187 protein-coding genes, 3 tRNA genes, 2 pseudogenes and 2 riboswitches (1 of these 194 cut by a window edge) are annotated in these 230,686 nt (G+C 60.7%); of the genes and pseudogenes, 86 read left to right on the plus strand and 106 right to left on the minus strand.

What is annotated here, in order from left to right; translation table 11 throughout:
* Positions 1-88: 88 nt before the first annotated feature.
* The 7 genes from ACM6I7_RS07255 to ACM6I7_RS07285 form a co-directional block, all read right to left on the minus strand.
* On the minus strand, positions 89-691 hold the full coding sequence (locus ACM6I7_RS07255) for a terminase small subunit (protein WP_103366966.1): 603 nt from the start codon (positions 689-691) through the stop codon (positions 89-91).
* A gap of 765 nt (positions 692-1,456) precedes the next feature.
* Complete coding sequence (locus tag ACM6I7_RS07260; protein ID WP_414888236.1) at positions 1,457-1,789, minus strand: phage holin family protein; 333 nt, start codon at positions 1,787-1,789, stop codon at positions 1,457-1,459.
* A 538-nt stretch (positions 1,790-2,327) separates the two neighbouring features.
* Positions 2,328-2,687 carry a hypothetical protein gene (locus ACM6I7_RS07265; protein WP_323161354.1) on the minus strand — a complete coding sequence of 120 codons (360 nt, stop codon included), beginning with the start codon at positions 2,685-2,687 and terminating at the stop codon, positions 2,328-2,330.
* On the minus strand, positions 2,680-4,899 hold the full coding sequence (locus ACM6I7_RS07270; protein WP_414888237.1) for a VapE domain-containing protein: 2,220 nt from the start codon (positions 4,897-4,899) through the stop codon (positions 2,680-2,682). Before ACM6I7_RS07270 ends, ACM6I7_RS07265 begins: the two co-directional genes overlap by 8 nt.
* A complete protein-coding gene (locus ACM6I7_RS07275; protein WP_008080171.1) occupies positions 4,889-5,113 on the minus strand; it encodes a TraR/DksA family transcriptional regulator in 225 nt (74 codons plus the stop codon). The genes ACM6I7_RS07270 and ACM6I7_RS07275 overlap by 11 nt, the downstream gene beginning before the upstream one ends.
* On the minus strand, positions 5,106-5,624 hold the full coding sequence (locus tag ACM6I7_RS07280; RefSeq protein WP_009049401.1) for a phage regulatory CII family protein: 519 nt from the start codon (positions 5,622-5,624) through the stop codon (positions 5,106-5,108). Before ACM6I7_RS07280 ends, ACM6I7_RS07275 begins: the two co-directional genes overlap by 8 nt.
* A gap of 319 nt (positions 5,625-5,943) precedes the next feature.
* Positions 5,944-6,195, minus strand: coding sequence for a transcriptional regulator (locus ACM6I7_RS07285; RefSeq protein WP_414888238.1), 252 nt, complete (start codon positions 6,193-6,195; stop codon positions 5,944-5,946).
* Between the two features lie 101 nt (positions 6,196-6,296).
* Here ACM6I7_RS07285 and ACM6I7_RS07290 point away from each other — a divergent pair, with 101 nt between their 5' ends.
* The 7 genes from ACM6I7_RS07290 to xerC all read left to right on the plus strand — a co-directional run bounded on the left by ACM6I7_RS07290 (position 6,297) and on the right by xerC (position 10,438).
* Positions 6,297-7,058 carry a S24 family peptidase gene (locus ACM6I7_RS07290; RefSeq protein ID WP_082729334.1) on the plus strand — a complete coding sequence of 254 codons (762 nt, stop codon included), beginning with the start codon at positions 6,297-6,299 and terminating at the stop codon, positions 7,056-7,058.
* 253 nt (positions 7,059-7,311) lie between these two features.
* On the plus strand, positions 7,312-7,902 hold the full coding sequence (locus tag ACM6I7_RS07295) for a hypothetical protein (protein ID WP_414888239.1): 591 nt from the start codon (positions 7,312-7,314) through the stop codon (positions 7,900-7,902).
* A gap of 10 nt (positions 7,903-7,912) precedes the next feature.
* Positions 7,913-8,194, plus strand: a complete 282-nt coding sequence (locus tag ACM6I7_RS07300) for a phage antirepressor KilAC domain-containing protein (RefSeq protein WP_414888240.1) — start codon at positions 7,913-7,915, stop codon at positions 8,192-8,194.
* Positions 8,195-8,352: 158 nt separating this feature from the next.
* Positions 8,353-8,733: a pyocin activator PrtN family protein gene (locus tag ACM6I7_RS07305; protein WP_060843853.1), complete on the plus strand. Its 381-nt coding sequence runs from the start codon at positions 8,353-8,355 to the stop codon at positions 8,731-8,733.
* On the plus strand, positions 8,730-9,203 hold the full coding sequence (locus ACM6I7_RS07310; RefSeq protein WP_414888241.1) for a hypothetical protein: 474 nt from the start codon (positions 8,730-8,732) through the stop codon (positions 9,201-9,203). Before ACM6I7_RS07305 ends, ACM6I7_RS07310 begins: the two co-directional genes overlap by 4 nt.
* Entirely contained in the window at positions 9,200-9,406 is a 207-nt protein-coding gene (locus ACM6I7_RS07315) for a DUF4224 domain-containing protein (protein ID WP_060843854.1), read from the plus strand. Before ACM6I7_RS07310 ends, ACM6I7_RS07315 begins: the two co-directional genes overlap by 4 nt.
* Positions 9,407-10,438, plus strand: coding sequence for a tyrosine recombinase XerC (xerC, locus tag ACM6I7_RS07320; RefSeq protein ID WP_056785472.1), 1,032 nt, complete (start codon positions 9,407-9,409; stop codon positions 10,436-10,438). It begins immediately after the preceding gene.
* Positions 10,439-10,531: 93 nt separating this feature from the next.
* On the opposite strand, the gene ACM6I7_RS07325 is transcribed toward xerC, so the two are convergent.
* The 8 genes from ACM6I7_RS07325 to ACM6I7_RS07360 all read right to left on the minus strand — a co-directional run bounded on the left by ACM6I7_RS07325 (position 10,532) and on the right by ACM6I7_RS07360 (position 15,458).
* Positions 10,532-10,618, minus strand: a tRNA-Leu gene (locus ACM6I7_RS07325).
* Positions 10,619-10,812: 194 nt separating this feature from the next.
* Positions 10,813-10,886 (minus strand) — tRNA-Cys (locus tag ACM6I7_RS07330).
* 46 nt (positions 10,887-10,932) lie between these two features.
* Positions 10,933-11,008, minus strand: a tRNA-Gly gene (locus tag ACM6I7_RS07335).
* Between the two features lie 60 nt (positions 11,009-11,068).
* Positions 11,069-11,629 (minus strand): CDP-diacylglycerol--glycerol-3-phosphate 3-phosphatidyltransferase, encoded by a 561-nt coding sequence (pgsA, locus tag ACM6I7_RS07340; protein WP_003225417.1) that lies wholly within the window; start codon positions 11,627-11,629, stop codon positions 11,069-11,071.
* Positions 11,630-11,661: 32 nt separating this feature from the next.
* The gene (uvrC, locus tag ACM6I7_RS07345; protein ID WP_027612674.1) at positions 11,662-13,485 is read right to left on the minus strand and encodes an excinuclease ABC subunit UvrC; all 1,824 of its coding nucleotides are present in this window, start codon (positions 13,483-13,485) and stop codon (positions 11,662-11,664) included.
* Between the two features lie 2 nt (positions 13,486-13,487).
* The gene (gene uvrY / locus ACM6I7_RS07350; RefSeq protein WP_024012761.1) at positions 13,488-14,129 is read right to left on the minus strand and encodes a UvrY/SirA/GacA family response regulator transcription factor; all 642 of its coding nucleotides are present in this window, start codon (positions 14,127-14,129) and stop codon (positions 13,488-13,490) included.
* Positions 14,130-14,256: 127 nt separating this feature from the next.
* Complete coding sequence (locus ACM6I7_RS07355; protein WP_096796530.1) at positions 14,257-14,700, minus strand: GNAT family N-acetyltransferase; 444 nt, start codon at positions 14,698-14,700, stop codon at positions 14,257-14,259.
* Positions 14,697-15,458, minus strand: coding sequence for a carbon-nitrogen hydrolase family protein (locus tag ACM6I7_RS07360; protein WP_096796529.1), 762 nt, complete (start codon positions 15,456-15,458; stop codon positions 14,697-14,699). The genes ACM6I7_RS07355 and ACM6I7_RS07360 overlap by 4 nt, the downstream gene beginning before the upstream one ends.
* Positions 15,459-16,073: 615 nt before the next feature.
* Between ACM6I7_RS07360 and ACM6I7_RS07365 the strand changes: the two genes are divergently transcribed.
* Entirely contained in the window at positions 16,074-17,138 is a 1,065-nt protein-coding gene (locus ACM6I7_RS07365; RefSeq protein ID WP_183780083.1) for a 3-deoxy-7-phosphoheptulonate synthase, read from the plus strand.
* A gap of 73 nt (positions 17,139-17,211) precedes the next feature.
* Here the strand turns inward: ACM6I7_RS07365 and ACM6I7_RS07370 are convergent, their stop codons facing one another.
* The gene (locus ACM6I7_RS07370) at positions 17,212-18,390 is read right to left on the minus strand and encodes a hypothetical protein (protein WP_414888532.1); all 1,179 of its coding nucleotides are present in this window, start codon (positions 18,388-18,390) and stop codon (positions 17,212-17,214) included.
* 337 nt (positions 18,391-18,727) lie between these two features.
* On the opposite strand from ACM6I7_RS07370, the gene ACM6I7_RS07375 reads away from it, so the two are divergent.
* From ACM6I7_RS07375 to ACM6I7_RS07420, 10 genes are all read left to right on the plus strand, one after another.
* Positions 18,728-19,597, plus strand: coding sequence for an esterase/lipase family protein (locus ACM6I7_RS07375; RefSeq protein ID WP_027612669.1), 870 nt, complete (start codon positions 18,728-18,730; stop codon positions 19,595-19,597).
* A 96-nt stretch (positions 19,598-19,693) separates the two neighbouring features.
* Positions 19,694-19,975 (plus strand): peptidylprolyl isomerase, encoded by a 282-nt coding sequence (locus ACM6I7_RS07380; RefSeq protein WP_016774509.1) that lies wholly within the window; start codon positions 19,694-19,696, stop codon positions 19,973-19,975.
* Positions 19,976-20,110: 135 nt separating this feature from the next.
* Complete coding sequence (locus ACM6I7_RS07385) at positions 20,111-21,979, plus strand: extracellular solute-binding protein (protein ID WP_414888242.1); 1,869 nt, start codon at positions 20,111-20,113, stop codon at positions 21,977-21,979.
* On the plus strand, positions 21,979-23,040 hold the full coding sequence (locus tag ACM6I7_RS07390) for a microcin C ABC transporter permease YejB (RefSeq protein ID WP_027612667.1): 1,062 nt from the start codon (positions 21,979-21,981) through the stop codon (positions 23,038-23,040). Before ACM6I7_RS07385 ends, ACM6I7_RS07390 begins: the two co-directional genes overlap by 1 nt.
* Complete coding sequence (locus ACM6I7_RS07395; RefSeq protein WP_027612666.1) at positions 23,040-24,062, plus strand: ABC transporter permease; 1,023 nt, start codon at positions 23,040-23,042, stop codon at positions 24,060-24,062. Before ACM6I7_RS07390 ends, ACM6I7_RS07395 begins: the two co-directional genes overlap by 1 nt.
* A gap of 9 nt (positions 24,063-24,071) precedes the next feature.
* Entirely contained in the window at positions 24,072-25,646 is a 1,575-nt protein-coding gene (locus ACM6I7_RS07400; RefSeq protein WP_027612665.1) for an ABC transporter ATP-binding protein, read from the plus strand.
* Positions 25,647-25,786: 140 nt separating this feature from the next.
* A complete protein-coding gene (locus ACM6I7_RS07405) occupies positions 25,787-27,202 on the plus strand; it encodes a sigma-54 interaction domain-containing protein (RefSeq protein ID WP_414888243.1) in 1,416 nt (471 codons plus the stop codon).
* A gap of 283 nt (positions 27,203-27,485) precedes the next feature.
* Positions 27,486-28,877 carry a GntP family permease gene (locus ACM6I7_RS07410; protein WP_027612663.1) on the plus strand — a complete coding sequence of 464 codons (1,392 nt, stop codon included), beginning with the start codon at positions 27,486-27,488 and terminating at the stop codon, positions 28,875-28,877.
* A gap of 7 nt (positions 28,878-28,884) precedes the next feature.
* Entirely contained in the window at positions 28,885-29,658 is a 774-nt protein-coding gene (hbdH, locus tag ACM6I7_RS07415) for a 3-hydroxybutyrate dehydrogenase (protein WP_129394102.1), read from the plus strand.
* Between the two features lie 139 nt (positions 29,659-29,797).
* Positions 29,798-31,753 (plus strand): acetoacetate--CoA ligase, encoded by a 1,956-nt coding sequence (locus ACM6I7_RS07420; RefSeq protein ID WP_115989677.1) that lies wholly within the window; start codon positions 29,798-29,800, stop codon positions 31,751-31,753.
* Positions 31,754-31,866: 113 nt separating this feature from the next.
* Here the strand turns inward: ACM6I7_RS07420 and ACM6I7_RS07425 are convergent, their stop codons facing one another.
* Positions 31,867-32,979, minus strand: coding sequence for a PilT/PilU family type 4a pilus ATPase (locus ACM6I7_RS07425; RefSeq protein WP_414888244.1), 1,113 nt, complete (start codon positions 32,977-32,979; stop codon positions 31,867-31,869).
* Positions 32,980-33,112: 133 nt separating this feature from the next.
* Here ACM6I7_RS07425 and ACM6I7_RS07430 point away from each other — a divergent pair, with 133 nt between their 5' ends.
* Both ACM6I7_RS07430 and ACM6I7_RS07435 read left to right on the plus strand, forming a co-directional pair.
* Entirely contained in the window at positions 33,113-35,662 is a 2,550-nt protein-coding gene (locus tag ACM6I7_RS07430) for a PAS domain-containing protein (RefSeq protein ID WP_414888245.1), read from the plus strand.
* A 39-nt stretch (positions 35,663-35,701) separates the two neighbouring features.
* Positions 35,702-35,977, plus strand: coding sequence for a peptidylprolyl isomerase (locus ACM6I7_RS07435; protein WP_003225447.1), 276 nt, complete (start codon positions 35,702-35,704; stop codon positions 35,975-35,977).
* Between the two features lie 116 nt (positions 35,978-36,093).
* Here ACM6I7_RS07435 and ACM6I7_RS07440 read toward each other — a convergent pair whose 3' ends face one another.
* From ACM6I7_RS07440 to ACM6I7_RS07485, 10 genes and pseudogenes are all read right to left on the minus strand, one after another.
* Positions 36,094-37,026, minus strand: a complete 933-nt coding sequence (locus ACM6I7_RS07440) for a sugar kinase (RefSeq protein ID WP_210557287.1) — start codon at positions 37,024-37,026, stop codon at positions 36,094-36,096.
* 139 nt (positions 37,027-37,165) lie between these two features.
* Positions 37,166-38,380, minus strand: coding sequence for an amino acid deaminase (locus ACM6I7_RS07445; protein WP_414888246.1), 1,215 nt, complete (start codon positions 38,378-38,380; stop codon positions 37,166-37,168).
* Positions 38,381-38,419: 39 nt separating this feature from the next.
* Positions 38,420-39,184 carry an IclR family transcriptional regulator gene (locus ACM6I7_RS07450; RefSeq protein ID WP_027612656.1) on the minus strand — a complete coding sequence of 255 codons (765 nt, stop codon included), beginning with the start codon at positions 39,182-39,184 and terminating at the stop codon, positions 38,420-38,422.
* A gap of 172 nt (positions 39,185-39,356) precedes the next feature.
* Positions 39,357-39,746, minus strand: a complete 390-nt coding sequence (locus ACM6I7_RS07455; protein ID WP_007912330.1) for a RidA family protein — start codon at positions 39,744-39,746, stop codon at positions 39,357-39,359.
* A gap of 29 nt (positions 39,747-39,775) precedes the next feature.
* Positions 39,776-40,573, minus strand: a complete 798-nt coding sequence (locus tag ACM6I7_RS07460; protein ID WP_414888247.1) for an amino acid ABC transporter ATP-binding protein — start codon at positions 40,571-40,573, stop codon at positions 39,776-39,778.
* Positions 40,570-41,232 carry an amino acid ABC transporter permease gene (locus ACM6I7_RS07465; protein WP_007965124.1) on the minus strand — a complete coding sequence of 221 codons (663 nt, stop codon included), beginning with the start codon at positions 41,230-41,232 and terminating at the stop codon, positions 40,570-40,572. The genes ACM6I7_RS07460 and ACM6I7_RS07465 overlap by 4 nt, the downstream gene beginning before the upstream one ends.
* A 9-nt stretch (positions 41,233-41,241) precedes the next feature.
* Positions 41,242-41,904: an amino acid ABC transporter permease gene (locus ACM6I7_RS07470; RefSeq protein WP_003225455.1), complete on the minus strand. Its 663-nt coding sequence runs from the start codon at positions 41,902-41,904 to the stop codon at positions 41,242-41,244.
* Positions 41,905-41,955: 51 nt separating this feature from the next.
* The gene (locus ACM6I7_RS07475) at positions 41,956-42,804 is read right to left on the minus strand and encodes a transporter substrate-binding domain-containing protein (protein ID WP_047294802.1); all 849 of its coding nucleotides are present in this window, start codon (positions 42,802-42,804) and stop codon (positions 41,956-41,958) included.
* A 285-nt stretch (positions 42,805-43,089) separates the two neighbouring features.
* Positions 43,090-43,370: pseudogene (locus ACM6I7_RS07480) on the minus strand (type II toxin-antitoxin system RelE family toxin).
* Positions 43,360-43,608 carry a type II toxin-antitoxin system Phd/YefM family antitoxin gene (locus ACM6I7_RS07485; protein ID WP_150368399.1) on the minus strand — a complete coding sequence of 83 codons (249 nt, stop codon included), beginning with the start codon at positions 43,606-43,608 and terminating at the stop codon, positions 43,360-43,362. Before ACM6I7_RS07485 ends, ACM6I7_RS07480 begins: the two are co-directional and overlap by 11 nt.
* A gap of 276 nt (positions 43,609-43,884) precedes the next feature.
* Here ACM6I7_RS07485 and ACM6I7_RS07490 point away from each other — a divergent pair, with 276 nt between their 5' ends.
* Positions 43,885-44,313, plus strand: coding sequence for a thioredoxin family protein (locus ACM6I7_RS07490; RefSeq protein ID WP_027612652.1), 429 nt, complete (start codon positions 43,885-43,887; stop codon positions 44,311-44,313).
* Between the two features lie 166 nt (positions 44,314-44,479).
* Here ACM6I7_RS07490 and ACM6I7_RS07495 read toward each other — a convergent pair whose 3' ends face one another.
* The 6 genes from ACM6I7_RS07495 to cobW all read right to left on the minus strand — a co-directional run bounded on the left by ACM6I7_RS07495 (position 44,480) and on the right by cobW (position 54,981).
* Positions 44,480-46,039, minus strand: a complete 1,560-nt coding sequence (locus tag ACM6I7_RS07495) for a TerC family protein (RefSeq protein ID WP_414888248.1) — start codon at positions 46,037-46,039, stop codon at positions 44,480-44,482.
* A 379-nt stretch (positions 46,040-46,418) separates the two neighbouring features.
* Complete coding sequence (locus tag ACM6I7_RS07500; protein WP_414888250.1) at positions 46,419-48,065, minus strand: phospholipase D-like domain-containing protein; 1,647 nt, start codon at positions 48,063-48,065, stop codon at positions 46,419-46,421.
* A 171-nt stretch (positions 48,066-48,236) separates the two neighbouring features.
* Positions 48,237-48,968: a vWA domain-containing protein gene (locus ACM6I7_RS07505; protein WP_414888251.1), complete on the minus strand. Its 732-nt coding sequence runs from the start codon at positions 48,966-48,968 to the stop codon at positions 48,237-48,239.
* Positions 48,896-49,894 carry an ATP-binding protein gene (locus ACM6I7_RS07510; RefSeq protein ID WP_414888533.1) on the minus strand — a complete coding sequence of 333 codons (999 nt, stop codon included), beginning with the start codon at positions 49,892-49,894 and terminating at the stop codon, positions 48,896-48,898. The genes ACM6I7_RS07505 and ACM6I7_RS07510 overlap by 73 nt, the downstream gene beginning before the upstream one ends.
* A gap of 164 nt (positions 49,895-50,058) precedes the next feature.
* Positions 50,059-53,907 carry a cobaltochelatase subunit CobN gene (cobN, locus tag ACM6I7_RS07515; protein WP_414888252.1) on the minus strand — a complete coding sequence of 1,283 codons (3,849 nt, stop codon included), beginning with the start codon at positions 53,905-53,907 and terminating at the stop codon, positions 50,059-50,061.
* 3 nt (positions 53,908-53,910) lie between these two features.
* Complete coding sequence (gene cobW / locus ACM6I7_RS07520) at positions 53,911-54,981, minus strand: cobalamin biosynthesis protein CobW (RefSeq protein WP_027612646.1); 1,071 nt, start codon at positions 54,979-54,981, stop codon at positions 53,911-53,913.
* A 97-nt stretch (positions 54,982-55,078) separates the two neighbouring features.
* Positions 55,079-55,292, minus strand: a riboswitch (cobalamin riboswitch).
* A gap of 1,109 nt (positions 55,293-56,401) precedes the next feature.
* Positions 56,402-56,624, plus strand: a riboswitch (cobalamin riboswitch).
* Positions 56,625-56,746: 122 nt separating this feature from the next.
* On the opposite strand from cobW, the gene ACM6I7_RS07525 reads away from it, so the two are divergent.
* From ACM6I7_RS07525 to cobM, 4 genes are all read left to right on the plus strand, one after another.
* Positions 56,747-56,944, plus strand: a complete 198-nt coding sequence (locus ACM6I7_RS07525; protein WP_003225486.1) for a CbtB domain-containing protein — start codon at positions 56,747-56,749, stop codon at positions 56,942-56,944.
* Between the two features lie 11 nt (positions 56,945-56,955).
* A complete protein-coding gene (locus tag ACM6I7_RS07530; RefSeq protein WP_027613714.1) occupies positions 56,956-57,654 on the plus strand; it encodes a CbtA family protein in 699 nt (232 codons plus the stop codon).
* The gene (locus ACM6I7_RS07535) at positions 57,651-58,064 is read left to right on the plus strand and encodes a cobalamin biosynthesis protein (protein WP_041072679.1); all 414 of its coding nucleotides are present in this window, start codon (positions 57,651-57,653) and stop codon (positions 58,062-58,064) included. Before ACM6I7_RS07530 ends, ACM6I7_RS07535 begins: the two co-directional genes overlap by 4 nt.
* Before the next feature lie 81 nt (positions 58,065-58,145).
* Positions 58,146-58,892 carry a precorrin-4 C(11)-methyltransferase gene (gene cobM / locus ACM6I7_RS07540; protein ID WP_414888253.1) on the plus strand — a complete coding sequence of 249 codons (747 nt, stop codon included), beginning with the start codon at positions 58,146-58,148 and terminating at the stop codon, positions 58,890-58,892.
* Between the two features lie 201 nt (positions 58,893-59,093).
* On the opposite strand, the gene nfuA is transcribed toward cobM, so the two are convergent.
* The 3 genes from nfuA to ACM6I7_RS07555 all read right to left on the minus strand — a co-directional run bounded on the left by nfuA (position 59,094) and on the right by ACM6I7_RS07555 (position 63,240).
* Entirely contained in the window at positions 59,094-59,678 is a 585-nt protein-coding gene (gene nfuA / locus ACM6I7_RS07545) for a Fe-S biogenesis protein NfuA (RefSeq protein ID WP_003225494.1), read from the minus strand.
* A 57-nt stretch (positions 59,679-59,735) separates the two neighbouring features.
* The gene (locus ACM6I7_RS07550) at positions 59,736-60,761 is read right to left on the minus strand and encodes an acyltransferase family protein (protein ID WP_097087279.1); all 1,026 of its coding nucleotides are present in this window, start codon (positions 60,759-60,761) and stop codon (positions 59,736-59,738) included.
* Positions 60,762-60,945: 184 nt separating this feature from the next.
* Positions 60,946-63,240: a fatty acid cis/trans isomerase gene (locus ACM6I7_RS07555; protein WP_414888254.1), complete on the minus strand. Its 2,295-nt coding sequence runs from the start codon at positions 63,238-63,240 to the stop codon at positions 60,946-60,948.
* Here ACM6I7_RS07555 and ACM6I7_RS07560 point away from each other — a divergent pair.
* On the plus strand, positions 63,140-63,391 hold the full coding sequence (locus ACM6I7_RS07560) for a hypothetical protein (protein ID WP_177325655.1): 252 nt from the start codon (positions 63,140-63,142) through the stop codon (positions 63,389-63,391). The two genes, ACM6I7_RS07555 and ACM6I7_RS07560, sit on opposite strands and share 101 nt — an antisense overlap.
* A 5-nt stretch (positions 63,392-63,396) precedes the next feature.
* Positions 63,397-67,107: a methionine synthase gene (gene metH / locus ACM6I7_RS07565; RefSeq protein WP_414888255.1), complete on the plus strand. Its 3,711-nt coding sequence runs from the start codon at positions 63,397-63,399 to the stop codon at positions 67,105-67,107.
* A 50-nt stretch (positions 67,108-67,157) separates the two neighbouring features.
* Here metH and ACM6I7_RS07570 read toward each other — a convergent pair whose 3' ends face one another.
* Positions 67,158-74,174, minus strand: coding sequence for an NEL-type E3 ubiquitin ligase domain-containing protein (locus tag ACM6I7_RS07570; RefSeq protein ID WP_414888256.1), 7,017 nt, complete (start codon positions 74,172-74,174; stop codon positions 67,158-67,160).
* 178 nt (positions 74,175-74,352) lie between these two features.
* On the opposite strand from ACM6I7_RS07570, the gene ACM6I7_RS07575 reads away from it, so the two are divergent.
* Positions 74,353-74,571, plus strand: a complete 219-nt coding sequence (locus ACM6I7_RS07575; protein ID WP_007967863.1) for a DUF2970 domain-containing protein — start codon at positions 74,353-74,355, stop codon at positions 74,569-74,571.
* A gap of 6 nt (positions 74,572-74,577) precedes the next feature.
* Here ACM6I7_RS07575 and ACM6I7_RS07580 read toward each other — a convergent pair whose 3' ends face one another.
* On the minus strand, positions 74,578-75,651 hold the full coding sequence (locus ACM6I7_RS07580; protein ID WP_414888257.1) for an ABC transporter substrate-binding protein: 1,074 nt from the start codon (positions 75,649-75,651) through the stop codon (positions 74,578-74,580).
* Positions 75,652-76,175: 524 nt separating this feature from the next.
* Between ACM6I7_RS07580 and ACM6I7_RS07585 the strand changes: the two genes are divergently transcribed.
* Together ACM6I7_RS07585 and ACM6I7_RS07590 are read left to right on the plus strand one after the other, a co-directional pair.
* Positions 76,176-77,834, plus strand: coding sequence for a nitrite/sulfite reductase (locus tag ACM6I7_RS07585; RefSeq protein WP_414888258.1), 1,659 nt, complete (start codon positions 76,176-76,178; stop codon positions 77,832-77,834).
* A complete protein-coding gene (locus ACM6I7_RS07590) occupies positions 77,818-78,312 on the plus strand; it encodes a DUF934 domain-containing protein (protein WP_098964198.1) in 495 nt (164 codons plus the stop codon). Before ACM6I7_RS07585 ends, ACM6I7_RS07590 begins: the two co-directional genes overlap by 17 nt.
* Positions 78,313-78,336: 24 nt before the next feature.
* Here ACM6I7_RS07590 and ACM6I7_RS07595 read toward each other — a convergent pair whose 3' ends face one another.
* Positions 78,337-83,190: a dermonecrotic toxin domain-containing protein gene (locus ACM6I7_RS07595; RefSeq protein ID WP_414888259.1), complete on the minus strand. Its 4,854-nt coding sequence runs from the start codon at positions 83,188-83,190 to the stop codon at positions 78,337-78,339.
* A gap of 157 nt (positions 83,191-83,347) precedes the next feature.
* On the minus strand, positions 83,348-84,379 hold the full coding sequence (gene sohB, locus ACM6I7_RS07600; RefSeq protein ID WP_027613703.1) for a protease SohB: 1,032 nt from the start codon (positions 84,377-84,379) through the stop codon (positions 83,348-83,350).
* Positions 84,380-84,584: 205 nt separating this feature from the next.
* Here sohB and ACM6I7_RS07605 point away from each other — a divergent pair, with 205 nt between their 5' ends.
* Positions 84,585-85,295 carry a histidine phosphatase family protein gene (locus ACM6I7_RS07605; RefSeq protein WP_414888260.1) on the plus strand — a complete coding sequence of 237 codons (711 nt, stop codon included), beginning with the start codon at positions 84,585-84,587 and terminating at the stop codon, positions 85,293-85,295.
* Between the two features lie 61 nt (positions 85,296-85,356).
* Positions 85,357-85,674: an SCP2 sterol-binding domain-containing protein gene (locus ACM6I7_RS07610; protein WP_027613701.1), complete on the plus strand. Its 318-nt coding sequence runs from the start codon at positions 85,357-85,359 to the stop codon at positions 85,672-85,674.
* Positions 85,675-85,907: 233 nt separating this feature from the next.
* Here ACM6I7_RS07610 and ACM6I7_RS07615 read toward each other — a convergent pair whose 3' ends face one another.
* The 10 genes from ACM6I7_RS07615 to ACM6I7_RS07660 form a co-directional block, all read right to left on the minus strand.
* Complete coding sequence (locus ACM6I7_RS07615; RefSeq protein WP_414888261.1) at positions 85,908-87,482, minus strand: ABC transporter ATP-binding protein; 1,575 nt, start codon at positions 87,480-87,482, stop codon at positions 85,908-85,910.
* 1 nt (position 87,483) lies between these two features.
* Positions 87,484-88,506 carry an ABC transporter permease gene (locus ACM6I7_RS07620; protein WP_414888262.1) on the minus strand — a complete coding sequence of 341 codons (1,023 nt, stop codon included), beginning with the start codon at positions 88,504-88,506 and terminating at the stop codon, positions 87,484-87,486.
* On the minus strand, positions 88,506-89,570 hold the full coding sequence (locus tag ACM6I7_RS07625; protein WP_414888263.1) for a microcin C ABC transporter permease YejB: 1,065 nt from the start codon (positions 89,568-89,570) through the stop codon (positions 88,506-88,508). Before ACM6I7_RS07625 ends, ACM6I7_RS07620 begins: the two co-directional genes overlap by 1 nt.
* Positions 89,557-91,407 (minus strand): extracellular solute-binding protein, encoded by a 1,851-nt coding sequence (locus ACM6I7_RS07630; RefSeq protein WP_150368413.1) that lies wholly within the window; start codon positions 91,405-91,407, stop codon positions 89,557-89,559. Before ACM6I7_RS07630 ends, ACM6I7_RS07625 begins: the two co-directional genes overlap by 14 nt.
* A gap of 225 nt (positions 91,408-91,632) precedes the next feature.
* A complete protein-coding gene (locus ACM6I7_RS07635; RefSeq protein ID WP_414888265.1) occupies positions 91,633-94,275 on the minus strand; it encodes a TonB-dependent receptor in 2,643 nt (880 codons plus the stop codon).
* Between the two features lie 117 nt (positions 94,276-94,392).
* Complete coding sequence (locus ACM6I7_RS07640) at positions 94,393-94,896, minus strand: RES family NAD+ phosphorylase (RefSeq protein WP_027613695.1); 504 nt, start codon at positions 94,894-94,896, stop codon at positions 94,393-94,395.
* The gene (locus tag ACM6I7_RS07645) at positions 94,893-95,369 is read right to left on the minus strand and encodes an antitoxin Xre/MbcA/ParS toxin-binding domain-containing protein (RefSeq protein WP_414888266.1); all 477 of its coding nucleotides are present in this window, start codon (positions 95,367-95,369) and stop codon (positions 94,893-94,895) included. The genes ACM6I7_RS07640 and ACM6I7_RS07645 overlap by 4 nt, the downstream gene beginning before the upstream one ends.
* 269 nt (positions 95,370-95,638) lie before the next feature.
* Positions 95,639-98,560 (minus strand): TonB-dependent receptor domain-containing protein, encoded by a 2,922-nt coding sequence (locus ACM6I7_RS07650; protein ID WP_414888267.1) that lies wholly within the window; start codon positions 98,558-98,560, stop codon positions 95,639-95,641.
* Between the two features lie 90 nt (positions 98,561-98,650).
* Positions 98,651-99,598, minus strand: coding sequence for a FecR domain-containing protein (locus ACM6I7_RS07655; protein ID WP_414888268.1), 948 nt, complete (start codon positions 99,596-99,598; stop codon positions 98,651-98,653).
* Complete coding sequence (locus ACM6I7_RS07660) at positions 99,595-100,104, minus strand: sigma-70 family RNA polymerase sigma factor (RefSeq protein WP_027613691.1); 510 nt, start codon at positions 100,102-100,104, stop codon at positions 99,595-99,597. Before ACM6I7_RS07660 ends, ACM6I7_RS07655 begins: the two co-directional genes overlap by 4 nt.
* Before the next feature lie 295 nt (positions 100,105-100,399).
* On the opposite strand from ACM6I7_RS07660, the gene ACM6I7_RS07665 reads away from it, so the two are divergent.
* The 4 genes from ACM6I7_RS07665 (at position 100,400) to ACM6I7_RS07680 (ending at position 105,615) form a co-directional block, all read left to right on the plus strand.
* Positions 100,400-102,118 (plus strand): hydrogenase maturation protein, encoded by a 1,719-nt coding sequence (locus ACM6I7_RS07665; protein ID WP_414888269.1) that lies wholly within the window; start codon positions 100,400-100,402, stop codon positions 102,116-102,118.
* 308 nt (positions 102,119-102,426) lie between these two features.
* Positions 102,427-103,290 (plus strand): LysR family transcriptional regulator, encoded by an 864-nt coding sequence (locus ACM6I7_RS07670; RefSeq protein ID WP_045122483.1) that lies wholly within the window; start codon positions 102,427-102,429, stop codon positions 103,288-103,290.
* A 112-nt stretch (positions 103,291-103,402) separates the two neighbouring features.
* On the plus strand, positions 103,403-104,548 hold the full coding sequence (locus ACM6I7_RS07675) for a sterol desaturase/SRPBCC family protein (protein WP_414888270.1): 1,146 nt from the start codon (positions 103,403-103,405) through the stop codon (positions 104,546-104,548).
* Positions 104,545-105,615: an SMP-30/gluconolactonase/LRE family protein gene (locus ACM6I7_RS07680; RefSeq protein WP_414888271.1), complete on the plus strand. Its 1,071-nt coding sequence runs from the start codon at positions 104,545-104,547 to the stop codon at positions 105,613-105,615. Before ACM6I7_RS07675 ends, ACM6I7_RS07680 begins: the two co-directional genes overlap by 4 nt.
* A gap of 107 nt (positions 105,616-105,722) precedes the next feature.
* On the opposite strand, the gene ACM6I7_RS07685 is transcribed toward ACM6I7_RS07680, so the two are convergent.
* Both ACM6I7_RS07685 and ACM6I7_RS07690 read right to left on the minus strand, forming a co-directional pair.
* A complete protein-coding gene (locus ACM6I7_RS07685; RefSeq protein WP_166495921.1) occupies positions 105,723-105,887 on the minus strand; it encodes a hypothetical protein in 165 nt (54 codons plus the stop codon).
* Between the two features lie 108 nt (positions 105,888-105,995).
* Positions 105,996-106,238, minus strand: coding sequence for a DUF465 domain-containing protein (locus tag ACM6I7_RS07690; RefSeq protein ID WP_027613686.1), 243 nt, complete (start codon positions 106,236-106,238; stop codon positions 105,996-105,998).
* A 204-nt stretch (positions 106,239-106,442) separates the two neighbouring features.
* Between ACM6I7_RS07690 and ACM6I7_RS07695 the strand changes: the two genes are divergently transcribed.
* Complete coding sequence (locus ACM6I7_RS07695) at positions 106,443-106,964, plus strand: DUF4142 domain-containing protein (RefSeq protein WP_097087254.1); 522 nt, start codon at positions 106,443-106,445, stop codon at positions 106,962-106,964.
* 62 nt (positions 106,965-107,026) lie between these two features.
* Here the strand turns inward: ACM6I7_RS07695 and ACM6I7_RS07700 are convergent, their stop codons facing one another.
* The gene (locus ACM6I7_RS07700; RefSeq protein WP_414888272.1) at positions 107,027-107,296 is read right to left on the minus strand and encodes a hypothetical protein; all 270 of its coding nucleotides are present in this window, start codon (positions 107,294-107,296) and stop codon (positions 107,027-107,029) included.
* Between the two features lie 250 nt (positions 107,297-107,546).
* Here ACM6I7_RS07700 and ACM6I7_RS07705 point away from each other — a divergent pair, with 250 nt between their 5' ends.
* From ACM6I7_RS07705 to ACM6I7_RS07730, 6 genes are read left to right on the plus strand one after another with little or no spacing between them, the layout of a single operon-like run.
* Complete coding sequence (locus ACM6I7_RS07705; RefSeq protein WP_096796830.1) at positions 107,547-108,398, plus strand: STAS domain-containing protein; 852 nt, start codon at positions 107,547-107,549, stop codon at positions 108,396-108,398.
* A gap of 4 nt (positions 108,399-108,402) precedes the next feature.
* On the plus strand, positions 108,403-108,765 hold the full coding sequence (locus ACM6I7_RS07710; protein WP_027613682.1) for an STAS domain-containing protein: 363 nt from the start codon (positions 108,403-108,405) through the stop codon (positions 108,763-108,765).
* Positions 108,762-109,166, plus strand: coding sequence for an anti-sigma regulatory factor (locus ACM6I7_RS07715; protein ID WP_027613681.1), 405 nt, complete (start codon positions 108,762-108,764; stop codon positions 109,164-109,166). The genes ACM6I7_RS07710 and ACM6I7_RS07715 overlap by 4 nt, the downstream gene beginning before the upstream one ends.
* On the plus strand, positions 109,163-110,173 hold the full coding sequence (locus ACM6I7_RS07720) for an ATP-binding protein (RefSeq protein WP_414888534.1): 1,011 nt from the start codon (positions 109,163-109,165) through the stop codon (positions 110,171-110,173). The genes ACM6I7_RS07715 and ACM6I7_RS07720 overlap by 4 nt, the downstream gene beginning before the upstream one ends.
* Complete coding sequence (locus ACM6I7_RS07725) at positions 110,166-111,041, plus strand: sensor histidine kinase (RefSeq protein WP_115989648.1); 876 nt, start codon at positions 110,166-110,168, stop codon at positions 111,039-111,041. The genes ACM6I7_RS07720 and ACM6I7_RS07725 overlap by 8 nt, the downstream gene beginning before the upstream one ends.
* Positions 111,031-112,974 carry a response regulator gene (locus ACM6I7_RS07730; RefSeq protein WP_115989647.1) on the plus strand — a complete coding sequence of 648 codons (1,944 nt, stop codon included), beginning with the start codon at positions 111,031-111,033 and terminating at the stop codon, positions 112,972-112,974. The genes ACM6I7_RS07725 and ACM6I7_RS07730 overlap by 11 nt, the downstream gene beginning before the upstream one ends.
* 195 nt (positions 112,975-113,169) lie before the next feature.
* Here the strand turns inward: ACM6I7_RS07730 and ACM6I7_RS07735 are convergent, their stop codons facing one another.
* The 3 genes from ACM6I7_RS07735 to ACM6I7_RS07745 form a co-directional block, all read right to left on the minus strand.
* A complete protein-coding gene (locus ACM6I7_RS07735) occupies positions 113,170-115,803 on the minus strand; it encodes an excinuclease ABC subunit A (RefSeq protein ID WP_414888273.1) in 2,634 nt (877 codons plus the stop codon).
* Positions 115,804-115,980: 177 nt separating this feature from the next.
* Positions 115,981-118,092 carry an ATP-binding protein gene (locus ACM6I7_RS07740; RefSeq protein ID WP_414888274.1) on the minus strand — a complete coding sequence of 704 codons (2,112 nt, stop codon included), beginning with the start codon at positions 118,090-118,092 and terminating at the stop codon, positions 115,981-115,983.
* A gap of 133 nt (positions 118,093-118,225) precedes the next feature.
* Positions 118,226-118,915, minus strand: a complete 690-nt coding sequence (locus tag ACM6I7_RS07745) for a GntR family transcriptional regulator (RefSeq protein ID WP_027613675.1) — start codon at positions 118,913-118,915, stop codon at positions 118,226-118,228.
* 91 nt (positions 118,916-119,006) lie between these two features.
* Between ACM6I7_RS07745 and ACM6I7_RS07750 the strand changes: the two are divergent.
* Positions 119,007-119,114: pseudogene (locus ACM6I7_RS07750) on the plus strand (flavin reductase family protein); the annotation flags it as partial.
* Between the two features lie 167 nt (positions 119,115-119,281).
* Here ACM6I7_RS07750 and ACM6I7_RS07755 read toward each other — a convergent pair.
* The 8 genes from ACM6I7_RS07755 to ACM6I7_RS07790 form a co-directional block, all read right to left on the minus strand.
* Complete coding sequence (locus tag ACM6I7_RS07755; protein WP_027613674.1) at positions 119,282-119,941, minus strand: DUF799 domain-containing protein; 660 nt, start codon at positions 119,939-119,941, stop codon at positions 119,282-119,284.
* On the minus strand, positions 119,938-120,306 hold the full coding sequence (locus ACM6I7_RS07760) for a DUF4810 domain-containing protein (RefSeq protein WP_003225593.1): 369 nt from the start codon (positions 120,304-120,306) through the stop codon (positions 119,938-119,940). Before ACM6I7_RS07760 ends, ACM6I7_RS07755 begins: the two co-directional genes overlap by 4 nt.
* A gap of 28 nt (positions 120,307-120,334) precedes the next feature.
* Entirely contained in the window at positions 120,335-121,021 is a 687-nt protein-coding gene (locus ACM6I7_RS07765) for a CsgG/HfaB family protein (RefSeq protein WP_177439976.1), read from the minus strand.
* Between the two features lie 285 nt (positions 121,022-121,306).
* Positions 121,307-124,384, minus strand: coding sequence for an error-prone DNA polymerase (locus ACM6I7_RS07770; RefSeq protein WP_414888275.1), 3,078 nt, complete (start codon positions 124,382-124,384; stop codon positions 121,307-121,309).
* Entirely contained in the window at positions 124,381-125,796 is a 1,416-nt protein-coding gene (locus tag ACM6I7_RS07775; RefSeq protein WP_414888276.1) for a Y-family DNA polymerase, read from the minus strand. Before ACM6I7_RS07775 ends, ACM6I7_RS07770 begins: the two co-directional genes overlap by 4 nt.
* A gap of 7 nt (positions 125,797-125,803) precedes the next feature.
* The gene (gene imuA / locus ACM6I7_RS07780) at positions 125,804-126,421 is read right to left on the minus strand and encodes a translesion DNA synthesis-associated protein ImuA (protein WP_007968686.1); all 618 of its coding nucleotides are present in this window, start codon (positions 126,419-126,421) and stop codon (positions 125,804-125,806) included.
* Positions 126,421-127,038: a transcriptional repressor LexA gene (lexA, locus tag ACM6I7_RS07785; protein WP_414888277.1), complete on the minus strand. Its 618-nt coding sequence runs from the start codon at positions 127,036-127,038 to the stop codon at positions 126,421-126,423. The genes imuA and lexA overlap by 1 nt, the downstream gene beginning before the upstream one ends.
* A 38-nt stretch (positions 127,039-127,076) precedes the next feature.
* Positions 127,077-127,994, minus strand: coding sequence for a LysR substrate-binding domain-containing protein (locus tag ACM6I7_RS07790; protein WP_414888278.1), 918 nt, complete (start codon positions 127,992-127,994; stop codon positions 127,077-127,079).
* A gap of 103 nt (positions 127,995-128,097) precedes the next feature.
* Here ACM6I7_RS07790 and ACM6I7_RS07795 point away from each other — a divergent pair, with 103 nt between their 5' ends.
* From ACM6I7_RS07795 to ACM6I7_RS07805, 3 genes are all read left to right on the plus strand, one after another.
* Positions 128,098-129,840 carry an amidohydrolase gene (locus tag ACM6I7_RS07795; protein ID WP_027613667.1) on the plus strand — a complete coding sequence of 581 codons (1,743 nt, stop codon included), beginning with the start codon at positions 128,098-128,100 and terminating at the stop codon, positions 129,838-129,840.
* 189 nt (positions 129,841-130,029) lie between these two features.
* Positions 130,030-130,767 (plus strand): TorF family putative porin, encoded by a 738-nt coding sequence (locus ACM6I7_RS07800; protein ID WP_414888279.1) that lies wholly within the window; start codon positions 130,030-130,032, stop codon positions 130,765-130,767.
* Positions 130,768-130,989: 222 nt separating this feature from the next.
* Positions 130,990-132,648, plus strand: coding sequence for a phosphoethanolamine transferase (locus ACM6I7_RS07805; protein WP_414888280.1), 1,659 nt, complete (start codon positions 130,990-130,992; stop codon positions 132,646-132,648).
* A 127-nt stretch (positions 132,649-132,775) separates the two neighbouring features.
* On the opposite strand, the gene ACM6I7_RS07810 is transcribed toward ACM6I7_RS07805, so the two are convergent.
* The 11 genes from ACM6I7_RS07810 to ACM6I7_RS07860 form a co-directional block, all read right to left on the minus strand.
* The gene (locus ACM6I7_RS07810) at positions 132,776-133,054 is read right to left on the minus strand and encodes a DUF971 domain-containing protein (protein ID WP_096796819.1); all 279 of its coding nucleotides are present in this window, start codon (positions 133,052-133,054) and stop codon (positions 132,776-132,778) included.
* Complete coding sequence (locus tag ACM6I7_RS07815) at positions 133,051-134,013, minus strand: HEAT repeat domain-containing protein (protein WP_414888281.1); 963 nt, start codon at positions 134,011-134,013, stop codon at positions 133,051-133,053. The genes ACM6I7_RS07810 and ACM6I7_RS07815 overlap by 4 nt, the downstream gene beginning before the upstream one ends.
* Positions 134,010-134,858 carry an ABC transporter ATP-binding protein gene (locus ACM6I7_RS07820; protein ID WP_414888282.1) on the minus strand — a complete coding sequence of 283 codons (849 nt, stop codon included), beginning with the start codon at positions 134,856-134,858 and terminating at the stop codon, positions 134,010-134,012. Before ACM6I7_RS07820 ends, ACM6I7_RS07815 begins: the two co-directional genes overlap by 4 nt.
* Positions 134,858-135,640, minus strand: coding sequence for an ABC transporter permease (locus ACM6I7_RS07825; protein WP_414888283.1), 783 nt, complete (start codon positions 135,638-135,640; stop codon positions 134,858-134,860). Before ACM6I7_RS07825 ends, ACM6I7_RS07820 begins: the two co-directional genes overlap by 1 nt.
* Positions 135,641-135,776: 136 nt before the next feature.
* The gene (locus ACM6I7_RS07830; protein WP_027613660.1) at positions 135,777-137,180 is read right to left on the minus strand and encodes an ABC transporter substrate-binding protein; all 1,404 of its coding nucleotides are present in this window, start codon (positions 137,178-137,180) and stop codon (positions 135,777-135,779) included.
* Positions 137,181-137,411: 231 nt separating this feature from the next.
* Entirely contained in the window at positions 137,412-137,657 is a 246-nt protein-coding gene (locus ACM6I7_RS07835; RefSeq protein ID WP_122601799.1) for a ferredoxin family protein, read from the minus strand.
* A 26-nt stretch (positions 137,658-137,683) separates the two neighbouring features.
* On the minus strand, positions 137,684-139,414 hold the full coding sequence (locus ACM6I7_RS07840) for a fumarate reductase/succinate dehydrogenase flavoprotein subunit (RefSeq protein WP_134786558.1): 1,731 nt from the start codon (positions 139,412-139,414) through the stop codon (positions 137,684-137,686).
* A gap of 1 nt (position 139,415) precedes the next feature.
* Positions 139,416-140,162: a GntR family transcriptional regulator gene (locus tag ACM6I7_RS07845; protein WP_166497284.1), complete on the minus strand. Its 747-nt coding sequence runs from the start codon at positions 140,160-140,162 to the stop codon at positions 139,416-139,418.
* Positions 140,163-140,385: 223 nt separating this feature from the next.
* Positions 140,386-141,354, minus strand: a complete 969-nt coding sequence (locus tag ACM6I7_RS07850; RefSeq protein WP_414888284.1) for a Gfo/Idh/MocA family protein — start codon at positions 141,352-141,354, stop codon at positions 140,386-140,388.
* Positions 141,355-141,379: 25 nt separating this feature from the next.
* Complete coding sequence (locus ACM6I7_RS07855; RefSeq protein WP_414888285.1) at positions 141,380-142,267, minus strand: Dyp-type peroxidase; 888 nt, start codon at positions 142,265-142,267, stop codon at positions 141,380-141,382.
* 229 nt (positions 142,268-142,496) lie between these two features.
* Entirely contained in the window at positions 142,497-143,534 is a 1,038-nt protein-coding gene (locus ACM6I7_RS07860) for an AraC family transcriptional regulator (protein ID WP_027613655.1), read from the minus strand.
* Between the two features lie 210 nt (positions 143,535-143,744).
* On the opposite strand from ACM6I7_RS07860, the gene ACM6I7_RS07865 reads away from it, so the two are divergent.
* The 3 genes from ACM6I7_RS07865 (at position 143,745) to ACM6I7_RS07875 (ending at position 145,413) form a co-directional block, all read left to right on the plus strand.
* Entirely contained in the window at positions 143,745-144,692 is a 948-nt protein-coding gene (locus ACM6I7_RS07865; RefSeq protein WP_414888286.1) for a transporter, read from the plus strand.
* Positions 144,693-144,962: 270 nt separating this feature from the next.
* Positions 144,963-145,154, plus strand: a complete 192-nt coding sequence (locus ACM6I7_RS07870; RefSeq protein WP_003225628.1) for a hypothetical protein — start codon at positions 144,963-144,965, stop codon at positions 145,152-145,154.
* Positions 145,144-145,413, plus strand: a complete 270-nt coding sequence (locus tag ACM6I7_RS07875; RefSeq protein WP_081730269.1) for a type II toxin-antitoxin system RelE/ParE family toxin — start codon at positions 145,144-145,146, stop codon at positions 145,411-145,413. Before ACM6I7_RS07870 ends, ACM6I7_RS07875 begins: the two co-directional genes overlap by 11 nt.
* Before the next feature lie 66 nt (positions 145,414-145,479).
* Here the strand turns inward: ACM6I7_RS07875 and ACM6I7_RS07880 are convergent, their stop codons facing one another.
* From ACM6I7_RS07880 to gspG, 9 genes are all read right to left on the minus strand, one after another.
* A complete protein-coding gene (locus ACM6I7_RS07880; RefSeq protein ID WP_414888287.1) occupies positions 145,480-157,977 on the minus strand; it encodes a filamentous haemagglutinin family protein in 12,498 nt (4,165 codons plus the stop codon).
* Between the two features lie 191 nt (positions 157,978-158,168).
* Positions 158,169-159,278: a substrate-binding domain-containing protein gene (locus ACM6I7_RS07885; RefSeq protein ID WP_027613652.1), complete on the minus strand. Its 1,110-nt coding sequence runs from the start codon at positions 159,276-159,278 to the stop codon at positions 158,169-158,171.
* A 465-nt stretch (positions 159,279-159,743) separates the two neighbouring features.
* Positions 159,744-160,955 carry a type II secretion system inner membrane protein GspF gene (gene gspF / locus ACM6I7_RS07890; protein WP_414888288.1) on the minus strand — a complete coding sequence of 404 codons (1,212 nt, stop codon included), beginning with the start codon at positions 160,953-160,955 and terminating at the stop codon, positions 159,744-159,746.
* Positions 160,955-162,361, minus strand: a complete 1,407-nt coding sequence (gspE, locus tag ACM6I7_RS07895) for a type II secretion system ATPase GspE (RefSeq protein ID WP_202368410.1) — start codon at positions 162,359-162,361, stop codon at positions 160,955-160,957. The genes gspF and gspE overlap by 1 nt, the downstream gene beginning before the upstream one ends.
* A gap of 331 nt (positions 162,362-162,692) precedes the next feature.
* A complete protein-coding gene (gspD, locus tag ACM6I7_RS07900) occupies positions 162,693-165,071 on the minus strand; it encodes a type II secretion system secretin GspD (RefSeq protein WP_414888289.1) in 2,379 nt (792 codons plus the stop codon).
* On the minus strand, positions 165,068-165,616 hold the full coding sequence (gene gspM, locus ACM6I7_RS07905; protein ID WP_103367889.1) for a type II secretion system protein GspM: 549 nt from the start codon (positions 165,614-165,616) through the stop codon (positions 165,068-165,070). The genes gspD and gspM overlap by 4 nt, the downstream gene beginning before the upstream one ends.
* A complete protein-coding gene (gene gspL / locus ACM6I7_RS07910) occupies positions 165,609-166,793 on the minus strand; it encodes a type II secretion system protein GspL (protein WP_414888290.1) in 1,185 nt (394 codons plus the stop codon). The genes gspM and gspL overlap by 8 nt, the downstream gene beginning before the upstream one ends.
* Positions 166,790-167,743, minus strand: a complete 954-nt coding sequence (gene gspK / locus ACM6I7_RS07915; RefSeq protein WP_414888291.1) for a type II secretion system minor pseudopilin GspK — start codon at positions 167,741-167,743, stop codon at positions 166,790-166,792. The genes gspL and gspK overlap by 4 nt, the downstream gene beginning before the upstream one ends.
* A gap of 8 nt (positions 167,744-167,751) precedes the next feature.
* Positions 167,752-168,210 (minus strand): type II secretion system major pseudopilin GspG, encoded by a 459-nt coding sequence (gspG, locus tag ACM6I7_RS07920; RefSeq protein ID WP_414888292.1) that lies wholly within the window; start codon positions 168,208-168,210, stop codon positions 167,752-167,754.
* A gap of 148 nt (positions 168,211-168,358) precedes the next feature.
* On the opposite strand from gspG, the gene gspI reads away from it, so the two are divergent.
* Positions 168,359-168,733, plus strand: a complete 375-nt coding sequence (gene gspI / locus ACM6I7_RS07925; protein ID WP_414888293.1) for a type II secretion system minor pseudopilin GspI — start codon at positions 168,359-168,361, stop codon at positions 168,731-168,733.
* A gap of 212 nt (positions 168,734-168,945) precedes the next feature.
* Here gspI and ACM6I7_RS07930 read toward each other — a convergent pair whose 3' ends face one another.
* A complete protein-coding gene (locus ACM6I7_RS07930; RefSeq protein WP_414888294.1) occupies positions 168,946-169,305 on the minus strand; it encodes a DUF6124 family protein in 360 nt (119 codons plus the stop codon).
* A gap of 561 nt (positions 169,306-169,866) precedes the next feature.
* Between ACM6I7_RS07930 and ACM6I7_RS07935 the strand changes: the two genes are divergently transcribed.
* From ACM6I7_RS07935 to ACM6I7_RS07945, 3 genes are all read left to right on the plus strand, one after another.
* Positions 169,867-170,751: a hypothetical protein gene (locus ACM6I7_RS07935; protein WP_414888295.1), complete on the plus strand. Its 885-nt coding sequence runs from the start codon at positions 169,867-169,869 to the stop codon at positions 170,749-170,751.
* Between the two features lie 73 nt (positions 170,752-170,824).
* Positions 170,825-171,250, plus strand: a complete 426-nt coding sequence (locus tag ACM6I7_RS07940; protein ID WP_414888296.1) for a HEPN family nuclease — start codon at positions 170,825-170,827, stop codon at positions 171,248-171,250.
* Positions 171,251-171,458: 208 nt separating this feature from the next.
* Positions 171,459-172,907 carry a hypothetical protein gene (locus ACM6I7_RS07945; protein ID WP_414888297.1) on the plus strand — a complete coding sequence of 483 codons (1,449 nt, stop codon included), beginning with the start codon at positions 171,459-171,461 and terminating at the stop codon, positions 172,905-172,907.
* Here the strand turns inward: ACM6I7_RS07945 and ACM6I7_RS07950 are convergent.
* Together ACM6I7_RS07950 and ACM6I7_RS07955 are read right to left on the minus strand one after the other, a co-directional pair.
* A complete protein-coding gene (locus tag ACM6I7_RS07950; protein ID WP_414888298.1) occupies positions 172,904-174,010 on the minus strand; it encodes an SEC-C domain-containing protein in 1,107 nt (368 codons plus the stop codon). The two genes, ACM6I7_RS07945 and ACM6I7_RS07950, sit on opposite strands and share 4 nt — an antisense overlap.
* 318 nt (positions 174,011-174,328) lie before the next feature.
* Positions 174,329-174,760 carry a type II secretion system protein N gene (locus ACM6I7_RS07955; RefSeq protein WP_414888299.1) on the minus strand — a complete coding sequence of 144 codons (432 nt, stop codon included), beginning with the start codon at positions 174,758-174,760 and terminating at the stop codon, positions 174,329-174,331.
* A 133-nt stretch (positions 174,761-174,893) separates the two neighbouring features.
* Between ACM6I7_RS07955 and gspH the strand changes: the two genes are divergently transcribed.
* Both gspH and ACM6I7_RS07965 read left to right on the plus strand, forming a co-directional pair.
* The gene (gene gspH / locus ACM6I7_RS07960; protein WP_414888300.1) at positions 174,894-175,346 is read left to right on the plus strand and encodes a type II secretion system minor pseudopilin GspH; all 453 of its coding nucleotides are present in this window, start codon (positions 174,894-174,896) and stop codon (positions 175,344-175,346) included.
* Positions 175,343-175,951 carry a prepilin-type N-terminal cleavage/methylation domain-containing protein gene (locus ACM6I7_RS07965; RefSeq protein ID WP_414888301.1) on the plus strand — a complete coding sequence of 203 codons (609 nt, stop codon included), beginning with the start codon at positions 175,343-175,345 and terminating at the stop codon, positions 175,949-175,951. Before gspH ends, ACM6I7_RS07965 begins: the two co-directional genes overlap by 4 nt.
* A 409-nt stretch (positions 175,952-176,360) precedes the next feature.
* Here the strand turns inward: ACM6I7_RS07965 and ACM6I7_RS07970 are convergent, their stop codons facing one another.
* The 3 genes from ACM6I7_RS07970 to ACM6I7_RS07980 are packed head-to-tail and all read right to left on the minus strand — an operon-like array spanning position 176,361 to position 178,544.
* A complete protein-coding gene (locus tag ACM6I7_RS07970) occupies positions 176,361-177,299 on the minus strand; it encodes a FecR family protein (protein WP_414888302.1) in 939 nt (312 codons plus the stop codon).
* A gap of 31 nt (positions 177,300-177,330) precedes the next feature.
* Positions 177,331-177,882, minus strand: coding sequence for an RNA polymerase sigma factor (locus ACM6I7_RS07975; RefSeq protein ID WP_027613107.1), 552 nt, complete (start codon positions 177,880-177,882; stop codon positions 177,331-177,333).
* Positions 177,879-178,544 (minus strand): secretin and TonB N-terminal domain-containing protein, encoded by a 666-nt coding sequence (locus ACM6I7_RS07980; RefSeq protein ID WP_256582016.1) that lies wholly within the window; start codon positions 178,542-178,544, stop codon positions 177,879-177,881. Before ACM6I7_RS07980 ends, ACM6I7_RS07975 begins: the two co-directional genes overlap by 4 nt.
* Before the next feature lie 207 nt (positions 178,545-178,751).
* On the opposite strand from ACM6I7_RS07980, the gene ACM6I7_RS07985 reads away from it, so the two are divergent.
* Entirely contained in the window at positions 178,752-179,096 is a 345-nt protein-coding gene (locus tag ACM6I7_RS07985; RefSeq protein WP_414888303.1) for a hypothetical protein, read from the plus strand.
* A gap of 235 nt (positions 179,097-179,331) precedes the next feature.
* On the opposite strand, the gene ACM6I7_RS07990 is transcribed toward ACM6I7_RS07985, so the two are convergent.
* On the minus strand, positions 179,332-179,772 hold the full coding sequence (locus ACM6I7_RS07990; RefSeq protein WP_095136362.1) for a carboxymuconolactone decarboxylase family protein: 441 nt from the start codon (positions 179,770-179,772) through the stop codon (positions 179,332-179,334).
* Between the two features lie 311 nt (positions 179,773-180,083).
* On the opposite strand from ACM6I7_RS07990, the gene ACM6I7_RS07995 reads away from it, so the two are divergent.
* The 4 genes from ACM6I7_RS07995 to ACM6I7_RS08010 all read left to right on the plus strand — a co-directional run bounded on the left by ACM6I7_RS07995 (position 180,084) and on the right by ACM6I7_RS08010 (position 183,487).
* Positions 180,084-181,517 carry a PLP-dependent aminotransferase family protein gene (locus ACM6I7_RS07995; RefSeq protein WP_414888304.1) on the plus strand — a complete coding sequence of 478 codons (1,434 nt, stop codon included), beginning with the start codon at positions 180,084-180,086 and terminating at the stop codon, positions 181,515-181,517.
* Positions 181,518-181,640: 123 nt separating this feature from the next.
* Positions 181,641-181,934 carry a putative quinol monooxygenase gene (locus ACM6I7_RS08000; protein WP_003225668.1) on the plus strand — a complete coding sequence of 98 codons (294 nt, stop codon included), beginning with the start codon at positions 181,641-181,643 and terminating at the stop codon, positions 181,932-181,934.
* A gap of 196 nt (positions 181,935-182,130) precedes the next feature.
* The gene (locus ACM6I7_RS08005) at positions 182,131-182,532 is read left to right on the plus strand and encodes a cupin domain-containing protein (RefSeq protein WP_150368722.1); all 402 of its coding nucleotides are present in this window, start codon (positions 182,131-182,133) and stop codon (positions 182,530-182,532) included.
* A 241-nt stretch (positions 182,533-182,773) separates the two neighbouring features.
* Positions 182,774-183,487 carry an ATPase gene (locus ACM6I7_RS08010; RefSeq protein ID WP_414888305.1) on the plus strand — a complete coding sequence of 238 codons (714 nt, stop codon included), beginning with the start codon at positions 182,774-182,776 and terminating at the stop codon, positions 183,485-183,487.
* A 165-nt stretch (positions 183,488-183,652) separates the two neighbouring features.
* On the opposite strand, the gene ACM6I7_RS08015 is transcribed toward ACM6I7_RS08010, so the two are convergent.
* Positions 183,653-188,548 carry an NAD-glutamate dehydrogenase gene (locus ACM6I7_RS08015; protein WP_414888306.1) on the minus strand — a complete coding sequence of 1,632 codons (4,896 nt, stop codon included), beginning with the start codon at positions 188,546-188,548 and terminating at the stop codon, positions 183,653-183,655.
* A 685-nt stretch (positions 188,549-189,233) separates the two neighbouring features.
* Here ACM6I7_RS08015 and ACM6I7_RS08020 point away from each other — a divergent pair.
* Both ACM6I7_RS08020 and cui read left to right on the plus strand, forming a co-directional pair.
* The gene (locus ACM6I7_RS08020; RefSeq protein WP_414888307.1) at positions 189,234-190,412 is read left to right on the plus strand and encodes a colicin-like pore-forming protein; all 1,179 of its coding nucleotides are present in this window, start codon (positions 189,234-189,236) and stop codon (positions 190,410-190,412) included.
* 78 nt (positions 190,413-190,490) lie between these two features.
* On the plus strand, positions 190,491-191,066 hold the full coding sequence (cui, locus tag ACM6I7_RS08025) for a colicin immunity protein Cui (protein WP_414888308.1): 576 nt from the start codon (positions 190,491-190,493) through the stop codon (positions 191,064-191,066).
* A gap of 47 nt (positions 191,067-191,113) precedes the next feature.
* Here cui and ACM6I7_RS08030 read toward each other — a convergent pair whose 3' ends face one another.
* Positions 191,114-192,724, minus strand: coding sequence for a hypothetical protein (locus ACM6I7_RS08030; RefSeq protein WP_414888309.1), 1,611 nt, complete (start codon positions 192,722-192,724; stop codon positions 191,114-191,116).
* A gap of 120 nt (positions 192,725-192,844) precedes the next feature.
* On the opposite strand from ACM6I7_RS08030, the gene ACM6I7_RS08035 reads away from it, so the two are divergent.
* The 7 genes from ACM6I7_RS08035 to ACM6I7_RS08065 all read left to right on the plus strand — a co-directional run bounded on the left by ACM6I7_RS08035 (position 192,845) and on the right by ACM6I7_RS08065 (position 200,310).
* Entirely contained in the window at positions 192,845-193,198 is a 354-nt protein-coding gene (locus ACM6I7_RS08035) for a hypothetical protein (protein WP_011334588.1), read from the plus strand.
* A 269-nt stretch (positions 193,199-193,467) separates the two neighbouring features.
* A complete protein-coding gene (locus ACM6I7_RS08040) occupies positions 193,468-194,427 on the plus strand; it encodes an AAA family ATPase (protein WP_003218556.1) in 960 nt (319 codons plus the stop codon).
* Between the two features lie 5 nt (positions 194,428-194,432).
* The gene (locus ACM6I7_RS08045) at positions 194,433-195,377 is read left to right on the plus strand and encodes a DUF58 domain-containing protein (RefSeq protein ID WP_414888310.1); all 945 of its coding nucleotides are present in this window, start codon (positions 194,433-194,435) and stop codon (positions 195,375-195,377) included.
* Positions 195,374-195,871 carry a DUF4381 domain-containing protein gene (locus tag ACM6I7_RS08050; protein WP_414888311.1) on the plus strand — a complete coding sequence of 166 codons (498 nt, stop codon included), beginning with the start codon at positions 195,374-195,376 and terminating at the stop codon, positions 195,869-195,871. The genes ACM6I7_RS08045 and ACM6I7_RS08050 overlap by 4 nt, the downstream gene beginning before the upstream one ends.
* Positions 195,864-196,943, plus strand: a complete 1,080-nt coding sequence (locus ACM6I7_RS08055) for a vWA domain-containing protein (protein WP_247269011.1) — start codon at positions 195,864-195,866, stop codon at positions 196,941-196,943. Before ACM6I7_RS08050 ends, ACM6I7_RS08055 begins: the two co-directional genes overlap by 8 nt.
* Positions 196,940-198,676, plus strand: coding sequence for a tetratricopeptide repeat protein (locus ACM6I7_RS08060; RefSeq protein ID WP_414888312.1), 1,737 nt, complete (start codon positions 196,940-196,942; stop codon positions 198,674-198,676). The genes ACM6I7_RS08055 and ACM6I7_RS08060 overlap by 4 nt, the downstream gene beginning before the upstream one ends.
* Positions 198,673-200,310, plus strand: coding sequence for a BatD family protein (locus ACM6I7_RS08065; protein WP_414888313.1), 1,638 nt, complete (start codon positions 198,673-198,675; stop codon positions 200,308-200,310). Before ACM6I7_RS08060 ends, ACM6I7_RS08065 begins: the two co-directional genes overlap by 4 nt.
* Before the next feature lie 180 nt (positions 200,311-200,490).
* Here the strand turns inward: ACM6I7_RS08065 and ACM6I7_RS08070 are convergent, their stop codons facing one another.
* Together ACM6I7_RS08070 and ACM6I7_RS08075 are read right to left on the minus strand one after the other, a co-directional pair.
* Entirely contained in the window at positions 200,491-200,793 is a 303-nt protein-coding gene (locus ACM6I7_RS08070) for a hypothetical protein (RefSeq protein WP_414888314.1), read from the minus strand.
* A 118-nt stretch (positions 200,794-200,911) separates the two neighbouring features.
* Positions 200,912-201,214 (minus strand): hypothetical protein, encoded by a 303-nt coding sequence (locus ACM6I7_RS08075; RefSeq protein ID WP_047598412.1) that lies wholly within the window; start codon positions 201,212-201,214, stop codon positions 200,912-200,914.
* Between the two features lie 242 nt (positions 201,215-201,456).
* Between ACM6I7_RS08075 and ACM6I7_RS08080 the strand changes: the two genes are divergently transcribed.
* Genes ACM6I7_RS08080 through ACM6I7_RS08090 form a run of 3 tightly spaced genes read left to right on the plus strand, consistent with a single transcriptional unit; the run spans position 201,457 to position 206,920 of the window.
* A complete protein-coding gene (locus tag ACM6I7_RS08080; protein ID WP_414888315.1) occupies positions 201,457-202,701 on the plus strand; it encodes an exonuclease SbcCD subunit D C-terminal domain-containing protein in 1,245 nt (414 codons plus the stop codon).
* Entirely contained in the window at positions 202,698-206,339 is a 3,642-nt protein-coding gene (locus ACM6I7_RS08085) for an AAA family ATPase (RefSeq protein WP_414888316.1), read from the plus strand. Before ACM6I7_RS08080 ends, ACM6I7_RS08085 begins: the two co-directional genes overlap by 4 nt.
* A complete protein-coding gene (locus ACM6I7_RS08090) occupies positions 206,336-206,920 on the plus strand; it encodes a glutathione S-transferase (protein WP_414888317.1) in 585 nt (194 codons plus the stop codon). Before ACM6I7_RS08085 ends, ACM6I7_RS08090 begins: the two co-directional genes overlap by 4 nt.
* A 171-nt stretch (positions 206,921-207,091) precedes the next feature.
* Here ACM6I7_RS08090 and ACM6I7_RS08095 read toward each other — a convergent pair whose 3' ends face one another.
* From ACM6I7_RS08095 to ACM6I7_RS08130, 8 genes are all read right to left on the minus strand, one after another.
* A complete protein-coding gene (locus ACM6I7_RS08095; protein WP_097087153.1) occupies positions 207,092-207,349 on the minus strand; it encodes a hypothetical protein in 258 nt (85 codons plus the stop codon).
* Positions 207,346-207,555: a hypothetical protein gene (locus ACM6I7_RS08100; protein WP_027613086.1), complete on the minus strand. Its 210-nt coding sequence runs from the start codon at positions 207,553-207,555 to the stop codon at positions 207,346-207,348. Before ACM6I7_RS08100 ends, ACM6I7_RS08095 begins: the two co-directional genes overlap by 4 nt.
* Before the next feature lie 270 nt (positions 207,556-207,825).
* Entirely contained in the window at positions 207,826-208,005 is a 180-nt protein-coding gene (locus tag ACM6I7_RS08105) for a hypothetical protein (protein ID WP_097087152.1), read from the minus strand.
* 157 nt (positions 208,006-208,162) lie between these two features.
* A complete protein-coding gene (locus ACM6I7_RS08110) occupies positions 208,163-209,338 on the minus strand; it encodes a lactonase family protein (protein ID WP_414888318.1) in 1,176 nt (391 codons plus the stop codon).
* Positions 209,335-209,637 carry a DUF5629 family protein gene (locus ACM6I7_RS08115; RefSeq protein ID WP_098964272.1) on the minus strand — a complete coding sequence of 101 codons (303 nt, stop codon included), beginning with the start codon at positions 209,635-209,637 and terminating at the stop codon, positions 209,335-209,337. Before ACM6I7_RS08115 ends, ACM6I7_RS08110 begins: the two co-directional genes overlap by 4 nt.
* A gap of 179 nt (positions 209,638-209,816) precedes the next feature.
* Positions 209,817-211,397 (minus strand): aldehyde dehydrogenase (NADP(+)), encoded by a 1,581-nt coding sequence (locus ACM6I7_RS08120; protein WP_414888319.1) that lies wholly within the window; start codon positions 211,395-211,397, stop codon positions 209,817-209,819.
* Positions 211,398-211,406: 9 nt separating this feature from the next.
* Positions 211,407-212,399, minus strand: a complete 993-nt coding sequence (gene araD1 / locus ACM6I7_RS08125; RefSeq protein WP_098964274.1) for an AraD1 family protein — start codon at positions 212,397-212,399, stop codon at positions 211,407-211,409.
* 158 nt (positions 212,400-212,557) lie between these two features.
* Positions 212,558-213,880 (minus strand): MFS transporter, encoded by a 1,323-nt coding sequence (locus ACM6I7_RS08130; RefSeq protein ID WP_007968618.1) that lies wholly within the window; start codon positions 213,878-213,880, stop codon positions 212,558-212,560.
* Positions 213,881-214,074: 194 nt separating this feature from the next.
* Between ACM6I7_RS08130 and ACM6I7_RS08135 the strand changes: the two genes are divergently transcribed.
* Both ACM6I7_RS08135 and ACM6I7_RS08140 read left to right on the plus strand, forming a co-directional pair.
* Positions 214,075-215,811 (plus strand): IlvD/Edd family dehydratase, encoded by a 1,737-nt coding sequence (locus ACM6I7_RS08135; protein ID WP_027613081.1) that lies wholly within the window; start codon positions 214,075-214,077, stop codon positions 215,809-215,811.
* Between the two features lie 186 nt (positions 215,812-215,997).
* The gene (locus ACM6I7_RS08140) at positions 215,998-216,717 is read left to right on the plus strand and encodes a FadR/GntR family transcriptional regulator (RefSeq protein WP_027613080.1); all 720 of its coding nucleotides are present in this window, start codon (positions 215,998-216,000) and stop codon (positions 216,715-216,717) included.
* A 181-nt stretch (positions 216,718-216,898) separates the two neighbouring features.
* Here the strand turns inward: ACM6I7_RS08140 and ACM6I7_RS08145 are convergent, their stop codons facing one another.
* Positions 216,899-219,283 (minus strand): efflux RND transporter permease subunit, encoded by a 2,385-nt coding sequence (locus tag ACM6I7_RS08145; RefSeq protein ID WP_225135273.1) that lies wholly within the window; start codon positions 219,281-219,283, stop codon positions 216,899-216,901.
* Positions 219,280-220,323: a WD40/YVTN/BNR-like repeat-containing protein gene (locus ACM6I7_RS08150; RefSeq protein WP_414888320.1), complete on the minus strand. Its 1,044-nt coding sequence runs from the start codon at positions 220,321-220,323 to the stop codon at positions 219,280-219,282. The genes ACM6I7_RS08145 and ACM6I7_RS08150 overlap by 4 nt, the downstream gene beginning before the upstream one ends.
* Positions 220,324-220,784: 461 nt before the next feature.
* Here ACM6I7_RS08150 and ACM6I7_RS08155 point away from each other — a divergent pair, with 461 nt between their 5' ends.
* Genes ACM6I7_RS08155 through ACM6I7_RS08185 form a run of 7 tightly spaced genes read left to right on the plus strand, consistent with a single transcriptional unit; the run spans position 220,785 to position 226,028 of the window.
* Positions 220,785-221,375, plus strand: coding sequence for an amino acid synthesis family protein (locus tag ACM6I7_RS08155; protein ID WP_414888321.1), 591 nt, complete (start codon positions 220,785-220,787; stop codon positions 221,373-221,375).
* A gap of 31 nt (positions 221,376-221,406) precedes the next feature.
* Complete coding sequence (locus ACM6I7_RS08160) at positions 221,407-222,240, plus strand: alpha/beta fold hydrolase (RefSeq protein WP_333990738.1); 834 nt, start codon at positions 221,407-221,409, stop codon at positions 222,238-222,240.
* Entirely contained in the window at positions 222,237-223,718 is a 1,482-nt protein-coding gene (locus tag ACM6I7_RS08165; RefSeq protein ID WP_134786603.1) for an aldehyde dehydrogenase, read from the plus strand. Before ACM6I7_RS08160 ends, ACM6I7_RS08165 begins: the two co-directional genes overlap by 4 nt.
* A 12-nt stretch (positions 223,719-223,730) precedes the next feature.
* A complete protein-coding gene (locus ACM6I7_RS08170; RefSeq protein WP_115989588.1) occupies positions 223,731-224,216 on the plus strand; it encodes a flavin reductase family protein in 486 nt (161 codons plus the stop codon).
* Positions 224,217-224,262: 46 nt separating this feature from the next.
* Positions 224,263-224,652 carry a carboxymuconolactone decarboxylase family protein gene (locus ACM6I7_RS08175; protein WP_198760186.1) on the plus strand — a complete coding sequence of 130 codons (390 nt, stop codon included), beginning with the start codon at positions 224,263-224,265 and terminating at the stop codon, positions 224,650-224,652.
* Positions 224,653-224,710: 58 nt separating this feature from the next.
* Positions 224,711-225,463 carry a GntR family transcriptional regulator gene (locus ACM6I7_RS08180; protein ID WP_007968636.1) on the plus strand — a complete coding sequence of 251 codons (753 nt, stop codon included), beginning with the start codon at positions 224,711-224,713 and terminating at the stop codon, positions 225,461-225,463.
* A 1-nt stretch (position 225,464) separates the two neighbouring features.
* Complete coding sequence (locus tag ACM6I7_RS08185) at positions 225,465-226,028, plus strand: NUDIX hydrolase (protein ID WP_103367399.1); 564 nt, start codon at positions 225,465-225,467, stop codon at positions 226,026-226,028.
* A 123-nt stretch (positions 226,029-226,151) separates the two neighbouring features.
* Here ACM6I7_RS08185 and ACM6I7_RS08190 read toward each other — a convergent pair whose 3' ends face one another.
* The gene (locus ACM6I7_RS08190) at positions 226,152-226,448 is read right to left on the minus strand and encodes a DUF1330 domain-containing protein (RefSeq protein WP_103367400.1); all 297 of its coding nucleotides are present in this window, start codon (positions 226,446-226,448) and stop codon (positions 226,152-226,154) included.
* Positions 226,449-226,516: 68 nt separating this feature from the next.
* Here ACM6I7_RS08190 and ribBA point away from each other — a divergent pair, with 68 nt between their 5' ends.
* The 4 genes from ribBA to ACM6I7_RS08210 all read left to right on the plus strand — a co-directional run.
* Positions 226,517-227,626, plus strand: coding sequence for a bifunctional 3,4-dihydroxy-2-butanone-4-phosphate synthase/GTP cyclohydrolase II (ribBA, locus tag ACM6I7_RS08195; RefSeq protein ID WP_086790931.1), 1,110 nt, complete (start codon positions 226,517-226,519; stop codon positions 227,624-227,626).
* A 320-nt stretch (positions 227,627-227,946) separates the two neighbouring features.
* On the plus strand, positions 227,947-228,972 hold the full coding sequence (locus ACM6I7_RS08200; RefSeq protein ID WP_414888322.1) for an ABC transporter substrate-binding protein: 1,026 nt from the start codon (positions 227,947-227,949) through the stop codon (positions 228,970-228,972).
* Positions 228,969-229,883 (plus strand): ABC transporter permease, encoded by a 915-nt coding sequence (locus ACM6I7_RS08205; RefSeq protein WP_097087131.1) that lies wholly within the window; start codon positions 228,969-228,971, stop codon positions 229,881-229,883. The genes ACM6I7_RS08200 and ACM6I7_RS08205 overlap by 4 nt, the downstream gene beginning before the upstream one ends.
* Positions 229,884-229,889: 6 nt before the next feature.
* On the plus strand, positions 229,890-230,686 hold the 5' portion of the coding sequence (locus ACM6I7_RS08210; protein ID WP_414888323.1) for an ABC transporter permease. 13 nt of this gene lie beyond the right edge of the window; only the first 797 of its 810 coding nucleotides appear in the window; its start codon is at positions 229,890-229,892; its stop codon lies beyond the right edge, outside the window.

The raw sequence follows: 230,686 nt of genomic DNA on the forward strand, positions 1-230,686 counted from the left end.
ATCGACCGGTTGAATCCACAGCCGAAAGCAGACGGCCAAATAACCAGCTTCTTGGCGTCGTTGTCACGGGACAGGTCCACAGATACTTTTAGCATTCACTCAATGCAAATCCGAAGTCGTCACTGGACACTTGAGCGGCTTCGTTGAGCCGCTGGCGCAGCGCAGCCGTTAGCTGCCTCTCTACTTCCCATGGATCAGATAGAGCAGCGAGCTGTGGCGCCAATTGAGGCGACAGGCTCATCAGTGAATGATTGAGCGATCGCGCTGTTTCAAAGGCGGCTTTCTGCACAAAGCTGATTTCCACCAGTTCCCCCTGAGCCTTGCGAAACTCCATCTCGGCCATCCTCGCCAGGTAGTGCTCGCGATGCGCACGTGCTTTCTGAAAGTCCGGGGACTGCCCTTGCGCGGATTCAACGGGCGGCGGCGCAGCCATGTTAGTCGGTTCGGATTGGGCTGAGACTTGGCTGTACACATCACGCTGAAGCCGCTCCTGTTGGTGGCGGGCAGCGACGGCAGCCTTGCTTGGGTCAGCGGTATCGCGGATCAATGCTTCGGTGGCCAGCACGTCGACCTGCTTGCCGTTGGGCGACAGTACCAGTCGGCCGTTCTCTTTCAGCCAGGTGATGTAACTCGGTGACCGACCAATGTGCGCCGCGAAGGCGCTCTTCGACAGGTATGTGGCTGTGCTCATAAGCCCTCCTTTTCAGCGGCTTTTCAATGATTCCTTTCAAGATTTCAGTGGATTGAAATTTCAGTAAGCTGGCGAGCCTCCAACTAACACGATCCCGCGGGTTTCCGACCCCGTGTCCTTTGAAAGTCCTCAGGGTCCCCGGCGAGTTCTGGCTGATTCCGATCGCGACGAGGGCGTTGCGCCAAGAGCGGTGCACGGAGATCCGCCGGCTTTGATTTCTGGCGGGAGTTGGTGATTTATCTTTGCTTCGCGGTAGATCTGCGCGGACCGAACCAACGATCACGTACCTGGTCAGCTTCATCCAGAAGCTGCGCGAGTTCATCTTCGCTGATGACTCCATTCCTTTGCAGAGCTCGGCAGTAGCCAATAGCGCCTCTGAACAGCGTCTCCAGATCACGCTCGTCTACGGCTTCAGCAAAAAGGTCAAAATTGGATCGCGCTTTAGCCAGTGCGGCTGATTTGATAATGGCATCGTTGAGGGCTCTAGATCGGGCTTTTGAACAGGCCCCGAACCGATTATTGGTACAACGCCTGTCCTTACCCTATATCAATCTTGACCACCCAAACAGTGATTGAGTCCCCATATTTCAAAAACCTATACATCTGCCGATGGTTATTTCCTTTCCTACAAACACTCGTGTTTGCAAAGACGGACATCCCTGCAACCGTTTCAGCTAGAGAGATTCCGCGAGTTCGATAACCCGTGTAGGGGGCGGCCCTCAGGGAGGACCCGGAAAAATCGGCACCCTACCCGGCCTGCCCGGCTCATGCCTTCGGTTCCGCCTCGCTCAGGTCCAAGCGCTTGGCCACCCAGCGTTCGTACAAGCCGATGGCGACGTCCGCGCCGGCCATCGCGGTCAGGCAACCCAGGGCGCCCGCTGTCCAGATCGACAGGCCCGCACCGAACAGCAACATCATCGCTGACACACCGCACACGATGCAGGCACCGGACCGAAGTGCGAGGCGGCGCAGTAACGCCCAACCTCGTGCCCCATCCTTGTCAGCGCGCCACATCTCGCCGGAGACACCGCCAACCAGTGACAGGGCAATCACCAACCAGATCGGCATCTCTGACAGTGCCTGTTGCTCGTTCGTCATTGCCCTGCCCCTTAAACAAAAAGACCCGGCGCAATGGCCGGGTCAGGTGTGGGTGGCCTGCCGCGCTTTGCGGTCGCACCCATCGAAGATGGCCCCTTTTTACAGGTCGATTCTGGTGGCAGCAAGACCGTTTTAATGCCATCCGGTGAATATGTGGCTTACGTCCGGTGAACGGCTGGCGAATGTCGGTGAATATCTCAACCCGGCTGGCTTTTGCTTCTGTTGTTTCGGTGGCGTCCCATGCGTCCCACCTCTCCAAAACAAGGTGGGACGCCTGAAAGCCCCGCAGATTGGGGCTTTGCCCCACCGTCCTACTTTTATCTCTCTTTTCTCGTGTATAGAAAGAATATTTAAAAACACGCGTGCGCGTAAACGCGCGTACCTGTACCCGCTACGCACACACGGGCGGGAGGCCCGAAAAAGGTGGGACGGTGGGACAGCCCAACAACGACGCGGCCTGCGCCCGTCTCACCACTGCAAAAAGCGGTGGGACGGAGGCAGGCCGGTGGGACGGCGTGAGCCAGAGTTGTGCCCACGGTCAAGCCGCTTCCCCCAGGAGGAAGTGCTCGACCACGATGTGGGCGTCATGCAGGCGCTGGTAATAGAGATTGCGCGTGCAGCCACTGCGCGTCAGACGCGCTGCCAAGGGCGCATCGGGCTGGAAGTAATGCACCTGGACCACCGTCATCAACTCGGGATCGAGGCGTTTCTTGACGATGCGTTCGATGTCCAGGGAGGCTTCCAGCGGCACCCTGCTCCCGCGCCTGCCGCGCACGAGCTGACCACCGCTCTCCATCATCATCGCGACCATGTTGCCCCCGGAGTAACCGGCGGCTACCTCGTCGCTGTGCAGCTCCTGAGCCCATTGCTTGAGGGCCATATCGATTGCCTTAATCATCGAAGCACGGCTCCTCAAACTCAGGTTGTTCCCGCGCAGGCGCCCTGCCCCAACCCTCAGGTTTCTTGTACGCCCATGGCCGCTGGCCGCTCTTGCTCAAGGCGCCCAAACGGAAACGTCGCCAGCCCAGTCGATGCAGGATCGCGCCCACGCGCATCTGCTCGGGTTTGCCCCAATGACCGGGATCGAGCTTGAGCGCCTGACTCATCACCTCACTGCCGGTGGTGGTCTCGCCGATCTGCGACTCTTCGAGCCAGGTCAGGATGGGCGTTTCCCATTCGTCCACCACAAAGCGTTCGTCCTGCTCCTCGCTGAACATCGGCGCTTCCTCTCGCGTCACCCACCAGAGATCACCGGCCTCAAAGCAGAACACCGCTTCGGCCCACAACTGGTCGCGGATCTCGCGCAGCAACGGCACGTCGACCTTGGTACAGGCTACCGGCCAATAACGACGGTTGCCGGTGGCGTCCTTGAGGTACTCGTCCTGGTTGGTGGTACCGACGAAGACACACTGGCGTGGCACGTCCAACGTTCTGCGGCCATAACTTTCGCGGTAGGTGTCGGTGGACGCGGAGAAGAACTGTTTGGCCTTGGTGCTCTCGGCCTTGTTGAAGCTGTCCAGCTCGCCGAGCTCGACAATCCACTTGCCACGAATCGCCTGGAAGCCGTCCTTGTCACCGAGGGCAAACGGCGTGTCCATGAACCACTCACCGCCGAGCACGCTCATGGCGGTCGACTTACCGGCGCCTTGTACGCCTTCGAGGATCATCACCGAGTCCGCCTTGCAGCCGGGTTTCATCACCCGCGCCACGGCCGAGATCATCCAGCGCTTGCCGACCTTGAACGTGTAATCGGTTGCCTTCACCCCCATGACATCCGTCAACCAGCGCTCCAGGCGCGGCACGCGATCCCATTCCAGTTTCTTCAAGTACTCGCGCACCGGGTGAAACGCGTGGTCGTGAGCCACGACACTGACCGCCTCAATCACGTGCGAGGACTTCACACGCAGGTTGTACTGCTGCGCGAGCCACTTCATCACGCGCACGTCATCGATGTCGGCCCATTCGCCGGTACCGCCGCCATAAGGCGCAGCACGCAGCTTGACGATCTTCGAGCTGAAGGCGCAGTAGCTGATTACCCCGGCCCAGCGTTCATCGTGAGCGAGGATCAATTCGACGTTCTGCATGTGCGCGATCAGCGCGCCGCTTTCACTGCGAGCGAGCTGATCTTTCCAGCCACCGGCAGCGGGTGGGCGGACCACGGCCAGCACTTGTCGGCGAACCGCGTCCAAACCTTCAGCAACGTGCAGGTCGTTGAAGTCGGTCCACTTGTCGTGACGCTCGACCGAGAAGATCGGCGCCACGACCTGGGCACCGACGATCAATGCAGCATTGCTCGCCTTCTCCTCGCCCGGGTTCCAGGCATCGCCATTGGGCTTTTTGGTCTTCCAGTCATCGTCACGGCAGATGATCAGTGGGCAGCCGGCGAAGCGCTCGCGCATGATCTTGCACACGGCCAGCAAGTTACCGGCATCGAAGGCCACGGCCACAGCGAGCGACGTCGCCATGTGCAGGCTGGCGCCGGTGGCGTAGCCCTCGCACACCAGCACCGGTTCGCCCGGTACCGGGTGCGGACCGAGCAGGTGGAAAGTGCCCTCCTTTGCCATGCCGTAAGGCCAGTAGGATTTGTCGCGGCCGGTGTCTTCCTGCTTGCTCGGGAAGATCACTTGCAGGCCCATGATCTGATCACGGGCGTTCTTCATCGGAACCAGCACAGCACCGGTGCGCGGCGCGTAACGCACGTTGATGCCAACGATCTGTTTGCGATCCAGGTAATCGCTGCGCCCGGTGGTCGGCATGCGCTCGAACAAACCTTGCGCCCTTTTCGCGGCCCGCCGCGCAGCGTTGTTCGCGATTTCGGCGGCGCGGCGCTTGGCTTCTTCCTGGCGGGCGCGCATCACTTCGCGCTCCTCCGGCGACATGCGACCGGCCTTGACCTTGATCTTCTGCGTCTCGCCCGAACGCCAGTCACCGAAAGCGCCGAAGATCAGCGTGTCGCCCTTCTCCGTGCGCTGCTCGTGGACCACGTACCAGCCGTTCTTTTCCTTGCCCTTGTCCTGCGAAGTCTTGCAGCGGGTCAGCTTGCCGAACACCAACGGTTGCGCCGGCTCCAGACCGTAATCGGCGAATTGCCCCAATACCTCATCGAGCATGCTGAATCCCCCGCTCAGACAGGGACTGGCAGCTGATGCATTGCGAGCAACCCGGTTGAGCCAGGCGGCGTGCTTCCGGGATCGGATCGTCACAGGCTTCACAGAACAGCAAAGAATGGGCAGCGCTTTCGGCTTTGGCAGCGCTGCGCGCGGCCATAGCCTGATCGATGCGTTCCTGCACCAGGTCGTTGGCGAAATCGGCGATGTCAGCCACGGTCAGCACCTCGCGTCGTCTGGTTGACGTAGGTGGCGCGGTTGAACAAACCCAGCAGACCTTGAATGCCCCGGAACACCTGCAGGCGAATCGCAGCCAGTTCCTGATCAGTCACCACACCGTCGCCGATGCTCTTGGCCCACGTCTCGGCCAGATCAGCGACCTGGCGGAAGTATTCGGCGATCCCCGTCGTCAAAGTCTCGGGCATGTCGTTGGTGTAGGTGTCGGCCAGCTCCTGCCAGATCGTGTCGCCGACCAGCGCATGCACCGCATCCAGAATGCGGCGATCCTTGGTCAGTTCGAGGATCTCGCCAAACTCCTGAATGTTGATGGAGTGACTCGGGTGGGTCGGCGACAGTTTGTGCTGCAGCGTGGTCGGGTTACGACCGGTCGTGGCAGCGATGGCAGCAGCCCCGCCTGGGTAATCGCGAGCGGCGTGGTACAGCGCTAAATCGAGCGGCAGGATTTCCCGCTGCGCCCGTTCCAGAGAACTGAGAGCAATTCGGCTCATGGCATTAATCCTAAAAGTTGCCAGTGCCGCGCGACAGGGAGTGGTGATACATTTGTCGCGTGGCTTGGTATGGCCCAAACGCCGGTAACCCTTGCAGGGGACAACCGGCACCGTGCCGGGGCGAACAATCCGTTGTTCACCCCTGGCGCAACAGCTGCCAGCTCTGTGGTAAGAACGGCAGCAACACCAAGGCTTCCGAGCCTTGGAAACGCAATGAAGGTCGGCGGCATGTGGTGTGCTCGCCTTCCGACATCGCGACCCGATAGCATTGTGGTGATGCTGTCGGGAGAAACTGGGCGACCCTAGGGTCGCCTTTTTTCTATGCAGCGTTTTCTACTCTGCGAGTAGCTGTTGCCTGCATTCGCAGATATTGCCAATCAATGTCCGGCCTTAGCGACTCACACGTCACACGACTGCCGCTATGCCGATCGATCGAAATGGATAAGGCTGCGTTCGCTCGACGATTGCCATAAGCAACCTGCTTTAATTGGCCGACTGAGGTATTACATCGAGAGGCGAAGCTCTTGAGCTGCGTGTCGTCTAGGATCTTTAGGTATTCGAGAAGCGTCATTGCTAACCCCCTATTCAACTCAAGATTAGCAACTGCTAATCCGATCCGCAATAGCAAAACGTAATTTACATTTTGCTAACGGAGCACGGATGATTCCCCATATGAATATCTACGAAAAACGCCTCACGATTCTTAAAGCCCTGATTGGTGAAAACCAACTCAAGGACTTTGCCGGAGCGCATGCCGATGTGGACGCTTCTTACATTTCTCAGATCCTGAACGGACACCGGACATTGGGTGACCGAGCGGCCACGAACCTCGCAAAAAAGCTCGCAATTCCTGCTGATTTGCTGACGACGGGAACCTACTCCGCCGAAGACCAACATCAAATCACCGCCGCTTGGATCGCTCTTGGCCTTAAGCCTCCGGTTTTGCCCCACCCCGCGTTCTTCAATGCGACCATTAACGAAACCGCTCTTAGAACAGCTGAAGAGCGGGAAGCAAGCGAGCACCGGCGCCCTGCCCCAGTACCTGTAGTAGGAAAGGCTATGTTGGGTACTGATGGCTACTTCGACGCACTTGAATATCCTCCTGGTCATGGCGATGGGTACTTGGAAATTATCAGTTCCGATCCCGACGCATATGGCTTGAAAGTCGTGGGAAGCAGCATGCATCCACGCATCAAAAACGGGGAGTTTGTGCTCATAGAGCCAAATCATAGTTATCAGACTGGCGATGAGGTCCTCGTGCGGACCACTGATGGTAGGGCAATGGTGAAAGAGTTCATTTATCGCCGGGACGGTCAACTCCGGTTCGATAGCATTAACGACAGCTACCCTCCTATCTTCCTGGAAGAAAAGCTCGTCGAAAAAATCCATTACGTCGGGGCTATCTTGAAGCCGTCAAAGTACCTCGAGATCTGAAATTTAGCATTTGCTATTGCAGAACGGATTAGCTGTTGCTAATTTGCACTCACTCTTTCACCACGGAGCGAGGCAAATTCATGCATACCAAAGCTACGATTCATATACATCCAACCATCGCTGACCCCTGCCGCATTTTCGAGGTTCGTCGTCTGGCCAGAGAATGCGGCTGCGTTTTTATAAGCATCAAAACCTCCAAAAAACGTCGCCCTTCTGCCAAGTGTTTCGACCCAAATGGTGGAGGACACGCGGCATGATCAAATACAAGATCGACAACCGCACCCTGCAGTTGCTCAATGCCCAGGTCAATCTGACCGAGACCTTCAATCACGTCCTGCGCACAGCGCCGAAGCGCGAGTGTCTGGCATTCCGTCTCAAAGCTGAGCGCGGCTCAGTAGAAAGCACTTTCGTCGTGGAGCTGGGCAGCGAACGCCACACGCTAACCCTGCAGAACGACAAGAAGATGCACCTAAAGCTGGCCGACTTTATTGAAGAAATTGCCAACGGTCCGTTCGACGCGAGCAACTCCAGCGACCTGTTGCATCTCCCGCATGCCGATCGTCAATACGGCCGTTTTGAGCTCCAGGACAAGCAGCGCGTATTCGAACTGGTGCACACCGGCGGTGTGCTGAGCCTCGACATGGGTTTCGAGCTTCCCCTGCATGTGGCGCTGCATCGCACCCATTCACGCCGGGGCGTCACCGCCATCTTGAGCATCGGCAACAAGAGCCCGCATACGCGCTGCTTCACTCTGTACGACCCCGATGCCGAGATCTACGCAAAGCTCATTGAGTCCATCAACCACCTTGCTGCAGCGGCCACTCCTGCTGCGCATGCTGCTTGAGGAACCGTTTATGGAACGCACCCTCGCCCAAGCAGCCGCTCAACTCAGCCTCACTCGCCCCAAACTGATCGCTCTCATGCGGGAAAAAGGTTTGCTCAAGGGAAACCTGCCGGCGAACCCGAAGCGCGACAAAGCGTACCTGCGGGCCAAGGACAGTCCCTGGTATGACGAGAAACACGGAATGCAGTACAGCCAGTCGACTCGGGTGAAGCAGGCCGGTATCCGTTGGCTGGCCGAGCAGTTGGACATCGATCTTCCTGCAATCCCTGCAGACCGCCGTGACGTGGCCTAGGGAGTACGCTCGCCAGATTGTTGCCATGCGCACACGAGAGGAGCGCAACGCCGCGCTCCTCGAAGTGCCCGAACATCTGCGCGAGCTGACTAAACGCCACTGCCTGAATGCCTGGAACCACCCGGCCCGAAAACAACTCAAGGAGGCTCGACAAGGCCATGAGTAACGCCACGCAGAATCCGCTTCGCCTTCATCCGGCGCCCGAATCGACCACCGTCGAAATGCTCTATCGCACTTTTGGGAATGTACTGATCCCACTGGAAAAAATACGGGAAGCCTATTTTCGCAACTTAAATTCACAGCTGTTCGTGACTGAGATCTACAACGGCCGGATTCAGCTTCCGATCACTACGATCGACGCCAGTCGCAAGGCACTCAAATACGTCCACATACGGCACATGGCCTCGCTGATCGACATCTGCGCCTACAAGGCTGATGAGAACATGCAGCGACAGCATGACGACCAACACGATGCTGCACCCACACCACTGACGGCAGTTACCACCAGCCAACGACAACCCCAGGAGCACACCAAATGATGACTCCAGTACAAACAGTTGCACTCGTCATCTTGATCGTTATGGCGGCCCTCCTGGTATGGGGCGGTTACATCATGGGCCGCAGAGATGGTCTTGAGACCGGCCTGCGCGAGGGTGAAGACATTCAGCGCGCCGTAAGTGCTAAAACCATCCGCGAGCTTAGAGCCTCGCTGCAATTCATTAGCGCAGATCACACGCGCTTGGTACACACCTGCAAACGATTTGAAGCAGGTCCACTCTTCGGCCCGGCCGAGCACCAGACACTGATCGATATCGGCGAGCTGCTGCGGATCGCCGCTGAGACCTTCAGCGCCTTTCGTACCGGCAAGAAGCTCGAGCGTGATACCCGATCGCTGCGCGAACAGGCGCTTGCAATGGCTGCGCAGCTATATCCAGGAACCGAAGGCAGCAAGGTCGCACTGCAAGCGCATTCGAAGCGCTCCGCATTTCCTAGCAAGGAACCAGCATGAGCATTCAATTTCTCAGCCATGAGCAAGTCTGCGAACTGACCGGAGCTAAAACTAAAGCCGGTCAGATTATGGTGCTGAAGCGCAATGGCATTCGTCATACCATCAAGCGCAATGGCTGGCCTTGCGTGATTGCGTCCGCGCTGACAGGAGCAACTACCAACGCGACAGAAACTCCAACGTGGCAGCCGCGCCTGGTGGGATGAATGGGACGAAGACCAACAAAGCCGGGGAGCATTCCTCGCCTGCGCGAGAGAAAACGCGGCAACACCACCTATTACCTTTATGACACTGGCGGGAAACCACGCAAGGAAATACCGCTAGGTACGGATTACGGCCTGGCCATCTTAGAGTACGCAAAGCTCGAAAAAAGCCGCGTCTCTCAAGCCTTGACACAAACCGTACTTACCTTTGCTTACGTAGCCGAGCTTTATATGAATGAGGTGGTTCCCACAAAAGCCCATGCCACTCAAAAAGACAACGCGCGCGAACTCAAAAACCTTCTTCTGTTCTTCAACGACCCGCCCGCCCCTCTAGAAGCTATCGAACCGAAACATGTCAGCCAGTACCTTCGTCATCGTGGCAAGACAGCACCTATTCGCGCGAATCGGGAGAAGGCGCTACTCAGCTCCATCTGGAACTTTGCTCGCGAGAATGGCTATACATCCTTGGCAAATCCTTGCTCAGGCGTGAAAGGCAATAAAGAAACCGGTCGCGACATATATGTTGAAGACGACGTACTTGCCAGAGCCTACCGGCATGCCGATCAGCCATTGAGAGACGCTTTGGACCTGTTCTACCTAACAGGTCAGAGGATCGCAGACACATTGAAGATGGATGAGCGAGACATAAAAGACGGAAAGCTCTCCGTTCAGCAAGGCAAGACTGGGGCTAAACGAAGGATCGAGATCATTGGTGAGCTCAAAGTCGTAATCGATCGAATCATGACACGAAAGGCTGGACACAAAATCAGATCAACACGTCTGGTAGTAATCGACTCTGGGCAGCCAATGACGACCAGCATGCTCAGAAAGCGGTTTGATGACGCCAGGGAAGCAGCCGGGATTCCAAAAGCAGAATTTCAGATGCGCGACCTAAGAGCAAAAGCGGCGACGGATAAGGAGGAGTCAACAGGGAGCATCCGAGAAGCTAGAGACCAGCTAGGACATACAACCGTTGGGATGACAGAACAGTACATTCGAATGCGCAAGGGGATGAAGGTTACCCCCACGAAGTGACTGACGGTCACGAATTGCGGAAAAGATTTTTTGATTGCGGAAAAAAGAACTAAGGGCTTGCATGAGATATGTCATGCAAGCCCTTGATATTCATGGTGCCCGAAGCCGGAATCGAACCGGCACGCCCTTACGAGCGGGGGATTTTAAGTCCCATGCGTCTACCAGTTTCGCCATTCGGGCGGTAGCGCTGTTGTAGTGCTCAAATCAGTCGACCAGAGAATCTGTCTGTGTTGAGCCTTTGAAGCAGAGCGGGAAATATATACATCACGTCCCGGTGAAGCAAGTTCACAGTGGCTGATTTCAAGACTAAATCTTGCAGCGCACTGAAAATAAAAAAGCTCCGTAAATCATGGATCTACGGAGCTTGTTTATAGTGGAGGCCGAGGTCGGAATCGAACCGGCGTAGGCGGATTTGCAATCCGCTGCATAACCATTTTGCTACTCGGCCTCAAACGATCGCTGTTTAGTAGCACAACAACAACCGCGTACAAACTTGGAGCGGGAAACGAGACTCGAACTCGCGACCCCGACCTTGGCAAGGTCGTGCTCTACCAACTGAGCTATTCCCGCTTGGTGTGGCGCATTCTATAGATTTCAGATGCCCCGTCAACCCTTTGATTCAAAAAAGTTTTATTTCTTTTCAACGTCGGTTTTCAGATGCGGCCAGGCGGCCCGCAGGTATTGAACCATCGACCACAACGTCAGGCCCGCCGAGATCATCAGCAAGGCGTAACCCAGCAGCACCCAGAAGCTGAAATCGCGGGGATTGGCCAGCAGGATCACCAGCGCCAGCATCTGCGCCGCGGTTTTCCACTTGCCGAGATTGGACACTGCTACATGAGCGCGGGCACCGAGTTCGGCCATCCATTCACGCAAGGCCGATACGACAATCTCGCGGCCGATGATGACGGCTGCGGGAAGTGTCAGCCACAAATTGCCGTGTTCCTGAACCAGCAGTACCAAAGCGACTGCCACCATCAGCTTGTCGGCAACCGGATCGAGAAACGCGCCGAACGGCGTGCTTTGTTCAAGGCGGCGGGCCAGATAGCCATCCAGCCAGTCAGTTGCCGCCGCAAAGGCGAATACCGAAGCGGAGGCCATATAGCTCCACTGGTAAGGCAGGTAAAACAGCAAAATGAAGATCGGGATGAGCAGGACGCGGAGAACGGTAATCAGATTAGGGATATTCATCGGCACAACTGGCTACGAGGTGAGTTGGCATTCTACTCGCTATGCAGGTTTGCATAAATCGACTCTGCGAGCTTTTTACTGATCCCCGGTGCTTTGGCGATCTCTTCGATGCTTGCACGAGACAGCTCCTGCAATCCACCAAAATGTTTCAACAAGTCCCGACGTCGGGTCGGCCCGACACCCGCAACGCCTTCCAGCGTCGAGGTACGGCGGGTCTTGCCGCGCCGCGCACGGTGGCCGGTGATTGCGAAGCGATGCGCCTCGTCACGAATCTGCTGGATCAGGTGCAACGCCGGGGAATCGCCACGCAGCGTGAACTCATGCGCGGCATCATTGAGATACAAAGTTTCGAAGCCTGCCTTGCGTGTTGCACCCTTCGCCACACCCAGCAGAATGAGATCCGGCACTGCCAGTTCGTTGAGTACGTCGCGTGCCATCGACAACTGCCCCTTGCCACCGTCCACCAACAGAATGTCCGGCAGCTTGCCCTCCCCGTCCTTCAGCTTGCTGAAGCGCCGAGTCAACGCCTGGTGCATAGCTGCATAGTCATCACCCGCCGTGACCCCTTCAATGTTGTAACGACGATAGTCGGATTTGATCGCGCCTTCCGGGCCGAACACGACACAGGAAGCGACGGTGGCCTCACCACTGGAGTGACTGATGTCATAGCACTCAAGACGCTGCGGCGGCTCATCCAGGTTCAGCACTTCTGCCAGCGCATCGAAGCGCGCAGCCGTGTGTTGCCGGTTGGCCAGGCGTGCACCCAGCGCTTGCTCGGCATTGGTGACCGCCAACTGCTGCCATCGAGCCCGCGTGCCGCGTACCCGGTGGCTGATGCTCAGCTCCCGACCGCGCAGCTCGTGGATGGCGTCGATCAGAGCCGTGGCGTCTTCGGGAACCACGTTGACGATCAGTTCGCCTGGCAGGTCGCGCTCCGGACTGCTGATGTAGTACTGACCGAGGAACGCCGCCATGACTTCAGCGACCTCCTCCTCGATACCCACCTGCGGAAAGAAGTTCTTGCTGCCCAACACCCGACCGCCGCGCACACTGATCAAGTGAACGCAAGCGCCGCCCGGGTTGACGAAAGCTGCGATAACATCGATGTCGCCCGTTCCACCTTCCATGCTTTGCTGATCCTGAACACGGCGCAGCAAGGCAATCTGGTCACGCAACTCGGCGGCGCGCTCGAATTCGAGATTGATTGCCGCCTCTTCCATTGCCGTGGACAGCTCATTGGTCAGGGCATGACTGCGCCCCTCGAGAAACATCACCGAATGGCGTACATCCTCGGCGTAGACCTCAGGTTCGACCAGACCGACACAAGGCGCCTTGCAACGCTTGATCTGATATTGAAGACACGGGCGCGTGCGATTTTTGTAATAGCTGTCTTCGCACTGACGGACGAAAAAGGTCTTTTGCAAGAGGCTGAGACTTTCGCGAATGGCCCCGGCGCTCGGGTACGGGCCGAAATACTTGCCCTTGGCCTTCTTCGCGCCACGGTGGATGCTCAGACGTGGGAATTGGCCGTCAGACAGAAAGACATAGGGATAGGACTTATCGTCGCGCAGCAGAATGTTGTACGGCGGCCGCCACTCTTTGATCAGCGTCTGCTCAAGCAGCAACGCCTCGGTTTCGTTGGCGGTAATGGTCGTTTCGACCTGCGCGATACGCCCGACCAGCGCAGCGGTTTTTGGCGCCAGCCCGGTCTTGCGAAAATAGCTGGCAAGGCGCTTCTTGAGGTTCTTGGCCTTGCCGACATACAGCAGGCGCGCATCGCTGTCGAACATGCGATAGACGCCGGGGCGCCCACTGACAGTCGCCAGGAAGGCGCCGGAATCGAATACTTCAGTCATGATCAGGCGCTGGCATCCACCATGCCGTGGCGCACAGCCAGCAACGTAAGCTCGACGTCACTGCTGATCGACAGCTTTTCGAAAATCCGGTAGCGATATGTGTTCACTGTTTTCGGCGACAAGCAGAGTTTGTCGGAGATGATCTGCACCTTCTGGCAACCGACAATCATCAACGCGATCTGGATTTCCCGCTCGGACAAGGCGTCGAAAGGGGAATCGTTGGTTGGCTGGAACGATTTGATCGCCAGTTGCTGGGCAATCTGCGGGCTGATGTATCGCTGCCCGGCAAACACCAGACGGATCGCCTGAACCATTTCCGGCAAACCAGCGCCCTTGGTCAGGTAGCCGGCGGCACCAGCCTGTAACAGGCGCGTAGGAAATGGATCTTCCTCGCACACGGTCACCGCGACGACCTTGATGTCCGGGTGGCTGCGCAACAGCTTGCGCGTGGCCTCGAGGCCACCAATACCGGGCATCTTTACGTCCATCAGGACCACATCGGGTTTCAACTCACGGGCCTTGATCAGGGATTCTTCCCCGGACTCGGCCTGTCCAACCACCTGCAAGCCATCGATATCGGCCAGCATACGTGTAATGCCTGTACGAACGAGATCATGGTCGTCGACCACTAGCACCCTAATCAAGCAGACACCTCGCGATATGGTCTTATTGGGATGCCGGACACCTTAGCAAAAAGTGCCAGACAGACCTAGCGGCAAGCATCATTTAAAAAGTTTCAATTCATCATCGAAGGCTTGCCGGCCGTGGGTTTCAGAGCACAAGTGTACCGAAATCGAGCTCCATCCTCAGGAAACACTCGTCCTCACCGCACACCTTGAAGCCTTTTCTCTTATACAGACTTTGCGCCGGATTATTTTTGAATACTGTCAAACGCAGTGCTGACAGTTTTTCGCCGCGAGCCAAAGCGACAACCTGATCAATCGCCCAGGATCCTGCACCTTGCCTGCGAGAGACCTCGGCTATTTGCAGCTCGCGGATGTACAAGGCCCGGCGATCATGACTGAGACTGAAAAATCCCACAGGAACTTCACCAAGAAGGATCAGCCAGTTGTCCCGCCCATCCCAAGCGACGTCGAACGCTTCGTCCTGCCACAGCAGCTCGTGGTCAATGTAATAGCGCAGCATGTTCTGGCACGTCAGCTCTCGGGCGAACGCCCGATCTGCCGATTCGGCACGACGCAATGCCCAGGTCACAGGTCTACCGCCACGGGTACTACTTGCCCCTGCCATGCGCCGGCATCACGCCGGGCAATAACCAACACTTCACCCGGCCCTCGCGCCGCCACCACCAGCGTCCCGCTTTCAGACCAGAACGCGCTGCGACCCGCCGATTGCCATCCACCCGTGAGCCCGGCGTGATTGGCCATCAGCACCGCCATTGAGTGGTTTTGGGCATAGCCCTGCAGCAGCGCGCTATCCACGCCGTAGCCTTTTTCCCCGATCAGCACGCCTGCTGCGTACAGGTCGGCACCAAGATTGGCGGCCGCTGCCGCGTGACTGGCGTGGGAAAAGTCAGCGCAGACCGCCAGCGCTACGGTATCGCCGCCTATGCTCAAGGACGAACCACCAGCACCTGGGGCATAGAAAAGCTCTTCGCCACTGTGCAGATGTTGTTTGCTGTAAACCTCAAGAGAACCATCCCCTCCTAATGTCAGCGCGCCGATCAATACCTTCGAACTGTCCCTATCGCGAATCGGCATACCGACGACAGCGGTGAGGCCCAGCTCGCGAGCGCAATCGCGCAAGGGTTGCAGCACAGCATCCTGCGGATCGATTGCCAGGTCTGCGGCCATCTGGCCTTCGTAGCCTGTCAGCGACAGCTCCGGGAACACCAGCAGCTCGACGCCCTGCTCCGCCGCCACGGCCATGAAGCGCAAATGACGGGCGAGGTTCGCCGCCAGATCACCGGCAATGGAGAGCGACTGAGCTGCAGCGACCGTGAACATCGACATGAATCATCCTTGGTGTTTGTGCAAAGCAACCAGTGTGTCACAACGCCTGCAGCACTCAAGCGATAGGTAACCTCCGCAATGGCGATAGCAATTTCTGATTGCTCAGCCGTACGGGCCTCTAGTAAGCTCGGCGCATTCATCGGAGACAAACCATGTTCAACGCCCTCTCACAGCTTCGTTCCGCCAGCGCCCTGCGCTCGGTTGCGGCTGCCCGGGCGAATGACGTTTGCGCTCCTGTCAGCTTTTATTTTGGGTATTGGTTTAGCCACTGGCGCGCCTGATACCCACCGGCGCCCATAAAAACGGGTCGCCTACCAGAGAATTCTCAACCCCCGGTCGGCCTCCCGACCGGGGGTTTTGTTTTTTCAGGCCCCAAATTTTTCAGCAACACACCAGAACTTTGAGGAATCACGACATGAACTACGCCACTTATTACCGTTACGACACTTTTACCGCCTGGCGATTTAGCAACCTCCGCTCGGGACAGCCTGCCGCCTCCGATCGGTCACCCACAGGTGGCAAGCACACACACGCAGCCAATCCGGCCAATTGTCGAACACCCCAGTAGGGCCGAGTGAGCGGGAAACACCCGCCGCCAGCCCAGGAATCCCGAATATGAACTCGTCTGTTTCTGCTCTGCCACTGACCACCCTTGACTCTGCCAACGAAGCACTGACCCTGCGTCTGCCCAGCGCATTGCAGCTCAAACAGCAATTGCCCCTGAGCAATGCCCTCGCCCAGCAAGTCGCAGCCCACCGCCAGGCTGTCCGCGCGATCCTCAATGGCGAAGACCATCGCCTGCTGGTCGTCGTCGGCCCTTGCTCGATTCATGACCCGCGCTCCGCACTCGAATACGCCGAAAAACTTTCCCGCCTGGCCCATGAAGTCAGAGACGAGATGCTGTTGGTGATGCGCGCCTACATCGAAAAACCACGCACCACCGTCGGCTGGAAAGGTCTGGCTTACGACCCGCACCTGGATGGCAGCGACGACATGGCTGGCGGCCTGACCCTGTCGCGTGAATTGATGCTTGAGATGATCCGCCTGGGCCTGCCCATCGCTACCGAGTTGCTGCAACCAATGGCGGCCGGCTACTTCGACGACCTGCTCAGTTGGGTTGCTATCGGTGCACGCACCACCGAATCGCAGATTCACCGGGAAATGGCCAGCGGCTTGAACATGCCCGTTGGTTTCAAGAACGGCACCGACGGTGGCGTAGGTGTAGCCGTCGACGCCATGCGCTCGGCAGCACATCCGCACCGACACTTCGGTGTCGACAGCCAAGGGCACCCGGCGATCATCCAGACCCCGGGCAACCCCGACACTCATATAGTGCTGCGCGGCGGTCATCACGGTCCTAACTACGATCGCGAAAGCGTCGCCCGGGTACATGCCGACCTGAGCCGACTGAAAATTCCGAGCCGGATCATGGTCGACTGTAGCCACGCCAACAGCGGCAAGGACCCATTGCGCCAGCCCGACGTGTTCAACGCGGTTCTCGAACAACGCCTGCTGGGCGATCGTTCCTTGATCGGCATGATGATTGAATCCCACCTGTTCGAAGGCTGCCAGCCCTTGAGCCCCACACTGCGTTACGGGGTGTCGGTTACCGATGGTTGCCTTGGGTTCAGTGCGACGGAACAGTTGCTGTCGAGCGCTGCCGAACGTCTTCGAGACTGATGATCCGAGCAGCCTTTGCGGGCTTATCAAAATCCCGCAAAGGCTGAGTCATCGCTCAGACTTCACCACCGGGTTATGCCCGCACCCGGATGCGTGTTATCTCGGAAGCCTGGCTGACATCATCCAGCCGCTCCACTGAATACGACACCTGCACCACAGTTTCCCGATGCTCTCGCCAGAAACGATAAGGCACGATGAATACCAAAGGCTCGCCTGCAGTTTCCCGGGTGATGTCCCGATCATCGCGGTGACTGAAATACTCACCATCGCATTTCAAGTAAACCAGCTCCCCCTCCTCGGCCTGGGCATTGCCGATCACCACGGTAATGCCATCCTCGGCATCTACTGCCTCCAGTTCGCCATCTTGCGCTTCCAGTACCTGCGGAGCTGCGAGCTCGCCTCGCATCAATGGCGAGATCAGAATTCGCGAGGTTGCAGAGTTCCTCACCTGCTCCGCCCCTGACTCCACCCGGTAGCTGACGCTCACCTCCTGCATACGATGAGGGGCAATAGAATCTGCGGGTATCCAGAAAGACAGCGCTTCGCCGACAGCAAACGGCTCCACGAGCAACACATCACTGATCACCGGCAGTCCTTCGACCCCTTGCCACGACAGGATGACCCGGTCCCCGACAGCCATGCGGGCGTAAGGTCGCACGATAACGCTAGTGCCCTGCGGGACACGGGCTGGATCGAGCGTCCCGCCCACCGTCTCTTCAAGGATCGGAGCCAGCAGATCGGGTTCCGGATCACCCACATTCAGCTGCAAACGACTGGATGACACGGGCTTCTGCAGCGCAACGCTGTACAGCGTCCAGTAAACCTCCAGCGAGCCGCGCTCCAGCGCTGCGATGTGCAAACCCTTTATGATAAAGACGAGTTCCTGACCCACCTGACTTTCACTGACCGCACGAGTGGTTTCGTGAATATAGGGCAATCCTTCGTCATCCAGTCCTTGCCAGCTCAGCACAAGTTTGTCGCCGCACAACATGTTCGGGTAAGGCGCCACCCTGACGAATGCATGGTCCAGTGAAGGATCAAGCATTCCACCCTCCATAACCTCAAGCATCGGTGCAGGCAGCCACGAGTCTGGAGAGTCTGCCGCCGCAGACGCGTGTCGATAGCAGAATTCGAAGTGGTCGCCGTCCACCTTCAAACTCAGAAGACGGTGTTCACCGGATTCATCCGCTACAGGGGACATATTTGACGCTGGTACCACAGAAGAATCGCCGGTGGCTTCGTATATAGACATTCGTAGCTCCATTCCTTGGATAAAACGCCGCCGTGAAGGCCGCGTCGAACGAAATCCATTGAACACCATCCAGCGACCGGCGGAAGTCAGCACAACGCCTTCCGTCGGCAGGGTAAATACACCGCATGACGTAGGCTTACGAAGCAGAATCCAGCGATACCGGGCAAAAGATTGCCAAATGTTCCGACTACCCTCTCAAGCAGAAGCGAAAATTCGTACCGCTTTTAGTCCAATTTCCTTTCAGTACAGAGGATTTTTCAGACATCGCCGACCCGCAGGCCTGTTTTACAGTGGCACGCACCAACCACTGACAAGCATCTGCAAAAGAGGCAGGAACATGCAACGGAATGCGACAACCCGCTACCCCATCCTTTTGGTCCATGGCCTGTTCGGGTTTGACCGTATCGGCCATTTCGAGCTTTTTCATGATGTCAAGCAAGCGCTGAGGGAGGCAGGCGGGCAAGTGTTTGTACCGCAGCTGTCCGCAACCCATGACAACGAAGTTCGCGGCCAGCAATTGATGTTCCAGATCGAGCGCGTTCTGCGAGGCACCGGCGCCGGTAAAGTCAACCTGATCGGACATAGCCAGGGCGCGCTGGCATGCCGTTATGCCGCCGCGCTCGCGCCGGAGAAAGTCGCCTCGGTGACATCGGTCAGCGGCCCCAATCACGGCTCGGAACTGGCTGACGCCTTACGCCTGGCGCTGGTTCCGGGAGGCCTGCCGGAGCAGGTGGCGGAGCACGCTGCGACACAGTTTGCGCGATTCCTCTCGCTACTCAGCGGTCAACCGGGTCTGCCGCAGGCCGCCGTAGCCGCACTCAATGCCCTGACGACTGCGGACGTCGGGCAATTCAACAAAAAATACCCTCAAGGCCTGCCTTCGACGTGGGGCGGCCAGGGGGCGGAACGGGTCAATGACGTCCACTACTACTCCTGGAGCGGCACGCTGCAGGACAATTTGTTGCAGGCTCTGGATCCAGTGCATTCCGTCTGCCACGCATTATCCAGCCATTTCGTCACGGAGGCCGGACAGAACGATGGTTTCGTGGGCCGTTACAGTTCTCACCTGGGCCGGGTCATCCGCTCCGACTATCCCCTCAATCACCTTGGCAGCTTGCGTCATCCGGGCGGATTGCGAATACCCGGCGCGGATCCCGTCGACCTCTATGTCGAACACGCGATGCGCCTGAAAGCCGCGCAACTGTAGATGTACGTCAATGTACCGAGTGGAACTTTGCAGAGAAATCGCTTACTGAATCCGGTAGGCTCCACACTTTACTGAAATAGATTGGAGAATTTCCCCATGGCTAAAGCCACTGCCCGCCACATCCTGGTTTCCAGCGAAGACAAGTGCAACGAACTCAAGGCCCAGATCGAAGCCGGTGCTGATTTCGCCGAGGTCGCCAAGGCCAACTCCAGCTGCCCGTCCAGCCGTCAGGGCGGCGATCTGGGTTCGTTCGGTCCTGGCCAGATGGTCAAGGAATTCGACACCGTAGTCTTCAGCGCGCCAATCAACGTCGTGCAAGGCCCGGTGAAGACCCAGTTCGGTTATCACCTGCTCGAAGTCACCAGCCGCCAGGACTGATCCGTCGCCTGATTGCTGTCCCAACGGCCCGCCTTTTGGTGGGCCGTTGTGTTTTGGTTACAGGATACGGCTGGCGACTGACGCGCCGCTCGCGTACAAATTGCGCTTATCGATCACCCGGCTTTAAGGCTGACAATGCGACTGGCTTTCCCGACTTTACTGTTCACTGCCGTGGCCCTGCTATTGGGCGCCGCCGGTGTGAACGCCACCCCGCAACATGCGTTGACCGTCTATGGCGAACCTGCCAAATACCCGGCCGGTTTCAGCCACTTCGACTACACCAATCCGCAGGCGCCCAAGGGCGGCACCATGCGCCGCTCGGCGATAGAGATCGGGCATTTCGATCACATCCTGCCTTATATAGACAAGGGCATCGGCGTCACCCAGATCGACGGCATGCTCTATTCGCCGCTGGCCCAGCGCTCGATGGACGAGCCCTACACGGTCTATGGCCTGGTGGCGCAAAAGATGGAGCGCTCGCAGGATGGTCTGTCGCTGCGCTTCTTCATCGATCCCAAGGCGCGTTTTGCCGACGGCAAGCCGATCACTGCCGAAGACGTGCGCTACACCTATGACCTGTTGATGACCCAGGGCAGCCTGCGCTATCGCACGCAGTTCGCCGACGTCAAAGGCGTGGAAGTGGAAGCGCCGCTGACCGTGCGCTTCGATTTCAAGAGCAACGAGAACCGCACCCTGCCGCTGGACATTGCCACCCTGCCGGTGTTTCCCGAGCACTGGTGGAAAACCCGCGACTTCGCCGGTGGCGGTGGCTATGAACCACCACTGGGCAGCGGCCCGTATCGGGTCGGCAAGGTCGACTCCGGGCGCAGCATCACCTTTGAACGCAACCCCGACTGGTGGGGCAAGGACCTGCCGGTCAGTCGCGGCCTGTATAACTTCGATCACTTCAGCATCGAATATTTCGGCGACACCGATGTTGCCCGTCAGGTATTGCGCGGCGGTGCCTATGACTACAACCGCGAGTTTTCCGCCACCGGCTATTCGATCGGTTACGACAGTCCTGCGCTGAGTGACGGACGTTTGCAGAAAGCCCACCTGGCCACCGAGGCCCCGCAATCGGCGCAGGGGTTCGTGTTCAACCTGCAGAAACCGATGTTCCAGGATCGTCGGGTGCGCCAGGCGCTGGCGATGCTCTGGGATTTCGAGTGGAGCAACCGGCAGATGATGCGCAACATGTACATCCGCCAGCAGAGCTATTTCTCCAATACCGCACTGGCAGCCCGCGAGCTGCCGGACGCCGCCGAACTGAAAATCCTTGAGCCGTTGCGCGGGCAGGTTCCCGACGAAGTGTTCACCCAGGTCTTCGAGGCGCCGAAAACCGATGGCAGCGGGCTGATCCGCGACAAGCAACTGCAAGCCCTGGAACTGCTCGAACAGGCTGGCTGGAAACCCGAGGGCGACCAACTGGTCAACGCCGAAGGCGAACCTTTGAGTTTCACCTTTCTGGTCAGCCAGAACGGTATGGATCGCCTGCTTCTGCCTTACAAGCGCACGCTGAAACAGATCGGCATAGAGCTGAATATCCGCCGCATCGACTCCTCGCAATACGTCAATCGCCTGATGAGCCGTGATTACGACATGATCGTCACCGGCTACCCGGTCAGCACGTCTCCGGGGGGCGAGCTGCTCAACTACTTCGGTTCGATATCGGCCAACGACCCCGGCGCCAACAATTACATGGTGCTGAAGAATCCGGCGGTCGACACCCTGATCAACGGCCTGATCCGCGCCTCGACCCAAAGCGACATGTTGCACTACGCCCACGCTCTGGACCGGGTGCTGCAATGGAACTACTACTGGATTCCCAACTATTACCCGCCGGGCACCTCCACCGTCTGGTGGAACCGCTTCGGCATGCCGGCGATCCAGGCCAGCAATGACGAAGCCATCGAGAGCTGGTGGGAAATCAGCAGCACGCCGTTGACCAACCAACAGATGACCGCCGAAAAAATCGGGCGTGGCAGACCCGGAGGACCGCACTGATGTGGGCATACATTCTGCGGCGCCTGCTGCTGATCATTCCGACGCTGGTGATCATCCTGCTGGTCAATTTCGTGATCATTCAGGCGGCACCCGGCGGCCCGGTCGAACAGGCCATCGCCCATCTGCAAGGCATCGGCGGTGCGAGTGTCGGCGGCAGTTCCAGCGAAACCATGAGCAACACTTCGCGCGCCAGCCGTGGCCTCGATCCGCAACTGATCAAGGACATCGAAAAGCAGTACGGTTTCGACAAACCGGCGCATGAGCGGCTGTGGCTGATGCTCAAGAACTACGCGCAGCTGGACTTCGGCAAAAGCTTTTTCCGCGGTGCGACGGTCACCGATCTGATTCTGGAAAAAATGCCGGTGACCATTTCCCTGGGCCTGTGGGCGACGCTGATCACCTATCTGGTGTCGATCCCGCTGGGCATCCGCAAAGCGGTGCATCACGGCAGCCACTTCGACATCTGGAGCAGCACCGCGATCATCATTGGCTACGCGATGCCGGCGTTTCTGTTTGCGATGTTTCTGATCGTGGTGTTTGCCGGCGGCACCTCATTGAACTGGTTTCCAGTGCGTGGTCTGGTCTCGGACAACTTCGAATCGCTGTCGACCCTGGGCAAGATTGCCGATTACTTCTGGCACCTGGTGTTGCCGGTGACGGCGCTGGTGATTGGCGGCTTCGCCACGCTGACGATTCTCACCAAGAATTCGTTCCTCAATGAAATCACCCGCCAGTACGTAGTCACCGCCCGCGCCAAAGGCTTGAGCGAGCGCCGCGTGCTTTACGGCCATGTGTTCCGCAATGCGATGCTGCTGGTGGTCTCGGGGATTCCGCAGGCGTTCATCAGTGTGTTCTTTGCCGGTTCGCTGTTGATCGAAGTGATCTTCTCTCTCGACGGCCTCGGCCGCATGAGTTACGAAGCGGCGGTTTCTCGCGACTATCCGGTGGTGTTCGGCTCGCTGTTCATCTTCACCCTGTTCGGCCTCCTGATAAAACTGATCGGCGACTTGTGCTACACCCTGGTCGACCCACGTATCGACTTCGCCGCGAGGAACGCCTGATGTTCAAGCTCTCGCCTCTGGGCCGTCGCCGTTTCGCGCGATTCAAGAAAAACCGCCGTGGCTGGTGGTCGTTGTGGCTGTTTATCGGACTGTTCGTGGTGACGCTGGGCGGTGAACTGATCGCCAATGACAAACCACTGGTGGTCAGCTATCAGAACCAGCTCTACTTCCCGGTCTTCAAGCGCTACACCGAACAGGAGTTTGGCGGGCAATTGCCGTTCCAGGCCGATTATCGCAGTGACTATGTGCAGAACCTGATCCGCAAGGGCGGTGGCTGGCTGCTGTTCCCGCCAATACCGTTCAGCGACGACACGCCCAACTACGACCTCAATCAACCTGCGCCGAGCCCGCCCTCGAAGGTCAACTGGCTCGGCACCGACGATCAGGCGCGCGATGTGTTGGCGCGGGTGATTTTCGGTGCACGGGTATCGATCCTGTTTGCCCTGATGCTGACCGCCGTCAGCGCGCTGATCGGCATCGCGGCCGGCGCCCTGCAAGGCTATTACGGCGGTTGGGTCGATCTGCTCGGGCAGCGTCTGCTGGAGGTCTGGAGCGGATTGCCGGTGCTGTACCTGCTGATCATTTTGTCCGGCTTTGTCGAGCCGAATTTCTGGTGGCTGCTGGGGATCATGGCGCTGTTTTCATGGCTGGCACTGGTGGATGTGGTGCGCGCCGAGTTCCTGCGCGGGCGTAATCTGGAATACGTCAAAGCGGCGCGCGCGTTGGGCCTGAGCGACCGCAAGGTGATTTTCCGGCACATCCTGCCGAATGCGATGAACGCGACGCTGAGTTACCTGCCGTTCATTCTGACCGGAGCGATTTCTACCCTCACCGCCCTCGACTTCCTCGGTTTCGGCATGCCCGCCGGCAGCGCTTCGCTGGGCGAACTGATCGGCCAGGGCAAACAGAACCTGCAAGCGCCGTGGCTCGGGCTGACAGCGTTCTTCACCCTGGCGCTGATTCTTTCTTTACTGGTGTTCATCGGCGAAGCGTTACGTGACGCGTTCGACCCTCGATCCTGAAGTGTGACCATGACTGATAACCTGATCGAAATCCGTGACCTGAACGTCGCCTTCCATGGCCAGCCGGCGGTGCGAAACCTGTGCCTGGACATCCGCCCCGGCGAGTGCCTGGCGCTGGTCGGCGAGTCGGGCTCGGGCAAATCGGTAACCGCGCATTCGATCCTGCAACTGCTCCCCGAAGGCGATGCGCAAACCAGCGGCAGCATTCGCTATCGCGGTCAGGAACTGCTCGGTGCCGATCCAAAGGTCTTGCGTGAGCTACGCGGCAATCGGATCGCAATGATCTTCCAGGAGCCGATGACCTCGCTCAATCCGCTGCACACCATTGAAAAGCAGATCGGCGAGACGCTGCTGGTGCATCGCGGCCTGGGCGGTAAAGCAGCGCAACAACGCATTCTTGAACTGCTGGAACTGGTGGGCATTCAGAATCCCAAAGAGCGGCTCAAGGCCTATCCGCATCAACTTTCCGGCGGCCAGCGGCAACGAGTAATGATTGCCATGGCCCTGGCTTGTGAGCCGGAACTGCTGATCGCCGACGAGCCGACCACGGCGCTGGATGTGACGGTGCAGCGCAAGATCCTGCTGCTGCTCAAATCCCTGCAACAACGCCTGGGCATGTCGCTGCTGCTGATCAGCCACGACCTCAATCTGGTGCGCAGCATTGCGCAACGGGTGTGCGTGATGAAGGCTGGCGAAATCGTCGAGCAAGCCCCGTGCGAAACCCTGTTTACCGAACCAAAGCATCCTTACAGCTGCGTGCTGCTCAACGCCGAGCCGGAAGGCGAAGCCCTGCCCCGCGATGAACGCGAGAACGTGCTGGAAGTGGATGATCTGCGGGTCGAGTTTGTCGTCGGTGGCGGGCTGTTCCAGCGCAAACAATATTTGCGCGCGGTGGACGGCATCAGCCTGAATATCCAGCGCGGCAAAACCCTGGGCATTGTCGGTGAGTCCGGTTCGGGCAAGTCGACCCTGGGTCAGGCGATTCTGCGGTTGCTCGATTCCGAGGGCAGTATCCGTTTTCAGGGCACCGCCCTCGACGGCCTCGATCAGAAGCAATTGCGACCATGGCGTCGGCAGATGCAGGTGGTGTTTCAGGATCCGTTCGGCAGCCTCAGTCCACGGATGTCGGTGGCGCAGATCATCAGTGAAGGGCTGGAGGTGCATTGTCAGTCCAGCGCCGATGAGTGCGATGCACAGGTGATCCGTGTACTCAAGGAAGTCGGCCTGGATCCGGAAAGCCGTCATCGCTACCCGCACGAATTTTCCGGCGGTCAGCGCCAGCGTATCGCCATCGCCCGGGCGCTGGTGCTGAAACCGGCGCTGATCCTGCTCGACGAGCCGACCTCGGCCCTTGATCGTACCGTGCAGAAACAAGTGGTCGCCCTGCTCCGCGATCTTCAGGAAAAACACGGCCTGACCTACCTGTTCATCAGCCACGACCTGGCGGTGGTGCGGGCGCTGGCGCATGACATGATCGTGATCAAGGACGGCAAAGTGGTTGAGCGCGGTGCCAGCCACGAGGTGTTCGACTCACCGCAGCATCCTTACACCAAAGAGCTGTTGGCGGCGGCGCATCCGGGGTAGGCATAATCGGCGCTTGCCTTGATACCGAGTAGCATCTATCGCGAGCAGGCTCACTCCTACATTTGAAATGCGTTCCATTGTAGGAGTGAGCCTGCTCGCGATGGCGTCGCCAAAGCCGAAAGACATTCAGGATCTGTCAGATGAACACCACCGAAAGCCTCAAGGACTACCAACGCGTGCGCACGCTGGCGATCCGCTCGCTGTTCGAGATCATCGAGCAGTCCAGCGAAGGCACGGTGATTGTCGATCGTGATGCAAACATCGTCTGGATGAACGAACGCTATGCCCGGCGTTTTGGTCTTGAGTCGGCGAAAAAAGCCATCGGCCAACCCTGCGAAAGCGTGATCCCCGGCAGCTTGTTGCGTGAAGTGGTGCGCACCGGCCGGCCGATCCTGCTGGACATGCAGGACACGCCGAAAGAGCCGCTGGTGGTGATGCGCCTGCCGATCCACGACGATGCCGGCGCAGTGATCGGCGCCATCGGGTTTGCTCTGTTCGACGAATTGCGCAGCCTGTCACCGATGCTCAAGCGCTACCTGAGCATGCAGGAAGAACTGGCCTCGACCCGCTCGCTGCTGCGGGCCCGGCAGACCAAATACAACTTTGCCCATTTCATCGGTACCAGCAGCGCCAGCCTCGAGGTCAAACGCCGCGCCCGGCGCAGTGCCAGCGCCGAATCCCCGGTGTTGCTGCTCGGCGAAACCGGCACCGGCAAGGAGTTGCTGGCCCAGGCGATTCACAGCGCTTCGCCCCGGGCGCACAAAGCCTTCGTCAGCATCAACAGCGCCGCAATCCCGGAGGCGTTGCTCGAAGCGGAATTCTTCGGCACCGCGCCCGGTGCGTTTACCGGCGCTGACCGCAAGGGTCGTACCGGCAAGTTGCAGATTGCTCAGGGTGGGACGCTGTTTCTCGATGAGATCGGCGACATGCCGTTGCCGCTGCAAAGCAAACTGCTGCGGGTGCTGCAGGAAAAGGAGTTCGAGCCGGTTGGCTCCAACGACGTGATTCAGAGCGATGTGCGAGTGATCGCGGCGACTTCGACCGATCTGCAAGCCGCGATCAAGCGCGGTGAGTTCCGCGCCGACCTGTATTACCGACTTAACGTGCTGCCGATCCAGGTTCCGCCGCTGCGCGAGCGTCTCGACGATTTGCCGGCGCTCAGCGAAGCGATCCTTGAAGAGTTGCGTAGCCAGCATGAACTGAGTCGCGCAGCGCTGGATCTGCTCGGGCAACATGCGTGGCCGGGCAACATCCGCGAATTGCGCAACGTGCTGGAGCGCGCGGCGCTGCTCAGCGATGACCTGATCCTCACCGAAGAAGATATTCGCGCTGCGATCGGCACCTTTACCCCGGTTGAGCGCCCGTCGGTGCCGATGCTGGAACCGTTGGCGGAAGAGACTTTCGCCCAGGCGCGGCAGCGGTTTGACCGGCAGCTGATCCAGTCTGCCCTCGCGCAATGTGCGGGCAAAGTGCCGGAGGCGGCGGCTCGGCTGGGGTTGGGGCGCTCGACGTTGTACAAGAAGATGTTGGCCTTGGGTATCGCCGAGTCTCAATAAAGAGATTTAGTCTCGCTAGCGAGACATTCACTTCCAGATCAAAGGATCGCAGCCTTCGGCAGTTCCTACAGGGTTGATACAGAAATCTCATGTAGGAGCTGCCGAAGGCCGCGATCTTTTCGTCCCAAAGAAGTCTCACTATCGAGACAACCCTGCAAATGACTGACCGCAGATTCCAGTAAAACCCTTATATTTCAATAGCTTGAATATCTGGCACAGATCTCGCTAAAGCCTGTTCCACACCCGCAACACCCACAAAAATAACAATCCCTGGAGACACTCCATGAGTGTGATCATCGCCTTGGCAGCCCTCGCGCTGCTGATGCTCGCCGCCTACCGTGGCTACAGCGTCATCCTCTTCGCCCCGATTGCCGCCCTCGGCGCTGTCCTGCTCACTGACCCTTCCGCCGTCGCCCCTGCCTTCACCGGGGTGTTCATGGAGAAAATGGTCGGTTTCATCAAACTGTATTTCCCGGTGTTCCTGCTCGGTGCCGTGTTCGGCAAGTTGATCGAATTGTCGGGGTTCTCCCGTTCGATCGTGGCCGCAGCGATTCGCTTGCTCGGCACGCGTCAGGCGATGCTGGTGATCGTGCTGGTTTGCGCCTTGCTCACTTACGGCGGCGTGTCGTTGTTCGTGGTGGTGTTTGCGGTGTATCCATTTGCCGCGGAAATGTTCCGCCAGAGCAACATTCCCAAGCGCCTGATCCCGGCAACCATTGCCCTCGGCGCATTCTCGTTCACCATGGACGCCCTGCCCGGCACGCCGCAGATTCAGAACATCATTCCCAGCACCTTCTTCAATACCACCGCGTGGGCGGCGCCGTGGCTGGGGGTAATCGGCACGATTTTCGTGTTCTGCGCCGGCATGTTGTTCCTGCAGCGCCAACGCAACAAAGCGCAGCGTGCTGGCGAAGGTTATGGCACCGAGCTGCGTAACGAGCCGGAAACCGCCGAAGACCTGAAACTGCCGAACCCATGGATCGCCCTGTCGCCGCTGCTGGCGGTGGGCATCATGAACCTGCTGTTCACCCAGTGGATTCCGCAGTGGTACGGCAAGACCCACAGCCTCGCGTTGCCGGGGATGGCCACGCCGGTGACCACGGAAATCGCCAAGCTCACCGCAATCTGGGCGGTGCAGGCGGCATTGCTGATCGGCATCCTGATGGTGCTGGTGTTCGGCTTCAAGGCGATCCGCAGCAAACTCGCCGAAGGCAGCAAAAGCGCGGTCAGCGGCGCACTGCTGGCGGCGATGAACACCGCCTCGGAATACGGTTTCGGTGCGGTAATCGCTTCGTTGCCGGGCTTTCTGGTACTGGCCGACTGGCTCAAGCAAATCCCCAATCCGCTGGTCAACGAAGCGATCACCGTGACCCTGCTGGCGGGTATCACCGGCTCGGCATCGGGCGGCATGAGCATCGCGCTGGCGGCGATGTCCGAGCAGTTCATCGCAGCGGCGCACGCGGCGAACATTCCGCTGGAAGTGCTGCACCGCGTGGCTGCGATGGCCAGCGGCGGCATGGACACCCTGCCGCACAACGGCGCGGTGATCACCCTGCTGGCGGTCACTGGCCTGACCCACCGCGAAGCCTATAAAGACATTTTCTGTATTACGCTGATCAAGACCCTGGCGGTCTTCGTAGTGATCGGCACTTTCTACGCCACTGGCATTGTGTGAGGTATTCATGACGACTCTTTCGGGCAAGACCGCACTGGTTACCGGTTCCACCAGCGGCATCGGTCTGGGCATCGCCCTGAGCCTGGCCAAGGCCGGCGCCAACCTGATTCTCAACGGTTTCGGTGATGCGTCGAGCGTGATCGCCGAAGTCGGCCAGTTTGGCGGCAAGGTCGGTCATCATCCGGCGGACGTCAGCGATCCAGCGCAGATTGCCGAGATGATCGCTTACGCCGAACGCGAATTCGGCGGCGTCGACATTCTGGTCAACAACGCCGGGATCCAGCATGTCGCCGCCGTTGAGGAGTTCCCGGTAGAGCGCTGGGACTCGATCATCGCGATCAACCTGTCATCGGTGTTCCACAGCACCCGCCTGAGCCTGCCGGGCATGCGCGCCAAGGGCTGGGGGCGAATCATCAACATTGCCTCGGTGCATGGTCAGGTGGGGTCGACCGGTAAAGCCGCGTATGTCGCGGCCAAGCATGGAGTGATCGGTTTGACCAAAGTGGTCGGGCTGGAAACGGCTACCAGTAATGTGACCTGCAACGCAATCTGCCCGGGCTGGGTATTGACGCCGTTGGTGCAGAAACAGATCGATGATCGTGCCGCCAAAGGCGTCGATCCGCAGCAGGCGCAGCATGATTTGCTGGCGGAGAAGCAGCCGTCGCTGGAGTTCGTCACGCCGCAGCATCTTGGGGAATTGGTGTTGTTTCTATGCAGCGAGGCTGGCAGCCAGGTGCGCGGGGCGGCGTGGAATATTGATGGAGGCTGGTTGGCGCAGTAATGCTGCGCCCCTGTGGGAGCGAGCCTGCTCGCGAAAGCGGTGTATCAACCAACATCAATGTTGAATGTAATTCCGCTATCGCGAGCAGGCTCACTCCTACAAGTGATGTGTCATGAACAACACAACAAGAGGCAAACCAATGTCCGACCTCCTCTGGCAACCCGACGCCGAGCGTATCGCCCAATCGCGCATGGATCAGTTCCGCCGCGACATCAATCAGCGCCATGGCCTGGCGCTGAGCAGCTACACCGACCTGCACCGCTGGAGCGTGGAACAGCGCGAAGCGTTCTGGCAGGCGATCGTCGATTTCTTCGACATCCGCTTTCACACCCAGCCCGACGCCGTCCTGCGTGAAGGCGCGCAGATGCCCAGTGCCGAATGGTTTCCCGGCGCGACCCTGAACTTTGCCGAACACCTGCTGCGCCGTCGTGACGATGCCGTTGCAGTGATCGCCGTGGCGGAAAACGGTCAGCGCGAACAGCTGACCTGGGCCGAACTGGCCGAGCACGTCGCCGGTTTTCAGGCCAGCCTGCAAGCCGCCGGTGTCGGCCTCGGCGACCGCGTGGCCGCGTGCATGCCCAACACCTGGCAGACTCTGGTGGCGATGCTCGCGACCACCAGCCTCGGGGCGATCTGGTCGTGCTCGTCGCCGGACTTCGGCACCCACGGCGTGATCGACCGTTTCGGCCAGATCGAACCCAAAGTGTTGATCACCTGCGCCGGCTACCGTTACGCCGGCAAAGACATCGACCAGACCAGCAAGGTCAACGAAATCCTCGCGCAACTACCATCGCTGCAGCAGTTGATCATCGTGTCCTACGCTCGCGCGCAGGCCCGTACCGAGGATTACCAAACCCACGCCAACGTGACGTTGTGGGACGATTTCTACCAACCCGGCGGCGAACCGCGGTTTGTCCCGGTGCCGTTCAATCACCCGTTGTACGTGTTGTATTCCAGTGGCACCACCGGCGTGCCGAAATGCATCGTGCACAGCACCGGCGGCGTGCTGCTGCAGCATGCCAAGGAGCATGGGCTGCACGTCGATCTCGGCCCCGGTGACCGGTTGTTCTACTACACCACTTGCGGCTGGATGATGTGGAACTGGCTGGTCTCGGCCCTCGCGGTCGGCAGCGCGGTGGTGCTGTATGACGGCTCGCCGTTTCACCCGGGCCATGAGCGCTTGCTCGACCTGATCGACGACGAGCGCATCAGTGTGTTCGGCACTAGCCCCAAGTTTCTCGCGACACTGGAAAGCAGCGGTTTGAAGCCTGCGCACAGCCATGATCTGAGTAGCCTGAAGACCCTGCTGTGCACCGGCTCCGCGCTATCGCCGCAGAGTTATGACTTCGTCTACCGCGACTTCAAGCGCGATGTGTGCCTGGCGTCGATGTCCGGCGGCACCGATGTGGTGTCGTGCTTCGTCAACGGTAATCCGCTGTCGGCGGTGCGCCGCGGCGAAATCATGGGCAAGAGCCTGGGCATGGCGGTTGAAGTGTGGAACGACGCCGGCGTTGCCGTGATCGGCGAAAAAGGCGAACTGGTCTGCACCCGACACTTCCCGGCGATGCCCGTCGGGCTGTGGCATGACCCTGACGGCGCAAAACTGCGCAAATCCTATTTCAGCCTGTTCCCCGGTGTCTGGGCCCAAGGCGACTACGCCGAGCAATTGCCCCACGGCGGGATGCTGATCCACGGCCGCTCCGACGCGGTGCTCAACCCCGGCGGCGTGCGCATCGGCACGGCGGAAATCTATCGTCAGGTCGAGAAAGTCCCGCAGGTGCTGGACAGCGTGGCGATCGGACAGCAATGGCAGGACGATGTGCGCGTAGTGCTGTTTGTCCGTCTGCAGGATGGCGTGACGCTGGATGACCACCTGCAACAACAGATCCGCCAGGTGATCCGCGCCAACACCACGCCGCGCCATGTGCCGGCGAAGATCGTCGCGGTGACCGATATTCCGCGCACCATCAGCGGCAAGGTGGTGGAACTCGCGGTGCGCAATGTGGTGCATGGCGAGCCGGTGAAAAATACCGATGCGCTGGCCAATCCCGAGGCCTTGGAGCAGTTCCGCAATCGCCCGGAGCTGTCGGATTAGCACGCCATCCCCTTGTGGGAGCGGGCTTGCTCGCGAAGGCAATCTGTCAGTCGATAACAATGTGACTGATACACCGCTTTCGCGAGCAAGCCCGCTCCCACAGGGGTGGGGTGTTAATCCATCAGGCCCCAATCGCCTGATGTTGTGGGTGCGGGCGCCGGGCCCGCCTCGGTGTGCAGTTTCAAACGCAGGCGCAGATTGTTCTGCGAATCGGCATGCTTGAGCGCTTCGTCCTCACTGATCACGCCCTCCACCACCAGCCCGTACAGCGCCGCGTCGAAGGTCTGCATGCCGGCCTCGCCGGACTTCTCCATGATGCCTTTGAGTTCGCCCAACTCGTTGCGGCGGATCAGGTCGGCGATGGTCGGGGTGCCGAGCATCACTTCGACCGCCGCCCGCCGCTGACCGTCCACAGTGCGCACCAGCCGTTGCGAGACGAACGCCTTGAGATTGTTGCCCAGTGCATGCAGCAACTGCGGGCGGCGCTCTTCCGGGAACAGATTGACGATACGGTCCAGCGCCTGATTGGCGTTGTGCGCATGCAACGTCGACAGCACCAGGTGCCCGGTGTCGGCAAATGTCAGCGCATGCTCCATGGTTTCGCGGTCGCGGATTTCGCCGATCAGCACCACGTCCGGGGCCTGGCGCAGGGTGTTTTTCAGCGCCGCATGGAAGCTGCGGGTATCGACGCCGACTTCGCGTTGATTGATGATCGAGCGCTGGTGTCGATGGATATACTCCACCGGGTCTTCGATGGTGATGATATGCCCGCTGCTGTGGCGGTTGCGGTGATCGATCAGCGCGGCCAGCGAAGTGGACTTGCCGGAGTCGGTGGCGCCAACGAACAGGATCAGCCCTTGTTTGAGCATTACAGTTTCCTGTAACACCGGCGGCAGCTTAAGGTCCTCGAAGCGCGGGATATCGAGTTTGACGTTGCGGATCACGATTGACACATCATTGCGTTGCTTGAAGACGTTCACCCGAAAACGCCCGATGCCCGTACGGGAAATTGCCAGGTTCATTTCCAGATCCCGATCGAACTCGCGCCGTTGTTCGGCGTCCATCAGGGAGTTGGCGATGGCCTCGACTTCACCGGGCTTGAACGGCCGCTCGCTGAACGGCGTCAGCACGCCATCGATGCGCGCACTGGGTGGCGCTCCCGTGGACAGCAACAGGTCAGAGCCGTGCTGGCTCGACAGACGGAGCAACAGTGCATCGATTTCCATGGCAATAAGCACCCGCGAAGCATTCAATGAACAGAAATGACCCGCTGTCGTGACGTCACGGGTCATACAGCGTCTACCGCAAGTGCAAGAATAGTAGATGCCAACGCACTGACCGACGCTCAGGATACATGTGATGAACGCAGCACCCTCCCCCGATGACGCCCAAGCCCTGATCGCCCGTACCGACTGGAGCCGCACTCCGTTGGGCGCTTCTGGCACCTGGCCGCAAAGCCTGCGCACAGCTGTGGACATCGTGATTCACTCGCCGATGCCGATGCTGCTGTTGTGGGGGCCGCAGCTCACGCAGATCTACAACAATGGCTTTGCGATGCTCGCCGGGAGCAAGCATCCACACGCTTTCGGACAGCCTGCGCACCTTATATGGCCAGAACTTCAGGACTTTACCGACCCGATTTATCGAGCCGTCCTACAAGGCCAGGTGCGCACCTACAGCGAGCGGCGATTTACCCTGCAACGCGGAGGCGTAGAGTCCGACTTCTGGCTGGACCTGACCTACAGCCCCATCCGCGATGAAGACACGCAAGTGGCGGGGATTCTGGTAACAGCCATCGAAACCAACGAACGCCGGCGCATCGCCCTCGAACTGCAACGCCGCTCCGAAGAAAGTCTCAAGGCTCAGCGCGACACTGAAGAACGCCTGCAACTGGCGCTGGCCGCCACCGATGCGGTTGGCACCTGGGACTGGGACATCGGCGAAGACCGTTTCATTGCCGACGCCCATTTCGCCCAGTTGCATGGCATCGATCCGGCCCACGCCAGTCAGCTACCGATCAGCGACTATCTGCAAGGCGTGCACCCCGAAGACCGCGCGTTGATCGCCCGCAGCATCAAGCATTGCATCACCCACGGCACCGAGTACGCCGAGGAATACCGCCTGCTGAAAGCCGACGGCGAACTGCGCTGGGTGTTTGCCCGGGGCCGCTGTTACAAGGATCACCACGGGCGACCGGTGCGTTTCCTCGGCGCCGCGCTGGATCTGACCGAACGCAAGCACACCGAGCAGGCGCTGCGCCAGAGCCAGACGGAATTGCAGCTGATCATCAATGCAATGCCGATCCTCATCAGCTATGTCGACCACGAAGAGCGCTTTCGCCTGAACAACGCGGCGTATCTGGACTGGTACGGCCTCACGCCGCAGGAACTGTATGGCCGCACCATTCGCGAAGTGATCGGCGAAGAAGCCTACTTCCTGCGCGCGCCCTATATTGCCGAGGCCCTGGCCGGGCGGCCCTGCTCGTTCAGCCTGTATACCCCGCATCGCGACGGCAGCAACCGCCATGCGCTGATGAATTACCTGCCGCGCCACGGCGCCGACGGCTCAGTCAACGGTTTTTATATTTTCGTGATCGACGAATCCGAACGGAAGAAGACCGAAGAAGCCCTGCGCAATCTCAATGAAACCCTCGAAGAGCGGGTCAGCGCCCGCACCGAACAACTGGCTCAGGCCAATCAGCGTCTGCAGAACGAGATGTTCGAACGTGAGCGCGCCGAAGATGCGTTGCGCCATGCGCAGAAAATGGAAGCGGTCGGCCAGCTCACCGGCGGTATCGCCCACGACTTCAACAACATGCTCACTGGAATCATCGGCAGCCTCGACCTGATGCAACGCTACATCGCCGACGGCCGCGCCGATGAAATCGGCCGTTTCACCGAAGCGGCGGTGTCGTCGGCCAACCGAGCGGCGGCGCTGACCCATCGGCTGCTGGCGTTCTCGCGCCGGCAATCGCTGGACCGCAAGACCCTCAACGTCAACGAACTGATTCATTCGCTGGAAGATTTGATCCGCCGCACCAAGGGCGACCCGATCGAACTCACGCTGCGCCTGGCCGACGATGTCTGGCCGATCAGCACCGACGTCAGCCAACTGGAAAATGCCCTGCTCAACCTGGTGATCAACGCCCGCGACGCCATGCCCGATGGCGGCGAGCTGCTGATCGAAACCGCCAACGTCTACCTCGACGGCAACGACATCACCACCCTCGAACCGGTCAAGGCCGGCGACTACCTGATGCTGGCGGTCAGCGACAACGGCACCGGCATGACGCCGTCGGTGCGCGCCAAGGCGTTCGATCCGTTCTTCACCACCAAACCGATCGGCCAGGGCACCGGGTTGGGGCTATCGATGATTTATGGCTTCGCCCAGCAGTCGGGCGGCCATGTCAGCCTCGACAGTCTGCCGAATCAGGGCACCTGCGTGCGCTTGTACTTGCCGCGCCTGAACCTGCTGGAGCCGGAACGGCCAGTCGTGGAAACCCTCAGTGCGGCGCCGACGGCCACCTGTGGCGAAACCGTGGTGGTGGTTGAAGATGACCCGGCAGTGCGCATGCTGGTGCTCGATCTGCTCAAGGAGCTGGGTTACCTCGCCCACGAAGCCGCCGACGCCAGCGCCGCCCTGCCGCTGCTGGAATCGGAGCTGCGTGTGGATCTGCTGGTGACCGACGTTGGTCTACCGGGGATGAATGGCCGGCAACTGGCGGAAATCGCCCGCCAGCATCGTCCGGGCCTGAAAGTGCTGTTCATGACCGGTTATGCGCAGAAAGCCGCCGAGCGTCAGGGCTTTCTGGAGGATGGCATGGACATGGTGGCCAAGCCGTTTTCGATTGAAGTGCTGGCCAACAAGATCCGCGAGATGATCAACCAAACGCCGTCACTTGAGGCATAATCCCGCGCCCCGCCGTCACCCCGTTACAGGTATCGCACGATGAAAGCCCAAGCCCGCCACATTCTGGTGAAAACCGCCGAAGAGGCCGAACAACTCAAGCAACGCATTGCCAAGGGCGAAGCGTTCGACGTGCTGGCGAAGAAATACTCGACCTGCCCGTCCGGCAAACGCGGCGGTGATCTGGGTGAAGTGCGGCCGGGACAGATGGTCGGTGCGATTGATGCGGTGATTTTCAAGAAACCGCTGCGCACGGTGCACGGGCCGATCAAGAGCAAGTTCGGCTATCACCTGGTGCAGGTATTTTTCCGCGATTAAGTGCTTTGCTTTCGGGCCTCTTCGCGAGCAAGCTCGCTCCCACAGTCTGGAATGCGGTCCCCTGTGGGAGCGGGCTTGCCCGCGAACCGATTGCGCAGCAAGCGGCCATCCACCGCTTACCTGGGAATCAACGCCCCCGGCACCTGAATCACACGACTCGCCAGCCAATGCCCCGCCTGCGCCGCCTCGACCGGACTGCCACCCAGCAAACGCCTGGCCAGATACGCCGCGCTGAACGAGTCCCCCGCCGCCGTCGTATCCACCACCTTCTCGACCTGCTGCGCCGGCACTTCGAACGCCTCATCATCGCAGCGAATCAGACACGCCTCGGCGCCACGCTTGAGCACCACTTCCGGCGTGCCGATCTGCGCGTACGCCTCGAACACTGCGTCGCAATCGGCAAAATGGAACAGCGCCTGTTCGTCATCCACGGTCAGCAACGCCAGATCGACATGCGGCAACACGCTGCGATAGGCCGCCCGCGCCTCTTCCTGTGACGCCCACAAGCGTGGCCGATAATTGTTGTCGAAGACGATCCGCGCATCGCGCTGGCGGGCTTCGATCAGGGTCTGGATCAAGCGTTCGCGGCCCTTCGCACCTAACACTGCGAGGGTGATGCCGCTGAAATACAGCACATCGTAGTCCGGCAGCGCTGCCAGAATCGGCTCCGCCGCCGGGGTGGTGAAGCAATCGCGCACCGCCGCTTCATTGCGCCAGTAGAGGAAACGCCGTTCACCGTTGGCGTCGGTCTGAATGCAGTACAGACCCGGCAAACGACCGGGCAGACGCTGCACGAGATCCAGGCCAATGCCTTCATCGGCCCAACTCTGGCACATGGCATCGCTGAAGCTGTCGTCGCCGAGCGCGGTGACGTAATCGACCTGGGCTTTGTCGCCGAGGGCGCGGGACAGGTACACCGCGGTGTTCAAGGTATCGCCACCGAAGCTTTGCTGCAGGCTGCCATCGGCGCGGTGCTGGAGTTCGATCATGCACTCGCCGATCAGGGCGATGCGCGGGGTGTTCGGGCCCAGGGGGCTGAGGCTGGTCATTGGGTGGCGTCTCTGCTGATTCGGTGGTGGTTGATCCGGCCTCATCGCTGGCAAGCCAGCTCCCACACAATCTTCACAGTTCATGAGATCCCTGTGGGAGCTGGCTTGCCAGCGATTGGCCGCAACGCGGTTCCAAGCCTTAGAAACAAGTCTCCATGCTCTCGACCACCGCCAACTGCTCATCCACCAGCAACCCCACCCGCCATTTGTCGAAGGTCAGGCACGGGTGCGAGGTGCCGAAGGAAATGATATCGCCCACCCGCAATTCAACCCCCGGCGCCACGTTCATGAACGCATGCTGGTCCATCACCGCCGTCACCTTGCAGGCGCCGACATCGTCGCCCACCGCCGGCAACACACCGGCCTTGTAGCGCAGCAGCGGCACCGGCAGGCCGGCATCGAATGCCACATCGCGCTTGCCGAGGGCGATCACCGCAAATCCCGGCTCCGGCAGCGATTGCACATGCGCCCAGACTTCCAGCGCCGGACGCAATCCTTCGTGCAGGTCACTGCGACGATCCAGCACGCAACACTGCGCTTCCTTGTAGATGCCATGATCGTGGGCGACATAACTGCCCGGGCGCAGCACGCTGAGGAAGCGTCCGCTGGCGTTCTGCGCTTCGAACGACTCGGCGATCAGGTCGTACCACGCCGAACCCGAGGCGGTGATGATCGGCTTGGCAATGGCAAACGCGCCGCTGTCCTGCAACTGCACCGCCAGGCGCACCAGCGACGCGGCGAATTCACGAATGCCGCTAACCGCGTGATCGCCATGGATCACCCCTTCGTAACCCTCGATGCCGGTCAGAGCCAGCGCCGGTTGCGCGTTGATCGCCTTGGCCAGTTCAATTACTTCCTGCTCGCTGCGGCAACCGCAACGGCCACCGACCACGCCGTACTCGATCATCACGTTCAATTTGACCCCGCGCGAAGCGAAGTACGCGCCGAGATCGGCGACGTTGTCCGGTTGATCGACCATGCAGTAGAAATCGAAATCCGGGTCTGCCAACAGATCGGCGATCAGCGCCATGTTCGGCGTGCCGACCAGTTGGTTGGCCATCAGCACCCGGCGTACACCGTGGGCGTATGCGGCGCGGGTCTGGGTGGCGCTGGCGAGGGTGATGCCCCACGCGCCAGCGTCGAGCTGACGCTGGAACAGCGCCGGGGTCATGCTGGTCTTGCCGTGGGGCGCGAGCTCGGCGCCGCTGTCGCTGACGAACTTCTGCATCCAGCGAATGTTGTGCTCCAGCGCCTCGCGGTGCAACACCAGCGCCGGCAGGCTGACGTCGCGCACAAGGTGCGCACCGATGGCGGCGTCGCCCTTTTCCACAGCGGTATTGATGGCAGTCGTCATGCTTGAACTCCTCACTGTCGCGGCCGCAGGCAGCCGCGGTTATTCGTTGATGCGCCGGGCGAGGCTGTTGGCGCTCTCGATCAGCACCCGGCGATAGTCGTCGTAATTGTTCTTCGCATCGGCCCGTGGGGCGACGATGCACAGGGTGCAAATGGCCACGCCGCTGGGGTCTTTGACCGGCGCGGCGAAGCAATGGGTGAAGGTGTCGGCCACGCTGTCGAACGAGAAGAATCCGTCGATGCCGGCCTGGCGGATCTCCGCCAGAAAGCGTTCCAGCGGCAGGCGCTCGCCGTCGGGCAGGATGTAGTCGTCCTCGTCGATCAGGTCGATGATCTGCTGGTCGCTCAAATGCGCCAGCAGCAAGCGCCCGGACGCAGTCCACGGGATCGGCGCGTTTTCGCCGATGTCGGACGAAATGCGGAAATGCCGCTCGCCCTCCTTCATCAGCGCCACCGTGTATTTGCGCCCGTTGAGCAGGCACATCTGCGCGGTTTCCCGGGTCTGGCTGACGATCTCCTGCAAGGCGTGATCGGCCTCGCGGCTGAGGTCGAAGTGACGCAAGTGCGCCTGCCCGAGGAAATACAACTGACGTCCGAGATAGACGTGACCGTCCTTGCCCACCGGCTCCAGAATCCGTCGTTCCAGCAGCGACGCCACCAGTTCGTAGACCGTGGATTTCGGGCTGCCGATGCCATTGGCGATGTCGTTCGGACGCAGCGGCTGGCCGATCTCCTTGAGGAAGTCGAGGATATCGAACGCCCGGTCCAGACCACGGGCCCGGCGTTTGATGGTGTCTTCGGTCATGTTTTCAGTTCCCAATGAAAGTGCCGGGAGTTTACCGAGAGTACGGCGGCGACCGTTAGGCCGCCATCGCGGGCAAGCCACGCTCCCACAGGACTGATGGCGTGCATGCATTTTTTGGCAAAACACAGAACCCTGTGGGAGCGTGGCTTGCCCGCGATGGGTGCGACTCGGTTCAGGCCTTTTTCTTGTACGCGATGCAATCGATCTCGACCTTGCAATCGACCATCATGCTCGCCTGCACACAGGCCCGTGCCGGAGCGTGTTCCGGTTTGAAGTACTCGCCGAAGACCTTGTTGAAACTGCTGAAATCCCGCGGGTCGTCCAGCCATACCCCGGCGCGCACCACGTCCTCCAGGCCATAACCGGCCTCTTCGAGAATCGCGATCAGGTTTTTCATGGTCTGGTGGGTCTGCTCGACGATACCACCAACGATGATCTCGCCATCCACCGCCGGCACCTGGCCGGACACGTGCAGCCAGCCATCCGCTTCAACGGCGCGCGCGAAGGGACGTGGCTGACCGCCAGCGGCGGTGCTGCCGGTGCCGTATCGAGTAATGCTCATGGGTACTTCTCCTGATTACAAAGCAAAAATTAGAACCGCGTGCTCTTGAGAAACTCAGCCAGACGCGGCGATTGCGGGCGTTCGAACAGTTCCTTGGGCGGCCCCTGCTCTTCGATTCGCCCCTGATTCATGAACACGATCTTGTCCGAGACCTCGAAGGCGAAACGCATCTCGTGGGTCACCAGCAACATGGTCATGCCGTCTTCAGCCAGGCCCTTGATCACGTTCAGCACTTCACCGACCAGCTCCGGGTCGAGGGCCGAGGTGACTTCGTCGAACAGCATCAGGCTGGGGTTCATCGCAATCGCCCGGGCAATTGCCACACGCTGTTGCTGACCACCGGACAACTGCCCGGGAAAATGATTGCGCCGCTCCAGCAGGCCGACCCGCTCCAGCCATTTCTCGGCCAGCACCACGGCTTCGTCCTTGTGCATTTTCTTTACCTTGAGCAGACCGAGGGTGACGTTCTGCAGGGCTGTCAGATGCGGGAACAGGTTGAATTGCTGGAAGGCCATGCCGGTCATCGCGCGATGGCGGGCGATGACTTTTTCGGCGTGACGCACACGTTTACCGCCGACCTCGTCATAGCCGATGGACTCGCCGTCGAGCAGGATCTGCCCGCCCTGAAACTCTTCGAGCATGTTCACGCAACGCAGCAAGGTAGTCTTGCCCGAACCGCTGGAACCGATCAGCGTCACCACGTTGCCGCGCTGCATGCTCAAGTCGACGCCCTTGAGCACTTCGACTGCGCCGTATTGCTTGTGCAGGCCACAGATGTCCAGCAGCGGCTGACCGTTCTGAACGTTGGAAACTTGAGCTTGAGTCATGGCAGGGCCACCCGCTTTTCAATATGCCGGCCGAGTAATTCGATGCCGTAGTTGATGACGAAGAACAGAAAACCGGCGAACAGGTAGAACTCCAGAGTCATGAAGGTCCGGGCGATGATCTGTTGGGTGCTGAGCAGCAATTCGGCGACGCCGATCACCGAGAGCAAGGTCGAAGCCTTGACGATTTCGGTGGACGAGTTGACCCAGGTCGGCAGGATCTGCCGCAACGCCTGGGGCAACAGCACGTAACCGAGGGATTGATAAAACGTCAGGCCAATCGCCTTGCTCGCTTCCATCTGTCCGCGTGGCAATGCCTGCAAGGCGCCGCGCACGATCTCGGCGACGTGCGAACCGCAAAACAGCGTCAGGCCCAGCGCACCGGCCTGAAACGCGCTGATCTGCCAGCCCAACGCCGGCGCCATGTAGAAGCAGGCCAGCACCAATACAAACACCGGCGTGCCGCGAATAATGTCGACATAAAAGCGGAACGGCGCGCGCATCCAGAACTTGCCGTAAGTCAGCACCAGACCGGTGACAACCCCGAGCAGCGTGCCGAACAGAATCGCCAATGCCGACACCTGCACACTGGTCAGGAAGCCTTGCAGCAACGTCTCGCGTGCCACCCACAATTCATGCAACCAACTGGGAGATTCGTACATCGCAGCCTCCTATCGGCGGATCGCCAGACGCTGCTCGAGGTAACGCAGCAGCATGGCAATGAGGTAACAGGCCGCGACATACAACGCCGTGGTCACCAGCCAGGTTTCGATCACCCGGTAGCTCTCGACGTTGATCTTGCGCGCGTAATAGGTCAGCTCCGGCACCGCAATCGCGGCGGCCAGCGAGGTGTCCTTGAACAGCGAGATAAAGTTGTTCGACAGCGCAGGCAGCACGTTGCGCAGCATCACCGGCACGGTGACGTAGGCCTTGACCTGCCATTCACCGAGACCGATCGCCAGCCCCGCTTCGCGCTGGCCTTTGGGGATGCTCAGCAAGCCGCCACGGAACACTTCGGTCAGATAGGCACCGGCATACAGCGACAGCGTGATGATGAACGAGGGAATCTTGTCCAAGCGGATTCCCAGGCTCGGCAAGGCAAAGTAGATCAACAGAATCAACACCAGAATCGGCGTGTTACGCACCACCGTGACGTACACCGAGGCCAGCACCCGCAAGGCGCGATGCTTCGAGAGCAAGGCAAACGCCATCAGCAGGCCGATCACGCAGCCGATGGCGATCGACACCAGCGCCAGTTCAAGGCCCAGACCGAGCCCCGCCAGCAAGGTGTCGAAATCGCGCCACACGGCGGCAAAGTTCAACTGATAGTTCATGGTCAGCAGTACCTTGAGCGGGGCGCGTGCAGGCGCCCCACTCTCACGGGATCATTTGAATTCGACAGGGAAACCGATCGCCGGCGACGGCAGGTCGACACCGAACCATTGCTTGAAGGATGCCGCGTAAGTCGGGAACTCAACGCCGGTCATGGCTTCATGCAGAGTGGTGTTGACGAAGTTCAGCCAGTCCTGATCGCCGCGTTTGACTGCGCAGGCGTAGGTCTGTGGGCTCCACGCGTAGGTCGGGCTGCGGTAGCGGCCGGGGTTCTGCACCATCAGGTACTTGACCGACGACTGATCGGTAGCGGCGGCATCGGCGCGACCGGAGTTCACCGCCTGATACATCAGATCGACACTGTCGTACTGATCGACCTTGGCCTTGGGCAGCGCCTGATGCACCAACTCTTCGGCATAGACGTTTTGCAGCACGGCCACAGTAACGCTGTCACCGGCCGCCTGCAGGTCCTCGATTTCCTTGTACTTGCTGTTGGCTGGCAGCAGCAGGCCGACACCTTCGCGGTAGTACGGCAGGGTGAACGCCACTTGTTGCGCACGGCTGGCGGTAACGGTGATGAACTGGCAACTCATGTCGACCTTGTCGGTCAGCAGATTGGGAATCCGCGCATCGGACGACTGCACGACGAACTCGACCTTGTTCGGGTCATTGAACAGCCCTTTGGCCACCATCCTGGCGATGTCGATATCAAAGCCCTGCAACTTGCCGTCCGCCCCCTGAAAGTGCCACGGCGCATTGGTGCTGCCGGTGCCGACAATCAGCTTGCCCCGGGCCAGAACACTGTCGAGCTTGCTATCGGCTGCCTGGGCCATGCCCATCACAGCGGACGAAGCCGCAAGAACGAAAACACACGCTTTGAACAACGAAGGACGGCGATGCATGGCAAGCACTCCAGATGATGTTTATTCCGCTATACCGGAACACGGTTTGTTACTACGGAATAAACAGCAGAAAGTGTGCCACAGGAATCACAGGGAATCTGTAGAGGGGTTAAATGTTTTTGGAATCAACGGGATGCAGGAAATGCGAAAAATGGAGTCAGGTGCGGGTACTGATGGGCTGCGCTACCTTAGGCTACAAATAACGAGTAGCAGGTTCCCAGATGGAGCACGAAGGGCTACTTCGGTGCAATGTGGTTAGCGATTGAAGGGGCCAGCTCTCCATATCTATCGGCAAGCGGCTTTGTCGTAGACCTCTCCCCGCTCTCTTCTCCCTACCGCAATCACGGTAACAACCAAAACCTCGTTCTTTACGCGATAGACCAGCCTGTATCCAGCACTGCGAAGCTTGATTTTGTAGGCGTTTCCCAGCCCTCGGAGTCGATCGGCAGGAACGTGAGGATTGACCAGACGTGTAGAGAGCTTTTTCTTGAACTGATCTGAAGTGCTGAATCAAGCTTTTTCCATTCCCTCCAGGCCTTCTCGGAAAACTCCAACTCATAGGTCATCTATAGAGACCTTGATGGTGGGATCGTTTTCTCGCTCCTTGCACAGTGCGATCAGTTCCAGATCCTCAAGGCGATTCATCATCGCCTCATACTCCTTTGCGGGAACACAATAAAACGCTGGCTCATTTCGATTGAGGATTGCAACAGATTGGCCGCCACCGGCGGCCACGGTACCCATGGGGTTTCTTTTCAATTCAGAAATACTCGCAACGATATTAGAAAGAACTATGTGAGTCATGATGGTGCTCCCTGGAGTGCTGTTGATGGTGCTTAAAATAGCACTCCAAGACGCCTTCGACGCCTATCGCTTATTACCGCCTTCTCTTTTATTTAGTGAAAAAAGGTATCACGTCCCGACATTCCACATTTCCGGGCTTCGTGTCGGGCTGGTCCTTCATAAAAGTGGGAAAAATCTCGCGAATCCACAGGCCACCTGTAATTTCTGACAGTAGACCTGTTCTTCACCCTTCTTTAACGTCATCGAACCTTCGAGGTCGTTGAAAAGGAGTACTCAATGAGCGCTGCCAATACCATTTCCAATCTGGCCCCGGTTTACCGCAAAGCCCTGAAAACCTGGCGCCCGGTGATCCTGTACTTCGCCAACGAACACTGCCCCGCCTGCGAATGGGCCGGGCCGATTTTTCGTCAGATTGCCGAGCCGTACCGTCATCGCGCCAATATCTACATGCTTAACACCCGTGAGTCGCCGCGCCATCCGTTGGTCACCGGCACGCCGACGGTGCTGTTCTACAAGAACGGCAGGCTGGTGAAAAAACTCAAAGGCATCGGCACAGAGGAAACACTGGCGGCGGACTTTGCCCGGCATATTGGCAGGACCAGGGCACCGGTGGTGCAGCAGAAACCACGACATGACCTGCCGTGGTTGCGCCGCACATTGAGCAGGCTCTGCACAATCACGCGTGCGCATCGGCGGGTGATTTGAGGCAGTGCATTTCCCGTAATCGTTGCGGCGTCTGACACATCGCTTTCGCGGGCAAGCCCGCTCCCACAGGGGTCAACGTTGTTCACACATTTCGTGTACGACGCGTGCACTGTGGGAGCGGGCTTGCCCGCGAAGGGGCCGGCACCGTCAGCGCAAGGCTGCTGCCTTACGCAGAATCGCGCACCAGCAACACCTGCGTCACCCGTCGTTCCTCAACGGCTTTGACGGTCATTTGCCAGCCTGCGTACTGCAGCCGATCGCCGATAATCGGCAAGCGATCCAGCAGGCTCATCACCAGTCCGGCCAGGGTCTGATAGTCCTCGGTCGGTTCGGCGCCAAACCCGGTGCGCTGGCGAACACGCGTCAGATTCAATGCGCCGCTGACGATGAACCCGCCCTGCCCCTCGATCACGTCCGGGCCTTCGATTTCGCTGGCATCGGGCAGTTCGCCGGCAATCGATTCGAGGATGTCGGTCATGGTCAACACGCCGACGAAGTCACCGAACTCGTTGACCACGAAGGCGATGTGGGTCGACGCCGCGCGCATTTGCTCCAGCGCATTGAGGATCGAATAGCTGTCGAGCAGGTTGATGGTCTTGCGCGCCAGGTGCTCCAGATTCGGCTCGGCACCGGCCAGGTATTCCTTGAGCAGTTCCTTTTTGTGCACGAAGCCCAACGGTTCATCCACCGCGCCGTGGCGAATCAGCGGCAGACGTGAATACGACGAGTGCATCAATTTTGTGCGAATTGTCTCGGCGTCGTCGGCCAGATCGATGGTGTCGACATCCGCACGTACGGTCATCAGGTTCCGAATCGGCCGCTCGGCCAGTTGCAGCACGCCACTGATCATCACTCGCTCGCGGCGGTCGAACAGCTCCGCACTCGGGGCTTCGCCGTCATCGAGCAGATCGGAAATTTCCTCGCCGACCTCCTCCGCCTCCAGCTTGCGCCCGCCCAGCAGACGCATTACCGCGTGGGCCGTGCGCTCACGTATGGGGCGCAAGCCTTGCATCGAACGCTTGCGTCGGGCCCGAGCGATCTGGTTGAACACCTCGATCAGGATCGAGAAACCAATCGCCGCGTACAAATAGCCTTTCGGGATGTGGAAACCCAGGCCTTCGGCCGTCAGGGCGAAACCAATCATCATCAGGAAGCCCAGACACAGCATGATCACCGTCGGGTGCGCATTGACGAAGCGGGTCAGCGGCTTGCTGGCGACGATCATCAGGCCGATGGAAATGATCACCGCGATCATCATCACCGCCAGTTCATCAACCATGCCGACGGCGGTGATTACCGCGTCCAGCGAGAACACCGCATCGAGCACCACGATCTGCGCGACGATTGGCCAGAACAGCGCGTAAGCGGCGTTGGTCGAGCGCTGGCCGACGTGGCCTTCGAGTCGTTCGTGCAGCTCCATCGTCGCCTTGAACAGCAGGAATACACCACCGAACAGCATGATCAGGTCACGGCCGGAGAAGCTCTTGTCGAACACCTCGAACAACGGCTGCGTGAGGGTCACCAGCCAGGAAATACTCGCCAACAGGCCCAGGCGCATGATCAGCGCCAGCGACAGGCCGATGATTCGCGCACGGTCGCGCTGATGCGGCGGCAGTTTGTCCGCCAGGATCGCGATGAACACCAGGTTGTCGATACCCAGCACCAGTTCCAGCACGATCAGAGTCAACAAGCCTAACCAGGCCGTGGGATCCGCTAACCATTCCATAAAATGTCTCGATCTCTCTTCAGTGAATTCAGGCTGCCGGGCACGGCAAAGTGCAACGCGAAGGCTCTGAAGCCGCGTTGTCAACGATAGACGGGAGTCGGAAAACCGGATGCTGCGAGTGCGTCAAGACCGCGCCATGGCGCGTGGAGAAGGTACGACTGGGAGGCTCCAAGAGGGTGTTCATGCAAATCCTGAATGAAAAATGGCCTTGGAGCGTACAGGCTCAAGGCACATTTTCTACAGCGGCAAATCATTTCAAAATCTGTCTCAACTGACCACTGCCCCCTGTAGGAGCTGCCGCAGGCTGCGATATTTTGACCTTGTTTTTTCAAGGTCAAGATCAAAAGATCGCAGCCTTCGGCAGCTCCTACATTGGCTGTCAGCGTCCGGCAAAGCGCAACCGCGACAACTGGCGCAAATCCCCCTCTACGTAATAATCGTTGGTCCAGCTGTCATCCACCGCCAGCGGACTCACCTGCTTGAGCTCGAGTTTTTTCGCGAAATAGCGAAAGCGGTAATGCTCATAAAACCGCAGCAATTCCAGGCCATAGCGATCCGCCAGATCAGTATCGCCGCGAATGATCAGGTAATTTTCGTCATTGCCGTTACTGGCCGAGGTGCTGAGGTTGTGGCTGCCGCTGATGATGGTCGGCGCATCGGTGGTGAAGTCCGTGACGACCGCTTTGGTGTGCACCAGCAGGTTGCCCTTCTGGCCTTTCATGTTTTCTTTCAGCCAGCCTTCCAGCCCGGTGTTGAGCAAAGCTGTGGCAGCGAATTCGGCGGTGCGGTCGGCATGAAATCCGGTGATGCTGCTCGCGGTATTTTGCAGGCCGTAACGCAGGATGTCGTCATGCGGTTTGCCGAGCAGCGCGTTGAGAATCGCGTCCGGCAGGCTGAAAGCGGTGACGAACAACACGTCCTTTTTCGCCGCCTCGATGATCTCGACAAACTCACGCAAATCGCCACCACCGCTGCGTGGCGAGAACCCGGCGAACAGCGCCTGTGCCGGGTCCATCGGGTTGTGTTCGGTGATCCAGCTGCGCGTCGCAGCGACATCGGCGGGGTTGGCCCAGACCTCTTCAAACACTTGCAAATAACGCGTGGCAATCATCACGTCGTCGAGCGTATGCACCACGTTGGCCTGGCGATACACGCCATTGGCGGTGAAATTGGTGCTGCCGCACAGCACCGCCTGCGGTTGCCGCTGACCCGCGCCATCGACGCTGCTGAGAACAATGAATTTGTCGTGAAAGATGTTATGGGTGACCCGGCCGCGCTTGTTCGCCATCGGCAATTTGGCAAGGTTCGTTTCGTTCAGGGTCGTATCGGGATCATCAGGTTGCGCGTGATACAGAACGCGCACCTGAACCCCACGGGCAAATGCCGCATTTACAGCGTCGATGATCGCCTGCAACTGATACTCGTAGATCGCGATTTCCAGCGCCCACTGCGCGTCCACCGCACGTTCGATAAAGCCCAGCAAACGCTCCAACAGCCCGTTCTCCAGCCACAGCCGCGCCGCGTCGGGCCAGGCCTCGATGGGGAAGTTCTTGTTGGCGCTGATCTGCGCGTCGAGGTCGGGAAATTTGCGCTGGAAGGCCTGACTGGCGGCCACGGCACGGTTGAATATCACGCTCTGGTTGGCCGGATGACCGTCGTCACTGGTGATGCTCAGCTCCAGTGATTCGCCAAGTTGTGGCGCGTCTGCCGTGCCGTAGGCCAGATGCACGCGATAATGCATGGTAGTGCCCGGATTGACCGCGTAATCGGCCCAGCGGAACTTTTGCAGCGGCGCTTTATCGCTGGGCGTGGCGTGATACTGGGGGAAGGTGTGCGCCTTGCCGGGAAATGTCAGGCTGTTGAACAGGAACAACCACGGTTTGTCGCCCTGCTGCTTTTCGATGGCAAACCCGAGCAGGCCTTTGCGGCGGGGTTCGGCCAGATCCATGGCGAGTAACACGCCGTTGGTGCCGGCGTAGGCTTTGACGCGAAAATCGTCCTGAGGATTGGCGACCAGTACCCGCATGATTCACTCCTTGTGATTGGGCTGGGGTGGAGCATAGAGCAGCGCTGCGGTTTTTGGTGATCCTGCATGATCCGAGGCGATGCCTTCGCGAGCAGGCTCGCTCCCACAGAGCAAGCGGTGTTCACCAACATTGTGGGAGCGAGCCTGCTCGCGAAGAGGCCCGCTCAGACTTCACACATCATCGATATGCCGATATTCCGCACTCAGCGCCGCCGCTAATTCCCGCGCCCGAGCCAGGCGGATCGGCCCACGCTCAATGTCGATCAACAATCCCGGACATTCCAGCGGCAACATCGGCGGCAAGGTTTTCAAGCGGCCATCCGTCACCACCAGCAAGCGCTGCTGCTCGGCAGGAAAGCGCTTTTGTCGCTGCACCAGCCATTGCTGTGCCTGCGTCAACGCCGCCACCAACGGCGTGCCGCCGCCCGCCCCCAACGCCTCCAGCCAGGTGCGCAAGCCACTCGATGCCTTCAGGCCTTGCACCTGCCATTTTGGCGCGCTGCCGCTGGCGGTCAGCAAGGCCAGTCGTGCCCGCTGCCGATAAGCATCATCGAACAATTGCGCGAGCAGGCCCTTGGCATCGCTCAGCGCCTGATGCCTACGGGTCGAAGCCGAGGCATCGACGATCACCAGCCACAATTCATGGGGAGTACGAGTGCGCAACTGGAACTGCAGATCTTCTCGAGTCTGCGGCCGACCGTTGAGCAGCGTGCCCGGCCAGTTCACCCGGCCGCTGCGCGCGGCGTGGCGCTGGCCTTGGCGTCCATGATCGAGGCGACCGGCGCGGGGTCTGGCATTCGCCCCCGCGTCGGATCGGGGACGAATGCCGGTTACTTTTTTGGCCAGCTCGGCACTTCGCGACGGACACCGGTGGTCACTGCCGGGGCGGGCATATCCCCCCACTGGCCCTGCCCTTCGCTCGGTTCGGCCTGACTACTGGCCGGGTTCTGCGCGGGTGGCTGAGGGCTGGAAGAAGAGGATTCGCGACGCCGATGCCGCAGGGCAAATTCCGCCACGGCGTCGATGTCCTGCTCGGCAATCGCTTCGGCGCCGCGCCATGCCGCATGCGCACGGGCCGCACGCAGCCAGACCAGATCAGCACGCAAGCCATCGACGCCAGCAGCGAAGCAACGCTCGGTGATACTCGCCAACGCGTCGTCATCCAGCGCAATGCTCGCCAAGGCGATGCGCGCCTGTTCGCAGCGTTCGCGCAGCGCTTGCTGCTGTGCTTCCCACTGCGCGCAGAACGCCTGTGGATCGCTGTCGAAATCCAGTCGGCGCCGGATGATCTGCCCGCGTTCGGTTGGCGCGGTGTGGCCGCTGAGGGCGACGTTCAGGCCGAAACGGTCAAGCAGCTGTGGCCGCAATTCGCCCTCTTCCGGGTTCATCGTGCCGATCAATACAAATCGCGCCGAATGCCGATGGGAAATACCGTCGCGCTCGATCAGATTGGTGCCGCTGGCTGCCACATCTAGCAGCAGGTCCACCAGATGATCCGGCAGCAGGTTCACTTCATCGACGTAGAGCACGCCGCCGTCAGCCTTGGCCAAAACACCGGGAGAAAACTGCGCACGACCCGCGCTCAGCGCCGCGTCGAGATCGAGGGTGCCGACCAGACGCTCTTCGGTGGCGCCCAGCGGCAGGGTGACGAATTGACCGCTCGCGAGCAGATCGGCCAAGCCACGGGCCAGGGTGGATTTTGCCATGCCACGCGGGCCTTCGATCAGCACGCCACCGATTTTCGGGTCGATGGCGGTGAGGCACAGCGCGAGTTTCAGGTCATCGGCGCCGACCACGGCGGAGAGCGGGAAATGCGGGGTGTCGGTCATCTTCAATACTCGGTCATGGTCGGTGATCTGTCGATAATCGTTGGGAGCCACGTTGATCCCTGTGGGAGCAAGCCTGCTCGCGAAAGCGGTGTGCCAGCTACAAAAATACTGTCTGACACGACGCCTTCGCGAGCAGGCTCGCTCCCACAGAGTGAGGCGGTATGTCAGGTGTCTTCTTCTATATCCAGCAGCAGGTTTTCCAGGGCTTCTTTATAGGCCCCGGGTTCCTGCCACATCCCGCGCTGCTGCGCTTCCAGCATCCGCTCGGTCATGTCGCGCAGGGCATGCGGATTGTGCTCGCGGACAAAATCGCGGGTCGCCGGATCGAGCAAATAGGCTTCCGCCAGCAACGCGTACTGATGATCGTCGATCAGTTGCGTGGTGGCGTCGAAAGCGAACAGGTTATCGACTGTCGCCGCCAGTTCGAAGGCACCTTTATAGCCATGACGCTTGACCCCGTCGATCCATTTCGGATTGGCCGCGCGCGAGCGGATCACCCGATTGAGCTCTTCTTTCAGGGTACGGATTCTCGGCAGATCCGGCTGGCTGTGATCACCGTGATAACTCGCCGCCGCTTCACCGCGCAGGGTTTCCACCGCCGCGAGCATGCCGCCCTGGAACTGGTAATAGTCGTTGGAATCGAGCAAATCGTGCTCGCGGTTGTCCTGATTCTGCAACACCGCCTGCACTTGGCTCAGGCGCTGGACGAACTGCTCGCGGGCGGCGGTGCCCTCGTCCGCCCCGCCGTACGCGTAGGCGCCCCAGTTCAGGTAGACCTCGGCCAGATCTTCGCGGCTCTGCCACAGACGCCCATCGATGGCGCCCTGTACGCCCGCGCCATAGGCTCCGGGTTTGGCACCGAAAATCCGCCAGCCGGCCTGGCGTCGCGCCGCTTCGGCATCCAGCCCCGATTGCAGCAGCGCCTCACGTTCAGCGCGCACCTTCGCGGCCAGCGGATTGAGGTCATCCGGTTCGTCCAGCGCTGCCACCGCTTGCACGGCCGCGTCGAACAGGCGAATCAGGTTGGCAAAGGCATCGCGGAAGAAGCCCGAGACCCGCAGCGTGACATCGACTCGTGGCCGATCGAGCAGACTCAGCGGCAGAATCTCGAAATCATCGACGCGCTGACTGCCGGTGGCCCAGACCGGACGCACGCCCATCAGCGCCATGGCCTGGGCGATGTCGTCACCGCCGGTGCGCATGGTCGCCGTTCCCCACACCGATAAACCGAGCTGGCGCAGGTGATCGCCGTGATCCTGCAAATGCCGCTCAAGAATCAGCGTGGCGGACTGGAAACCGATGCGCCACGCGGTGGTGGTCGGCAGGTTACGCACGTCCACCGAGTAGAAATTGCGCCCGGTGGGCAGCACGTCGAGACGACCACGGCTGGGCGCGCCGCTTGGGCCGGCGGGGACAAAGCGGCCGTTCAGGGCGTCGAGTAGACCGCGCATTTCGGCGGGGCCGCAGGCGTCTAGGCGTGGGGCGACGACTTCGCGCAGGCTGTTCAGGATCGACGTTACATCAGACCATTCCGGTCCCTGTGGGAGCGGGCTTGCTCGCGAAAGCGGTGGGTCAGATAAATTTATATCGACTGACACGACGCTTTCGCGAGCAAGCCCGCTCCCACAGGGGACTTGTAGTGCTTGGGAGATCAGTTGGGTGGCGAACAGTTCGAGGCGTTCGCGGGTATCACCGGCAGTGCGCCAGACTTCGTCGCTGACGCTTTGCAGCTCCGGCGGACGCGGGCCGTTCCATGGATCGGCAAGGGAGCAATCCAGCGGATCAAACCCCAGCTCAAACGCCTTGGCCAACGCCCGCAGCAGACTCGACTGCGCACCCTTGCCGTCGCCACGCGGAATGCGCAGCAGCGCCAGCAGCGTGTCGATGCGCAAACGCCCGGTCGGCGACTCGCCAAAGATGTGCAGGCCATCGCGGATCTGCGATTCCTTCAGGTCACACAGATAGGTGTCCAGACGCGGCAGCCAGATCGCTGCGTCGGCGTCGCTGTCCAGACCGGCGTCGAGTTGCAGTTCGCGGTCGATCTGCGTCTCGCGCACCAGTTGCAGAATGTCGCGCTGCAGCTCTCGCGCACGACGCGGATCGAGCAGTTGCGCCTCGTAATATTCGTCGGCCAACAGTTCCAGATTGCGCAGCGGGCCGTAGGTTTCGGCGCGGGTCAGCGGCGGCATCAGGTGGTCGATGATCACCGCTTGCGTGCGCCGTTTGGCCTGGGCACCCTCGCCCGGATCGTTGACGATAAACGGATAGATGTTCGGTAGCGGCCCGAGCAATGCGTCCGGCCAGCAATTTTCCGAAAGGCCGACGCCCTTACCCGGCAGCCACTCGAGGTTGCCGTGCTTGCCGACGTGAATCACCGCGTGCGCACCGTAGGTGTTGCGCAGCCAGAAATAGAAAGCCAGATAGCCGTGCGGCGGCACCAGATCCGGATCGTGATACACCGCGCTCGGATCGACCTGATAACCGCGCGCCGGTTGAATGCCGACGAAAGTCAGACCAAAACGCAGCCCGGCGATCATCATCCGTCCGTCGCGGCACATTGGATCATTTTGCGGGGTGCCCCAGCGTTCCAGTACTGCCGCGCGATTGGCTTGCGGCAGCGCATTGAACATCGCCAGATAGGCATCCATCGCCAGGCTTTGCTGGCATGGACGCAGGTCGATGCTGTCGAGGTCGTTGCTGACGCCGCCGAGCAATTGCTGGATCAGCTCGGTGCCGCTGTCCGGCAACTCCGCCGTCAACGGGAAGCCTTCCGCCTGCAACGCGCGCAGAATATTCAATGCCGCCGCCGGCGTGTCCAGACCGACGCCATTGCCGATTCGACCATCGCGGGTCGGGTAGTTGGCGAGGATCAGCGCGATGCGTTTTTCCGCGTTCGGCAGCCGCGCCAGATCGCTCCAGCGTCGCGCCAGTTCAGCGACAAAATCCATGCGTTCGGGTTGCGCCCGGTAGCAGACCACGTCGGACTGGCTGCGCTCGCTGCGCCAGGCCAGATCCTTGAAGCTGATCGGCCGGCTGATGATGCGCCCGTCGAGTTCCGGCAAGGCGATGTGCATTGCCAGATCTCGCGGGCCAAGGCCCTGCTCGCTGTCGCGCCAGCCCGGCTCGTTGTCCTGAGCACAGATCGCCTGAATCACCGGAATATTGCGCCGGAACGGGCGCAGATGCGGGGCTTCCGGGCTGGATTGCGCGAAACCGGTGGTGTTGAGAATCACCGCCGCCTCGACCTCGTCCAGCCAGTCCTCGACCACGCTCAGACAGCCGGGTTCTTTCAGGCTGGCAACCGCGATCGGCAACGGATTGAGCCCCGCCGCCTGCAAGCGCTGGCAGAACACATCGATGAATGCGGTGTTCGCCGCTTGCAAATGCGAGCGATAAAACAACACCGCCGCGACCGGTTGACTGGGCAGCCATTCGGCTTGCCAGTCGCTCAGTGCGGCGGTGTTTTTCTGTGGGTGATAAATCGCTGTACGCGGCAACGCCTGCGGCTCGCCCCAAGCGTAGTCACGCGCCAGCCAGCGGTTGGCCAGGCAATGGAAGAAGTCCAGCGCATTGCCCATGCCACCCTGACGCAAGAACTGCCAGAGACGGTCGCGATCTTCGGCGAGCACCGTGCTCAGGTCGCTGAGTTCCGGGTCGGGACGATCATCCCCCGGCACCAGAATCACCTGCACCCCGCGCTCGGACAACTCCACCAGACGCTCGACGCCATAACGCCAATAAGCGATGCCGCCGTGCAGCGAAATCAGAATGACCTTGGCGTGACGCAGCACCTCATCGACATACAGATCGACCGAGGCGTGATTCTGCACCTGCATCGGATTGGCCAGACGCAGGCTCGGGTAATCCTCGGGCAATTGCTGCGCGGCTTCGGCGAGCAGCGCCAGGCTGGAATCGCCGCTGCACAGGATCACCAGCTCGGCGGGGGTTTGTCCAAGGTCGGCAATGTTGTCATCCGACACGAAACCGCCGGGCTGGGTCCTGAGCAGGTGCATGGCTTAAACGCTGAGCGCGGCGCGCAGTTGCGCTTCGAGTTGCGCGGCGTCGAGTGCCTGACCGATCAGCACCAAACGGGTGACGCGCGCTTCGTCAGCGCCCCACTGGCGGTCGAAGTGCTTGTCGAAACGCGTGCCCACGCCCTGAATCAACAGGCGCATCGGCTTGTTCGGAATCGCCGCGAAACCTTTGACACGCAGGATGCCGTGCTTGACCACCAATTGCGTCAGCGCGTCGAGCAGCAGGCTCTCGTCGGCTTGCGGCAGTTCGATCGAGATCGAATCGAAGGCGTCGTGATCGTGGTCATCGTGGTCGTCATCACCGTCGTGGTGGTGATCGTGATGGCTGTGGCGGCTGTCGATATGTTCTTCGGATCCGGCACCGAGACCGATCAGCACGTCCAGTGGCAGGCGACCGTTGCTGGCTTCGATGATTTTCACCGCTGGCGGCAGTTCTTCGGCGACTTCGGCGCGAACGCGAGCCAGATCTTCGGCGCTGGTCTGGTCGGCCTTGTTGAGGATCACCAGATCGGCGCTGGCCAGTTGGTCGGCGAACAGCTCATGAAGTGGCGATTCGTGATCCAGGTTCGGATCGAGTTTGCGCTGGGCATCGACCTGATCGGGGAACGCGGCGAAAGTGCCGGCGGCCACGGCCGGGCTGTCGACCACGGTGATCACCGCATCCACCGTGCAGGCACTGCGGATTTCCGGCCACTGAAAAGCTTGCACCAGCGGTTTTGGCAGGGCCAGACCGGACGTTTCGATCAGGATGTGATCGAGGTCACCGCGCCGGGCGACCAGTTCACGCATCACCGGGAAGAACTCTTCCTGCACCGTGCAGCACAGGCAACCGTTGGCCAGTTCGTAGACGCGGCCGGTGGCTTCTTCTTCGGTGCAGCCGATGGTGCATTGCTTGAGGATCTCACCGTCGATGCCCAGTTCGCCGAACTCGTTGACGATCACCGCGATGCGACGGCCCTGAGCGTTGTCGAGCATGTGTCGCAGCAAGGTGGTTTTGCCCGAGCCGAGGAAACCGGTGACGATGGTGACGGGGAGTTTGGCCAGTGTTTTCATCGGATGCCCTTTGGCAAGGTGGCGGGCATACGGGACGAGATCCGCTGCGAGCATGCGCGCGGAAGAATTCGCCACCGGATCACCCCGCCCGGTTGTAGTGAGAAATCTGTGACGAGGCAGGTCTCCTGGCTGACGGTGTTCGGGCCTTGGGCCCGGCGTTCGCTGCGCCTTCCCGCGGGCTCAGTGGATTGAGCTGGCAGTGGCGTGGCAACGAACTTCACCGTTCACAGTTGCGGGGGCAGCCGCGGCTTTGACCGCGTTCCCTTCTTAGCTTCGGCGTGGGCCGAAGAACCTCGAAAGCGCAAGGCTACGCATCGGGTGGTGACCGGTCAATGGTTGGATTGGGGGCATATCCGTTGCTGAGGTGACAGCCTCTTAGGGCTTCGCCCTTACGGCGGTCACTTTTTCCAAACGCCGGGTTTGAGGTTTGGGGTTTGGGGTTTGGGGTTTGGGGTTTGGGGGGCATATCCGTTTCTTCGGGTGTTGCCTCTGGCGGTTTCGCTCTTACAGCGAGTCACCTTTTCCAAACGCCGAAAAGGTAACCCAAAAGGCTTTGCCCCGGCGTACGGCACTTCGCTTAGGCTCAGTGTTCCCTCGCTACGGTGTCCATCCGGGGGCATCGCCTCCGGTTTGCTTCGCTGCACCTCCTCTCGATGGATGCGGCTTCGCCGCATGGCGCTGCACGCCTAACCCCCGGATGAACACCTACGCTCGGCCTGCCGAAGGGGCTGAAGATCAAAAGCCACATCAAAAGCCAGAGCCAGAGCCAGAGCCAGAGCCAGAGCCAGAGCCAGAGCAGATCAAAAGAGCACAGCCTTCGGCAGTTCCTACAGGGGATTGGGTGTATTCAGTTTGGGATTTGGTCGGCTGTCAGGCCGCCTTCGCGAGCAAGCTCGCTCCCACAGTTGGAATGGGTGTGTTCAGTTGGAAATTGGTCGGCTGTCAGGCCGCCATCACTGGCAAGCCAGCTCCCACAGTGGGATCGGGTGTGATCAGTTAGAAATTGGTCGGCTGTCAGGCCGCCATCGCCAGCAGGCTGAAAGCGTGCACCCCATGCGGCGAAGCCGCCCCACTCAACACGATGAGCGTTAGCTCGAGTAAAGCTTTTGATCTGAGGGCCCGTCGGCAGGCTGAGTGGAGGGATTTATCCGGGGGTGGGAGCGCAGCGACCGTTTGGCGCAGCCAAACACAGCGAGAGGAGGTGCAGCGAAGCAAACCGTAGGCGCTGCCCCCGGATGAATACCGGAGCGAAGGAACCCGAGCCTAAGCGAGGGCCGAACGTCAGGGCATAGACCTTTTGGTTACTTTTGGGGCGTTTGCCAAAAGTGACCCGCCGTAAGGGCGGAACCCTAAGTGGCCGTTACCGCAGCAACGGATATGCCCCCAATCCCAATTGACTCAAATCCTCCCCTCATGGTCTCCTACACAACTTGTTACGGGTGCCCTTCACAGGGTGAAACGGGAAACCGGTGAATCATGTGCTTTACTCAAAGCCATGTCAGTCCGGTGCTGCCCCCGCAACGGTAAGCGAGCGAAGCGTCAGATCCACTGTGCCAACGCGGCATGGGAAGGTGACGCTTGCAGGTCGGCCAGACGCCAACCCCTCGTGAGCCCGGAGACCGGCCCGCAACACACAGTGCGCATTGTGCGTCACTGAACATAACAAACCCGCGGTGGGCGGGCGCTGTTCGAACCTCTGCGTGCCCGACTCGCAGAGGTTTTCATGCGCTCTATATCACCCGCTGACACTCCAGAGGGAAGCGCCATGTCGATCATCAGCAGCACCGGCAGCAACACCGACAAAATCTCCAGCACCGCCACCTTGAGCCAACGCCTGACCGCCGCGATCTTCGCGTCGATTCTGGGTGCCAGCCTCGTTTATTTCGCCGGTTTCTCGCACATCGAAGCGGTGCACAACGCCGCTCACGATACCCGCCACAGCGCCGCGTTCCCGTGCCACTGAGACCTGCCGACATGATCAAGCGTATCGCGCAAACCGCAGGCTTCACCGGCCTGCTGGCCGCCCTGCTGCTGACGTTGCTGCAAAGCTTCTGGGTCTCGCCGCTGATTCTGCAGGCCGAAACCTTCGAGAAGTCCGAACCGGTGGCCGTTCACGAACACGCCGCCGGCACGGCCGCACACACCCATGACGCCGAAGCCTGGGAGCCGGAAGACGGCTGGCAACGCGTGGTCTCGACCACCGGCGGCAATCTGGTGGTGGCGGTCGGGTTCGCCCTGATGCTCGCCGGCCTGTACACCCTGCGTGCACCGACCAAAACCTCGCAAGGCCTGCTCTGGGGCCTGGCCGGTTACGCGACCTTCGTGCTCGCACCGACCCTGGGCCTGCCGCCTGAACTACCGGGCACCGCTGCAGCCGATCTGGCGTCGCGGCAAACCTGGTGGATCGGCACCGCCGCTTCCACCGCTGTTGGCCTGGCGTTGATTGTGTTCAGCCGCCACTGGTTGATGAAGCTGCTCGGCGTGGCGATCCTCGCCGTGCCGCACGTGATCGGCGCACCGCAACCGGAAGTGCATTCGATGCTCGCCCCGGAGGCGCTGGAAGCCCAGTTCAAAATCGCTTCGCAGTTGACCAACGTGGCGTTCTGGCTGGCCCTGGGCCTGATCAGCGCCTGGTTGTTCCGCCGCAAAAGCGATGGTCAATACCACGCATGACCGATGACCGCGCAGCGCCGACCTTTGTGGTCGGCCTGGGCTGCCAGCGCGGCTGCCCGGTCAGCACGCTGCGCGCGTTACTCGATCAAGCGTTGCAGGCGCATCGTATAGAACTTGAAGCGGTCAAGGCCTTGGCCAGCATCGATCTTAAACGCGATGAACCCGGCCTGCAGGAACTGGCCAGCCAACTGGCGTTGCCGCTGTTGTATTTCAGCAGCGACGAACTGGCCAGTTATCAGCAACGTCTGAGCCACCATTCGCAGATCGCCTACGAGCGCACCGGTTGCTACGGCGTGGCGGAAAGTGCCGCCCTGGCCCTCGCCGAGCAGTTGATTCAGGCACCGGCAAAACTGCTGATTTCCCGGCAAAAATACGCTCAGGCGACCTTGGCATTGGCCGGCGCTGCGTAAATTCCCGATAATCCCCCTGTTTGATCATGAGCAATCTTCATCTGAAGCGTTGCCCTGCCCCGTTTTTCACAGGATTTCTTCATGACCGTCTACTTCATCGGCGCCGGCCCCGGCGACCCGGAATTGATCACCGTCAAAGGCCAGCGGCTGATCCGCAGTTGCCCGGTGATCATCTACGCAGGCTCGCTGGTACCTGCCGCTGTGCTGGAGGGGCATCAGGCTGAAACCGTGGTCAACAGCGCCGAATTGCATCTGGAGCAGATCATTGAACTGATCAAATCCGCCCATGCCAAGGGCCAGAACGTAGCGCGGGTGCATTCCGGCGATCCGAGCCTGTATGGCGCGATTGGCGAGCAGATTCGTTATCTGCGCGAGCTGAATATTCCGTTCGAGATCATTCCCGGCGTCACCGCGACCGCAGCGTGTGCGGCGTTGCTTGGCACGGAACTGACACTGCCGGACGTGTCGCAGAGCGTGATTCTGACCCGCTACGCGGACAAGACCGCAATGCCGGCGGGTGAGGAGCTGAGCAGTCTGGCGCAGCATGGCGCGACCATGGCGATTCATCTGGGGGTCAATCATCTGCAAAAGATCATCGCTGAACTGCTCCCGCATTACGGCGCGGATTGCCCGATTGCGGTGATTCACCGGGCGACGTGGCCGGATCAGGACTGGGTGGTGGGGACGCTGGAGGATATTGCCGAGAAGGTTGCGGCCAAAGGGTTTCGGCGTACGGCGTTGATTCTGGTGGGACGGGTGTTGGGCAGTGAGGTGTTTAGCGAGTCATCGCTGTATCGCGCGGGGCATGCACACCTCTACAGACCCTGAATCATATGGGATTGGGTGCCAACCTGTGGCGAGGGGATTTATCCCCGATGAACTGCGCAGCAGTTCCTTTTCTGGGGCTGCTTCGCAACCCATCGGGGATAAATCCCCTCGCCACACAATAAACAGGCACTCATTAATCAAGTGCATAAAAAAACGGCGCTCACGGGGCGCCGTTTTTCGTGTTCGCAGTGAACACCTTACTCAGTAGTAGGCGTTTTCTTTCTGCGTGTGGTCGGTCACGTCGCGCACACCTTTGAGCTCTGGAATACGCTCGAGCAAGGTGCGTTCGATGCCTTCCTTCAGGGTCACGTCGGCCTGGCCGCAGCCCTGGCAGCCGCCGCCGAACTGCAGCACGGCAATGCCGTCCTCGACCACATCGATCAGGCTGACCTGACCGCCGTGGCTGGCCAGCCCCGGGTTGATTTCGGTTTGCAGGTAGTAGTTGATGCGCTCGTTGACCGGGCTGTCGGCATTGACCATCGGGACTTTGGCGTTTGGCGCCTTGATGGTCAGTTGGCCGCCCATGCGGTCGGTGGCGTAATCGACGACGGCGTCGTCAAGGAACGCTTCGCTGAACGAATCGATATAGGCGGTGAAGCTTTTCAGCCCCAGCGCGGTATCTTCAGGTTTTTCTTCGCCCGGCTTGCAGTAGGCAATGCAGGTTTCGGCGTACTGGGTGCCAGGCTGGGTGATGAAGACGCGGATGCCGATGCCTGGAGTGTTCTGCTTGGAGAGCAGATCGGCCAGGTAATCGTGGGCGGCGTCAGTAATGGTAATAGCGGTCATGGAAACTCCTCGCAGGCTTGGGCGCAGTTTACGCCAATCATTGCGCCGGACAAAGTCCTAGTATTTTTGTCGGGAAAGATTCTCGACAGGTGCGCGCATCGGTTCGCCCTCGATCCGCGCTTTAAGCCACTGATAGCTGCGTTTTTCCACCCATTCGTAGCTCAACCATGACCCCACACCAATCGCCAGAGCGCAGACGATGAACATCAGATACGGGTTGATTCCGTAGCGTCGCGCGATAAAACCACCAACCGACAACACCAACACGTGCATCAGATACACCGAATAGGAACAGTCACCGAGCCATTTCATCACCCGATTGCGCTCGACGTAGCGCTCCAGCGCCATGCAAGCCATCACCAGCACCGCGCTCGGCACGCCCCAGTTCAATAACCTTGGCGCCGGTGCCAGGTGATAGATCGCCATCATCGCAGCGCCCATCGCCAACAGCGGCAGCCACAGGCCGGCGCCAATCCAGCCCCGGCGATAGAGCACGCCAATGCCGATCCCCAGCAGAAACTCGTAGACGATGTCGGAACGGTAAAACTCGTTGAGCCAGCCGAACGCCTGACACACCGAAAACAGCAACGCGGCGACCACCAGCAAGCGCACCTGCCAGCGGAACACCAGCGCGCATGCAAACAACACATAGAAGAGCATTTCGTAGTTGAGCGTCCAGCCGACATTCAGCGTCGGATAAATCCCGTAGCCGCCGGGGTTTTGCGCAGGAATGAATAACAGCGACGCGAGGAAATGCGCCCAGTCCACCGTCTGATCCGGCAACATTGGCCGGGCGAACAGCACCAGCAACGCCATCAACAGCGTGTACAGCCAGTACGCCGGGACAATGCGAAACAACCGATACAGCAGAAACCGCGCCGGAGGCAGCGCTTTGCTTTCGGTGGAGAGGAAAATCACCAGACCACTGATGACGAAGAAAACATCGACGCCGACTGCGCCTTTGTCGATGAAGAACTGCCCGACCGGGCCGCGCGCCTTGAAGTCGAAGAAAATCTGCATGAAGTGGTGACAGACCACCGTCCACGCGGCAAGCGCCCGCAGGGCCTGCACTGAAATCAACATGATCGGCTCCTGTCCACAACTCTCAAAACCACCACCGACCCCTTGTAGGAGTGAGCCTGCTCGCGATGACGGCATGTCAGGCGACAACCATTCTGAATGGACTGACGCCATCGCGAGCAGGCTCACTCCTACAGGGAATGTGCGGTGTTGCTTGGAATTGGGACAGCAGGTTGGTCTCAAACGATCAAAGATTCTGGTAGCGATTCATGTCCAGCACGCCCTCTTCCACCGGATCGGTTTCGTGGATGTATTGGCTCAGGTCGTGGAAATAGAACCAGAATTGCGGATGACTGCGGCGAATCCCCCAGCGTTCGACGATTTTCTCGAAACGATCGGCATCCTTGGCATTCTCCATGGCATCGACAAAGGCCGGCACTTGTTCGGCTGGAATGTTGAAGATGAAATTCGGATAGCTGCTCAGTACGCCCGGGTAGATGGTCAAGGTGTCCAGCCCTGGCTGATAGCGCAGCGACTCGCCCAACAGGAACGCCACGTTACTGTGCGCACGGTTGCGCAGCAGGCTGTACATCTCGCGTTTGCCGCTGCGAGATTCGATGCGCAGCATGGTTGCTTCCGGCAATTGGTCGATCACCTTCAAACCGCCGGCCGGACGCGAGGTCAGGCGACTGAGTGCCTGCTCGGCGTTCTGTAGCGCCGGGTCGATATTCGGTCGCGAGCAATAGGCGCCGTCACAGCGATTGATCGGATCCGGCCGCGCATTGAGGTCGCCGTAACGCGCCAGCAACTGCATGGCGAAGTCGTATTTCGGGTCCTTCGGATCGAGTTTCAGCGCGGTCGGCTTGTCGTCGTCAATGGCTTCGTAGTCGAGCCACATCTTGAACTGGCCACTGCTCTGATACCAATCGTCGAGGTAGTCCTCGCGGGAATCGGCCGGCATCAGGCGCAGGAAGTTCTGCTCGGCACCGTTGCGGATCAGGTCGAAATACAGACGAGTCTGCGCCTGATGGGAGACGTTGCCGAACACATCGAAGTTGACCGCCAACTGATAATAGGTGCGCTCCAGCAGTGGATAGTCGAACAGCCACAGGGTCTGTGGCACTTCGCCGATCAGGCCTTTGGTCACCGACGCACTGTCGAAGTGGCGGAAAATGCTCAGCAGCGCGTTGTCGTTACCGGCCCACAGGGTTGACCAGCTCGGCGCCGGCAGTTCGGCGTAACTGTCGCGGCGCAGGGCTTCGTATTCGTTGCGCTTGTTGCGGTAGTTGTGCCACAGGCTCAGCACACTGCCGACGTCGTCGTTCTGCCCGGGCATTGCCAGCAACGGCGTGGCCTGGCCACGATAGTTGGGATCGGTGATGTACAGATCGTGTTCCGGCGCCTGGAACAGCGCCCAGAAGTTATCGCGGATCACATCCGTCGCAATCTGCCCACGGCACACCGGCCCGCGAATGAAGGTGCGGACGAAGTATTCAGCGTTATCGAGCATGAACTGATAACGCGCCTGCGCCGGAATCGCCTCGAAGGTGGCGAACGGGTTGGCTCGGCTCTGCGGGCCGTAACCCGGCAGCGCGTTGACCTGCCAGTTGCCGCTGTAGAACAGACTCTTCACCCGCGCCATCTTCGCCGCACTCAGCGGATAGGTGATGTGGGTCTTGTGCACGATTACCCCTTGCACCGGCCACAAGCGGTAATACACCTGAGTGCCCGGATCGTCATTCGGGCGGCGGGTGGCGATCAGGTCGATCGGCTGCCCTGTCGGCGTGCGCGAACGCACCCACTGGAAGTAGTGCCCCGGCTCGCCGTCCTTGAAATAGATATGCGCGAGGAACCAGTGTTCGAACAGCCAGCGCCCGACCAGACTCTGCCGCGCCCCCGGCGCATTGAGCAGGTTTTCCCACTGGACGATTTGCAGCGCTTCCTTGGCGCTCGGCGCCAGCCCCTGCTCGTCGATCGGCGCACCGGACGCCAGCCAGCGCTGCAGGGTCTGGTATTGCTGATCGGTCAGCCCGGTCACCGCCAGCGGCATGCCTTCTTTCGGGTGCGCGCCGGCATAGCCGTCAAACTCGGCGGGCATCGCGCACATGTTTTCCCGTTGCAGGCCGAGGACGATGTCTTCCGGCAGCTTGGCATTCGGGGTCAGCGGGGTTTTGTGTCCCAGTTCGAGCATCCGCGCCATCAGCGCCGCCTGGCTGCCCTGGGCATCGAGTACCGAGTAGAAGCCTTTCTGCTGCCAGGCACGTTTGCCGAAGGCGTCGTAGAACAGCCGCGTGGTCGGCGCCGCCTGAGTGCGTTCGCCGTCGTAGACCGGCATCTTGCTCGCGCCCCGCCCTGCGCCTTCGCCGCTGCCCAGATTGAGCTGGCACGCCGAGTCGTAGCAGGCGTGGCAGGCCACACACTTCTCGGTGAAGATTGGCTGGATGTCACGCGTATATGAAATAGAAGGTGAGATCGCGGGTTCCTGCGCAATGGCGCCCCAGCTTAAGAACAGCAAGAAAATGCTGATGACGCGGTACGACATGCCCATGATCCCGATCGTGAAAAAAACGCCCGCGATTCTACAGTATGACGCTCGTACCAACATGAACGATATTCATGCAAAAGCAGCACGTGCTCCAAAAGCGCACAGGTTTGTTATGATCCCGGCCCTTCGTCATGGTCTTTTCGAGTAGTCCCAATGTCCGATCGCAGCGTCCGCCTTCAAGCTCTCAAGCAAGCCCTCAAAGAGCGCATCCTGATTCTCGACGGCGGCATGGGCACGATGATCCAGAGCTACAAGCTCGAAGAGCAGGATTATCGCGGCAAACGCTTCGCTGACTGGCCGAGTGACGTCAAGGGCAACAACGACCTGCTGGTGATCACCCGTCCGGACGTGATCGGCGGCATCGAAAAGGCCTATCTGGATGCCGGCGCCGACATTCTGGAAACCAACACCTTCAACGCCACGCGCATTTCCATGGCCGACTACGGCATGGAAGAGCTGGCGTACGAATTAAACGTAGAAGGCGCGCGACTGGCGCGCAAGGTGGCCGACGCCAAGACCGCCGAGAACCCGGACAAGCCGCGCTTCGTCGCCGGCGTGCTCGGCCCTACCAGCCGCACCTGCTCGCTGTCGCCAGACGTGAACAACCCCGGCTACCGCAATGTCACCTTCGATGAACTGGTGGAGAACTACACCGAGGCCACCAAGGGCCTGATCGAGGGCGGCGTCGATCTGATCCTGATCGAAACCATTTTCGACACGCTCAACGCCAAAGCCGCGATCTTCGCCGTGCAAGGGGTGTTCGAAGAGCTGCACATCGAACTGCCGATCATGATTTCCGGGACCATCACCGATGCGTCCGGCCGCACCCTGTCGGGCCAGACCACCGAAGCATTCTGGAACTCGGTGGCCCACGCCAAGCCAATCTCGGTCGGCCTCAACTGCGCGCTCGGCGCCAGTGAGCTGCGCCCCTACCTGGAAGAGCTGTCGAACAAGGCCAGCACTCACGTTTCCGCGCACCCGAACGCCGGTTTGCCGAACGAGTTCGGCGAGTACGACGAGTTGCCGGCGCAAACCGCCAAAGTCATCGAAGAATTCGCCCAGAGCGGCTTCCTCAACATCGTCGGCGGTTGCTGCGGCACCACCCCGGGCCACATCGAAGCCATCGCCAAGGCCGTGGCCGGTTACGCACCGCGGCAGATTCCGGACATCCCCAAGGCCTGCCGCCTGTCGGGCCTGGAACCGTTCACCATCGATCGCAGCTCGTTGTTCGTTAACGTCGGCGAGCGCACCAACATCACCGGTTCCGCCAAGTTCGCCCGTCTGATCCGTGAAGACAACTACACCGAAGCCCTGGAAGTCGCCCTGCAGCAGGTCGAGGCCGGCGCGCAGGTGATCGACATCAACATGGACGAAGGCATGCTCGATTCGAAGAAGGCCATGGTGACCTTCCTCAATCTGATCGCCGGTGAACCGGACATTTCCCGCGTACCGATCATGATCGACTCCTCGAAATGGGAAGTCATCGAAGCCGGTCTGAAGTGCATTCAGGGCAAGGGCATCGTCAACTCGATCAGCATGAAAGAAGGCGTCGAGCAATTCATCCATCACGCCAAGCTGTGCAAACGCTACGGCGCGGCGGTGGTGGTGATGGCGTTCGACGAAGCCGGCCAGGCCGACACCGAAGCGCGCAAGAAAGAAATCTGCAAACGCTCCTACGACATTCTGGTCAACGAAGTCGGCTTCCCGCCGGAAGACATCATCTTCGACCCGAACATCTTCGCCGTGGCCACCGGCATCGAAGAACACAACAACTACGCTGTGGACTTCATCAACGCCTGTGCCTACATCCGCGACGAGCTGCCGTATGCGCTGAGTTCCGGCGGCGTGTCCAACGTGTCGTTCTCGTTCCGTGGCAACAACCCGGTGCGTGAAGCGATTCACTCGGTGTTCCTGCTGTACGCGATCCGCGCCGGCCTGACCATGGGTATCGTCAACGCCGGTCAGCTGGAAATCTACGACCAGATCCCGCAGGAGCTGCGCGACGCCGTCGAAGACGTGATCCTCAACCGCACGCCGGAAGGCACCGACGCCCTCCTCGCCATCGCTGACAAGTACAAGGGCGACGGCAGCGTCAAGGAAGCCGAGACCGAAGAGTGGCGCAGCTGGGACGTCAACAAGCGTCTGGAGCACGCGCTGGTGAAGGGCATCACCACCCACATCGTCGAAGACACCGAAGAGTCGCGCCAGTCGTTCGCCCGCCCGATCGAAGTGATCGAAGGCCCGCTGATGTCCGGCATGAACATCGTCGGCGACCTGTTCGGCGCCGGCAAAATGTTCCTGCCGCAGGTGGTGAAATCCGCCCGCGTGATGAAACAGGCCGTAGCGCATCTGATCCCGTTCATCGAACTGGAAAAAGGCGACAAGCCGGAAGCCAAGGGCAAGATCCTGATGGCCACGGTAAAAGGCGACGTGCACGACATCGGCAAAAATATCGTCGGTGTGGTGCTGGGTTGCAATGGCTACGACATCGTCGACCTCGGCGTGATGGTCCCGGCGGAGAAAATCCTCCAGGTGGCCAAGGAAGAAAAGTGCGACATCATCGGCCTGTCCGGGCTGATCACTCCGTCGCTGGACGAGATGGTCCATGTTGCCCGCGAAATGCAGCGTCAGGATTTCCATCTGCCGCTGATGATCGGGGGCGCGACCACGTCCAAGGCGCACACCGCAGTGAAGATCGAGCCGAAGTACAGCAACGATGCGGTGGTCTACGTCACCGACGCCTCGCGTGCGGTCGGTGTGGCGACGCAGTTGCTGTCCAAGGAACTCAAGGCCGGTTTCGTCGAGAAGACCCGTCTGGAATACGTCGATGTGCGTGAGCGCACCGCCAACCGCAGCGCCCGTACCGAGCGCCTGAGCTACGCGGCGGCGATTGCCAAGAAGCCACAGTTCGACTGGGCCAACTACACGCCGGTCAAACCGATCTTCACCGGCACCCGCGTGCTGGACAACATCGACCTCAACGTTCTGGCCGAGTACATCGACTGGACGCCGTTCTTCATTTCCTGGGACCTGGCCGGCAAATTCCCGCGCATCCTCGAAGACGAAGTGGTCGGTGAAGCGGCCACCGCGCTGTACAAGGACGCGCGCGAGATGCTCACCAAGCTGATCGACGAGCAGCTGATCAGCGCCCGTGCGGTGTTCGGTTTCTGGCCGGCCAACCAGGTGCATGACGACGACATCGAACTGTACGGCGATGACGGCAAGCCGATGGCGCGCCTGCATCACCTGCGCCAGCAGACCATCAAGACTGACGGCAAGCCGAACTTCTCGCTGGCCGACTTCGTTGCACCGAAAGACAGCGAAGTGACCGACTACGTCGGTGGTTTCATCACCACCGCCGGCATCGGCGCCGAAGAAGTCGCCAAGGCCTATCAGGATGCTGGCGACGACTACAACTCGATCATGGTCAAGGCACTGGCCGACCGTCTGGCCGAAGCCTGCGCCGAATGGCTGCACCAGCAAGTGCGCAAAGAGCACTGGGGTTACGCCAAGGATGAGGTGCTGGACAACGACGCGCTGATCAAAGAACAGTACTCCGGTATCCGTCCGGCACCGGGTTATCCGGCCTGCCCGGATCACACCGAGAAGGCCACGCTGTTCACCCTGCTCGATCCTGAAGCCAGCGAAATGCGTGCGGGCCGCAGCGGCGTGTTCCTCACCGAGCATTACGCGATGTTCCCGGCGGCGGCGGTCAGCGGCTGGTACTTCGCTCACCCGCAAGCGCAATACTTCGCCGTCGGCAAGGTCGACAAGGATCAGGTGCAGAGCTACACCTCGCGCAAAGGTCAGGAACTGAGCGTGACCGAGCGCTGGCTGGCGCCGAACCTCGGTTACGACGAATAAGCGCAGCGCTCAGTCCCCGAACCTCCCGGGGACTGACCGTTCAGCGGGTTTTACCCGCCTGACAGTTGCCCGGACGTACCGGGCATTTGTGCGTTGCCGGCAGACAAACCGATCCGTTCGATCTCCTCTCGCGACAATTCGATGAGCCTGGCATTTCGCGCGGCCGCCTGGTCGAACAACCTGCTCAGATACAGCGGATCGTCAGCACTCAGACCTTCGTCCTCGCCCTCCTCCATCAACTGCAGTTCATCCATTTGCCTGAACGCTTCGGGCTGCTGCTCCTTGAGATAGTCCAGCCAGTAATCGCGCTGGATCAGGTCCTCCAGAAATCTCTCGGAACGTTCCGCGCTGACCACCTCGGCCCGCGCATTGACCAACTGCTGCGGGGTGACACCGGAGGCAAATTTCATGTTTTTCGGCTGCCCGGGCAATTCCAGTCCATCGTCCCAGCCCCCGGTCAGACCGATCCGGTAACCGAGGCGGACTTCGGCTTCGTCGAAACCACTGCGCGCCGCCGCCGCTTTTGCCAGCTCATCGACCTTGTCCAGCCGAAACAGCTGCCGCGACAGCGACAACAAGGCCTCGCCGCGGATTCCCGGACGGCCGGCCGGTAAATCGATCAAGGCGTTGTAAGTGAAGACCTTGCTCTCCAGACCACTGAACGTAAGGATGCGCCCGTCCACGCAAGTCCCGTGTGTGGCCGAGCCGGCGAAAATCACCTCGCGCAGCTCACTGTTGGCGGCCGCCGCCTCCATGACCATCCACACCCGTCGCGTCAGATCGGCGTTGGCTACGCGAAACTCCTGGGTGTCCTGCAATCGGTCAAGCAAATGGAAGAATGCCGCGCTATCCGGTTCCGCCGCCAGTTGATCCCAGAGTTTGTCGCGTACGGACGCCTGCTCCGCCGGCAGATTCACCAGCCACGGCGCCTTCTGTTGCGCATGGGCCTGTTCGCCCGGCAGGGTTTCGTCGGACTCGATGCTGTCGGTGGTTTCACTGAGCCCGCCGGCAACGTCGTCAGCCATTTCCTCCAGATCGGAACTGGAGAAACCGAGCACTCGCAGGCGATTACCCGCAGCCTGATAGGTTCTGAGCCTTTCAAGCGACTCCTCCGACAGGTTGTAGTTGTCAGTCAGGTCGGTGCCGTCCATCAGCTCATCGTGCTGACCGTCCAGCGCCTGTTCGGGGATGGCGGTGATGTCGTTGCGACTGAGGTTGAGTGTCCGCAGGTGCTGCGCATCCAGCGTCCCGGCCGGCCATTCGGCCAGGTTGTTATTACGCAGATCCAGACTTTGCAAATGCTCGAAGTAACTGACGTCGAACGCATCGAGAGGGTTGTAGCCCAGGTCCAGTGCCTGCAGATGCTGCAGACCGGACAGCGCGGCATACAGATGCTCGGTGTCACTGAAGTTGTTGCTGGCAAGCTCGAGTCGCTCAAGCTCCGGCATTTGCCGGACGGCATCAGGCAGCGCTGTGAGCTCATTGCCATTGAGGGTCAGACTGCGCAGGCGGGTGAAAGCCTTGAGAAAGCCGTTGCTGCCCTCGGCCGTCACTCGTGTGCCTGTCAGGTTCAAACTGCCGACATGCCCAAAGTCCTCAGGCAGCGGCGGCAGATCGCCCAATTGCAGGCCGTTGAGATCCAGAACCGCATCGACCCCGGCAACCGATAACCGTGCGCGCCAGCAGATGAGGATGCGCCACGCCGCCAGGCTGCGTGATTGCGAGGAGATAACCCAATCGACGCCACGGGTTTCCCGGGTATACAGCCAGCCATTGAGTTGGCGAACGAGGGTTTCAAAGGTCTGACTCCAACCGGTGATCCGCTCGCTGATCTGCACTTCGGTCGCACCCTCATTGCGCAGCGCCTCGATCATTTGCGTGGCTTGTTCATCGCTAAGGGCCGGCTGCACTCGCTGCAGGTCCTGGCGCATCCGTGTCAGCCCGGTACTGACCGGCGCCTGCGTCAGCGGCAGCAACTGGCGGGCCACTGATACACCGTTCTCTGCCGGCGGAAAGGTCGCCGGCACCGGCTGCCGGGCAAACGCATCCAGTGCGCCGGCAGGCAGGCCGAGGGTGTCTTCGAGCCGCCGTTGGGCCAGACGCAGTTCAGCCGACGCCGCGGCGGTCAGCGGCGTACCGGTCAGGTTGGTATTGAGCAGTGCGGTGCTTTCAAGCACGGCAGGCGGCAGCGTGCTGATACGGGTGTCGCGCAGATCCAGCCACGCCAGTTGCGGCAGACCTTCGGCCCCTGTCGGCCACTGTTGCAGGTGCGTTGCCTGCAGGTCGAGGGCCTTCAAGCGCTGCAGGCTGCCAACGTTCATCTCGCTCAGCGGATTGTTCCGCAGATTCAACTGTTCGAGCGCAGGCAATTCACTCAATCCGCGCTCCAGGCCTGAAGCGTCGGTCAACTGGTTGTCGGCCAGATCCAGGTGCACCAGGCGCGAAAGGCTCTGCGACTCGATCGGCCATTCGTGCAAGGCATTGTCACTCAGATCAAGGGTTCGTACTTCGCTGAACGCACTGAGGAAACCGCGCATCTGCACGGCTGCAACGCGCTGGCCGTTGAGCAGCAGCGTGCGTACATGCGCAAATGCGTCAGCGGGTAACGCCGGCAGTTCGCTGAGCATCAGCCCCGACAAGTCCAGGGTCGAAGCACTGATGGTCGCGCCATAGCGCTTGAACATGCCCTTGCGCCAACTGGTTTTCAGGACATGGGCCAGGTTTGATCGCGCGACAAGTTCGCGCAGCGATTCTTCCGACACCACCACGCGCTGCTGCCACTGACTGAGCTGGCTATCCAGCGCAGCATATTGATCGCTCAAGGCATTGATCGCGGTGAAACGCTGCTGCTCATCCGGCCATTGCTCGAAGAAACGATTGAACACCCCCTCGGGCGACTGATTCACGCCCTCACCCAGGCGCCGCAACTCGCCGCGGCAATAATCCCTGACCATCGTCTCTCGATCGATCAGGTGTTCTGGATGGGTCTTGACGTATTCGTACACGCCCGTGAAGTTTTCCCGGGAGAATCTTGACCAGTCCAGCGACAGCCCCGACCAGAGTTTTCCATGCCCCTGCAACAGTGTTGCCGGCACGGTGCTGATTCCGGTGTCCCTGAGGTTCAGACGTTCCAGGGCCGGTAACTCCAGCGCCCCCGCAGGCCAGTCGAACAATGAATAGGCGACGATTTCCAGCGTGTGCAGATTACGCATGCCACTGACGTCGAAGGCCAGCGGCTGATAGCTCGAGGTGCTGACGCTCAATGCTTCAAGACGGGTCAGTTGAGCCAGGCGTGCCGGCATGTCAGCGGCAAAGGGCATTGCACTGTAAAGCGTCAGGTCAGTGAACTCCGGCATGTTCTGCAACGCCACCGGCACGTTGGTAAATGTTTCAGCGGTGGCATTGATGCGCAGCGCCTTGAGCCTGGGGAAACTGCCCAACAGTTCATCGACGTTGGCATCGGTGATGCACCGCCCCCTGACTCGCAGATCGCGCACATGCGAGAAGTCCGCCGTCAGCACCGGCAACGGGTCATCGCAGATCAGATCGAGGCGTGCCGCACTCACGTGACTATCGGCCAGCGGCGAATTGCGCCAGCTCTGCTTGAGGCTGCGCACCACGCTGAATCGACCGCCGATCATCGACTCCAGCGTCGACTCAGGGGCCGGCACACCTTCCCATTGCGCCAGCGACGATTCGAGTTCCTGCCATTCACGCAGGCGCCTTTGCAACAGCGCGTAGATCTGTGCGTCAGTCCGCCCGGCGGCCAACTGCTTGAGAATGAACCCGCCCGCCTGCTGATCCGTTAGCGCCGGATACACATCCTGCACGCGCGTCACCAGCAACGGATTGACGCCTTCGCCGCGACCGCTGGCGTAATAACCGAGCCCGTGCTGGCGTACCCGCACCGGCGCCTTGAAGCGTTGCTTGTGGCCATGGCGTCTGCTCGCCAGTCGAGCCAGTTCGGCACGGTGTCGGGCCACATACCGGATCAGTGCCCGACGCAGTCCGGCGCTACGCGCAACCTGGGTAAAACCCAGGGCCTGTCGCGACTGGTCGGGCAAGGCATGGAGGATTGAGGCAAAAAAATTGTCGCCGTGACGCGGAATGCTGTTCAGCTCTTCGCCGCGCTCGTTGTACGCCTGATAGACCGGCCCGCGCTTGACCAGATACTTGGTTTGGCCGGCACTTTCGCTGCCGACACTGTCAATCAACGGCCCGTCGAGGCTACCTTCGCGCGCCTGGAGACGCACCTCGTCCGACCAGCCCGACAGTCGTTCCAGGGCGCGCAAGGCCAGCCATTGGCTTTCGCTGCCACCCGAATTCTCCATGTGCAGGCCGGCGACCGCGTGGTTGAAGCGGCGTCGCCGGGCAAATTCACGGGAGATCTCCAGCAGCCGCAACGGCACCCGCTTGCCGCTTTGCAGGCGCGCCAGCTCCTCGGCGTTCGCCTCCAGCAGCACGCGGATTGCCGCCGAACTGCCCAACCCCGGTGTCGCGGCTTGCAGCCTGGTGATTCGCCGGTCGTTCAACGCGGGCTCGTCATAGAGCCTGTCGAACATCGCCGGTTGCCGGGTGCGCAGGTAATCGGCGATCTGTTTGCGCAGTTCCAGCGGCCGCGATTCGACCACGCGCGCCGGCTCGGCGCCCAGCAGCCAACGTGTTTGCGGCTCATCCAGCGCGGCCAGAATACGCTCCGGCAGTTGGCCGTCGAGCACTTCGGCGCGGGTCACCTGGATCGGTGTATGCGTCTGGCCCTCGATCAAGCCTGATTCTGCGCCGAACAGCCGGCTGGGGCCGGACAGCTGCGCTCCGTCGAAGACTTGCAAAATCTTTCCGCTCGGCCAGCGCGGCATTTGCGTGAGCATTGGCAGCGTCAGCAGATACGAATCATCCAGGGGGGTTCCTCGTTCGACCTGATCGATCAGCCGCCCGACCTGCTGATCCGCTTCATACAGGCGCAAAGTGTCGGCCAGGGCCAGTGGCGCCGGCTGATGCTCGAGGTGCATCTGACGCAGGGCATCATCACTGACACCACTGACATCGGCGATTTCGAGCAGTTGCGCATCCGAAAACGCCTCAGTCGAATGCCCGATGCGCCGCAGCAGGGTCAGTCGATCCCAGCTCAGCGGTCGCTCCAGGTTGTGGCGCCAGGCCCCCAGTCGATTGTGCTCAAGGATCGGTTGATACGCCGCAGGATCATGCGGGTGGCGGATGCGCCAGCTTTTCAGGGTCTCGTCGTAGTGCGTCTGGTAGAACTTGCCTTGCTGGCGAATGAAGGTCTTGCCGTCGAATCGATACACGCCCTGCGCATCAGGCACGGCACTCGCCGGCAGGACACTGTCGCTGACATAAGCATCAAGGTCAGGCTTCCACAGGCGGACCGAGCCATCAGGTCGCTCGACCGGCTGCAGATGCTCGATCACGGGCTCGGCGGAGGCCGCCTGGAGTCGGCCTGCGCCCTTGCCGACCGCGCCCATCACGCCAATCAGCGCCAGGTTCTGCGCGACATCGACCAGATGCGCCTTGGCAGCCTGGCGATCACCTTCCGACCATTCGATAGCGCCTTCGAATGATTCATAGAGCAGTTGCCCGGCCATCACGGTCATCATGATTTCGCCCAGTACCGGGACGAACATCGACACCATGTTCAACGCCATCATGCCGAGTTCGAGCAGATGACTGAGTTTTTCTGCCCGTACCCGGGCGTCGACGTCTGCTGTGGGGACGGCGTGGGCCTTCGCATCGGCGATAAATTTGGCCTGGTGCTGCTCATAGAGGTACTGCCACAGATCGGTGTTGTCGGCCCAGATCCCGGCCACGCCTTTGCGCGTGGTCGGCAACGGGTCGAGAAACGGGTCAGTCTGCGGCTCGCGCTTGCCGGGGGCTTCGGGTGGCAGCTCCTTGATTCGCGCGATGGTCGACAGTGGCGGTATCAGCTGTGCAACCTTGACCCAGATCGAATGCAACGGGTCACTCGGGGAGTCCGCAGCCTTTTGGGTGAACTGACTGAAATAGTAAGGACGGTCGGCATAGGCCACGAACTGACTGAAAAACTGCTGGTAAGCAGTCGGTCCTTGCGCGGGAGTCGTAGGATCAGTCGCGGTGAACTTGCGTTTGAACACCTCACGCATCTGCGCCATGGTGTAGCGCTTGAGCGGGTGTTGCGGGTCATGGGGAATGTAGACGATGAACTCGTTGGTGTAGCGGTAGCGCTCGCTGATGCTGAACACCACGCAACCGGTCATCCGCCGCTTCATCAGGCTCAGGTCGCGAAACCACACGGCCTTGCCGCCGAGCTGCGGATGGATCTGGCCGTCCACCACCGACAGAATCATCCGGTAGTCGGCGGGCTCGATGTCCTGTTTCAGCAGCGCCCATTCAGCGGCGGCACGCAACGCGGTTTTCTGGCTGGCAATGAAGTGCCGGCGCAAGGTGTCGGTTTTCTCGAAAAACGCTTTGATCCTTGCCTGATAACGGGCACCGACGTCCAGCGAACGACACAGCGTCAGAAACTGCCTGACCGTGATGCCGATGTCTACGGCCTGAAACTCGCCCGGGGTTGCCGTCTCGACCACGAAACCGGATCTGGCGTGATAGGCACCTGCTTCACATTCCGAAGCCTCGAAGTTGTGCAATGCCGCTTGCAGCAAGGGCAGCTTCAACACTTCGAACGTGGAAACTTCAACTTCCAGCACCCCGAGTTCGAGGGGCCGTCTGAGACACAGCAAGGTTTTGTCGAGATCGACCGTCACGTTGAACTGGTTCTTGAGTGCCTTGCCGAGCAGCGCCTGGGCAAATGCATCGACGCTTTCAAGGCCGGCCATGGTCTTGTCGAGTCGGCTCTGGGCGACAAAGGCCGCCGTGACCCGGTCTTTCAAGGCTTGTTGCTGATCATTCGAGAAATGGTGATAGCCGTGCGCTGGCCGGGTACTGGCCACTTTCATCGCGGCTCGCCGCTCGGGTGAAGCGGCAATCAGCCAATCGGGGATCAGCTGCTCCAGCAGCTTGCCGTGAAGGCTGGCGCTGACCGGTGCGCGGGGCAATGTCGGGGGATGAGTGGACATCCTGTCTCTCCTGAAAAATGGGAGGACAGGACACCATGTCCGCCACGGTGATCTGCGGTACATAGTTATCGTATTGGCGCGGACGTGTTACCGGACAAGTCAGGAACCCGCGTGCGACCCACGGCACAACCCGCTGGATTGACTATGCTGTCGGGACAGCCTTTCGGACGGGGGATTTATGGACGATCCAGTCGACAACAAGCCACCGAGCTTCTGGCAGATGCTGCACAGCGTGATGGCTGCCGCATTCGGCGTGCAAAGCGGGAAGAACCGGGCAAGGGACTTCACCCATGGCAAGCCCAGCCATTTTGTGATCCTGGGGATCGGCTTCACCGCCGTGTTCGCTTTGACGCTGTTTGTCATCGTCAAGCTGGTGCTGCATTTCGCCGGGGTCTGACAGGGTTCAGTGCATCAGGATCTGCAGGCTGAACGGGTAGCGATAGGACGCGGGACGCTCCTTGGCCGACAACTTGCGAAAACTCACGCCGTAATCCGGCGCGGCGCCCATGGCCAGCATTTGCTGTGCCTGATGCTTGTCGATCAGTTGCAGCAGCGACAATTGCCGGTCACGTCCGCCATAACGATCCAGATCGACGCCCTGCTCATAATCGTGCAACTCCACCAGCGCCCACCCGCCGAGAGTGAAGTGACCGCCCACCAGCGCGCTCAAGCGTCCATCGACCACCGCCTGCAACGCCTCGGGCGAGGTGTTGACTGCGCTGAACAGCGCATCTTTGCCGGGGACTTTGCCGGCTTCGGCAAACGCATGCATGGCGCCGAAGGCCATTTCATCATTGGCTGCCCACACCAGCGACACCTTCGGATAACGGCTGACCAGTTGCCGCGCCTGCTCGTAGGCTCGTTGCCGGGTCCAGCCGCTGTACACCAGTTGCCGCAGTCGTACCTGCGGATACTCGGCCAAGGCGCGTTGCATGCCCTGCTCGCGCAATTGCGCTGACGGGGTGATCTTCAGGCCGGAAAACGCCAGTACTTCAATCTGTTCGCCCCGCGCCACCGGCGGATGCAGGCGAATCAGCTCCTTCATCATCAGGTAGCCGCCCTCCTCGTCATTCGGCACCAGGCTGCCGATGCGATCGGCACGCTCGCCGATCAGCGCCTGCTGATCGGGGGTGAGCACCGCGTTGACCATGAACAGCTTGACCCCGCTGCCCTCCGCCATACGCAGGATCTGCGGCGCCACGTACTGCTCGTTGACGAACACCAGGTAGTCGGGACGATTCGGTCCCTGCAAGGCAACTCTGGCCTGAGCCAGGGTGAATTCCGGCTGGCGCTGGGAATAGAGAATCTGCAAATCGACGCCCAGGTCGCGGGCGGCCGCCTGCATGAATTGCGAATAGCTGACCCAGAAGGCTTCCTGAGTTGACCCAGGATTGAGGAACAGCACCGACTCGGCCCGGGCCGCAGAGCCGAAAACCGCACCGAACAGCAGAACGCTGAGGTGGAAAAACTTCAACATGAATGATCCGGGCCCAAGGAAAAATGGCCGCGCATTATAGCCCTCGAACCAGCGACTATTGACGCCTGATCCCGTTTTTTGTCCGACAATCGTCGGAAGCGGGCCCGAATCGGTCGTTTACTGATGACTGACCCAGAATACCGCCGTCCCTACTACCAGAATAATCAGGAACAGAATGGCCCATGCATCGACACTGCTATCGCTTTTTCTTGCCTTGGTCGGATTGCTCATTGCATCGCCTCTTGTCGGTTTTATCGGTGATTGCAGAAAGACTCGATCACAGTTAAGACGATGATTGTCCCCGCGACAAATGTGGGTTAATCAACAACTATTCTCGTTAGGCGATTTGGTTCTTTACATATACTCAAACATCACTTTTGCGCATAACTGCAAACGGGTATATTGCCCCGGCTCCGTTAGGGAGTGCGCGGCCGTGCGCGCGTAATTGCCGAGGCACCATCGGACTCCAGCAAGCGAAAACGCAGCGTTTTCCGAGTAGCCCAAAGCCTGAGAACAGGACTTATATGTACGTATACGACGAGTACGATCAGCGGATCATCGAGGACCGCGTCAAGCAGTTCCGTGATCAGACCCGACGCTATCTGGCAGGCGAGCTGAGCGAAGAAGAATTCCGCCCCCTGCGCCTGCAAAATGGCCTCTACATCCAGCGTTTTGCGCCGATGTTGCGCGTGGCGGTGCCTTACGGCCAACTGACTTCCCGTCAGGTGCGCATGATGGCCAAGATTGCCCGTGACTACGACAAGGGCTACGCCCACATCAGTACCCGGCAGAACGTGCAGTTCAACTGGCCGGCGGTGGAAGACATCCCGGACATCCTCGCGGAACTGGCCACCGTGCAGATGCACGCGATCCAGACCAGCGGCAACTGCCTGCGCAACGTCACCACCGACCAGTTCGCCGGTGTCGCCGCCGATGAACTGATCGACCCACGCCCATGGTGCGAAATCGTCCGTCAGTGGACTACATTCCACCCGGAGTTCGCCTACCTGCCGCGCAAGTTCAAGATCGCCGTCAACGGTTCGACCGCTGACCGTGCGGCCATCGAAGTCCACGACATCGGCCTGGAGCCGGTCCACAACGCCGCCGGCGAGCTGGGCTTCCGTGTGCTGGTCGGCGGTGGCCTGGGCCGTACCCCGGTGGTCGGCGCCTTCATCAACGAATTCCTGCCATGGCAGGACCTGTTGAGCTACCTCGACGCCATCCTGCGGGTGTACAACCGTTATGGCCGTCGCGACAACAAATACAAGGCGCGGATCAAGATCCTCGTCAAGGCGCTGACCCCTGAAGTGTTCGCGCAGAAAGTCGATGCCGAGATGGAGCACCTGCGCGGCGGCCAGACCACACTGACCGAAGCCGAACTGCATCGCGTCGCCAAACACTTCGTTGATCCGCACTACAAGGCGCTGGAGAACCAGACTGCCGCCCTGGCCGAACTCGACAAAGAGCATCCGGGTTTCGCCCGCTGGCGTTCGCGCAACACCCTGGCGCACAAAAAGCCGGGCTATGTGGCCGTGACCCTGTCGCTGAAGCCGACCGGCGTTGCGCCGGGCGACATCACCGACAAGCAGCTCGATGCCGTCGCCGATCTGGCCGAGCGCTACAGCTTCGGTCAACTGCGCACGTCCCACGAGCAGAACATCATTCTCGCCGACGTCGAGCAGAGCCAGTTGTTCACCCTCTGGGGCGAGCTGCGTGAAGGTGGTTTCGCCACGCCGAACATTGGCCTGCTGACCGACATCATCTGCTGCCCGGGCGGTGATTTCTGCTCCCTGGCCAACGCCAAGTCGATCCCGATCGCCGAATCGATCCAGCGCCGTTTCGACGACCTGGACTATCTGTTCGACATCGGTGAGCTGGACCTGAACATCTCCGGTTGCATGAACGCCTGTGGTCACCACCACGTCGGCCACATCGGCATCCTCGGGGTGGACAAGAAAGGTGAAGAGTTCTACCAGGTGTCCCTCGGTGGCAGCGCCAGCCGTGACGCCAGCCTGGGCAAGATCCTCGGCCCGTCCTTCGCCCAGGACGACATGCCGGACGTGATCTCGAAGCTGATCGACGTGTACGTTGAACAACGTACCGAAGACGAGCGCTTCATCGACACCTACCAGCGTATTGGCATCGACCTCTTCAAGGAACGCGTCTATGCAGCGAATCATTAAGAACAACGAGGTGGTCGACGAAACCTGGCACTTGCTGCCCAAGGACGCGACCCTCGACGGCATCTCCAACTGCGACGACCTGATCGTGCCGCTGGCCCTGTGGCGCGATCATGCTCACGCGCTCAAGGCCCGCGACGGCGGGCTGGGTGTGTGGCTGGACGCCGACGAAGAAGCCGAGGAAATCGGTGACGACGTCGCGCAGTTCCAGGTCATCGCGCTGAACTTCCCGGCCTTCACCGATGGCCGCAACTACTCCAACGCCCGCCTGCTGCGCGACCGGTACGGTTTCAAAGGTGAACTGCGGGCGATTGGCGATGTGCTGCGCGACCAGCTGTTCTACATGCACCGTTGCGGTTTCGATGCGTTCGCCCTGCGCGCCGACAAGGACCCGTACGAGGCACTGGAAAGCCTGAAAGACTTCTCGGTGACCTACCAGGCCGCCACTGACGAACCGCTGCCGCTGTTCCGTCGCCGCTGACTCGAATACGCCTTGAGCACCTGCTCAAGGCGTACTTCTCTCCTCTTCTGTATCCGAACTGGCCAGCTCATTGGCCGGATGGCGCGCGAGTGCCTGATCGGTGAGTTGGCGAATCAGCGCCTGACGTTCATTTCTGAAATTGTCGTGAATCGCGTTCATCTGCACCGCTGCCTGATCGCGCGTCAGCTCCGCCTGCTCCTCCAGGCGCGCCAATGCCTGCGAGGTTCGAACATAGACAAGGGCGAAAGCGTCGGGGTAGGCCGATTCGAGAAACTCGACCCAGAATCGCTGGCCGATACACCAGTCGGGAAACGCCGAAGAGCCTTCGATACGCATGACGGCCTGATAAGCCTGATCCAGTTCTACCTGCGATACCTCGACATTCAACGGGCTGCTCATCGCCCTTGGCTGCCCAGGCAAATTCAGGCGCTCCGCCAGCCCCACCCGATAGGCCAGACTGAATTCGAGCGCATGCTCGTAGACACTCGGTTGGGCGCGGGTGTTGATCTCTGCCAAGGTCTGCTCTTCCAGCGTTTGCAGGCGAAACAAGCCTCTGAGCAAATGCGTCAGTTGCCGCTCCAGCGGCGCGCCATCGATCCCGGCCGCGACCGTGGCTCGGTAACACAAAACCTGGACTTCCATCTCACTGAACACCGCGGAATAACCATCGACACTGGTGGCGACGCGCGCCGTGCGGAACAATTCGCTGCGCAACCGCGTGTCTTCAGCGGCCGCCTCGACCACATTCCACACACGCTGGCTGAAATACGGGTACAACCGGGTGTAATCGGCCGTGTGGATCAATTGTGAAAGTACATTGAAGAAATCCCGCGAGCCGGGCGCTGCCCTTACCGCCTCCCAGGTAACGCTACGCGGTATCGCTTCGACGGCAGGCCTGCCGGTCAGCCAGCGCGCACTCTGACCTTCATACGACACGCTGGGTAGCGGCTGGTGTTGATAGACCCGGGCCATTACACCGAAACTGACGCTGTTCGCCTGCTGATACGTCGCAATCTGTCGCAAGGCGTCAGGCGACAAGGGGTTACCCATCAGGCGAACGGCGCGGGTGACCACCAACGGAGCCCTGAGTACCGCCTCCGGCACCGTGCTTATCTGGTTATCGCGCAGATCGATCAGTTGCGGTCGTTGCAAACCGGTGGTTCCCTCGGGCCAATGATCGATTGCGCAACCGCGCAAGCGCAGTCTTTCCAGATCCGGCAGTGAGCTGACATCCGGGGCATGCGCAAGATCAACATTGAAGTCCAGGCTCAGCACCCGCAGCTTTTTCAATTGCGCCAGTGACGGCACCGATGCAGAAGATAGACGAATACGGTTCTCGCTCAGATCCAGATGCGTCAGCCAGGGCATGCGTTCCAATGTCACCGGTAACTGGGTCAATTGGTTCCCCCTCAGGGAAAGGCTGCGCAAATTTCTGAAATGACGCAAAAATGCCGTCAGCCCCAGCGGCGTAGTGCCGTCCATGATCAGATGCGTGACGTGGCTGAAATCCCCGACCAGCACTGGCAACTCTCCCAACGGCTCCGGGGCGAAAATCAAGGTGTCGGGTGGCGCGTCGCCCGAGGCCCCCGGTTCTCTGCGCCAGCAGCGGATGATCGCGCGCATGGCCCGGGACTTCGCCGACTGTGGAACATCAAGCAATGAGCCATCGATCCCGTTGTACTGCGTTTGCCGCGTCACCCAACGACTCAGGACTTCGCGAATACCGAGAAACTCCAGGCGCAGCAATTCCAGTTTCATCAGCACCAGGATCTCATTGCGGCCCAAGACGTTGAGTAGCGCATGGATCTGTGCAGGGGAATGGGCCGGGTAGAGTTCCTGAATACGGCGCACCATCACTGAAACGCTCACACCTGAGTTCGCCCATGGCCCCGCCGGGGGCCGGTCAGCCAGGGCCATCGGCGAATAGTCGCCGGGACGTTCGCCCATGGTCCTGGCAAACGTTGTTCGCCGCTGCATGGCAAGCTCGGTGATTTTCTCCCGTAGCCCGTTCGCCCCGGCCTCGATCGACAGGCCCAACGCGACCTTGCGTTGCGCCGACAACCCATGCCAGAGGGCCTGGAAATAATGCTCGCGGGTGCGCCCGGAAAATGTTTTCAGCGCAGCATCAGTACCCTGCAGAACGCTGATGCGGTTCGCCAACACATTGATGATCACCCGCTCACTGGATGAGCTTGACGCCGTCGTTGCAACACTGCCGTGACTGCCCGACCACTCCTGTATCTCGATCGCTGAAGCCCCTGACCAGCCCGGCAAATGTTCAAGGGTATCGAGCACCAGGCGATTGGTACTGTGACCACCGCCACTCTCCAGGTACAGGCCTTCATAGGCTCGACACACAGCAATCGCCTGTTGATAGCGGCGCACCTCCTGCGCCAGCCGCAATGGTACGCGGGCAGCGTCCAGCTCCTGCGCTTCGCCATCCAGGGCACTGCCCGCCAACTCCTCGGCAACACTGGCAGGCAGATCGGCAAAGGTCTTCATCAGCAACGCCACCCGACCATTGCTCGGCGCTTCGTGGCGTCGATAAATTCGCTGGAACAACGGCTCCCGTCGCCCTTGTGCCTGTTCGCCGACGATTTGCACCAGTTTGCGCGTCTGAACCGCCGAATCCTGGCTCGTCAAGCCGAGCAAGTTCTTGCGCCGCTGGCTGCCGAGTGCAGCCAGCAGAGAACGGTACAGTTTCCCTCGATGTACATCCTGCTGAGTTATCTTCAGGATCGTGGTGGCGTGGGTTGCGCCATAACGATTGATTGGCGTGCCCGCTGCATCGACGACACTAATGGCGCAGTCTGCCGGCCAACTGGCCGATGTCGTCAGCAGGTGCAATTGCAGGTCAGCATCCGCCATGGGGGCCGACAACGGGATCTGCAGTTGCTCGATAAACTCCGTCACCGCTGCATCGGCGCGAAATCTCCACACCGTGTCGAGCAGCAAGGCCGGCGGATGACCGCGATCTACATGGATCTGACGCAACACGCTGTCTTCGATACCGCTGACAGCCAGAGCCTGCAGCGCTCTGGCATCCGACAGCTCCTCGCGGGGATGGCCGAAGCGGCGCAGCAGTTTCAATCGATCCCAGTCCTGAACCAGCTCGCTGTCATGACGCCAGGCACCCCGATCGTTGGTTTCGAGCAGCGGTGCATAGCGGCTCGCCGATTCCGGCGGCGCCTGCACTTCCCACAGCCCGGTCTGAGGTTCGGGGCGCACTGCATAGTGCAGATCATCGAGCGTCAGGTACGCCTGGCCATCAACCCAACGCAAGCCGCGGCCATCGCGACGCACTCCGGCAGGCAAGGCCCGACGCTGTTGATACACGTGCAGGTCAGGCTTCCAAAGGCGAGGCTGCCCTGAAGCCAGTTTGACCATGCGCAAGCGCTCGATAAAAGCCGATGACCTGACGACTTTGAACGCTGTGCCTACCGCCCTGGTACTCGCAGCGAAAGCCGCCATCAGGATCAGGTTTTCGACGACATCGAAAAAGTAATCCGTCGCCTGCTCCTGCTCGCCTCTGGACCAACTGGCAATCCCTTCATAGACCTGCGAGAGCAACTGCACCGCGGTCACCGCCAACAGAGCCTCTCCGACTACAGGTATGAACGATACAGCGACCAACAGCAGGTCGACCCCGATTGCCTTATAGGTGTCCAGTCGGGCCAGCCGGGTTTTCTCGTCTTCATCGTCGGTTGGGACCACTACGAGCCGAGCGTCGGCCATGGTCTGTTCGGCGTGCTGGCGATACATCAGGGTGAACGGGTCGCCCGCAAAATCGATGCCGGACAACGTCACGTAGAACGCGGCGCGAGGCAGGATTGAATGACTGTGCGGATACAGACGCCCATCGAGTTCGGTCACCCACGCTGCGCGCTCACTGATCTTGATGAAGCGCATGAAGAATTGGCGAAACGCTGCGCCTTTCAACCGCTGGCTCAACTGTTTCTCGAAATCGCTGAAGGATGAATACTCCTTGAGCGGGTGCAACGGATCACCTGGCAGGTAAACAACGCATCGATAGTCGTCATCGGCGTGCTCACTCACCGGGCCGATAAACAGCACACCGTTAAGTGTGACACCCAGCATCTGCAAGCCCTGATAACCCAGGGTGTTGTTGCCCAGTTTGAGCGTGTCCTGGTTATCCTTGACTGCCTGCAACATCTCATGCACTTCGACACTGATATGTTTCTTCAGCAATGCGACGTGCCGATCCACTTCGAACCGACACCGCAGGTTCTCAGTAAACTTGCTGCGCAACGGATGGATCTCAGCATCCACATTGAAGACTGCACGAAGATGAGTCTGATATTGCTGGCCCAAGTCCAGGGTTCGACACAACAGCGCAAATTCATGGGGCTGGATCGATAATATATGCGCTTCTCGACCGGTTACTTTTTCGGGAATATAGATCAAGGAGGTATCGGTGTAATTTGTGGCCTGAGTCTCGCTGAGTTCGAAGTTTTCGCAGGCGGCCGTGAGCAGATCCCGATCAACTGGCAACACCAGTTTCCTGCGCAAGCCCAAAAGACTGGAGGTGGAGCGCACGTGCTGAAAAATCACCCCGACGATATCCAGCGAGTGGCCGAGCTTTTGCGACATGGCGCTGGCCAGTAACGGTGCGCAAAATTCTTCTGGAGACTTGAGGTCCTTCAGAAACGGGTCCATTTCACTCTGGGCGCGATGGCTGGCCATCACGCTTTGATAAAGTGTTTGACGCAGTTCATCCGATGCCGACAGCAGCCAGCCGGGAGCATTGTTCTTGATTAACTCAAAGAACATGCCTTTTTGTTCGGGTGTTAATACAGGCGCGACAGCCTGTACAGGTAAGGAAGACATACTGAATATCTCGAAAACTGAAAGTAGCAACAGCTTATCGAGCAGGCTTTTTTATAAAAGCGCGAATTGCCGATGAAAAACTTCAAGTTCGAATCAACTATTCAAACTCAAACTATACATATATACCGCCACCCTAAAAAAAACCCTTTCACCGTTACAGTGAAAGGGGTTTTTCGTTAGCCTTTTCTTACCAGAAGCGTTGCTGGGTCAAGCGGCTCCACCAGCTCAGCAGCACGCGATCCACTGAACCGCTGGCAGCCATGCCGATGCGCTCCTGCAGGCTTTTGCGCTCGGCGTAATGCAGGTGATAAACCTCGGCTTTCTTCGCCCGGTCTGCCAGGTATTCATCGCTGGTCTTGAGCTCGTCGACCAGTTGTTTGTCCAGCGCTGCAACACCAAGCCAGACCTCACCGGTGGCCACTTCGTCGATGGCCAGTTGCGGGCGATAACGGGAAACGAAGTTCTTGAACAACTGATGGGTGATGTCCAGGTCTTCCTGGAACTTCTCCCGGCCCTTTTCGGTGTTTTCGCCGAACACGGTCAAGGTGCGCTTGTACTCACCGGCGGTCAGCACTTCAAAATCGATGTCGTGCTTTTTCAGCAGACGGTTGACGTTGGGCAACTGCGCCACCACGCCGATCGAGCCGAGAATCGCGAACGGCGCGCTGATGATCTTCTCGCCAATGCACGCCATCATGTAACCGCCGCTGGCCGCGACCTTGTCGATGCACACGGTCAACGGCACGCCGGCTTCGCGAATACGTGCCAGTTGCGAAGACGCCAGGCCGTAGCTGTGCACCATGCCGCCGCCGCTTTCCAGACGCAGTACCACTTCGTCCTTTGGCGTGGCGAGGGTCAGCAGTGCGGTGATTTCGTGACGCAGGCTCTCGGTGGCCGAGGCCTTGATGTCACCGTCGAAATCGAGCACGAACACCCGGGATTTGCTCTCGGGTTTGTTCTTCTGCTTCTTCTCGGATTTTTCCGATTTGGCCTGGCCCTTGCGCAAAGCCTTGAGCTGATCCTTGTCGAGCAGGGTCTGCTCCAGACGTTCACGCAAGCCTTTATAGAAATCGTTGAGCTTGCTGACCTGCAACTGCCCCGCCGACTTGCGCCGGCCCTTGCTGCGCAATGCAGCAAAACTGGCGAGCACCACCAGGATGGCGACCACCAGCGTTACGGTCTTGGCCAGGAAGCTGGCGTATTCGGTGAAAAACTCCACAGAGACTCCTTAAAACAATGCGCGGATGCAAAACACGCGCGGGATGGTTCCAGCATACCCATGCGCCGCCTCGTCGGCCAGCCGTGAAACCTCTGGCAACAGGCCTGTAACGGGCATTTCAAACAAGCGTATGTTTTTTCATTGACAGCACTTCGTCATCCTCATAACCTCGCCACAACCTTCAACGTACCGGGATGACGCGGACGTGGGCAGCATCTATTTGATTCGACATGGCCAGGCCTCCTTTGGTGCAGACGACTATGACGTCCTGTCGCCGATCGGTGTGCGCCAGGCAGAAGTCCTTGGCCAGCACCTCGCCGAGTTGGGAATCCGTTTCGATCGCTGCCTGGCGGGCGACCTGCGTCGCCAGCAACACACGGCCACCAGCGCGCTGGAGCAGTTCACCGCCAAGGGCCTGTCGGTACCGACGCTGGAGACCGACTCCGCGTTCAACGAGTTCGATGCCGACGCGATCATCCGCGCCCTGATCCCGGCCATGCTCGAGGACGAGCCGGAAGCCATCGACATCCTGCGCAACGCGGCGCAGAACCGCGCCGAATTCCAGCGCATCTTCGCCCTGGTCATCGAGCGCTGGCTGGCAGGCACCTACGACACCCCGGGGCTGGAAAGCTGGCTGGGTTTCGTCGAGCGGGTACAGGCCGGACTGCACCGGGTCCTCGAACAGGCCGACGGCAACCAGAAAATCGCCGTGTTCACCTCCGGCGGCACCATCACCGCCCTGCTCCACCTGATTACCCAGATGCCTGCCCGGCAGGCGTTTGAACTGAATTGGCAAATCGTCAACACCTCGCTCAACCAGCTGAAGTTCCGCGGTCGCGAGGTGGCTTTGGCCTCCTTCAACAGTCACGCACACCTGCAACTGCTGAAGGCTCCGGAACTCATCACTTTCCGCTGAGTCCGGATAATTGTGACCCTTGCTGTAATCAACCAGCGCTAACCCAAGAAAGGATCGAACCATGACCTCCGTAGCTGATGCCGTAAAAGCGATGCAAGCCAAGTTCAACCCAGCCGCTGCTGCCGGTCTGGATCTGGTTTTCGGTTTCAACATCACCGACGAAGACAAGCACTACGCGCTGATCGTCAAAGACGGTACTTGCGACATCCAGGAAGGTGAAAACCCGGACGCCAACTGCACCCTGGTACTGGACAGTGCAACCCTGAAAGACATCGTCAGCGGTGAAACCGACGGCATGCAAGCGTTCATGGGCGGCAAACTGCGCGTTGAAGGCGACATGATGCTGTCGATGAAGCTGTCCGAGCTGTTCCCGTCGTAAGACTTGGTTCGGTTTGAAGAAAATCCCGCCCCTGTGGCGGGATTTTTGCGTCTGACTCCCAGGTTTCGTCATAAACAGGTCATAGGTGGGAGGGGGCTTGCTCCCGAAGACGTCGGATCAGCCACAACGTTTGCCGCCTGGCACACCGTTTTCGGGAGCAAGCCCCCTCCCAGATGGGTCACGTGGTGCTCCATAAACTGCAGCATGCACCTTCTTCTACGTTGGAACTGTCATCACCCAGCAAACGATGCCACCAGCAGTTCCTGTGTATAGGGATGCTGCGCATCGCTGAATAGCGCACTGGTCTCGCCACGCTCCACCACCTCACCCTCCTTCATCACAATCAGGTCATGGGCCAACGCCCGCACCACCGCCAGGTCATGGCTGATGAACAGATAAGTCAGCCCATGCTCTTCCTGCAGCCGCCGCAATAAAGCAACGATCTGCTTCTGCACCGTGCGATCCAGTGCCGAGGTCGGCTCATCGAGCAGAATCAGATCAGGCTTGAGCACCAGCGCCCGAGCGATGGCAATCCGTTGCCGCTGGCCACCGGAGAACTCGTGCGGATAGCGATGTCGGGTCGCCGGATCGAGACCGACTTCGCGCAGCACATCAATCACCGCCTGCTCACGCTCGGCAGCATTCAGATCGCTGTGTACCTGCAAGCCCTCGGCAATGATCTGCTCCACACACAAGCGCGGGCTGAGACTGCCGAACGGATCCTGAAACACCACTTGCAGGCGTTTGCGTAGCGGCCGCAGCTGCTTGCCGCTCAATTGCTCCAGCGCCTCACCGGCAAAGCGAATGCTGCCCTCGGCGTCGATCAGGCGCAAAATCGCCTGACCCAAGGTCGACTTGCCCGAGCCCGACTCGCCGACAATCCCCAGCGTCTTGCCGCGCTGCAGGTTCAGATCAATGCCCTTGACCGCCTGCAGCCAATTCTTCGGCCGCAGCCAACCGCCGCCCAGGCGAAAACGCACATTCAGATCGCGCACCTGCAACAAGTCCTGCGCGACATCCCGGCACAGCGCTTCGCCCCCGGGCTCGGCGTTGAGCAATTCGATGCTGTAAGGATGCTGCGGCGCGCGGAACAGTTGCTCGCACGACGCCTGTTCGACGATCCGCCCACCGCGCATCACCGCCACCCGTTGCGCAATGGTGCGCACCAGATTCAGGTCATGGCTGATAATCAGCAGCGCCATGCCCAGGCGCTGTTGCAGCTCTTTAAGCAGCAACAGAATCCTGCGCTGCACCGTCACGTCCAGCGCAGTGGTTGGTTCGTCGGCGATCAACAATTGCGGCTCGCAGGCCAGCGCCATGGCGATCATCACCCGCTGGCGTTGACCTCCGGAGAGTTGATGCGGATAGGCCTTGAGCCGTTCGCGCGGTTTCTGAATCCCCACCAGTTCGAGCAGTTCAAGAATCCGTTCACGGGCTTGCGCGCCGGCCAGGCCTTTGTGCAACGCCAGGCTCTCACCGAGTTGCCGCTCGATGGTATGCAGTGGATTCAGCGAACTCATCGGTTCCTGAAAAATCATCGCGATGCGGTTGCCCCTTAACTGGCGCAGATAGCGCTCGTGCACGCCGAGCAGCTCCTCCCCGGCATAACGAATGCTGCCGTCGATCCGCGTGATGTTCGGGTCAAGCAATTGCAGGATGCTGTGGGCGGTCACCGATTTGCCCGAGCCGGACTCGCCGACCAGTGCCAGGCATTCGCCCGGACGAATATCGAGGTCGATGCCATGCACCACTGGCTGGCCATTGAATGCCACACGCAGGTCGCGGATTTCGATCAGGTTTTCGCTCATCTCAAGTCCTTGGATCATAGGCATCTCGGCAAGCCTCACCGATGAACACCAACAGAGAAAGAATCAGCGCCAGGGCAAAAAATGCCGTCAGCCCCAACCACGGCGCTTGTAGATTGCTCTTGCCCTGACCGATCAATTCGCCCAATGAAGCGCTGCCGGCGGGCATGCCGAAACCGAGAAAATCCAGCGCCGACAAGGTCGCGATCGCCCCGGTGAGAATGAACGGCAGATAGGTCAGGGTCGCGCTCATGGCGTTGGGCAGGATGTGCCGGCAGATCACCTGCGCGTCGCTGACACCCAGCGCCCGCGCGGCTTTCACGTATTCCAGACCGCGGCTGCGCAGGAACTCCGCGCGAACCACATCGACCAGACTCAGCCAGGAAAACAGCGCCATGATCCCAAGTAACCACCAGAAATTCGGCTCGACGAACCCGGACAGTATGATCAGCAGATACAACACCGGCAGCCCCGACCACACTTCCAGCAACCGCTGCCCGAGCAGATCGACCCAGCCGCCGTAATAGCCTTGCAAGGCACCGGCCGCAATGCCGATCAGCGCACTGACGGCGGTCAGCGCCAAGGCAAACAGCAGCGACACCCGCGTACCGAAGATCACCCGCGCCAGCACATCCCGCGCCTGATCGTCGGTGCCCAGCCAGTTCTCGCCGCTCGGTGGACTTGGTGCCGGTTCAGTCAGGTCGTAATTCACCGTATCGAAACCGAACGGGATCGGCGCAAACCACATCCGCCCGCCCTGCCCCTCGATCAGTTGCCGCACCTGCGCGCTGCGATAGTCCGGCTGGAACGGCAGTTCGCCGGCGAAATCCTGCTCGGTGTAGCGCTTGAACGCCGGGAAATACCATTGGCCCTGATACTCGACCATTAACGGTTTGTCATTGGCGATCAGCTCGCCGCCCAGGCTCAGGCCAAACAGCAGCAGAAACAGCCACAGTGACCACCAGCCACGTCGATGTGCCTTGAATCGCGCCCAACGGCGCTGTCCTATGGGAGATAAGGTCAGCATCAGGCAGTCCTCGCGGTGAAGTCGATGCGCGGGTCGACCAGCGTGTAGCACAGGTCGCCGAGGAGTTTTATCAGCAGGCCGAACAGGGTGAAGATGAACAGCGAACCGAACACCACCGGGTAATCGCGCGACACCGCCGCCTCGTAACTGAGACGGCCGAGGCCATCCAGCGAGAAGATCACTTCGATCAGCAGCGAGCCGCCGAAAAACACCGTCACCAGTGCCTGAGGCAGGCCGGCCACCACCAGCAGCATCGCGTTGCGAAACACATGGCCGTACAGCACCTGACGTTCACTCAGGCCCTTGGCCCGCGCCGTCACCGCATACAGCCGCGAGATCTCGTTGAGAAAGCTGTTTTTGGTGAGGATGGTCAGCGTGGCGAATCCACCGATGACCAGCGCGGTGACCGGCAACACCAGATGCCAGAAGTAATCGGCAACCTTGCCCCACGGCGACAGCTCGGCGAAGTTGTCGGAGACCAGTCCGCGCACCGGAAACCAGTCCAACGCGGAGCCGCCGGCAAACACGATGATCAACAACAGCGCAAACAGAAAGCCCGGCATCGCATAGCCGATGATGATCGCCACGCTGCTCCAGACATCGAACGCCGAACCGTTGTGCACGGCCTTGCGGATGCCCAGCGGAATCGACACCAGGTAAGTGATCAACGTGGCCCACAAGCCCAGTGACAAGGTCACCGGCAGCTTCTGCCAGATCAGCGCGGTGACGCTGGCGCCACGGAAAAAGCTCAGGCCGAAATCCAGTTGCGCGTAGCTTTTGAGCATCAGCCACAGGCGCTCACCGGCCGGTTTATCGAAGCCGTACTGACGCTCGATGTCGGCCACCAGTTTCGGGTCGAGACCCCGGGTGGCGCGGGATTCGCCACCGATGGTTTCAACATGACCACCGCCCACCGCCGCGCCGACACCAATGCCCTGCAACCGGGCAATCGCCTGTTCCACCGGGCCACCCGGCGCGGCCTGCACGATGACGAAGTTGACCAGCAGAATGGCGAGCAACGTCGGCACGATCAGCAGCAGACGCCGCAGGCTATAACCCAACATGGGCGTACTCCTTTTGCTGTTGCTGCATCTGCGTGGCGGTCAGCGCGGTCGGGCTGATTTCCCACCAGGTATCGAGCCCGGCGTCATACAGCGGCGCCGTCGCCGGACGGCCGAAACGGTTCCACCACACCGTGGAAATCCCCGGCGGGTAGTAATTGGGAATCCAGTAGTAACCCCACTGCAACACCCGATCCAGGGCATGGGCATGGCGCAGCAGGCTTTCGCGGTTGTCGGCCTGCACCAGCCCTTCGAGCAAGGCATCGACCGCAGGATCGCGCAGCACCATGTAGTTGTTCGAGCCGGGATCGTCGGCGCCGTCGGAGCCGAAGTAATTGAACATCTCGCGCCCCGGCGCCTGACTCACCGGGTAGCCGACCACGATCATGTCGTAGTCGCGGTTGCGCACGCGGTTGGTGTATTGCGCGGTGTCGACCTGGCGGATATCGAAGCCGATACCGATCTGCGCCAGGTTGCGCTTGAACGGCAGCAGCAGCCGTTCAAAGCCCTTCTGACCGTTGAGAAAAGTGAACTGCAGCGGCTCGCCATTGGCATTCACCAACTGATCACCACGGGGTTTCCAGCCGGCGGCTTCCAGCAGCTTCAAGGCCTGCAACTGCTCGGCGCGGATGTTGCCGCTGCCGTCGGTTTTCGGCGCTTCGAAGACTTCGGTGAACACCTCATCGGGGATTTTGCCGCGCCACGGTTCGAGGATTTTCAGTTCCTCGGCGTCCGGCAACTCGGTGGCCGCCAATGCGCTGTGCGAGAAGTAACTGCGCTGTCGCAGGTACATGCTGCGCATCATTTGCCGATTGCTCCATTCGAAATCCCAGAGCATGGCGATCGCCTGCCGCACCCGACGATCCTGAAACATCGGTTTTTGCAGGTTGAACACGAAACCCTGCGAACCTTGCGCAGCACCCGGCGCCAGATGTTCGCGAAGCAATTTGCCCTGCTCCAGCGCCGCCCCGGCATAGCCGATGGTGTAACTGGTCGCGGAAAACTCGCGGTTGTAATCGAAGCCACCGGCCTTGAGCACTTGCCGGGAAACATCGGTGTCGGCGAAGAACTCCACGCTCAAGTGATCGAAGTTATAGAGGCCGCGAGTGATCGGCAGGTCCTTGGCCCACCAGTCGGCAACGCGCTGAAATTTCACGCTGCGCCCGGCATCCACCGCGCTGATCCGGTACGGGCCGCTGCCCGGCGGGATCTCGAAACCGGCGCCCTCGGCGAAGTTGCGCGTACGCCACCAATGTTCGGGCAGCACCGGCAGCGTCGCCAGATCCAGCGGCAAGGTGCGACTGTCGTTGTTCTTGAAGTTGAAGCGCACTTGCGTCGGCGATTCCACCACCACGTCGGCGACGTCACGAAACTGCTGGCGATATTTGAGGCTGCCCTGAGTGGTGAACAGTTCGAAGGTGTAACGCACGTCTTCGGCAGTGATTGGCGTGCCGTCGTCGAACCGGGCCTTGGGATTGAGGTAGAAGCGCAGCCAGCGACGATCCGCATCCAGTTCCATCTGCTGCGCCACCAGACCGTAGACGCTATAGGGTTCATCCTTGCTGCGATAGGCCAGCGGAGCGTAGAGCCAGCCGTCGATGTCGGCGACGCCGGTGCCTTTGTCGATGTACGGAATCAGGTGATCGAACGGGCCGCTTTCCAGCGAGGAGCGGCGCAACGTTCCGCCCTTGGGCGCGTTGGGGTTGGCGTAGGCCAGGTGTTGAAAGTCCGGGGCGTATTTGGGGGCTTCGCCGTAGACCGTGAGGGCGGGTTGTGGGGCGGCCCAACTGAAGGGGCTTGAGAGCGCAAAAGCGCTGAGCAGAATGAGCCTGGAGAGCATTGGCAGATCCTTTTTTGCACGGTGCTGTTTATGGCCTCATCGCTGGCAAGCCAGCTCCCACACGTTTTGCGGTGTTCACAAATCCCTGTGGGAGCTGGCTTGCCAGCGATGAGGCCCTAACAATCACCAAACATCCTGCCTACCTGTGATGTGCAACAGGCCGGCGATTTTTATAGGGCAGGCTTAGATCAATAAGTGACTAAAACCCGCCGCCTCTGGGCATTTTCAGAACTTATAATTGACCCGCGTGTACAGCGTCCGCCCGAACGGGTCGCCGTATTTCGGGTCGTAGCCGCTCTGGAAGGTGTAGGTCTGGTTGCTGAACGGTGGCTCGCGGTCGAACAGGTTCTTCGCGCCGAGGGTCACGCTCAGGGTTTTGCGCCAGGTGTAGGTGCCGGCCAGATCCCAGACGTTGTACGAGCCGACGTAATCGTGGGTCTCGCGGTCGGAGTCGTGGTAACCGCTGGTGTAGCGGTTGGTCAGCGCCACACCGTAGGGACCGTAGTTCCAGCTGCCGGTAAGGCTGTGGCGCCAACGGGCCACGGCGCCGGCCGAGGAAAAGTCGCCGCCACGGAAATCGCCGAGCTTGTCGATGTAGTCGCCCTTGAGCTGCTGTTGGTACTCGTAACGGCTGACATAGGTGCCTTGCAGGCCGATGCCGAAATTGCCGTACGGGGTGCTCGGCAAGCGGTAGTCGAAACTGACATCGATACCATTGGTCTTGATCTTGCCGAGGTTGGCCAGCCCGGTGACGATGTGATCAATGGAGCCGTCCGGCTTGCGCACCAGGCGCTCGGGGTACAGCTCCGGGTTCTCGAACACCGCCGATTCCGGGAATTCGGCGATCTGGTTGGCGATGTTGATCCACCAGAAATCCAGCCCGGTGCTCAGGCGCTCGAATGGCTGATAGACGAAACCGAGGGTGACGTTGCGCGCGGTTTCCGGACTGAGGTCCGTATTGCCACCGGTGCGGCTGTAAAACTGCTGGGCGCAGTCGCGGTTGGCGATGCCGCCGTTACTCGGGTTGCCACCGGCACACAGTCGCGGGTCGTTGTAGTTGGCGACGGTGAACGTGGTGAAGTTCGGGTTGTACAGCTCATACAACGACGGTGCGCGAAAACCTTCACTGTAGGCGCCGCGCACCACCAGTTCCTTGAACGGCTGGAAGCGGAACGAGTACTTCGGGTTGGTGGTGCTGCCGAAGTCGCTGTACTTGTCGTGGCGCACGGCAGCGGACAATTCCAGGCTGTCGAGCACCGGCACGTTGACCTCGGCGTATTGCGCCGAGACGCTGCGATCCCCGGTGACGCTGGCATTGGGGTCGACACCCAGGCTCTGCACATCGGCGGCGAACTGGGCGAAGTCCTGATGGAAATCTTCCTTGCGGTATTCGCCACCCAGCGCCAGTGCCGAAGGGCCGGCGCCGAACCAGTCACCGATCTCGCGGCTGACACGCCCGTCAATCGCCTTCACGCGGCCGACCGCCGTGCCGTAATCGCCGTCTACGGAATTGGCGGCCAGTAGTGCCTGCCCGGCAGCAGTCTGCGCACCGAACGGGTTGATGATGCCATTGGCAATGCCGGCGCTGACGGCGCGGTCGTTGACATAGCCGGCCTCGATGCTATTGACCACTTTGTTCTGGTTGTACGACGCACCGACGTTGTAGTCCCAACCCACCACGCTGCCGTCAAAGCTCAACAGCAAACGCTGGCCGGTGTTGTCGTCTTCGTGCTGGCGCGCGCCAACGGCGGTTTCGCGCCAGTTCACATCCACCGGTTGCGTCGGGTCGAGGGCGAAACCGTTGGGGCCGGGAGTAATGCCGTTACCGGGATAGAACGTCGTGCCGGGATTGACCTGATTGCCCATCAGCGTACCGGGGCCGATCTGCGTGCGGTTTTCGTTGCGCGCCCAGAAGTATTCGAGGCTGACGTTGTGATCATCCGCGAGCTTGCCGGTGGCTTTTGCGAAAGCCGAGGTCTTCTCGGTTTCCGGCACCAGATCGAGGTAGTTCCACAGGCTCTGGCGGCAGATGCCATTGCGCGCCAGCAACCCCGGTGCATTGCAACCGGAACTGGCCAGTGGATTGGTGGCGTTGCTGCCCTGACTCCAGTTGGCCGGCGATGCGGTACCGGAGGTGTAATCGAGGCCGCGTCCCGGCTGATAGTTGTAGGTGTAACCACGGTCTTCGGCAGCCAGGCGTTGCTGCTTGTCATGACTGACCACGCCGAACACGTTGAAACGGTCATCCTGCAAATCGCCAAAACCCCAGCTGCCGCTGAAGTTACGACTTTCCCCACCGCCGGCATGGGTCGGCGTGTCGTAGTTGGTGCTGAGCTGGCCTTCGGTGAGGCTGGTCTTGGTGATGAAGTTGATCACCCCGCCGATCGCATCGGTGCCGTACAACGCCGAAGCGCCGTCACGCAGGACTTCGACGCGATCAATGGCGGCGAACGGAATGGTGTTCAGGTCAACCCCGGAGCCATTGATCGCATTGGTCGCGTTGTTACTCAGCCGCCGGCCATTGAGCAGTACCAGCGTCTTGTTCGGGCCGATGCCGCGCAGATCGGCATACGACGCCCCGCCGCTGCTCGAACCCACCGAACGACCGGAGCCGACCGAGGACTGGTTGGCGGAAATCCGGCTGACCAGCTCTTCGGTGGTGCTCACCCCCTGCTCGCGCAGTTCTTCAACTCGCAGAATGGTGACCGGCACCGCGGTTTCCGCATCGACCCGGCGAATCGCCGTGCCGGTGACTTCCACTCGTTGCAACTGGGTCGTGGGTTCGTCGCTAGCGACTGCCGACAAGGTATTGATCGCCAGCAGCAAGGCCAGGCTCAAACGGGATCTAACGGGTGAAAAATGGATCATGAACAGCCATCCCTGCGTTTTGGTTTATGCAGGGATGTGCAATGGACAGCAGGGTTTTATAGAGCCCGATTTAGACCGTTGGGTGATGAGGTTATGCAAAAAAATGGCAGGTGTGGATCAGGCCAGCTCCATCTCCCTCAGCAACCGTGTATCCAGCCCGAATCGCTCCTGGGAAACCATCCTGAACTGTCCCTCCGCCAATTCGCAACTCACCAGCAGATTCCACGAGTGCCGGGTTGCCGCCGAAGGGATAAGTACAAACGGATGCTCTGCCAACAACGCATCGGCGAACAGTTGTTGATTGGGGGAAGGCTTGGCGGGGCTCAACCAATAAGGATTCGGCACATCCTCCGGCTGGACGATTTTCACTTTTGCTTCGCTGACGACCTCAAAACACGTGAGCACATAAGGTTCACTGTCCAGCGCATCAAAGCTGTGATTGGCTGCCACCTCCAGAATGGCCGACGACGGATCGACTGATGCATAAACGACTCGCCGCCCAGGTATGTTCCATCGGCCACCATTGAGATTCGAACCCATCCCGCTGTCCCACGTCCCGCCATAAACCTCGGGGTCCAGCCGCCAGGCATACCAGTGCTCGTCCCAGGGCAAGGGATTCATGTGTAAACCCCGTATATCAGTTGCCCCAGATACTGCTCCACCATCTGAAACCCCAGTGAATGCCGAATAAACTCCACCGGTACGCGACCGTTCAGATAGGTGCTGGGCTTGCGCAGCCACTCCTCGGCCCGTGACTGCCTCCCGAAGGCGCGAGTGGCCTTTTCCAGCACCAAGGCATATTGGTAGGCGACGACGCTCTGCTGCGGGTCAAGCCGTACCGTTTTACCTTCCTTCAGTAATCGGCGTACGGTGCTGACCGACTTGCCGGTGATGCGTTTGACCATGTCGCCTTGCAGATAAAGCTCAGAGGTTGAAAGCATGTTGACGACATCGTTCAGCTCAAAACCTTCGTCGGTCAGGTCAACGATCAGAAAGGCATCGTCACCTATGTTCCGGCCATTCACGAGCAAGTCGACAGGTCTGCCCTCGGCCCTCTTCACCCCCGTCAGCCGGGGTATCTTGACGCTGGGCATCGTGACCTCCTCCATGGGGCATCTGGCACGATCGGTGCGCCAGTGAAGGCGATGGGAATAAGCAGGCGTTTCGTATTCGAGGTGGGGAGTTCGCATAATCCATCCGTTATCAGAGGCCTGAGCGTCCAAGCCGTTTACGACTTCAATGTCATGTCCGATGCTATAGATCGCGCTTCCGACGACCAACCTGAGAATGTCGTCGGAAATATCCCCGTTTCTGCGAAATCCAGACCTGTTTCCGTAGGACATTACCCACGAATACCGCGTGCTCAACTGCCGAAGTGATAACTCACATCCAGCCACCACTGCCGCCCGTACGGGTCATAGTTACCGGTCGGGTAATACGGCCAGCCAGCCGAGTCATCGTGTTTGATCTGGTTGAGCACGTTGTTCACGGTCAGGCCGACGCTGGCGCGGTCGTTGAGCTTGTAGCGCGCGCTGGCGTTGAACACCGTCCATGGCGACAGACGCCCGTCACCCGCGCCGTTGGTCACGGAACCGTAGCGAATGCCCATCAGCGTCGCCGTGGCCTTCTGGTAATCCCAGGTCAGACTGGCGTTGACCTTGCTGCGCCAGTCGTAGTTGGTGCGTGAGGTGCGCCAGTCCTGAGTCGGAGCTTCGTCGGATTCCTTGTAGAAATGCGAAAGCACCAGGGTATAGCCCAGCGCCGAACTGAACGCGCCGTACTGCCCGGCGCCCCAGCGGATGTTGCTCTTGAAGTCCAGACCGCTGACCCGCTCGCTGGCGGCGTTAATCGCATTGACCCGCACTCGTTGCAACTGATTCGGATCGATGGCGGCATTCCCCGGATTGCGGTCGATGCGCGCCAGGGTCGACTGGCAGTTGGCCGAGTTGATGTCCTGGGTGCCGTTGCGGCATTCGTTCTCTTGCTGCAACAGGCGGTTTTCGTCGACGGTGGTCAGCAGGTCGTCGATCTCGACCCGCCAGAAATCGGTGGAGAAATCGAAATTGCGCGAGGGCGACCAGACAAAACCATAGGTCCAGGATTTGCCGCGTTCGGACTCAAGATCCGGGGTGCCGCTCTGGGTGTAGTCGACCCGCCCGCGATCACACGCACCCTGCACGCCCTGGCTGCAACCGTAGTAGTCGATCTGCGCCGGGTAGTAACCGTTGCTGTCGGACTGGTAGATGTAGTTCAGGTCCGGCGCGCGGAAACTGGTGCCGTAACTGCCGCGCAGCAAAAGACTGGTGATCGGGCGCCATTCGAGGCCGAGGTTATAGGTTTTCTGCTGCTCGCTGCGGCCGCTGAATTTGTATTGGTCCCAACGCCCGGCGGCGGTGGCCAGCACGGTGTCGGTGACCGGAATACTGAACTCGCCGCCCGCCGCGTAGCGCTTGCGCGAACCGCCGGAGCTTTGCGCCGGGCTCACGCCATAAAAGGTGCCGTTATTCAGAGCGTCATCCGGGTCGACGCGATATTCCTGCTTGCCCGCTTCCAGCACGCCGGCGAATCCGACCGGGCCGGCCGGCAGGTCAAACAAGTCGCCATTGATCGAGGCGTTGTAGCTGGTGGAAACCGACTTGCTGCGCTGGGTCAGGTTGCTGCGAAACTGCTCCCACTCTTGTGGCGTCAGCGGGCGATCGAGGCGCGAGGCGTCCGGGGCGAACACCGGATAACCGCCACTCACGCCCAATTGCGGGCCGAGGTAGAAATCCTGAATCGATGACAGCGGCGTGTAGCGCGTGGTTCGGACGCTGCGGTACTCCGAGCGGTTGGCCGCCAGATCATAGCTCCAGCCGGTGTCGGCGATCTTGTCCGAGAGGCCGAGGGTGCCGGTCCATGAAGTGTCGGTCCACTTGCTGTTGTTGCTGGTGCGACCACCGATTTCCTCTTCACCATAACGGCGATACCAGCGCTCGAGATTGCCGCTGTTCTGGTTGATGAAGTCCGGCGAAGTAAAAGTCGGGCCACGGGTGTTGTTCTGGATGTGATCGAGGCCATACATCAAGTCGGCAAACACCTGACCGCTGTCGCTGAAGTGCCAGGTGCCGCGGGTGTAGCCGTCGTAGTTTTCCTTTTGCGTCTGGATCGTCCAGTAATCGTTGTACATCTGATCGGTGCGGCAACGACCCGCGTTGTTCAGCAGCTTGTTATCGAAAGTGCCTTGATAGGCGCCGCAACCGGGGCCGAGGTAGCGGTTGTTGCTCAGGTCGCGACGGTAACCGACATCCGCCAGCGGGCCGCTCTGCATGAAGCCGCGATCATCGGCCCAGATCGGATCGCGGTTGGTCAGCTCCAGGCCGAACAAGCCGTCGAAGTCGCCCCAGCTGCCGCCGCCGCTGATTTGCAGGCGCTGATTGTCGCCACCGCCGCGCTCGCTGGTGCCGCCCTTGAGATTGACGTCGATGCCATTGATCTGCTTCTTGAGGATGATGTTGACCACCCCGGCAATCGCGTCCGAACCGTAGATCGCCGAGGCGCCGCTGCTGAGAATTTCGATACGTTCGATGACTGCCGAGGGAATGTTCGCCAGGTTGGTGAAGTTGACCTTGCCATCGTATGGCGTCGGGTAATCGGCGACGCGCCGGCCGTTGATCAGCACCAGCGTGTGATTGGGGCCGAGGCCACGCAGGTTGATTGCGCTGGCTGCTGGCTGCCAGGTGTTGCCGTAGTCCTCGCCCTGGGTCATGCCGGTGTTTTGCGTCTGCGTTGCCAAGGCGTCGTAGACGTTCTTGTAGCCGCGCGCTTCCATTTCTTCATGGGTGATGACGTTGACCGGGGTCGCGCCATCACTCTGCGCACGGGCGATTCGCGAGCCGGTGACGGTGACTTTTTCCATGCGGTAATCGGCGCTGGTCGCCGGGGCCACGGCACTGACTTTGGCCGCCACCGGCGTACTCGCCTCGCCTTCGCGCACGCTCAGGCCCTGGGCACTTTGCTCGACGTGCAGGCCGCTGCCGAGCAAGGCCTTCTCGACGGCCTGACGCCCGCCCAACGCTCCGCGCACGGCACTGCTGCGTTTGCCTTGCACCAGATTCTGGCTGAAGGAAATCGGTACGCCGGTCTGGCGTGAAATGTCGAGCAAGACCTCGTCGAGCGGGCCGCTGGCGATGTCGAAGGTGTAGACCTGAGCGGCAGAGTCCTGCGCATACACCGCGATCGGCCCCAGCCCCATCGCCAGTGCGGCGGCGAGGGTCAGGCGCGGTAATTGTTGTTTGAATGAAATCATCAAGGGCTTCCCTGTTGAAGGCGTCTGCAGGGAATGAGCAGCGGGCCGGCGCTTTTTATAGGGTGGCGATTAGGCCAAGAAGTTATGACGCTATAACCGCGCGCCGATGCTGACCCAATAGGGGTTGTGCCAAGTGACGCGGATCGGCAGCGAGCGCTCCAGCAGTTGCAGGGTGCGGTCACTGTCATCGAGCGGATAGAGGCCGCTCAGGCGCAGATCGGCCACTTCGGGACTCAGGTGCAAAATGCCCCGGCGATAGCGGCGCAGGCTGTCGATCACTTCGCTCAGCGGCCGGTCGCGCACTTCCAGGCGACCTTGCACCCAGGCGCTTTCCTGGCCGGTGCTGCACTCCAAAGCGAGAATGTCCTGAGCGTTGAACAGCAGGCTCTCCCCCGCCTCCACCACCTGCCGCGCACCGCCGGCGGTGATCACTTCGACCTGAGAATGCAGCATCACCAGCCGCGTAAAATCGTCGCCCTGTTGCACCAGAAATTTCGTCCCTAGCGCCCGCATCCGCCCATGTTCGGTCTCGACCACGAACGGCCGCGCGGGATCCTTGGCGACGTCCACCAACAACTCACCCGAGCGCAACGCCAACAAGCGTTGAGTCGCATCGAATCGCGCCACCACCCGCGTCCGCGCATTCAGGCTCAGCGCACTGCCATCCTCCAGGGTGAAATCGCGCCGCTGGCCGGTGCCGGTCGCCAACTCCCCCACTTCCGGCAGCCAGCCATAGCGGCGCCCGAGCAGACCGGCCAGCACCGCGATGCCGAGCACGCTCAAGCTGCCACTGACAAAGCGCCGCCGGCTCGACGGCGCATTCAGGCTGTGCAGCAGACTGTTGCGCGGCAGCCCGCGCAAGGTCGGATTACGCAGCAGGTTAAGGCCGCCGCCCATTTGCTCGATGATCCGCTGGTGCCTCGGGTCAGCCGCGCGCCACGCTTCGAACGCCGCACGCTCGCCAGCGCTGGCCTCGCCGGACTGCAACAGCGCCATCCACTGCGCCGCCTCGTCGATCACCGCTTCGTCCGGCCTCATGCCTGCATCGCCTGATAGCAACGCTTGAAGGCCTCGACCATGTACTGCTGCACCCGGCTGGTGGAAACCCCCAGCCGTTCGCCGATTTCGCTGTAGGTCAAACCGTCGAGCTGATGGTAGAGAAACGCGGCTTTGGCCTTGGCCGACAAGCCATTGAGCAAGCGATCGACCGCCAGTAACGCCTCGATCACCAACGCGCGTTCTTCCGGTGATGGATGCACCGGTTCCGGCGCCAGCGCCAGGCTCTCCAGATAGGCGCGCTCCAGATCCTGGCGGCGCCAGCCTTCATAGACCAGCCGCCGGGCGATGGTGGTCAGCAACGCCCGGGGTTCACGAATGGCGCTCGGGTCCGGCAGGGCCAGCACCCGTAAAAAGGTTTCCGAGGCGATGTCCTGTGCGCTGTGCGGGCAACCCAGCGTGCGGCCAACGGCAGCGCACAGCCAGCGATAGTCCTTTTGGAACATGTGCCCAATCATCCGGTAATGCGGGTTTTGAACATCACCCATGCCTTGCTCCCTGAAACGGGTCCCACCCGCTGCGAAAAACCATCGTTCTGCCGGGATCGTCCGGCTCTTGATCAGGCGCGACTGTGCAATAGCGTTGCGGACATTTGAAGTAATTAAAAATCAGGACAAGCAAACCTTTGAGAATAAGACGTTCCGTCGCCGCAGAAATATTGACTGACACAACGTTGACCCTGATCAGTTGCCAGCGCGCAGCCACTCTCTAATCTGCGCGCTTCATCGAACGCCAAGGACGGCTCACCGGGAGCCCGCGGCTATCCCTTCAAGGAAGAAAACCATGCGATCACTGAAGATTATTCTGCTGTCATCGGCCTTCAACGGCCTGACTCAACGCGCCTGGCTGGAACTGCGTCAGGCCGGGCACTCGCCCAGCGTCGTGGTGTTCACCGACGAGGCGTCGGTGTGCGAACAGATCGAACACAGCGGCGCCGATCTGGTGATCTGCCCGTTCCTCAAAGACCGCGTGCCGCAGGCGCTGTGGAGCAATGCGCGGCGCCCGGTGGTGATCATCCACCCGGGCATCGTCGGCGATCGTGGCGCCAGCGCGCTGGACTGGGCGATCACCAACGAACTCACACGCTGGGGCGTGACCGCGCTGCAAGCGGTGGAAGAAATGGACGCCGGCCCGGTCTGGGCCACCTGCGAATTCAATCTGCCGTCGGGCTTGCGCAAGTCCGAGCTGTACAACGGGCGGGTCAGCGATGCGGCGATTCGCTGCATTCGCGAAGTGGTCGAGAAGTTCATCGACGGCTTCGTTCCGGTCGCACTGGATTACACCGACCCAAAAGTCCGGGGTCGCTTGCAGCCAAACATGAAGCAGGACGACCGCACCTTCAGCTGGCACGACTGCTCGCGGTTCATCAAACGCTGCATCGACGCCGCTGACGGCCAGCCCGGGGTCTTGGCAAGCCTGGCGGGCGGGCAGTATTACGTGTACGACGCGCACCTCGATCAGCGCACTGGCATTCCCGGCAAAATCCTCGCGGTGCATGACGACGCGGTGCTGGTGGCGACCGGCGATCACAGCCTGTGGATCGGCTCGCTGCGGCGCAAACCACTGCCCGGCGAAGAGACCTTCAAGCAACCGGCGCGGCATGTGCTGGCCGGGCAACTGGACGGCGTGCCGACCCTCGACTGGTCGATCGCCAGCGAGCCCTTCAACGACGAGGCGTATCAGCCGATCCGCTACCGCGAATCCGGGCATGTCGGCGAGCTGACGTTCGAGTTCTACAACGGTGCGATGAGCACCGAACAGTGCCAGCGCATGGTTGAAGCGCTGCGCTGGGCCAAGTCTCGGGACACTCGCGTGCTGTTGATCAAGGGCGGGCGCGGCAGCTTCTCCAACGGCGTGCACCTGAACGTGATCCAGGCGGCGCAGGACCCGGGCGCTGAAGCGTGGGCGAATATTCAGGCAATCGACGATGTCTGCGCCGAACTGCTCAGCGCGCGGCAACTGGTGGTCAGCGGCGTGACCGGCAATGCCGGGGCCGGCGGCGTGATGCTCGCACTGGCTGCTGACATCGTGTTTGCCCGGGCCGACATCGTGCTCAATCCGCATTACAAAAGCATGGGCCTGTATGGCTCGGAATACTGGACCTACAGCCTGCCGCGCGCCGTCGGCCCGGCGATGGCCGAGCAACTGACCCAGGCCTGCCTGCCGGTCAGTGCCACGCAGGCGCTGCAACTGGGCATGGTCCAGGAAATCGGCCCGCGCTGCCCGGATGAGTTTTCCTTGTGGTTGCTGCAACGGGCCAACGCGGCACTGACCGATCCGACCTATGCCGCCGTGCGCGAGCGCAAGTTGCGGGTTGATCAGGTGCTGATCGAGCAATGTCGGGAAAGCGAACTGCAAGAGATGCAGGAAGACATGCTCTACAACCGCAACCAGTTTGCCGAGAAGTGCAGTAACTTCGTCTACAAGCGCAAAGCCTGCGGCACACCGGCGCGATTGGTGGAAGACTGGGCGCGGGTGCGCAAGGTTGAGTTGGCGGGTTGAGCTTCACCGCCACTACGGCCTCATCGCTGGCAAGCCAGACTCCCACAGGTTACTGCGGCGCTCACAGAACTTGTGAGCGACATAAAACCTGTGGGAGCTGGCTTGCCCGCGAAGTCGGTGGGTCAGGCAATGCTGGTTTGGCAGCCAGACACCATTCGCGAGCAGGCTCGCTCCCACAGGATTTCGGGTCGTTCGCGAAATCGATGGGCCAGCGCAGGACCCTGTGGGAGTGAGCCCGCTCGCGATGAACGATGACGCGGTGGCGAGCCGGCACTTACAATGCCCGCACCTCAGACACCGGCCCGCCCATGGACATCGACCTCGCCCGCACCTTTCTGGAAATCGTCCGTCACGGCAGCCTCGCGGCGGCGGCGCAGAAGCTGTTCGTCACGCAGACGGCGATCACCGCCCGGGTGCAGAAACTCGAAAGTCAGCTGGGCAGTACGCTGTTCGTGCGCAACCGCGCCGGGGCGAAACTGACCGCAAACGGTGAGGCCTTCGTGGTCTACGCCAATCAACTGGTGCAGACCTGGGAAGCCGCGCGGCGCGACCTGCCACTGCTGGACGGCTATCACAACGTGCTGCACATCGGCGGCGAAGTCAGCCTGTGCAACCCGTTGATGCTCAGCTGGGCCGCCGAACTGCGCGAGAAGATTCCCGGCCACGCCCTGCGCATGGAAATCCGCGACGGCGAAAACCTGCTGCGCCAACTCGAACTCGGCGTGCTCGATGCCGCGCTGGTCTATCAGCCGGAATACTGGCCCGGCCTGCAAGTCGAGCAGGTGCTGGAAGAAAAACTGATTCTGGTGCGTGCGCCGAACCGCCCGGATCCCTATGTCTACATCGACTGGGGGCCGGATTTTCGTCGCCAGCACGACGCCGCACTGCCGGACAAGGCCAAAGCCGCGCTGAGTTTCAACCTCGGCCCGTTGGCCCTGCAATACATCCTCGAACATGGCGGCAGTGGCTACTTCCGTACCCGTGTGGTGCGCAGCTATCTGGAAACCGGCGCACTGGAAGCGGTCACCAAAGCCCCGGAATTCGGCTATCCAACCTATCTGGTGTATGCCCGCGAGCGCGACTCGGCGACGCTGCAACAGGCGTTCGATCTGCTGCGCCAGGTAATCGCCACCGATGACGACTGGTCGCAACGCTGGAACCCGTTGAGCTGAGTCGGCCGCTTTACACCGGAGCATGGCGCAAGTGCCGCCAAGGTGCGGCCTGCACAAACGACCGAATCGGCTAATCTGCCGGGTATAACAACAATACCCGCAGGTGAACGCAGTGAGGCAGACCACCGAGGCATTCCGCAGCCGCTATCGCGCGGCCATTCATCCGTTGTACAACCCGTGGCTGCACGGCGCCTTCGTGCTGCTGTTTGGCGTGCTGGCGATCGGCGCCTTCTGGAGCAGCGCGCATCAGGTGCAGCCGCTGGAATGGCTGAGCGTGCCGCTGACCCTGCTGCTGTTCAACTTTGGCGTGTACATGGTTCATCGCCATCTCGGTCACCACAAAAAGACTTTCGCCAAGCTGTTCTATGCCCGGCATGCGGGCGACCATCACAGCTTTTTCACCCCCGGCCACATGACGTATGACGGTGCCCGCGACTGGCGGGTGATTCTGTTTCCAGCCTGGCTGATCGTCGTGCATACGCTGGTTTTCACCCTGCCGCTGTGGTGGCTGCTCGCGCAGTTCAACACCAATGTCGCCGGGCTGTTCGGCGGCTGCATGGTGCTGGGTTATCTGACCTACGAAGTGTTTCACGCCTGCGAGCATCTACCGCCGAATAATCCGCTGACCCACCTGCCGTGGATCCGCCAGATGCGGCATCTGCACGAACTGCATCACCGCCGCGAGTGCATGCAGGAGCGTAATTTCAATATCGTTTTTCCGCTGATGGATTACCTGTTCGGCACCCTGTACTGGGAACCGCCACCCGCCCCGTTGCGCTATTCGAGATCGCCCATGACCCGCATGCAGCACCAGATCGATATCGCCGGCGAACCGATCGCCGTGCTCCGCTACGCCGCCAGCGTCAACCACTGGCCCGAGTGGCACCCGTCGTCGCTGAAAATCGACGGCCCGCAAGGCCCGCTGCATGCCGGCGCGCGTTTCGAAGAAGACATTCATGCCGGCGGGCGCGCCGGCCATTTGCGCTGGGAGGTCACCGAGTATCTGCCCGGTCGCCGCTGGTGCGCCAAGGCGCGGGGCGATCATGGCTTGTCGCTGTTGCTGACCTACGAGTGCGCGGCGCAAGGCGACGGCACGCGGTTCGTGCGCACTCTGGATTACCGGTTCGATGGCCTTGGCATGCGCCTAGCCAATCTGCTGCTACTCAAGCGCCGCATCGAACGTGAATCGGCGACCTCGATGCAGGCCCTGCGCGACATGGCGCTCAGGCACCTGACGCTGACGGGGCACCTTTCATGAAGCGCCTGCTGTTATTGCTGGTGATCCTCGTCATCGCGTTTCTGCTGCTGATGCCGACCAAGGTGCAGCCGGTGGCGTGGAAACCGCCAGCGGCGCCGTCACTGAACGAAGGGGTCTACGCGGAAAACCAGCGGCTCAAGGCCGTCGAACAGGTTGGCCCGAGCGACATCGACGGCCCCGAAGCACTGCTGCTGGAGGGCGATTACCTGATCACTGGCCTGCATGACGGGCGCCTGATCCGCACCAGCCTCGATGGCAAAACGCGCAAAGTGCTGAGTGACACTGGCGGCCGGCCGCTGGGCCTGGCACGGCATCCCAACGGTTTGCTGGTGATTGCCGACGGGGTCAAGGGTCTGCTGTCGCTCGACGCCCAGGGTCAGTTGATTCCTCTGACCACCGAGGCCAATGGCCTGCCTTTCGGTTTTACCGACGACGTGGCGATCGACAAGTCCGGGCATTACGCCTATTTCAGCGATGCCAGCAGCCGCTGGGGTTACGGCCATGACGGTGAGGCGATCATTGAACATGGCGCTGACGGTCGCCTGCTGCGCTACGACTTTCAGACCGGCAAGACCAGTGTGCTGCTGGACAAACTGCAGTTCGCCAACGGCGTGACCCTCGGCCCGGATGACGCTTATGTGCTGGTCAACGAAACCGGCGCCTACCGCATCAGTCGTTACTGGCTGACGGGACCCAAGGCCGGCACCCATGACCTGTTCATCGACAACCTGCCCGGCCTGCCGGACAACCTCGCGTTCAATGGCAGCAACCGCTTCTGGATCGCGCTCTACGCGCCGCGCAGTGCCTTGCTCGACGGTACCGCCGGGCATCCGCTGCTGCGTAAGATGATCGTGCGCGCGCTGACCGTATTGCCGAAACCGGTGGAGAAACGCGGATTTGTCCTGGGGCTGGATCTTGAGGGCAAGGTGATCGCCAATCTGCAGGATGCCAGCAGCGGCAATTACTCGCCGATTACTACGGCGCGGGAGTATGGGGACTGGTTGTATCTGGGGTCGCTGAAGGCTACGCACATGGCGCGGTTGCCGTTGGCGGATGCGTTGAAGTGAGCCTGCTGGTTTTGTGTTAGATCAACTGACGTCATCGCGAGCAGGCTCACTCCTACAGTTGACCGCATTCCAACTGTAGGAGCGAGCCTGCTCGCGATAGCGGACTGTCAGTTACCAGATCTGTCGAACTTGTCCGGATCTTCGTCTTCAGGAAGATCTTCGTCCGGCTCTTCGGGAAAAGTGGTGGTGTGCGCCGGGCTGTTGGGCTCAGGGTGAGTGGGAACCGGGTCGAAACCGCCCTGCTCTTCACTGGGGAATCTGGGTGTGTTCATGTGGCACCTCGCAAAGAGTCGCTGAGTGAAGACTCTGTACATTCGAGGTGCCGGTCAGGGGCTGCGTTCAGTCATTTCACCATTTTGAAGCGGTGAAGCGACTGACGGTCAGGATCGAGCCTGCAACTGCGCGACGATCTTGTCTTTGACCTGCAAGCGTTTCTCTTTGAGTTTCTTCAGGGTGTCATCGCTGGGTGCATCCGAGGTCGCCGTCTCGGCCTTGACTACTTCGGCGTCCGCCTGGGAATACTTGTTGATCAGTGCATCCAGAAATGGATCCTCGGTGCGTTTTTGCTGGACCTCTTCCTTCGTTAGCTTCAAGTCCTGATACAGGTCATGAGTCACCGGCATGGAACACCTCCGTCAGTTGATCGGCAACCAACGCGACCGATTGCGCTGGCAGTTATCAGAATGGCCTTGGTCGGGCCGTTCTGTCGACCACCTGTCAGACCAGCGGTTGCCGTTCGTCGCCCTGTCGGAAACGCGATCAAACCTTTTTCCGCTGTGCTCCCTCCATTGCATAACGTCAACAAAAACCTGTGTGGAGATACATCAATGGACGGATTCAACCTGCGTCATCTCGTTCTGGCTGTCGCGCTGAGCAGCGGCATGGGCAGTGCCTTCGCCGCCACTTCCAACGACTTCGTCGACAACGCCGCTGCCGGTGGCATCGCGGAGATCGAGACCAGTCGCCTCGCCCTGGAAAAAAGTCAGTCGGCCGACATCAAGGCGTTCGCCAACATGATGATCACCGACCACAGCAAGGCCAACGACGAATTGGCCAGCATTGCCAAGGCCAATGACATCGAAGTCCCGGACACCACGACTCTGGTCAAGCAGGCCAAGGAAAAGATCCTCGACATGCGCGATGAGTCCTTCGACGCGGCCTACGCCAACAACCAGGTCAAGGCCCACGAAGAAACCATCGAACTGTTCAAGAAAGAAGCCAACACCGTGACCGACGACAAAGTCAAAGGCGCCCCCGAACTGAAGGCCTTTGCACAGAAAATGCTCCCGGCGCTGGAAAAACACCTGACCGCGGCCAAAGAGCTGCAAGCCAAGCACCCGAGCAAGTAACCCGGGCGCTGTACAGCAAAAGGCCGCATTGATGAATGCGGCCTTTTTTCGTTTCAGCGCGATCAACCGCCGTCAGTATCGATGTCGGCATCGGTTTCTTCACCGGGCTTCGGACGATCGGGCTCAGGTTCGAAACCGGGGCTGAACTCGTTGTCGTTGTCGGTGTGTTTGTTCTTTTGATCTACCACCGGATCGGCGCTTTGCACTTGCTCGGTGCCACCCGTGGGTCGCGTTGGCGGGTTCTGCCCCGGTACTTGGGGGTCTATGGCCGGGTCGTTGCGATTGATCGGTTCGGCGTCCGGTTTCTGCTGCTGTTGCGATTGCTCGTTCATAGCCACCTCGTTTTTCAATGCTGGCGCGACTCAGACCCGTCGGCCTCGTATATTCGAAGCCGCTACGGTGCCAACGTTCAAAACATCGCTGGTTTGAAGGGCGCCGACTAGAGTTACCGGGGCATTCCTTGCGCCGGATCAAAAATATCCTTGCGCACCTGAACAACTATTTTGAACGGCAAAGGTCACTGACTTCGCACCGGTCACTTTTTACAGAACCGGCCCCAATACGCTACGGAGCAACAGGCACATGGCAGCACTGCAGAACAGCACATTCGATGCGATGAAAAACAAACAACCACAACTGCTGAGCGAATGGATCAACGGCCTGGAAGCCAGCGGCGCCACCCGCAACCTCAAAGACCATGACCTGCAACAGCAGACCAGCGAATTCCTGCAACTGGTGATCAATGGCCTGCAGGATGACAACGGCACCAACATCAATGCGCCGGGTTGGGAAGCCACCCGCCAGTTCCTCGAAAAACTCTCCCACAGCCGTGCCCAGCTCGGTCAGGATTCGCAACAGACTGCCAGTTTCATCTTCGCCCTGAAGGGCCCGCTGTTTGCCCTGCTGCAAGCGCACTATAAAGAACAGCCAGCGCTGCTCGCCGAACAACTCTGGGAAATTTCCGAACTGTTCGACGCCTTCGGCATGCACACCATCCGCACCTTCCAGAAGTCCCGCGAAGCAGTGATCAAGCGCCAACAGGAAGAACTGCTGGAGCTCTCCACGCCGGTGGTCAAACTGTGGGACGGCGTCCTGGCGCTGCCGATGATCGGCACCCTCGATTCGCAACGCACCCAAGTGGTGATGGAGTCCTTGCTGCAACGCATCGTCGACACCGGTTCGGAAATCGCCATCATCGACATCACCGGCGTCCCGACCGTCGACACTCTGGTCGCCCAGCACCTGCTGAAAACCGTGACCGCGATTCGCCTGATGGGCGCCGACTGCATCATCAGCGGCGTGCGTCCGCAAATCGCCCAGACCATCGTCCACCTGGGCCTCGACCTGCAAGGCGTGGTGACCAAGGCCAACCTTGCCGACGCACTGAAGCTCGCCCTCTCCCGCCTGGGCATCAGCCTCGGCAAAGCGGTCTGAGCCGATGGAACGTATCCCGATTCTCCAAATGGGCAAGTTCCTGCTGGTCACCATTCAGGTCGACATGCATGACCAGCTCGCCCTCACCTTGCAGGACGACTTGTCCGAGCGCATCAGCAAGACCTCGGCGCGTGGCGTGCTGATCGACATCTCGGCGCTGGACATGGTCGACTCGTTCATTGGCCGGATGATCAGCACGATCTCCGGGCTGTCGAAAATCATGGACGCCGAAACCATGCTGGTCGGCATGCAGCCGGCGGTGGCGATCACCCTGGTCGAACTCGGTTTGACCCTGCCGGGTGTCAGCACCGCACTGAACGTCGAGCGCGGGATGAAACTGCTGCAGGAACGAGTAAACCGGCAATGACCGTACGCAGCAGCGGTACTCAACCCATTCATATCGAGCAGGATGTCGTGCTCGCACGCCAGACCGCCCGCAAACTGGCCACCGAATGCGGGATGCGCCTTATCGACCTGACCAAAATGGTCACGGCGGTCAGCGAGCTGGCCCGCAACACCATGGTGTACGGTGGCGGCGGCGACATGGACTGGCAGATTCTCGATGAAGATCACAAGGTCGGTCTGCGCCTGACGTTCCGCGACGAAGGCCCCGGTATTGCCGATATCAAACTGGCGATGACCGACGGCTGGACCTCCGGCAGCGGTATGGGCCTGGGCCTGACCGGGGCAAAACGGCTGGTCGAGGAGTTCGAACTGGACACCGCGCCGGGCAAGGGCACGCGAATAACGATCACCCGATGGACATGAATATCGCAGGGTCACTGACCCAGGTGCTGCTGATTGAAGACAGCAGCCAGATCGGCCATGCCCGGCGCACCGCGCAACGGCTCGCCGAGCAACACGGTTTTGATGCAACCGATGCCGGGCGAGTAGCGCTGGTCGCCACCGAACTGGCCAGCAACGTGCTCAAGCACGCCAGCCGCGGCGAAGTTCACCTGCGCCTGTTGCCGCGCCCCGGCGGATTCGGCATCGAGATGCTCGCGGTCGATCGCGCACAGGGCTTTGACCTCGACGCGTGCCTGACCGACGGCTTTTCCACCGGCGGCACCCAAGGCATCGGACTGGGCGCCGTGGCGCGGCAGACCGAGGTCTTCGACGTGCACGCCGACGCCCGTGGCGCGGTGCTGCTGGCGCGTCTTTATCCGCGCAACGACCGCCAACCGGACTTGCGCTACGGCGTCAGCCAGCACTCGTTGCACAACGACCCGGCGTGCGGCGACACCTGGCACCTGGCGTACAACGGCGCGAATGTCAGTGCGCTGATCATCGACGGCCTCGGCCACGGGGAGGATGCCGAACGCGCGGCCAAGGCCGGCGAGCGGGTGTTCGCCGAGACTCCGTTCGCCAGTCCGGTGCTGCTGATGGAGGATATGCACCGCGACATGATCGGCAGCCGTGGCGGCGCCGCCGCGTTCGCCCAGTACAATGCCGCCCGCGATGGCCTGACCTTTACTGGGGTGGGCAACATCGGCGCCAGCCTGCTCACCGCCGACAAGTCGCGGGGCCTGGCCTCGCATCCGGGCATCGTCGGCGGCCAATACCGGAAAGCCCAGCCTTTTGACTATGCTCACGTGAACGGACATCTATTGATCATGTACAGCGACGGCTTGCAGTCCCGTTGGAATCTTCAAGACTACCCCGGTCTGGTGCACCGCCATCCTGCCGTGATAGCCAGCGTCCTGCACCGTGACTTCTGTCGCGGGCGCGACGACGTCACGGTACTGGTCGTTGCCCTGGAGGCCGCCCATGGCTGAGTCGCCAATCCTGAATGCCGCCGAACAGGCTGCGCTGATCGCCCGATTGCAGAGCGAGACCGCCGCCCTGCGCGCAGAACTCGACGAGACCAACCAGGGCGTGCTGGCGCTCTACGCCGAACTCGACACCCAGGCGGAAGAACTGAGGCAGGCTTCGGACCTGAAAAGCCGCTTTCTGTCGTACATGAGCCATGAGTTCCGCACCCCGCTCGGCTCGATCCTCAGCATCAACAGCCTGTTGGCCGATGAGCTCGACGGCCCGCTCAGCCCCGAGCAGCACAAGCAGGTGGCGTTCGTCAGCAGCGCCGCCCGCGAACTCAGCGACATGGTCGATGACTTGCTCGATCTGGCGAAGATCGAAGCCGGGCGGATCACTATTTCCCCCGCATGGTTCGACATGTTCGACCTGTTCTCCGCCCTGCGCGGGATGTTCCGGCCGATCGTCGATGCGTCGGCGGTGGACCTGATTTTCGAAGAGCCGGTCGGCCTGCCACGCCTGTACACCGACGACAAAAAACTCGGGCAGATTCTGCGCAACTTCATTTCCAACTCGCTGAAATTCACCACCCGCGGTGAAGTGCGGGTTTCGGCGCGCCTGGAAGGCTCGGACAAAGTACGTTTTGCCGTCAGCGACACCGGTATCGGTATCGCGCCGGAGCTGCACGGTGCATTGTTCGAGGACTTCTCCCAGGTCGACTCGCCGCTGCAGAAACGTCTGCGCGGCACCGGCCTCGGCTTGTCCTTGTGCAAGCGCTTCGCTGCCCTGCTCGGCGGCGAGGTCGGGATGGACAGCAAGCCGGGGGTCGGATCGACCTTTTTCGTGATCATTCCACTGGCGCTCGCCCTGGAGAACGTCGATGAAACGTGACATCCGTCTATTGATCGTCGACGACAACGCCGCCACCCGCTACGCCTTGCGCCGGCGCCTGGAGCGCCATGACTACGAGGTGCTGGAGGCCGGCACCGGCAGCGAAGGCCTGGCGCTGATCGCGAGCGAGCCACTCGATGCGCTGATCCTCGACGTCAACCTGCCGGACATGAGCGGCTTCGACATCGTGCGCATCTTGCGTGCTGATGCACGCACCGCGCTGCTGCCGGTGATCCACGTGTCTGCGGCGTCGATCCAGACCGGCGACATCATCACCGGCCTCGATGCCGGGGCGGATGCCTACCTGATTCACCCGGTAGACCCGGACGTGCTATTGGCGACCCTGCGCACTCTGCTGCGGGTACGCGATACCGAAAACGCGCTGCGCGAGAGTGAGGCCCGCTTCCGCGAGATTTTCGTCAACGTCTCGGCGCCGATTGCCGTGCTCGATGCCAACCTGAAAGTGCATGAATGCAACCACGCCTTCACGCAGATGATTCAAGACAACCGCAACCCGGAAACGCTCAGCGAGTGCTTTGATCAAGACCAGGGCGCGATCCTCAACGAGTTGCGCCTGCGGCTGGTCGATGGCGAGCGCTGGAAAGGCACGTTGAACATGCGCGTACAGGGCGAGGTTCGCGAAACCGAGTGGCAGATTTCGCCATATCGCACGCCGCAGCTGAGCCTGGTATTCGTCGAAGACGTCACCGAGCATCGCCACCGCGAGCGCTCGCACCTGGCACAGCTGGACGACACCACCACCCAACTGGCCAAGGAAGTTGCCGAGCGGGTGCGCGCCGAATCGCAGTTGCTGCAAGTGCAGAAGATGGACGCACTGGGCAAGCTCACCGGAGGCATTGCCCACGATTTCAACAATCTGCTGACCGGGATCATCACCAGCCTCGAACTGATCCAGAAACGCATCGCTGATGCCAGGCCCGACAAAGTGCAGCTCTATGCTGAAGCAGCGCTGAATTCGGCGATGAGTGCAGCGTCCCTCACTCATCGTCTGCTGGCCTTCGCCCGCCAACAGCCACTGGATACCCGGCCGGTGGACATCAATGAGCAGGTGCGCTCGCTGGAAGAACTGCTGATGCGCACCATCGGCGAACGCATCACTCTCAAGCTTGAACTGACCAACAAACCGGCGATTGCCCTGGTCGACCCGGTGCAGCTGGAAAGCGCGGTGCTGAATCTGGTCATCAACGCCCGGGATGCGCTGCCCCGAGGCGGCAATATCTGGGTCAACACCTATGCCGCGTATTCCCACGGCGACCCGAACATGGCCGATGGTGCGTATGTCGCGCTGTCGGTGCGCGATGACGGCACCGGTATCGAGCACAGTGTGATCGACAAGGTGTTCGACCCGTTCTTCACCACCAAACCGCTGGGCCAGGGCACTGGTCTGGGGTTGTCGACCATCTACGGGTTCGCCCGCCAGTCCGGTGGCGATGCGCACATCCGCAGCGTGGCACGGCGTGGCACCGAAGTGACCATCATGCTGCCGGCGACGAACGATCCGACCGGCGCCGACATCCCGGCGCCGAAGGTGGATCCGCAGGGTGCCGGCGAGCATGTCCTGATTGTCGAAGACATGCCGGCAGTGCGTATGTTCGTCACCGAAGTGCTGGAAGACGCGGGTTACCGCTGCACGCAGGCGGCGGATATCGAAACCGCGCTGGAGCGCTTGCAGAATGACCCGACGATCGACCTGCTGCTGAGCGACGTCGGCCTGCCGCGCATGAGCGGCCGGGAACTGGCGGACGTGGCACGGGGCTGGCGTGAAAGCCTGCCGATCCTGTTCATGACCGGTTATGCCGAGACCGCGATCAATCGCCAGGTGTTCCTCGGCAGCGGCATGGAAATGCTGGTCAAGCCGTTCCAGATCAGCGAACTGCTGGACAAGGTCCGCCGCACGCTTGATGGTGCCTGATACACCGCCATCAGGTTGCTCGGTTGAGAACACAGACCCTGTAGGAGTGAGCCTGCTCGCGATGGCGTCAGGTCAGTCAATTCATTTCTGGCTGACACTCCGCTATCGCGAGCAGGCTCACTCCTACAAGGGATTGCGGTGTGACATCTTCCGAGTACACCGCAGCCCCCTGTGGGGCCAGTAGGAACGGCGTCGCTATCGGCTCAAGGCCCGGGCCAGAAATGGCGCGGTTCGGCTCTTCTTGCTCGCGGCAACTTTCTGCGGCGTGCCGGCGGCGACGATTTTGCCGCCCTGATCACCAGCCCCCGGGCCAATGTCGATCACCCAATCACTCTGCGCCACCACGCGCATTTCATGCTCGACGACGATCACTGTGTGCCCTGCCGTGACCAGGTTGTCCAGTTGCTCCAGCAGCCGATCCACGTCCCGCGGATGCAGTCCGGTGGTCGGTTCATCCAGCACATACAGGGTCGCGCCGCGCTGATTGCGCTGCAGCTCAGTGGCCAGTTTGATCCGTTGTGCTTCACCACCGGACAACTCGGTGGCCGGTTGGCCGAGCCGCAGATAACCAAGGCCGATGTCACGCAGCACCTCCAATGAACGGCGAATCCCCGGCTGCTCGCTGAACACTTCTACCGCCTCTTCCACGGTCAGTTGCAGCACCTGCGCAATGCTCAAGCCTTGCCACTGAATCGCCAGAGTCTGCGGGTTGTAGCGCGCGCCATGACAGGTCGGGCACGGCGCATACACGCTCGGCATGAACAGCAACTCGACGCTGACAAAACCTTCACCCTCGCAGGTCGGGCAACGACCCTTGGCGACGTTGAAGGAAAACTGCCCGGCGTCATACCCCGCCGCCCGTGCCTCGGGCGTGGCGGCGAACAGTTTGCGCACGTTGTCAAACAGCCCGGTGTAGGTCGCCAGATTCGAACGTGGCGTGCGGCCGATGGGCTTTTGATCGACCTGCACCAGGCGCTTGATCGACTCCAACCCCGCAGTCACCTGACCAGTGCTGGCCTGCGGCGCATCGTCTTCGAGACTGAGCTCTTCCGGCTCGTCCTCAACCAGCGGCCGCCCGAGTTGCGCGCCGACCAGTTCGAGCAACGCCTGACTGACCAGACTCGACTTGCCCGAACCGGAAACCCCGGTGACCGAGGTGAAGCAGCCCAAGGGAAATTCAGCGCTGAGGTTGTGCAGGTTATTGCGGCTGATGCCATCGAGTTTCAGCCAACCGCTCGGCTTGCGCGCGGTGCGGGTCTGCCGCTGGCTCTCGGCAAACAGGTAGGCGCGGGTCTGCGATTCGTCGATCTCGGCCAGCCCGGCCGGAGGGCCGCTGTACAACACCCGCCCACCCTTCTCTCCCGCCGCCGGGCCGACATCGATCAGCCAGTCGGCGCGGCGCATGGTTTCCAGATCGTGCTCGACCACAAACAGCGTATTGCCATCGGTCTTCAAGCGCTGCAAGGCTTCGAACAGCGCCTCGCCATCGGCCGGATGCAGACCGGCGGACGGCTCGTCGAGCACATAGATCACGCCGAACAGTTGCGAACCCAATTGCGTCGCCAGGCGCAGGCGTTGCAGCTCGCCGGACGACAACGTCGGCGTGCTGCGCTCCAGCGCCAGATAACCGAGGCCCAGATCGGTCAGGGTGCTGACCCGCTCCAGCAAGTCCTCAGCGATCCGCTGCGCTGCCAGGCGTTTTTCCAGCGACAGGTTCGGCGTGTGGCGCACGTCCGGCGCACCGGCGTGGCCGCTGGCACCGTGGGCCACGCGCTGCTGGCGCGCCTCGCGGGTTTGCGCATGGCTGAGGGTTTCGCCGCTTTCTTCGGCCTGCTGCAGATAGGTCGCCGCAGCCACGGGTTTCAATACTTCGGCCACTTGCAGCAGTGGCATCTGCGACAGTTCACCGATGTCGTAACCGGCAAAGGTCACCGACAACGCTTCACGCTTCAGGCGTTTGCCGTCGCACAACGGGCACGGGCTGCCGAGCATGAACTGCGAAACGCGCTTCTTCATCAACGCACTTTGCGAATGGGTAAAGGTGTGCAGGATGTAGCGGCGGGCACCGGTGAAGGTGCCCTGATAACTCGGTTCCATCTTGCGCTTGAGGGCGACCCGGGTTTCCTCCGGGGTCAGCCCGGCGTACACCGGCACGGTCGGGGTTTCTTCGGTGAACAGAATCCAGTCACGCTGCTTTTTCGGCAGTTTCTTCCAGGGGATATCGACGTCGATGCCCATGGTCACGAGGATGTCGCGCAGGTTCTGCCCCTGCCACGCCAGCGGCCAGGACGCCACGGCGCGTTGGCGGATGGTCAGGTTCGGATCGGGCACCATCAGCGCCTCGGTCACCTCGTAGACCCGGCCCAGACCGTGGCACTCCGGGCACGCGCCTTGCGGGGTGTTCGGCGAGAAATCCTCGGCGTAGAGCATCGGTTGCCCCGGCGGGTAACTGCCGGCGCGGGAATAGAGCATGCGGATCAGGCTCGACAAGGTGGTCACGCTGCCCACCGACGAACGCGTGCTCGGCGTACCCCGCTGCTGTTGCAGGGCCACGGCGGGCGGCAGGCCTTCGATGGAATCGACATCCGGCACCCCGACCTGATCGATCAGCCGCCGCGCATACGGCGCCACTGACTCGAAATAACGCCGTTGGGCTTCAGCGTACAACGTTGAAAACGCCAGCGACGACTTGCCCGAACCCGAAACCCCGGTGAACACCACCAGCGCGTCGCGAGGGATATCGACGTCGACATTCTTCAGATTGTGTTCGCGGGCGCCACGCACCCGGACCATGCCGGTAGGTGCTTTGGAATTACGCTTGGAAGTCATTGGCTGTCCCTGCAGAAAAATGGGGGTCGAAGCTGAACCCTGTGGTGAGGGGATTTATCCCCGATCGGCGGCGCAGCCGGCGCAGTTACTGCAAATTCCATATAGCTGGGAAAATGCTGGGGAGTGCTGGGGAGTGCTGCGCACTCCATCGGGGATGAATCCCCTCGCCACAGGGAATCAGGCACTCAGCACCGAGCGAATCATCTGCAACAACGCCTCCGGGCCATACGGCTTGCCCAGCAAATGCGTGTCCGGGCTCAACTGGTGGTTGCGCGAAATGATGTCGCGGGTGTGGCCGGAGGTGAACAGCACCGCCACCGGTGGCGTCTGCACCTTGGCCCACGCCGCCAGATCGGAGCTTTTGATCAGCCCTGGCATCACCACGTCGGTGAAAATCAGATCCACTTGCGCGCCGTCCAGCAGCAACTGCATTGCCACGTCGCCATTGCTCGCAGTCAGTACCCGGTAGCCTTCCTCGCGCAGCAATTCCACTGCCGAGGCGCGCACCGCGTCGTTGTCTTCAACCACCAGAATGGTCTCGTGGCCGCCGCTCTGCTGCGGGTCGACGCTCGGCGTCTCATCGAGGACCGGACGCAGGCTGCGCGGAAAGTACAGTTGCACCCGCGTGCCTTCGCCCACGGTGCTGTCGATCTCGACGTGGCCGCCACTCTGTTTGACGAAGCCGAACACCATACTCAGACCAAGCCCGGTGCCCTGGCCGTCGGCCTTGGTGGTGAAGAATGGCTCGAACACCTGCTCGAGCATTTGCGGCGCGATGCCGACGCCGGAATCGCTAACCATCACTCGCACGAAATCGCCGGCAACGATGCCTTTGCCCGCGCAAAAAGTGCTGTCCAGCCGAGTATTAATGGCACTGAGAACAATCGTGCCCTCGCCTTTCATCGCGTCCCGGGCGTTGATCGCCAGATTGAGAATGGCGTTTTCCAGTTGATTGCGGTCGACGTTGATGTGCCACGGGTCCTGCGGCAATTGCACGTCGATCTGAATGGTTTCGCCCAACGCACGCTGCAGCAATTCACCGACTCCGTCGAAGATCTGCCGCGGATCGCACACCGCCGGCGACAACGGTTGGCGCCGGGCAAAGGCGAGCAGTTGCGACGACAGCTTGGCGCCGCGCTCGACCGCTGCCAGCGAGGCGCTGACCCGGCGTTGCACGTTGGCATTGTCCGGCTCATGCCGCGCCAGCAGGTGCAGGTTGCCGGCGATCACTTGCAGCAGGTTGTTGAAGTCGTGGGCCACGCCGCCGGTCAGTCCGCCGATGGCTTCAAGCTTCTGCGACTGGCGCAGTTGCTCTTCCGCCGCCAGTCGAGCATCCACTTCGTTGGCCACCCGCTGCTCCAGGTTGCGCGTGAATTTGAGCAGGGATTCTTCGGCAATCTTGCGTTCATGGATGTCGATCAACACCCCGGGAAAACGAAACGGCGCACCGTGTTCGTCGAACTCGCAGGCGCCACTGGCGAGCACCCACAGGTAGCTGCCGTCCGCACGCCGCACGCGGTATTCGGCGTTGTACGGCTCACCGGTCTGCAGCGAATGACTGACCCGATCATGCACCCACGCCAGGTCGTCCGGGTGGATCCGCGACTCATTGACGGATTGCGGCAGGTTGCTCAAGTCCTGATCCGGCGGATAGCAAAAGGTCCGGGCGAAACGCTCGTCGGCCGACAGCACATTGTTCTTCACGTCCCAGACGAACGAGCCGAGCAAGGCTCCGGCATTCAGCGCCAGACGCACCCGTTCGTTGTCGGCCCGATAAGCGTCTTCTGCCACCTGACGCAGGCGCTCGGAACGCACCAACTCGGTGGTCTCGACCACCATCGCCATCACTCCTGAAGGCACGCCGTCATCGTTGGCCACCGGGCTGTAATACAGATCCATCCAGACATCTTCGGGCACGCCATCGCGCAGCAGCACCAGTTCCTTGTTGCGGTAGGACAAGGTGCCGCCCGCCAGACAGGTGTCGACCACGTGCCGGTTGAACTCGGCGACTTCCGGCCACCCCAGTTCCACCGGTGCGCCTAGCAGATACGGGTGGCGACCACCGGCAAACTGTGAGTAGGCGTCGTTGTAGATCATGTAGCCGGCGTGGCCCCAGAGCATGACCATCGGCAAGGGCGAGGCCAGCATCAATTGCACGGTGCTGCACAAGCTGGCAGGCCAGGTGTCGAGCGGGCCGAGTTCGGTGAGGCGCCAGTCGAACGCGCAAATGCGTTCGGCCATCTCGCCTTTCCAGCCGTCACAACCGTGGCTATCGGATAAAAACTGCATCGATTGACTCGGTGTCCTGTGGTGTTTGCCCGATACATCGCGACGGCAGAACGCCGCGACGCCCGTCTGTTTCGAGCCTCATCGGCCGTAATGGTTTCATTAGAGGTATAGCCGATTTCAGACCAGGCCCGGATCAGACCCCGATCAGGTGCTTGAGGGGATGGTAGCCAGTTTTCATCTTCGCCGCGACGTCGAGAATCGCCTTCTCGATGCCGTTCAAATGCGTGCAGGTCAGTTCGATGGCGGCGCTCTGATCGCCCGCCTCGATGTATTCGATCAGGCGCAGATGTTCGTTGTCACGGCAGGCTTCATGGCTGTCGTCATCCAGTGCAGCGACATACAGCGAGGCGCGGGAAATCAGCTTCTGGAACCAGTCGAGCAGCACCGGGTTGTTGAGGCTGCGCGCCAGTTTGAGGTGGAACTCGCCGAGCAGGTAAATCAGTTGCTCGTGATCGCCTGCCGCGTGGGCTGCGTCCTCCAGTAGCAGGTGCTCGCGCAAGACCTGCATGGCGGCGGTGTCCTTGCGCCGACAGAGTTCGGTGACCATGCCGATTTCGATCAGACGCCGGGTTTCGAACAGCGAGCGGATCTCTTCGTTGCTGGGCAGCGACACCGATGCACCTTTATTCGGCTCGGTGGTGACCAGCCCCTCGGCTTCCAGTTGCTTGAGCGCGGCGCGTACCGACGTGCGGCTGACATTGAACAGTTCGGCCAAGGACGCTTCGCCCAGCTTCATCCCCGGACGCAGCGAACGCTTGCTGATCGCCTGGTAAACCCCTTGGTAGACGCGGTCGACCGTGGTTTCCAGTTTCTTCTCGGTCATTCGAACACTCCTTTAGCCTCGGGCAAACACGGTGTTGCAGCGTTATTCGCCGTTTGCGCAGATAAGTGTGGCGCAGGATATCGCCTTCGGCGTCGAGATGCAGGGTCTGGATACGATTGGTCGGCGGGATGATTTCGATTTGCCGACCCGCTCATTGCAAGCGTGGACGGAAGCAGCGGGCGGTGGCGAGCGGTTTTGGCGGTCGCCAAATAAATCGGCTGCGAAACGCCTTCCCCTTGTGGGAGCGGGCTTGCTCGCGAATGCGCCGGGTCAGTAAAACATTTGGCGACTGACCCACCGCATTCGTCGGAACGCCGCCCGGAGCAAGCCCGCTCCCACAGAGGATTTCAGGCGTGCCGGTAATTGTCAGTCAGTACCGTATTTCGGCGAGCGCGGGCCGTACAACAGGCCGGCGTGCTGACCGGCCGACAACAGGCGATTGCTCGCCACGCCGGCAATCGGATACCCGGCGTCGGTCGAACTGTTGATCACCTGCTTCACCGCGGCGGTGATCAGCATGCCGACCAGGCCGCCACCACTGTTATTGCCGCCCTCTTCGCTCGACGCCCGTGCCGAACCGGTCCACAGCGTGGTGCCGGATTTCAGATCGACCAGCTTGGCGGTGGCGGTTACCGCGGTTTCGCTGCTGATCACCATGTAGCGCGTACCGTACTCGGTCACGGTGATGTACAGCGCAGCGTCGGCGCCGAAGATTTCCTTGAGCTTGTTGGCCGGCGCCTGATGGATGTCATCCGGGGTGGTCAGGCCGTTCTGGCGGAAGGTTTCGTCCACCAGGGTGATCGGCAGCACGTAGTAACCGGCTTCGGCCAATGGGAACGTCACCTGCGACAGCAAGCTGTAGGAAGCCTTGACGTCCGGCGAGGTGTTCAGCGGCGGCAGCACCAGAATGGTCTTCGGCCGTGCCTGTTTGTACGCCGAGTAATCCACGGTTTTCGGCGCGACGCAGCCACCGAGCACGGTCAGGGCCAAACCGGCGGCCAGCAGTTTCAGGGTGCGCGAGATCATTTGGCGTCTCCGGTCTTGGCGTTTTTAAGCAGAAAATCCATGTATGGGCCGGACTCGGGGAACAGCGCTTTTTCGGTGCGGAACTGCTGCACCATCTGATCGTCCTTGCCCATGCTCAGGTACAGCAGACCCAGGTGCGCGTGGTAACCCGGCGGCACGGCCTTGCCGGTGGAACGGATCTTCTGCAGGTCGCGCTCCAGCACTTCGGCCTGGGCTTCTTTTGGCTCTTCGCCTTTGAAGTATTCGTAAACCTGCGGTTGGTAATCTTCCCACTGGTACAGGGTTTTCGGGCTGCTGCAACCGGCCAGCAAGGCGCTGGCGGCCAGCGTCAGGGCCAGCAGCGACCGCGACAAAGTCAGATTCATGGGTGTTGCTCCTTGCAATGAATAGCGATCAGTTGCCCGGTTTCCAGGCGCCGGCGTTCATGCCATCAACCAGACGATTGATCGCCTCGCGCATGGCCAGATCGAGGACTTTGCCGTTGAGGGTGGAGTCGTACGCGGCGGTGCCGCCGAAGCCGATGATTTCGCGGTTGGACAAGGCGTACTCGCCGGCGCCCTGGGTCGAATACACCACTTCGGAGGTGCTGATGTTGACGATGTTCAGGTTGACCTTGGCGTAGGCGACCTGGGTCTTGCCACGGCCGAGAATGCCGAACAGCTGGTGGTCGCCGGTTTCCTTGCGGCCGAACTCGGTGACGTCACCGGTGACCACGTAGTCGGCGCCCTTGAGGCGCTGGGCCTGGCCCTTGATCGCCGCTTCCTGCTGGATCTCGCCCATGTTGTCGCGATCCAGTACCGAGAAACGGTTGGTCTGCTGCAAGTGAGTGATCAGGATGGTCTTGGCCTGGCCGCCGAGACGATCAACACCATCGGAGAAGATCCCGCGCATGTAGCTGGAGCGGTTATCGAACTTGCCCACCGCCATCGGTACGCGAGCACCGGTCCAGACTTGCGTGGCGCTCTCGACCTTGGCCACCGGCAGTGCGCGGGAGCTTTCGGTGGCGCACCCGGCAAGGGAGCTGGCGAGGGTGCCGAGCACGGCAATCGCAACGCCTGAGACCAACATCCGGGAGATCATTCTCACTGTGCATTCCTTCTGAAAAAAAACGGTGTGTCCCGGCACGGCAATGCGGTGGGGAGCGGAAAAGGGGCGGCATTATGACAAAGTGCCACCATTGATGACAGAGATTTTTGACGCCAATCAATTGGCTTGTTTGGACACACACAAATCCCCCCTGTGGGAGCGGGCTTGCTCCGGGCGGCGTTCCGACGAAAGCGGTGTGTCAGCCACTTATTTGCCACTGACACACCGTCTTCGCGAGCAAGCCCGCTCCCACAGGGGGGATATGTGGTGTTCTGGGGTTTAGTGGAAGTCGCGGCTCTGCACGCGGATGCCATCGAGCAACGGAGTCAGATCGCTCAATCGCCCGGCGATCAGGTGTCGAACTTCGCCCTCCCGCTCCCAGCGGCCATCGACCTTGAGCAATTGCGAACCGACCAGCACCTGACGCTGGCGCTCGGCCAGATCGCGCCAGACCACCACGTTGACGTTGCCGAACTCGTCTTCGAGGGTGACGAAAGTCACGCCGCTGGCAGTGCCCGGTCGCTGACGCCCGGTGACCAGCCCGGCGATGCTCACCGGCCGACCGTGCTCGACGTCCAGCAACTCCTGAGAGCTGCGGCAACGCCGCGCCTTCAGTTCGCCACGCAGCAGCGCCAGCGGATGCGGCCCCAGCGTGGTGCCGATGGTCGCGTAATCGGCCTGCAGATCTTCGCCGACACTCGGTTTGGGTAGCAGCACATCGGGTTCTTCCTGACTTGGCAAACCGGCAAACAGGCCCAGCTGTTTCTGCACCCCGGCCACTTCCCAACGCGCACGATGCCGATGCCCGGCCATGCCACGCAACGCGCCGGAGTCTGCCAATAATGCCTGGGCGCGGCTGTCGAGCGCGGCCCGCTCGCCCAGATCAGCGACATCGGCAAACGCCCCCCGCACCCGCGCCGCTTCGATGCGCCGGGCGTCGTCCTCGCGAAAACCCTTGATCATCCGCAGGCCCATGCGGATCGCCGGCTGCGCGCCGCTGATCGGTTCCAGGCTGCAATCCCAGTCGCTGGCTCGCACGTCCACCGGACGGATCTGCAACTGATGCCGGCGCGCGTCCTGCAGAATCTGATCCGGGCTGTAGAAACCCATCGGCCAGCTGTTGATCAACGCGCAGGCGAACGCCGCCGGTTCGTGACACTTGAGCCAGCAACTGGCGTAAGTCAGCAAGGCAAAACTGGCGGCGTGGGACTCGGGAAAACCATAGCTGCCGAAACCCTTGATCTGCTCGAAGATCTGCGCGGCGAATTCCTCGGTGTAGCCGTTTTTCTTCATGCCGGCGGCGAGGCGTTCCTTGTGCGGCTCCAAGCCTCCATGGCGTTTCCACGCGGCCATAGAGCGACGCAACTGATCGGCCTCGCCGGGGCTGTAGTCAGCGGCGACGATGGCGATCTGCATCACCTGTTCCTGAAACAGCGGCACACCGAGGGTACGCTCCAATACCTCTTTGAGCTTTTCCGAAGGATAGGTTGCCTCTTCTTCCTTGTTGCGTCGGCGCAGGTACGGATGAACCATCCCGCCCTGAATCGGCCCAGGGCGGACGATCGCCACCTCGATCACCAGATCGTAGAACTTCGCCGGTTTCAGGCGCGGCAACATCGACATCTGCGCCCGCGATTCGATCTGAAATACACCGATGGTGTCGGCGCGGCTGATCATCTCGTAGGTCGGTTTGTCTTTGTCTGGAATCGTCGCCAGGCTCAGATCGAGATGGCGATGACGACGCAGCAGATCGAAGCAACGGCGGATGGCACTGAGCATGCCGAGGGCGAGGATATCGACCTTGAGCAGCCCGACCGCATCGAGGTCGTCCTTGTCCCATTGAATGATCGTGCGCTCGGCCATGGCGGCGTTTTCCACCGGCACCAGCGTATCCAGCGGCTGCTCGGAAATCACGAAGCCGCCCGGGTGTTGCGACAGGTGTCGGGGGAAGCCGATCAGTTGCCCGGTCAGGCTCAGCACCCGACGCAGCACCGGGCTGTCGGGGTCGAAGCCGCCTTCGAGCAAGCGCGCCAGCGGCGGTGTTTCGTCGCTCCAGTGGCCGCAGCAATCGGCCAGTGCATTGATCTGATCCGGCGGCAGCCCAAGGGCCTTGGCTACGTCACGCACCGCACCGGCAGCGTGGTAAGTGCTGACCACCGCCGTCAACGCCGCACGCCGCCGGCCATATCGGCGAAACACGTATTGCAGGACTTCTTCGCGGCGCTCGTGCTCGAAATCGACGTCGATGTCCGGCGGCTCGTTGCGTTCTTTCGACATGAAACGCTCGAACAGCAGCGTGGTGCGATCCGGGTCGATCTCGGTGATACCCAAGGCAAAACACACCGCCGAGTTAGCCGCCGAACCGCGGCCCTGACAGAGAATCTGCTGATCGCGGGCGAAACGCACCACGTCGTGCACGGTGAGGAAGTAGCTTTCGTAGCCGAGCTCGGCGATCAGTTTCAGCTCATCGTCGATTTGCTTGAGCACTTTGGCCTGCGGCCCTTTTGGCCAGCGCCAGGCAATGCCTTCTTCGGTCAACTGCCGCAACCAGGAACTGCCGGTGTGCCCCTCTGGCACCAGCTCTTTCGGATACTGATAGCGCAACTCGCTCAGCTCGAAAGTGCAGCGCCGCGCCAGTTGCACCGAGGCGTCGAGCAACGCCGTCGGGTACAGCTCGCGCAACACGTAGAGGCTGCGCAGATGGCGCTCGCCGTTGGGGTGCAGGCGCAATCCGGCCTCGGCCACCGGGACGTGATGGCGGATCGCGGTCATGGTGTCCTGCAGGGCGCGCCGCCCACGGGCGTGCATGTGCACGTCGCCGCTGGCCACGGCGGCGATCTGCAGTTGCTCGGCCAGACCCAGCAGTGCCGCCAGCCGCCGCTGATCGTCCTGCCCGCGATGTAGCTGCACCGCCAGATACAGGCGCTCGCCGAAAGTCTGTTTCAGCCAGCGGCCCTCCTCCACGTCATCGATGCTGTCCGGCACCCACACGGTGAACAACCCCGGCAACGGCTCGCTGAAATCCTCGCGCAGCACCTGGTACTGGCCCTTCTGCGTACGCCGCCGGGCCTGAGTGATCAAGCCGCACAAGGCCTGATAGCCCGCCAGGTTCTCCACCAACAGCAGCAGTTTCGGGCCGTTATCGATGCGGATTTCGCTGCCGATGATCAGCGGCAGCTCCACCGATTTCGCCGCTTGCCAGGCCCGGACGATCCCGGCCAGGGTGCACTCGTCGGTGATCGCCAGCGCCTGATAACCGTGTTTTTTCGCCCGCTGAAACAGCTCAAGGGCACTGGAGGCACCGCGCTGGAAACTGAAATTCGACAGGCAGTGCAGCTCGGCATAGTCGTGGTTCATGCAAACCAGCCCTGCAGCCACAACGGACCGCCCTCGCCCACGGCCCGATAGGCCCAGCCCTGCTGACCGGCACGGTTCTGGATCAGGTAGTAATCGCGGCGCACATCATCACCGTCCCACCAGCCGGACTCGATGCGCTCCGGGCCCATGAGAATCCGCGCCGAACCTTCCGGCACACTCTGCGGTTCGCCGAGCAGCCAGCCCGGACGCTGCACACTCGGCAAACCGCTGCAACGCTGCTTGTCGACGCCGTGCTGCCACGCACATTCCGGTCGGTGGTCGGCCTGAAAGCGCAGGCCCTGCACCGCGTCATCGCCGAGCCGTGCACGCAGACGTTCGCGCAATTGCTCCCAAGGCAAGGTCTGTTGCGGACGGTCATCGAACAGTTCCTGAAACTGCGGGACGAAACTCGGCAGGTCTTCTGCGCGCAGGCGAAAGCCGCGCACCGGGGCCTCGACCTGGACTTGTTCCAGTCGCCCACGGGCCAGTTCGAAGAGCATCGCCGGATCGCGCTCGGCGCTGAGCAGGCCGACCTTGATCAGCGTGTCCGGCAGCCCGGCGTGCTCCAGATGCAGGACGAAACGCTGCACGCCGCTGTCACGTCCGCAGAGGAATGCCGACAGGTCAGCGGTCAAGCGGCGTAACGGGAACAGCAGCGCCTGATGGGATTGCACGTCGAAATTCAGTTCGATGCGCACATCAAAACGATCCGGCGGCAGATAGAACGCCAAGGCCAGCGGCCGTGCGCCGAACAACGTGTCGAGATGCTTGAGCATCGACGCTTCGAAGCGCCGGGCCAGGGCCTGACGCGGCAGGCTCTGCAGCTGGTTCAGGTTGCGCAGACCCATGCGCGTCAGCGCGGTGGCGACCTGCGGCTCCAGCCCGACACGGTCGACGGGCAACTTTCCGAGGTGATGCTGCAGGGCCTCACCGTCAGGTACCACCAGACCGTCGTAGGCGTTGGCCAGCACCCGCGCCGCCACCGGATTCGGTGCGGCGACGATGCGATGGCGGAAACCCAGCTCGGTCAGCTCCTTGCGCAGCCGCGCTTCGAACTGCGCCCAGGAGCCGAACAGGCCCAGGCTCGACTCGATCTCGAACACCACGGTACGCGGATAATGCACGCTGACCTGCGCGCTGAAACGATAGGCCCACGCGGCGAGAAACTGCTGCCAGTGCTCGACCTCGGCGAGGTCGTAATCGGCGGTGGCAAAGCCTTTGCTTAGGGCCTGCGCGGCGGTCATCGACTGGCCGGCGCGCAGGCCGAGCTGTCGTGCCGCCGGATTGACCGCTTGCAGCACCCGGCGCTGGGCCGGGCCGCTGAGCAGCACCAACGGCTCATCGGGATCGGCACGCTGACGCAGCACGGCGTCGAGGGCCAATTGCGGGAACAGAATACACACCCAGCGCATGACGACCTCAGTGCCCCACGGCAAACGCAATCGGCGCCGTGCGCGCCAGTCCGCCACGGCACTTGAGCACGCGCAACTGGGCGGGTCTGGCGTCGATGGCAATGCGCAACGCGGCCGGCGACGGGTTGATCGCTTCGCTCAGCGGGCGCCAGGCAAACGCCAGGGTCTGGCCGGTTTCCGCCGCTACCTGCAAACGCCGCAACGCGCGGTCATCGGCCTTGTGCGGCCAGCACAGCACTGCGCCGCAACTGCCGGAACGCAGGCATTGTTCCGCCGCCCACAAGGCATCGCGTTCGCTGGCCTGGATCACCGACAACTGGCGCAGATCGACCCCGGCGTTCGCCCACGCCTGCGGGTACGGCACGAACGGCGGTGCCACCAGCACGATGCGCTCACCCGCCGCCGACAGCCGCGCCAGCGTCGGCCACACCAGTTGCAACTCGCCAACCCCGGGGCCGGCCAAGAGGATTTCGCTCAGCGCCGCTTCCGGCCAGCCACCGCTGGGCAGTGCCGCATCCAGCGCGGCATGGCCGGTGGGTTGCGGGCTGGCCGCCGGTGGCGCAGGCCGGCCCTTCCAGACCTGGCCGCCATTGAACAGCGTATCGAGTGCAACGACGGCGCCCATCAGCCTTGCCTCACCAGACCGCAGAACACCCCTTCGATGGCCAGGTCCTGATCATCGCGCACGACAATCGGCTGGTACGCCGGGTTGCGCGGCAGCAGGCGCACTGTAGTGCCGACACGTTCGAAGCGTTTGATCGTCACCTCACCGTCGAGGCGCGCCACCACAATCTGGCCGTTGAGCGCCTCGGGATTGCGCCGCACACCAACCAGATCGCCGTCGAGAATGCCGTCCTCGATCATCGAGTCGCCCTGCACCCGCAACATGTAGTCAGGAGTGCGGGAGAACAGCGCCGGGTCGAGCATCAAGCGGTTATGGATCTCGGCATCGGCACCGATCGGTGCACCGGCAGCCACCCGGCCGAGCACCGGAATGTCCAGCAGCTCCGGGCGCGGCGCTTGCCCGAGCAGGCGAATGCCCCGGGCCTGATGCGGATTGACCTCGATAAATCCGGCTTCGGTGAGCGCCAGCACATGCTTGCGCGCCACGCTGCGCGAGGCAAAACCAAAAGCCTCGCTGATTTCAGCGAGGCTTGGGGGCTGACCGTGTTCGGCGATGCGTTCGCGGATGAAGGTCAGGATGGCGGTACGGCGGGGAGTGAGATTGGTCATGGAGTACATTTGTACTCTTTCGCATTTTTGCTGGCAATGACCGCCAGTCAGTTCAACCCACGCTCGGCCAGAAATGCCGAGATGTAATCGATGAATGCGACGACCTTGGCCGTGGCTCGTCGATGGCTGGGGTACACCGCAAGAATGTGCGGGCCGAAAGTGTCGGGGTCGATTTCATAGTCAGCCATGACCCGCACCAGACGCCCGTCGGCAATGTACGGCGCGGCGCTCCACAGCGGCGTGTGCAGCAAGCCGCGTCCGGCCAAAGCACTGGCCAGCAGCAGGTCGTAATTGTCGCTGCGCAAGCGCGGCGCCGTCGGTTGCGCCAGGCTCAGCCGCTGACCGTCGCGCTCGGCCCACCAGAACTCGCGACTGAGTAACGGATGCTGATACAACAGCCATTCATGCTGCTCAAGGGTTTGCGGAGTGACCGGCAAACCCTTGCGCGCCAAATAGTCCGGGCTCCCGCACAAGGCCAGGCGATTGCTGCCGACCACCCGGGCGATCAGCCCCGGCAGGTCGTCATGGCCCTCGCGCAAGGCCAGGTCATAGCCGCTTTCCAGAAGATTGACGAACGCGTCGCACAGGTCCACTTGCAGGCTGATTTGCGGGTATTGCTGCAAAAAGCCGTCGCACACCTGATCGAGAAACGCCCGCCCGTACGCCAGCGGTGCGGTGATTTTCAGGCTGCCGCGCAGACCGTGCTGCAACTGCTCGATTTCCTCGCTGGCCTCCTCCAGTCGCTGCAACACCAGCCGCGCGGTTTCCAGATAAACCCGGCCGATTTCGGTGAGCAGAATCCGCCGCGTACTGCGTTCGAACAGCCGCGCGCCAAGTTCCGACTCCAGATGATTGACCGCTTTGGTCAGCGCCGATGGGGTCTTGCCCAGTTGCTCCGCCGCGCGGCTGAAACTGCCGAGTTGCGCGGTAACCACGAACATTTTCAGTGCACCCAGCTTGTCCATGCTTTTTCCATTCAGGCAAAAACGTTTTTCGTGAGGGAGGCGTTCTGTCGGCCAGTGCCAGCCACTAATCTGGCCATCAGACGCAATAACAAGGAAATCTTCAATGAAAAGATTCATCCCGAGTCTGTTGGTGAGCGCGATAAGTTTTGCCTCGATGGAAGCCATGGCCGCCACCGATCTGGTGCTGGTCAACGGCAAGATTTTCACCGCCGATCGCACGCAACCGAAGGTACAGGCGTTGGCCGTGGAAAACGGCAAGGTGCTGAAAGTCGGCAGCGATGCGCAGATCAAGGCGCTGATCGAACCCGGCACGCAGGTGATCGACCTCGGCGGCAAGACGCTGATGCCAGGCTTGATCGACAGCCATTCCCACGCGATTTTCGGTGGCTTGGAAATGGTCTCGGCCAACATGGAAGACGAAGTCGTCGCCCTCGCCGAACTGGAAAAACGCCTGCGCGCCTGGCGTGACGACGGCAAGGCCAGACATGGCGATGTGCTAAGCATTGCCGGCATGAGCTCAGCGTACTGGGCGCAGGCCGAAGCGCTGGGCAAGACCTTCAACCACGGCGAGTGGGCTGACGTGCCGGTGGTGTTCACCGGCAGCGATCACCACACCGCGTGGGCCAACAACGTGATGCTCAAGCGCGCCGGCATCGACGCGGCGTTGCTCAAGACCCTGCCCGCTGCGGAACAAGACACGATCGGCGCACTGGCCAGCGGCGAGCCCAACGGTTTTCTGGTCGATGCCGGTTGGGACCGGGTCGCCGCGAAAATGCCGGTGCCGAGCCCGGCCGATATGCTCACCGCGACCAAATCCGCGGTGCGCTTCAACAACAGCCTCGGCATCACCGCGTGGATGGACCCCGCCGCCAATGCCGCACCGGGCGAACCGGTCTTCGCCCTCAAACCCACTGAGAAAACCGTCGGCGTGCTGCCAGCCTACAAAGCGCTGTCGGAAAGCGGCGGCATGAGCGTGCACGTTGCAGCGCTGCTGGTGGCCAACCCGAAAAGCCTGCCCGCCGACCTCGAGACGCTGGATAAGGTGCGCCAGCAGTTTCAGGGCATCCCCAACCTGACCCTGCCCGGGGTCAAGATCTTCGCCGACGGCGTGATCGAGTACCCGGCGCAGAGCGCGGCGATGATCGACCCGTACAGCAACTCGCACAAACAGGGCGAACTGCTGATCGATCCAAAACATTTCGGCGAGCTGGTCAGCGCCATCGACCAGCGCGGCTGGCTGGTGCACATCCACGCCATCGGCGACCGTGCGGTGCGTGAATCACTCAATGGCATCGAACGTGCGCGCAAGGATCGGCAGAGCGGCATCACTCACTCGATCACGCACCTGCAGATGGTCAATCCGAAAGAGTTCGCCCGCTTCAAGCCGCTGAACGTGATCGCCTCGATGCAATTGCTGTGGGCCAGTGCCGATGACTACACCACCGACATGATCAAGCCCTACGTCAGCGCCCTCGCCTTCCGTTATCAATACCCGGCGCACTCGCTGCTGAAACAGGGCGCGACGATTGCCGGTGCCAGCGACTGGCCGGTGTCGTCGCCCAACCCGTTCAACGCCATGGCCCAGGCCATCACCCGCGTCGGGCCGCTGGGCGTGCTGAATGCCGACGAGCGTCTGGATCGCGAAAGCATGTTTTACGCCTATACCCTCAACGCGGCGCGCACGATTGGCCTGGAGAAGCAGATTGGCTCGCTGACGCCGGGCAAGCAGGCGGACTTCATCGTGGTCGATCGCGACGTGTTCAGCGTCGACGAAAAAGCCCTGCATGACACCCGGGTGCTGCAAACCTGGTTTGGTGGGCGTCAGGTCTACACCGCCACAAAATAACAACACTGTTCCCCCCCTGTGGGAGCGAGCCTGCTCGCGAAGGCGGCGTATCAGTCGCCATCGATGCTGAATGAACCACCGCTTTCGCGAGCAGGCTCGCTCCCACAGGGGCTGTGAGGGTGGCCGAGATTGCATTCCCTCCACGGTTTTCGTACTGCCCAAAAATAATCACAACATCGGGACTTCTCCATGAAAGCCTTGCCCCTGTTCGCCCTCGGTTTTTCCAGTTTGCTGCCCTTGAGCAGCTACGCGATCCCCCTGAACGACGATTTCGCCGTGCTGGTCGACCTGACCCTGGCCAGCGACTACCGCACCCGCGGCATCTCGCAAACCCAAAATGACCCGGCCGTGCAGGCCGGTCTGACCCTTGCCCACAGCAGCGGTTTGTACGCGGGAGCCTGGAGCTCCAACGTCGACTTTGGCGGTGGCCTGAAAACCCGGCAGGAAGTCGATTACTACGCCGGCTGGCTGTGGCAGGCCACCGAGGATGTCAGCCTCGATCTGGGTTACCTCAAGTACGCCTACCCCAAGGAAAGCCAGTTCAACCAGAGCGAGGTCTACGGGATTCTCGGTGTCTACGGGGTGAAGCTGGCGGCGTATTACTCCAGCGATGCGCCGGGGATCGACAGCAAGCAGAGCTCGCTCTACACCTATATCGGTTATGAAGCCGAGTTGCCATTCGATTCGGGGCTGAAGCTGCGTTACGGCAACATGGACTTCAAGGACCAGCACCTGTACTCGGCGTCCGGGCATGGCGAGGACAGTTATCGGGAGTGGGAGGTCAAGCTGACGCACAACCTGGCCGGGGTGGTGTTGGGCCTGAGCTATATCGACACCGATCTGTCGCAGAGCCAGTGCCTGAGCAACTGGGGATTCAAGGATGTGTGCACCGCAACGGTGGTCGCCAGCCTGAGCAAATCTTTCTGACCCACCAAAGTACCCATTGTAGGAGTGAGCCTGCTCGCGATAGCGGTGTGTCATTCAACAACGATGTCGGCCGACCAACCGCCTTCGCGAGCAAGCCCGCTCCCACAGTTTTAGATTTGCGCCCGATTTTTGTTACAGGATGTTTACGAAATTTTTACTATTGTTCTTCTACAGTTACGCGCGTTTCCGCGCGTGATCTATTCGAGTAGAGGAATGTCTGTAATGGCTTTGGGCAAAGGACTGCGTTTACCGTCCATCACTTCCACCCGGCTGGTGTTGCTGTTTTCCCTGGCACTGGTGGCGCTGTACAACCTGGCGACCTGGAAGGCGCTGGGTACGCTGATCACACTGCAAGGCGCGCACAAACTGGCGTTTTTTGCTTCGTTCGGGCTGTTCCTGTGGGCGGCGATCACCCTGCTGCTGACCCTGGTTTCGTTTCGCTGGACGCTGAAACCGGCGCTGACTGTGGTGGCCCTGCTCTCGGCCTGCGCTGCGTATTTCATGAACGAATACGGGATCACCATCGACACGGTGATGATCCAGAACGTCTTCGAAACCAACCCGGGCGAAGCCGCTGCGCTGTTCAACGGCAAGCTGCTGGCTTACGTGTTGCTGCTCGGCGTGCTGCCGGCGGCGTTGATCTGGCGCTGGCCGGTGCGTTATCGGCCGTTCTTTCGCGGCCTGCTCAACAAGCTGCTGGTGATTGCCGCTTGCGTGCTGGTGATCGGCGCCTCGGTGGGCGCGTTCTATTCGACCTACGCGCCGATCTTCCGCGAAGAAGACAAGCTCACCCACTTCATCAACCCGACCAATTACATCTACGCCATCAGCAAATACACCAAGCAGCGCCTGGGCATCAAAAAGCACTTTGTGGTGCAGGCCATCGGGGAAGACGCGGTGATGAGCGCGAAAGCCGCCAGCCGCGAGAAGAAGTCGCTGATGGTGTTTGTGGTCGGCGAAACCGCCCGCGCCGATCACTTCTCGCTGAACGGCTATGCGCGCGAGACCAATCCCGAGCTGAGCAAACTGGACATCCTCAACTTCACCCGGGTGCACTCCTGCGGCACGTCCACGGCAGTGTCGGTGCCGTGCATGTTCTCGATGTTCCCGCGTGAGGACTACAGCGACAAGAAAGGCAAAACCTACGAAGGCCTGCTGGATATCCTGCAACGCGCCGGTGTGCAGGTGCTGTGGCTGGACAACAACAGCGACTGCAAGGGCACCTGCCTGCGCGTGCCGCACCGCGATATCGCGAAGGATCAGCCGGGACCGTTCTGCGACGGCAATAACTGCCTCGACGAAGCGCTGCTGGCCGACCTGCAAAGCTACATCGACAGCCTCAAGGGCCACGCGATCATCGTGTTGCACGCCGACGGCAGCCACGGCCCGGAATACTACGAGCGTTATCCGCAAGCGCTCGAACGCTTCAAACCGATCTGCCACACCAATCAGTTGGGCAGTTGCAGCCGTGATGAACTGGTGAACGTGTACGACAACACAATCCTCTACACCGACCACTTCCTCGCCAAGGTCATCGAGTTGCTCAAGCGTAATCAGGACACGCTGGATACCTCGATGCTGTATGTCTCCGATCACGGCGAATCGCTGGGTGAAAACGGTTTGTACCTGCATGCGGCGCCGTATGCATTGGCGCCAGAAGCGCAGACCCATGTGCCGATGGTGATGTGGTTTGGCAGCAACACGCTGGCGCAACTGGGGATTGATCGCGATTGCCTGCAAGGCAAGACCGGGCAGCCGGACCTGAGCCATGACAACCTGTTCCATTCGGTGCTGGGCTTGTTCGAGGTGAAGACCGCGCTGTATCAGCCGGGGCTGGATGTGTTTCGCGGGTGCCGGCCAGCCATGACGGCTGCGCAGTAACCCGGAGTTGCACCTATACCCTTGTAGGAGTGAGCCTGCTCGCGATAGCGGTGTGTCATTCAACAATGATGTCGGCTGATACACCGCTATCGCGAGCAGGCTCACTCCTACAAGGGGCTGTGGCACATCAAGAATCGAGCTGTGCCAGATAGTCCCACGGGTAGATCCCGCGTTGATGGCCGTCGCTGAACACCAGTTGCACGCCGTAGCCCTGCGGGTTGATCTCAATCAGGCGAACACGCTCATCGACCAGCGGAGTCAGACCTTTCAGGCGAAACGCGCGGCACTGCGAGCACGGGCACTGGCGGCGCAGTTCGGCGTGATTGAACAGCGATTCGCGGCCGTCCGGCCAGCTCAGGCGCAGCGTCCGCTGGCTCTGCGAATTGCCGACTGACAGCGGGTTCATTGCAACTGACTCAAGGCAATCCGCACCGCTTTGCGCACGTCCGGGTCGCCGTCATCCTGCGCCGCCTGCAACGCCGCCACCGCGCCGCGATCATGCAACTCACCGAGGGCCAGCGCCGCTTCCTTGCGCAGGTTGCTGATGCGATGGCCGAGGGTCTCGATCAAGGCGTCCAGCGCCGGTGCAAAACGCAAGCGACCGAGGCTGCGGGTAGCACGCAGGCGCACTTGCCAGTAGTCATCGCCGAGGGCTGCGATCAACGCCGGACCAGCGTCGCTGTGGCCGACCTTGCCCAGCGTCGTGGCCGCTTCTTCGCGCACTTGCCAGGCATCGTCCTGCAGCGCTTGACGCAAGGCTGGCAGCACGTCGGCGCCGGACGCCAGACCGAGGGCGCCGGTGGCGGCTCGGCGCACTTCGGTGTCCGGGTCGGCGCTGGCCAGACGCGCCAGAGCCGGCAATGCGTCGAGCTGCTTGAGCCAGCCGAGCACACCGACGGCTTCGCGGCGCACATTGGCATCGGCATCGCTCAATGCGGTGATAGCCGCTGGTGCGGCATCGGCAAAACGCAACTCGCGCAGAGCCCGAAACGCGGCGATTCGCACACTGACCTCAGCATGATCGGTCCACGGCAGAATCACCCGGCCTGCCGCCTCACTCTTGAGCAGGCTCAGACTTTGCGCGGCGGCTGCCTGCACTGCCGCAGATGGATCGGTCAGTGCCTGGCACAGCGCAGCCACTACCGGTTCGTCTTCCCACGCTTCCAGCAGCCGCGCAGCTTCGGCGCGGACTTCTTCGGCGGGATCTTCGCCCAGTCTTTCGACCAGCCACAGCAGGCCGTCCGGTTCTTCCAGATCCGCCAAATCAATCAGGGCAATGCGCCGCACACCGGCATCGTCAGCGGTCAGACGCGGTTGCAGGGCGAGGATGTCATCGTTGTCAGTCACAGCAAAAAATGAGGTCATAAGGCAAATCGCGGCAAGAGGTTTTCGGGCGGCAAGCCGAGCGGGTTGAGGCGCGGCAGCGGTCGGGAGTTGTCGTGGCGCAGCAGATCGAGGCAGTGGCGCTTGAGGCGAGAGAATTCGGCGCTGGTGACCAGCTCAGAGGTGCGCGGACGCGGGAAGTCCAGGCGCAGGTCTTCGATGATTCGACCCGGACGTGCGCTCATCACCAGCAAACGGTCAGCGAGGAACAGCGCCTCGTCGATGTCGTGGGTGACGAACACCACCGTGGTGCGAATCCGCGTCCAGATGTCCAGCAGCAGCTCCTGCATGTTCAGGCGAGTCAAGGCATCCAGCGCGCCAAACGGTTCGTCCATCAGCAGCAGCCGTGGACGATTGACCAGCACCCGAGCAATCTCCACCCGTTGCTGCATGCCACCGGACAGTTGATCGGGCCAGCGCTCGACGAAGCCGTCGAGGCCGACCAGTTTGAGCATTTCATCAGCGGCGCGATGGCGCTCGGTTTTGCCGATGCCGCGCATCTTCAGGCCGAAAGCCACGTTGTCGCGCACCGTGCGCCATGGAAACAGCGTGTGGTGCTGGAACACCATGCCGCGCTGCGGCGACGGCCCGGACACTTCGCCGCCATCGACTTTGAGGCTGCCGGTATGGGCGCTCAAGTGTCCGGCGAGTGCGCCGAGCAAGGTCGACTTGCCGCAACCGGACGGGCCGAGAATGCACACGAACTGGCCCGGTTCGATCTGGCAATCCAGCCCCTGCACGGCTTCGAAGGCTTGCTGCCCCTCACCGAGAACGATCGACAACTGGCGAATATCGATTCGCCCTTCGGGGGTTTGCATTGCGCTCATCAGGCTTTCCCTCGTGGTCGATGCCAAGGCGTGAACAGCCCGCCCAGGCGCTTGATCAGCAGACTGCTGCCCATGCCCAGCACACCGATCAGCAGCATGCCAACGACAATGTCGGCGTAGTTCTGGATGGTGTAGGACTCCCAGGTGTAGTAACCGATGCCGAACTGGCCGGAGATCATCTCGGCGGTCACCAGACAGAACCACGAGGTGCCCATGCCGATGGCGAGGCCGGTGATGATGCTCGGGGCAGCGCCGGGCAAGACCACTTCCAGCAAAATCGCGCGGCGCCCTGCGCCGAGGCTTTTTGCTGAGGCGATCAGCCGTGGATCAACGCCTTCGACGCCGTGCACGGTGTTGAGCAGGATCGGGAACAGCGCGCCGGTGAAGGTGATGAACACCATCGACAGCTCCGACGACGGGAACATCAGGATCGCCAGCGGAATCCACGCCACCGCCGGGATCGGGCGCAGCACTTCCAGCGGTGGCAGCAACAGGTCTTCGGCCCATTTCGAGCGGCCGATGGCCAAGCCCAGGGCAATGCCGATGATCAATGCCGCGAGATAGCCAGCGAACACGCGGCCGAGGCTCGCGCTCAGGTGCTGCAGCAGCTTGCCGGAGTCGCCCAGGCCCAACGCCGCTTCGATCACCGCCAACGGGGTTGGCACGTTGGCGAAAGTGACCAGACCGAGGTTCCAGTGGTGGCTCGCGGCGAGTTGCCAGAACAGCAGGCAGAGCAGCAAAGAAGCAGCCCTTGGAACCCAGCGTAAATAAGATCGGTACACAATTTTTCCTCTCAACCCAAATCCCCTGTGGGAGGGGGCTTGCTCCCGAATGCGGTGTACCAGAAAAAAATAATTGCCTGACACATCGCATTCGGGAGCAAGCCCCCTCCCACAGTTGACCGAGGTGTTCTGCGGGTTAGCGGGCAGCCACGGCCTGGGTCGTGGCGTCGGTAAAGTCGAAGACCTTGCCACCCTGCGCCGCCGCATATTGCTGCGCCTGGCCCTTGAGCAGAAACGCGCTCAAGCGGCCCTTGGCATCGCTGGCGAACCACGCCTGATCAGCAAGCAGCTTGATCCCGCTGTCACTGGCCTGGGCATACACCGCGCGGATGTTTTTGCCTTCCTGTTTCAGAGCGGCCAACGCGGTGAAGGCCGATTCGGCGGAGGCGTACTGGCGTACTTTGTCTTCGCCCCGCACCCAGATTTCGGCGACGTGGCTGAAGTCGGTGATGGCTTTGCCGGTCACCGCATCCAGCGCTTTCAACGGCGTTTGCGCGTAGTTGGCGAGTTGCGCGGTGTAGTCCAGATTCGAGGCCTTGAAGGCGGCGCGGATGTACTGATCATCGATGAAGGTGTTGAGGTCGAGGCCACGATCGGCCTTCTTCAGCAGCTTCAGGGTGTCGATCGCGGTGCCCACCGCCTGACGGTATTCCGGCTTCCAGCTCAGGTCGCGGGTCTGCACGCCAAGCGGGCCGTGGAACAGGTAGTTGACCTCGGCATCGACGCCGGTGACCTTGGCGATCAGCTCGCTGTACTTCTCAGGCTCAGCAGCCAGCAACTGATTGGCCTCGATGCTCGCCCGCAGGTAGGCGACAACGATTTCCGGGTACTGTTTCGCGTAGGCCTGATCGACCAGCGCGCCGTGGAAAGTCGGCGCATTGGCCTGGGCGCCGTCGTAAATCTTGCGGGCGAAACCACGGCTCGGGAACAGTTCGGCGAACGGCACGAAATCGGCGTGGGCGTCGATCTTGCCGGCCTGCAATGCAGAGCCTGCGACTTCCGGCGGCTGAGCGATGATGTTCACGTCTTTGAGCGGGTCCCAGCCCTGCTCCGCCACCGCGCGCAGCAACATGCCGTGGGCGGTCGAAGCGAATGGCACCGAGATGGTTTTGCCCTTGAGCTCACTCAGCGCCTGCACCCCGGACGCGCTCGGCACCACGATGCCGTTGCCACTGCCCTTGATGCTGCCCGACAACACGCTGATGAACAGGCTGTGCTTGCCGGCGGTTTCGAACGCCACACCGTTGAACGCGCCGGGGAAATCGGCCATGGCGCCGAAGTCGAGTTTGCCGGCGACCATCTCGTTGGTCAGCGGCGCGCCGCTGGTGAAGTTTTTCCACTGCACGTCGTATTTCGCGTCTTTGTAGGCGCCGTCGTGCGGCAGGTATTTGTCGAGCAGACCGAGTTCACGAATCAACAGGCCGCCGGCGGCGCAATTGATGGTGGTGTCCTGGGTGCCGATGGCGATGCGGATGGTTTCGGCCGAGGCCGACAGGGTGAATGAAGCCAGTACCAGACCGGCGATTGCTGCACGCAACATGGTGTGTTTCCCCTCGAATCATTTATTGGATGTTCGTCTCCGCCGCGATCAGGGCGCGGTGGGAAACGAGGGGTTTTGGGTGAATCCAGCGTCCGGGTGTTTCCGGGTAGCTTCAGGGTGTCGTAGATCTTTGTAGGAGTGAGCCTGCTCGCGATAGCGGTGCATAAGATGGCGACGTGTTGTCTGACACACCGCTATCGCGAGCAGGCTCACTCCTACAGGGGAAAGCGTTTAACGCAGTAAATAAGGGATGTCGACTTTGACGGCACCTGTCGGGCAGTCCTTTTCACAAGGCATGCAGTACCAGCATTCATCGAACGCCATGTAGGCCTTTTGCGTGGCCGGGTTGATCGCCAGCAGGTCCATCGGGCAGACGTCGACGCACACGGTGCAGCCCTTCTCGGCGATGCATTTTTCCTCGTCCACAGTGACCGGGGCGTTGGAGCGGAAGAAGATTTCCTGGGCTTGATAGGCCATGGTTCGGACTCTCTTTTTGTGGTGTATCAAGCGGCAAATGCGCCGACCCGCAAGCGGTCATAGGCCTGCATTTCTTCGGCATCGAGCGGGATGATGTACGGCTCGACGGGTTTCTTGAAACTGGTCATGCGGCCGTCTTCACCCTTCTTCAGGTGGCAATGGCAGAACCACTCGCTGTCGTTGCGCTGCGGGTGATCGACGCGGTAGTGGTACAGGCCCCAGCGGCTCTCGGCGCGGAACAGCGAGGCGCGCGCAGCCATTTCGGCGCAATCGCGGATCACGCTGGTTTCCATCGCGCGCATCAATTCGTGGGCGTTGTTGGCCTTCATCTGATCAAGGTCGCGTTCGATGTCGCTGAAACGCTGCAAGCCGATCTGCATTTTTTTGGTCACTTTCGGCGGTTGCAGGTAGTCGTTGACGAAGCGCCGCAGCTTGTACTCGACCTGTGCCGGCGGCAGACCCTGTTCGCGATCCAGCGGCGCATAGACCCGCGCTTGCTCTTTCTCGATCTGCGCGGCATCCAGCGTCGAGAACTCGCGCCCGGCGACGAAGTCCGCCGCGTTGTGCCCGGCAAACCAGCCGTAGGTGAACGCGCCGAGCATGTAGTTGTGCGGCACGGCGGCCATGTCACCCGCCGAGTACAAGCCTTTCACCGAGGTTTCGGCCCGCTCGTTGACCCACACCCCGGACGCCGAATGGCCGCTGCAAAAGCCGATCTCCGAGATGTGCATCTCGACCATCTGCGTGCGGTAATCGGTGCCGCGATTGGCGTGGAACTGACCACGACTCGGGCGCTCGTTACTGTGCAAGATCTCTTCGATGTTCTGGATGGTTTCCTCGGCCAGGTGATCGAGTTTGAGAAACACCGGGCCATTGCCGCTTTCCAGTTCCTGGTGGAACTCCCACATCATCTGACCGCTCCAGTAGTCGCACTCGATGAAGCGTTCACCCTTGTTGTTGGCGGTGTAGCCGCCCAGCGGGCCGGTCACATAGGCGCAGGCCGGGCCGTTGTAGTCCTTGATCAACGGGTTGATCTGGAAGCATTCGAGGTTGGCCAGCTCGGCCCCGGCGTGATAGGCCATGGCGTAGCCGTCGCCGGCGTTGGTCGGGTTTTCATAGGTGCCCATCAGGTAACCCGAGGACGGCAGACCGAGGCGACCGGCCGCGCCGCACGCGAGGATCACCGCTTTGGCCTTGATCACATGGAAGTCGGCGCTGCGGCAATCGAAGCCCATCACCCCGTTGACCGCGCCCTCCTCGTCGGTGAGCAAGCGGGTGCAGACCAGACGGTTGGTGATGCTCACCCGCGCGCGTTTCAACTGGCGGTAAAGGACCTTTTTGATGTCGTGCCCTTCCGGCATCGGCAGCACGTAGGCGCCCATGTGGTGGACTTTTTTCACCGCGTAATCACCGGTCTCGTCCTTCTCGAACTTCACGCCCCAGCGATCCAGTTGCTCGATGGTTTCGAAGCTGTGAGTGGCGTAGGCATACACCGCCGCCTGATTGACGATGCCGTCGTTGGCGATGGTGATTTCCTTGGTGTACTGCTCCGGCGTCGAGTGCCCAGGGATGATCGCGTTGTTCAGGCCGTCCATGCCCATGCTGATCGCGCCGCTGCGTTTGACGTTGGCCTTGTCGACGAGCAGCACGCGCAGGTCGCGGTTCTTCTCTTTGGCCTTGATCGCCGCCATCGGGCCGGCGGTGCCGCCGCCGATCACGACGATGTCGTATTCCTGTTCCAAGGTCTTGCGGGTCATGTCACGCCCCTTTTTGCCGGTCGATCCGCAGGCGGTACTGGAATGCATCGCCACGGTAGTAAAGGTGTTCGAAGTCCAGCGGCTGGCCGTTGGCGTCGTGGGTCAGACGTTCGATGCGCATGATCGGCGAGCCGGCCTCGACGTTCAGCGCCTGGGTCAGGTCGCTGTCAGCCAGCACCGCGTCGATCGCCAGATCGGCGTGACCGAGGGCGATGCCGCAGTCGTTTTCCAGAATCAGGAAGATGTCGCGAGTCACCAGATCGGCCTTCTCCAGCCGTTCGCCGACGGCTTTGGGCAGGTAGGTGATTTCCAGTGAGATCGGCTCGCGGTTGATCAGGCGTACGCGTTTGATCTGCGCCACCGTTTCGCCTTCGGCGACTTGCAGGCGCTCGGCAACTCGTTTGTCGGCAGGGATGAATTTGAAACTGCGCAGGCGGTTGATCACCTCGTAACCGCGCCCGGTCATGGACTCGGCGAGGCCTTGCAGGCTGCTGACGTTCTGGAAGGTTTTCGGCTTGGCGACGAAGGTGCCCTTGCCGTGGATCTTGAAGATCAGCCCTTCCTTCTGCAGATCGCCCAGTGCCTGACGCACGGTGATGCGGCTGACTTTGAACAGCGTGCCGAGCTCACTTTCGGACGGCATCTGGCTGTCTTGCGGGTATTCGCCGTCAAGAATGCGTGCGCGCAGGACATCGCGCAGTTGGGTGTGCAACGGGACGCTACTGAGGGACAGGACGTTATCGGTCATCAGGGATCACTTGTTATAACGAGTTATGACGTGATCTTAGAGACGTTATGACAAGCTTGAGAAATATTGTTTGGGCATAACCTTAGACACGACGACACACAGACTCTTGTGGGAGGGGGCTTGCTCCCGAAGGCGGTGTGTCAGGCGATGTAAATACCAGCAATGCCGGCCTCTTCGGGAGCAAGCCCCCTCCCACAAGGAAATGGTGTTGTGGTCTGGAGGATCAGTGCCGTTTGAGGATCTGGTCCATCACCCAATCGGTTTTGAGGGCTTGTTCGGCGACGGCCGGATGCTGCGAATCGCCACGAATATGCGCATTCATGCCCAGCACGTGATGCCACTGAATGTGCTCGTGATGGGGGATCTCCAGGCTGATCTGCTCATCGGCGAACAGCTGCACCGGATGCTCGTCAAACACGGAGAACGCGATCCGACCCTGACTGCCGATAATCTCTACCCGATCCTCGCGCCGATCCGCCACAAAGCTCCAGCAACCCATGCCCAGCGCGCCCGAGGCAAACCGCCAACTGGCGCTGACCGCATCTTCCGCCGCATACAACCCGGCTTGCCGGGCGGTGAAACCGGCGACTTCAGCGATGTCGCCGAGCAGGTACTGGAACAGGTCAAAACCATGGCTGGCCAGATCGGCAAAGTAGCCGCCGCCGGCCACGCTCGGGTCGGTTCGCCAGTTGGCGCTGCCGTCCAGATCCGCCGCTGACGGCGCCTTGGTCAGCGTCCAGCTCAGATGCCGCACCTCACCGATGCGGCCCTGCGCCAGCCATTGCCGAACCTGGGCAAAGCGCGGCAACGAACGGCGGTAGTAGGAAACGAACAGGTACAGACCGGCGTCAGCAAATGCCTGCTGCATTTCGCGGCTTTGTCCGGCGTTGAGCGCCATCGGTTTCTCGACACAGCAGTGCTTGCCGGCGGCGGCGACTTTCAGGCTGTAGGCGTGGTGGCTGTCGGGTGGCGTGGCGATGTACACCGCGTCCACCTCGGGGTCGTTGATCAGTGCATCGACATCGGTATAAACCCGAGCGATGCCATGGCGCGAGGCGTATTCGGTCACCGCTTCAAGGCGCCGGCCCATCACCGCCACCAACGCCGAACCGGGCGCCTTGTAAAAGGCCGGCCCGCTCTTGCGTTCAGTGACGCTGCCGCAACCGATCATGCCCCACCGCACCACGTCCATGCTCAATTCCCTTTGTTTGAAACACTCAGCCGATGCGCAACGCGCGCAGATCGAGGTGGCCGTCCTTCAGCGGCGGGCACCAGTAGTAGCCGCCGGTGATCGGTCGGCTGATGCGATACAGACCGTCAGTGATGCCGTCTTCCAGACCGCTCATACGCCGCAGTTGGGCCTCGAAGGCGTCCAGCGAAAAACCGAAGGCGAGGAACATCAGGCCGGCGCGATCACCGTCGATCCACGGCATCGAACGGCGCACGACGAACGCTTCGGGGGCGAAGCTTTCCTGGGCGGTGCGTTTGACGTGGGCGGAGACTGGCGCGTCGTCGATCTCTTCGTTGTCGCTCAAGCGACGGCCCATGATGTTGTCCTTGTCTTCGGCGGACAGCTTATGGAAACCCTTGAGGTCGTGCTGCCACTGCTGGATCGCGGCAAAGCTGCCACCGACCAGACCATCAGCGCCCTCGCCCAGCAACGCGGCGGCGATCGCGGCGTCATCGTGCGGGTTTTCAGTGCCGTCTTCGTAGCCCGTCAGATCATGGCCGTCCTTGTGGCGGAAGGCTTCCTGCATGTCTACCAGGCGCAGCGCCGGGGCCAGCGCGGCTTCGAAGGCGTGGCAGCGATTGAGCAATTCACCCCGGTCAACACCGTGCAGCCAGACCCACAGCGCGTGCTGGGTCGACGGGTTTTCCACGCCGACGCCGCTCATGGCCGGAAAGCTGCGCAGACCGTCGATTTGCACGTTCAGGGCTTTGGTCAGGGATTCACCGAAACCGATCACAGCCGACTTGCCGTCCACCAGATTCATCAGGTTGTCGATCGCCTGCGGCAGTGCTTCAGCCGACGCAAGGGCAAAAAACAGGTGACGTGCTTGCGCAGGAACAGGGGTGGCGAGAATGCCCGGCTGGTAGTAACTCATGTGAACTCCTTGGGAAAGTGCGCGGGAGTTTACCTGTGGCCGGAGGGTTTGTGGGGTTGAGACGCCAATATCGGAGTTCACAGAGTCCTGTGGTGAGGGGATTCATCCCCGATGGGCAGCGAAGCGGCCCCAACCCTGCAATCTCGGACTACTGAAATACCGAGCTTTCAGAATTCGCGACGGCTGCGCCGCCGATCGGGGATAAATCCCCTCGCCACAGTGTTCGTGTTCAGGCAGGAGATGTGTCATGCCGCCACGCACTCGGGCTCATCCCCGTCCAACGCTTGAACGCCCGGCGAAAGCTGCGCACATCGCTGTAGCCGACTTCTTCGGTAATCCGCTCGATCGGCATGTCCGGATTGGCCAGCAGACTCATCGTGCGCGCCTGACGCACCTGTTCCAGCAGCGCTTCGAAGGTCAGCGCGTGCTCGGTCAAACGGCGGCGCAGGGTGCGGCTGCTCATGTTCAGGTCGCCGGCGATTTTTTCGATATGGCTGCCTCTGCTCAAGTCCCGGGCAATCGCCCGCTCCACTGCTTGAATCAGATCGAGTTTCTGATGTACCTGCGCCGCTTCCAGCTCCAGCAACGCAACCGCCTGACGCAGCGCCAGCGAATGGTGATTGGGCAGGTTGACGTCCAGCCACCGGGCATCGATCAGCATGCGATTGTGCAGACAGCCGAAGCGCACATCGGGCCCGAGCAAGCGGTGGTATTCGCTCAGATAATCCGGTGCAGCGTGCACAAACTCCACGGCGATCGCCTTGAACTCATGGCCCGCCAAGGCCCGGCCGTACACCAGCAGGCTGGCGAAAAACTCTTCGACCGCGAACACCTGCACATCGGCAAACGGTAAGCGACATTCGGCATCGAGGTGCACCTGATCGCCGATCACATCGACGCTGGACACCACGATTCCGCCGGAGGTGTGCTGGTGGCGGATGCCGAGGGCAAAGGCATCGCGCAAGGTCTTGCATAGCGACAGTACGTGGCCGAGCAGCCCCAGCGTACCCAACACATTCTGCGCGCCGACCCACAGCCCCAGGCCCTGATTTGGCAGTACTTTGAGCGCACGCTGAATCATCGCCACGGCCTGGCGGTAGGAAATCCGCTGCGCCGGATCCTGCAGATCTTCGAGGGTGAAACCCAGGCCACGGCACAGGCTTTCGGGGTCGACGCCTTTGTTGTGCACGACTTCGGCGAGGGTTTGCAGGAGGAACGGCGAGACCAGCGCCAATTCAAAAGTGGGGTCTTGGACTTTTACGTTCATGGGGGCTGACATTCCGGATCACGCTTGATTGTTATTTTTGTAACCGGTTATGTCGAAAGAAGTTAGCACAGGGTTGGCCGACTGTCCGCAGAAGTCCCCCTAACTGTCCGCCAATACCCTGCCCCAGCGGGCGCCAAGCGCTTATTTCTATGGTGCCGGACGTTCTGCGTACCGGCGCCACGTCCCACCACAATAATAATGAGGACAGCCATGAGCCCGAACCGCGCCACTTTCCCCTTGCGTCTGGCACTGACCTTGCTCGGTTGCACCGCGTCCCTGCCGGCCCTGGCCACCGAAGCCGGCGTGGACAACATCGGCCCCGGCACCGACGGATTTTTCATGCTGCCGCTGGAAGTCGACAGCCTTCCGCAGAACATGGTCGCGTTCAACCTCTACTACAACCATTACAAGTCGACCAAGCTCAACATCAGCTCGTTGGGCGGCAAGGTGCCGAATGTCGAAATCGAATCCACGGCGGTGATCCCGCGTATTGATTACCTGAGCCCGGTACGCGTGTTCGGCGGACGCCTGGCCGGCTACATCGCCCAGCCCTGGCTCAAGCAGGAAGTCTCGGTATTCGGTCTCAGCGATACCCGCGAAGGCATGGGTGACACCACCGTTGCGCCGATCATCCTGTGGGACATGGGCAAGAACCTGACCCTGGGTGCTGCCGTGGAGATCACCGTGCCCACCGGCGAATACAGCGTCGATCGGCTGGCCAACACCAGCAACAATTTCTACACCTACAAGCCGCTGTTCTCCTTCACCTGGCTGCCGACCGACAAGACCGAAGTGTCGATGAAGACCACTTACAGCTTCAACGAGAAGAACAAGGACACCGACTACAAGTCCGGGCAGATCTTCCACTTCGATTACTCGGCCAGCTACAAGATCACCGACGATGTGATGCTCGGCCTTAACGGCTATTACCTCAAGCAGACCACCGACGACAAACAGTACGGCCACACCGTGCAATTCGCCGGGCAGGATGTGGATGACGGCGTGCGCGGCAAAGTCTTCGCGATTGGCCCGGCGCTGCACCTGACCTTCCTCAAATACGCCAGTGCGGAGATTCGCTGGGCCAAGGAGTTTGACGTGGAAAACCGGCCGGAGGGCGAAATGCTTTGGGCCAAGGTCAGCATCCCCTACGCCTTCTGACCTGCGCCGCCATGCCATGTGGGAGCGGGCTTGCTCGCGAAAGCGCCGTGTCAGGCAACGTATTGGTTACTGACAGATTGCTTTCGCGAGCAAGCCCGCTCCCACAGGTGTGATGAAGCCTACAGCCCCCGTGGAAATGCCCACTTGATCCACGGAAACGTCTGACTGCGTTATCGCTCGCACCAATGGATACTGCGCACTTCGTCTTGCCAGTGACGACAGCGAGCCACATCCCCCTTAGACTGCTTCACATTGATCATGGAGGTCATTATGAGCGCCGAACTTTCCCTTATCGTTTCAGACTTCGAAACCCCAGAGCAGGCTGCCAGCTACGATCGCTGGTTCCGGGCACAGGTACAGGCCTCGATGGATGATCCGCGGCCCAACATCCCCCACGAGCAGGTGATGGCCGAGATGCGCGCCCTCATCGAATCGAAACTCAACAAAAACAGTGCGGGTTGACTGGCGACCTGAAGCTCGCACTCAACTCTGGCAAACCCTGAACTACATCGCTGACCGTAACGCCGTTGCGGCCAGTCAACTGAACGCCGCGATCGAAGCGGCTACCTCGGCCCTTCCACGTCACCCCTGCCTTTATCGCTTCGGCCGGGTCGCCGGCACCCGGGAAATTGTTGTCCATCCCAACTACGTCGTGGTTTATCGGGTAACCGACCGGATCGAGATTCTCAACCTTTTGCACGCTCGACAGGCGTATCCCTAAGCTTTCCCCCATCCACACAAAAAAAGGGCGACCAACCGGCCGCCCGAAGTACTACACGAGAGTCCTTTACAACGTCAGCTGCCCCCGTTCCTCCTCGGTCAACTGCTGCTTCGCCTGTTCATCCAGTGCCCCCGCTCCCAGCACCTGCACCGGGCTGTTCGGGTTGTAGCCGGCCGCCGGCGCACGACTGGCACCATCACGGCTCGGCGCCAGTTGTTCGTTGCCGAAGCTCAGCACCTGCACGGTGAACACCGACGCCTGGTTCTGCCGCGCTGCTGCTTGCTGCTGACGCGCCACGTCCTCAGCGGCCTGGGTTGCCGAAGATGCCGCCGAACTGGCCGAGGTGATCGCCCCGGTGTTCACCGCAGCCACCACCGGTACGCCACTGGTCTTGCCTTGCACGGCGATGTTGGCAGCGTTGACCACGGTCAGCGCAGCGATGTTGACGTTGCCCGACACGCGAATCCCCGCCTCGCCAGCGTCGATGGTGCCCAGCGGCGCGATCAGGTCGATGTCTCCCGGCGCCACTTCGGCAATCGGGTTAAGGGTGGCGATACCCGCACCGGTGCTCGGCACCGAAGGCGACAGGGTTACATTGCCCCAAGTGTCGTAAACCCGTTTCGGCGGGGTGTAGACCACAGTGGTTTTCGAGCCGCGACCGGCGTTGATGTCGCCCTCGGCCGACCAGCCGAGGATCGAGCCGCCGAAGGTGGTCATTATCCGGCTCTGCCCCAGCAGAATGCTGCCCTGCGAGTAGAGCTGAATGTTGCCCGAACCCTGAGTGATGATCCCGGCGGTGGAAGGTGGTGCTGCGCCTTCTATGCCGAACACCTGACCACCACCGGGCGTGAGCATCTGGATATCGCCGCCGAACAGCGTCTTGACCCCGGCACCACCGTAGAGCGTGATGTCGCCGTCGTAACGGAGTGGATTGCCCGCCACATCGGTGCTCGGGAACAGTGCGGCGATGGCGTTGCGACCGCGCAGATAACTGCCCTTGCGTGGGCCGTCAGCGTCGTTGTACTCCAGCCCGCCTGCGCGCAGTTCGGCGAAGTACACCTGCCGCGCAAAGATCGCCTGCTCGGCACTTGGCAGCGCGGCATAGAACGCCTGTGCCTGCTCTGCGTTGCCGCTGAAGCCGTAACCGAGGGTCAGCCAGCTCTGCAACTCGTCGAGGTAGGTCTTGACCACTTTGCCCGGCTGGCCGTTGAGAGAGGCATTCGGATCAGCAAGGTTCTGCGGATTCAGGTAACGGGCGATGAACTTTGTGTAATCCGGCCCCTGCGCGCCTGCGCCCGCCTGCAATACCACGCTGGCACCAGGCCGCGAATCCCCGGCCACTATCGAGCCGAGACTGGTGATGCTGGCGCGGTTTTCCATCAGGATGTTGCGCCCGGCATTGATATCCAGCGTTCCAGGTCCGGCGATATCGAAGCTGCTGTAGAGAATGTCGCGGCCCGCCGAGACGCGCGATACATCTCGCAGGTCATTGTGGACGAACAGGTTGCCGGTGGAAAAAATGTCCTCCTTGCCGCTACTCATTTCCACTGTCGGCACGGCCGCAGGCTGCCCCAGGGCAGTGCCAGAGGCAACGATGTCGCGTCCGGCGATCATCCACACAGGCCCCGCCGCTTCGTACCAGGTGCGTCTGGAAGTGGAAAAGCTCAACGTTTCGCCACTGCGAATGCCCACCAGGTCCCCCGTCAGCGCATAGAATCGCGCCGGCCCCTGTACGTCGTTCGATCCCGAGTAGGTGTTGGGACCATAGGCAAACAGCGGATATCGCACGTTGCCATCTGCCGCCACGCCATCGTCGCTGTAGTTGGTGCGCAGCGGTTTTCCGGCGTTGCTGTTGGCGTAAGCATTGAATGCCGGTTTGAACGGGGTAGCCACGGCCATCGGGCTGGCCCCCGACTGGTTGATCGCATAGCCACCGGCGTAGATAGAGTCACCTGCCAGCAGTTCAAGCTGCCCCGACTTCGACGGCGCCAGAAGCAGTGAGTAACCTTGCAGCGGGTAGTTGTTTACGCCAATGAATGTCGCGGATGGCCCTGCATAAACGGACCCTTGGCCCGCCACCGCGCGCAGAATCGATGGGTAGACAAATCGGCCGTCGGTAGGCGAGGTATTGCGGCCCGTGATCAGGCCGTTGGATGTACTGAATTCTGCTATCTGTGTGCCCGGCGTCAGGTTCCCGCCAGCCGAGAACAGATCGATTGCCGTGTGGTCAGTCCACAATGAAAAGCCACTGAGGATACCGCCCTGCTCAACGCTTGCGTCGGCCGCCATGATCGGGCTGGCGTTCATCAGACTCACTCGCCCAGGATCCGCGGCACCGCCCAACACCAGATCACCGCGGCTGCTCAGGCTCATGCCCGAGTCACCCGGAATCAGCACCACGCCTCCGGAAGCACTACCGGTGGTCGAGGTAAACGGATCAAGTGCGCGGGTTTCCCGAAGATCATTGAACACGGCGCCGGCGCCGTACTGCAGGTTGATGCCGCCGAGTGCTCCACCCGTCATGTGTGCCGCGCCGCGCAGGTTGATCAGCGCGCCCTGCAGATCATGATTCGGTTGGCCGAAGCCGGTTTCTCCGGCCCGCGCTTGCAGCGAAGGGTTGAGCGCGCCGCCGATACGAATGTCCATGTCACCACCACCGGTCATCTGCAGACTGCCATCGCTGGCGACTCGACCGGTGCTGCCTACTGCGACGATCAGCCCCTGACCGCGCGGGTAGTTAACGGCATCGCCTACCGGTTTGAGCATGCCGGCATCACCACCAGCCCGCAGGCTGATATTGCCACCGCCCAAGGTACCGAAACCGGTGAAACCCACCAGGTAGGGTTCAGTGTTGATCACCCGATCTGAGTTCATTTGGGTGGAATAACTGCCGAAGTTGATCCACCAGGCCGTGGGCACATCCGGGTTTCCCGTGCCTTGACGCCACAGCCAGTTGCCCACTGCCACACTGGCCATCTGCTCGCGGAACCCGCTCGCTGTCGATTGAGCTTTCGTCCCGACCGAATCACCGGAAACCGAGCCACCGGCATTGATTGTCAGGTTGCCGCCCATCTGCGGATACCAGGCCTGATAGAGGCTGTCGCTGCCGCCGTCGACCCATTTTTCATAAGCGGCACCGGCCGTACCCAACACCGAATCGTTATCCGAAAGATGCCCGCGCGGCTGGTTATAGAGCGGGTCGATATTCGCTGATTGGGTGCCGGCGATGTACACGCCGAACGGTGAATCCATGCTCAGATTGCCGGCGGCGATCAGGTCGAGATCACCCGTGCCGGTGCGCAGAACACTGAACATCTGCATATGGGCCTTGGCCGTTTTCCCGGGATTGTTGCCGATGCACAGTTCCGGCTGCAGATCACAAATGAATTGGGCCTCCTCGGGAACCGGTTCGTAGTCCGGCCCCATTCCACTGCCTGGCGCCCAGACCCAACGGGCCATGGGTACGCACAAGTCGGCAATCTGCTGGCAGTACTCGAGCATGTCATCAGGGACCGGCTCGTAGGGCGTAAAGAAGGGATTATCCGGAGCCCAGACCAGCTTGCCCGCCGCCGTGGTGATGTTGACGCCGTAATGACTGTCCGCCAGCCGCAGATTGCCTTCCGGGGTCAGCGGTTTGACCGCACGACTATCGGCCGCAGCCAGATCTGCACCGGCGACCACGCGCATCGACCACGACGCACTGCCCGACGGCAGCATGCTGGCCACCGCCCAGTTCTTGCCCTGTTGTGTGCCGTTGAACGGCCGCAACTCGATCAGCGAAGTGCCTTCGGCGAGCTTCACATCGGTCATCGACGGAATCAGCGAACCGCGCAACAAGGCCAGCTCGCCCTTTAATTTCACCCCGGAGGAGGTCGTCAGATCTGCGTCGTAAACGCTGGGCAACGGCACCCCCTTGGGCCAGTTCATCGCGTGCAGGGCGGTGGCCTTGTTCAAGCGAATGCCGGCCCCCAGGCGTGTGTCGGCAGGCAACGTCACGCTGTCGCTGAGCAGCGTACCGGCGGCGTACAGCAGATGACCGTTGCTGTCGTGAATCGCCCCCGCCAGCACCGTGCCGGCGCTGAAGGTATACGCCTCGTTCAGCACAGCTTGAGTCGGCAGCAACGTGCCACTGGCCAGAACCGCTGGTTGAATCATCACGTCGTAATTGAGTGTCGCCCCCAGCGGAAACTGCGTGCCCTCGGCCAGCGTCACTCCACTGCCCGGCACGATCAGATCGCCGCCGAACGGCTGCACACCGGCAATCAGTTTCCAGCCGGCGTCATCCTGGGTTTCCGGTGGCGGCGCGAAGCCGTCATTGATGCTGCCGTAAATATCGAGGTTGCCACCGGCGCGAATCACCAGGCTGCCCGCTTCGCCGGAACCATATACGGAAGGGTTCAGCTGCGTGTGCGGATTGAGACTGGCGTAGCGGTAACCGGACAAATCCAGATCGCCCTCCACCACCAGATCACCGTCAGCCGTCTTGCTCGCGATCTCCACCCCGGGCCGCAAATGGAACGCATCGGCATACGTGGCGTTATTCAACCCGGCGAGTTTGCGTTGCAGCAGATCGTTGTTGCCCAGTGCGGCGTTGATAAAGTCAGTGCTGTCGCCGTGAATGCGTTCGAGCATGGCCTGATCGATGACTTGATACGGCCGGCCACTGACTGCCTGATCGACACCCTCGCGGGCATCGGTATAGCGGCGCAAACCGTTGAGGCCGATGGAGCGTACGCCCTGAATGGTCAACGCACCGCTGGCGTCGATGGCGATGTCATTGCTGCCCAGGCGCGGCGCGTTCAGCTCCAGCGTACCGCGCAGCATTCCATCGTGTTGCCCCGCGAGGAAACCGGGCACGGCATCGGTGCCGTGGCGCAGGTCGATGCGCGCGCCGCTGCCCAGCGTGAGCAAGCCATCGCCGGAATTCAGTTCGACCGTGGCGCGGTTCGGCGCATCGATGATCTCGCCGTAGCTGTCGACGCGCAGCACGCGACCATGGGCATCGAGCACGCTGCTGCCAGTCAGCGTCAGGCCATTTTTCGCCGACAGACGAATGCTGCCGACTCGTTCGCCGCTGGCATCGATCAGACCGGTCGCCGTCAGGCTGCCATTGTCCACCGACACATTGATCTCACCAGCCTTGAGACCGTCGCCGATCACCAGATTGCCTTGCTTGAGTTGCAGGCTGCGGCTGCCGTACACCTGCCCGGCGTTCAGACGCTGATTGAGCGCGGCGAATTGCTCGGTGGCGTCACCTCCCAGGCGCTGCGCGCGAATGTCCACGCCACCGGCTTTGTACGGCACCAACGTGCCCCCGGCGTCGTAGTAACCGCTGCTGCCGCCAAGGATCTCGCCTCGCAGATCGACCACCCCGGCCGCGTCGGCCAACGCGACGACGCTGAGAGTACCGGCCTGATTGTTCTTCGCCGACAGATCGATTCGCGAGCCCGCAGCCTGACGGATATTACCGTTGGCGCTGTACAGCGATACGTCGCCGCCCCAGCTGTATTTGCTGACATCGTTGAACGGCAAGGTGCGCCCGGCCAAGTCCAGCGCGGCAGCAATGCCGAGGGTCAGATCGTCTTCGGACTTGACTGTCAGCTTACCGCTGGCCAAGGCGATACGGCTGTCCAGCACGATATTGCGGGCTTCAAGGTTCAACTCCGCCCCCAAGGCATTGGCCACTCCGGCAGCCCCGGCGCCGCTGAGCGTCAGGCTGTTGCCGGCCTTCAGCAGACTGACCGATGCCGCCTCGCCAGTGAGCAACGGCGTACGCAGATTCAGATTGCCGCCGCTGTAGCGATAACCCGTGAGCGGATCGTACGCGCCCTGCTCCTGATACACCGCCAGGCTGCCCTTGTGATTGGCGGTGATGCGCTCGCTGGCGCTGAGGTTGACGTTGGCAAAACCCAGCGCCAGACGATTGTTCTGATCCAGCCCGCTGGCCTGAGGCATCGGGCCGTAACCCAGTTCGATCCGCTGGGCCTGAATATCCAGCGTGCCGCTGCCGGTGCCCGCACCACCCGTGATGACAGCGCCAGGGCTCTGGGTAGCGCCGTTCCAGATCAGGTTGGCCGTGCGGATGCTCGCCACATCGTTGGCATCGCCCAGACCGTAGATCGCCGGGGTGACCAGCACCAGGTTCTGCAGTTTGCTCTGACCGGTCTGTGGATCGATCGTGTCGAGGCTCACGCTGCCGTAGAAATTGAAGGCGTCGCGAGTGGTCAGGCTCAGGGTTTCCAGGGCCGGCGCGGCAAACTGCGTATCACCGCGCAGCAAGCGGTCGAGTACGTTCTGATTGAGCGTGAGGCCGGCGGGCACGCGGCTGCCCGCCGCTGCAAGTGCTTCGGCGCTGCCGGTATTGACCGAGCCGACCGACAGTGCGAGATGACGGGTGCCGAAACGCACCGCTTCACCGAGTTCGAACTGGTTATCCGTAGCGGCCGTGATACTGCCGTTCGAATACAGCAGGGCCGGATTGTTGCACGCACTCGCTGCGCAAGTGCCGATCCGGATGCTGCCCGCGCCGCTGATGCCGCTGGCCGCTTCCGGCGCCAGCACATTGGTCCAGCCGTTGGAAACGACCAACAGGCTGGAACCTTTCGGCTCATAAACGTAACCGGCCAGCGAGTCGTAGGCCACGTTGCCACGCCCCAGCGTATTGATCCCGCCTCCCGCCTCGACGGTGATGCCGCCAAGCGTTGACGTGGTACGCAGCAAAACCTGCGGCGCAGACAGAATCGCCCCTTCACGCAAGACAATACTTTCACTCGCGCCCAGGAAGCCGATGATGTTAGCGGTCGTGTTGTACAAGACATTCGGCATCGCACCGATGGTCAGCCGCCCCGCGTTGAGGCTGTTGAGCGTGTCGGCGTACAGCGACACACCGTTGAAACCCGGTGTCGATGCACGGCCCGCACCCAGTATCTCGAAGCTGCTCCCGGCATTGCCGCCGCGGACCACCGCCGTACCGGTCATGCCGCCCTCGGCGGCCGCGAACAGTGCGCGCCCATTGAACTGCAAAGCGATGTCTTGCTTGCCACCGGGGGCCAGGCGCAAATCCAGGGTCTTGCCGTCCATCGGTGCCAGCGCGCGTGGCACACCGCGCCGAGCGGCGTCGCTCTGGATGAATGCAGTGAATCCGGTTTCGTTGTACTGCGAATAACGACGCAACACGTCGGCAGACGTGAGAATGAGCTGGCTGGCCAGGCTCTCTCGCAAGCCGGTATTGGCAATCGACAGCTGCCCACTGCTGATCCATGAGCCATTGCGCAATGGCAGCGCGTCCGTTGTCACGCCGGGCGTCGCCTGACCGTTTACCTCAACCCGGAACGCGCCGGGCATCAAGGCAAACGTTGACGGCAACAGTGTGTAAGTACCCGCCGCCAACCCCGGCACACCGGCGCCAATAGTGATCTGCTGGCCAATGCGCGGATCGCCCGCACCCGCTTCGGCCAGCATCGGCGCGTAGCTGCTCTGGTTGCCGGGCACGATGGCATACACCGGGTTGCTCGCCAGCCCCGGCAGGCTGAAGGTGCCGTCAGTCGCATTGCGCACCAGCGGGTTGAAACGTGCATCGGTGGAACCCCCGCGACCGGACACGAAACCGGCGCCACGCAGATCGCCACCGCCGGACAGGTCGATGACCGCACCGCTTTGCACATCGGCGAACTGCGTGCCGATCGACACGCCTGATGTTTCGCCGGAGATGCCGTTGAGCACCACGGATTTGCCGTTATAGCGATAGTCGATACCGTCCGTGGTGCCACCGTACGGCATGACCAGACCGGCACCGCTGACCGAAGTCAGACTGCCCGGCAGAAGACGAACCTCGTGAGTGGTGCTGAGCAAATCGTCACCCAATACGATCTTGCCCAGCGGTGCACGCAAGACACCGCCCTGTTCGATGTACGCGGCGGAAAAAATCAGCTTTCCGAATGCCGAGTACGGCACCGCAGTCGGTGCCGCGCCGTGGCCGCTGATCCGCAAGGTGTGTTCGGAAACCGGGACGGCGCCCTGATAACCGGCACGCACCTCAGCCTGAATGCCGGTGGCGGGATAGATCTGCGCCGCACCGAGGTTCAAGTCGCCCGGCGTCCACAGCCTGGTTTTCTCCGCACCATCATTCGGCGCGAGGAAGCGCAGGTCGCCGCTGCTGTCGAGGCTCACCAGACCGAAAGCCCGACGGCTGTATTCAACGGCCGGCGCCTGCCGTTGCAGGATCGAACCCTGAGTCCCGAAGGACAGGCCATTGCCCACGTCCAACAAATTCGCGGAGGCATTGAACGTTGCATCGGACGATCGGGCCGTCGGGCCAGGGAGCAACCGTGGGCGCATCATGTTGAAGCCGGCGAAGTAGGTGCCCACACCCGACAGGCGCAGGTACGGAGCACTCAAGTCGATCCGTGCCGTGCCTTTGGAATTCTCGGCGAGAGACAGCGCTGCGGCGAAGAGACTGAGGCTTTGATTCATGCGCAGATTGACGTCACCGTCAAACGACAACAGACCGTTGCTCAGCAGGCTGAGATTGTCGAAACCGCCCGTCATCAAGCCATCGGCACTCAGACGGGCTTGACCGTAACGCAAGCCATCGGCGCCTTCGCCGGGTTGCAGGTTCGCGGGCAGCAGCCCGTTCCCTGCCGCTTGACCAATGATCATTTCCCTCGGCGAGCGCACCGCGTTGCTCGCCGAATCGGAATACAACGGCGTCTCCAGCGCCAGTTCCAGACGACCACCGGCCGCCCCGACGCCACCCGCCGCCGCACGCAAGTTGCCTTCAACGAAAAGACCGTTATAGGAACTCAAACTGATGCGCCCGCCGTCCGTTGCGATACGAGTCGGGCCTTGACCGGCGATATCCAGAACGGCCTCGGTGCCCGAGGCATCCAGCCGCGCGCCCGGACGTACAATCACGTAGGCATCGGCAGCCGTGGCGGTTGCCAGCTTCGCATCGATCTCGCCGCCGATGATGAGGCTGCCGCCCTTGCCGACCTGCCCGTAAGTGCGGCCCAGGGTGTCGGTCGCCGTATTCGCACGCCCGGCGACATCCAGCACGGCCTGCTCGCCGATCCAGATCGAGCGGTCATGTGCGCTCGGATCAGCCGTTTGAATCGAAGTGGCCGGCTGGATCGAGCCGAATTGTTGCTGACGAATATCGATCGTGCCGCCCCAGGCATTCAGTTCACCGTCGACAGTGATCTGCCCGGCACCGCGCAGCTTGATACTCTGTCCCGGGTCGACGCTGATGCGCGAGCCACGGCCCAGGGTCAGGGGGCTGTTGGCCGCGTCTATCAGACCGACCAGCGTCGCGCCACCTTGCAGTGTCAGGCTGGCGCCGGCACGTTGGGTCAGCACGCCCTTAGTCGGGTTTTCCTGGAACAGCGTCGGTGACCACAGTTCCAGCGCCGTTCGCGGATCGGCGCCACTGACCTGGTTGGGTGCCGCATCACCGAAACGGTACACCGGCAGGGTCACATCAATCGCGGCGCCTTCGGCAACGTCGAGCCCGTTGAGACCGATCAGGTTGTAGGCGGAGAACCCCTTGCCGAACAGGTCAGTGGACAGTTGCAGGGTATTGTCTGCCAGGGCTTTATCCGTCTGGCCGACGAGAATCCTGTTGGCCTGCACCGTCAAGGTGCCGCCGCCCGTGACGCCGTAACCGCGCAGTTCGCCATTGAGGTTCAGATGCGATGTGCCCGGCGCGGAAATGGCACTGGACTCCAGCGTCAAATCACCGCCCTTGCCGCCCCGGGTCTTGCCATTGGCGAGTATGGCGCCACCGGAAGAAACGTCGAGCAGGCTGCCGGCAGCGACGTCGATATCACCGCTGCTGCGGATCGATATCAGGCCACCGTTCAGATACGCGAGGCTGGCGTTATCGTCCGGGTTGGTGCGCAGGTTGCTCCACAGCCCTCGGGTGTCGAGATGCACGCCCTCGACGATGCGGGTTTGCGTGGTTTTGTCGGCTTGGGCCGCCAGGCGAGTGTCGGTGTTTGCGCCACCATTGAACTGATTGAGTACGTTGCCCAGACGCAGACTGCCACCGCGAGCGGTCAGGTCGGCGCCGATCTGAACATCCGGGGAATACAGGGTGATGTCGCCACCGTTATCGACCGTCAGCGCACCGTCAACGGCGATCTGATCCTTGGCCGAAACCTTGAGTGCACCGAGGCGGAATCCGTTGAGCTGATCGTTATCGAGATACAGCTTGCCTTTGCGGGCATCGGACACCACGCCGGTCAAGTCCGGATCGTTGCCAGCGACCGGACGCGCGCCACCGATCTGCACCTGATCGAGCAATGGATCGAGGGTGTAGAGCAGGCCATTCGACGCCGCGACGAAGGTCGGGTCATAACTGCCGACGATCAATTGCGCCCGCCGGGCCAGCGCGGTCTGGCTCTGCTCATAGCCATCGAGCACCGGTTTCGGCGCCTGATTCTGCCGTTCGCCCTCATACACCTCGCCGATCATTTGCCCGTCGAGCACGGCGTTGGCCGTGGCGATCACCAGTTGTCCGGCATCGCGGCCCACGGTGTAACCCGACTCGAAACGCGAGCGCGGGGCAATCAGCGGGCTGTAGTAATAACGGGTCTGGCCCCAGCGTTGGCTGCTGTCTTCATAGCCTTTGTACAGGCCGCTGTAGAGCAGGTCCCCCGGCGCGCGCGACACTTCATACAACTTGCCGTCGGCGCCACGCAGCCAGCTCTGGCGGATCTCGCCGCTCTGCACATCCAGAGTGCCGCCGGACAGGTTGATCAACGAACCTTTTTCCGTGACCACGTCGTTGCCGGCAAAACTCACCGTGCCGCCCTGAGCCATCCATTCGCCGACGCTGTGGCCCTGAGTGCCGAGATAACCACCGACTTCCAACAGGCCACCGGCGGTGTACCAGCGATCCGTGGCGTAGCCGTTGGTGCCGGCCGGTACATACACCAGATCGCGCACATCGACCCAGATGTCATTGCTGTTGAGCGCGCCCTTCTCGCGGTTGACCGAGGCATCGCGCTGCTCGTTGCCTTGCACGTTGATCTTGATGCTGTTGTTTTCCATTGCCACTTTGACGCCGAGGGCACCGGATACATCGATCATCGCGCCGTCGCGCACCAGGCTGCGGCGTTGTGCGCTGACCGCGACCTGGCCGCCGGTGGCCAGGGTGATCGAGCCGTTCTGGAACTCGACACTGCCGCCGCTCTGTATCTCGATACGCGACTGGTCGCCACGGATCCGGTTATTCGCCGTGACGCCCGTCAGCGCGGCCTGATGCTGGCTGTCGAGGGCCGTCAGGTCGCTGCTGTCGAGCATGATCGCCGTCGCACTGCCCTGCCCCAGCGTGACGCTGCCGTTGCTGTCGGTGCTCGGGTTGGTGAGGTGAATCGTGCCCCGCGTCGCCACTGATGTGCTGGCGAGCAAGACACCGTTCTGCACCACCTCGTGACCGCTCAGAGTGATGTCGCCGGTGGCGGACTGGATCAAGCCGTTGTTAGTGACTTTTCCCGCCACGGCACCGGCCTTGAAACCGGGGATGACTTCGTTGCCGAAGGTGGTGGACAGCGCATTGCCCTCGGTGCCCGAGCCCTTGCGGATATAGAAACGGTCACCGGCGGCGAGCACGGTCTGGCCCTTGGCGGTACTGATGCTGCCGTCGTTCTGCACGTCGTTGCCGAGCAGCAAGGCATAACCCCCGGCAGCGGTGGACGATGCCGGCTTGTGGGTGTCGATGGAGGCACCGCGTTCCACCAACACCTTGCCGGCGGCATCGGTGAACGTCGGCTGGGTGCCGGTGCTGTCGAAATACAGACCCCGATCACGGAACTGGATATCGGTGATGTTGGCGGCAGCGGCCACCAGGTTGCGCACGTTGACCTGACTGCTGCCGCTGAACACGATGCCGTTGCGGTTGATCAGCATCACCGTGCCGTTGCCCTTGATCTGGCCCTGGATCTGGCTGGCCCGGGCATTCGGATCGTTGACCCGGTTGAGCACCGCCCAGTTCGACTGCTGGGCGAAATCGACCGTGGTATTGCGACCGACGTTGAAGGTTTCCCAGTTAAGAATGGCCTTGTCGGCGGTCTGCTCGATTGTCACTGTGGTTTTGCCATCGACCTGGGTCTGCTGCGGGCCCTTCGCGTTCTGCCAACCCTGGGTCAGGCTGTTATCGACTTTCAAGCCACCCTCGCCCAGGCCGTCCGGCACGAACTGTACCGTGCCCAATGCGGCGGCGCGCCCGGCCGCCTGCGCCGCTTGTTGCGCGGCAATCGCGGCGACCGTGTTATTCAAGGTCTGAATCGAGCGCTGCAATTGCTGGTTGGCTTTTTGCTGCTGGGCCAATGGCGGTGTCATCCCCGGCAGGCCCCCCACGCTCGGACGCGCAGCCGCGGCCTGCTGCGCCGCACCCTTGGCGGCAAACCAGCTCGAACTGAACGCCGTCTGCGCTTGCGCGCTACCCGCCACCAGACATAACGCCACCGCGTGCGCCAATGGCTTGAGCAACCACAGCGCCGGCTCCACGGCATCACGCTGGAAGGACTGAACGTGGGTACGACGACGGGATGGGCGAGCGAGCATCACTACGAGATCCTTTTTTGATTGCCACATATGGCCGCAGGCGCGCAAAAACCTGCTGTTACGACATAGGCCGTTGGCGGAGGGCGCGACCGAACGGATGTCACACAAACTTCATGTTCGGCGTGTATTCGAGCCAAAAAAAATGACGGCAACCCGAAGGTTGCCGTCATCGGTGTTACGACCGCGCGAGCTTACAAAGGACGACCGATAGCGTTGCAGACGCTGGCGTTGTTGATGTCCAGGTTGTTGCCCGAAGTGTTGGTGATGAAGTTGGCGGTCACAGCGGTTTTCCAGGCATTAGGCACGGCGACGAACTTGTGGGCCTGGGTCGCAGTGTTGTTGCCCGGGTTGCTGTAGTGCTGAGTCAGGAAGGCTTTGACGGCCGCAGCCACGGTTGCATCCTTGTAGCACTGACCGAAGATGAAGTTGGTGTAGGCAGCCAGTTTGTAGCCCGAAGCCGGGTTAGCAACCACTGGCGACCACTTGGACGGATCGGCAGCATCGATAGCATTCGCCGGAGGATTGACCGACGACAGCGCCAGCGTCACGTTGAGCGCAGTCGGCTGAACACCGTTAATGCGAGCAACAACAGCGTTGCTGGTGGCATCGACGCCGTCCGGACCTACATAACCGATGGAACCGTCAACCGCGTTCACGGCAGTGGCAACTTCGGAAGTGTTGGCGACGCCGACCCAGTTCGAAGGCAGAGCGATGCCGCCGATACGAGCGCTGGTGAAGGTGGAGTTGGTCGCAAACTGAGTCGGGCAGACCGAGTTCAGGTGACGAGTCAGGATTTCCGAAGTGCCGCTGGAAACGTTGCGATAAACAACGCGGATCGTGGTCGCGTCGGAAGTACCCAGCAGAGCACCCCAGGTGGTTTTCTGGCCCGAGAACACTTCGCACAGCTGAGCGCTGGTCAGGTTCAGCGCGGTCTGGCCGGCTTTTTTGTACGGGATGGCAACCGAAGTGGCCACCGACGGCAGTTGAATCAACGGGCCGTACGAAGCGTTGTAAGTGTTCTTGTAGGTGCTGAGTTCCGAAGCGTTGAGGATCGAGTCGCTACCGGCGAAATGCACGGTGCCGGTGGTGCTGAAACCGGCCGGGTTGTTGGTCAGGAAAGCGGTCTTGCCAGCACCGCTGCCCACGGCGGCGTAGCTGAAGTTGGCTGGCAGGATGCTGTCGGCCGAACCTTTGTACAGAGCGGCTGGCAGAGTGGCGCCACCACCGGTAACGGCCATGGCTTGAGCGGAAGCCAGGGCGGCGACGGTCAGGGAAGCGGCGATCAGAGTGCGCTTGAACATGAAGAATCTCCTTTTCAACGATGGTTGTGAACACAGGTTTTCAGGGGTCTTGCATGACACTGGGAAGACTCACCGCTGACCTTCGCAAGCGGGGTCCGTGGTTAAGTCGCACTGAGAAATTCGCAGTTTCCGGTGACAGATAAAGGAAAAAACCTCGGGAGCTGCGCGGGGTTTTTCAGGGGGGGTTCTCGGGTGTTTGTGGGGGATGGCGAGGGTTCTGGATCGTGGGTTTGGCTGAAACTGGCTGCAGCCGTTGCGGGGTGGTTGCAGATGACAGAAAGGAGAACCCGAGGATGGGGGGAATCAGGGTCGGGTGAGTATCAGGCTGAAGGGAAAATATTTGAATTTTTTGCTGTTTCGGCCGGCGTCATCGCGAGCAGGCTCACTCCTACAAATTGAAATGCATTACACCTGTAGGAGTGAGCCTGCTCGCGATGACGCCAGACCAGACACCCGAAAAATCAGCTACTGCACCAACTGGTTGATCTCAATGATCGGCAACAACACCGCCATCACGATCACCAGCACCACCCCGCCCATCACCACAATCATCAGCGGTTCGAGCAATGCGGTCATGCCCATCGCCCGCCGTTCGATATCACGGGACAGCGTTTGCGCCGCACGTTCGAGCATCGGTGGCAGTGCGCCGGTTTTCTCGCCGCTGGCGATCAGGTGAATCAGCACCGGCGGAAACACGTTCTCCACCCGCAACGCCGCCGCCAGATTCACCCCTTCGCGAACCTTGGCCGTGGCGTCGCTGACGCTAAGGCTGAGTCGATCATTGGATAACGTCTGCCGCGCCGCCTCCAACGCGCGCAACAACGGCACCCCGGCACCGCCGAGAATCGCCAGGGTCGAGGCGAAACGTGCGGTGTTCAGGCCCAACACGAACCGTCCGATCAGCGGCAATTTCAGCACCCGATGATGCCAACTCAAACGTGCCGCCGGATTGCGCAGATACAGGCGCCAGCTCCAGAACGCCCCTGCCATGATCGCCGCACACAACCAGCCCCACGCCCGAATGAAATCACTGGCGGTGAGCATCGCCAACGTCAGTCCCGGCAAGTCCTGCCGCGCCTGGGAAAACGCACTGACCACCTGCGGCACCACGTAACTGAGCAGGAAAATCACAATGCCGATCGACACCAGCCCGACCACACCGGGGTAGATAAACGCGGTGAGGATCTTGCCGCGCAGGTTGTTGCGCTCCTCGATGTAATCCGCCAGCCGCTCCATCACCTGCGCCAGATCGCCGGACTCCTCGCCCGCAGCGATCAACGCGCGGTAGATCTCCGGAAAATCCCGTGGTCGCGCCGCCAGCGACTCGGCCAGACGCATGCCGCTGCGCACATCGGCGCGCACCGCACTGAGGGTGTGGGCGATGTGTTTTTTCTCGGTCTGTTCCACCGTCGCGCTGAGCGCTGCTTCCAGCGGCAGGCTGGCACCGAGCAGGCTCGCCAGTTGCCGGGTGGCCCAGGCCAGATCGTTATCCGACATACGCGCACTGAACAGACCGCCGCCGCCATGCTGGGCGACGTTGCTCTCCTTGTGCACCGACAACGCGGTCAACCCACGGCTGCGCAACACGCCGAACGCCGCGCCCTGACTGTCTGCTTCCAGATGCCCGGACTCGATCTTGCCGGTAGCGTCGGCGGCTTCAAAACGATAGCGATTCATCAGGCGTCCCGAGTCACACGGAGGATTTCTTCAGGGGCGGTGGCGCCGCTGCGAATCCAGCGCTCGCCGTCCTCGCGCAGGCTGAACATCCCGGCCTTGGACGCTGCCGCACGCAAGGCCTGCTCCCCTGCCCCCTGGTGAATCAGGGTGCGGATGTCGTCGTCGATGCAGAACAATTCGTGGATACCGGTACGGCCGCTGTAGCCGGTGTGATTGCAGGCGGCGCAGCCCACCGGGCGCCAGGTGCCCGGCGCTGCCGAATCTTCCTGTTTGCACTCTTTGCAAAGGCGCCGCACCAGCCGCTGGGCCAGAACGCCGAGCATCGACGAAGCGAGCAGAAACGGCTCGACACCCATGTCGATCAAGCGGTTGACCGCCGACACCGCGTCGTTGGTGTGCAGCGTCGCCAGCACCAGGTGCCCGGTGAGCGAAGCCTGCACGGCGATTTGGGCGGTTTCCAGATCGCGGATTTCGCCGATCATGATGATGTCCGGGTCTTGCCGCAGGATCGCCCGCAATGCCAGGGCGAAGGTCATGTCGATCTTGGCGTTGACCTGAATCTGGCTGATCCCCGGCAGGTCGTATTCCACCGGGTCTTCGACGGTGAGGATGTTGCTGGTGCTGGCATCGAGGCGTGCCAGCGCGGCGTAGAGGCTGGTGGTCTTGCCGCTGCCGGTCGGGCCGGTGACCAGCACGATACCGTGGGGCTGGCGGATCAGGTGATCGAGTCTGGCCAGCACCTGCGCGTCCATGCCGAGGGTTTCCAGGTGCAGACGCCCGGCCTGTTTGTCGAGCAAGCGCATCACCACCCGCTCGCCATGCCCGGTGGGCACGGTCGACACGCGAATATCGATCGGTCGCCCAGCCACGCGCAGCGCGATACGACCATCCTGCGGCAAGCGTTTTTCGGCGATGTCGAGTTGCGCCATGATCTTGATCCGCGACACCAGCGCGCCATGCAGCGCCTTGCGCGGCGAGACCACGTCGCGCAGGGTGCCGTCGACCCGGTAGCGCACCACCGAATGGGTTTCGAACGGTTCGATATGAATGTCGCTGGCCTCATCGCGTGCGGCCTGGGTGAGCAAGGCGTTGATCATGCGGATTACCGGCGCACCGTCCTGGGTGTCGAGCAGGTCGGTGATTTCCGGCATGTCCTGCATCAGCCGGTCGAGGTCGACTTCGTTTTCTGCTGCGCCAACCACAGCGGCGGCGCTGCCGGTGTCGGCGTAGGCCGTGGCGAGCAGGCCGTCGAGTTCATCGTCGCGCACGCGCTTGAGCGACGTCTCACCGAACTGCCGCCGCACCTCGCTGATCGACCAGCCGGGGGTCGATGGGCACACCGTCAGCACGCCGTCGCACAACAGAATGCGCTGGGCCTTGGCCCAGGCGTAGGGCAGTGAACTCATCTACACCCTCCCCCCATGACAATACAATCCCGCGTAGGAGCTGCCGCAGGCTGCGGTCTTTTGATCTTGATCTTCAGCGACATTGAAAAAAGCCAAAGCAAAAGATCGCAGCCTTCGGCAGCTCCTACAGGTCCAGCGTCGCCCCGGCTCTCTATGGTGAGGGGAATTCTTGTGGTGAGGGGATTTATCCCCGATGGGCTGCGCAGCAGCCCCGAAACCTGATATCCGAATACATCTGACTGACCGCGTGCATAGGTTTTGGGGCCGCTTCGCTGCCCATCGGGGATAAATCCCCTCACTACAGGGTTACTTCTCAGATTGAGGGTCGGATTCAAAAGCGCGTGCTCCCTTCGATCGGCACCGCTTTGATCGTCGCGCGAGGTCCCGAAGCAGGAACTGGGCTCGGCACCCCCTGCGCCGCCGTTGGCAACTGCGGCGCCTGCATGTCCGGCATTGCCCAGCTGCGTTCCGGTTGCAGGCCGCCCTGGGCGCGGCGCATGAAGTCGTAGCGGTTGAGGGTGATGCTGCGCCCCGCTTCGCTGTCGCGGATGATGTACGGGCGCAGGAACACCATCAGGTTGGTCTTGGTGATCGCCCGGCGTTCGTTGCGAAACAGCGCGCCGATCCCCGGCAGGGTTCCCAGCCATGGCACCGCTTCATTGCTCTGGCTGTAGCCGTCCTGCAGCAAGCCGCCGAGGACCATGATCTGGCCGTCGTCGAGCAAGATGCTGGTGTCGATCGCGCGCTTGTTGGTGACGATCCCCGCCGACGTCGCGCTGGCCGACGCACGTTCGTCGATGCTGCTGACCTCCTGATAGATATCGAGCTTGACCGTGCCGCCCTCGGAAATCTGCGGCCGCACGTTCAGCTTCAACCCCACCTCTTCCCGGGTCACGGTCTGGAACGGGTTGTTGCTGGTGCCACCGCCGCCAGTCACGTAGCTGCCGCTGACAAAAGGAATGGTCTGGCCGACAAAAATGCTCGCCGCTTCGTTATCGAGGGTCAGCAGGTTCGGCGTCGACAGCACGTTGGTGCCACCCTTGCTCTTCAGCGCCCGGGCCAGCACCTTGAGGTCGAGAATCTTGCCGATGCCGGGAATGTCGACGGTGCCGTTGACGTAACCGAGGTTCAAACCCTGCGGCAGCACATCGAGACTGGTCTTGCCGTTGAGGTTGATCCCCGATCCGCCAAGATTCGCCCCGCCGATCACACCTTTACCGCCGAGATTGCCGGTCTGCCACTGCACACCGAATTCGCTGGCATCGTCCTCGCCAACTTCAACAATCAGGCTCTCGATCACCACTTGCGCGCGGCGCTGGTCGAGCAGATCAATCACTTCGCGCAGGTTGCGATACAACGGCTCCGGCGCGGATATCAGCAAGGTGTTGGTGGTCGCGTCAGCCTGAATCGTCACCCCGCCAGCGCTGAACGCAACGTTCTGCTCACTGGCCTGATTGCCGCCGCTGCCGGTCGAACTGCTGCCCTGCGCGTAACTACCGCCGGTGCTGCCAGTACTTGACGTGGTCGAGGTGCCACTGGTTTGCGTGCCACTCTGCGCACTCGATCCGCCATTGTTGTTGCCGTTGCTGCCCATGGCACTGAGCACCGAGCGCGCACTGTCGCTGGTGCCGCTGTCGCTCTCGCCGGTGAGCAAACCGCGCAAGGCCTGCGCCAGTTTCGCCGCTTGCGCGTTACGCAAATAAACCACGTGCAGGTTGCTCGGATTGCTCTGCGCGTTGTCGAGTTTGTAGATCAGGTTGCGCGCCAGCTCGGTGCGCTCGGGGCTGCCGGCGCGGATGATGATGGTGTTGGAACGCGGGTCGCCGATCACCGCGATTTTCTGCGTCGGGTCATTGCCCGGCGCGTCGAGCAGATCCGCAACCATCGGCGCGATGTCGGCGGCGATGCCGTTCTGGATCTGCACCACGTCGGTGTCGATCGCGCTCGGGGTGTCTATGGTCTGGATCAACTGGGCGACGCGGGTCAGGTTCTCGGCGTAATCGGTGACGACGATGGTGTTGTTGCCGGGGTAGGCATTGATCGGGTTGTTCGGCGACACGATCGGGCGCAGCACCGGAATCAGGTTTACCGCGTTCTCGTATTGCAGGCGAAAGGTACGGGTGAGCATGCCGTTCCCAGCCGGTTTGTCCGGGCTGTAGATCGGCCCGCCGAGCAGTTTCGCATCGGCTTCCGGCACCACTTGGGCGACGCCACCGACATCGACCACGCTGAAACCCTGCATGCGCAACGCCGCGAGCAACATGTCATAAGCCTGGCGTGCCGGCACCTGACCTTCCGAGACCAGCGTCAGGCTGCCCTTGACCCGAGGGTCGACCAGAAACTGCTGGCCGGTGGAACGCGACAACGCGCGCACCACCGCTTGAATATCGGCATCGACAAAATTCAGCGTCACCGGCTGCTCGCCCAGCGGATTGCTCGGCAGTGTGCTACCGCGCGGGACGCCGCCACTGCGCGCGCGTTCGGTGATGTTGTGCATCTGCCGTGGTTGCGGCGCCGCTTGTACCTGGGCGCGCTGACGATCGAGCAGCGCATCGCCGCTGCGTTGGGTGTTGGCCAATGGACGGCCGAGTTCGCTGTCCACCAGCAACGGCGGCTGGTTCGGCGGCGTGGTGGTGTTGCTGCACGCGCTCAATGCCATCAGCAGCATCGGTAACGCCATGCGCGCCGGTTTGGATCCTGACCCCTTCATGAAGCTTCCTTAGCGCCCAGCGCCTGATCCATGCGAACGGTGCCTGACAATGTGCCGGCAGTGACTTCGGTCGAAGCGTTGTCGGCGCGTTGCAGACGGGCCTCGACCACTTGCAGAGAAAGCTGTGCCGGAGTGCTCAGCAGCCAGTCGAGCACGGCATCGGCCGGCGCCGCGTCGAACGTCAACTGCCAGGCGCCGGCCTCCCCGGCCTGCAATTGATAGTGCCCGGCCAGACCGGCAGCCAGTAGCGTCTGCTCAAGCGACTGCGCGAGACTTTGCCCTTGCGGACGTACGCTGACCTCGCGCAACAGCACTTCAAGGGCTTCGGTCTGGGCGCGTAACTTCGGCGTTTCGCTTTGCCAGTAAGTGATTTTTTTCAGCGGCGGCTGGATCAGCGCGACCCACACCAACAGCGACAGCAGCACCACCGCCATGCCGCCGACCATGCGTTTCTCACGCAGGGCCAGCGCTTGCCAACGCGCCTGAAGCTGAGCGCTGAAACGCTGCCAGCGGACGCGATAAACCGCGAGCGATGCCTTATTCATCTTCTGCTCCGCTGTCGTCAGCGCTTTCGTCGGGGGTGGTGACTTCGTCGCTCGGGCGCAGCAGCCAGCCTTCATCATCGGCCGTCGCACTGATCCCGACCTGGGCCAATGCGGCTTGCCAATCCTTGTCCTTGTCATTGGCGCTGCGCCGGGCATCCGCCAGCAGACTCAACTGCAAGGTGCCATCGACAAACGTCAGGCGCTCGACCGTGCCGGCCATGAACGGCATGCCACTGCCGGCCTGCAACACCAGTCGATTGAACGGCTGCGCCGGATCCTCCGCCGCACCCTTCTGCCGCGCCGCCAATTGCTGACGCGCCTGCTGCAACGGATTGAGGATCACCGGCAACTCGGGGAACGCCTGCTTCACCCGCAGCGCCATCTGTGCCTTGAGCTGCTGGCCCTGTCTGGCTTCGCGGGCGGCATACAGGTTCAGGCCGATCACCCACACCGCCACCGCCAAGGCGCAAAGCCCCAACGCCCGGCCCCAACCGCGATGCTCGCTGCGCTGCTGTTGCACCGCACCCTGCAAGCCCCAACCGGGCAACGGCCCGACCCAGCGCTGCGCCTCGGCCATCGGCAATTGCGCATCCGGCGGCGGTGCAGAACCGATCCAGTGCAACGGCGTGCCGCAGCTCAACAGCCAATCACCAATCTCCTCGTCGAACAGCGGCTGCACCCGCGCCACCTGCACGCTTTCACGCAGCAACAAATGGCCGTCCTGCCGACAAGCCACCGTGCCCGGCAGCACCGGCAAGCGGTATGCCGCCGGGTACAGACCGCGCAGATTCAGACCGGCCTGTTTCAGCAGTTGCCCCAGATGCTGCAAACGCTGACGCGGCGCCCAGGCGATCTGCACCTGCCCCGATTCATCCCGCGAACTGTGAGCGATGTGCATGTCATTGCAGTCGCCGAGCATCAAGGCCTGCGCCGCGCATTGCACCGCCGCTGCGGTCTTTTTCGCCGGCAATGGCGGCAGGTCGATGCTCGCCAGCAGGCTATCCGCCGGATGCAGAAAAACGCTGAGCGGTGGCTGCTTGGGTGACTGCCCCAGTTGGCTAAAAGTCAGGCGCTGCTCACGAATGACCTGCCCCTGCCGGTCCAGCCACGCACAGTCCAATTCACTGTCGAGACTTAACTGCGCCAGTGGCGGCAAACTCACACGCAACTGACTCATACGCCCACCCGCGACCAGATCACTTGTGGCAGACGATCCTCGCTGCGGTGCAACAACGCATCGAGGCTGACTCGGCGTTGATCACACCGCGCCTCGCCGCGCAGACGAAACCAGTCGCTGGTGATGCCGACCTTGACGCTGGTCAGCTCCAGATTGGGCATGCGCAAGCGGTTGACGAAATCGCCACGGTTGATGAACCAGCGCCCGGCATCGCGCTCATTGATCAGCGCCTGCGCCCGCTCCAGCGACAACCCCGGCACATACGCGGCCAACACCGGTGCAGTGGCGGTATTGCCATTGAGCCAGGTGGTCGCCGGAATCACCGTCAGGTACGGCGCCAGTTTGCCAATGACCGCGTCATTCACGCCCTCGACGCTGCGCAGATCATCGACACTGCGCAGCATCGGCAACTTCGGATTCTGCGGCTTGCGCGACGCATTCGGCGACGTGGCGCGGCCACTGTCAAAGGCGTTTTTGCTCGTGGTGTTTTCGGCAATCTGCGGATTCAACAGGTACGGATAAGAACCGATCACCCGCTGACTGATGCGCTGACTCAACCCGGCGCTGATGCCGATCAACTCGCACAGCCGCTGAAACGCCTGCACCTGCGCTTCATCGACACGCTCGTTGGCCACCAGATTGCGCAGATTGAACTTGCCCTGCTCATCCTCCAGCCGCCCCTCGAAACCCTGCGCATTCAAGCGCTGCGCCCACGGCTGATCGAGCCGGGTCAACGGATCACGCTGCCGCGCATCCCAGAGCAATTGCCGGCTGATTTCAAGACCGCCGTGCAACACCCACCGCCCCTGCACCCGCTGCTGATCCGCCTCCAGTGCACGGGTCGAAACGCTCTGCCGGGTCAACATCCCCGCCGCAATCACCGCGACCACCGCCGCAATCAACAGCGCGCTGATGATCGCCATCCCCTGCTGGTTCGATTGGCTGTTCATCACCGGCCTTACAGCTGCCAGGAACCGATATCGGCATTCACGCCGTCGCCGTCAGGCTGACCGTCGGCACCGAGGGAAAAGATATCGATCTCGCCATTCGCGCCGGGGTTGAGGTACTGATAAGGACGACCCCACGGGTCATTCGGCAGACGCTCCAGGTACGAACGCCAGTTGCTGTTCTTCGCATCCGCCGGGCGCTCCACCAGCACTTTCAAACCCTGAGTCATGTTCGGATAAGTGCCGTGATCGAGGCGATACAACTTCAGCGCCTGCATCAAACCACCAATATCCTGCTTCGCCGCCGTGGCCCGCGCCTGATCCGGCCGATCCAGCACCTTGGGCACCACCATCGCCGCCAGAATCCCGAGAATCACCACCACCACCATGATCTCGATCAGGGTAAAACCCTGCTGCCCACGGGGCATCCGGCTCGGTCGTCCGGGCTGTTTGAACTGCGCGATATCCATCTCGACATTCCCTTGGCTTGATTCGATTCGACGCGCAGTGTTGCAAGAAGATATGTCAGGGATGTTGAAAATCCTCGGGAGTTTTCGTCGTCAAGCCGTCAAGGACGGGGGTTAGGGTCGAGGGCTGTGTTTGGGTTTTGGGCCTGTTATGCCGACGCATTCCCGAGAAAGCGGATTCACCCTGATTGAAGTGCTGGTGGCGCTGGCGATCATTGCCGTGGCGATGTCGGCGGCCGTGCGCGTGGCGGGGTTGATGACCCAAAGCAGCGGAGTTCTCCGGGACCGCTCGATTGCCATGATCGCGGCGCAAACGCGCATGGCTGAACTGCAACTGGAAGCTCGATTACCGATAGGACTAAAAGCGCAGGACTGTGACCAAGGACGCCTGCTACTGCGCTGCGAACAAGCCATCGCCACGGCTGAAAATGGCCGCTTACTCAAAGTCGCCATCCAAGTCTTCAACCGCAACCAGGACGCCCCACCCCTGGCCCGCCTGGAAACCCTACTAAATCGCCCCCTGTAGGAGCTGCCGAAGGCTGCGATCTTTTGATCTTGTTTTTTAAACTCAAAAAGATCGCAGCCTCCGGCAACCCTTCACAAACATCTCAGGCAACAAAAACAACGCATGTCCCACACGATACCCGCAATCAGCCTGAAACCCTGTGGGAGCGAGCTTGCTCGCGAAGGCGCCAGAATGAACACCCAATCAATCACCAAGTGTCTCCGACACCTACATCACCCCGGCAACTGCAAATTATCCAACGCCCGATTCACCGCCAACTCCCCCAGCATGATCAACTGCGCAATCCCCGCCAGCGCGTGCCGCTGCGACACCGGCAACAAGCTGGCGATGTTCTGCGCGAGGGTTTTGGCCGAAGCGAGTGTTTCACTGGCATCCGCCAGCAGCTCTTCGGTTTTGTTGTCCGCCGTCACGGCATACATCCCACGGTGTTTACGTGGCGGCGGCGTGGAACCGGGCGGACAGAGGTAATGGTCGAGGGCGCGGTCGGCGGCTTCGTGGAGTTTTTTGGAATCGATGGATTCGTAGGGGGAAACCGAGGCGGTTTCGGGTGGGTTGGGTGTAGGTTTGATCATGGTGAAGCTCCTTGAGAAATGGAGCCGTCAGCCATCGCTGCTAAACGAAGAGGTGGCGGCTTTACGCGGGTTAGCAGACCAGGCTCAAGGATCCCGGCGCACCGAAGTGCCCCACGCAAAGCCACCATAACGTTATGGCGGAACCTGCGTGCCTTGAAAATTGGCGAGCTGCTAAACCCGGTCACTGAACATTCAGCGACCGAACCACGATAGAACCCGCCCCCAAGGCGCACAAGCCGGCGGATTCTGGCGTAGCTGTAGGCAAAGGCGCAAGGATGTGTAGCCTGGGAGAGTGTCTGGAGATGTATTTTTAAACGTTGGTGTTTACCGAGACCTTACTGCGGAAATCTCCCCTGAATAAATCCATTCCTCAGCGGGTCAGCTGATTTGCGTGAGTTGAGCTACATTTCACACCCGATGGCTCCTTTCGGCCAAAAGCGGACGTCGCAAGCGCTGCTGACGGCCAAAAATTGCGAATCGGAACAATCTAGAAACGGTGGGACGACTTAAGGCGAGGCGCAGGTCTCCAAATTCAGATGCCGATTGCGGTTCTTTCGATCATTGGCCATCATCCGCCTATTGGTGGCGAAAACAGATGGCGGGAAAATTATGACGGATGCCGAGCTAACTGCATTAGCAACTATACTTTTGGTAGTGGTGGGAGGAGCTCAGGTAAGAATACTGTCTGGACAGCGACAACAACAAAGGTTGGATTGGGCGGAGATGTACCGACGTAGATGGACCGAACTCCAAGGCGACTGGGCCACAATTGTATTTCTTGGACGGAAGGCACAAGACTATTATCAGATTGCTCATCATGTAAAACTTCAAGAATTACGCGAGCTTTTAAAATCATCCTCTAGCGACATCGCATCCTCATGGGCTCAGGCGTCCGTTCGTAATGTTTGTGGCATGCTTAGTGATTTATGTTCAAGAATCCTTAAAGGCCATATAAAAATTGATGAAATCTATCCGATTTTTGGCACAGAACTGCTGAGGCAGGGAGCACCTCTTCGCACTTTGCTAGACGGTAATTCTGATTACCTTAAATGCTACGGATCTATTGGGCCCAACGACGAAGAGTTGAGGCACGACCGTCTTCGTAGCGAAATTACTACATGGTTGGTTTGCCACGATGGAATTCGGCGGCGATGCCTCATGATGATCGACTTACTTTGGGCTGAAGCGGCGAGACTTGAAGATCTACCACCTTATGAACTGATCACAGCCGCAGACGCTAAAGCGCGCTCTGGTCATCTGAATCGCGCCAGGTTAAGTGCCGAGGTTCGGAGGCTAGGTGGTTGGGGGGCTCTGAGAAGAGCGAGGCATCTTACAAATACTCTTCGCCACGCAGAATGGCGTCGACTACCTTGGAGTAGGGGCTTAAACAAGAAAAAATTGAAAATGCTTGATGAGGAATGGACTCAAAGGTACCGCAATACCTAAAAATACCATGACTTATTATATTCTCTGCTCGGACGGCTAAATTATCCGTTAAGAATATACCATAGGTAACTACATGAGCTACTTCAACAATTTTGAACAAGTCTTCATGCAGCGCAGTCTAGAGTTAATTGACACATACAATGGTGAGTATGAAACCACGCAATTACTGAATGGACTCATCGGGCTTTTGTTTTTCCCACATGAAAGAATGGGGGAGTTGATACCTGATATCTCCATCCAAGAATTGGAGGCTTGGGGGTTTGACCAAGACTGTATTGTCAATGCAGGTGCAAACAAAGAGTCAAAAGAGTTAACTTTGAGGGAGATAATACGGCACCTACGAAACGCTGTCGCTCATTGTAGGGTAAGCCCTTTTCCAAATGATCACCGACCATGCGAAGGCTTTTGTTTTGCGGATAGAAATGGCTTCGAGGCAAAGATACCAACAAATCAAATAAAAAAATTAATGAGGAATTTACTCGAATATTTGCTTAAGTAGTGGCTCGTTCGCACGGATTAAACCGCGTACCGTAACCAAACCTTAGTGCCAGCTTTGGCCGATTTCTGTCTTTGGCAAGGAGCCGCAACCGACCACAACCTCTCAGCCTCAAACGACGATGATATATCTTTACCCTCGTCAATCTGAGCGCGACTGTGTCAGGTCTGCCAATGTCGAACGACTCGTTCTGGTGCTCTTGGAGAAAATAATGGAAAGGAAAACTTTGGAATGTGTGTTCAGCGGCATGTGGGCTAGATTTAAAAACTCCGACCAAGATAAAGTAAATCTGGAAGAAATTGAAAGCTGGGCGGTGGCGAAAGGTTTAACCGTCTCCGGAGTTGTACGCAAAAATGTGGGGAGATTTGGAACGACCGATAGCGTGATAATTCATACTCAGCACGGAAGCGCATGTTTTCCGGTGATCACAGAAGCGAGCCGAGAAGATTGGATTAAAAGGAACGAGTCATATTCAAAGACGGCAGCAATTTGGGAAAAGCTCGAATGGTTCTCCCCGTTCTGGGTATGTAGAGAAGACGTGACAAGAATTCTTAATGACTGTGAGCACCGAACCGCGGAGGACGCGATAAAGCTGTTCAATTATCATACTTCCACCATTTATACGCTTTCTTTCGAAGCTGCCTGCATTGAGCAAATAATGGTCGGAGCGTCATGCCTCGCTGATATCCGCCCATTGGCAAGAGAAGCGTATTTGGCATTTTACGCCGGTTATAAATCGGCAAGTATAGCGGCGCTCATCCCTGCCATTGAAGGCGCAATTACAAAAATACTTCCCAAGGAAGCCCAATCGTTAGCGACCATGGAAAGAGTGAATAGAGCTGTCGCTGGAGCAATCAGTAATGCCGCCGAGCTTCACTTCGAAGGAATGTGGACTCCCAGGAACTACAAAACCACTGAATACCTGTTCTGCATGGACGAGATGGTTTTTTCTTTTGAAACATTCAGAAGGTGGTTGCAAGATTCATTTTACAAAAACACGGACGGATACAAAGGTGCGGCCCGTCTAAACAGACATCTCTTTGCACATGGGCTTTCGCCTGAATGGCAACAGGCAAATTTGTCTCGATTGATTGTTGCTATATCTACTGTGGGTGTAATTCAGTCTTGGTACCACCAAGATAATTCAGCCCCACTTCTGTTTCCGGCGACGAACAAAGACAGCGAACTCTTATGGCAACAAGCGATTCTCCATGGCTCCGCTCAAATGGTCATAAAACTCATGGAGGAAAAAAATTATCACGAAAACGGAAAATTGGTCCCTATCCTGCCAACCGACGACGGAGCGACCCTTCGAACAGCGCTGCTTATGAAGGATTGCATAGACGATTTAGTACGCCCTTTAAGAGGCGCTGGATGGGAAGTTGAGTTTACGGATGATTCAAGTGATCTGTATGTGAAAGTACTGGCAAAAAGCAGGAAAAGTGTGCTTAAGGTGGCACTACTGTACAGCTGTGGTAGCGATAACTCTTTGTACAAAGAGCTGGAAAAAGATTGTAATGTTATTTTGTACAGAGGAGCTCCATACCTACAAGAGCAATTCGCTAGAGGTGTGAAAGTACACGTTGGGCCAGTTGCAGGATGGCAGCCACCACTTGCGATCAATTATGGAAAGACGAGTCCTGACGGTACTTCTAGTTAAATCATCGGCACCATCACAACATTTGTTATTGTTGGAAAATACAAAGGGCGAGAAATGCTTATCGATTCGCCATATGTATAACAATCTATGCCTTGCGAATAAAGACTTTTTATTAATCTCTGAGTGTCGTCATCAAGCGAAGAGTACCAGGCTGGCGAAATATAGAAGTTCTCGATAAGTAAAATCATGAAAGCCGCCAAGCTATCGGCTGTGAGTTTTTTATCTAGAAACTGCCTAATCAGTTTATTGCAGGTTAAAGAGTGCTCGGATAGCCACGACAAAACGATATACCCTTTCCCTTCACTGGAAAATGAATTAATAGCGATGTAATCCGGCACGCTGTTTTTATCGTTTGAAATTTCTTGAGCTTTGTGACCGTCGAAATCAAACGTTGGGCCAACCATTGCACTCCCCATTATTGGTGGCGGAGATTCAAGTGTAAAAACTGTATAGTTAAAATCAGAATAGTCATTATGTATCAACATCGTATTGAGCTTTGATTTTATCTGCTTCAAATCCCCTATCGTTAAACTATTGTTATTGCCCAGCGAACTTGATGCGGCTTGGATTGCTACCTGCTGAGGGAGGCTTTTACCTCCATCGAGGGTTTTCATCAATTCAAATGTTTTTGATGCATAATCCTTGCTAAATAATTCTTTGGCTATACCCCTATAAGTCACTAGAAAGCAATGAAGAGGCGAAGAATTGAACGGCTGATCTTCGATTGGTGAGAATATTTTTTTGTCATGTACAGAGCAAAAACCTGAGAAGGTAGACGCGTTATTTATCCCGACCTCTTCAAGAATTATTTTTGGCGCAGCATTGAGCTGTAGGCCTACAGATATTTTTAGCACATGACCGTCTTTAGCTATCGCCTTCAAGGATGAACTTTTTGATACTGTGTGTGCTTTAATTATCTTATTCGAACACTCATGCAAGAGCGATTCCGGGACGCTGCACTTTTTGTTTTTTTTAAAGGATCCTAAAGTTTGAAACAGGGTATAAGTCTCAACCGCTGGATGCTTGTCTTTATCTCGATGGCAGTGCTTGTATTTCTTTCCCGACTCACACCAACATGGGTCGTTTCTCCCCGGCGTTTCCATAAATCCCCTTGAACGAGCCTAAACAATTTGTATTTTTTTTAGCGCTATTTTTGGCCAATGGTGTGCCGACAATATTAGTCAATATAGTCGAGACTGGAAGAGAACGAGCAACCAACCATAAATTTCCATTGCCCATTCCATAGAAGAATCCACCCCTGGTCGAATGTCCGCTCATGGCCGATAGCGGACATTTTCGACGAGCCGTATCAGCCCGGGAGCGGAAAACAAGCAATCGCTTGCGTCTCGGTTTCCTGCTTTTGCAGGCCTTTGAACCGACATTCAACTGAACGGCAAAAATAACGACTTCAACCCTACAGATCAGGGCCTCATAAGGCTCGGCAAAACCACCCCCTCCCCCAACTTCTCCACCCCCAACCTCACCCTCTCCCCCCCCTGCTCAATCACCACCCCATCCCCCTCCACCGCCACCAACTTAACCCCAGGCCCCACCCTCTCCCCCTGCAAAAAACTCCTCGGCGGTCCATCGTTCAAACTCAGAATCGCCACCGCCCCGCGACTCCCCGCCATCACCCCGCTCACCTTGATGTCCACCGGCGCCGTCTGGTTGGAAAACCACTGCAACGCCGGGGTATCACTGCGTGCCGCGAGCATTTGTGGAGGCGCTGGTGGGGTGTGGGATTCGGCGGAGGTCAGGAGCAGCGACGACCAGGTCGCGACGCCGACCAGGGCGGCGAGCAGTGCGAGGGCCTGGACGGCTTGCGGGGGGGATATGCGGGTGGTGAGCATCATGGGCTGAATCTCCTTTTAGTCCCTGCTGACAGGCTACGCGGCAATTCTCACGGTTTTATTTCACACGGCTTACATGTTGGCCGTGCAGGATGTTTTTTTGGGACGGGGCTGGACGCAACGGAGTGCGCAACCGATGAATGTGGGCAAGCAACGGGGCTTTACGCTGATTGAGCTGATGGTGGTGCTGGTGATCATCGGGATCGCCAGTGCGGCGATCAGTCTGAGTATCAAGCCGGATCCGCTGCAGTTGCTGCGCAAGGACGCCGAGCGGGTGGCGCAGTTGCTGCAGGTGGCGCAGGCCGAGGCGCGGGCGGATGGCCGGCCGATTGTGTGGCTGAGTGATGGCAAGGGCTTTCGGTTCAGTCGGCGCAGTGACGGTGGTCGGGGGTTTGAGCATTTCAAGGATGACCCGCAGTTGCGGCCGCGCACCTGGCAGAGCCCGAAGCTGGAGGTGCGGGTGGAGCCGAAGCAGAAGGTGGTGCTCAACGCCGAGTGGATTAATCCGCCGCTGCAATTGACCCTGTCGGATGGGCTCAATCGGCTGAGTGTGCTGCGTGATGCCAGTGGAAGGATCAGTGTGCAATGAACGATCAGCGGGGCTTTACCCTGATCGAGGTGATGGTCGCGATTCTGCTGATGGCGGTGGTCAGTTTGATTGCCTGGCGCGGGCTGGACAGTGTGACGCGGGCGGACAGTCATTTGCAGGCGAGCAGTGAGCAGAGTGATCGTTTGTTGCGGGCGTTGAATCAGTTGCAGCGTGATGTGGAGATGCGTGCGGGCGTGGAGTTGAGTGAGCCGAAGAAGGTTGGCGTGGATGATGAGCCGCCGAGTGCGCCGCCTGCGCTGACGGTGCGGAGCAGTGACAGCAAGGGGTTTCGGCTGGATATTATTCGCAGTGCGGCGGATCAGCCTGGGGCTTTGCAGCGGGTACGTTGGTGGGTCAAGGGGGATACGTTGTATCGGGCGGTGGCTGAGGCGCGCAGTCGGTATCCGTTGCCGGCGCCGGGGGCTGGGGTGGCGGTGTTGCAGGGGGTGAGTGATGTGCAGGTGCGGGTTTGGGAGGTGGATAAGGGGTGGCGGCAGTTGAGTGGGAATCGGCGGGAGGATCCGTTGGGGTTGGAGGTAAGGTTGACGCGGGAGACGGCGCAGGGGGTGGAGCGGTATCGGCAGGTGATGGGGCCGCTGCAGTAGCTAGCATCACTGCAAAAACCTGTGGGAGCGGGCTTGCTCGCGAATGCAGTGGGTCAGTTGATGATGATTTGGCTGAATGGACGCCTTCGCGAGCAAGCCCGCTCCCACAGTTGGATTGGGTTTGGTCAGTTGGGGAATGGTTGGCTTTTGAGCTGTCATCGCTGGTAGGTCAGCTCCCACAAGCCGGTAGATATTGGTCGGCTGTCGGGCCGTCATCGCGAGCGGGCTCACTCCTACAAGTGGATGGTATGCAGTCTGAGAGAGATGAGTTGGCTGGAAGGTCGTCTTCGCGAGCAAGCTCGCTCCCACAGTTGGATTGGGTTTGGTCAGTTGGAGGGGGGTTGGCTGTTAGGGCGTCATCGCTGGCAAGCCAGCTCCCACAGGGGTGGTGGGGTTAGTGGGATTGGGGTTAGCTGAGGACGACGACGCCGCCGGGTAGCTCTGTGCATTTGACGCCGTAGGCATCGCGGATCAGCAGGGCGACGCCGGCGAGTTGGTCGAGGCTGAAGCGGGCCTGGACGCGGCGTTGGCCGAGTTCGCGGTTGAGCAGTAGCAGCATGCCGGGGCGGTAGCGGTTGATTTCGTCGATCATCTGGCTGAGGGTTGCGCCGTTGAATACCAGTACCTGTTGGCGCCAGTTCATCACTGCGGCGGTGTCGACGCTTTGTACTGCGCCCACTTGCTGCGCGTCGTAGGTTAGTTGTTCACCGGGCTGCAGGCGCAGGCTGCGGCCATCGACATTGACGTCCACCGAACCATCGAGGCACGTCACGCAGACCTGTTGATCGGTGTTGCGCAAATTGAACCGCGCTTGGCTCGCCCGTAACCACCCTCCCCCGGCCTGCATCGCCAATGGCAGCCGCGCGGTCTGCACTTCAACCTCACCGCTGACCAGCTCAAAACCTTGCACGCCATCATCGCCAGAACGCTGGTTGATGCGGGTCTGGGTGTTAAGTTCCAGGCGCACGCCGTCGGCCGGTTCGAAACGCTTCTGCTGGCCAACTTCGGTGATGTAATCGGCGCCGAGCCCTTCGAAGCCACCCGGAATCGTCCCGCGCACCAGCAGGAACGCCGCCGATGCCGCGATGGCGCCACCGAGAAACGCCCGACGACCGAATCGCCGAGGCGACTGCAGCCTTTCAGCGGCAGGCTGCAGGTTGTGCCACAACACCTTGGCCTGCTCGAAAGCCTGAGCATGTTCGGCGCTCTGCGCGCACCACTGGCGCAAGGCGCGGGCGTCGGCCACGGTGGCGCGGCCGGAGGTCAGCAGGACCAACCAGTCGTGGGCTTCGCTGTGCAGTTTGTCGGCCGCCGATGGCTCGGCAGGTGTCAGTCGAAAGATGTTCAAACGCGCAGATTCTCAACGAATTGATCGGGCACTATTCAGAAGACGGTTTTCCGGCCCCGCGACCGAACCGCTGAAACACTTTTCTTTCCAGTTTCGCGGCGCAGAAGCCCAATGCGGCTTTGATTTCCTTTTCGACCATGCGTGTGGAGATGCCGAAGCGCTGGGAGATTTCCAGGTGTGGCGCCTCCTCCAGCCGCGCCGCGATGAAGATTCTGCGACGCCGCGCTGGCAGCTCGTAAAGGGCGCTGAGCAGCGACTGAATTTCCTTTTGCCCACCGACCACTCGCGCCGGATCCAGAGCCTCGTCGCCGATCTGCAGCAGCTCTTCGACTTCCTCGCCGGTGAGCAGGCGCGCATCGGCCTGACGGCGGTCGGCGGCGATGTTCAGGGCCATGCGATAGAGGTAGGCGTTGGGCCGCAGCAGGTTCGGCGGCGTTTCCATGCGGTCGACCCGCAGGTAGGTTTCGTGCAGCACGTCGTTGGCCAGGTCTTCCGAGCCGAGACGGCGTCGCAAGCGCACCCGGAAGTCCTCGTAGGACGTCAGGAACAGCTGGACCATCGAACCTTGTCCGGTGTCTTTCATCCCCCGGAAACTCCTTCCCATTTGGTGCATTCCATGCGTTTCCCTGACGACTCCGGTAACAACAGCAACGTGACCGGCTGACGCAACGCGCTGGGCGTCGGCCGGTCGATCCTGAGATTGCGAAAGCTCTCCACCAGCGCGGTATCGCGCCGTACATCACCGGTGGTGGTGACCAACCGGTTGTGCTGCACCACGCCGTCGCGCCCGACCCAGACCTGCAACACCGCGCGATAACTGCCGGGACGGGTCAGCGGCGAACGGCACAGGTTGCGCTCGATCGCCGCTTGTACGGCGGTGGCGTAGCTGCGACTCACAGCGGCGCTAGCCGGCGTGGTTTTGTCCAGGGCCGACGGCACATCCTCGACCTGCGCCACCTGCAAGGTGAACGCGTCGTCGCGGGCATAACGCGCCATCAGGCCGCTGCCGCCGAGCAAACGGCGCAAGGCGTCGGCAGCGGTGTATTCGCCATCGACCGCCAATGAGCGCCGGCCACGACTCAACTGACTGTCGACCAGCACCGCCACCCCGGTAGCGTGGCTGTACTGATCCAGCGCCCGGGCCAGGTCCTGCGCCGGAATGTGCAGCGTCATGCGCAAGTCGGCCGGCACCGGTTCGGCTGTCGCAGCGCCGCTGAACCAGCCAAGCAGCAGCCCCAGACTCACCCGGCGCACAAGAGTCGCTGAACGCTGAAGACCGTCCCTGGAACTGCCTCGCTGCACGGCTCACGTACCCCTGAAAACCGTCATCCTGATGGCTGTTTATGAATCTGGTGTGACGGGCGGTGCAAAAAAACCATCACGGGATTCGCCCAAGGCTTGCACTAGACTGCAATCAGAGAACGGCCGCTTCGGGCCGGCCAGGAGGCTTGCATGAAATCACTGTGGAAATTCGCCCTCGGCGGGCTGCTGCTGAGCGCCTTCGCCAGCGCCCACGCCGAACAGCCGCTGGGCTGTGTGGAGGTGACGGTGGGTGGCTACAAGGCGCCGAATTATGATTGTCTGAGTCAGCAGATGGGCAACAATCCCGAAGGCGCTGCCGCTGCGCAGAAGAATCAGGAAGCAATGAACGTTTCCGTGAACAAACGGCCACCAAATCAGGTTGGCCTCGCAACCCCGGCCGCAACTGGAACACGCATGGGCAACACCTTCGGCACCTCAGTCAAACCACAACGCCCACCCGCCAATAACGGAACATCCCCATTAACCAATAAATGAGTCAAATACCTGAGGCTAAGAAACTCACACACCTAAAGGAAGGGGAAACACACCTGTGGCGAGGGGATTTATCCCCGATCGGCTGCGCAGCAGTCGTCAATCCCGCTGACTCGGTTTATCTGAAGGACCCGCGGCGGATAGTGTTGGGCCTGCTGCGCAGGACATCGGGGATAAATCCCCTCACCACAAGGAATACCTCAATCACTAGAAATACCCCAATTACAGGGTATGCACGTCAATCGCTCGGGGTTTGGCGAAAGCTCACGGCCAGACGATTCCAGCTGTTGATGGTGGTGACGGCCATGGTCAGATCCACCAGTTCGGCTTCGCTGAATTGCGCTTTGGCCAACTGATAAACATCATCCGGCACATGACTCTCGGCCAACAACGTCACCGCCTCGGCCCAGGCCAACGCCGCCCGCTCACGCGGATTGAAAAAGCCGCTGTCGCGCCACACCGCGATCGCATACAAACGCCGCTCACTCTCCCCGGCCCGCCGCGCGTCCACCGAATGCATGTCGGTGCAGAACGCGCAGCCGTTGAGCTGCGAGGCGCGGATCCTGATCAGTTGCAACAGCGGCGCCTCGATGCTCAGGTCGCTGGTCAGCGCCTCCATGGCAATCATCGCTTTCATCGCCTTGGGCGATGCGTTGTAGTAGTCCAGACGCGGGGACATGGCAGCTCTCGGGAAGCGAAATGATGAGTTCACGGTAATCGCAGCGCTGTCGGCGTTACAGCCCCAATTCCACGGAATATCGCTACACCACTGCCGCCCGCCAAACACGCAACCTTGTAGGAGTGAGCCTGCTCGCGATAGTGGTCATTCAGTCACCGCCATGTTGGATGTGCCGACGTCATCGCGAGCAGGCTCACTCCTACAAGGGGGACGGTGACCAATTTCGGGTTTTTGTGCTGCGCAACTACTGCCAATCACCCAACAGCGTTAATCTGGCCGACACTTCAATCGCCCTCCGGAGCCGCGTCGGTATGGAACTTCACGTCGTGATCAATGGCCGCAAGGACCTCGCCGGCCAGCTATACAACCAGTTGCGCGGCGCCATCGAGTCCGGGCGCCTGGCCGCCGGCACGCAGTTGCCGCCCAGCCGTCTGCTGGCCGAGCAACTGGGGATCTCGCGCAAGACCATTTCCGACACCTACGCGCAGCTGACTTACGAAAACTTTCTCACCGGGGTGATCGGCAAAGGCACGTACGTCAACGCCCGCCCGGCGCAGATTCAGCGCAAGCAAAGCCACACCGAACTGGCCAGCGCCGAGGTGATCGAGCGCTGGCGCAATCTGCCGGTGTTCTTGCGCCACCCGTCGCTGGAAGGTTCGTTGCGCTACGACTTCATCGGCGGCGCCACCAGCAAGGGCCAGTTCCCGCATGACGACTGGCGCCGTTGCGTGTCGCACGCGATGCGCCAGATGGCCGGCTCCAAAGGTTTCTACAGCGTGCCCGAAGGCCTGCCGGCGCTGCGCAATGCGATTGCCCGGCACATCGCGTTTTCGCGCGGGATCAACTGTCAGGACGAGGACATCGTGGTGTGCAACGGCGCGCAACAGGCGCTGGACTTGATCACCCGCGTGCTGATCAGCCCCGGTAGTCGAGTGGCGATGGAAGACCCGGGTTATCCGCCCGCGCGCCTGCTGTTCGGCACCCACGGCGCCGAGGTGGTCGGAATCCCGGTGGATGCCGAGGGGATTGTGGTCGAGCAGATTCCCGAGGGCACGCGGATGATTTATGTCACGCCGTCGCACCAGTTCCCGCTGGGCATGCCGATGAGCCAGGCGCGCCGCGAGGCCTTACTCGCCAGGGCTTATGAGCTAGGCGCGATCATCATCGAGGACGACTACGACAGCGAGTTCCGCTACGAAGGGCGGCCTACGGACTCACTGTTCAGCCTCGATCAGCGCGGCATCGTTGCCTACGTCGGCACCTTCTCCAAGACCCTGCTGCCGGAGTTGCGCCTGGGTTACGCGATCCTGCCGCCGGCGATTCTCGAGGCGGTGATCCGCGCCAAACAACTCACCGACCTGCACGCCTCGACCCTGCCGCAATGGGCGCTGGCCAAGTTCATCGCCGAAGGTTGCCTGCTCAAGCACATCCGCCGCTGTCACACGATTTACGCCCAGCGCCGCGAGCGGATTCTGGCGCGCATGGCCACGGATCTGGCGCCGTGGCTGGAGGCGATACCGCCCAGTGCCGGGTTCCACATGGCGGTACTGTGCAAGGTGCCGATCGACCTGACGCTGGTGATCGAACTGGCGAAAAAAGTCGAGGTCGGGCTGTATTCCATCGACATTTTTCATTATCAACAGCCGGTGAAGAGCGGCCTGTACTTCGGCTTCGGCGCCATTGAAACCCTCGATATCGACACCGCTCTGGATCGCCTGCGCGACATTCTGCAACAAGTGGCGTGAATGATTGGTCTGGGCGATTAACCGCCGATTGGTTATTGGTGATCAGCAGGTGCAGGCCTATTCTGCACAGGCGTTATCCCTCAATGAGCAGGATTCGTCCGGCCTGATTCAGGAGTGTGAGCAATGTCCAACGAAGTGATCAACACCGTCCAGGTGCGCGCCGCCGCCGGGCGTTCGGAAGAACTCGGCCGACAGTTGCAGAAGATCGTCGACACCCTGCGCCAGACACCGGGCTGCGACGCCTACATGGTCGACCGCTGCCCCGAGGACAGCCAGCGCTGGACGGTGAGTGCACGCTGGCAGTCGGAAGCGGCGATGCAGGCGCACTTCAACCGGCCCGAAGCGCAGGGGTTTATCGACCTGATTGATAGCCGCTTGGCAAATAGTGTGGATTTCAACAGTTTCCCGATCGTCTGATCTGCCCCCTTCGCGAGCAAGCCCGCTCCCACATTGGAATGCGATCAACTGTGGGAGCGGGCTTGCTCGCGAAGACGTATTCAGCTGCACCGCCGAACGACTGATTGGTCACCCGATCTTCCCGAATATTGGCCGTTTGAATACCCCACCCCGCAGACTACTGTGGTCACCACCCCTCCCCAACTGGTGATCGAACATGAAAGCCCTGCACCTCTTCACCGCCATTCTCGCCCTTTCTGTATCTGCTGCCGCCCTGGCTCACGACCCGTCGGAAAAAGTCACCGTCCTGCAAGACCAGATGCTGAAGAACGCCCCCGGCAAGAAAGCCATGATGATCGAAGTCGACTACAAACCCGGCCAATCCTCGATCGCCCACAAACACGACGGCACCGCCATGGCCTACGTGCTCGAAGGCGAAGTGATTTCCCAGGTCAAGGGCGAACAGCCGATCACCTACAAGAAAGGCCAGTTCTGGTACGAACCGGCCGGCTCCGAACATCTGGTGTCGAAAAATGCCAGCAACAGCAAACCGGCGAAGTTGCTGGTGTTCATGGTGTTGGCCCCGGACGAGCAAGTATTGATCCCCTTGAAAAACTGATGGTTGTTGGCACAGCCATAAATAAAAAGGCGCAAAACACTGTTTTGCGCCTTTTTATTTCCCGAGGCAATTAACCGATTCGCCTTAAAGCCAATAAAACTAATGCATCGCCACAACTCGAAAAATTGTCAGCTTATTTACAGGTTGGCGGGTTTAGTCTGAATCAACTGTCGTGCGCCCGTCACCCACAGCCGCGACAACGCTGACTTTCCGACTGAAGTTGCTTCACGGGAGACTCACCATGAAACTTGCCTTTGCCAGTACCCTGGCGATATCGGTTTTAGCCTTGTCCGCCTGTTCAGTACCCACCGCGCCGAAAGCGGTGTCGTCCCTCGATACATTATTCACCCAACCGGTCGGCCGTAGCAGCGCCGCGCAGGTGAAAAGCGGTCCCGGCGTGTCACTGGGCGTGGTCTACAGCCCCAGCACCCTGACCAACCGCGAATACCTGCGTGACTATCAGGCCAACGCCGGCACCGGTTTCGGCCAGAGCCTGCTGGTGCAGCCGATCCACGACGCCTACGTCAACACCTCGAAACCGGACATGGCGGTGGACTGGGTCAAGGCCTCGCTGCAACGGCAGTTCGGCTCGGTTACGGTGTACCCAGACATTCAGAGCCTGCGCGCGGCGCACCCCGATGTGGTGGCGATCGTCGACACCCACAGCCAGTTGATTACCTCGCGCAGCTCCGACATTAAGGCCGATGTCAGTGCGGATTTTTATGATGCGAAGTTGAATTACATCGGCACGGCGAAAGGTTCGGAGGCCAAAGAACTGACACCGGTTTGGGCGGACTTCAAACGTTCGGAAGAGATCGTCGCGGATATTAATCAACAGCAAGATGTGCAAGTTCGGGCGTTGCAGAAGTTTGATCAGTCGCTGAGTAGTTTATTGACCAGGCCGACAGATAAAGTGTCGATGCTGGATAACAAACAAGCACATAAGTTGTATTGATCCAGAGAGCCTCTTCGCGAGCAAGCCCGCTCCCACAGGGGGAATGCATTTCAAATGTGGGAGCGAGCCTGCTCGCGAAGGGGCCAGCCCGACCACCACAAAACCAACAGACACAAAAAAGCCCCGGCATCTCACGACACCGGGGCTTCTTCATTCAACCACTACTCAGGCCAGTTCAAGCTCGGCATTCGCAGCAGTCGCAGGCACTACCGCCTGACCGCTCAACGCGAGGTCAAGCAGTTCACGGTTGGCTACTGCATACATGGCGTAGTCAGTGCCGCTCGCAGCACGGATTTCCACCAGCATGGCGCGCCAGCGCTCGATCATGCTTTCGTGCTGTGCCATCCACAGCGCCAGGCGTGCTTCCACGTCCTGAGTGCCGTCGCCCTGTTGCAGGACAGAGATGGTGATCGCACGTTGCTGCCAGTCCACATCGTCACGGAACGCTTCACGGGCCAGGGCCTGCCAGTTGTTTTCAACCGGCAGCGCGCTGATCTGTTGCAGGTACCAGGTGATGTCCAGCGCACTGCCCACGGCGAAGTAGGCCTTGGCCACTTCTGCCGGATCCTGGCCAGTGACGTCGGACGCTTCGATGATCGGCAGCAGGGTGTACAGGTGCGAGGTACCCGCCACCATACGCGCCAGCAACTCCGGCACACCGGCCGCGACGTAAGCCTGATAACGCGCCTGCCAGTTTTCACGGATTTCGCCGCTCAGCAGTTCGTCGAGCTTCAGACCCAGCTCCTTGAGGTGCGGACCAAAGTGCGCGACGTCACGGGCAGCGTTCTGCTCGTTGCGACGGGCACGCAGGAACCAGCGCGTAGCGCGACGGCCCAGACGCATCAGCTCGTCCATCAGCTCCAGTTGCACGTCAGCGGAGACCTGGTAGTCCAGCGCTTCGATCTGACGGAACCAGTGCGGGAGGTGGAAGATGTCACGCACGATCACGTAAGCACCGGCCACGTTCGCCGGGCTCATGCCGGTCGACTCTTTGAGTCGCTGAACGAAGGTGATGCCCATGTGGTTGACCAGATCGTTGGCGATCTGGGTGCTGACGATCTCGCGCTTCAGACGGTGACGACGCATGGCTTCGGAGAACTTGCTGACCAGGGTCGGCGGGAACGCCGTTTCCATGTCGCGGGTCAGGTAGTCGTCGTCCGGCACCAGCGAGTTCAGCAGCTGTTCCTTGAGGTCGATCTTGCTGTACGAGATCAGCACCGACAGCTCGGGACGGGTCAGGCCATGACCTGCCGCAACGCGCTCGTTGATCTGCTCTTCGGTCGGCAAGAACTCGATGGCACGGTCCAGCTTGCCACGGCCTTCCAGATCGCTCATCAGACGCTTGTACTCGGCAATGCGCTCGTAGGCACGACGCGCGGCCAGGGACAGAGCCTGAGTCTGCTTGTAGTTGTTGCCCAGCACCAGACCACCGACTTCGTCGGTCATGCTCGCCAGCAACTGGTTGCGTTGCTTGTCGGTCATGTCGCCGGCCTGAACCACTTCGTTCAGCAGGATCTTGATGTTCACTTCGTGGTCGGAGCAGTCCACGCCACCGGCGTTGTCGATGAAGTCGGTGTTGGAACCGCCGCCATTCAGACCGAATTCCACACGACCCAGCTGGGTCATGCCGAGGTTACCGCCCTCGCCCACGACTTTGCAGCGCAGCTCGTTGCCGTTCACGCGCAGTGCGTCGTTGGCCTTGTCGCCCACGTCGGCATGGCTTTCGGTGCTGGCCTTGACGTAAGTACCGATACCGCCGTTCCACAGCAGATCCACCGGCGCCTTGAGCAAGGCGTTCAGCAGTTCGGTCGGGGTCAGCTTGTCGGCCTTGATGTCGAAGCGTTCTTTCATCTGCGGCGAGATGGCGATGCTCTTCGCGCTGCGCGAGAAGATGCCGCCGCCTTCGGACATAATGCTGGTGTCGTAGTCGGTCCAGGCCGAACGCGGCAGGTCGAACATGCGCTGACGCTCGACGAAGCTGGTCGCCGGGTTCGGGTTCGGATCGATGAAGATGTGCATGTGGTTGAACGCGGCAACCAGTTGCAGCTTGTCGGACATCAACAGGCCGTTACCGAATACGTCACCGGCCATGTCACCCACGCCGACCACTGTGATGCTGTCTTCCTGAACATTGATGCCGCGCTCGCGGAAGTGGCGCTGTACGCCGACCCACGCGCCCTTGGCGGTAATGCCCATTTTCTTGTGGTCGTAACCGGCGGAACCACCGGAGGCGAACGCGTCACCCAGCCAGAAGCCGTAGTCGATGGCGATGCCGTTGGCGATGTCGGAGAAGGTCGCAGTGCCCTTGTCCGCGGCCACCACCAGGTACGGGTCATCGTCGTCATGCCGCACGACGTTGGCCGGCGGCACCAGCGCGCCGTCTTTCAGGTTGTCGGTGATGTCCAGCAGACCGGAAATGAAGATGCGGTAGCAGGCGATGCCTTCGGCCGCGATCTCGTCACGGCTGCCGCCCAGTGGCAGGCGACGCGGCAGGAAGCCGCCCTTCGCACCCACTGGCACGATGACCGAGTTCTTCACTTGCTGGGCTTTTACCAGGCCGAGGACTTCGGTACGGAAGTCTTCTTCACGGTCGGACCAGCGCAGACCACCGCGCGCCACGTTACCGAAGCGCAGGTGCACGCCTTCGACGCGTGGTGAGTAAACGAAGATTTCGAACTTCGGTACCGGCTTCGGCAGCTCAGGGATCGCGTGCGGGTTGAACTTGAAGCTGAAGTACGACTTGTTCTGGCCGTTGGCATCAGTCTGATAGAAGTTGGTGCGCAGGGTGGCTTTGATCAGGTCCAGGTAACGACGCAGGATGCGGTCTTCGTTGAGCACCTGAACGTCGTCCAGTGCGGTCAGAATCGCTTGTTCCAGACGCTGTTGCTTGTCTTCCAGATCATCGCTGCCCAGCTTGCGCGCCAGGTAGAAACGGGTCTTGAACAACCGGGTCAGCTCGCGAGCGATGTCGGTGTGGTTGTTCAGGGTGCTGGCGATGTAACCCAGGTCGAAGCCCAGTCGGATCTGCTTCAGGTAACGCGCGTAGGCACGCAGCAGCGCCACGTCGCGCCATGGCAGACCGGCGGTCAGCACCAGACGGTTGAACGCATCGTTCTCGGCATCGCCACGGACGATGTGGACGAATGCGTCCTGCAGGGTGTCGTTGAGTTGCTGGATATCCAGCTCCAGACCTTCCGCCGCAGTGAACGCGAAGTCATGAATCCAGAACTCGCGACCGTTGGTGTGGCGCAGACGGTACGGGAACTCACCCAGCACGCGCAGACCGAGGTTTTCCAGAATCGGCAACACGTCGGACAGCGCCAGCGGGGTGTCGGCGTGGTACAGCTTGCAATGCAGCTCGCGTTGGCCGGAAACCTGGCCCAACGGCTGATAGAAGCTCATCACCAGTGGATTTTTTTCGTTCAGGCTCAGCAGGTGCTGCATGTCGACCACGGCCGAATGCGCCGCGAAACGCTCGCGGTAGCCGGCCGGGAAGCCTTTCGGGAAATCCGCCAGCACGTTGGTACCGTGGGCTTCGCCGAAGCTTTCGACGGTCAGTGCGGCGTAGTCGTCCTGCCAGCTGCGGCAGGCCTGTACAACTTCTTTTTCCAGCAGCAGCGGATCGATGTCGATGCGGTTCTTCGGATCGACGCGCAGGATCAGTTGCACGCGAGCCAGCACGGACTCGGAGAAGAAGGTCCAGAACTCGCAGTCGGTGGCCTTCAGGCGCTCCATCAGCACCTGCTGGATCTTCTGGCGCACTTCGGTGGAATAGATGTCGCGCGGCACGTAGGCCAGGCAGTAGCAGAAGCGACCGTACGGGTCTTTGCGCAGGAACACGCGGATCTTGTTGCGTTCCTGGATCTGCACGATCGACATCACGGTGCTGAACAGTTCATCGACCGGAGTCTGGAACAGGTCGTCACGCGGCAGCACTTCGAGTACCTGCGCCAGTTCCTTGCCCAGGTGAGCCTTGGACTGGAAGCCGGAGCGGCGTTCGATTTCTTCGACCTTGCGACGGATGAACGGAATGACCCGCACGCTCTCGCCATACACCGACGAGGTGTACAGGCCCATGAAGCGGTGTTCCTTGATGACGTGGCCGTCGGCGTCGATTTCACGGATCGACACGTAGTCCGGGTAGGCCGGACGATGTACACGGCTCGGGTGCGCAGCCTTGGCGAACGACAGCAGGGTCGGTTCGCGCAGGTAGTTCACTGCGTAGTCTTCGATGTGCCGGTCTTCGTTGGTCAGACCGGTGCGCAGCAGTTTGGTCAGACCGAGGAAGGAATTCTGGTCGTATTCGATGTGGCCGCCATCGGCCTGATCGACAACGGTGAACTCTTCGTAGCCGAGGAAGGTGAAGTGGTTGCCCACCAGCCATTCCAGGAAGCTCTTGATTTCGGTCTTTTCGTCGGCATCGACGGCAAATGCGCTGTGATCGAGCTTGGTGAGGATCTCCTGCACCTTGGCCTTCATCGGCTCGAAATCAGCGACCGCGACGCGCACTTCACCGAGCACCTGCTCCAGCTCTTTGCTCAGCACATTCAGTTCGGCCGCATTGGCGCAGCGGTCGATTTCCAGGTACATCAGCGACTCGTGCAGCACGCCTTCGCCGGTGCTGCCCTTCGGCAGGATTTCCAGCAGTTCGCCCTTGCTGCCGCGACGCACGCTGAGCACGGTGGTCTGCAGGGTGTGGATGCTGTAGCCGCGGCGGTTCAGCTCGGTGCGGACCGAGTCGACCAGAAACGGCAGGTCGTGGTGCAGCACCTCGACAGCGGTGTGGGTCGACTGCCAGCCGTGGCGTTCGTAATCGGGGTTGTAGACGCGCACTTGCGGTTGCGCGTGATCGAAGCGCTCAAGCAGGCGCCACGCGGAAAGAGTACAGCCAGCGAGGTCGGAGAGGCGACGTTGAGTCAGCTCGTCCAGGGAAATGATGCCGAAGAATTGTTCAGCGAACAGCGCCACTTGTGGCAGTGCCTGTTCACTGATGTGCTGCGCCAGTGCCGCTTGCAGTTGGTGCTGGAAGTCGGCTTTGCTGGCTGCGGTGAAGAACGCCATCTGTGGTACTCCGCTTAAGCTTGTTATTGATGGAAAGCGTCGCGTGCAACACCCCTTTCGGGGCTTGTGTCGCCCTGTTCCTGATTCTCGGGCAGAGGAAACAGGGGGACAGGTGGGTGAAGCTGGACGAGACACTCAGGTCACATTCACCTTCCATTGAATGGGCATCTGCAAAAACGACTGTCGAGGCTGCCGACAATGTCTTTACGGGTGCTCATCCGTTGCGCAGCTTAATGGGTGCGACAATGTGTCTGCTTGCGGTGCTGCGACATATTCGGTCATTGGCACGTAAACGCGGCCCCGCGCACCGGTAAACATTAGCAGCCAAAGAGAATTCTCGCGCTTCAGGTGGCCGTTCAACAGGCAAGCGCACCTGAAATGACCGATTACCTGAAATTCGTTCCTGCCACACCTTTCCTCCTTGGAAAATCACCCAGCCAAAGCTTACACAGCCTTCGATTATTCGCACCAAAAAACCAATAAAAACAACAAGTAGAAACACACTAAAGAATCCTTACAAACTGACAAGAAATGTCTCACATAATTTGAAGACCGAATTCCTACAGCACGATTTGAACGCAAAAATCGGCAGTGCTATCTATATAAGCGCACCTCATAAAAAACCAGACATCAGTTATCAAACCGACCCACGGAACGGGTCTCTATCAAAGAAAGGAATCAACACATGCGACAACTTGAACTTCCGACAACAATAATCTACGGCGATGGCTCCTGGGAAATCATCAATTTGAACCCTGGCACCATTCGCGGAGATATTCTCAAGAACTATCCGCTGGGCAACCCGATGCATGGGCTCACACTGGCGATAGAAAGTGACTATCTGGAAAAAAAGCGCAATTTAGAGCAAGGCTTGCAAACAGAGCTGAACATTATAGACAGCAGACACCCACCGCTGCCCCACCCCACTCCCGATACATGGCTAAACAAAGCCACCAACATTGTCAATGAATTGCTTTTTCAAAAAAATACCGAACTGCAGCAAAAATTAAGAGATATTAAAACGTCGCAACAATATGCGAAGTTACAAGCCACTTACGACGCCATGCTTCTGAACGAACAAATCGCAAATCTTCAAGACCGCCAGACCAGACTGTATGCCGAAATAGCTCGGCGACAGGCCGAGGCCCTCGCCCAACAGCAGGCCGCCGAAGCTGCGCGACAAGCTGAAGAGGCGCAAAGACAAGAGCAGGCGCGTCAGGCTGCTCTGCGACTGGAGGAAGAAAAACAACGGATCGCTGCTGAAGCGGAGGCCAAACGTATTGATGACTACAAACGCGCGGTGGCTTACGTCGCCGACGCGAACAAATTCATCCTCGAGAAATACGGCGCCAACCTGCATCAAGTGGTGATGGATCTTCAAAAGGATGTATCAGGGAAAAAGATCAGGAGCTACAACAAAGCGCTGCGAACGTTCGAGCAGGTGCGAACCAACCCGAATGCAAAGCTCAGCCCGCAGGATACCCGTGCGGTTGTCGACGCACTGAACGCACTGGACAAGGCGTCCTACATGGACAGTGTCAATCGGCTCGCCAAAGGATTTGGCGTAACCGGAAAAATCGTGCAGGCGCACTCGGTGATCGAGAAAACTGCGATTGGTTTCCAAGAAGGCAATTGGAAACCGTTGATGCTGGAGCTTGAGAGTATTGCGGCTGGTATGGGGGCAGGCGCACTACTGGCAGTGACCGCCGCCAGCTTTTCCCCAGCCCTGCTCACCACCGTACCCGGCATCGTGGTAGTCGGCTTATTGATTGCCTTGGCAGCAGCCTTCTTGAGCGCTGATAACGTGGAAAAAATAAATACACTGATTCTTGATCAGTTCAATAGCGCGTCCTCAAACGGATAGCAAACATCTGTAACGGGCCAGCCTTCCGGCTGGCTCTGTTAAACAGACAACACAGCCAGCCTACTGGAGAACACCAAGATGAATAAAAACCCGCCTGAACTGACTGTACCTCCATTATTGATTTCCCTTTTCTGCGCGCCGATATTTTTTATAAACCTTCTTCTTCCTGCACTCCCGCAAAGCAGCCTGGATTTTGCCATCAACGACTTCCTGGACAACCAGCTTTTCGGCTTGAGCGGATTCTGGTCTTCCTTATTTCCCTTCAGCTCCAAAGCAACCGCAAACTATGTAGCGGCTGTTGGGCCAATATTTGCGCCAATTCTATTCTACAAAATTTACAAAACAATGAAGATTGACCCGGCCCAGTACAAAAACAGGATTTTAACTCGATTCATCACCGGAATATTCTTTACAGCCTTTATGATTATGTTTTTTATATTAGCTTTTTATTTAACCGAAACAGATCTTGGAAAAGGCACCGGAAAATATGGAAACCTGTTTGGACAAAACATATTGTTTTACTCGATATTCTCTTCAGGCATGTTGATACTTTTCTTTGTTATCCCATTTCTGATCCATCGAATCTTTTTTTACTTTCCGTACTTGCTGATCAAGAACTGGAAGGAAAAAAGGGAACGCCGCCACTCTCATTGAGCGCTATGCCTTCCCTTTTTCCTGAGCTGTTTACAGTCCCATCAACATCAGTCAGGCAGCTCCTCGAACGCCCTGAATTTGCTAACCGTGGCACAGTCGTAACACAGGGTTTTCAGGATCAATTTATCCATGCTGGCGTCGATATTGCTGGAGTCACACTCTCGGCAAAACAGCCTCAAATGACCGAGCAGGTCGCTGTCAAAAGCTGCACGGGAGAAGAACTGCGGTACCAGCTCATCGCGCCAATACATTCCCGGCGACTTGGAAAACCCGGCACCGCTGTCCTTGAGCACTACGTCGTACAACAGCCGATGCAACGCCGATTGCGGTACCCGCGAATCACGGTGTGCGTTTTTGCGCCAGTTCCGAGTCAGGGCATCCTGAGCGGTCCCGAGCATGTTGCGCGGGATGGTGTTGGACGCGTGATTGCGACCTTTGGAGTTGCCGGTGGCGTAGAAGTGCGCAGCGTTTTTTACTGCCAGGCGGGCGAAGTAGTAGAGCTGGCTTACGGAAAAATCCTGCAGGAGTTGCCCCACAACCGTTTCGGCACGCGCCTCGGCCGTGAACGAAAAACTGACTTCGTTGGCCAGCACACGGATGTATTGAAGCGATTCTTCTCGGGCCAGATCGAAAATCAGCCCGTAGAGTTCGCTCTTCCAGGCGACCTGAATCTCGCCGGATAACTCCTGATATAGCGTCAGGTACAGGCTTTCCCGATTACAGCGCGCAACTCCGCCGAGTGCCACATTAGGCTGCCAGCGCACTGCAGAATAGTCACTGATACTGCAACCCTCAGTGCGATCGAAGGCCCTGATATCAGAGCTCGTCGCGACCGTTAACACGCCAGCCTCGTGCAGACTCTTCAATCTTTCCTCGCTGGCCTCGACGCTCGGTGCCAGATGTTCGCTTCGGGATGTCGCGCTCAACGGCGCGATCCATTCGGGATGGCTGCCATTGCCATCGTCAAGCAAGGCCAGCAACGTCAGTTTCTGCACAAACCCAAGGGTCGAATACGGCACCGCGGGACTCGGTACACCGAAGCGCGATTCAAGTTCGCGTCGATCACGCTCGGCCTGCGCCGCCAATTGTTGCTGATGAACCTGGCAACATGCCTGGCAAGTACACGCCATGCGTCGGCCATGGCGGGCGGATGCTGAGTATCGGTGCTCGCACCTTATGCACTTGTAAGGATGACGCTGCGAGACCGGAGTGCCCCGGGCGTGCCGACGTACCCACATCGGCACATCGCAATAAGGGCACTTCAGATCCTGACTGACAATCGGCGGCAAAACCTTGAGCAAGCTGCGAACAGTGGCAGGGATCTGATACTCGACCAGAAGCGCAGCGCTTTTTTCCCCGTCCAGATATCGCTGATAAATCTGCTCGATCTGATCGTCGGACAGGTGTGCAATTTCCTCAGCGCGTTCGAAATACGGATGCATCGAAAGAGGTCCTTTTTTTAGTTTGTGTTGACGCACTCCTTTGCGTTCGAACCGCAAAATAATGACAATCGTGGCGATAAAACAAGCGAAAAAGCAGAAAACGGCTGCCAAGTCCAAACAAGTAATTTTTCCTGCGGCGTCCTCAGAAATTTCAACCCTCAACCCAGAATTCATCTGTCGGAATTTTCCTTGTTCATTGATTCCGCCAGGTTTCACGCACCCTCTTGTTGCAGGCATCAACAAAGCAACCCACGCAAGAGAGCAGCGCAAATGCGCCAAGGCTGGCAAAATCGCGCTTTCGATTGCACTTAGCGCCCCTCGGCCAGGAATTCCCCCATGCAAATGACCACCGCCCTACTGATCGTCAACCCGTGCGACGACGAAGAAGACAACATGGCCATGCTCTGCTGCCATAGCGACAAGGGCGACATGTTTCTGATGAGCCGCTATCCGGACGAGGACGAGCTGGAGATCACCCTGGATGGCGAGCCTTCGACGCTCGACGGCGTGAAAGTCACCCTGAGCAAGACCCTGCTGAAGATCGAGATCGCAGCGGCGGATGCCGATGCGTTGAATGGCGATGATGTGCTGGAAATTACCTTCAATCCGGACATGGTTGATCTGGCTGAAGTTGAAGAAACCCTGAAGAACATCCTGGATGGCACCGGGACCTATATCAGCCAGATTTGATATCGGCTGGACTGGCCTCATCGCGAGCAGGCTCACTCCTACAGGTATGGTGTACGACGTTCCATTGTAGGAGTGAGCCTGCTCGCGATAGGGCCGGTACGGGCAACCAATCACTCCCCTGCTACAAAATCCCAACAAATCCCCCAGTCATTTCCCGCACTTTGCGCAAAATGCCGTTAGTCGCCGCACCCCTCGATGGATTAAAGTAACGCCCCCAGCCCCGGCGTTATCCGAACGCCTGCGGCCACCCTTTCCAGGAACAGTCACCGATGGAACATCGTGAAGCGCTGCTGGCGCTGCGAACCTTTCTTTCAACGCAGATTCTCGGCCAGGAAAAACTCATCGAGCGTTTGCTCATCGCCCTGCTCGCCGACGGCCATATGCTGGTCGAGGGCGCTCCGGGTCTGGCCAAGACCAAAGCGATCAAAGAACTCGCCGAGGGCATCGAAGCCCAGTTCCATCGCATTCAGTTCACCCCGGACCTGCTGCCGGCCGACATCACCGGCACCGAGATCTATCGCCCGGAAACCGGCAGTTTCGTGTTCCAGCAAGGACCGATCTTCCACAACCTGGTGCTGGCGGACGAAATCAACCGCGCCCCGGCCAAGGTGCAATCGGCGCTGCTCGAAGCCATGGCCGAACGTCAGGTCAGCGTCGGGCGCAGCACTTACGAGCTGTCGCCACTGTTTCTGGTGATGGCGACGCAGAACCCGATCGAGCAGGAAGGTACCTACCCGTTGCCCGAAGCGCAGCTCGATCGCTTCCTGATGCACGTGAAAATCGGTTTCCCGGACGCCGCCGTCGAACGCCGGATCCTGCAACAGGCCCGTGGCGAAGCGCTCAACGGCGAAACCAAACCCGAACGCCGGGTCAGCCAGCAGGCGATCTTCGCCGCGCGCAAGGAAATCCTCGGTCTGTACATGGCCGACGCCGTAGAGGAATACCTGGTGCAACTGGTCATGGCCACGCGCACCCCGGCCAAGTTCGACCCGGAAATGGCCGAGTGGATCGCCTATGGCGCCAGTCCACGTGGCTCGATCGCCCTCGACCGTTGCGCCCGGGCCCACGCCTGGCTAGCCGGTCGCGACTTCGTCAGCCCGGAAGACATTCAGGCGGTGCTGTTCGACGTGTTGCGTCACCGCATCATTCTGTCGTTTGAAGCCGAAGCCGCCGGCATCGACCAGGATCGGGTGGTGCAGCGGATTCTCGACGTCGTAGCCGTCGCTTGACCCCCATGAACGCCCCCCTGCCGTCCGAACCGGGCATCCGCATCAGCCTCACCGACCTGATCGAGATGCGCCACCGTGTGCGCGAAGTGCAGCTGTTTTCCACGCCGAGCCAGCGCAGCCCGCTGATCGGCCTGCATCACTCGAAATTCCGCGGGCGCGGGGTCGACTTCGATCAGGTGCGGGTCTATCAGGCCGGCGACGACGTGCGCACCATCGACTGGCGCGTGACCGCGCGCACCCAGGAGCCGCACACCAAGCTGTTCCATGAAGAACGCGAGCGGCCGATTTTCATCATGGTCGAGCAAAGCACCCGGCTGTTTTTCGGCTCCGGGCTGATGTTCAAGTCGGTGCTCGCGGCGCAAGCGGCGGCGCTGATCGGCTGGGCCGCACTGGGCCACAACGACCGGGTCGGCGGGCTGGTGTTCGGCGACAACGAGCATTACGAAATCAAACCGCGCCGCAGCAAGCAGAGCCTGCTGCAATTGCTCAACCGCCTGGTCAAGGTCAATCAGTCGCTGCACAGCGAACGCGAGCCGGATCGCGACGCCCTCGGCGTGGCGCTGCGCCGGGCGCGTGAGGTGTTGCGTCCAGGCAGTCTGGTGATCGTGATCTGCGACGAGCGCGCGCTGTCCGACAGCGCCGAGCAGCAACTGAGCCTGCTATCGCGGCATTGCGATCTGTTGTTGTTGCCGCTGTCCGATCCACTGGACCACGCCCTGCCCGCCGCCGGGCTGTTGCGGTTCGCGGAAAGAGGTGCACAACTGGAACTCGACACCCTCAATTTCGAGCTGCGCCAGACCTATCGCGCACAAGCCGAAGCACGCATCGCCCGCTGGGAACTGCTCGCGCAAAAGCTGCGGGTGCTGCTGATGCCGCTGAGCACGCAAAGCGAAATGGTCGAGCAAATGCGCGAGTTCCTCAATCCGCAGCGTCCGGGGAGCACTCGATGAACGGCCTCGAACAACTGCAACCGCTGATTTCCCCGCCGCCGATCGACTTCTGGCCACCGGCGCCGGGCTGGTGGCTGCTGCTGTTATTGCTGCCGTTGCTGGGCTTTGCCGTGTGGCGTTTGCGCAGGATCATTCCGACCAGGAAACGCTCGATCGTGCGCGCTGAACAACCGCTCGACCCCGTGCGGATCGCCGCACTGGCCGAACTGGCCCAGATGCCCAAACCCTACGACGGCGCACCGGCCGGGGCCTGGCTGCAGCAGCTCAACGGCCTGCTCAAACGCCTGTGCCGCAACCACTACCCCTACAGCCAGAGCCACACGCTCAATGGCCGCAAATGGCTGGCGTTTCTCGACAACCGTTGCCCGGCTGCCGGCCTGACGCGCTGGATGGTGCTGGTTGAAGGCGCCTACAAACCCGAATGCAAACTCGACGACAAGGCTATCGCCGGCCTGACCCAAGCCGTCGACACCTGGATTCGCAAGCATGTTTGAGTTCGCCTGGCCGTGGATCTTCGTGCTGCTGCCGCTGCCGTGGCTGATGCGTCTGGTGTTGCCGGTGGCCGACAGCGGCGAGCCGGCGCTGCGCGTGAGTTTCCTCTCCGACCTCGAAGGCCTGGCGCGGCGCCGGGCCCGCGCCAACCTGCCGGCGTGGCGCCAGCAAGCACCGTTCCTGCTGCTGTGGCTGTTGCTGCTGAGCGCCGCCGCCCGCCCGCAATGGCTCGGCGAACCGTTGCCGATCGCCGCCAGCGGCCGCGATCTGCTGGTGGCGGTGGACGTGTCCGGCTCGATGGATTTCCCCGACATGCAGTGGCAGGACGAAGACGTCAGTCGCTTGTCGCTGGTCCAGCATCTGCTCGGGGATTTCCTTGAAAGCCGTGATGGCGACCGCGTCGGTCTGATCCTGTTCGGCAGTCAGGCCTATCTGCAGGCACCGCTGACGTTTGACCGGCACACCGTGCGCGTCTGGCTCGATGAAGCGCGCATTGGCATCGCCGGCAAGAACACCGCCATCGGCGATGCGATCGGTCTGGCGTTGAAGCGCCTGCGCATGCGTCCGGCACAAAGCCGGGTATTGATTCTGGTCACCGACGGCGCCAACAACGGCGGCGAAATCGATCCGCTGACCGCAGCGAAACTGGCCGCCAGCGAAGGGGTGAAAATCTACCCGATCGGCATCGGCGCCGACCCCGAAGACAGTGGCAGCACCGGCCTGCTCGGGGTCAATCCGAGCCTGGACCTTGACGAACCGGCCCTCAAAGCCATCGCCAATGCCACTGGCGGCCAGTACTTCCGCGCCCGCGACGGCAAAGAGCTGCAAGCGATCCGGGACACCCTCGATCAACTCGAACCGGTGACCCAGCAACCAACCCAGGCACGCCCGGCGCAAGCCTTGTATCAGTGGCCGCTGGCCTTTGCCCTGCTGCTGAGCCTGTTGCTGGTCGCCCGCGAATTGTGGCCGGACAACCCGCTGCAACGCCTGTTTACCAAGGAGCTTTATCTGCAGAGTCCGTTGCCTGACTGGCGCGAGCGTCTCAAGCGCCTGCGTCTGCGGAGGCGTCGATGATCGCGCTCTGGCCGCACTGGTTCCGCCCCTGGTGGCTGCTGCTCCTGCCGCTGCTCGGCTGGCTGATCTGGCAACTCTGGCACCGGCAGAAACGTGCTGGACGCTGGCAGATGATCCTGCCGCCGGCGTTCCACGCGACGCTGCTCAGCGGCGGCAATGGCCGCGCCAGCAAGCTGCCGTGGGTGGCCCTTGGCGTGGCGTGGCTGCTGACCATCGTCGCCCTGCTCGGGCCCAGTTGGGAGCGCGTCGAACAGACCAGCCAGAAACCTGCCGACCCGCTGGTCGTCGTTCTGGAGCTGACCCCGGAAATGCTCGCCACCGATTCACCGCCAACGCGACTGGAACAGGCCCGGCGCAAGCTGTTCGACCTGTTGCAGGTACGCAGCGACGCGCAGACCGCGATCGTCGTCTACGCCGGCAGCGCGCACACGCTGGTGCCGCTGTCGGATGACCTGGCGACCAGCCACAATCTGCTCGACGCCCTCAAGCCATCGCTGATGCCGGAAAGCGGCCATCGCGCTGATCTCGGCGTGAGCAAGGCACTGGCCTTGCTCAAGCAGGGCGCGCTGGGCCAGGGACGGATTCTGCTGATCGGCTCCTCGCTGACCGAAGAAGAACGCCAAGGCATCCGCCGCGCCCTCGGCGAGCAATCGGCGCAACTGCTGATGCTCGGCATCGGCACCGCTGAAGGCGCGCCGATCGCTCAGGAGGACGGCAGTTTCCTCAAGGACGAACAGGGCGCGATTCGCGTGCCGCAACTCGACAGCCCGGGCCTTGGCGCATTCCTCGCCAGCGTCGGCGGCGAGTACCACAGCGCGCGACTGGACGAGTCCGATTTGCGCGCCCTCGGCCTGCTCGATGGCCCGCGCAGCCTGCGCGACGATGGCCAGACCGTGCGCCTCGACACCTGGGCCGATCAGGGTTACTGGCTGTTGTTGCCACTATTGCTGCTCGCCGCCTGCGCCGGACGACGTGGCTGGTTGTTTTGCCTGCCCTTGCTGCTGTGCCTGCCGCAGCCGAGCTACGCTTTTGACTTCGAGGACCTATGGCTGCGCCCCGACCAACAGGGCCTGCACTTGCTCAAGCAGAAACGCCCGGCCGAGGCTGCCGAACACTTCGAAGATCATCAGTGGCAAGGGGTGGCGTTGTACGAGGCCGGCGATTACAGTGGCGCCGCTCAGCGTTTCGCCGAAGGCAGCGATGCCCGCGCCCACTACAATCGCGGTAATGCGCTGGCGAAAAGTGGTGAGCTGGAAGCAGCCATCGATGCCTATGAGCAAGCACTGGAACTGCAACCGGACTTGCGTCCGGCGCTGACCAACAAGGCCTTGGTGGAAAATCTGCTCAAGCAGAAGAACACTCCGCCGCCAGCCGAGCCACAACCGCAACCGGCTCAGCCAAATGTGCCCGGCGATGAACCACCGCCAGCGACCACGCCGCCACCCGCGGTGAAAAGTGACACCCCGAGCGAGGCGCAGCCCGGCGAGTCGGCCAGCGAACCGCCACCGACCACCCCGCCGCAGCCAGGCCCCAACGAAGTGCCGGGCAGCGATGACGCGGAAGTAACCGACACCGTGCCAACGCTGCGCCCGAGCGAAGACAACCTCGAAGGCGAGCAGCGTCAGGCACTGGAACAATGGCTGGGCAAGATTCCCGACGACCCGGGCGAACTGCTGCGACGCAAATTCTGGTACGAACAGCAACAACATCAGGATCAGGAAAAAACTCGATGACCCGTTTCACCGCTCTCTTGCTGCCCCTGCTGCTCTGCACGGCCACCGCCCAGGCGGCCGAGCTGACGGCCAGCGTGGATCGCAGTCGCCTGAACTCCGGCGAGACGGTCGAACTCACCCTCGAAACGGATGATGTCACGCAGTTCGGCAAACCGGACCTGACGCCGCTGGAACCGTTGTTCGAGGTGCGCGGCACACGTCAGGTCAACCAGTTGAACACCCTCAATGGCGACAACCGTGCGACCACGCGCTGGATCATCACCCTGCTGCCGAAAGAGAACGGCAGTGTGGTCATTCCGCCGCTGCAACTGGGCGAGGTGCAGAGCCAGCCGATCACCGTGCAAGTAATCGAGAGCGACATCCGCGAAGAGAAAAACAACCTGGACCCGGTGTTCATCGAGGCCAGCCTCGACCAGCCCAGCGTTTACGTGCAGGCCCAGGCGATCCTGACCCTGCGCATTTACCACTCGGTGTCGCTGTACGACGACAGCAGCCTGACCCCGCTGCAGATCGCCGATGCACGCATCGAGCAACTGGGCGACACCCGCACTTACGAGAAAGACATCAACGGCGTGCGCCATGGCGTGATCGAGATGCGCTATGCGATCTACCCGCAGCACAGCGGTTTGCTGACCATCGCCCCGCAGACGTTCAGTGCCACGCTGGTCGATACCCAGCCCGCCCAGGACGCGACCGCGCAAGGCCCGAAACCGGGCAAGCTGCTGCACGTCAGCTCCTCAGAGATTCCGCTGACGGTCAAACCGAAACCCCTGACCTACCCCGCCGATGCGCCATGGCTGCCCGCACGAAGCCTGAGCCTGAGCGAAAGCTGGAACCCGGAGCCGGATCACCTTCAGGTCGGCGACTCCCTGACCCGCAGCCTGACTTTAAAAGCCGAAGGCCTGGCCAGTTCGCAACTGCCGGCCCTGCCCGCCACCGAGGCCAACGGCCTGCGCCGTTACCCGGATCAACCGGTGCTGAGCAACCAGAGCGGCGAGCGCGGCCTGATCGGCAGCCGTGAAGAACGCGAAGCGCTGGTGCCCAGCCGCAGCGGTGCGATCGAGTTGCCGACCGTCGACGTGATCTGGTGGAACACCTTTGAAGACCATCTGGAACACACCAGCCTGCCGGCGCGCACCCTGCAAGTAGCGAACAACCCGAGCCTGCTGGTCGACACCCCGGCCGGCACTCTGCAACCGAGCGTCGTCGATAACGATGTGTTGTGGTGGTGGAAACTCAGCACCCTGATCCTCGCCTGCACCACCCTGCTCGGCTTCGGCCTGTGGTGGCGTGCGCGCTGGCAACCGGCGGTGCACCGCGCCGCCCAAACCGGCCCAAGCCCGCGCACTTTGCTGGACGACATCAAACGGGCGTGCCAGGCGAATGATCCGCAAGCGACCCGGCAGGCACTCGATGCGTGGGCGCGGCAGCAGCCGGAGACACTGGCGGATATGGCGGCGCGGTTTGTGCCGTTGTCGGACGCGCTGGATGGGCTCAATGGCGCGCTGTACAGCGAGACGGGGCAGCATTGGCAGGGTGAGGATTTGTGGCGGGCGATTCGTACCATTCCGGCGGCGGAGCGGGTGCAGGACCCGGTGGGTGACAGCGGGTTGCCGCCGCTTTATCCGAAGTAAACAGCAAAAGATCGCAGCCTGCGGCAGCTCCTACAGAGTGGACATTTATTCCCTGTAGGAGCTGCCGCAGGCTGCGATCTTTTGATTTTCAAGTCTTTAATTTGCCAGCAGACACTCCACTCTTTAGCGGCCTATCATTTCCTGGCAATAAAACCGGGACAGATCACGTTTTTTATCAAATCAATGGTTGAATTTCGTTGTCACTTGCCCGCCTTCGCGATAGGACAGGACAAAGGATATCCATGGCTCGCCGCGAGCGACTGCATTCGCGTGTAATTTTTCTACAAGCGCATAGATTTTCGAATGGTTGAAATCAGTCTCAGCGTCCCAGATTTCTGAACCATTTTTTTCAACGGCGAGGTCTGCATCCATATAGTTGCCCCCCCACTCGACGCTGTATCGAAAGGCGTCATAACCGTGAACAATTCCGCCTTCAACCAGCTGAAAAATTGCTTTGACGATTTCAAAGTCTTCAGTAATCACTCGATTTCCTGCGTATAGGGTCTTTCATTATTCGGGACCCGACAGACCGAATTCTCATTAGTGACTGAATGGCTTTCAGTTCCTCGTCATCGGTCCCCGCCTCAATCAGACGCTGAAATCAGTAGTCGAATTTGATTTTCACTTGTTCGCCTTCGCGATAAGACAGGACAAATGACTTCCATGGTTCACCGCGGCTGACGGCGGCTGCCTGTAACTGGTCCACCAGACGGAGAATTTTCGCGTCGTTTATGTCGGTTTCGGCATTCCAGTCCTCAACTCCATCTTTTTCGACGGCCAATTCCGTTTCTATGTAGCCCTCTCCCAGTTCAACACCGTAGCGGAAAGCGTCATAGCCATAGACGATACCGACTTCGACTTCCTGGAAAATTTCCTCGACGATCTTTATATCTTCAGTGATCACTTTCTACCCCCCCTGGACTGGGCAAAGGCGGAGTTTCCTCGGCGCCATCCGTACCGCACTCGCCGCAAATGATATCAATATAATGGCCAAACACCCGATAACCGCTGTCTGGCATCATCGAAATGCCCAGCCTCGACCTACCCAGACAAGCCCTCACTCCCCAATAATCTGTAAACTCCCCCCTCTTTAGCCGCCCATCATTTCCCCCGCGGCCATCACCTAATTCTGTAGCGGAGTCCACCTTGCGTCTGTTCCACACCTCCGACTGGCACCTTGGGCAAAACCTGCACGGCCAGGAGCGCGATTTCGAGCATGCGTGCTTTCTCGAATGGCTGCTGCGCCAACTGCAATTGGCGCAGCCGGATGTGCTGCTGATTGCCGGTGACATCTTTGACACGGTCAATCCGCCGGTCAAAGCCCAGGAACGCCTCTACGACTTCATCGTCAGCGCCCACGAGCAGCAGCCGTTGCTGACCATCGTGATGATTGCCGGCAACCACGATTCCGGCTCGCGCATCGAACTGCCCGCGCCGTTGATGCGCCGTTTGCGCACCCATGCGCTGGGGCGGGTGTTGTGGCTGGATGACGGCCAGCTCGACGCCGAACGGCTGTTGCTGCCACTGCCGAATGCCCAAGGCGAAATCGCCGCGTGGTGCCTGGCGCTGCCATTCCTGCGTCCAGCCGAGGTGACCGGTGCGCATCTGGGCGACAACTATCTGCGCGGTATCGGTCAGGTGCATGAATGGCTGATCGAAGCGGCGAATGCCAAGCGCCAGCCGGGTCAGGCGCTGGTCGCCATCAGCCACGCGCACATGGCTGGCGGCTCGGTCTCGGAAGACTCCGAGCGCAGCCTGATCATCGGTAACGCCGAAGCGCTGCCCGCCAGCCTGTTCGGGCCGAGCATCAGCTACGTCGCCCTCGGCCATTTGCACAAGCCGCAGAAGGTCAACGATGAAGAACGCATTCGCTACAGCGGTTCGCCGATTCCGTTGTCGTTCTCGGAGATCGGTTATCAGCACCAGATTCTCGACGTCACCCTCGACGGCGAAACCCTGGTCAGTGTCGAACCAAAACTGATTCCAAGGTCGGTCAACCTGCAACGCATCGGCCCGGCGCCACTGGCGGAGATTCTGCTGCAACTGGCTGACCTGCCGAACATCGATCTGCTCGCCGAAACCCAGCGCCAGCCATGGCTGGAGGTGCGGGTGACCCTCGACGAGCCACAGCCGGATCTGCGCCATCAGGTGGAAAACGCCCTGCAAGGCAAAGCCGTGCGCCTGGTACGGATCGCCGCCGAGTACGCCGGCAACCGTGGCGCTGAGGGCAGCGATGAGGGCAGCGCACTGGTCGAACTGGATCAACTCACTCCGCAGGAGCTGTTCAGCCGCGCCTGGCTCGACAACTACGGCAATGAGGTCGATGAGCAGACGCTCAAGGACTTCGCCGAACTGCTGCAGGACGTACAACTGGAGGGCGAGCAGCCATGAAGATTCTCGCCATTCGCTTGAAGAACCTTGCTTCGCTGGCAGGCCCGTTCGAGATTGATTTCACTGCCGAACCGCTGGCCAGTGCTGGCCTGTTCGCGATCACCGGGCCGACCGGCGCCGGTAAAAGTACCCTGCTCGACGCGCTGTGTCTGGCGCTGTTCGGCGCCGTGCCGCGCCTGAACAACACTGGCCGTGACGCCAAGGTTCCGGATGCGGACGGCGAAATCGCCACCGGCGACCCGCGCACCTTGCTGCGCCGTGGTACCGGTGAAGGTTATGCGGAAGTGGATTTCGTCGGCGTCGATGGCCGCCGTTACCGTGCGCGCTGGGAAGCCAACCGTGCCCGGGAGAAGGCCGGCGGCAAGTTGCAGGCCAGCCGGCAGAGCCTGCGCGACATCGATCAGGATCAACTGCTCGCCAGCCAGAAAGGCGAATACAAGACCCAGCTCGAAGCCGCGCTCGGTCTGAACTTCGAACAGTTCACCCGTGCCGTGCTGCTGGCCCAGAGTGAGTTCAGCGCATTTCTCAAGGCCGACGACAACGACCGCAGCGAACTGCTGGAAAAACTCACCGACACCGCGCTCTACACTCGTCTTGGCCGCCGCGCCTTCGACAAGACCAAAGAGGCCCGCGAAGCGCACAAGTTGTTGCAGGATCAAGCCACCGGCGTCACCCCGCTGGCCCCCGAAGCCCGGGCCGAACTGGATGAGCGTTTCAACGCTGCCCAGCAACAGTTGAAGTTGCAGCAGGCCCAGCTCAAGCAACTGGAACAACAGCACAGCTGGCTCAAGGATTTGCACCAGTTGCAGGACGCGCAGCAAGCCGCCGCCGAGCAACTGCACAGTGCGCAGCAACAGTGGGAAGGTCTGGCGGGTGAACGCCTGAAACTGACGCGCCTGGAGCAACTCGCGCCGCAACGCCACCAGTTCGCGCGCAAGACTGAACTGGATGCGCAACTGACGCCGCTGGCGGCACAGATCGCCGCGCACACTCAGCAGCACGGCGAGCTCAAAGAACGCCAGACGCAACTGGAACAAGCGCTGGATGCGGCGAAAATCGCCCTGAGCGAAGCGCAGCAGCGGCACAGCGAAAGTGCCCCGCTGCTGCGTCAGGCCTTCGATGAGCAAAGCACCCTCGCCCGCCTCGCCAAGGACACCGCACTCAGCGCCGAGGCCCGGCAATCCGCCGAGCAAGCCTGCACCGAAGGCCAGAGCGCGATTCAAGCGTTGCAGGCGAAACAGGCCGAAGTCGCTGAACGCTTGCAGAAAATCGCCGCCGAGCTGGAGCAGAGTGCCGATCTGGCACCGCTCAGCGATGCGTGGAATGCCTATCGCGATCGCCTGCAACAGCTGATGCTGATCGGCAATCGCCTGAATAAAGGTCAGGCCGAACTGGCGACCCTCGAACAGAATGCCGCGCACAGCGCCGACGCGTTGGCCACGCAGAAACAGCAACTGGAAGTGCTGTTCAAAGAGGCCGGCGCCGAGCCGGATGCCGTCGCCGAGCAGATCGGTATCCTCGGCAATCTGTTGCAGGACAACCGTAAACAACTGCGCGCCATCGAAGACCTGGCACGGCTCTGGGCCAGTCAGCAGGAACTGGAAAAACGCGGTTCCGAGCTGCAACAGCGCCTGCTCGATGCACAGCAGGAACGTGAACGTCTGACCCAGGACGGGGTGAAAACCAAGGCCGAGCTGACCGTCGCCGAACAAACCCTCAACGTCACCCGTGAACTGCTCGAGCGCCAGCGTCTGGCCCGCAGCGCCAGTGTCGAGGAGTTGCGCGCGCAGTTGCAGGACGACCAGCCCTGCCCGGTCTGCGGCAGCAACGAGCATCCGTATCATCAGCCGGAAGCGCTGCTGCAAAGCCTCGGCCGTCATGATGAAAGCGAACAGGCCAACGCCCAGCAAGTGGTCGATCAGCTCAAGGAAAAGCTCATCGAACTGCGCGCCGAAGTCGGTGGCGTGATCGCTCAACAAAAGGAGCTGCTGCAACAACAGGAACAACTGGTCGCGCAGCAACAGGCACTAGCGCCGAGCCTCGACGCCCATCCGCTGTCCGCTCAGTTACTGAACCAGGACGCCGACAAACGTGACGCCTGGCTGACCCGGCAGAACGATCAACTGAACCAGAGCATCACTCAGGACGAACAACGCCAGAGCGCCCTGCTCACCCTGCAACAGGACGCGGCGCGTCTGACCCAGCAACTGCGCAATGCCGAAACCGCGCATCAGCAAGCGGCGCAGCACCTGAGCAACCAACAACGCGAACTGAGCAGCGACCGTCAGCGCCTCGACGAAGAGCTCACTGCGTTCGCCAGCCTGCTGCCTGCCGACACCCTCGAAGCCTTGCGCGTCGAGCCGGCGGCGACCTTCATGCAGCTGGATCGGCAGATTGCCGAGCGCCTGGCGCAGGTTGATCAGCAGAAAGAAGAGTTGGCCGAACAGCAGCAACGCCAGCAAACGTTGGAGAAGGAACAGGATCGCCAGCTCAGCCGCGTACAGCAATTGCAAAGCGCCGAGCAGCAATTCAGTGCACTGGCCGAGCAGCAACAAGCCAGTCAGGAAAAACTCGCGCAACTGCTGGGCAAACACAGCAGCGCCGAACACTGGCAGCAGCAACTGGAACAGGCTGTGGATCAGGCGCGCAACGCCGAAACCGGCACCGCTGCGGAACTGCAGAACGTGCGCACGCAACGGGTGCAGATTGGCGCCGAACTCAAGGCTCAGCAAGAACGCTTGCAGGCGCTGCAAAGCGAAGTCGACGAACTGACGCAGAAGATTGCCGACTGGCGCGCACGCCATCCTGAACTGGATGACGGCGGCCTCGAAGACTTGTTGCGCATCGATGACACGCAGCTCAGTGAACTGCGCCAGCGCTTGCAGCACAACGAAAAAGCCATCGAACAGGCCAAGGTGCTGCTGCAGGAACGTGATCAGCGTCTGGCCGATCATCAGGCGCAGCACAACGGCAATCTCGATGCCGAACAACTCGCCAGCGCCCTCGCTGATCTGCAAAACCAGTTCAACCTCAGCGAGCAACAGTGCGCCGAACTGCGCGCCGAACAGGCCGAAGATCAGCGCCGGAAAAACGCCAATCAGGCACTCGCGCAGCAGATTGCCGACGCCTATGCCGAGTACCAGCGCTGGGCGCGTTTGAATGCGTTGATCGGCTCGGCCACCGGCGACACCTTCCGCAAGATCGCCCAGGCCTACAACCTCGACCTGCTGGTACATCACGCCAACGTGCAGTTGCGCCAACTGGTTAAGCGCTATCGCCTGAAACGCGGTGGCAGCATGCTCGGCCTGCTGGTGATGGATACCGAGATGGGCGACGAATTGCGCTCGGTGCATTCGCTGTCCGGCGGCGAGACTTTCCTGGTGTCGCTGGCCCTTGCACTGGGGCTGGCATCGATGGCCTCAAGCACGCTGAAAATCGAATCGCTGTTCATCGACGAAGGCTTCGGCAGCCTCGATCCGGAGTCGCTGCAACTGGCGATGGATGCCCTCGACGGTTTGCAGGCGCAGGGACGCAAAGTCGCGGTGATTTCCCACGTGCAGGAAATGCACGAACGCATTCCGGTGCAGATTCAGGTGCAGCGCCAAGGCAACGGCTTGAGCACACTGGAGGTGAAATGAACACGCTGTATTCGTTCCGCCGCTGCCCGTACGCGATGCGCGCGCGAATGGCCCTGCGTTATTCGGGGGTGCCGGTGGAGATTGTCGAAGTCAGCCTCAAGGCCAAACCGGCCGCGATGCTGGCGATCTCGCCCAAAGGCACGGTGCCGGTGCTGGATGCGGCGGGTCGGGTGATCGATGAGAGCCTGGAGATCATGCGCTGGGCGTTGGCACAGAATGATCCTGACAACTGGTTGCTGGGCGGTGATTCACGGATTGCCGAGTTGATCGAAGCCAACGATCAGGCATTCAAGCTGCATCTGAACCGCTATAAATATGCCGAGCGTTATCCCGAGCAGCCGATGGAGGTTTATCGCGCTGAGGGGGCGTTGTTTTTGCAGCGGCTGGATGGGTTGCTTGAAGGTCGGGATTATTTGCTGAGTGATCATCCGTGTCTCGCGGATATCGCGTTGCTGCCGTTCGTTCGGCAGTTTGCGCATGTGGATCGCGAGTGGTTTGCGCAGACGCCTTATGTGCGGTTGCAAGCGTGGTTGCAAGGTTTTCTTGAGTCCGAGCTGTTCACGGCGATCATGAAGAAGTAACCCGAACTCCTGGTACCGAACTCCTTGTGGCGAGGGGATTCATCCCCGATGGGCGGCGAAGCTGCCCTGAAATCAGACACCTCGGTGTATCAGAATAATCCGGTTCGCCGGGTCTGGGGCCGCTTCGCGGCCCATCGAGGATGAATCCCCTCACCACAATGATCGGGTTGTCTAAGCCAAGGCGTTGCACATGCCTAGTGCCATGCAATCCACTTCAAACGGCCCGAGAAAATCGACCTCAGCCTTGATTGGCGGATTGCCGGCCAGCAACCCTTGGGAGTTGGCCCGTTCGATGTTGTGCGCAATGCTGTGATTGACCTCTATGGCCCGCGCCAGCGCACCCACCGAGCCTTGGCCAAAGCCGAGTAACGCCGCGCCATTGGTCATCAGTGCCAGGCTGGCGATGACCCAGAGTCTGTAGCCTTTCATGCGCCGCCCACTCCTGCGAGTTCAGCGCGATCAACCAGCACGTCTGCGCGGTGTTCGAACTGGATGCCGGGGTGTGCGACCTGGATCGGTGCGTCGAAGCTGTGTTGGGTTTGCGCGGCGATGCTGACAAACAGCACCAGGGCCAGGTAAAGACCGATGGCCAGATAGGCGCCGCGCTTGGCTGAGGTAATGATTGAACTGGCCATGATGTGCTCCGTGGGCATGTTTCAGTGCCGTCAGGATCGATCAAAAAAGCCGCGCTAACCACTCAGGGTTTGCCATAGTAAACATCAGCTTGGTTGATTATTTAGCCGGTCTATTTGCGCGGTTCAAGAAACCTATCAGGCTGCGAAAAACACACGCACACGTGTAGGAGCTGCCGAAGCCTGCGATCTGTTGATTTTGCTTTTTAAAAACAAGATCAAAAGATCGCAGGCTTCGGCAGCTCCTACAGGGAGTTGTTCGAAGCGGGCATTTCAGTGTTGGGCTTTGTGATCCAGCGCGGCGTAGAAGTTGGCGCTCTGTTGCAGATATTTCTGGGTATAGCTCTGGGTGTGGGATTTTTTGCTGCTGATTTCAGCGTTGGCACTGGCTGGCAATGCGACGGTGGCGGAGATGGCGGACGCGGCGATGATCGAGAAGAGATTGAAGTTCATGGCGGTAACCCTCGTGTTCGGTTGGCTTGCTTTGCCCGGTTGGGCCGTGAAGCAAACTTAACGCTCGAGGGTTGATCGCTTGAAATGCTTTGTAGCATTACCGGATATCAGCGCGATTAATACAACGAGACAGGCCCCGTAAACCGGTGCCTGTGGCTTATTGTCGCACTAGAAACTTCAGATCGCTCGGGGCGTCCATTGGCAGTTTTTGCACGGTTTTTCCGAGCAGACCGGTCTTGGCATCGCGCTCGACGACGACAATTTCGTTGCTCTTCTGGTTGGCGATCAGCAGGAACTTGCCACTCGGATCAAGGCTGAACTCACGCGGGTGATCGCCTTCTACCGAACGCTTTTGCAGCTCTTTGAGCTGACCGGTGGCCGGATCGATGCTGAATACCAGCAGTTGATTGGCGGTGCCACGGTTGCTGACGTAGAGGAACTTGCCATCGGCCGAGGCATGCAGCGCCGCGGCGGCTTTGTCCGAGGTCGGCTGACCGGCGGCCAGATCGACCAGTTGCGTCTGGGTCAGCACGCCGTCGTGGTAGTCGAACACCGCGACCTGTGCGCTCATTTCCATAGTCAGCCAGGCATGCTTGCCGTCGGCACTGAACAGCAGATGACGCGGGCCGCTGCCGGCCGGCAGGCTCACCGAAGCGGTTTTCGCCGGGGTCAGTGGCAGGTCCGGGTTGGCCTTCGGGTCGAACTGGTAGATGAAAACCTTGTCCGCCCCGAGGTCGTTGGAGAACACATAGCGACCATCCGGCGAGGACACCGTCGAGTGCACGTGGTTCGAGGCCTGACGCTCGGGGTTGACCCGGCTCGCCGGGTGCGCACTCATCTGCACCACCGGTTTGAGTTTGCCATCGGCGCCGACCGGCAACACCGCGAGGGTGCCGCCCGGATCTTCGACCACCGAATAGTTGCTGACGAACAGATGGCTGGCATCGCCGCTGAGGCTCGAATGGGTCGGCTCGTTGCCCAGGCTCTGCACTTGATTGATCAGGGTCAGGGCGTGGGTCTTCGAATCGATCGAGTAGCTGCTGACGCGGCCGACCGGATCTTTCTGGCCGGGGCCGTTTTCGTTGACCACGAACAGTTGCTTCTGGTCTTTGGACAGGGTCAGCCACGACGGGTTTTCGCTCTTCACCACTTGCAGTGGCTGGGCGGCAATCTGCCCGGTGGCGCTATCGAAATTCATTCGATAGATACCCTGGCTGGTGCCGGCAGTGTAGGAGCCCACCAGCAATTGATAGGTCTCGGCGCTGGCACTGGACAGGCCCATCGCACCGACGCTGCCGGCCATCAGCAGTGGCCAGAATTTACGCATGTTCATTGATCATCTTCCTCGTCGTCGCTGCTGCTGACTACGTCGCCGACGCAGACCAAACGGTGCTCGCCGGTGGTCTTGGTGTCGCTGGCGTAGCCAATGATCAGCCAGCTCTGCAGATCTTCGTCAAACGTCGCAGCCGTAACCTGCGCCGGGGTGAACTCCCAATGCTTGGCCGTGCGGCCATCGATACATTCGATGTGCAGGTTGTCGTCTTCGTCGAGGGCGAATTCGAAGGCATGCAAGCCATCGATTTCGACCATGCCGCAGTGTTCGAGGGCGTTGAGAAGGGTTTGGGCAGTCATGGCAAACAGTCTTTCTTAGGGGGGAAAGGGCCAATGATAGCTCAATGTGATCCAGAGGCCTTATGGGAACCCTTGTGGGAGCGAGCCTGCTCGCGAATGCGGTGTGTCAGGCCATGAAAGGCTGACTGAAAGAATGCATTCGCGAGCAGGCTCGCTCCCACAGGGATATCGGCTGTCAGTTACAACGCGTCGCGCGAGGGCTTGCCATCCACCAGCCGCTGAATGCGCAACGGATTGCCATTCTTCAGCGGTTCCGGCAGCAAGCTGTCGGGGTAGTTCTGGAAGCACACCGGGCGCAGGAAGCGATCAATCGCCAGCGTCCCCACCGACGTTCCGCGCGCATCCGATGTCGCCGGATACGGCCCGCCATGCACCATCGAATCACACACTTCCACACCCGTCGGATAGCCATTGAGCAGGATCCGTCCGACTTTCTGTTCGAGCAGCGGCGTCAGTTCCGGGAAGCGTTCGAAGTCGGCCTGCTCGCCGATAATGGTCGCCGTCAGTTGCCCGTGCAGGCCGTGCAATGCCGCGCTCAGTTGCGCCTTGTCCGCTACTTCGACGATCACCGTGGTCGGGCCGAACACTTCTTCCTGCAGCACTTCATCGCCGTTGATCAACAGGCTGACGTCTGCCTTGAACAGTTGCGGCTGCGCCTGATTACCCTGCTGCGGCTGGCCCGCCAAGTGCTCGATCCCGGAATGCGCCAAGAGCTTCTGCAAGCCTTTGCCATAGCTGCCGAGGGTGCCGGCGTTGAGCATGGTCTGCGCCGGTTGGTCGCCAATCAGCCCGGCGACTTGCTGGACGAAGGCGCTGAACTGCGGCGAGCGGATACCAATGACCAAACCCGGATTGGTGCAGAACTGGCCGCAGCCCTGCACCACCGAAGCGGTCAGGTCGCGGGCAATGGTTTCCGAGCGCTCAGCCAAGGCTTGAGGCAGAACGATCACCGGGTTGATGCTCGACATCTCGGCGAACACCGGGATCGGTTGCGGCCGCGCCGCTGCCATGTCGCACAGTGCCCGACCGCCCTTGAGCGAACCGGTAAAACCCACTGCCTGGATCGCCGGATGCTTGACCAGCCATTCGCCAACGCCACCGCCGTAGATCATGTTGAAAACGCCTGCCGGCATCGCGGTTTTTTCGGCGGCACGAATCAGTGCATCGGCAACAAGTTCAGCGGTTGCCATGTGGCCGCTGTGGGCCTTGAACACCACCGGGCAGCCGGCGGCCAGCGCCGCTGCGGTATCGCCACCGGCCGTGGAGAACGCCAACGGAAAGTTGCTCGCACCGAACACGGCCACCGGGCCGAGACCGATGCGGTATTGGCGCAGATCCGGGCGTGGCAACGGCTGGCGATCCGGCAATGGCAAATCGATTCGCGCGCCGTAGAAATCACCGCGCCGCAGGACTTTGGCGAACAGGCGCATCTGGCCGCTGGTGCGCCCGCGCTCGCCCTGAATCCGCCCCGCAGGCAGCGCGGTTTCGCGGCAGACCAGCGCGACGAACTCATCACCCAAGGCATCCAGTTCATCGGCAATCGCGTCGAGAAATTGCGCGCGACGTTCGGCGCTGAGGCTGCGATAGGCCGGGTACGCTGCGGCGGCGGCTTTGGCGGCGGCATCGACTTCGGCTTCAGTCGCTTGAATGAAATCGTACGGCAGCTGTTCGCCAGTAGTCGCGTCGACGCTTTGCAGTTTGACATCGCCTGCTGCGCTGCGCTGTCCGCCGATGTAGTTGTGACCGAGAATCTGAGTCATGGGAGCTCCTTAAAGGGTGCCGATGCTGTCCGGTTGAAAAGCCGCTGCTGCCGGGGCGATACCGTTGACCAGCGGTGCGCCGAATTCGGCCTGGCTGATTTCAAACCGGTCGCCGGGTTGGGTGCGAATGCCATCGGCGAACGACAGGGTCGCGGTGCCGAAAAAGTGGATGTGCACGTCGCCGGGACGCAGGAACTGGCGGTATTTGAAATGGTGGTATTCGAGGTTGGCGAGGCTGTGGCACATGTTGGCTTCGCCGCTGAGAAATTCGTTTTGCCACAGCACTTCGCCGTTACGCAGGATGCGGCTGGTGCCAGCCAGATGCTGCGGCAACTCACCGGTGCGCAGTTCCGGGCCGTAGCTGCAACTGCGCAGTTTCGAGTGGGCCAGGTACAGGTAATTCTTGCGCTCCATGACGTGGTCGGAGAACTCGTTGCCCACCGCGAAACCGAGGCGATACGGTTTGCCGTCGTGGCCGATGACGTAGAGCCCGGCCATCTCCGGTTCCTCGCCGGCATCCTCGGCAAACGGTGGCAACGGGAACGCCTCGCCCGGACGCACGACGATGCTGCCGTCGCCCTTGTAGAACCATTCCGGCTGCACGCCCGCCTGCCCCGCCGCCGGTTTGCCGCCCTCCACGCCCCATTTGAAGATGCGCATGGTGTCAGTCATTTGCGCTTCGTCGCCGGCCTGCTGGTGCATCTTGTCCCGCGCCGAGGCGCTGCCCAAATGCGTCAGGCCGGTGCCGCTGACCAGCAGGTGCGCCGGGTCCGGGTGATCCAGCGGCGGCAGGATGCGTCGGTCTTTGAGCAACTGCGCATAGTCATGACTGATGCCCAGGCCGTGGGTTTGTACTTGCTGCTCCAGGGTGCCGCCGGCCTCAATCGCGGCCAGCGCGAGATCGCGTACGCTGCGGGCGTCCTGCACTTCGCGGATCAGCCCGTTGTCGACCACGCCGACGCGGCGCTCGCCGTTAATCAATTCGAATTGAACCAGATGCATATGTCCTCTCCTGTAAACCAGTCTTGAGTTCGGCGCCGATCCATTGTGGGAGCGGGCTTGCTCGCGAAAGCGGTGTGTCATTCAGCGATGATGGTGGCTGACCCACCGCATTCGCGAGCAAGCCCGCTCCCACATGGGTTCCATGTTGTTCTGCAGATTCAGGTTCGGGTGGCACCGCGTGCACTGGCGGCGAACTGCTCGACCGGTAGCACGTGTTTGCGCTCAAGCACGCGGTAGACGATTCCGGTAAGAATCAAACCGAACACCATCACCCCACTGAGGAAATACAGCCCCGAAGCCAGATTCCCGGTGTATTCCTTCAACGCCCCGATCACGAACGGCCCGATGTAGCCGCCGAGGTTGCCCACCGAGTTGATCAACGCAATCCCCGCCGCCGCACTCGCACCGGCAAAGAATCGCCCGGGCAAGGTCCAGAACACCGCCGTGCAGGAAAACAGCGCGAACGCCACCAGACACAGCGCCGCCAATTGCGCCACCGGCAGGGTCAGCCATGCGCTGAAGAACAGGCCCAGCGCGCCCAGTACATAGAGCACCGCCAGATGGCCGTAGCGATCATTCATGCGGTCGGAGCTGCGCGGCACGATCAGCAGACCGACGATGCCAAAGATGTACGGCACCGCCGAGACGAAACCGGTCACCAGATCGCTGCCGCCGAACTGTTTGATCAGCGTCGGCAGCCACAGGCCGAGACCGTAAATACTCAGGGTCACCGGCAGGTAAAACAGCGCCAGCAGCAACACGCGCTTGTCCTTGAGTGCATGCAGCGGGTTGCCGTGACGGGTCTGGCCGTATTCCTGCAGATCCTTTTTCAGCTCGCCGGTCAGCCAGTCTTTCTCGGCCTGATCCATCCACTTCACGTTTTGCGGGCCATCGGGCAGCCAGCGCAGGACCGGCCAGGTCAGCAGGATCGCCGGGGTGCCGATGACGATGAACAGCCACTGCCAGCCGTGCAGCCCGAGGATGCCGTCCATGCCCAACAAGCCACCGGACACCGGGCCGGTGATCATCATCGCGATCGGTTGAGAGAGGATGAACAGGCCAAGGATCTTGCCGCGATGGCGCACCGGGAACCATTGGGTGATGTAGTAGAGAACGCCGGGGAAGAAGCCCGCCTCCGCCGCGCCGAGCAGAAAGCGCATCACGTAGAAGCTGTGCGGGCCCTGGACGAACGCCATGCCGATGGTGATTGCGCCCCAGGTGATCATGATCCGCGCAAACCAGCGCCGCGCACCGAAGCGCTCAAGCATCAGGTTGCTGGGGATTTCGAGAAGAAAGTAGCCGATGAAAAACAGCCCGGCACCGAGACCGTAGGCCGCGTCACCGATGCCGATGTCGGCGCCCATGTGCAGCTTGGCGAAGCCGACGGCGGAGCGATCCACATAGGCGATCAGGTACAGCAGGATCAGGAAGGGAATCAGTTTCAGCGTGATGCGGCGAACAAGCCGCAGTTCCTGGCTCATGGGATCGGTCTCCGATTGTTGTTTTTATGGAACCTCGGGGGACGCCTCTCGCGGAACACCGTCAGGGCCAATCCCTCCGTCGAAAACGACTATATAGTAATACTAATTACCCAACAACACTTCCAAAGCGGCGATTTTGCGCTTATGTTTAGCTGTGACTCGCAAACAATAGTCTTACAATAAGAGAATCGATCATGTCTGAGAAGAAACCCACCCTGCGCTCGGCCCAATGGTTTGGCACTGCCGACAAGAACGGCTTCATGTACCGCAGCTGGATGAAGAATCAGGGCATCGCCGACCACCAGTTTCATGGCAAGCCGATCATCGGCATCTGCAACACCTGGTCGGAACTGACCCCGTGCAACGCGCATTTCCGCCAGATTGCGGAGCACGTCAAACGCGGGGTGATCGAGGCCGGTGGCTTTCCGGTGGAATTCCCGGTGTTCTCCAACGGCGAGTCAAACTTGCGCCCCACCGCCATGCTCACCCGCAACCTGGCAAGCATGGACGTCGAAGAAGCGATTCGCGGCAACCCGATTGACGGCGTGGTGCTGCTGACCGGTTGCGACAAGACCACCCCGGCGCTGCTGATGGGCGCGGCCAGTTGCGATGTGCCGGCGATCGTCGTCACCGGCGGGCCGATGCTCAACGGCAAACACAAGGGCAAGGACATCGGCTCCGGCACGGTGGTCTGGCAGCTCAGCGAGCAGGTCAAGGCCGGCACTATCACCATTGACGACTTCCTCGCGGCCGAGGGCGGCATGTCACGCTCGGCGGGTACCTGCAACACCATGGGCACCGCGTCGACCATGGCCTGCATGGCCGAAGCACTGGGCACGTCCCTGCCGCACAACGCGGCGATTCCGGCGGTGGATGCGCGGCGTTATGTGCTGGCGCACATGTCCGGCATGCGTGCGGTGGAGATGGTGCGCGAAGACTTGCGCCTGTCGAAGATCCTGACCAAGGAAGCCTTTGAAAACGCCATTCGGGTCAACGCGGCTATTGGCGGTTCGACCAACGCAGTGATTCACCTGAAAGCCATCGCCGGGCGCATCGGTGTCGAGCTGGACCTGGACGACTGGACGCGTATCGGGCGCGGCATGCCGACCATTGTCGACCTGCAACCGTCCGGGCGTTTCCTGATGGAAGAGTTTTATTACGCTGGCGGCTTGCCGGCGGTGCTGCGGCGTCTCGGCGAGGCCAATCTGATCCCCAATCCGAACGCGCTGACCGTTAATGGTAAATCGCTAGGCGAGAACACCAAGGACGCGCCGATTTATGGCGAGGACGAAGTGATCCGTACCCTCGACAATCCGATCCGCGCTGACGGCGGTATCTGTGTGCTGCGCGGTAATCTGGCGCCGCTGGGTGCGGTGCTCAAGCCGTCCGCCGCTACGCCTGAGCTGATGCAGCATCGTGGCCGTGCGGTGGTGTTTGAGAACTTCGACATGTACAAGGCGCGGATCAATGATCCGGAACTGGACGTCGATAAAGACTCGATTCTGGTGATGAAGAACTGCGGGCCGAAGGGTTATCCGGGCATGGCCGAGGTCGGCAATATGGGCTTGCCGGCCAAGCTGCTGGCTCAGGGTGTGACCGATATGGTGCGCATTTCTGATGCGCGAATGAGCGGCACCGCGTACGGCACGGTGGTGTTGCACGTCGCCCCGGAAGCGGCAGCCGGCGGGCCGTTGGCGGTGGTGCAGGAAGGCGACTGGATCGAGCTGGATTGTGCCAGCGGGCGTTTGCATCTGGATATTCCGGATGCCGAACTGGCGGCGCGCATGGCAGATCTGCAGCCACCGCAGCAGCTACTGGTCGGCGGCTATCGTCAGCTGTACATCGACCATGTGCTGCAGGCGGATCAGGGCTGTGACTTCGACTTCCTCGTTGGTTGTCGAGGGGCGGAAGTCCCGCGTCATTCCCACTGACACCACAGATCTACTGTAGGAGTGAGCCTGCTCGCGATAGCGGTCCGCCAGTTGGTATGCATGCTAACTGACACACCGCCATCGCGAGCAGGCTCACTCCTACATTTGCTATGCATCAGCCTCAAGATCGCCGCACGCCTGCTATGATGCGCGGCATCTCCATCGCTCAGGATCGCGCCGTTCCCCATGGATTACCGCAAACCTTCCGACCGTAAAAGCATGCACTCGCGCATTGTCCAGGAACTGGGCATGCAGATCGTCTCCGGACGTTTTTTGCCCGACGACAAACTGCCCGCCGAAGCGCTGTTGTGCGAGGAATACGCGGTGAGCCGGCCGGTGTTGCGCGAAGCCACGCGGGTGCTGGTGGCCAAGGGGCTGGTGTATTCAAAACCGCGCGTCGGCACGGTGGTCAAGGCCCGTCGCGAATGGCACATGCTCGACCCGGACGTGCTGCACTGGCTGATGCAAAGCAGTCCGCAGAATGAATTCTTCAATGTGCTGACCAGTGTGCGCAGCATCATCGAACCGGCCGCTGCCGCCCTCGCCGCCCAGCATGCGACCGAGGCCGACATCGCCGCCATCGGCGAGGCCTATCAACGCATGGAATCAGCGCCGACGCCGGAAGCCTTGCTGCAACCGGACCTGGACTTCCACAGCCGCATCGCCGACGCGACCCATAACGATCTGCTGGCGAACCTGTGCAACATGCTTTCGGTGGCGATTGCCGAGGCGTTGAAGCATTCCAACCAGCGCCCGAATCTGCATGAACTGGCGCTGCCGAGGCACAAAGCGATTCTTACGGCGATCGAGAACCGTGATGCGCTGGGTGCAAGGCATGCAACGCTGGTGCAGCTGGATGATGCGCGCAGTGCGCTTAGCGTCGTGCTAGGCACCGAGCTCTCCTGACACACCACAAATCCCCTGTGGGAGCGGGCTTGCTCGCGAATGCGGTGTGTCAGTCGGCACAAACTTATCTGACACACCGCATTCGCGAGCAAGCCCGCTCCCACAGGGGTTCAGCGTGAAGTTCAAGGCATGAAAAAGCCGCAACCCCAAGGTTGCGGCTTCGTCGTTTCAGGTATCCGGATCAGTGAGCAAACAGCGAGTTGCCCTTCTGCCCCGCCAGCTTTTCCGGTTTGATCAGGAACTTCGCCAGCGCCGGCAGCAGCCACAGCGCACCGAACATGTTCCACAGCAACATGAAGGTCAGCATCAGGCCCATGTCGGCCTGGAACTTGATCGCCGAGAAGATCCAGGTGCACACGCCAATCGCCAGGCACAGACCGGTGAACAGCACCGCTTTACCGGTGGATTTCAGGGTCTGGTAATAGGCTTCCTGCAACGGCAGACCCGCGCGCAGGAAACTTTCCAGACGGCTGTAGATGTAGATGCCGTAGTCCACGCCGATCCCCACGCCCAGCGCCACCACCGGCAGGGTCGCGACTTTGACGCCGATGCCCATGAACGCCATCAGCGCGTTGCCCAGCACCGAGGTCAATACCAGCGGCAGGACGATGCACAGGGTCGCCGCCCACGAGCGGAAGGTGATCATGCACATCACCGCCACGCAGATGTACACCAGGATCAGAATGGTCAGCTCGGCCTGTTTGATCACTTCATTGGTGGCCGCTTCGATCCCGGCGTTACCGGCGGCGAGGATGAATTCAAGACCGTCCTTGTTGTTGGCCTTGGCGAATTCCTGCACCGCGTGTACCGCACGGTCGAGGGTTTCGGCCTTGTGGTCGTTGAGGAAGATCAACACCGGCGCCAGCGAACAGCTGTTGTTGTACAGGCCGTCAGCGCGGGCGATCGAGTTGTTCAGCACGTCCGGGTTGCGCGACAGGGTTTCCCATTTCAGGTTGCCCTCGTTCATGCCCTTGATCATCTGCTTGGACACGGTCACCAGCGAGATCGCCGACTGCACGCCCTCGGTGTTCTGCATCTTCCACATCAGCTCGTCGATCGGCGCCATCGCTTCGTAGCGCGAGCAACCTTCGGTGGCGGTCTTGACCATCACCACCAGCACGTCGGAACTGGTGGAGTAGTTGTTGATGATGAAGTTGTTGTCCTTGTTGTAGCGCGAGTCCGGACGCAGCTCCGGTGCACCCTGGTCGAGGTCGCCGATTTTCAGGTTCTGGCTGTACCAGAGGCCACCACCGAAGGCGATCAGCGCCAAAGCGATGGAGATCGGTGCGACTTTCGGGCTGGCGAAGTTCGACAGGAAGCGCCAGAACGGATGTTCGCGATTCGCGTCCTTCTTGCTCTTGGCGATGGCGCGCTTGCTGATGCCGACATAGGAAATCGCTACCGGCAGCAGGATCAGGTTGGTGAACACGATCACCGCCACGCCGATGGACGCGCCGATTGCCAGCTCGCGGATCACCCCGATGTCGATGATCAACAGGGTGATGAAGCCGACGGCGTCAGCGAGAATCGCGATCATCCCCGGCAGGAACAGTTGCCGGAAGGTGCGCCGCGCCGCAGTCAGGGCGTTGTCCGCCTCACTCGATTGCAGGGCGATACCGTTGATCTTCTGCACGCCGTGGGAAATGCCGATGGCGAAGATCAGGAACGGCACCAGCATCGAGTACGGATCCAGCCCGAAACCGAAGAAGTGCATCAGCCCGAGCTGCCAGACCACCGCTACCAGTGTGGTGCTCAACACCGCCACGGTACTGCGCAGGCAGTTGGTGAACCACAGCAGCAGGATCAGGGTGATGACGAAAGCGATGCCGAAGAACATCACCACCATCACCAGCCCGTCGATCAGGTCACCGACCTTCTTGGCGAAACCGACGATGTGGATCTTGACGTTGGGGTTCTGCGCTTCGAACTTGTTGCGGATCTTGTCTTCGAGCTCATGGGAGAACTGGCGGTAGTCCAGGGCGAGCAACTTGCCCTGATCCTGCGGGTCCGGGTAGGACTCCAGCAGCGGGATGTCGACGATGCTCGACTTGAAGTCGTTGGACACCAGCCGCCCGACCTGCCCCGACTTGAGGACGTTGTTGCGCAGCATGTCGAGGCTGTCCGGCGAGCCGTCGTAGCTCTGCGGAATCACTTCACCGCCGGCGAAGCCCTCTTCGGTGACCTCAGTCCAGCGTACGCTCGGACTCCACAGCGACTTGAGGCCGGAGCGGTCGACGCCGGAGATGTAGAACACCTCGTCGTTGATCTGGCGCAGCGTCTCCATGTACTCCCTGGAGAAGATGTCGCCGTCCTTGGCTTCCACCGAAATCCGTACGGTGTTGCCCAGGTTCGCCAGATCGTTGCGGTGCTCCATCATCTTCTCGATGAACGGATGCTTGAGCGGGATCATTTTTTCGAAACTGGTGGACGGCCGGATCAGCGTGGCCTGCCAGAACAGGAAGATGCTGACCACCAGGCAGATCAGGATCACGGCCGGGCGGTTGTTGAAAATCAGACGTTCGAGGAGCGTGGCTTTGTCCTGCTGAGGAGTGATCAAGGAAGTCATAGCCCCGCCTTCTTATTATTGATTTCGGCGCCGTTGGGCTGCGTGGTGTGCACGCCGCCCTGCCCGGTCAGAATCAGATTGCCGTCGCCGGCCGCAGTGACCGAGGACAGCGAGATACGGTCCGGGCGGTTGAACACGCTGAAGGTTTCGCCGTTGTCGCTGCTGCTGATCACCGAGCCGCCGTTGCCGACGATCACGATCGAGCCGTCGGCGAGCAGGGTCGCGCCGGACAGGCCGAATTCCAGCGCACCGCGCGCGGCCTTGAGTTCGACCTGCTGCCAGGTGTTGCCGAAGTCGCTGGAGCGGTAGAGATTGCCGCGCAGGCCGTAGGCCAACAGGGTTTGCGCTTGCGCGGTGCCGATCACGCCGAACAGCGAGCCTTGATACGGGCCCTGGATTTTCTCCCAGGTCTGGCCCCAGTCCGGGGAGCGGAACATGCTGCCCTGCTCGCCGACGATGAACAGCCCGGCGTCCTTGACCGCCGCAATGGCGTTGAGGTGGAACTGGTCCTGGTTGTCGAGGCGGTCGCTGACGTCCTGCCAGTTCTTACCGCCGTCGGTGGTTTCCAGCAGCGCACCGTAAGCGCCGACCGCAACACCGTGGTTGATGTCCTGGAACCAGACGTCGAGCAGCGGCGCTTCGCGCTTGAGGTCTTCGAACTGTTTGCTCCAGGTCAGGCCGCCGTCTTCGCTGGCGAGAATCTGCGCGTCGTGGCCGACCGCCCAGCCGTGCTTGTCGTCGACGAAATACACCGCCGTCAGCAGTTGCCGGGTCGGCACCTTGGCCTGGGTCCAGGTCTTGCCCTGGTCGTCGGAATAGAGAATGTGCCCGCGATCACCCACCGCCACCAACCGGGTGCCGGCGTGGACAACATCGAGTATCAGGCTTTTGGCGGCTTTGGCCGATTCGGTGGAATACACCCCGTCGGCGGGCGCTTCGGCGGCCAGCACGGGTGCCGACAAGACAGCACAGCCCAGCAGTGTGAGGGCTGTGGCCAGCAACGCGGTGTTGCGAAACGCCGGCGGGCGGCAACGACTCATAGACCTTCCCCTATTTATTATTGTTAGGCCATTGGGCCTTAGGGCGCCGCAAGGGTGCTCGTGGTGACTGATGGGTCACAAGCATAGCCGTGAAACCCGCAGTCCAGAGCGCCTTGGGAAGCTGGCTCATCCTATCGGGCTTTGGAAACGTCTGACAATCGGCGCCACGTTATCTTTTGTTAACCGAAAGCGGCCCCTGTAACGAATGAATTTCCCTGTGGGAGCGAGCCTGCTCGCGAAGATGCCCTTGCAGTCGCCATCTTCATCGGCTGACCCACCGCATTCGCGAGCAGGCTCGCTCCCACAAGGGTTAATGGTGTTTGGGGGAATTGTGGTGGCAGATGAATACAGCGCCATTCGCCTGATGGATGCGGCAAATCTTGCGTGGGGGACTTGCACGATCGGTATTATGGTATACCATCAGACGCACAGACACTCTCAATCCCCCTACGGAGCAGCTCATGAGTTTCGAAATTCGCAAGATCGTCAGCTATGTCGAAGAAACCTTCATCGAAGGCGGCAAGGTCACTGACAAGCCAGTGACCATGGTCGGGCTGGCTGTGGTGATGAAGAACCCGTGGGTCGGCAACGGTTTCGTCGAGGATCTGAAACCGCAGATCCGCGCCAACTGCTCCGACCTCGGCGCCACGATGGTCGAGCGTCTGGTGGGCATCATCGGCGGCGCCGAGAAGATCGAGGCGTACGGCAAAGCGGCAGTGGTCGGCGCCGACGGTGAGATCGAACACGCCTCGGCGGTGATCCATACCCTGCGCTTCGGTAATCACTACCGCGAGGCGGTCAAGGCCAAGAGCTACCTGAGCTTCACCAACAAGCGCGGCGGCCCGGGCACTTCGATTCAGATCCCGATGATGCACAAGGACGACGAAGGCCAGCGTTCGCACTACATCACCCTGGAAATGCAGATCGAAGACGCGCCGCGTGCCGACGAAATCGTGGTGGTGCTCGGTTGCGCCGACGGTGGTCGCCTGCACCCGCGCATCGGCAACCGCTACATCGATCTGGAAGAACTGGCCGCCGAAAAAGCCCAGTAATCACAATAAAAAGGCATTGCAGGAGCGCTCCATGATTCGGCTCACCGCTGAACTCACCCCGGCTGGCACCAGTTACCTGGCGACCGGCCAAGGCCAGCCCGTGGTCTTGATCCACGGCGTGGGCCTGAACAAAGAAATGTGGGGCGGCCAGATCGTTGGCCTGTCTGCCCAATACCAGGTGATCGCCTACGACATGCTCGGCCACGGCGCCAGCCCGCGCCCGGCCAGCGGCACCGGCCTGCTCGGTTATGCCGATCAGTTGCTGGAGCTGCTCGATCACCTGAATCTGCCTCAGGCTGCGGTGATCGGTTTCTCCATGGGCGGACTGGTGGCACGGGCGTTTGCCCTGCACTACCCGGAGCGCCTGCAAAGCCTGGTGGTGCTTAACAGCGTGTTCAACCGCAGTGAAGAACAGCGTGCCGGGGTCATCGCGCGCACTGCACAAGCGGCGGAACACGGGCCGGATGCCAATGCCGAAGCGGCGCTGTCGCGCTGGTTCAGCCGTGAATATCAGGCGGCCAACCCGGCGCAGATCGCAGCCATTCGTCAGACCCTGGCCGGCAACGACCCGCAGGGTTACCTGACCACCTACGAATTGTTCGCCACGCAGGACATGTACCGCGCCGACGACCTCGGCAGCATTCAGGCGCCGACGCTGATCGCCACCGGCGAACTCGACCCCGGTTCCACCCCGGAAATGGCCGAGCAACTGGCCCGACGCATCCCCGGCGCGAAGGTTGCGGTGCTGCCCGAGCAACGGCATATGATGCCGGTAGAGTCGCCGCGGCTGGTCAACCAGACGCTGCTGGAATTCCTCGAATACGCACACTCCCGACAAAACCATATAAAGGGGATCGTTGCATGACACTCGCACGCTTCCAGATGTGCATCGGCGGAGAATGGGTCGACGCCCTCTCCGGCAAGACCTTCGAAAGCCTCAACCCGGCCAGCGCGCAAGCCTGGGCCGAACTGCCCGATGCCGATGAAGCCGACGTCGAACGCGCCGTGCAAGCGGCGCAGACTGCCTTCGACAGCCCGGCCTGGCGCGGCCTGACCGCCACCGCACGCGGCAAACTGCTGCGGCGTCTCGGTGACCTGATCGCAGAAAACAAGGAACAACTGGCGCAGCTGGAAAGTCGCGACAACGGCAAGCTGATCCGCGAAACCCGTGGTCAGGTCGGCTATCTGCCGGAGTTCTTCCACTACACCGCAGGCCTCGCCGACAAGCTCGAAGGCGGCACCCTGCCGCTGGACAAGCCCGACCTGTTTGCCTACACCGTGCACGAAGCGATGGGTGTGGTTGCCGCGATCATTCCGTGGAACAGCCCGCTGTACCTGACCGCGATCAAACTGGCCCCGGCCCTCGCCGCCGGCAACACCATCGTGATCAAACCGTCCGAGCACGCCTCGGCGACCATCCTTGAGCTGGCACGTCTGGCCCTCGAAGCCGGGATTCCGCCGGGTGTGGTCAACGTTGTCACCGGTTACGGGCCGAGCACCGGCGCCGCCCTCACCCGCCATCCGCTGATCCGCAAGATCGCCTTTACCGGCGGCGCGGCCACGGCCCGGCATGTGGTGCGCAGCAGCGCCGAGAACTTCGCCAAGCTGTCACTGGAACTCGGCGGCAAATCGCCGAACATCATCTTCGCCGACGCCGATCTGGACAGCGCGATCAACGGCGCCATCGCCGGGATCTACGCCGCCTCGGGCCAGAGCTGCGTGTCCGGTTCACGCCTGCTGGTGCAGGACGAAATCTACGACGAGTTCGTCAACCGCCTGGTCGAACGCGCCCAGCGCATCCGCATCGGCAACCCGCAGGAAGACCACAGCGAAATGGGCCCGATGGCCACCGCGCAGCAATTGGCGGTAGTCGAAGGGCTGGTGGCTGACGCTATTGCTGAAGGCGCGCGGTTGCGCACCGGCGGCAAGCGACCGGCGGACCTTGGCGACGGCTGGTTCTACGAGCCGACGCTGTTCGAGTGCGACCGCAACTCGATGAAGATCATGCAGGAAGAAGTTTTCGGCCCGGTGGCTTCGGTGATTCGCTTCAAAGACGAAGCCGAGGCGCTGGCAATCGCCAACGACTCGCAATTCGGCCTCGCCGCCGGCATCTGGACTCGCGACCTGGGCCGCGCCCATCGTCTGGCGCGGGATGTGCGTTCGGGAATCATCTGGGTCAATACCTACCGTGCGGTGTCGGCGATGGCGCCGATCGGCGGCTTCAAGAACAGTGGCTATGGACGCGAAAGCGGCATCGATTCGGTGCTGGCCTACACCGAACTGAAAACGGTGTGGATCAATCTCTCTCAGGCGCCGATGCCTGATCCGTTTGTGATGCGCTAGGAGTCCTGCGACATGATCGAACCCGGCATTTACAAAGACGTCATGAGCTCGTTTCCGTCAGGGGTCACGGTGGTCACCACCCTCGACCCGGAGGGCGCCATCGTCGGCATCACCGCCAGCGCCTTCAGCGCGCTGTCGATTGATCCGGCGCTGGTGCTGTTCTGCCCCAACTACGCCTCCGACACCTACCCGGTGCTGCGCGACAGCAAGAAATTCGCGATCCATTTGCTGTCCGCCGACCAGACCGCTGAAGCCTATGCCTTTGCTGGTAAAGGCAAGGACAAGGCTAACGGCATCGAGTGGCATTTGAGCGAACTCGGTAACCCGATCCTCGCCAAGGCCACGGCGATCATTGAGTGCGAGTTGTGGCGTGAATACGACGGTGGTGATCACGCGATCATTGTCGGCGCGGTGAAGAACCTGATCCTGCCCGAGCAACCGGTGACACCGATGATTTATCACAAGGGCAAGCTCGGGCCGTTGCCAACCCTGGCCTGATTAACACACCCGCTCCCACAGGGGAAACAGGGTGACAGGAGGAATGATGAGTAACGAAAAGTACGAAAAAGGCCTGAAGATCCGCACCCAGGTGCTGGGCGAAGCCTATGTGCAGCGCTCGATCGAGAACGCCGATGACTTCAGCCGCCCGCTGCAGGAAATGGTCACCGAATACTGCTGGGGCCATGTCTGGGGCCGTGAGGGTTTGTCGCTCAAGGAGCGCAGCATGATCAACCTGGCGATGATCTCGGCGCTCAACCGCCCGCACGAACTCAAGCTGCATGTGCGCGGCGCCTTGCGTAACGGCCTGAGTCGTGAGCAAATACGCGAAATTCTGCTTCAGGTCGGTATTTATTGCGGCGTCCCGGCAGCCGTGGACAGTTTCCGGCTCGCCCGTGAAGCCTTCGCCGAAGCCGACGCCGAGGCCTCCAGTTAACCCCTCGGCTGTTTAGATGCCCGTCTGGCATGGACAGCCAACTTCAAGAGCGGACCCCATGAAACGCCAGCCACTCGACGACAGCTTCAAGGTCAATCGCAACCCCGTTACCCTGCGCGAAATCGTGCTGGATAAACTGCGTAGCGCGATCATGAATTTCCAGCTCATGCCCGGTGATCGTCTGGTCGAACGCGATCTGTGCGATCGCCTCGGTGTCAGCCGCACATCGGTGCGCGAAGCCCTGCGTCACCTGGAGTCTGAAGGCCTGGTCGAGTTCGCCGATGCCAAAGGCCCACGGGTGGCGATCATCACCCTCGCCGATGCGGTCGACATTTATGAGCTGCGCTGCGTGCTCGAAGGCCTGATCGTCCAGCTGTTCACCCTGCGTGCCAAGGCCAAGGACATCAAGGCCCTGGAAAAAGCCCTCGACGAGAACCGCAAGGCACTCAAGGACGGCGAACTGCAACAGGTGATCGACTCGGTGCAGGGCTTCTACGACGTACTGCTCGAAGGCTCGGGCAACCACGTTGCGGCCACTCAATTACGCCAGTTGCAAGCGCGCATCAGCTACCTGCGGGCGACTTCGGTGTCCCAGGAAAACCGGCGCGGCGCGAGTAACCACGAGATGGAAAAAATGGTTGAGGCGATCAAGAGCGGCGATCCACTGGCGGCGCATCAGGCCTGCGTCGATCACGTACGCGCAGCCGCCGCCGTGGCCCTCGATTATCTCAAGCGCAAACAGGAAGAGACCGGCGCCACGCCGAACATCACCCTGCCGATCGCGCTGAAAGAACCGCGTATAGGTCACTGACATGTTCAGCCCGAGCTTTTGCCCGAAATGCGGTGGCCCTGACCTCGGTCAGCAGGTACCGCCGGGCGATACGCACGAGCGCCTGATGTGCCGCGGCTGCGGCTACATCCACTACGTCAATCCGAAAATCATCGCCGGCTGCATCATCGAGCAGGACGGCAAATACCTCTTGTGCCAACGGGCGATCCCACCGCGTCCGGGCACCTGGACACTGCCGGCCGGCTTCATGGAAAGCGGCGAAACCACCGAGCAGGCGGCGCTGCGCGAAGTCTGGGAAGAAAGCGGCGTGCGCGCGGAAATCGTCTCGCCATACTCGATTTTCAGCGTGCCGAAGATCAGCGAGGTGTACATCATCTTCCGCGCCCTCGCGCTGGAGATCACCGGCCAGTTCGGCCCGGAAACCCTGGACTACAAATTCTTCGCGCCTGAGGACATTCCGTGGGAGCAGATCTATTACCCGGCGATCCGGCAGATTCTCGAGCGTTACATCGAGGAGCGTCAGGCCGGGGTGTATGGGATCTACATGGGCAATGATGACAGCGGGAAGATCCACTTTATCCGCTGATCACCACCTATCCCCCTGTGGGAGCGAGCCTGCTCGCGAAGGCGTCGGGTCAGTCGATACAAATGTTGAATGAACGACCGCTTTCGCGAGCAGGCTCGCTCCCACAGTGTTTAGCGGTGTTGCTTAAAGTGGTGCGATGCCTTCTACGATGACGATCTCCGCCCTCGCCCATTCCTCGCGATAACGTTTCGCCTCCTGATACGCCGCCGAGTGGTAGCACGCCACGGCCTTCTCATAGTTCTCGAATTCGATCACCACGCTACGCTGAGGAGTAGCTCTGCCCTCCAGCGCTTCGCTGCGTCCGCCCCGGGCCAGAAATTTCGCGCCGAACGCGGCGAAGGCTGCCGGTGCGCGCTGGGTGTATTGGCTGTAGTGCTCGGCATCGTCGACATCCACGTGGGCAATCCAGTACGCCTTCATAGTGACCTCTTTGTTGATTTTGTATTATGGTATACCAATATATTTCCAACAAACCCTGAGAGTCCAGCATGGCCTTCAACAGCATCGAAGAAATCCTCGAAGATTATCGCCTCGGCAAAATGGTCCTGCTGGTCGATGACGAAGATCGGGAAAACGAAGGCGACCTGCTGCTGGCCGCCGACTGCTGCACACCCGAGGCGATCAGCTTTATGGCGCGTGAGGCGCGCGGGCTGATTTGCCTGACACTGACTGACGAGCACTGCCAGCGCCTGGGCCTTGAGCAAATGGTGCCGAGCAACGGCAGCGTGTTCAGTACCGCGTTTACCGTGTCGATTGAAGCGGCGGTCGGGGTTACCACTGGCATTTCTGCAGCTGACCGCGCCCGCACGGTCGCGGCCGCTGTGGCCAAAGACGCCCGCGCCGAAGACTTGGTGCAGCCTGGGCACATCTTCCCGCTGCGCGCCAAGGAAGGCGGCGTGCTGACCCGCGCCGGCCACACCGAAGCCGGCTGCGACCTCGCCCGCCTCGCCGGTTTCACCCCAGCCTCGGTGATCGTCGAGGTGATGAACGATGACGGCACCATGGCCCGCCGCCCGGATCTGGAAGTGTTCGCGCGCAAGCACGGAATCAAGATCGGCACCATCGCTGACCTGATTCATTATCGCCTGAGCACCGAGCACACCATCGAACGCATCGGCGAACGTGAGCTGCCGACGGTGCATGGCACGTTCCGTCTGATCACTTTCGAAGACCGCATCGAGGGTGGCGTGCACATGGCGATGGTGATGGGCGATCTGCGCCGCGAAGAGCCGACGTTAGTACGCGTGCATGTGATCGATCCGCTGCGTGATCTGGTCGGCGCCGAGTACAGCGGGCCAAGCAACTGGACGCTGTGGGCGGCGTTGCAACGGGTCGCGGCGGAAGGTCATGGCGTTGTGGTGGTGTTGGCCAATCATGAATCGTCGCAGGCGCTGCTCGAGCGCGTGCCGCAACTGACCCAGCCACCGCGGCAGTTCAGCCGTTCGCAATCGCGGATTTATTCGGAGGTGGGTACCGGGGCGCAGATTCTGCAGAACCTGGGGGTGGGCAAGCTGCGGCATCTTGGGCCGCCGCTGAAGTATGCGGGGCTGACCGGGTATGACCTGGAGGTGGTGGAGAGCATTCCCTTCAGCGAATAATCCACGCCAACCACAATTCCAACTGTAGGAGTGAGCCTGCTCGCGATAGCGGTGGATCAGCCAACATCATCGCAGAACGTCACACCGCTTCCGCGAGCAGGCTCACTCCTACAGGGTTTTGCATTTCAATTTAATTCCCTCGAGCTCACAAAAAGCCCATCCGCCAGATAACCGGTAAGGCAAAGTGCTTGCACAAAGTTTGGAATACCATAATATGATATTCCATAGACCGAGCGACCTGAAAAACCGTCCGGCTACTGCTCCCGACAGGCGGGCAACAACGCAAGCCCGCTCAAAAACACAACAATGAGGGCGTAAAAATGGTGTTGAACAAAGCTGCAACCGCGATCTTTTTTGCGGGACTGCTGAGCGTGACCGGCCAGGCTGCAATGGCCGCCGAAAGCGTGAACTTCGTCAGCTGGGGCGGTAGCACCCAGGATGCGCAGAAACAGGCCTGGGCCGATCCGTTCAGCAAGGCCAGCGGCATCACCGTGGTGCAGGATGGCCCGACCGACTACGGCAAACTCAAGGCCATGGTCGAGAGCGGCAACGTGCAATGGGACGTGGTCGATGTCGAAGCCGATTTCGCCCTGCGTGCCGCCGCTGAAGGCCTGCTTGAACCCCTCGATTTCAAAGTCATCCAGCGCGACAAGATCGACCCGCGTTTCGTCAGCGATTACGGCGTCGGCTCGTTCTTCTTCTCCTTCGTCCTCGGCTACAACGAAGGCAAGCTCGGCGCGGCCAAGCCGCAAGACTGGACCGCGCTGTTCGACACCAAGACCTACCCCGGCAAACGCGCCCTGTACAAATGGCCGAGCCCCGGCGTGCTCGAACTGGCGCTGCTGGCCGACGGCGTAGCGGCTGACAAGCTCTACCCGCTGGATCTGGATCGCGCCTTCAAGAAACTCGACACCATCAAGAAAGACATCGTCTGGTGGGGCGGCGGCGCGCAGTCGCAGCAACTGCTGGCCTCCGGTGAAGCGAGCATGGGCCAGTTCTGGAACGGCCGGATTCACGCCCTGCAAGAAGATGGCGCACCCGTCGGTGTGAGCTGGAAACAGAACCTGGTCATGGCCGACATTCTGGTGATTCCAAAAGGCTCGAAAAACAAGGACGCGGCGATGAAGTTCCTGGCCAACGCCAGCAGTGCCAAAGGCCAGGCCGACTTCTCCAACCTGACCGCCTACGCCCCGGTCAACGTCGACAGCGTGGCGCGCCTGGACTCGGTGCTGGCCCCGAACCTGCCGACGGCCTACGCCAAGGATCAGATCACTCTTGATTTCGCGTACTGGGCCAAGAACGGCCCGGCCATCGCGACACGGTGGAACGAATGGCTGGTCAAATGAAAATGGCGGCTGCTGCGCCTCGTCCTGCAACGGTGACCGGGAGCGCCACCGGCGCTACCGGCTCGACCCACACCTTCAGACAACGCTGGAAAGGTGCCGGCAACCTGGTCCCGGCACTGCTGTTCCTCGGCCTGTTCTTTCTCGCGCCGTTGATTGGCCTGCTGTTGCGCGGCGTGCTCGAACCGACCCCGGGCCTTGGCAACTATGAACAACTGTTCGCCAACTCGGCGTATGCGCGGGTGCTGCTCAACACCTTCTCGGTGGCCGGACTGGTAACGATTTTCAGCCTGTTGCTGGGCTTCCCGCTGGCTTGGGCTATCACTCTGGTACCGCGCGGCTGGGGCCGCTGGATCCTCAACATCGTGCTGCTGTCGATGTGGACCAGCCTGCTCGCCCGCACCTATTCGTGGCTGGTATTGCTGCAGGCCTCGGGGGTGATCAACAAGGCGCTGATGGCGCTGGGCATCATCGATCAGCCGCTGGAAATGGTGCACAACCTGACCGGTGTGGTGATCGGCATGAGCTACATCATGATCCCGTTCATCGTCCTGCCGTTGCAGGCGACCATGCAGGCCATCGATCCGATGATCCTGCAGGCCGGCTCGATCTGCGGCGCGAGTCCTTGGACCAATTTCTTCCGAGTGTTCCTGCCGCTGTGCCGGCCGGGTCTGGCGTCCGGCGGGTTGATGGTGTTCGTGATGTCGCTCGGTTACTACGTCACCCCGGCGCTGCTCGGCGGGGCGCAGAACATGATGCTGCCGGAGTTCATCATTCAGCAGGTGCAATCGTTCCTCAACTGGGGCCTGGCCAGTGCCGGCGCCGCGTTGCTGATCGCGATCACCCTGGTGCTGTTCTACTTCTACCTGAAGCTTCAGCCGGAATCCCCGGTTGGCGCCAGCAACGCGAGGTAAGCCGAGATGCTCCTGACTCCCAATGCCATGAGCCGGCGGATGCGTTTCGGCTTGTATGCAACCACCGGGCTGATCGGTTTGTTCCTGCTGTTGCCGATCGTGTTCATCGTCCTGCTGTCGTTCGGCTCGTCGCAGTGGCTGGTATTCCCGCCGCCGGGCTGGACGCTGAAATGGTACGGCCAGTTCTTCTCCAACGCCGACTGGATGAACGCCGCTGCGGCCAGCCTCAACGTTGCCGTGCTGACCACGATCTGTGCCGTGGCGCTCGGTCTGCCAACCGCGTTTGCTCTGGTGCGCGGGCGCTTCCCCGGACGGGAAATGCTCTACGGCCTGTTTACCCTGCCGATGATCGTGCCGCTGGTGATCATCGCCGTGGCGGTGTACGCGCTGTTTCTCAAGCTCGGTTACACAGGGACGATGTTTGCCTTCGTGGTCAGCCATGTGATCGTCGCGCTGCCGTTCACCATCATCTCGATCATCAACTCGCTGAAGCTGTTCGATCAGTCGATTGAAGACGCGGCGGTGATCTGCGGCGCCTCACGCCTGCAAGCGGTGTTCAAGGTGACGTTCCCGGCGATCCGTCCGGGCATGGTCGCCGGCGCCCTCTTCGCCTTTCTGGTTTCGTGGGACGAAGTAGTGCTCAGCGTGATGATGGCTAGCCCGACCCTGCAAACTCTTCCCGTGAAAATGTGGACCACCCTGCGCCAGGACCAGACCCCGGTGATCGCCGTCGCTTCGACGCTGCTGATCGGCCTGTCGGTATTGGTCATGGTGATCGCCGCCGCGCTGCGCCGGCGCAACGA

This window comes from Pseudomonas sp. IT-93MI4 (genome assembly GCF_949767635.1).
Lineage (GTDB): Bacteria > Pseudomonadota > Gammaproteobacteria > Pseudomonadales > Pseudomonadaceae > Aquipseudomonas > Aquipseudomonas putida_A.

What these genes read in the sequence shown, in the direction of transcription:
- ACM6I7_RS07255 (WP_103366966.1), bottom strand. Translation starts at nt 691, where the DNA reads ATGAGCACAGCCACATACCTGTCGAAGAGCGCCTTCGCGGCGCACATT.
- ACM6I7_RS07260 (WP_414888236.1), bottom strand. Translation starts at nt 1,789, where the DNA reads ATGACGAACGAGCAACAGGCACTGTCAGAGATGCCGATCTGGTTGGTG.
- ACM6I7_RS07265 (WP_323161354.1), bottom strand. Translation starts at nt 2,687, where the DNA reads ATGATTAAGGCAATCGATATGGCCCTCAAGCAATGGGCTCAGGAGCTG.
- ACM6I7_RS07270 (WP_414888237.1), bottom strand. Translation starts at nt 4,899, where the DNA reads ATGCTCGATGAGGTATTGGGGCAATTCGCCGATTACGGTCTGGAGCCG.
- ACM6I7_RS07280 (WP_009049401.1), bottom strand. Translation starts at nt 5,624, where the DNA reads ATGAGCCGAATTGCTCTCAGTTCTCTGGAACGGGCGCAGCGGGAAATC.
- ACM6I7_RS07285 (WP_414888238.1), bottom strand. Translation starts at nt 6,195, where the DNA reads ATGACGCTTCTCGAATACCTAAAGATCCTAGACGACACGCAGCTCAAG.
- ACM6I7_RS07290 (WP_082729334.1), top strand. Translation starts at nt 6,297, where the DNA reads ATGAATATCTACGAAAAACGCCTCACGATTCTTAAAGCCCTGATTGGT.
- ACM6I7_RS07295 (WP_414888239.1), top strand. Translation starts at nt 7,312, where the DNA reads ATGATCAAATACAAGATCGACAACCGCACCCTGCAGTTGCTCAATGCC.
- ACM6I7_RS07300 (WP_414888240.1), top strand. Translation starts at nt 7,913, where the DNA reads ATGGAACGCACCCTCGCCCAAGCAGCCGCTCAACTCAGCCTCACTCGC.
- ACM6I7_RS07305 (WP_060843853.1), top strand. Translation starts at nt 8,353, where the DNA reads ATGAGTAACGCCACGCAGAATCCGCTTCGCCTTCATCCGGCGCCCGAA.
- ACM6I7_RS07310 (WP_414888241.1), top strand. Translation starts at nt 8,730, where the DNA reads ATGATGACTCCAGTACAAACAGTTGCACTCGTCATCTTGATCGTTATG.
- ACM6I7_RS07315 (WP_060843854.1), top strand. Translation starts at nt 9,200, where the DNA reads ATGAGCATTCAATTTCTCAGCCATGAGCAAGTCTGCGAACTGACCGGA.
- xerC (WP_056785472.1), top strand. Translation starts at nt 9,407, where the DNA reads ATGGGACGAAGACCAACAAAGCCGGGGAGCATTCCTCGCCTGCGCGAG.
- pgsA (WP_003225417.1), bottom strand. Translation starts at nt 11,629, where the DNA reads ATGAATATCCCTAATCTGATTACCGTTCTCCGCGTCCTGCTCATCCCG.
- uvrC (WP_027612674.1), bottom strand. Translation starts at nt 13,485, where the DNA reads ATGACTGAAGTATTCGATTCCGGCGCCTTCCTGGCGACTGTCAGTGGG.
- ACM6I7_RS07360 (WP_096796529.1), bottom strand. Translation starts at nt 15,458, where the DNA reads ATGTCGATGTTCACGGTCGCTGCAGCTCAGTCGCTCTCCATTGCCGGT.
- ACM6I7_RS07365 (WP_183780083.1), top strand. Translation starts at nt 16,074, where the DNA reads ATGAACTCGTCTGTTTCTGCTCTGCCACTGACCACCCTTGACTCTGCC.
- ACM6I7_RS07370 (WP_414888532.1), bottom strand. Translation starts at nt 18,390, where the DNA reads ATGTCTATATACGAAGCCACCGGCGATTCTTCTGTGGTACCAGCGTCA.
- ACM6I7_RS07375 (WP_027612669.1), top strand. Translation starts at nt 18,728, where the DNA reads ATGCAACGGAATGCGACAACCCGCTACCCCATCCTTTTGGTCCATGGC.
- ACM6I7_RS07380 (WP_016774509.1), top strand. Translation starts at nt 19,694, where the DNA reads ATGGCTAAAGCCACTGCCCGCCACATCCTGGTTTCCAGCGAAGACAAG.
- ACM6I7_RS07385 (WP_414888242.1), top strand. Translation starts at nt 20,111, where the DNA reads ATGCGACTGGCTTTCCCGACTTTACTGTTCACTGCCGTGGCCCTGCTA.
- ACM6I7_RS07390 (WP_027612667.1), top strand. Translation starts at nt 21,979, where the DNA reads ATGTGGGCATACATTCTGCGGCGCCTGCTGCTGATCATTCCGACGCTG.
- ACM6I7_RS07395 (WP_027612666.1), top strand. Translation starts at nt 23,040, where the DNA reads ATGTTCAAGCTCTCGCCTCTGGGCCGTCGCCGTTTCGCGCGATTCAAG.
- ACM6I7_RS07400 (WP_027612665.1), top strand. Translation starts at nt 24,072, where the DNA reads ATGACTGATAACCTGATCGAAATCCGTGACCTGAACGTCGCCTTCCAT.
- ACM6I7_RS07405 (WP_414888243.1), top strand. Translation starts at nt 25,787, where the DNA reads ATGAACACCACCGAAAGCCTCAAGGACTACCAACGCGTGCGCACGCTG.
- ACM6I7_RS07410 (WP_027612663.1), top strand. Translation starts at nt 27,486, where the DNA reads ATGAGTGTGATCATCGCCTTGGCAGCCCTCGCGCTGCTGATGCTCGCC.
- hbdH (WP_129394102.1), top strand. Translation starts at nt 28,885, where the DNA reads ATGACGACTCTTTCGGGCAAGACCGCACTGGTTACCGGTTCCACCAGC.
- ACM6I7_RS07420 (WP_115989677.1), top strand. Translation starts at nt 29,798, where the DNA reads ATGTCCGACCTCCTCTGGCAACCCGACGCCGAGCGTATCGCCCAATCG.
- ACM6I7_RS07425 (WP_414888244.1), bottom strand. Translation starts at nt 32,979, where the DNA reads ATGGAAATCGATGCACTGTTGCTCCGTCTGTCGAGCCAGCACGGCTCT.
- ACM6I7_RS07430 (WP_414888245.1), top strand. Translation starts at nt 33,113, where the DNA reads ATGAACGCAGCACCCTCCCCCGATGACGCCCAAGCCCTGATCGCCCGT.
- ACM6I7_RS07435 (WP_003225447.1), top strand. Translation starts at nt 35,702, where the DNA reads ATGAAAGCCCAAGCCCGCCACATTCTGGTGAAAACCGCCGAAGAGGCC.
- ACM6I7_RS07440 (WP_210557287.1), bottom strand. Translation starts at nt 37,026, where the DNA reads ATGACCAGCCTCAGCCCCCTGGGCCCGAACACCCCGCGCATCGCCCTG.
- ACM6I7_RS07445 (WP_414888246.1), bottom strand. Translation starts at nt 38,380, where the DNA reads ATGACGACTGCCATCAATACCGCTGTGGAAAAGGGCGACGCCGCCATC.
- ACM6I7_RS07450 (WP_027612656.1), bottom strand. Translation starts at nt 39,184, where the DNA reads ATGACCGAAGACACCATCAAACGCCGGGCCCGTGGTCTGGACCGGGCG.
- ACM6I7_RS07455 (WP_007912330.1), bottom strand. Translation starts at nt 39,746, where the DNA reads ATGAGCATTACTCGATACGGCACCGGCAGCACCGCCGCTGGCGGTCAG.
- ACM6I7_RS07460 (WP_414888247.1), bottom strand. Translation starts at nt 40,573, where the DNA reads ATGACTCAAGCTCAAGTTTCCAACGTTCAGAACGGTCAGCCGCTGCTG.
- ACM6I7_RS07465 (WP_007965124.1), bottom strand. Translation starts at nt 41,232, where the DNA reads ATGTACGAATCTCCCAGTTGGTTGCATGAATTGTGGGTGGCACGCGAG.
- ACM6I7_RS07470 (WP_003225455.1), bottom strand. Translation starts at nt 41,904, where the DNA reads ATGAACTATCAGTTGAACTTTGCCGCCGTGTGGCGCGATTTCGACACC.
- ACM6I7_RS07475 (WP_047294802.1), bottom strand. Translation starts at nt 42,804, where the DNA reads ATGCATCGCCGTCCTTCGTTGTTCAAAGCGTGTGTTTTCGTTCTTGCG.
- ACM6I7_RS07485 (WP_150368399.1), bottom strand. Translation starts at nt 43,608, where the DNA reads ATGACTCACATAGTTCTTTCTAATATCGTTGCGAGTATTTCTGAATTG.
- ACM6I7_RS07490 (WP_027612652.1), top strand. Translation starts at nt 43,885, where the DNA reads ATGAGCGCTGCCAATACCATTTCCAATCTGGCCCCGGTTTACCGCAAA.
- ACM6I7_RS07495 (WP_414888248.1), bottom strand. Translation starts at nt 46,039, where the DNA reads ATGGAATGGTTAGCGGATCCCACGGCCTGGTTAGGCTTGTTGACTCTG.
- ACM6I7_RS07500 (WP_414888250.1), bottom strand. Translation starts at nt 48,065, where the DNA reads ATGCGGGTACTGGTCGCCAATCCTCAGGACGATTTTCGCGTCAAAGCC.
- ACM6I7_RS07510 (WP_414888533.1), bottom strand. Translation starts at nt 49,894, where the DNA reads ATGACCGACACCCCGCATTTCCCGCTCTCCGCCGTGGTCGGCGCCGAT.
- cobN (WP_414888252.1), bottom strand. Translation starts at nt 53,907, where the DNA reads ATGCACCTGCTCAGGACCCAGCCCGGCGGTTTCGTGTCGGATGACAAC.
- cobW (WP_027612646.1), bottom strand. Translation starts at nt 54,981, where the DNA reads ATGAAAACACTGGCCAAACTCCCCGTCACCATCGTCACCGGTTTCCTC.
- ACM6I7_RS07525 (WP_003225486.1), top strand. Translation starts at nt 56,747, where the DNA reads ATGTCGATCATCAGCAGCACCGGCAGCAACACCGACAAAATCTCCAGC.
- ACM6I7_RS07530 (WP_027613714.1), top strand. Translation starts at nt 56,956, where the DNA reads ATGATCAAGCGTATCGCGCAAACCGCAGGCTTCACCGGCCTGCTGGCC.
- ACM6I7_RS07535 (WP_041072679.1), top strand. Translation starts at nt 57,651, where the DNA reads ATGACCGATGACCGCGCAGCGCCGACCTTTGTGGTCGGCCTGGGCTGC.
- cobM (WP_414888253.1), top strand. Translation starts at nt 58,146, where the DNA reads ATGACCGTCTACTTCATCGGCGCCGGCCCCGGCGACCCGGAATTGATC.
- nfuA (WP_003225494.1), bottom strand. Translation starts at nt 59,678, where the DNA reads ATGACCGCTATTACCATTACTGACGCCGCCCACGATTACCTGGCCGAT.
- ACM6I7_RS07550 (WP_097087279.1), bottom strand. Translation starts at nt 60,761, where the DNA reads ATGTTGATTTCAGTGCAGGCCCTGCGGGCGCTTGCCGCGTGGACGGTG.
- ACM6I7_RS07560 (WP_177325655.1), top strand. Translation starts at nt 63,140, where the DNA reads ATGTCACGCGTATATGAAATAGAAGGTGAGATCGCGGGTTCCTGCGCA.
- ACM6I7_RS07555 (WP_414888254.1), bottom strand. Translation starts at nt 63,240, where the DNA reads ATGTCGTACCGCGTCATCAGCATTTTCTTGCTGTTCTTAAGCTGGGGC.
- metH (WP_414888255.1), top strand. Translation starts at nt 63,397, where the DNA reads ATGTCCGATCGCAGCGTCCGCCTTCAAGCTCTCAAGCAAGCCCTCAAA.
- ACM6I7_RS07570 (WP_414888256.1), bottom strand. Translation starts at nt 74,174, where the DNA reads ATGTCCACTCATCCCCCGACATTGCCCCGCGCACCGGTCAGCGCCAGC.
- ACM6I7_RS07575 (WP_007967863.1), top strand. Translation starts at nt 74,353, where the DNA reads ATGGACGATCCAGTCGACAACAAGCCACCGAGCTTCTGGCAGATGCTG.
- ACM6I7_RS07580 (WP_414888257.1), bottom strand. Translation starts at nt 75,651, where the DNA reads ATGTTGAAGTTTTTCCACCTCAGCGTTCTGCTGTTCGGTGCGGTTTTC.
- ACM6I7_RS07585 (WP_414888258.1), top strand. Translation starts at nt 76,176, where the DNA reads ATGTACGTATACGACGAGTACGATCAGCGGATCATCGAGGACCGCGTC.
- ACM6I7_RS07590 (WP_098964198.1), top strand. Translation starts at nt 77,818, where the DNA reads ATGCAGCGAATCATTAAGAACAACGAGGTGGTCGACGAAACCTGGCAC.
- ACM6I7_RS07610 (WP_027613701.1), top strand. Translation starts at nt 85,357, where the DNA reads ATGACCTCCGTAGCTGATGCCGTAAAAGCGATGCAAGCCAAGTTCAAC.
- ACM6I7_RS07615 (WP_414888261.1), bottom strand. Translation starts at nt 87,482, where the DNA reads ATGAGCGAAAACCTGATCGAAATCCGCGACCTGCGTGTGGCATTCAAT.
- ACM6I7_RS07620 (WP_414888262.1), bottom strand. Translation starts at nt 88,506, where the DNA reads ATGCTGACCTTATCTCCCATAGGACAGCGCCGTTGGGCGCGATTCAAG.
- ACM6I7_RS07625 (WP_414888263.1), bottom strand. Translation starts at nt 89,570, where the DNA reads ATGTTGGGTTATAGCCTGCGGCGTCTGCTGCTGATCGTGCCGACGTTG.
- ACM6I7_RS07630 (WP_150368413.1), bottom strand. Translation starts at nt 91,407, where the DNA reads ATGCTCTCCAGGCTCATTCTGCTCAGCGCTTTTGCGCTCTCAAGCCCC.
- ACM6I7_RS07635 (WP_414888265.1), bottom strand. Translation starts at nt 94,275, where the DNA reads ATGATCCATTTTTCACCCGTTAGATCCCGTTTGAGCCTGGCCTTGCTG.
- ACM6I7_RS07640 (WP_027613695.1), bottom strand. Translation starts at nt 94,896, where the DNA reads ATGAATCCCTTGCCCTGGGACGAGCACTGGTATGCCTGGCGGCTGGAC.
- ACM6I7_RS07645 (WP_414888266.1), bottom strand. Translation starts at nt 95,369, where the DNA reads ATGCCCAGCGTCAAGATACCCCGGCTGACGGGGGTGAAGAGGGCCGAG.
- ACM6I7_RS07650 (WP_414888267.1), bottom strand. Translation starts at nt 98,560, where the DNA reads ATGATTTCATTCAAACAACAATTACCGCGCCTGACCCTCGCCGCCGCA.
- ACM6I7_RS07655 (WP_414888268.1), bottom strand. Translation starts at nt 99,598, where the DNA reads ATGAGGCCGGACGAAGCGGTGATCGACGAGGCGGCGCAGTGGATGGCG.
- ACM6I7_RS07660 (WP_027613691.1), bottom strand. Translation starts at nt 100,104, where the DNA reads ATGGGTGATGTTCAAAACCCGCATTACCGGATGATTGGGCACATGTTC.
- ACM6I7_RS07665 (WP_414888269.1), top strand. Translation starts at nt 100,400, where the DNA reads ATGCGATCACTGAAGATTATTCTGCTGTCATCGGCCTTCAACGGCCTG.
- ACM6I7_RS07670 (WP_045122483.1), top strand. Translation starts at nt 102,427, where the DNA reads ATGGACATCGACCTCGCCCGCACCTTTCTGGAAATCGTCCGTCACGGC.
- ACM6I7_RS07680 (WP_414888271.1), top strand. Translation starts at nt 104,545, where the DNA reads ATGAAGCGCCTGCTGTTATTGCTGGTGATCCTCGTCATCGCGTTTCTG.
- ACM6I7_RS07685 (WP_166495921.1), bottom strand. Translation starts at nt 105,887, where the DNA reads ATGAACACACCCAGATTCCCCAGTGAAGAGCAGGGCGGTTTCGACCCG.
- ACM6I7_RS07690 (WP_027613686.1), bottom strand. Translation starts at nt 106,238, where the DNA reads ATGCCGGTGACTCATGACCTGTATCAGGACTTGAAGCTAACGAAGGAA.
- ACM6I7_RS07695 (WP_097087254.1), top strand. Translation starts at nt 106,443, where the DNA reads ATGGACGGATTCAACCTGCGTCATCTCGTTCTGGCTGTCGCGCTGAGC.
- ACM6I7_RS07700 (WP_414888272.1), bottom strand. Translation starts at nt 107,296, where the DNA reads ATGAACGAGCAATCGCAACAGCAGCAGAAACCGGACGCCGAACCGATC.
- ACM6I7_RS07705 (WP_096796830.1), top strand. Translation starts at nt 107,547, where the DNA reads ATGGCAGCACTGCAGAACAGCACATTCGATGCGATGAAAAACAAACAA.
- ACM6I7_RS07710 (WP_027613682.1), top strand. Translation starts at nt 108,403, where the DNA reads ATGGAACGTATCCCGATTCTCCAAATGGGCAAGTTCCTGCTGGTCACC.
- ACM6I7_RS07715 (WP_027613681.1), top strand. Translation starts at nt 108,762, where the DNA reads ATGACCGTACGCAGCAGCGGTACTCAACCCATTCATATCGAGCAGGAT.
- ACM6I7_RS07720 (WP_414888534.1), top strand. Translation starts at nt 109,163, where the DNA reads ATGAATATCGCAGGGTCACTGACCCAGGTGCTGCTGATTGAAGACAGC.
- ACM6I7_RS07725 (WP_115989648.1), top strand. Translation starts at nt 110,166, where the DNA reads ATGGCTGAGTCGCCAATCCTGAATGCCGCCGAACAGGCTGCGCTGATC.
- ACM6I7_RS07730 (WP_115989647.1), top strand. Translation starts at nt 111,031, where the DNA reads ATGAAACGTGACATCCGTCTATTGATCGTCGACGACAACGCCGCCACC.
- ACM6I7_RS07735 (WP_414888273.1), bottom strand. Translation starts at nt 115,803, where the DNA reads ATGACTTCCAAGCGTAATTCCAAAGCACCTACCGGCATGGTCCGGGTG.
- ACM6I7_RS07740 (WP_414888274.1), bottom strand. Translation starts at nt 118,092, where the DNA reads ATGCAGTTTTTATCCGATAGCCACGGTTGTGACGGCTGGAAAGGCGAG.
- ACM6I7_RS07745 (WP_027613675.1), bottom strand. Translation starts at nt 118,915, where the DNA reads ATGACCGAGAAGAAACTGGAAACCACGGTCGACCGCGTCTACCAAGGG.
- ACM6I7_RS07755 (WP_027613674.1), bottom strand. Translation starts at nt 119,941, where the DNA reads ATGATCTCGCGCACCCTGAAACTGCTGGCCGCCGGTTTGGCCCTGACC.
- ACM6I7_RS07760 (WP_003225593.1), bottom strand. Translation starts at nt 120,306, where the DNA reads ATGAATCTGACTTTGTCGCGGTCGCTGCTGGCCCTGACGCTGGCCGCC.
- ACM6I7_RS07765 (WP_177439976.1), bottom strand. Translation starts at nt 121,021, where the DNA reads ATGATCTCCCGGATGTTGGTCTCAGGCGTTGCGATTGCCGTGCTCGGC.
- ACM6I7_RS07770 (WP_414888275.1), bottom strand. Translation starts at nt 124,384, where the DNA reads ATGAACCACGACTATGCCGAGCTGCACTGCCTGTCGAATTTCAGTTTC.
- ACM6I7_RS07775 (WP_414888276.1), bottom strand. Translation starts at nt 125,796, where the DNA reads ATGCGCTGGGTGTGTATTCTGTTCCCGCAATTGGCCCTCGACGCCGTG.
- imuA (WP_007968686.1), bottom strand. Translation starts at nt 126,421, where the DNA reads ATGGGCGCCGTCGTTGCACTCGATACGCTGTTCAATGGCGGCCAGGTC.
- lexA (WP_414888277.1), bottom strand. Translation starts at nt 127,038, where the DNA reads ATGTACTCCATGACCAATCTCACTCCCCGCCGTACCGCCATCCTGACC.
- ACM6I7_RS07790 (WP_414888278.1), bottom strand. Translation starts at nt 127,994, where the DNA reads ATGGACAAGCTGGGTGCACTGAAAATGTTCGTGGTTACCGCGCAACTC.
- ACM6I7_RS07795 (WP_027613667.1), top strand. Translation starts at nt 128,098, where the DNA reads ATGAAAAGATTCATCCCGAGTCTGTTGGTGAGCGCGATAAGTTTTGCC.
- ACM6I7_RS07800 (WP_414888279.1), top strand. Translation starts at nt 130,030, where the DNA reads ATGAAAGCCTTGCCCCTGTTCGCCCTCGGTTTTTCCAGTTTGCTGCCC.
- ACM6I7_RS07805 (WP_414888280.1), top strand. Translation starts at nt 130,990, where the DNA reads ATGGCTTTGGGCAAAGGACTGCGTTTACCGTCCATCACTTCCACCCGG.
- ACM6I7_RS07810 (WP_096796819.1), bottom strand. Translation starts at nt 133,054, where the DNA reads ATGAACCCGCTGTCAGTCGGCAATTCGCAGAGCCAGCGGACGCTGCGC.
- ACM6I7_RS07815 (WP_414888281.1), bottom strand. Translation starts at nt 134,013, where the DNA reads ATGACCTCATTTTTTGCTGTGACTGACAACGATGACATCCTCGCCCTG.
- ACM6I7_RS07820 (WP_414888282.1), bottom strand. Translation starts at nt 134,858, where the DNA reads ATGAGCGCAATGCAAACCCCCGAAGGGCGAATCGATATTCGCCAGTTG.
- ACM6I7_RS07830 (WP_027613660.1), bottom strand. Translation starts at nt 137,180, where the DNA reads ATGTTGCGTGCAGCAATCGCCGGTCTGGTACTGGCTTCATTCACCCTG.
- ACM6I7_RS07835 (WP_122601799.1), bottom strand. Translation starts at nt 137,657, where the DNA reads ATGGCCTATCAAGCCCAGGAAATCTTCTTCCGCTCCAACGCCCCGGTC.
- ACM6I7_RS07840 (WP_134786558.1), bottom strand. Translation starts at nt 139,414, where the DNA reads ATGACCCGCAAGACCTTGGAACAGGAATACGACATCGTCGTGATCGGC.
- ACM6I7_RS07845 (WP_166497284.1), bottom strand. Translation starts at nt 140,162, where the DNA reads ATGACCGATAACGTCCTGTCCCTCAGTAGCGTCCCGTTGCACACCCAA.
- ACM6I7_RS07850 (WP_414888284.1), bottom strand. Translation starts at nt 141,354, where the DNA reads ATGGACGTGGTGCGGTGGGGCATGATCGGTTGCGGCAGCGTCACTGAA.
- ACM6I7_RS07855 (WP_414888285.1), bottom strand. Translation starts at nt 142,267, where the DNA reads ATGAGTTACTACCAGCCGGGCATTCTCGCCACCCCTGTTCCTGCGCAA.
- ACM6I7_RS07860 (WP_027613655.1), bottom strand. Translation starts at nt 143,534, where the DNA reads ATGAACGTAAAAGTCCAAGACCCCACTTTTGAATTGGCGCTGGTCTCG.
- ACM6I7_RS07865 (WP_414888286.1), top strand. Translation starts at nt 143,745, where the DNA reads ATGAGCCCGAACCGCGCCACTTTCCCCTTGCGTCTGGCACTGACCTTG.
- ACM6I7_RS07870 (WP_003225628.1), top strand. Translation starts at nt 144,963, where the DNA reads ATGAGCGCCGAACTTTCCCTTATCGTTTCAGACTTCGAAACCCCAGAG.
- ACM6I7_RS07880 (WP_414888287.1), bottom strand. Translation starts at nt 157,977, where the DNA reads ATGCTCGCTCGCCCATCCCGTCGTCGTACCCACGTTCAGTCCTTCCAG.
- ACM6I7_RS07885 (WP_027613652.1), bottom strand. Translation starts at nt 159,278, where the DNA reads ATGTTCAAGCGCACTCTGATCGCCGCTTCCCTGACCGTCGCCGCCCTG.
- gspF (WP_414888288.1), bottom strand. Translation starts at nt 160,955, where the DNA reads ATGAATCGCTATCGTTTTGAAGCCGCCGACGCTACCGGCAAGATCGAG.
- gspE (WP_202368410.1), bottom strand. Translation starts at nt 162,361, where the DNA reads ATGAGTTCACTGCCCTACGCCTGGGCCAAGGCCCAGCGCATTCTGTTG.
- gspD (WP_414888289.1), bottom strand. Translation starts at nt 165,071, where the DNA reads ATGAAGGGGTCAGGATCCAAACCGGCGCGCATGGCGTTACCGATGCTG.
- gspM (WP_103367889.1), bottom strand. Translation starts at nt 165,616, where the DNA reads ATGAATAAGGCATCGCTCGCGGTTTATCGCGTCCGCTGGCAGCGTTTC.
- gspL (WP_414888290.1), bottom strand. Translation starts at nt 166,793, where the DNA reads ATGAGTCAGTTGCGTGTGAGTTTGCCGCCACTGGCGCAGTTAAGTCTC.
- gspK (WP_414888291.1), bottom strand. Translation starts at nt 167,743, where the DNA reads ATGAACAGCCAATCGAACCAGCAGGGGATGGCGATCATCAGCGCGCTG.
- gspG (WP_414888292.1), bottom strand. Translation starts at nt 168,210, where the DNA reads ATGGATATCGCGCAGTTCAAACAGCCCGGACGACCGAGCCGGATGCCC.
- gspI (WP_414888293.1), top strand. Translation starts at nt 168,359, where the DNA reads ATGCCGACGCATTCCCGAGAAAGCGGATTCACCCTGATTGAAGTGCTG.
- ACM6I7_RS07930 (WP_414888294.1), bottom strand. Translation starts at nt 169,305, where the DNA reads ATGATCAAACCTACACCCAACCCACCCGAAACCGCCTCGGTTTCCCCC.
- ACM6I7_RS07940 (WP_414888296.1), top strand. Translation starts at nt 170,825, where the DNA reads ATGAGCTACTTCAACAATTTTGAACAAGTCTTCATGCAGCGCAGTCTA.
- ACM6I7_RS07945 (WP_414888297.1), top strand. Translation starts at nt 171,459, where the DNA reads ATGGAAAGGAAAACTTTGGAATGTGTGTTCAGCGGCATGTGGGCTAGA.
- ACM6I7_RS07950 (WP_414888298.1), bottom strand. Translation starts at nt 174,010, where the DNA reads ATGGAAACGCCGGGGAGAAACGACCCATGTTGGTGTGAGTCGGGAAAG.
- ACM6I7_RS07955 (WP_414888299.1), bottom strand. Translation starts at nt 174,760, where the DNA reads ATGATGCTCACCACCCGCATATCCCCCCCGCAAGCCGTCCAGGCCCTC.
- gspH (WP_414888300.1), top strand. Translation starts at nt 174,894, where the DNA reads ATGAATGTGGGCAAGCAACGGGGCTTTACGCTGATTGAGCTGATGGTG.
- ACM6I7_RS07965 (WP_414888301.1), top strand. Translation starts at nt 175,343, where the DNA reads ATGAACGATCAGCGGGGCTTTACCCTGATCGAGGTGATGGTCGCGATT.
- ACM6I7_RS07975 (WP_027613107.1), bottom strand. Translation starts at nt 177,882, where the DNA reads ATGAAAGACACCGGACAAGGTTCGATGGTCCAGCTGTTCCTGACGTCC.
- ACM6I7_RS07985 (WP_414888303.1), top strand. Translation starts at nt 178,752, where the DNA reads ATGAAATCACTGTGGAAATTCGCCCTCGGCGGGCTGCTGCTGAGCGCC.
- ACM6I7_RS07990 (WP_095136362.1), bottom strand. Translation starts at nt 179,772, where the DNA reads ATGTCCCCGCGTCTGGACTACTACAACGCATCGCCCAAGGCGATGAAA.
- ACM6I7_RS07995 (WP_414888304.1), top strand. Translation starts at nt 180,084, where the DNA reads ATGGAACTTCACGTCGTGATCAATGGCCGCAAGGACCTCGCCGGCCAG.
- ACM6I7_RS08000 (WP_003225668.1), top strand. Translation starts at nt 181,641, where the DNA reads ATGTCCAACGAAGTGATCAACACCGTCCAGGTGCGCGCCGCCGCCGGG.
- ACM6I7_RS08005 (WP_150368722.1), top strand. Translation starts at nt 182,131, where the DNA reads ATGAAAGCCCTGCACCTCTTCACCGCCATTCTCGCCCTTTCTGTATCT.
- ACM6I7_RS08010 (WP_414888305.1), top strand. Translation starts at nt 182,774, where the DNA reads ATGAAACTTGCCTTTGCCAGTACCCTGGCGATATCGGTTTTAGCCTTG.
- ACM6I7_RS08015 (WP_414888306.1), bottom strand. Translation starts at nt 188,548, where the DNA reads ATGGCGTTCTTCACCGCAGCCAGCAAAGCCGACTTCCAGCACCAACTG.
- ACM6I7_RS08020 (WP_414888307.1), top strand. Translation starts at nt 189,234, where the DNA reads ATGCGACAACTTGAACTTCCGACAACAATAATCTACGGCGATGGCTCC.
- cui (WP_414888308.1), top strand. Translation starts at nt 190,491, where the DNA reads ATGAATAAAAACCCGCCTGAACTGACTGTACCTCCATTATTGATTTCC.
- ACM6I7_RS08035 (WP_011334588.1), top strand. Translation starts at nt 192,845, where the DNA reads ATGCAAATGACCACCGCCCTACTGATCGTCAACCCGTGCGACGACGAA.
- ACM6I7_RS08040 (WP_003218556.1), top strand. Translation starts at nt 193,468, where the DNA reads ATGGAACATCGTGAAGCGCTGCTGGCGCTGCGAACCTTTCTTTCAACG.
- ACM6I7_RS08045 (WP_414888310.1), top strand. Translation starts at nt 194,433, where the DNA reads ATGAACGCCCCCCTGCCGTCCGAACCGGGCATCCGCATCAGCCTCACC.
- ACM6I7_RS08050 (WP_414888311.1), top strand. Translation starts at nt 195,374, where the DNA reads ATGAACGGCCTCGAACAACTGCAACCGCTGATTTCCCCGCCGCCGATC.
- ACM6I7_RS08055 (WP_247269011.1), top strand. Translation starts at nt 195,864, where the DNA reads ATGTTTGAGTTCGCCTGGCCGTGGATCTTCGTGCTGCTGCCGCTGCCG.
- ACM6I7_RS08060 (WP_414888312.1), top strand. Translation starts at nt 196,940, where the DNA reads ATGATCGCGCTCTGGCCGCACTGGTTCCGCCCCTGGTGGCTGCTGCTC.
- ACM6I7_RS08065 (WP_414888313.1), top strand. Translation starts at nt 198,673, where the DNA reads ATGACCCGTTTCACCGCTCTCTTGCTGCCCCTGCTGCTCTGCACGGCC.
- ACM6I7_RS08085 (WP_414888316.1), top strand. Translation starts at nt 202,698, where the DNA reads ATGAAGATTCTCGCCATTCGCTTGAAGAACCTTGCTTCGCTGGCAGGC.
- ACM6I7_RS08090 (WP_414888317.1), top strand. Translation starts at nt 206,336, where the DNA reads ATGAACACGCTGTATTCGTTCCGCCGCTGCCCGTACGCGATGCGCGCG.
- ACM6I7_RS08095 (WP_097087153.1), bottom strand. Translation starts at nt 207,349, where the DNA reads ATGAAAGGCTACAGACTCTGGGTCATCGCCAGCCTGGCACTGATGACC.
- ACM6I7_RS08100 (WP_027613086.1), bottom strand. Translation starts at nt 207,555, where the DNA reads ATGGCCAGTTCAATCATTACCTCAGCCAAGCGCGGCGCCTATCTGGCC.
- ACM6I7_RS08105 (WP_097087152.1), bottom strand. Translation starts at nt 208,005, where the DNA reads ATGAACTTCAATCTCTTCTCGATCATCGCCGCGTCCGCCATCTCCGCC.
- ACM6I7_RS08110 (WP_414888318.1), bottom strand. Translation starts at nt 209,338, where the DNA reads ATGAACATGCGTAAATTCTGGCCACTGCTGATGGCCGGCAGCGTCGGT.
- ACM6I7_RS08115 (WP_098964272.1), bottom strand. Translation starts at nt 209,637, where the DNA reads ATGACTGCCCAAACCCTTCTCAACGCCCTCGAACACTGCGGCATGGTC.
- ACM6I7_RS08120 (WP_414888319.1), bottom strand. Translation starts at nt 211,397, where the DNA reads ATGACTCAGATTCTCGGTCACAACTACATCGGCGGACAGCGCAGCGCA.
- araD1 (WP_098964274.1), bottom strand. Translation starts at nt 212,399, where the DNA reads ATGCATCTGGTTCAATTCGAATTGATTAACGGCGAGCGCCGCGTCGGC.
- ACM6I7_RS08130 (WP_007968618.1), bottom strand. Translation starts at nt 213,880, where the DNA reads ATGAGCCAGGAACTGCGGCTTGTTCGCCGCATCACGCTGAAACTGATT.
- ACM6I7_RS08135 (WP_027613081.1), top strand. Translation starts at nt 214,075, where the DNA reads ATGTCTGAGAAGAAACCCACCCTGCGCTCGGCCCAATGGTTTGGCACT.
- ACM6I7_RS08140 (WP_027613080.1), top strand. Translation starts at nt 215,998, where the DNA reads ATGGATTACCGCAAACCTTCCGACCGTAAAAGCATGCACTCGCGCATT.
- ACM6I7_RS08145 (WP_225135273.1), bottom strand. Translation starts at nt 219,283, where the DNA reads ATGACTTCCTTGATCACTCCTCAGCAGGACAAAGCCACGCTCCTCGAA.
- ACM6I7_RS08150 (WP_414888320.1), bottom strand. Translation starts at nt 220,323, where the DNA reads ATGAGTCGTTGCCGCCCGCCGGCGTTTCGCAACACCGCGTTGCTGGCC.
- ACM6I7_RS08155 (WP_414888321.1), top strand. Translation starts at nt 220,785, where the DNA reads ATGAGTTTCGAAATTCGCAAGATCGTCAGCTATGTCGAAGAAACCTTC.
- ACM6I7_RS08160 (WP_333990738.1), top strand. Translation starts at nt 221,407, where the DNA reads ATGATTCGGCTCACCGCTGAACTCACCCCGGCTGGCACCAGTTACCTG.
- ACM6I7_RS08165 (WP_134786603.1), top strand. Translation starts at nt 222,237, where the DNA reads ATGACACTCGCACGCTTCCAGATGTGCATCGGCGGAGAATGGGTCGAC.
- ACM6I7_RS08170 (WP_115989588.1), top strand. Translation starts at nt 223,731, where the DNA reads ATGATCGAACCCGGCATTTACAAAGACGTCATGAGCTCGTTTCCGTCA.
- ACM6I7_RS08175 (WP_198760186.1), top strand. Translation starts at nt 224,263, where the DNA reads ATGAGTAACGAAAAGTACGAAAAAGGCCTGAAGATCCGCACCCAGGTG.
- ACM6I7_RS08180 (WP_007968636.1), top strand. Translation starts at nt 224,711, where the DNA reads ATGAAACGCCAGCCACTCGACGACAGCTTCAAGGTCAATCGCAACCCC.
- ACM6I7_RS08185 (WP_103367399.1), top strand. Translation starts at nt 225,465, where the DNA reads ATGTTCAGCCCGAGCTTTTGCCCGAAATGCGGTGGCCCTGACCTCGGT.
- ACM6I7_RS08190 (WP_103367400.1), bottom strand. Translation starts at nt 226,448, where the DNA reads ATGAAGGCGTACTGGATTGCCCACGTGGATGTCGACGATGCCGAGCAC.
- ribBA (WP_086790931.1), top strand. Translation starts at nt 226,517, where the DNA reads ATGGCCTTCAACAGCATCGAAGAAATCCTCGAAGATTATCGCCTCGGC.
- ACM6I7_RS08200 (WP_414888322.1), top strand. Translation starts at nt 227,947, where the DNA reads ATGGTGTTGAACAAAGCTGCAACCGCGATCTTTTTTGCGGGACTGCTG.
- ACM6I7_RS08205 (WP_097087131.1), top strand. Translation starts at nt 228,969, where the DNA reads ATGAAAATGGCGGCTGCTGCGCCTCGTCCTGCAACGGTGACCGGGAGC.